Origin of the sequence: Rudaea sp., assembly GCF_047601565.1 — a bacterium.
In the GTDB taxonomy this organism is placed as follows: Bacteria; Pseudomonadota; Gammaproteobacteria; order Xanthomonadales; family Rhodanobacteraceae; genus Rudaea.
This window is the reverse complement of sequence record NZ_JASGIY010000002.1, coordinates 1-168,067: the sequence shown is the minus strand read 5'-3', so window position 1 is coordinate 168,067 and position 168,067 is coordinate 1. Positions and strand designations below refer to the sequence as shown.

Annotated in this window: 150 protein-coding genes, 2 tRNA genes, 6 pseudogenes and 2 other annotated features; of the genes and pseudogenes, 95 read left to right on the top strand and 63 right to left on the bottom strand. The window is 64.8% G+C overall.

Annotated features, from left to right (window positions below; translation table 11 throughout):
* Positions 1-2,549: protein kinase domain-containing protein (locus tag QM741_RS19015; protein ID WP_415209308.1), on the top strand; the 2,549-nt coding region annotated here is incomplete at its 5' end.
* Between the two features lie 20 nt (positions 2,550-2,569).
* On the opposite strand, the gene QM741_RS19010 is transcribed toward QM741_RS19015, so the two are convergent.
* The 3 genes from QM741_RS19010 to QM741_RS19000 all read right to left on the bottom strand — a co-directional run bounded on the left by QM741_RS19010 (position 2,570) and on the right by QM741_RS19000 (position 5,665).
* Entirely contained in the window at positions 2,570-2,950 is a 381-nt protein-coding gene (locus tag QM741_RS19010; protein WP_415209307.1) for a VOC family protein, read from the bottom strand.
* Positions 2,951-3,082: 132 nt separating this feature from the next.
* Positions 3,083-3,538, bottom strand: a complete 456-nt coding sequence (locus QM741_RS19005; RefSeq protein ID WP_415209306.1) for a cupin domain-containing protein — start codon at positions 3,536-3,538, stop codon at positions 3,083-3,085.
* Between the two features lie 162 nt (positions 3,539-3,700).
* A complete protein-coding gene (locus tag QM741_RS19000; protein WP_415209305.1) occupies positions 3,701-5,665 on the bottom strand; it encodes a M61 family metallopeptidase in 1,965 nt (654 codons plus the stop codon).
* A 23-nt stretch (positions 5,666-5,688) separates the two neighbouring features.
* Here QM741_RS19000 and QM741_RS18995 point away from each other — a divergent pair, with 23 nt between their 5' ends.
* Together QM741_RS18995 and QM741_RS18990 are read left to right on the top strand one after the other, a co-directional pair.
* Positions 5,689-5,997, top strand: a complete 309-nt coding sequence (locus QM741_RS18995) for a hypothetical protein (RefSeq protein ID WP_415209304.1) — start codon at positions 5,689-5,691, stop codon at positions 5,995-5,997.
* The gene (locus QM741_RS18990; RefSeq protein ID WP_415209303.1) at positions 5,949-6,740 is read left to right on the top strand and encodes an NRDE family protein; all 792 of its coding nucleotides are present in this window, start codon (positions 5,949-5,951) and stop codon (positions 6,738-6,740) included. The genes QM741_RS18995 and QM741_RS18990 overlap by 49 nt, the downstream gene beginning before the upstream one ends.
* Before the next feature lie 192 nt (positions 6,741-6,932).
* Here the strand turns inward: QM741_RS18990 and QM741_RS18985 are convergent.
* The 5 genes and pseudogenes from QM741_RS18985 to QM741_RS18965 form a co-directional block, all read right to left on the bottom strand.
* Positions 6,933-7,217, bottom strand: a pseudogene (locus QM741_RS18985) (type II toxin-antitoxin system YafQ family toxin); the annotation flags it as partial.
* A 34-nt stretch (positions 7,218-7,251) separates the two neighbouring features.
* Positions 7,252-7,428 (bottom strand): hypothetical protein, encoded by a 177-nt coding sequence (locus QM741_RS18980; protein ID WP_415209302.1) that lies wholly within the window; start codon positions 7,426-7,428, stop codon positions 7,252-7,254.
* A gap of 269 nt (positions 7,429-7,697) precedes the next feature.
* Positions 7,698-8,057 carry a helix-turn-helix domain-containing protein gene (locus QM741_RS18975; protein WP_415209301.1) on the bottom strand — a complete coding sequence of 120 codons (360 nt, stop codon included), beginning with the start codon at positions 8,055-8,057 and terminating at the stop codon, positions 7,698-7,700.
* Positions 8,054-8,356, bottom strand: a complete 303-nt coding sequence (locus QM741_RS18970) for a type II toxin-antitoxin system HigB family toxin (RefSeq protein ID WP_415209300.1) — start codon at positions 8,354-8,356, stop codon at positions 8,054-8,056. The genes QM741_RS18975 and QM741_RS18970 overlap by 4 nt, the downstream gene beginning before the upstream one ends.
* 74 nt (positions 8,357-8,430) lie before the next feature.
* The gene (locus tag QM741_RS18965) at positions 8,431-9,261 is read right to left on the bottom strand and encodes an outer membrane protein assembly factor BamD (RefSeq protein WP_415209299.1); all 831 of its coding nucleotides are present in this window, start codon (positions 9,259-9,261) and stop codon (positions 8,431-8,433) included.
* A 97-nt stretch (positions 9,262-9,358) separates the two neighbouring features.
* Here QM741_RS18965 and rluD point away from each other — a divergent pair, with 97 nt between their 5' ends.
* The 3 genes and pseudogenes from rluD to QM741_RS18950 all read left to right on the top strand — a co-directional run bounded on the left by rluD (position 9,359) and on the right by QM741_RS18950 (position 13,514).
* Positions 9,359-10,330 (top strand): 23S rRNA pseudouridine(1911/1915/1917) synthase RluD, encoded by a 972-nt coding sequence (rluD, locus tag QM741_RS18960; RefSeq protein WP_415209298.1) that lies wholly within the window; start codon positions 9,359-9,361, stop codon positions 10,328-10,330.
* Positions 10,327-11,092, top strand: a pseudogene (gene pgeF, locus QM741_RS18955) (peptidoglycan editing factor PgeF). The gene rluD and the pseudogene pgeF (QM741_RS18955) overlap by 4 nt, the downstream one beginning before the upstream one ends.
* Positions 11,093-11,135: 43 nt before the next feature.
* Positions 11,136-13,514, top strand: a complete 2,379-nt coding sequence (locus QM741_RS18950) for a two-component regulator propeller domain-containing protein (protein ID WP_415209297.1) — start codon at positions 11,136-11,138, stop codon at positions 13,512-13,514.
* Here the strand turns inward: QM741_RS18950 and QM741_RS18945 are convergent.
* Together QM741_RS18945 and QM741_RS18940 are read right to left on the bottom strand one after the other, a co-directional pair.
* The gene (locus QM741_RS18945; RefSeq protein WP_415209296.1) at positions 13,491-14,624 is read right to left on the bottom strand and encodes a sensor histidine kinase; all 1,134 of its coding nucleotides are present in this window, start codon (positions 14,622-14,624) and stop codon (positions 13,491-13,493) included. The two genes, QM741_RS18950 and QM741_RS18945, sit on opposite strands and share 24 nt — an antisense overlap.
* Before the next feature lie 29 nt (positions 14,625-14,653).
* On the bottom strand, positions 14,654-15,961 hold the full coding sequence (locus tag QM741_RS18940; protein ID WP_415209295.1) for a M20/M25/M40 family metallo-hydrolase: 1,308 nt from the start codon (positions 15,959-15,961) through the stop codon (positions 14,654-14,656).
* 125 nt (positions 15,962-16,086) lie between these two features.
* Here QM741_RS18940 and QM741_RS18935 point away from each other — a divergent pair, with 125 nt between their 5' ends.
* From QM741_RS18935 to pgaD, 5 genes are all read left to right on the top strand, one after another.
* Positions 16,087-16,353 carry an exodeoxyribonuclease VII small subunit gene (locus QM741_RS18935; protein WP_415209294.1) on the top strand — a complete coding sequence of 89 codons (267 nt, stop codon included), beginning with the start codon at positions 16,087-16,089 and terminating at the stop codon, positions 16,351-16,353.
* A gap of 10 nt (positions 16,354-16,363) precedes the next feature.
* The gene (gene ispA / locus QM741_RS18930) at positions 16,364-17,272 is read left to right on the top strand and encodes a (2E,6E)-farnesyl diphosphate synthase (RefSeq protein WP_415209293.1); all 909 of its coding nucleotides are present in this window, start codon (positions 16,364-16,366) and stop codon (positions 17,270-17,272) included.
* 421 nt (positions 17,273-17,693) lie between these two features.
* Positions 17,694-19,949 (top strand): poly-beta-1,6 N-acetyl-D-glucosamine export porin PgaA, encoded by a 2,256-nt coding sequence (gene pgaA / locus QM741_RS18925; RefSeq protein WP_415209292.1) that lies wholly within the window; start codon positions 17,694-17,696, stop codon positions 19,947-19,949.
* Positions 19,950-20,013: 64 nt separating this feature from the next.
* Entirely contained in the window at positions 20,014-21,264 is a 1,251-nt protein-coding gene (gene pgaC, locus QM741_RS18920; RefSeq protein ID WP_415209291.1) for a poly-beta-1,6-N-acetyl-D-glucosamine synthase, read from the top strand.
* Complete coding sequence (gene pgaD, locus QM741_RS18915) at positions 21,261-21,824, top strand: poly-beta-1,6-N-acetyl-D-glucosamine biosynthesis protein PgaD (RefSeq protein WP_415209290.1); 564 nt, start codon at positions 21,261-21,263, stop codon at positions 21,822-21,824. Before pgaC ends, pgaD begins: the two co-directional genes overlap by 4 nt.
* Positions 21,825-21,832: 8 nt before the next feature.
* On the opposite strand, the gene QM741_RS18910 is transcribed toward pgaD, so the two are convergent.
* Together QM741_RS18910 and pmbA are read right to left on the bottom strand one after the other, a co-directional pair.
* The gene (locus QM741_RS18910; protein WP_415209314.1) at positions 21,833-22,189 is read right to left on the bottom strand and encodes a DUF4870 domain-containing protein; all 357 of its coding nucleotides are present in this window, start codon (positions 22,187-22,189) and stop codon (positions 21,833-21,835) included.
* A 337-nt stretch (positions 22,190-22,526) separates the two neighbouring features.
* Complete coding sequence (gene pmbA / locus QM741_RS18905) at positions 22,527-23,885, bottom strand: metalloprotease PmbA (protein ID WP_415209313.1); 1,359 nt, start codon at positions 23,883-23,885, stop codon at positions 22,527-22,529.
* A gap of 26 nt (positions 23,886-23,911) precedes the next feature.
* Here pmbA and yjgA point away from each other — a divergent pair, with 26 nt between their 5' ends.
* On the top strand, positions 23,912-24,475 hold the full coding sequence (gene yjgA / locus QM741_RS18900) for a ribosome biogenesis factor YjgA (protein WP_415209289.1): 564 nt from the start codon (positions 23,912-23,914) through the stop codon (positions 24,473-24,475).
* Between the two features lie 18 nt (positions 24,476-24,493).
* Here the strand turns inward: yjgA and tilS are convergent, their stop codons facing one another.
* Complete coding sequence (tilS, locus tag QM741_RS18895; protein WP_415209288.1) at positions 24,494-25,786, bottom strand: tRNA lysidine(34) synthetase TilS; 1,293 nt, start codon at positions 25,784-25,786, stop codon at positions 24,494-24,496.
* Between the two features lie 75 nt (positions 25,787-25,861).
* Between tilS and folC the strand changes: the two genes are divergently transcribed.
* From folC to QM741_RS18860, 7 genes are all read left to right on the top strand, one after another.
* Positions 25,862-27,169, top strand: coding sequence for a bifunctional tetrahydrofolate synthase/dihydrofolate synthase (gene folC / locus QM741_RS18890; protein WP_415209287.1), 1,308 nt, complete (start codon positions 25,862-25,864; stop codon positions 27,167-27,169).
* A gap of 74 nt (positions 27,170-27,243) precedes the next feature.
* Complete coding sequence (locus QM741_RS18885; protein ID WP_415209286.1) at positions 27,244-28,227, top strand: SPOR domain-containing protein; 984 nt, start codon at positions 27,244-27,246, stop codon at positions 28,225-28,227.
* A 13-nt stretch (positions 28,228-28,240) separates the two neighbouring features.
* Positions 28,241-28,789 (top strand): CvpA family protein, encoded by a 549-nt coding sequence (locus tag QM741_RS18880; protein ID WP_415209285.1) that lies wholly within the window; start codon positions 28,241-28,243, stop codon positions 28,787-28,789.
* Between the two features lie 174 nt (positions 28,790-28,963).
* The gene (purF, locus tag QM741_RS18875) at positions 28,964-30,442 is read left to right on the top strand and encodes an amidophosphoribosyltransferase (RefSeq protein ID WP_415209284.1); all 1,479 of its coding nucleotides are present in this window, start codon (positions 28,964-28,966) and stop codon (positions 30,440-30,442) included.
* Positions 30,443-30,466: 24 nt separating this feature from the next.
* Entirely contained in the window at positions 30,467-31,270 is an 804-nt protein-coding gene (locus tag QM741_RS18870; protein WP_415209283.1) for a ferritin-like domain-containing protein, read from the top strand.
* Complete coding sequence (locus QM741_RS18865) at positions 31,267-32,454, top strand: hypothetical protein (RefSeq protein ID WP_415209282.1); 1,188 nt, start codon at positions 31,267-31,269, stop codon at positions 32,452-32,454. The genes QM741_RS18870 and QM741_RS18865 overlap by 4 nt, the downstream gene beginning before the upstream one ends.
* Positions 32,451-33,911: a hypothetical protein gene (locus QM741_RS18860; protein WP_415209281.1), complete on the top strand. Its 1,461-nt coding sequence runs from the start codon at positions 32,451-32,453 to the stop codon at positions 33,909-33,911. The genes QM741_RS18865 and QM741_RS18860 overlap by 4 nt, the downstream gene beginning before the upstream one ends.
* Here the strand turns inward: QM741_RS18860 and QM741_RS18855 are convergent.
* From QM741_RS18855 to miaB, 18 genes and pseudogenes are all read right to left on the bottom strand, one after another.
* Complete coding sequence (locus QM741_RS18855) at positions 33,817-35,004, bottom strand: glycosyltransferase (protein ID WP_415209280.1); 1,188 nt, start codon at positions 35,002-35,004, stop codon at positions 33,817-33,819. The two genes, QM741_RS18860 and QM741_RS18855, sit on opposite strands and share 95 nt — an antisense overlap.
* Positions 35,005-35,026: 22 nt before the next feature.
* A complete protein-coding gene (locus QM741_RS18850) occupies positions 35,027-35,464 on the bottom strand; it encodes a DUF2304 domain-containing protein (protein ID WP_415209279.1) in 438 nt (145 codons plus the stop codon).
* Positions 35,461-36,192: a glycosyltransferase family 2 protein gene (locus tag QM741_RS18845; RefSeq protein WP_415209278.1), complete on the bottom strand. Its 732-nt coding sequence runs from the start codon at positions 36,190-36,192 to the stop codon at positions 35,461-35,463. Before QM741_RS18845 ends, QM741_RS18850 begins: the two co-directional genes overlap by 4 nt.
* A 107-nt stretch (positions 36,193-36,299) precedes the next feature.
* On the bottom strand, positions 36,300-36,785 hold the full coding sequence (locus QM741_RS18840) for a cupin domain-containing protein (RefSeq protein ID WP_415209277.1): 486 nt from the start codon (positions 36,783-36,785) through the stop codon (positions 36,300-36,302).
* Positions 36,786-36,808: 23 nt separating this feature from the next.
* On the bottom strand, positions 36,809-37,411 hold the full coding sequence (locus QM741_RS18835; RefSeq protein WP_415209276.1) for a DsbA family protein: 603 nt from the start codon (positions 37,409-37,411) through the stop codon (positions 36,809-36,811).
* A gap of 19 nt (positions 37,412-37,430) precedes the next feature.
* Positions 37,431-38,330, bottom strand: a complete 900-nt coding sequence (lpxO, locus tag QM741_RS18830; protein WP_415209275.1) for a lipid A hydroxylase LpxO — start codon at positions 38,328-38,330, stop codon at positions 37,431-37,433.
* 80 nt (positions 38,331-38,410) lie between these two features.
* Entirely contained in the window at positions 38,411-38,608 is a 198-nt protein-coding gene (locus QM741_RS18825; protein ID WP_415209274.1) for a YbdD/YjiX family protein, read from the bottom strand.
* Positions 38,609-38,657: 49 nt separating this feature from the next.
* The gene (locus tag QM741_RS18820; RefSeq protein WP_415209273.1) at positions 38,658-40,721 is read right to left on the bottom strand and encodes a carbon starvation CstA family protein; all 2,064 of its coding nucleotides are present in this window, start codon (positions 40,719-40,721) and stop codon (positions 38,658-38,660) included.
* 72 nt (positions 40,722-40,793) lie between these two features.
* Positions 40,794-41,762 (bottom strand): magnesium/cobalt transporter CorA, encoded by a 969-nt coding sequence (corA, locus tag QM741_RS18815; RefSeq protein WP_415209312.1) that lies wholly within the window; start codon positions 41,760-41,762, stop codon positions 40,794-40,796.
* A 156-nt stretch (positions 41,763-41,918) separates the two neighbouring features.
* Positions 41,919-43,190, bottom strand: a complete 1,272-nt coding sequence (locus tag QM741_RS18810; protein ID WP_415209272.1) for a DUF4105 domain-containing protein — start codon at positions 43,188-43,190, stop codon at positions 41,919-41,921.
* Positions 43,183-44,031: an HlyC/CorC family transporter gene (locus QM741_RS18805; RefSeq protein WP_415209271.1), complete on the bottom strand. Its 849-nt coding sequence runs from the start codon at positions 44,029-44,031 to the stop codon at positions 43,183-43,185. Before QM741_RS18805 ends, QM741_RS18810 begins: the two co-directional genes overlap by 8 nt.
* 83 nt (positions 44,032-44,114) lie before the next feature.
* Positions 44,115-44,579 (bottom strand): rRNA maturation RNase YbeY, encoded by a 465-nt coding sequence (gene ybeY, locus QM741_RS18800; protein ID WP_415209270.1) that lies wholly within the window; start codon positions 44,577-44,579, stop codon positions 44,115-44,117.
* Positions 44,579-45,307, bottom strand: a complete 729-nt coding sequence (locus QM741_RS18795; RefSeq protein ID WP_415209311.1) for a PhoH family protein — start codon at positions 45,305-45,307, stop codon at positions 44,579-44,581. Before QM741_RS18795 ends, ybeY begins: the two co-directional genes overlap by 1 nt.
* 176 nt (positions 45,308-45,483) lie before the next feature.
* Positions 45,484-45,640, bottom strand: a pseudogene (locus QM741_RS18790) (phosphate starvation-inducible protein PhoH); the annotation flags it as partial.
* 22 nt (positions 45,641-45,662) lie between these two features.
* Positions 45,663-48,284, bottom strand: a complete 2,622-nt coding sequence (locus QM741_RS18785; RefSeq protein ID WP_415209269.1) for a DEAD/DEAH box helicase — start codon at positions 48,282-48,284, stop codon at positions 45,663-45,665.
* Positions 48,275-49,963, bottom strand: a complete 1,689-nt coding sequence (locus QM741_RS18780) for a site-specific DNA-methyltransferase (protein WP_415209268.1) — start codon at positions 49,961-49,963, stop codon at positions 48,275-48,277. Before QM741_RS18780 ends, QM741_RS18785 begins: the two co-directional genes overlap by 10 nt.
* The gene (locus QM741_RS18775) at positions 49,960-51,405 is read right to left on the bottom strand and encodes an ATP-binding protein (RefSeq protein WP_415209267.1); all 1,446 of its coding nucleotides are present in this window, start codon (positions 51,403-51,405) and stop codon (positions 49,960-49,962) included. The genes QM741_RS18780 and QM741_RS18775 overlap by 4 nt, the downstream gene beginning before the upstream one ends.
* A gap of 159 nt (positions 51,406-51,564) precedes the next feature.
* Complete coding sequence (miaB, locus tag QM741_RS18770; RefSeq protein WP_415209266.1) at positions 51,565-52,935, bottom strand: tRNA (N6-isopentenyl adenosine(37)-C2)-methylthiotransferase MiaB; 1,371 nt, start codon at positions 52,933-52,935, stop codon at positions 51,565-51,567.
* A 107-nt stretch (positions 52,936-53,042) separates the two neighbouring features.
* Between miaB and QM741_RS18765 the strand changes: the two genes are divergently transcribed.
* Positions 53,043-54,068 (top strand): lytic transglycosylase domain-containing protein, encoded by a 1,026-nt coding sequence (locus QM741_RS18765; protein ID WP_415209265.1) that lies wholly within the window; start codon positions 53,043-53,045, stop codon positions 54,066-54,068.
* 26 nt (positions 54,069-54,094) lie between these two features.
* On the opposite strand, the gene QM741_RS18760 is transcribed toward QM741_RS18765, so the two are convergent.
* Complete coding sequence (locus tag QM741_RS18760) at positions 54,095-55,393, bottom strand: S1C family serine protease (RefSeq protein ID WP_415209264.1); 1,299 nt, start codon at positions 55,391-55,393, stop codon at positions 54,095-54,097.
* Between the two features lie 141 nt (positions 55,394-55,534).
* Between QM741_RS18760 and petA the strand changes: the two genes are divergently transcribed.
* The 5 genes from petA to QM741_RS18735 all read left to right on the top strand — a co-directional run bounded on the left by petA (position 55,535) and on the right by QM741_RS18735 (position 59,532).
* On the top strand, positions 55,535-56,131 hold the full coding sequence (gene petA, locus QM741_RS18755) for a ubiquinol-cytochrome c reductase iron-sulfur subunit (protein WP_415209263.1): 597 nt from the start codon (positions 55,535-55,537) through the stop codon (positions 56,129-56,131).
* On the top strand, positions 56,131-57,432 hold the full coding sequence (locus QM741_RS18750) for a cytochrome b (RefSeq protein ID WP_415209262.1): 1,302 nt from the start codon (positions 56,131-56,133) through the stop codon (positions 57,430-57,432). The genes petA and QM741_RS18750 overlap by 1 nt, the downstream gene beginning before the upstream one ends.
* Before the next feature lie 64 nt (positions 57,433-57,496).
* The gene (locus QM741_RS18745) at positions 57,497-58,228 is read left to right on the top strand and encodes a cytochrome c1 (protein WP_415209261.1); all 732 of its coding nucleotides are present in this window, start codon (positions 57,497-57,499) and stop codon (positions 58,226-58,228) included.
* Between the two features lie 223 nt (positions 58,229-58,451).
* Entirely contained in the window at positions 58,452-59,075 is a 624-nt protein-coding gene (locus tag QM741_RS18740) for a glutathione S-transferase N-terminal domain-containing protein (protein WP_415209260.1), read from the top strand.
* Between the two features lie 19 nt (positions 59,076-59,094).
* Positions 59,095-59,532, top strand: coding sequence for a ClpXP protease specificity-enhancing factor (locus tag QM741_RS18735; protein WP_415209259.1), 438 nt, complete (start codon positions 59,095-59,097; stop codon positions 59,530-59,532).
* A 7-nt stretch (positions 59,533-59,539) separates the two neighbouring features.
* Here QM741_RS18735 and QM741_RS18730 read toward each other — a convergent pair whose 3' ends face one another.
* The gene (locus tag QM741_RS18730) at positions 59,540-59,977 is read right to left on the bottom strand and encodes a DUF3301 domain-containing protein (RefSeq protein ID WP_415209258.1); all 438 of its coding nucleotides are present in this window, start codon (positions 59,975-59,977) and stop codon (positions 59,540-59,542) included.
* A 50-nt stretch (positions 59,978-60,027) separates the two neighbouring features.
* Here QM741_RS18730 and QM741_RS18725 point away from each other — a divergent pair.
* From QM741_RS18725 to QM741_RS18655, 15 genes are all read left to right on the top strand, one after another.
* Positions 60,028-60,102 (top strand) — tRNA-Val (locus QM741_RS18725).
* A gap of 165 nt (positions 60,103-60,267) precedes the next feature.
* The gene (locus QM741_RS18720) at positions 60,268-60,708 is read left to right on the top strand and encodes an Arm DNA-binding domain-containing protein (RefSeq protein WP_415209257.1); all 441 of its coding nucleotides are present in this window, start codon (positions 60,268-60,270) and stop codon (positions 60,706-60,708) included.
* A gap of 12 nt (positions 60,709-60,720) precedes the next feature.
* Positions 60,721-61,953, top strand: coding sequence for a tyrosine-type recombinase/integrase (locus tag QM741_RS18715; RefSeq protein WP_415209256.1), 1,233 nt, complete (start codon positions 60,721-60,723; stop codon positions 61,951-61,953).
* Positions 61,954-62,092: 139 nt separating this feature from the next.
* A complete protein-coding gene (locus tag QM741_RS18710; protein ID WP_415209255.1) occupies positions 62,093-62,299 on the top strand; it encodes a helix-turn-helix transcriptional regulator in 207 nt (68 codons plus the stop codon).
* Positions 62,300-62,302: 3 nt separating this feature from the next.
* On the top strand, positions 62,303-62,908 hold the full coding sequence (locus tag QM741_RS18705; RefSeq protein WP_415209254.1) for a hypothetical protein: 606 nt from the start codon (positions 62,303-62,305) through the stop codon (positions 62,906-62,908).
* Entirely contained in the window at positions 62,905-63,099 is a 195-nt protein-coding gene (locus QM741_RS18700; RefSeq protein WP_415209253.1) for a hypothetical protein, read from the top strand. Before QM741_RS18705 ends, QM741_RS18700 begins: the two co-directional genes overlap by 4 nt.
* 242 nt (positions 63,100-63,341) lie before the next feature.
* Entirely contained in the window at positions 63,342-64,043 is a 702-nt protein-coding gene (locus QM741_RS18695) for a toprim domain-containing protein (protein WP_415209252.1), read from the top strand.
* Positions 64,027-65,253, top strand: coding sequence for an AAA family ATPase (locus tag QM741_RS18690; RefSeq protein ID WP_415209251.1), 1,227 nt, complete (start codon positions 64,027-64,029; stop codon positions 65,251-65,253). The genes QM741_RS18695 and QM741_RS18690 overlap by 17 nt, the downstream gene beginning before the upstream one ends.
* Entirely contained in the window at positions 65,250-66,131 is an 882-nt protein-coding gene (locus QM741_RS18685) for a hypothetical protein (RefSeq protein ID WP_415209250.1), read from the top strand. Before QM741_RS18690 ends, QM741_RS18685 begins: the two co-directional genes overlap by 4 nt.
* Positions 66,128-66,448: a hypothetical protein gene (locus QM741_RS18680; protein WP_415209249.1), complete on the top strand. Its 321-nt coding sequence runs from the start codon at positions 66,128-66,130 to the stop codon at positions 66,446-66,448. Before QM741_RS18685 ends, QM741_RS18680 begins: the two co-directional genes overlap by 4 nt.
* Positions 66,445-66,873: a hypothetical protein gene (locus tag QM741_RS18675; RefSeq protein ID WP_415209248.1), complete on the top strand. Its 429-nt coding sequence runs from the start codon at positions 66,445-66,447 to the stop codon at positions 66,871-66,873. The genes QM741_RS18680 and QM741_RS18675 overlap by 4 nt, the downstream gene beginning before the upstream one ends.
* Before the next feature lie 66 nt (positions 66,874-66,939).
* On the top strand, positions 66,940-67,893 hold the full coding sequence (locus tag QM741_RS18670) for a hypothetical protein (protein ID WP_415209247.1): 954 nt from the start codon (positions 66,940-66,942) through the stop codon (positions 67,891-67,893).
* 2 nt (positions 67,894-67,895) lie between these two features.
* Complete coding sequence (locus QM741_RS18665) at positions 67,896-69,050, top strand: HK97 family phage prohead protease (RefSeq protein ID WP_415209246.1); 1,155 nt, start codon at positions 67,896-67,898, stop codon at positions 69,048-69,050.
* A 4-nt stretch (positions 69,051-69,054) separates the two neighbouring features.
* The gene (locus QM741_RS18660; protein ID WP_415209245.1) at positions 69,055-69,363 is read left to right on the top strand and encodes a hypothetical protein; all 309 of its coding nucleotides are present in this window, start codon (positions 69,055-69,057) and stop codon (positions 69,361-69,363) included.
* Positions 69,364-69,456: 93 nt separating this feature from the next.
* The gene (locus QM741_RS18655; protein WP_415209244.1) at positions 69,457-69,876 is read left to right on the top strand and encodes a hypothetical protein; all 420 of its coding nucleotides are present in this window, start codon (positions 69,457-69,459) and stop codon (positions 69,874-69,876) included.
* Between the two features lie 799 nt (positions 69,877-70,675).
* Here QM741_RS18655 and QM741_RS18650 read toward each other — a convergent pair.
* The gene (locus QM741_RS18650) at positions 70,676-71,542 is read right to left on the bottom strand and encodes an energy transducer TonB (protein WP_415209243.1); all 867 of its coding nucleotides are present in this window, start codon (positions 71,540-71,542) and stop codon (positions 70,676-70,678) included.
* Positions 71,539-72,507: a glutathione synthase gene (gene gshB / locus QM741_RS18645; protein ID WP_415209242.1), complete on the bottom strand. Its 969-nt coding sequence runs from the start codon at positions 72,505-72,507 to the stop codon at positions 71,539-71,541. The genes QM741_RS18650 and gshB overlap by 4 nt, the downstream gene beginning before the upstream one ends.
* Before the next feature lie 394 nt (positions 72,508-72,901).
* Here gshB and pilG point away from each other — a divergent pair.
* The 9 genes and pseudogenes from pilG to clpB all read left to right on the top strand — a co-directional run bounded on the left by pilG (position 72,902) and on the right by clpB (position 86,446).
* A pseudogene (gene pilG / locus QM741_RS18640) lies at positions 72,902-73,259 on the top strand (twitching motility response regulator PilG).
* A 38-nt stretch (positions 73,260-73,297) separates the two neighbouring features.
* Complete coding sequence (locus QM741_RS18635; RefSeq protein ID WP_415209241.1) at positions 73,298-73,837, top strand: chemotaxis protein CheW; 540 nt, start codon at positions 73,298-73,300, stop codon at positions 73,835-73,837.
* Positions 73,838-73,897: 60 nt separating this feature from the next.
* A complete protein-coding gene (locus QM741_RS18630) occupies positions 73,898-75,931 on the top strand; it encodes a methyl-accepting chemotaxis protein (protein ID WP_415209240.1) in 2,034 nt (677 codons plus the stop codon).
* Positions 75,931-76,263: pseudogene (locus QM741_RS18625) on the top strand (Hpt domain-containing protein); the annotation flags it as partial. The gene QM741_RS18630 and the pseudogene QM741_RS18625, both read left to right, overlap by 1 nt.
* Before the next feature lie 337 nt (positions 76,264-76,600).
* A complete protein-coding gene (locus QM741_RS18620; RefSeq protein WP_415209239.1) occupies positions 76,601-81,535 on the top strand; it encodes an Hpt domain-containing protein in 4,935 nt (1,644 codons plus the stop codon).
* Between the two features lie 15 nt (positions 81,536-81,550).
* Positions 81,551-82,021, top strand: a complete 471-nt coding sequence (locus tag QM741_RS18615) for a chemotaxis protein CheW (protein ID WP_415209238.1) — start codon at positions 81,551-81,553, stop codon at positions 82,019-82,021.
* A gap of 148 nt (positions 82,022-82,169) precedes the next feature.
* The gene (locus tag QM741_RS18610; RefSeq protein WP_415209237.1) at positions 82,170-82,943 is read left to right on the top strand and encodes a class I SAM-dependent methyltransferase; all 774 of its coding nucleotides are present in this window, start codon (positions 82,170-82,172) and stop codon (positions 82,941-82,943) included.
* A 27-nt stretch (positions 82,944-82,970) separates the two neighbouring features.
* Entirely contained in the window at positions 82,971-83,735 is a 765-nt protein-coding gene (gene pgeF, locus QM741_RS18605; protein WP_415209236.1) for a peptidoglycan editing factor PgeF, read from the top strand.
* A gap of 128 nt (positions 83,736-83,863) precedes the next feature.
* A complete protein-coding gene (clpB, locus tag QM741_RS18600; protein ID WP_415209235.1) occupies positions 83,864-86,446 on the top strand; it encodes an ATP-dependent chaperone ClpB in 2,583 nt (860 codons plus the stop codon).
* A 36-nt stretch (positions 86,447-86,482) separates the two neighbouring features.
* Here clpB and QM741_RS18595 read toward each other — a convergent pair whose 3' ends face one another.
* The 8 genes and pseudogenes from QM741_RS18595 to QM741_RS18560 form a co-directional block, all read right to left on the bottom strand.
* Positions 86,483-86,893, bottom strand: a complete 411-nt coding sequence (locus QM741_RS18595; protein ID WP_415209234.1) for a c-type cytochrome — start codon at positions 86,891-86,893, stop codon at positions 86,483-86,485.
* A 41-nt stretch (positions 86,894-86,934) separates the two neighbouring features.
* Positions 86,935-88,536 carry a flavin monoamine oxidase family protein gene (locus tag QM741_RS18590; protein ID WP_415209233.1) on the bottom strand — a complete coding sequence of 534 codons (1,602 nt, stop codon included), beginning with the start codon at positions 88,534-88,536 and terminating at the stop codon, positions 86,935-86,937.
* 107 nt (positions 88,537-88,643) lie between these two features.
* Positions 88,644-91,280, bottom strand: coding sequence for a TonB-dependent receptor plug domain-containing protein (locus tag QM741_RS18585; protein ID WP_415209232.1), 2,637 nt, complete (start codon positions 91,278-91,280; stop codon positions 88,644-88,646).
* A 550-nt stretch (positions 91,281-91,830) separates the two neighbouring features.
* Complete coding sequence (locus QM741_RS18580) at positions 91,831-92,331, bottom strand: RidA family protein (protein ID WP_415209231.1); 501 nt, start codon at positions 92,329-92,331, stop codon at positions 91,831-91,833.
* A 31-nt stretch (positions 92,332-92,362) separates the two neighbouring features.
* On the bottom strand, positions 92,363-92,791 hold the full coding sequence (locus tag QM741_RS18575) for a c-type cytochrome (RefSeq protein WP_415209230.1): 429 nt from the start codon (positions 92,789-92,791) through the stop codon (positions 92,363-92,365).
* Positions 92,788-94,383: a flavin monoamine oxidase family protein gene (locus QM741_RS18570; RefSeq protein ID WP_415209229.1), complete on the bottom strand. Its 1,596-nt coding sequence runs from the start codon at positions 94,381-94,383 to the stop codon at positions 92,788-92,790. The genes QM741_RS18575 and QM741_RS18570 overlap by 4 nt, the downstream gene beginning before the upstream one ends.
* A 257-nt stretch (positions 94,384-94,640) precedes the next feature.
* The gene (locus tag QM741_RS18565; RefSeq protein ID WP_415209315.1) at positions 94,641-94,844 is read right to left on the bottom strand and encodes a hypothetical protein; all 204 of its coding nucleotides are present in this window, start codon (positions 94,842-94,844) and stop codon (positions 94,641-94,643) included.
* A gap of 259 nt (positions 94,845-95,103) precedes the next feature.
* Positions 95,104-95,472, bottom strand: a pseudogene (locus QM741_RS18560) (DUF4372 domain-containing protein); the annotation flags it as partial.
* Positions 95,473-95,820: 348 nt separating this feature from the next.
* On the opposite strand from QM741_RS18560, the gene QM741_RS18555 reads away from it, so the two are divergent.
* From QM741_RS18555 to QM741_RS18460, 20 genes are all read left to right on the top strand, one after another.
* Positions 95,821-96,174: an FmdB family zinc ribbon protein gene (locus QM741_RS18555; RefSeq protein ID WP_415209228.1), complete on the top strand. Its 354-nt coding sequence runs from the start codon at positions 95,821-95,823 to the stop codon at positions 96,172-96,174.
* A 108-nt stretch (positions 96,175-96,282) separates the two neighbouring features.
* Positions 96,283-96,813: a DUF3011 domain-containing protein gene (locus QM741_RS18550; protein ID WP_415209310.1), complete on the top strand. Its 531-nt coding sequence runs from the start codon at positions 96,283-96,285 to the stop codon at positions 96,811-96,813.
* A 241-nt stretch (positions 96,814-97,054) separates the two neighbouring features.
* Entirely contained in the window at positions 97,055-98,827 is a 1,773-nt protein-coding gene (aspS, locus tag QM741_RS18545; protein ID WP_415209227.1) for an aspartate--tRNA ligase, read from the top strand.
* 35 nt (positions 98,828-98,862) lie between these two features.
* Positions 98,863-99,510: an esterase/lipase family protein gene (locus QM741_RS18540; protein WP_415209226.1), complete on the top strand. Its 648-nt coding sequence runs from the start codon at positions 98,863-98,865 to the stop codon at positions 99,508-99,510.
* A gap of 10 nt (positions 99,511-99,520) precedes the next feature.
* Positions 99,521-100,087, top strand: coding sequence for a crossover junction endodeoxyribonuclease RuvC (gene ruvC / locus QM741_RS18535; RefSeq protein WP_415209225.1), 567 nt, complete (start codon positions 99,521-99,523; stop codon positions 100,085-100,087).
* Positions 100,084-100,674 carry a Holliday junction branch migration protein RuvA gene (gene ruvA / locus QM741_RS18530; RefSeq protein ID WP_415209224.1) on the top strand — a complete coding sequence of 197 codons (591 nt, stop codon included), beginning with the start codon at positions 100,084-100,086 and terminating at the stop codon, positions 100,672-100,674. The genes ruvC and ruvA overlap by 4 nt, the downstream gene beginning before the upstream one ends.
* A gap of 35 nt (positions 100,675-100,709) precedes the next feature.
* Positions 100,710-102,608: a potassium transporter Kup gene (locus QM741_RS18525; RefSeq protein ID WP_415209223.1), complete on the top strand. Its 1,899-nt coding sequence runs from the start codon at positions 100,710-100,712 to the stop codon at positions 102,606-102,608.
* A 43-nt stretch (positions 102,609-102,651) separates the two neighbouring features.
* Positions 102,652-103,707, top strand: a complete 1,056-nt coding sequence (gene ruvB / locus QM741_RS18520) for a Holliday junction branch migration DNA helicase RuvB (protein WP_415209222.1) — start codon at positions 102,652-102,654, stop codon at positions 103,705-103,707.
* Positions 103,704-104,129, top strand: coding sequence for a tol-pal system-associated acyl-CoA thioesterase (ybgC, locus tag QM741_RS18515; protein WP_415209221.1), 426 nt, complete (start codon positions 103,704-103,706; stop codon positions 104,127-104,129). Before ruvB ends, ybgC begins: the two co-directional genes overlap by 4 nt.
* Positions 104,130-104,136: 7 nt before the next feature.
* Complete coding sequence (gene tolQ, locus QM741_RS18510) at positions 104,137-104,826, top strand: protein TolQ (protein WP_415209220.1); 690 nt, start codon at positions 104,137-104,139, stop codon at positions 104,824-104,826.
* A gap of 33 nt (positions 104,827-104,859) precedes the next feature.
* On the top strand, positions 104,860-105,315 hold the full coding sequence (locus QM741_RS18505; protein ID WP_415209219.1) for an ExbD/TolR family protein: 456 nt from the start codon (positions 104,860-104,862) through the stop codon (positions 105,313-105,315).
* Positions 105,315-106,241 (top strand): cell envelope integrity protein TolA, encoded by a 927-nt coding sequence (locus tag QM741_RS18500; protein WP_415209218.1) that lies wholly within the window; start codon positions 105,315-105,317, stop codon positions 106,239-106,241. The genes QM741_RS18505 and QM741_RS18500 overlap by 1 nt, the downstream gene beginning before the upstream one ends.
* Positions 106,242-106,244: 3 nt before the next feature.
* Complete coding sequence (gene tolB / locus QM741_RS18495) at positions 106,245-107,555, top strand: Tol-Pal system beta propeller repeat protein TolB (protein WP_415209217.1); 1,311 nt, start codon at positions 106,245-106,247, stop codon at positions 107,553-107,555.
* A 64-nt stretch (positions 107,556-107,619) separates the two neighbouring features.
* A complete protein-coding gene (gene pal / locus QM741_RS18490) occupies positions 107,620-108,135 on the top strand; it encodes a peptidoglycan-associated lipoprotein Pal (protein WP_415209216.1) in 516 nt (171 codons plus the stop codon).
* A gap of 73 nt (positions 108,136-108,208) precedes the next feature.
* A complete protein-coding gene (gene ybgF / locus QM741_RS18485; RefSeq protein WP_415209215.1) occupies positions 108,209-109,042 on the top strand; it encodes a tol-pal system protein YbgF in 834 nt (277 codons plus the stop codon).
* 126 nt (positions 109,043-109,168) lie between these two features.
* Complete coding sequence (queE, locus tag QM741_RS18480) at positions 109,169-109,837, top strand: 7-carboxy-7-deazaguanine synthase QueE (RefSeq protein ID WP_415209214.1); 669 nt, start codon at positions 109,169-109,171, stop codon at positions 109,835-109,837.
* 96 nt (positions 109,838-109,933) lie between these two features.
* Positions 109,934-110,647, top strand: a complete 714-nt coding sequence (queC, locus tag QM741_RS18475; RefSeq protein WP_415209213.1) for a 7-cyano-7-deazaguanine synthase QueC — start codon at positions 109,934-109,936, stop codon at positions 110,645-110,647.
* A 171-nt stretch (positions 110,648-110,818) separates the two neighbouring features.
* Positions 110,819-110,894, top strand: a tRNA-Lys gene (locus QM741_RS18470).
* Positions 110,895-111,071: 177 nt separating this feature from the next.
* Positions 111,072-112,286, top strand: a complete 1,215-nt coding sequence (locus QM741_RS18465) for a tyrosine-type recombinase/integrase (protein ID WP_415209212.1) — start codon at positions 111,072-111,074, stop codon at positions 112,284-112,286.
* A 155-nt stretch (positions 112,287-112,441) separates the two neighbouring features.
* Entirely contained in the window at positions 112,442-113,050 is a 609-nt protein-coding gene (locus QM741_RS18460; RefSeq protein ID WP_415209211.1) for a hypothetical protein, read from the top strand.
* Here the strand turns inward: QM741_RS18460 and QM741_RS18455 are convergent.
* Positions 112,996-113,406 carry a hypothetical protein gene (locus tag QM741_RS18455; protein WP_415209210.1) on the bottom strand — a complete coding sequence of 137 codons (411 nt, stop codon included), beginning with the start codon at positions 113,404-113,406 and terminating at the stop codon, positions 112,996-112,998. The two genes, QM741_RS18460 and QM741_RS18455, sit on opposite strands and share 55 nt — an antisense overlap.
* Between QM741_RS18455 and QM741_RS18450 the strand changes: the two genes are divergently transcribed.
* From QM741_RS18450 to QM741_RS18440, 3 genes are read left to right on the top strand one after another with little or no spacing between them, the layout of a single operon-like run.
* Complete coding sequence (locus tag QM741_RS18450; protein WP_415209209.1) at positions 113,405-114,376, top strand: molybdopterin oxidoreductase family protein; 972 nt, start codon at positions 113,405-113,407, stop codon at positions 114,374-114,376. The two genes, QM741_RS18455 and QM741_RS18450, sit on opposite strands and share 2 nt — an antisense overlap.
* A gap of 49 nt (positions 114,377-114,425) precedes the next feature.
* Positions 114,426-115,295 carry a formate dehydrogenase accessory sulfurtransferase FdhD gene (gene fdhD, locus QM741_RS18445; RefSeq protein WP_415209208.1) on the top strand — a complete coding sequence of 290 codons (870 nt, stop codon included), beginning with the start codon at positions 114,426-114,428 and terminating at the stop codon, positions 115,293-115,295.
* Complete coding sequence (locus QM741_RS18440; RefSeq protein WP_415209207.1) at positions 115,292-115,528, top strand: formate dehydrogenase subunit delta; 237 nt, start codon at positions 115,292-115,294, stop codon at positions 115,526-115,528. The genes fdhD and QM741_RS18440 overlap by 4 nt, the downstream gene beginning before the upstream one ends.
* Before the next feature lie 10 nt (positions 115,529-115,538).
* On the opposite strand, the gene QM741_RS18435 is transcribed toward QM741_RS18440, so the two are convergent.
* A complete protein-coding gene (locus QM741_RS18435) occupies positions 115,539-115,847 on the bottom strand; it encodes an EthD family reductase (RefSeq protein WP_415209206.1) in 309 nt (102 codons plus the stop codon).
* An 80-nt stretch (positions 115,848-115,927) separates the two neighbouring features.
* Complete coding sequence (locus QM741_RS18430; protein ID WP_415209205.1) at positions 115,928-117,091, bottom strand: cation:proton antiporter; 1,164 nt, start codon at positions 117,089-117,091, stop codon at positions 115,928-115,930.
* 180 nt (positions 117,092-117,271) lie between these two features.
* On the opposite strand from QM741_RS18430, the gene QM741_RS18425 reads away from it, so the two are divergent.
* From QM741_RS18425 to QM741_RS18395, 7 genes are all read left to right on the top strand, one after another.
* Entirely contained in the window at positions 117,272-118,750 is a 1,479-nt protein-coding gene (locus tag QM741_RS18425; RefSeq protein WP_415209204.1) for a WS/DGAT/MGAT family O-acyltransferase, read from the top strand.
* A gap of 164 nt (positions 118,751-118,914) precedes the next feature.
* Entirely contained in the window at positions 118,915-119,178 is a 264-nt protein-coding gene (locus tag QM741_RS18420) for a DUF3297 family protein (RefSeq protein ID WP_415209203.1), read from the top strand.
* A 2-nt stretch (positions 119,179-119,180) separates the two neighbouring features.
* The gene (locus QM741_RS18415; protein WP_415209202.1) at positions 119,181-119,447 is read left to right on the top strand and encodes a DksA/TraR family C4-type zinc finger protein; all 267 of its coding nucleotides are present in this window, start codon (positions 119,181-119,183) and stop codon (positions 119,445-119,447) included.
* A gap of 211 nt (positions 119,448-119,658) precedes the next feature.
* A complete protein-coding gene (locus QM741_RS18410; protein WP_415209201.1) occupies positions 119,659-120,147 on the top strand; it encodes an RNA polymerase sigma factor in 489 nt (162 codons plus the stop codon).
* Positions 120,144-121,172, top strand: a complete 1,029-nt coding sequence (locus tag QM741_RS18405; protein ID WP_415209200.1) for a FecR family protein — start codon at positions 120,144-120,146, stop codon at positions 121,170-121,172. The genes QM741_RS18410 and QM741_RS18405 overlap by 4 nt, the downstream gene beginning before the upstream one ends.
* 234 nt (positions 121,173-121,406) lie before the next feature.
* Positions 121,407-122,954, top strand: a complete 1,548-nt coding sequence (locus tag QM741_RS18400) for a TonB-dependent receptor plug domain-containing protein (RefSeq protein WP_415209199.1) — start codon at positions 121,407-121,409, stop codon at positions 122,952-122,954.
* Entirely contained in the window at positions 122,915-124,165 is a 1,251-nt protein-coding gene (locus QM741_RS18395) for a TonB-dependent receptor domain-containing protein (protein WP_415209309.1), read from the top strand. The genes QM741_RS18400 and QM741_RS18395 overlap by 40 nt, the downstream gene beginning before the upstream one ends.
* Positions 124,166-124,501: 336 nt before the next feature.
* Here QM741_RS18395 and QM741_RS18390 read toward each other — a convergent pair.
* A protein-coding gene (locus QM741_RS18390; RefSeq protein WP_415209198.1) for an IS3 family transposase occupies positions 124,502-125,724 on the bottom strand; the annotation gives its coding sequence in 2 pieces (ribosomal slippage) (positions 124,502-125,442 and positions 125,442-125,724; 1,224 coding nt in all).
* Positions 125,333-125,449: a sequence feature (AL1L pseudoknot), on the bottom strand. (Overlaps the previous gene by 117 nt.)
* Before the next feature lie 202 nt (positions 125,725-125,926).
* Between QM741_RS18390 and QM741_RS18385 the strand changes: the two genes are divergently transcribed.
* Positions 125,927-127,837 (top strand): prolyl oligopeptidase family serine peptidase, encoded by a 1,911-nt coding sequence (locus QM741_RS18385; RefSeq protein WP_415209197.1) that lies wholly within the window; start codon positions 125,927-125,929, stop codon positions 127,835-127,837.
* A gap of 207 nt (positions 127,838-128,044) precedes the next feature.
* Here QM741_RS18385 and QM741_RS18380 read toward each other — a convergent pair whose 3' ends face one another.
* Positions 128,045-128,338 (bottom strand): hypothetical protein, encoded by a 294-nt coding sequence (locus QM741_RS18380; protein ID WP_415209196.1) that lies wholly within the window; start codon positions 128,336-128,338, stop codon positions 128,045-128,047.
* 264 nt (positions 128,339-128,602) lie between these two features.
* On the opposite strand from QM741_RS18380, the gene QM741_RS18375 reads away from it, so the two are divergent.
* Positions 128,603-130,699: a catalase gene (locus QM741_RS18375; RefSeq protein ID WP_415209195.1), complete on the top strand. Its 2,097-nt coding sequence runs from the start codon at positions 128,603-128,605 to the stop codon at positions 130,697-130,699.
* Positions 130,700-130,732: 33 nt separating this feature from the next.
* Complete coding sequence (locus QM741_RS18370) at positions 130,733-130,999, top strand: hypothetical protein (RefSeq protein WP_415209194.1); 267 nt, start codon at positions 130,733-130,735, stop codon at positions 130,997-130,999.
* 337 nt (positions 131,000-131,336) lie between these two features.
* Here the strand turns inward: QM741_RS18370 and QM741_RS18365 are convergent, their stop codons facing one another.
* Positions 131,337-132,761: an MFS transporter gene (locus QM741_RS18365; protein ID WP_415209193.1), complete on the bottom strand. Its 1,425-nt coding sequence runs from the start codon at positions 132,759-132,761 to the stop codon at positions 131,337-131,339.
* Positions 132,762-132,869: 108 nt separating this feature from the next.
* Here QM741_RS18365 and QM741_RS18360 point away from each other — a divergent pair, with 108 nt between their 5' ends.
* The 4 genes from QM741_RS18360 (at position 132,870) to QM741_RS18345 (ending at position 137,145) form a co-directional block, all read left to right on the top strand.
* Positions 132,870-133,529 carry a PadR family transcriptional regulator gene (locus QM741_RS18360; protein ID WP_415209192.1) on the top strand — a complete coding sequence of 220 codons (660 nt, stop codon included), beginning with the start codon at positions 132,870-132,872 and terminating at the stop codon, positions 133,527-133,529.
* A 167-nt stretch (positions 133,530-133,696) separates the two neighbouring features.
* Entirely contained in the window at positions 133,697-135,109 is a 1,413-nt protein-coding gene (locus tag QM741_RS18355; protein WP_415209191.1) for a circularly permuted type 2 ATP-grasp protein, read from the top strand.
* Positions 135,110-135,241: 132 nt separating this feature from the next.
* A complete protein-coding gene (locus QM741_RS18350) occupies positions 135,242-136,231 on the top strand; it encodes an alpha-E domain-containing protein (RefSeq protein WP_415209190.1) in 990 nt (329 codons plus the stop codon).
* Positions 136,232-136,401: 170 nt separating this feature from the next.
* Complete coding sequence (locus QM741_RS18345; protein ID WP_415209189.1) at positions 136,402-137,145, top strand: peptidase; 744 nt, start codon at positions 136,402-136,404, stop codon at positions 137,143-137,145.
* A gap of 15 nt (positions 137,146-137,160) precedes the next feature.
* Here the strand turns inward: QM741_RS18345 and bla are convergent, their stop codons facing one another.
* Entirely contained in the window at positions 137,161-138,090 is a 930-nt protein-coding gene (bla, locus tag QM741_RS18340; protein WP_415209188.1) for a subclass B3 metallo-beta-lactamase, read from the bottom strand.
* A 79-nt stretch (positions 138,091-138,169) separates the two neighbouring features.
* Here bla and QM741_RS18335 point away from each other — a divergent pair, with 79 nt between their 5' ends.
* Entirely contained in the window at positions 138,170-138,607 is a 438-nt protein-coding gene (locus QM741_RS18335; RefSeq protein ID WP_415209187.1) for an RNA-binding S4 domain-containing protein, read from the top strand.
* 173 nt (positions 138,608-138,780) lie between these two features.
* On the opposite strand, the gene QM741_RS18330 is transcribed toward QM741_RS18335, so the two are convergent.
* The 3 genes from QM741_RS18330 to QM741_RS18320 all read right to left on the bottom strand — a co-directional run bounded on the left by QM741_RS18330 (position 138,781) and on the right by QM741_RS18320 (position 142,185).
* Positions 138,781-140,100, bottom strand: coding sequence for a hypothetical protein (locus QM741_RS18330; protein WP_415209186.1), 1,320 nt, complete (start codon positions 140,098-140,100; stop codon positions 138,781-138,783).
* 115 nt (positions 140,101-140,215) lie between these two features.
* The gene (locus tag QM741_RS18325) at positions 140,216-140,809 is read right to left on the bottom strand and encodes a hypothetical protein (protein WP_415209185.1); all 594 of its coding nucleotides are present in this window, start codon (positions 140,807-140,809) and stop codon (positions 140,216-140,218) included.
* Positions 140,797-142,185: an RHS repeat domain-containing protein gene (locus QM741_RS18320; RefSeq protein WP_415209184.1), complete on the bottom strand. Its 1,389-nt coding sequence runs from the start codon at positions 142,183-142,185 to the stop codon at positions 140,797-140,799. Before QM741_RS18320 ends, QM741_RS18325 begins: the two co-directional genes overlap by 13 nt.
* A 75-nt stretch (positions 142,186-142,260) precedes the next feature.
* On the opposite strand from QM741_RS18320, the gene QM741_RS18315 reads away from it, so the two are divergent.
* Positions 142,261-143,483 (top strand): IS3 family transposase gene (locus QM741_RS18315; protein WP_415209183.1). Its coding sequence is split into 2 segments (ribosomal slippage): positions 142,261-142,543 and positions 142,543-143,483, totalling 1,224 coding nucleotides; the frame shifts between segments, so codons are not numbered across the junction.
* Positions 142,536-142,652, top strand: a sequence feature (AL1L pseudoknot). (Overlaps the previous gene by 117 nt.)
* On the opposite strand, the gene QM741_RS18310 is transcribed toward QM741_RS18315, so the two are convergent.
* The gene (locus QM741_RS18310; RefSeq protein ID WP_415209182.1) at positions 143,444-144,670 is read right to left on the bottom strand and encodes a hypothetical protein; all 1,227 of its coding nucleotides are present in this window, start codon (positions 144,668-144,670) and stop codon (positions 143,444-143,446) included. The two genes, QM741_RS18315 and QM741_RS18310, sit on opposite strands and share 40 nt — an antisense overlap.
* Before the next feature lie 76 nt (positions 144,671-144,746).
* Between QM741_RS18310 and QM741_RS18305 the strand changes: the two genes are divergently transcribed.
* Entirely contained in the window at positions 144,747-145,763 is a 1,017-nt protein-coding gene (locus QM741_RS18305) for an IS110 family transposase (RefSeq protein ID WP_415205730.1), read from the top strand.
* 944 nt (positions 145,764-146,707) lie between these two features.
* Here QM741_RS18305 and QM741_RS18300 read toward each other — a convergent pair.
* From QM741_RS18300 to QM741_RS18285, 4 genes are all read right to left on the bottom strand, one after another.
* A complete protein-coding gene (locus QM741_RS18300) occupies positions 146,708-147,949 on the bottom strand; it encodes an RHS repeat-associated core domain-containing protein (protein WP_415209181.1) in 1,242 nt (413 codons plus the stop codon).
* Between the two features lie 192 nt (positions 147,950-148,141).
* Positions 148,142-148,381 carry a hypothetical protein gene (locus QM741_RS18295; RefSeq protein ID WP_415209180.1) on the bottom strand — a complete coding sequence of 80 codons (240 nt, stop codon included), beginning with the start codon at positions 148,379-148,381 and terminating at the stop codon, positions 148,142-148,144.
* 783 nt (positions 148,382-149,164) lie between these two features.
* Positions 149,165-150,115, bottom strand: coding sequence for a site-specific tyrosine recombinase XerC (gene xerC / locus QM741_RS18290; RefSeq protein WP_415209179.1), 951 nt, complete (start codon positions 150,113-150,115; stop codon positions 149,165-149,167).
* Complete coding sequence (locus QM741_RS18285) at positions 150,112-153,210, bottom strand: CHC2 zinc finger domain-containing protein (RefSeq protein ID WP_415209178.1); 3,099 nt, start codon at positions 153,208-153,210, stop codon at positions 150,112-150,114. Before QM741_RS18285 ends, xerC begins: the two co-directional genes overlap by 4 nt.
* Positions 153,211-153,354: 144 nt before the next feature.
* Between QM741_RS18285 and QM741_RS18280 the strand changes: the two genes are divergently transcribed.
* The 3 genes from QM741_RS18280 to QM741_RS18270 are packed head-to-tail and all read left to right on the top strand — an operon-like array spanning position 153,355 to position 154,400.
* Entirely contained in the window at positions 153,355-153,708 is a 354-nt protein-coding gene (locus tag QM741_RS18280; protein WP_415209177.1) for a helix-turn-helix domain-containing protein, read from the top strand.
* A gap of 21 nt (positions 153,709-153,729) precedes the next feature.
* The gene (locus tag QM741_RS18275) at positions 153,730-153,969 is read left to right on the top strand and encodes a hypothetical protein (protein WP_415209176.1); all 240 of its coding nucleotides are present in this window, start codon (positions 153,730-153,732) and stop codon (positions 153,967-153,969) included.
* Positions 153,966-154,400, top strand: coding sequence for a putative toxin-antitoxin system toxin component, PIN family (locus QM741_RS18270; RefSeq protein WP_415209175.1), 435 nt, complete (start codon positions 153,966-153,968; stop codon positions 154,398-154,400). The genes QM741_RS18275 and QM741_RS18270 overlap by 4 nt, the downstream gene beginning before the upstream one ends.
* A 111-nt stretch (positions 154,401-154,511) precedes the next feature.
* Here the strand turns inward: QM741_RS18270 and QM741_RS18265 are convergent, their stop codons facing one another.
* Genes QM741_RS18265 through QM741_RS18255 form a run of 3 tightly spaced genes read right to left on the bottom strand, consistent with a single transcriptional unit; the run spans position 154,512 to position 157,768 of the window.
* Entirely contained in the window at positions 154,512-155,000 is a 489-nt protein-coding gene (locus QM741_RS18265) for a hypothetical protein (RefSeq protein WP_415209174.1), read from the bottom strand.
* Positions 154,997-157,546: an RHS repeat domain-containing protein gene (locus tag QM741_RS18260; protein WP_415209173.1), complete on the bottom strand. Its 2,550-nt coding sequence runs from the start codon at positions 157,544-157,546 to the stop codon at positions 154,997-154,999. The genes QM741_RS18265 and QM741_RS18260 overlap by 4 nt, the downstream gene beginning before the upstream one ends.
* A 54-nt stretch (positions 157,547-157,600) precedes the next feature.
* Positions 157,601-157,768, bottom strand: a complete 168-nt coding sequence (locus QM741_RS18255) for a CHC2 zinc finger domain-containing protein (RefSeq protein ID WP_415209172.1) — start codon at positions 157,766-157,768, stop codon at positions 157,601-157,603.
* A 109-nt stretch (positions 157,769-157,877) separates the two neighbouring features.
* Here QM741_RS18255 and QM741_RS18250 point away from each other — a divergent pair, with 109 nt between their 5' ends.
* The 3 genes from QM741_RS18250 to QM741_RS18240 are packed head-to-tail and all read left to right on the top strand — an operon-like array spanning position 157,878 to position 158,930.
* Positions 157,878-158,276 carry a helix-turn-helix domain-containing protein gene (locus tag QM741_RS18250; RefSeq protein ID WP_415209171.1) on the top strand — a complete coding sequence of 133 codons (399 nt, stop codon included), beginning with the start codon at positions 157,878-157,880 and terminating at the stop codon, positions 158,274-158,276.
* Positions 158,277-158,290: 14 nt separating this feature from the next.
* Positions 158,291-158,533, top strand: coding sequence for a hypothetical protein (locus QM741_RS18245; protein WP_415209170.1), 243 nt, complete (start codon positions 158,291-158,293; stop codon positions 158,531-158,533).
* Positions 158,517-158,930, top strand: a complete 414-nt coding sequence (locus tag QM741_RS18240) for a putative toxin-antitoxin system toxin component, PIN family (protein WP_415209169.1) — start codon at positions 158,517-158,519, stop codon at positions 158,928-158,930. The genes QM741_RS18245 and QM741_RS18240 overlap by 17 nt, the downstream gene beginning before the upstream one ends.
* Before the next feature lie 63 nt (positions 158,931-158,993).
* On the opposite strand, the gene QM741_RS18235 is transcribed toward QM741_RS18240, so the two are convergent.
* Entirely contained in the window at positions 158,994-159,830 is an 837-nt protein-coding gene (locus tag QM741_RS18235; RefSeq protein WP_415209168.1) for an ankyrin repeat domain-containing protein, read from the bottom strand.
* Positions 159,831-159,841: 11 nt separating this feature from the next.
* The gene (locus tag QM741_RS18230) at positions 159,842-167,980 is read right to left on the bottom strand and encodes an RHS repeat-associated core domain-containing protein (RefSeq protein WP_415209167.1); all 8,139 of its coding nucleotides are present in this window, start codon (positions 167,978-167,980) and stop codon (positions 159,842-159,844) included.
* Positions 167,981-168,067: the final 87 nt, after the last annotated feature.

The window sequence follows — 168,067 nt, the reverse complement described above, 5'->3', positions numbered from 1 at the left end:
TGCACGAGCAGCGGGATGAACCCTTGATCGAAATTCCCGGCTACCACATCCTGCGCCAGCTCGGCCGCGGCGGCATGGCGACGGTGTACCTGGCCACGCAGGAATCGGTGCAGCGCGAGGTGGCGCTCAAGGTCATGTCGCCGGCGCTGCTGGCCGATGCGGATTTCTCCGAGCGTTTCCTGCGCGAGGCGCGCATCGCGGCGAAGCTGCACCATCGCCACGTCGTCGGCATCCACGACGTGGCGCGCAGCGGCGACTACAACTACATCGCGATGGAATACCTGGGCGGCGGCCCGGTGCTGCCGCGCGACGGTTCGTCGCGGCCGCTCGCGTTCGCGCTGCGCGTCACCCGCGAGATCGCGCTCGCGCTCGACTACGCGCACGCGAAAGGCTTCGTCCATCGCGACGTCAAGCCCGACAACATCCTGCTGCGCGAGGACGGCTCCTCCGCGCTGACCGACTTCGGCATCGCGCGCGCCGCGAACTCGGCCACGCGCATGACCCGCACCGGCGCGGTGATCGGCACGCCGCACTACATGAGCCCCGAGCAGGCGCGCGGCAAGGCGGTCGACGGCCGCGCCGACCTCTACAGCCTCGGCGTCGTCCTGTATGAGATGCTGCTCGGCCGCGTGCCGTACCATGCCGAGGACTCGCTCGCGGTCGGCATCATGCACATCACCGAACCGGTGCCGGTGCTGCCCGAGCGCCTCGCCGTGCTGCAGCCCCTGCTCGCGCGCATGCTCGCCAAGCAGCCCGACGACCGCTACCAGAACGGCCGGCAGCTCGCCGACGCGATCGAGCGCATCGAGCGCGGGATCGCCGCGGGCGACTATCCGCAGCTCACGGACGCCGCCGATGCCGGCGAGTCGCGCGCCACCGAATTCCGCTCCGAGGCGCGCGGCGACGACGCAGCCGACCGCGCGCCGCTGCGCCCGACCACGCCCGTGGCCGCGCTGCATCACCGCGTCGATCCGGCGCTGGGCCGGCTCGACGATCTCGGTGAAACCGGCAGCTATCGCGTGGTCGGGCGCGCGCCACGCGGCGCGGCGAAGCGCGCGAAGCACAAGCGCGGCTGGCTCGCGCCGCTGGCCATCGCCTTGATGTTGGCCGCGCTCGGCGCGGCGGCATGGCATTGGCAGGACCGCCTGCGCGCGCTCGTTCCGAGTACCGCGAACAACGAGACGCTCGCACGCGCGCAGCAGGCGCTCGCCGACGGCCGCCTGCTCGGCGCGGGCGGCGCGCGCGAACTGTTCCAGACCGTGCGCGCGCAGGATCCCGACGACGATCGCGCGCGCCAGGGCCTCGACCAGGTCGGCCAGCGCCTGCTCGCCGATGCGCGCGCGGCACTGCAGAAGCGCGATTTCGCCGCGGCGCACGCGAACCTCGACGCCGCCAACGACGTGCTCGGTGGCGGCGCGCAAGTCGAGGAGCTGAAAACCGCCATCGACGCCGCGCAGGCGCGCGGCACGCAGGCCGAAGACCTGCTCGCGCGCGCTGACGCCGCGCTCGCCGCGCGGAAGTTGACCGGCGTGGACGGCGCGGCGGCGTTGTACCGGCAGATCCTCGATGCCGACCCGGGCGACGCGGCGGTCGCGCGCCACGGCCTCGACAAGGTGGCCGCGGCGCAGGCGCGGCTCGCGCGCGAGGCGCTGGCGCAGGGCGACGTCGACCTGGCCGGCCAGCGCATCGAACAGCTCGCCGAACTCGCGCCCGACCACGCGGCGATTCCCGAATTGCGCAGCCAACTCGCGCAACGGCGCGCCGCCGCCGCGCAAGCGCAGACGCAAACGCTCGATCGCGCCGAACGCGCGCTCGCCGAAGGCCGGCTCGCGGGCGCCGACGGCGCGCAGGCGCTGTTCGCCGCCGCGCTCAAGAACGATGCCGGCAGCGCGGCGGCGAAGGCGGGCTTGCGCAAGGTCGGCCTTGCCTGGGCCGCGCAGGCCGCCGCGCAGCTCGACGCGGACAAGCCCGACGCCGCCGAAGCCGCGCTGCGCCAGGCCGAAGCGCTGGCCGGCAACAGCGACGACGTGCGCCGCCTGCGCGCGCGCCTGCGCGACGCGCGCGAGAGCGAAGACATCGCGCAGCAGGCCAGGGAACCCAGCCTCGCCGAGCGCGCGCGCATCGAAGACATGCTCGCCGGCGCCGACCGCGCGCTTGCCTCCGGCAATCTGATGGACCCCGGCGGCGCCTACGACCAATACCGCGCCGTGCTCGGCATCGACGGCAACAATACGCGCGCGATGGAGGGATTGAAGCGCATCGCGCCGCGCGCCCGCGCGCTGTTCGACCAGTCGATCGATGCGGGCAAGCCGAACAGCGCGCGCGGCTATCTCGACGCGATCGCCGACACCGACCCCGGCAACCCGGCGCTGGTCGGGTTGCGCGCGCGGCTGGGCGAGGCCTATTTCGACCAGGCCGACCATTTCGTCGGCGAAGGCCGGCGCAACGACGCGCTGCGCGCGCTCAACGCCGCGCGCCAGTTGAGCCCGGCGAATCCGCGCAGCGCCGCGCTCGAAGCCAGGATCGAGAGCATGCCGGCGGGTGGATAGGCGCCGGATTGCGGCGCGGCTTACTGGCCTGCCGGCGGTTCCCAGAGCTCGATCTTGTTGCCGTCGGGATCGATCACCCAGGCGAACTTGCCGAATTCCGACGGGTCCGTGTTGTCGATGACGGTGCAGCCTTCGGTGCGCAATGCGGCGAGGAGCGCGTCCAGATCCGCGACGCGGAAGTTGACCATGAAGGAGGCGGAGCTCGGCTCCATCTTGGTCGTATCCTGGGCAAAGGGGCTCCAGATGGTCATTCCAGCCGGGCCATCGGGACCACCCCACTGGAATATCGCTCCACCCCAGTCGGCTACGTCCAGACCGAGGTGATCGCGATACCAGGCGCTCAAACGCTTTGGGTCCGGCGATTTGAAGAAGATGCCGCCGATGCCAGTCACGCGCTTCATCGTTCTACTCCAAGGATCGACAAGTGCTTATCCTGCGCTCTGCCAGCGTTCGAGCCAAGTGGTCGCTGCCGTCTTACTGTCTGCCAGGGTTACAAGGTTCGAATTGCAAGCTCGACTCGCGGACTCTTTGGCTTACGGATGAGAAGTGCCGTCTTTTCGCGTGAACCTGCCATCGGCATTGGAGCTCATCATGTCGACGTCCGAACATGTGGTGATGTCGTTCGGCATGCGCGAGCCCACTTCCAGATAGACGGCCGTGGTCGAAGACCGGTTCTTCAGATGGTGGCCATTGCCGGTATTCTTCGGAAAGGCGGCGCACTCTCCGGCGCGCAGCAAGGTTTCGCCCTCGTCCTCGACGAGGGTCAGTTCGCCCTCGAGCACATAGACGAACTCGTCCTCGTCGCTATGCCAGTGGCGTTGACTCGACCAGCCGCCGGGTGGCAAGGTCATCAGGTTGACGCCGAAGTCGCGAAGCCCGGCCGCATTGCCCAGACGGCGGCGAGTGCGGTCCGCGCAGGGCGAATCGAACGGCGCCGGATAGCCCGAACCCTTGCGAACGGGAACCGCGGCGAGGTCAATCTTGGGCATGCGCTGGTTCCTTGGTGGGGTCCGGGCAGAATGGCTTGATTGCAAATGGGCGCCATCGCGATGCGTAGCATGTTGGCGCAACCGCGAAAGGACAGGCGGGGCGGCCGGCGGTGGGCAAAACAGGGCCGGAAACGCAGCGCCTTTTCTTCCGTTCAGCGCGCCTCACTTGCGCGCCGCGATGATCTCGCCGAGGTAGTCCGGCGTGCCCTCGATGCGCACCAGATGCGGATACTGCAAGCCGTCGTGGTAATCCACCGGCACCGTGCGGTAGCCGCCCTGGTATTTCAGCAGCAGTTGGATGGGCGCCTTGCCGCCTTTGGCCGCCGCGATCGCGGCCTTGAGCGCCTCGTTCGTGCAAGCCTCGCCGTTCACGGCGATCAGGGTCGCGCCGGTGCTGATGCCGGCCTTGAAGGCCGGTCCGTTCCAGCGCACGTCGTTGACCTCGTTCTTGTCGTTCAAGGTCAGGCCGATCGACCACGCGAAGTTGTAGAGATGGCGGGCCGGTTCGTGCCGGCTGTCGTACTGTTTCTCGTAATCGCTCTGCTGATCGGTGTAGACCAGCTTCCAGCCGGTCGCGGCGAGGCCGTCCTGAAGCGGCGGATCGAGCGTGGCTACGCGCGCGCGCAGGAAACCCGCCCAATCGTAGGCGGCCACGCCGTTCAACGCCGCCGCCACGTCGTCGAAGGTGTAGGTCTTGGTCACGTAGCTGCCGTCGTCGACGCCGAAGAACGCGTGCGCGAAATCGTCGAGCGATTTCTTGTCGCGGGTCAGGGCGCGCAGCATGGCGTCCACGTCGAGCCACATCATCTGGCCGCCGCTGTAGTAATCCTCGCTCATCTGCCAACTGCGGTACGGCAGGCCCATGCGGTGCGCGGCGGTCGCGTCGTTGGTGGTGTCTTCCAGCGTGCGCCACTGGAAACCGGGGCGGTTGCGCTCGTAGTTGGCCGCCGTCATCGCCAGCGCGTCGCGGAACTGCTGCGGCGTCCACAGGCCGGCGCGCGCGGTCAGCACATAACCCCAGTACTGTGTCTGGCCCTCGTACACCCACAACAGCGAATCGCCCATCGGCACGTTGAAATTCGGCGTCCACAGATCGGCCGGGCGGCGGAACTTGCCGTTCCACGAATGCGTGTACTCGTGGGCGAGCAGGTCGCGGCCGGGCGCGTTGTCGCTCCATGCGGTGAAGTAGTCGGCGTCCAGGCCGTCTTCGCTGGACTGGTGGTGCTCGGTGCCGTTGCCGCCCAGCACGTCCGACAGCGAGAACAGAAAATCGTAGTGGTCGTAATGATGCGAGCCGAACAGCTTCACCGCCTGCGTCACCAGCGCGCGATGCGCGTTCAACTGCTCGGGCGTCATCTCCAGGTATTTCGGCGCATCGGCGACGATGTCCAGATGCACCGGCGTTGCGCCGCCCGGATTGAGATCGACGCGCTTGAAATATTGGCCCGCGTAGATCGGCGAGTCGACCAGATTGTTGAACGTCACCGGCTTGAAGGTGACGGTATCGCCCGATTGCGACGCCCGATCTCGATCGGCACGTTCCAGCGCCGTGCCGAATTGCCAGCCGTGCGCCAGCGTCACGCTCGGGGCGAAGGTGATGTCGCGCGAAAAATAGCCGGCCGGGTACAGCGCCATCGAGCTCCATGACATGTCCATCATGCGATCGGTGATCTCGAAGCCGTCGTCGCGGCTGGAGAGGTACTGGAAATCCGCGTCGATCGAAGACACGCCCGCGGGCACGTCGACATGGAATGCGTACACGTTGTACTTGTCGCGTTTCCACATCAGCGGCTTGCCGCCGGCGCCGAGCCGCAGGCCCGCGAGCATGGCGATCGGGCCGCTCGGCGAGTGAGCGCCGGGAATCCACTGCGGATACAGCAAGGTCAGCGGGCCGGCCGCGACCGGAATCGTCTCGTGTACGCGAAAGATTCCCTGTGCCGTGTCGCTGGCATCGACATGGATGGCGACGGTGCCGGGATACGGCGTGTCCTGCGGCGGTACCTGATCGCTGCGCGACTCCTGCGCACCCGCGGCAGCCGCTGCCAGCAGCGTCGATACGGCCACGACGAAACCCGCAACGGCACGGCGCGAACCCGCCGGCGCGCCGGCAAGAGAAATGAAAGGCATGAAGGACTCCGACGGTTGAAACGATGTTTCTCAAATCTAGCACCGAAAGCGGCGTGCAAGGCACGAAAACCGGAGTGCAGGCGGAAACCGGGGTGGCCCGGACCGGGGTGGCCCGGACCGGGGTGGCCCGGACCGGGGCGGACCGGCCGGGAAGCGGCGCATGGATTCAGGCCGGAAATCCCGCAGGGACCACGCCGATCGCGCTTGCAACATCGAGGCGCATCGGCTACGTTTCCGCCGTGCAGGCTCTTTGCCAACGAATCGATCGCGCTGCGATCGACATTTGCGCCATTCCGCCGTCGCTGCCGTGTGCCTGCTGCTGCTCGCGCTGAACGCCGTCCCCGGCCGGCCTTGGCTGCTGCTCGGCAACCGCGACGAATTCCACGCGCGTCCGACCGCGCCGGCGCAGCAGTGGAGCGATGCGCCCGGGGTGTTCGGCGGGCGCGACCTGGCGGCCGGCGGCTCGTGGCTTGCCGTGCATCGCAACGGCCGCTATGCCGCGGTCACCAACGTGCGTCGGCCCGAGGCGCCGACGGCGCCGCGTTCGCGCGGCGCGCTGGTGGGCGAGTTCGTCGCCGGGCGCGCGCCGGCGGTGGACTACGCCGCGGCCGTCGCGCGCGAACGCGCGGCGTACGCGCCGTTCAACCTCGTCGTCGGCGACGCGAGCGGCGCGCATTTCGTCAGCAGCATCGACGGCGCCGTGCGTCGGCTCGACGACGGCGTACACGCCTTCAGCAACGGCTCGCCCGGGGACGAGTGGCCAAAGATGCGGCGGCTGCATGAGCAATTCTCCCGTCTGTTGCGAAGTGGAAAAGTGGAGGATGGCGCATTCCTCGACCTGCTCCACGACGATGCGCGCCCGGACGACGCGGACCTGCCCGACACGGGCATCGGCCTCGACCTCGAACGGCGCCTCGCTTCGATCTTCGTCATGCCGACGAGCGTGCGCGGCGAAGCCTACGGCACGCGCGCGAGCACGCTCGCCTATGCGCGCGGCGGCGGCGGATTCGCGCTGCGCGAGCGCCGTTACGACGCGCATGCGCGCGCGCCGGCGGAATCGGCGATCGATTTCTGAGGCAAGGCAACCGTTCGTAGCGGATACGCAACCTGCGAAATAGGGGTAACTTCAGGCTTCCTCGCGCGTTTCGCATTGCGTGAGCGCTTCGGGGATATCCGGAAAGGACGCGAAAAACCATCGCCGTCGGGGACGATGACTGCGGGATACGTCAACATGGTCTGCCTCGCTTAGCGGGTGGGCCTCTCGCGGTCAGCGTTTTCGACGCCCGCGCTTTGTGAAGAGCTGCTTGTGTGTGCCCGCACGCAATAAAATCACTTCGCGCAGGCGCGGTTTCAGCAGATAAATCACCAGGTCGTCTCCTGCAAGATGGAACTCGGGGCGATGCGCCCAGTCGTCCACCAAAGCGTGGTCGCCGAATCCGGCGGGTGGCGGTAGGCCATCGGCCAGAAAGGTCGGTGCGTATTTCAGGACTTCCAGATCGAACGCTGTGCCTCGCAAGTCATGCAGCCGTTCGAGGTCGCGCTCGAAACGCTTGCGAAAGACGAGCTTTCAGCTCATGCGCCTTGGCTCATTTGCGCTTGAACTTGGCGTCCAGGTATCGGCCTGCGGTTACGGTGTTGGCAAACATCTTGTCGCCGTTGCCGCGCAAGACGTATTCGTGTTCGCGCGCAATTTCCACGATGGCGGCGCGCGCGGAGCGCTTGCCGGTAGCGGCTTTCAACTGCTCGACAACGCGCGCGGGCAATTCCACTGTCTGGTACTCATGGCCGGCTCTCCGCTGCGAGTCTGCCGCGATTGTAACGCAAGAACGGTTACCGCAAGAACCAAAACGGGGTCACCATTTAGCCGCCTATCGGTTCAGCGTTTTCGCCAAAAGAATCTGCGGAAATTCCCGGTGTTTCGCTGCACACGGTGCGCAGCCAGCTACGCGTGCTGCTCGCTAAAGACGGGCACTCGGCGGCAGGCCGAACTCGTGCCGGCATTGGACTTTGCCCTGCGGGCGAAATAGGCCGCTCACACACCGATGAGGCTTTCCGCAGGGATGCCGAGATTCCGGTGCAGGTTGCGGATCATTTCGATCGTGAGGTCGCGCTTGCGATTGAGTATCTCGTAAACACGGTTCGGCTGGCCGATGGATGGGACCAGATCCTTCACGGTCAATCCGCCTTGCTCCATGCGGAACTTGATCGCTTCGACTGGATCGGGCGCTTCGATGGGAAAAAGCTTAGCTTCGTAGGCTTCCACCAGAGTCAGCAGGATTTCGAAACGATCCCCTTCTGCTGTGCCTGGCGAGGGTTCGTCGTCGAAATAGGCGGACAATTCGCGCAAAGCGTGTTTGTAATCGGTCTTGTTGCGGATAGGATGAATGTTCATGCTGCCTCCACGGTCGCGGCATCGACTTTATCGTACTCGGCATGCGTGCCGATGAATTTGATGTAGACCGCTTCGTGCCGCCGGGCAACGGCGACGATCAGGCGGTAGTCGTTGCCCTTGATGTTGAACACCACGCGGTTTTTGCCGATAAGGCTCGCGCTTGCAAAGGCGTTCTTGACGTCCTGCGGCTTGCTCCAGCGAGCGGTTTTGGCTTCGTCATGCCAAGCTTTGAGGGGTTGTTCACTGTCTGGATGCTTGATCCAGAATTCCCTCAGCGTGCTGACGGCAATGACCTTCACGGCGGGCAGTGTAGTCCCATTTTGGGACTATGGCAAGTGCGCTCCTGCATCCCCATCCCGCGGGTGAGGCCGGCTCAGCCGTGGAACGGCACCAGCCGCATCCACCAGTGGCCGTAGTCGGGCCAATGGCCGGCGAAGTACGGGTGGTCGGGGTAGTTGAGCTTGAGCACGCGCTCGCTGTCGCTGGCCAGCTTGTCCTGGCCGAGAGCCTTGTAGGACAGCACCATGATCGCGAGCGCGTCGCCCGCGGCGGGGGTGCGGTCGAAGCGTTCGAGGATGTCGCGGCAACGGTTGATAGCGGCGACGTAGGCGGCGCGCTTGTAGTAGTACCGGGCGACGTCGACCTGGGCGCGCGAGAGATTGTCGCGCAGGTAGATCATGCGCTGGCGCGCGTCGGGCGTGTAGCGGCTGTCGGGGAACTTGGTGACCAGTTCGCCGAAGTCCTCGAACGATTGCAGCGTGCTCGCCATCTCGCGCTTGGTCGGATCCTGGTTGGCCCAGTTGGCGAGGAAGCCGCGGTCGCGGTCGAAGTTGACGATGCCGCGCAGATAGTAGGCGTAGGCGATGTTCTTCTGCGTCGGATAGGTCTTGATGAAGCGGTTGATCGTCGACAGCGCCTCGTCTTCCTTGCCGTCCTTGTACTGGGCGAAGGCGAGTTCGAGCTGCGCCTGTTCGGTGTACGCGCCGAACGGGAAACGCGCGATCAGGCGCTGGTAGTAGCGGATCGCCTTGCCCTCGTTGCCCTGCATCAGCGCTTCTTTCGCGGTCGAGTACATCTGATCGACCGGGAGTATCTCGGTTTCGTCTTGCTTTTTCTCGCGATGGCAGCCCACGGCGAAGACGGCGAGCAGCAGCAGGATCAGGATTTTGGCGGGCAGCGACAGGCGCATCGAGGAAATTCGCATGGGGGACGGAAGCCGCAAGTCGGCGAGAGCGGCGATAATAGCCCAAACCCCCTGCGCCCCGGAACTCGGGCGCGATTGCAGCCAGATTCGATTCAGCATGGAAAATTCCAGCGAAGTCCAGACCTTGCCGATTCCCGACAGCGCCGCGGGCCTGCGCCTCGACCAGGCCGTGGCGCGAATGTTCCCCGACTATTCGCGCTCGCGGCTGGCCGAATGGATCCGCGCGGGCGACTTGCTGCTCGACGGCGCGCGTGCGCTGCCGCGCCAGACCGTCGACGGCGGCGAGATCGTCTCGCTGCGCGCGCGGCAGGAGCAGGAAGTGCCGATGAAGCCCGAGGAAATCGCGCTCGACGTGCGCTACGAGGACGCCGACCTGCTCGTGATCAACAAGCCGGCCGGACTCGTCGTGCATCCGGGCGCGGGCCAGAGCGCCGGCACGCTGCAGAACGCGCTGCTGCATTTCGATGCGAGGCTGGCCGAAATCCCGCGCGCGGGCATCGTCCACCGGCTCGACAAGGACACCTCGGGCGTGATGGTGGTCGCGCGCTCGCTGCGCGCGCGCACGAAGTTGGTCGGAGCGCTGCAGGAGCGCGACGTGCATCGGCAATACGTCGCCGTCGTGCTCGGGCCGATGATCGCCGGCGGCAGCGTCGATGCGCCGATCGGCCGCCATCCGCGCGATCGTCTGAAGCAGGCCGTCGTCGACGAACCGGCGGGCAGGCCCGCGCTGACGCACTACCGCGTGCGCGAGCGTTTTCGCGCGCACACGCTGATCGAATGCCGGCTCGAAACCGGGCGCACGCACCAGATTCGCGTGCACATGGCGCACGCAAAGCATCCGCTCGTCGGCGACGCGCAGTATGGCGGCGGCCTGAAATTGCCCAAGGGCGCGACCGATGAGTTGATCGAAACGCTGCGCGGATTCAAACGTCAGGCGCTGCATGCGGAGAAGCTCGAATTCGCGCATCCGGTCAGCGGCGAACTCGTCAGCGTGAGCGTCGAGGCGCCGGAGGATTTCGCCGCGCTCGTGCGCGCGCTGCGCGACGATGCCGGATCGGCGGCGCGGTGAACGCGCGATCCGCCATTCTCGTCCGCGACTGGCCCGCGCCGGCGCGCGTGCGTGCGGCAACGACGACGCGGGAAATCGCCGGTGCGTCGCCGCCGTTCGAGGCGTTCAATCCCGGCGCGCGTTGCGGCGACGAGGCCGCGGCCGTCGCTTCGAACCGCGCGGCGTTACGTCTGCTCGATCTGCCCGGCGCGCCGCGCTGGCTGCGGCAGGTGCACGGCACGCGCGTCGTCGAATTCCATTCTGCTTCGTCGATGGAGGAAGCGAAAGCCGTCGAGGCCCATGCGTCGATCGCGCGCGAAGCCGGCGTCGTGCTCGCTGTGCTCACGGCCGATTGCCTGCCGCAGCTCGTCTGCGCGGACGACGGCGGCGAAATCGCCGCGATCCACGCCGGTTGGCGCGGGCGCGGGCTCGCCGCGGGCGTGATCGAGCGCTGCATCGAAACGCTGCGCACGCCGCGCGAACGCCTGCTCGTCTGGCCGGGGCCGGCGATCGGCGCGGCATCGTATGAAGTCGGCATCGAAGTGTGCGAGGCGTTTCTCGCCGTCGATGCGCGCGCTGCCGATGCGTTCGCGCCGACGTGGCCCGGCCATTGGCATTGCGACCTCTGCGCGCTCGCGCGCCGCCGGCTTGCTTGCCGCGCTCGGCGTGATGCGCGTTTACGGTGGCGGTTTCGACACGTTCGCCGATGCGCGTTTCTATTCGTATCGCCGCGCGTCGCGCACGGGGCGTTTCGCCAGTCTGGTCTGGATCGATCGGGAATGACGGCGCGATGAGCGGGGAAATTTCACGCGATCCGACGAGCGCCTTGCCTCGATTGTTCGCCTGCGTCGCGATGCTGTCGGGCCTGCTCGCCGCGGCCCCGGCGCCGGCGGCCGGGGCGCTGGAACTGCGCTCGCCCGCCGTGCTTCGCCATTACGACGACAAGGACGGTCTGCCCCAACTCAGCGTCAACACGATGCTGCGTACGCGCGACGGCTTTCTCTGGATCGGCACGTTCGGCGGGCTGGTGCGTTTCGACGGGCGGGAATTCCGCACGTTCCGCGCCACCGAGGCGGACGCCAGCGATGGCCCGATCAGCCGGCGCATCGTTTCGCTGTACGAGGACGATCGCGGCCGGCTGTGGATAGCGACCGAGGATGCGGGCGTCACCGTCTACGAGAACGGCCGCTTCCGTCACCTGTCGGTCTGCGGCGGCAATTGCCAGGCATTTCGAACGTTTTCCACGGACGGCCGGGACATGTGGCTGCTGGCGCAGGATGCGCTCTGTCGCATCGATCCGGAAACGCTGCAGGAGACGTACTGCGACAAGGAGTTCAGCAGCTTCGGCATCGAGGCCCACTACGCGGGGCGGGTGTTCATCGGCGGGCCCACGGGACTGGCGAGCGTTTCCGCCGCCGGTGCGCAGCGCGTGCGCCTGCCCGACGGCTACGACAGCTACCGGTACGAAAGCGTGCGCAACATCGGATCCGACGGCGCGGCGCTTTGGGTCATCGTCCGCGACGGCGGCCTGTACCGTTATGTCGCCGAGGGCGACCGCTGGACGTTCATCCGCGGCGGCTTGCCGCCGGAAGCGCACCTGATGTACGACGGCGCCGGCGGCATGTATCTGTCCGACTCCACCGCGGGCGTGCGCCGGCTGGCGTTCGACGGCCGCGAAAGCCCGATCGAAGGCATGGAGCGCCTCACCGCCGTCAGCGCGCTGGCCGACGGCGAGGGCGGGGTCTGGTTCGGTACCTCGAGCAAAGGGTTGTGGCGCCTGCGTCCATCGCGTGTGAGCCTGCTGCGTTCGACGACGGCGCCGGAATTGCCCGGGCGCGTGGTCGCGGCCGACGGCGAAGGCGGCGTCTGGCTGGTCATGGGCTGCATGGATCTGTGGCATCTGCGCGCCGACGGCAGCCAGACCGTCACGAGCACGGCGGCGGTGAGGGGAGGCTGCATCCACAGTCTGTTGCGCGACGATGCCGGCGTGCTCTGGATCGGCATCCAGGGCGGTACGCTGGCGCGTCTGGCGAACGATCGCCTCGAGCGGGTCGCCGCATGGCCGATCCAGACCTACGTCGGCATCTGGAAGGCGCAGGACGGCCGCCTGTGGCTGGCGAATTCGAGCTACGTCGGCCGCCTGCGCTTGACCGCCGACGGCCGCTTCGATGGCATCGAGAAAATTCCCGAACTCGCCGGCATGGACGTCAAGAGCATCGTCGATGCGCGCGCAGGCGGCGTGTGGGTGGTCGGCGATCGCGGCGCATTCCGCGTCGTCGGCGACGCCGTCGTCGAGCGCTGGACGCCCGCGCAGGGCATTCGCGGACGCTTCTTCCGCGCGTTGTACGAAGATGCCGACGGCACGATCTGGATCGGCACCTACGGCAACGGATTGGTCCGCATCGAACATGGCGCGGTCAGCCAGTACACCGAGGCGGACGGGCTGTTCGACGACACCGTCTCCTGCATCCTGCCGAATGCCGACGGCCGCCTCTGGCTGGCCGGCAATCGCGGCATCGGCCTGCTCGACCGGCGCATCGATGCCGGCGGCCCGGCAGTGCTCACGCTGACTTCGAGCGACGGACTCGAGCCGGCCGAGTTCAACGGCGGTGCGGCGCCGCCGTGCGCCGACGACGGCGCGGGGCATTTGTGGTTCTCGATGATGATCGGCTTCGCGCGCGTGGAGCCCGGCAAGCTGCAGAATTGGGCTGCGAACCATGTGCCCGTCGCCTATGTCGATCACGCGGCGGTGTCGCAGGGCCGGCTGGATTTGTTCCGGCCGGCGAGTCTCGGCGTCAACGCGTCGAATCTGGAAATCCGCTACGGCGCGATCGACCTGCTCAATCCCGACAAGGTGCGCTATCGCTACCGCATGACCGGCATCGAAGGCGGCGAGGCCGACTGGATCGACGCCGGCGGCAACCGCAGCCTGCTGTTGCCGGTCGTGCCGTGGGGATCGCTCACGTTCGAGCTGCAGGCGCGCGAACTCGGCGGCGCGTGGTCGCCGTCGGCGACGTTGCGGCTGGAGCGTCCGCGGCCCTGGTACAAGTACCAATGGATCGTACTCGCGGCGAGCCTGGCGAGCCTGCTCGCGCTCCTCTGGGCGACGCGCGAGCGGCGCGTAGCGCACGTCGACGACGCCTTGCTCGCGCGTCTGCGCCGGCCCGCGGCGAACGCGGATTCAGGCCGCGGAGGCGTTCGCTGAGCCGGCCGCGTAGGGCGGCGCAGCGTGCAACGGCAGCCGCAGGGTAAAACAGGTGCCTCGCCCCGGTGCGCTGTCCACCTCGATGCGGCCGTCCGATTCGACGATCGTGCGGTAGACGACGGCCAGGCCGATGCCCGTGCCCTGCGTCGGCGGCTTGGTCGTGAAGAACGGTTCGAAGACGCGCGCGGCGACTTCGGTGGTCATGCCGCAACCGTCGTCGACGAAGCGCAGGAGGACTTCGCCGTCGGCGATTGCGCTTTCGAGGCGGAACGTGCCGTCGCCCTTCATCGCATCGCCCGCGTTCTTGGCGAGATTGAGCACGACGGCCTCGAATTCGGCGTAGTCCATGCGGATCCATGCGGCGGATTCGCAGAACGCCGTCGCGACGCGGATGCGCTTGCCGAGCACCGATTCGATCATCGGCAACAAGTCGCCCAGTGCGCCGTTCGCGTCGAACGTCTCGCGCGAAGGCGGATCGACGCGGGCCAGCGTCAGCAGCTTGTCGGTCAGCTGTTTGCCGCGTTGCGTCGCGGCGACGATCTTGGTCATTCTCGCCTGCGCCGTTGCGGCGGCGCTGGGCGGATCGCGCTGCGACGCGTAGCCGAGGATCACGCTGAGCAGGTTGTTGAAATCGTGCGCGACGTTGCCGGCGAGCTTGCCGAGCGAGTCCATGCGCTGCGAGTGGATCAACTGCGCCTGCGAGCGCTCTTTCTCCTGCATCTCGAATTCGAGCTGGCGGCACAACAGCGCGAGATCGTGGCTGCGTCGCCGGCTGACGTCGGATTTGAGGATCAGCCGGTCGAGGATCAGCGCGACGATCGCGCAGCCCATGACCGGCTGCAGCAACTCGGACAAGGCATCGCCCAGCGTGGCCACGCCGGCGACGCCGTGGCGCAGGTCCGTCCAGCTGCCGATCGCGAGGATGGCGAGATACGCAGCGGTGGTCAGCCACAATCCGCCGCGGCCGAGCAGCAGTCCCGCGAACAACAGCGGCACGATGCCGAGCAACAGGCCCGATTGCGCCGCCAGTCCGTAGTGATAATGGCTGATCGTGAGCAGGGCCACCCCGAAGGCGATCAACGCGACGGCGATCCTGCGGGGCAGCGACATGACGTATCTCGATTCTCGCTCGCGCAGCGTCAGCGTGGAGTGAGCGCGAGCCGGCTCATCAGGATCGCGGCGCGCTTGGCCTGGCGCGGAATGGAGTCCAGGTCGGCGGATTCGCCCGGCGCGTGGCTGCCGGCGCCGGCCACGCCCATGCCGATCAGGCCGTCGACGTCGGCGGCGACGAAGGCGATGTCGCCCGCGCCGCGCTTGAGCGGATCGAGTTCGCCCATTTGCGCGAGGCCGAGGTCGCGGTTCACCGCGTTGAGCTGCGCCAGCAGCGCGCGGCTGCCGGCGGTCGGCGCCATCGGCGGGTAGTGTTCCTCGATTTCGAGCACGGCGCCGGTCTGCGCCAGGTGGCGCGCGACGATCGCCTGCATCTTCTCGCGCACGCGCCGCGTCTGTTCGGCGCCGAGCGTGCGGAAATCGCCGCGGGCGACCGCGACGGGCGGGACGATGTTGTCCTTGCCGTTGGCCGCGAGATGCGATTTGCCGGCGTCGAACGTCGCCTCCTGGCCGCCGCCGAGCAGGCCGACGTTGAAGGTGAGGTTCGCTTCCGGCAGCTCGGTGCGGAACGCATCGAGGATGCGCACGAGTTCGAAGACCGCGCCGTCGCCGACGGACGGCGAAAAGATCGTCGAACTGTGCGCGGACTTGCCGCGCGCGGTCAGCGTCCACGTGTTGGACGAACGGCGCGCGATCGAGCCCATGTCGCGGCCGTCCTCCTGTGCGAGGTTCTCGAAATCCAGCGCCACGTCGGCGCGCTTGCCGGCATTGATGAGGTCGGCGCGCGCGAGGTCGAGCGGGCTGCCGACATCTTCCTCGTCGCCGGTCAGCACCGCTTCGATGTCGGCGTCGCGCAGCGTGCCGGCGGCCTGCATCGCGCGCAGCGCGGCGAGCATCACCACGTCGCCGCCCTTGTCGTCGCCGACGCCGGGGCCGATCGCGCGCGCGCCCTCGCGGCGGAAGCCCTTGAACGGGCTGTCCGCCTCGAACACCGTGTCGAGATGGCCGATCAGCAGGACGCGCTTGCCCTTGCCGGAACCGGCGTGGGTGGCGATCAGGTGGCCGGCGCGCCCGGTCTGCGGCAACGGTTTCCACTGCGCGCGGAAGCCCAGCGCCTCGAATTCGGGCGTGAGCAGGCGCGCCACCGCTTCCACGCCTTGCGGGTTGTGGGTGCCGCTGTTCTGTTCGACCAGACGCTGGAGCAGGGCGATGGTACGGGCCTGCTCGGCGTCCACCGCGACGGCAATTTTTTGTTCCTGCGCGGACAGCGAGGCGGCCGGCGCCGCGGCGGCGAACGCGAAAAACGGAAGACAAGCGAGGATGCGGAAAGCGGACATTGTGGAGCGTGCGTTGCGGGCGAAGTGCGTACTCTAGCGCAGCGCGGCGATGAGCGAATGGCCAACGCGGACCGAATAGGTATCACGGCGTTGATTCCGCCGCGCGCATGCGCTAGCGTTGCGCCATGCCGCAGACCGCCGCCCGGGAAGACGAGAACGAGTCGAACAAGATCGCCGAGTTCGAGGCCTCGCTCGACGAACTCGAAAAACTCGTCGCGCGCATGGAAGGCGGGGAGATGAGTCTGGACGAATCGCTGCAGTCGTTCGAGCGCGGCATCGCGCTGTACCGCAGTTGCCAGAGCGCGCTCGACGAGGCGCAGCTGCGCGTCAGGCTGCTGCGCGACCCGGTCGCGGCGGACACTGCGGAAGACTTCGATCCGCAAACTCCCTGAGCCGCTTTCCTTGTCTGCCGATTCCGCCGGTGCCGCCGCCGTGGCGTTGAAGCGCTGGGGCGCGCGCGCCGACGAGGCGCTTGCGCGCGCGCTGCCGCGCGAAGAGCAACAGCCGCTCGAACTGCACCGCGCGATGCGCTACGCCGTGCTCGGCGGCGGCAAGCGCCTGCGCCCCGTGCTCGTCTACGCGACCGGCACGGCATTCGGCGCGTCGCCCGAAGCGCTCGATTCCCCGGCCTGCGCGGTCGAGATCATCCACGCCTATTCGCTGGTCCACGACGACCTGCCGGCGATGGACGACGACGACCTGCGCCGCGGCCGCCAGACCTGCCACGTCGTCTTCGGCGAGGCGATGGCGATCCTCGCCGGCGACGCGCTCCAGGCGCTCGCCTTCGAGGTGCTCGCCAACGATGCGCGATTGCAGGCGGATGCGTGCAACCAGGTTGAGATGCTGCGCACGCTCGCCGCGGCCTGCGGTGCGCACGGCATGGCCGGCGGCCAGGCGTTCGACCTCGCCGCGGTCGGCAAAACGCTGACGCCCGGCGAACTCGAACGCATGCACGTTTACAAGACCGGCGCGCTGATCCGCGCCTCGGTGCGCCTCGGCGCGCTCGCCGCCGGCTGCCGCGACGCGGCGACGTTGGCCGCGCTCGAACGCTACGGTCATGCGATCGGGCTCGCTTTCCAGATCCGCGACGACATCCTCGATGTCGAAGGCGACTCTGCGACGATCGGCAAGACCGCCGGCAAGGACGCGGCGAACGAGAAGCCGACCTACCCCGGCATCCTCGGCATGGACGCCGCACGTGCGCAGCTGTTGCAGCATACGCGAACGGCGATCGACGCTGTCGTGCCGCTCGGCGCTCGCTTTAACCCGCTCGCGGGACTCGCCCGGTTCGTAGCAGAACGCGGCTCCTGAACATGACGCGACGCAAAATTTCGCGTTCCTGAACAGCCTCGCGGGAACGGCCGCCACGCCGCGAATATGTGAAACATTCAAATTCTGGGCCGCATCACATCATAATTAATCCTGAGGTAAACCCCCGGATTTGCCGGGGGACTAGTCAAGGTTTGACCGTTCCCACGGTCGGCTTCACCCAATAGATGTCTTGAATGAGGCGAGAAGAAGTAAGAGGACGCAGGTTACGAGGCTTGTGATTTTCGATCGCGAAAAGGCCCCTTTGAGGGGCCAGCGATCGCTAAAGCCCCCGGCTTTGCCGGGGGATACTTACTGCCATCGGGTCGCATCGCGCGTTCGGCATGCGACGCGCTATGGGAACTCGATATTTTTGCTTGAGAAGTCGCGCCGCATTGCTGTTGCGCGACGCTTGGGTTCACACATGAATTCGACACGGGTCCATTTCGTCGCGCGGCTGGCCCGCTGCGCGTTGTTCATCATGGCTGCATCCGCATGCTCCGCGGCGGTCAACGCCGAGGTAGTCGCGGCTTCCGGCGCGTCACCGCGCGCGTCAGCGGAACCGGCGACCGAGAACGATGCCGTGGCGCTGGAAAAAGCCGCGCGCCAGGCTCGCGACACGAAGCGGTTCGCCGCCGCCGCAAAGCTGTTCGCCCAAGCATATGCGCTCGCGCCGTGTCACTGGCAGGCGCTCGCCGGCGCGGCGATGAGCCAGGCCGAAGCGGGCGATACGGCAGCCGCAAACCGCAGCGCAGACCAAGTGTTGGAGCAACATGGCAACGCAACCGACGCGTTGCTCGCCACGGCTTATGTGCGCCGGCTGTCGGGCAGGCATTTGTCCGCAGCCGCACTGTACGTGGCAGTCTTGGATGCCGATCCCGGCAATCGGGAAGCAAAGGAAGGTTTGAGCGTCGAACTCGAGGCGACGCGGGTGAATGGTCGCGCGGCATTGCTCGCGAGGCCTGCCGACGCCGATGCGCTTGCGCGCTTGCGCACCGACGCGGCCGCCGAATCGATACGCTGGGTCGATACGGTCGCAAACGACGAGGATCGCGCGGCTGCCGCACGCGCCACGCTGCGCGAGGTAGACGCCAATCTCGCTCGATTGCCGGCGACGAACACGGACCTGCGCCGGCGCGCGCGCATCGATCGCCTGCTCGCGCTGCGCGCGGCCGAGCGCACCAATGCGGTCCTGGCCGAAGCGCAAGCCTTGCATCGGGAAGGCGTCGACCTCCCCGACTACGTCAAAGCGGCACTCGCGGAGGCCTATCTGGCGCGGCATCAGCCGCGCGAGGCGATCGCGTTGTACCGCAACTTGCTCGAGCGCGAGCCCGACAGCCTCGGCCTCGGCATCGCTCTGATGTACGCATATCTGGACGCCGACGATTACGATCACGCGTCCGCGGCACTCGATGCCGCCACCGCCAGATTGCCGGCAGCCGGAGCCGCGCACGATCGCGGCCAACTCGCGCGCGTCATCTTGCTTGCGTTCGGCGATCAGCTCGCGCAAGCGCAAACGCTGCTCGAATCGCTCGTGGCGAATGCGCCGCAACGCGCCGATCTGCATCGCGAACTGGCCATGGTCTACATGCGCCGCGGCTGGCCGCAGCGCGCATTGGCCGAATACCGGCGCGCGCGCGAACTGGGCGACGCCACGCTGGCGACGCGGCTCGGCGAACTCGGCGCCCGGCGCAGTGTCCGGCGCTATGCCGCGATCGAAACGGAACTGCGCGCGCTCGAAAACAGTTTCCCCGACAGCGGCGCGGTCAAGCGCACGCGTGAAGAGTGGGACGGCGAGCGCGGTTGGCGATTCGACATCGAAGATCATGCCGGACGCGGCACCAGCGCCGTGTTCGGCAATCGCGACAATACCGCGACGGCGACGTTGGCCTCGCCCTTGATCGCGGATGCCTGGCGCGTTTTTGCGCAAACGAGCGCGGCGACGGCCCGGGTTCCCGAAGGCACTGTCGCCTACCGACGTGCCGGCCTCGGGTTGCGCTACACCCAGAATGCAATTGATGCCCGCATCGCGCTGCTGCCAAGCAGCGATAGCTACGCCAGTCGCTCGGCGATTGAAACGTCGTTGCGCTGGCAAATCGACGAGCGCTGGTGGGGGGCATTCGAATCGAGCACCGCCAGCCCGGACGTGCCCTTGCGCGCACGCTGGTACGGCATCACCGGCAGTGGGGTCGTTGCGGCCGCAGGCTGGCAGCGCGACGATGAATTCACGGCGAGCCTGCGCGCAGCACGCCTGCATTTCAGCGACGGCAACGACCGCAATAGCGTCGACTTTCAGCTCACCCAGCGGCTGTACACGCTGCCGGCCTTCCGCCTCGATGCGACGTTCGAACTTGCCGCCTCCCGAAACAGCCGGGAAAACGCGCCCTACTACAACCCCGGCCGCGACACGGCCGCGATCGGCGGGCTCAAGGCCGATTGGCTGACCTGGCGCAACGGGACACTGCGCCTGTGTCAACGTTTCGGCATCGATGTCGGCGGCTACCAGGAAGAGAGCTACGGCAGCAGCGCGCTGGCGCGTCTGTGGTATGAACACGATTGGACGCTGAGCCGTACCAGCAGTCTCGTCTACGGCCTGCGCTGGAATCGCCAGGCCTACGACGGGCGCCAGGAGTCACGCACCGAGTTCTACGCGGCGCTGCACTGGAGCGGCATCCCGTGACCATCAGGGCGACCGCGCTCTTTCCTCCCACCCAGTTTGCCGCATCGCGGTGATCGGAGGCACGATGCTGGGCGGCTGCGTCGAATTCCTGCTCGGTTTTGCCTTCTTCTATCCGTTGCTGATGTCGTACTTCTGGATGACTGGCGGCATGTATTACTACGCACGTTGGGAACGCACCGAACCGCGGCGCGACTCGCCACCGCCCTTGCCGGCGCATCCGCTCGTCACCCTCGTGGTTCCCTGCCACAACGAGGGCGAAAACGTCGCCGAGACGATCCGCTACCTCGCCGAGCAGGATTACCCGCGCTTTGAAATCGTGGCCGTCAACGACGGATCGACCGACGATACCGGTGCGCAACTCGATGCGCTGCTTCCCCTGTACAAAAACCTCCGCGTGATCCACTTCGCGCAAAATCAGGGCAAGTCGATGGGATTGCGCATGGCAGCGCTGGGTTCCAACGCGGAATATCTGATCTGCATCGACGGTGACGCACTGCTGGATCGCTACGCCACGCGCTGGATGATGCACCATCTGCTGGCGGAAGGCCGCGTCGGCGCAGTAACGGGCAACCCGCGCATCCGCAACCGTTCGACCCTGATCGGCAAGCTCCAGGTCGGTGAATTCTCTTCGATCATCGGTCTGATCAAGCGCGCGCAGCGCGTGTACGGCCGTGTGTTCTGCGTATCGGGCGTGATTGGCGGGTTTCGGCGCACGGCACTGCATCGCGCGGGCTACTGGGCCTGCGACATGATCACCGAGGACATCGATCTCACCTGGCGACTGCAGATGGATCACTGGGCCGTGCGCTACGAGCCGAATGCGATTTGCTGGATTCTCATGCCGGAGACGCTGAAGGGCCTGTGGAAGCAACGTCTGCGCTGGGCGCAAGGCGGGATAGAAGTGATTCTGCGTTACGGCAAAGCCATGCTGCGGTGGCGCATGCGACGCATGTTGCCGATCTACATCGAATACATGCTGAGTCTCGCCTGGGCGTACTCGATGCTCAGCGTGGTGTTGTTGTGGGCGCTCGGACGCATCTTCACGCTGCCGCGCGAACTGCAGCTGCCGAGCCTTCTGCCGCAGTGGCATGGCGTCGTCCTCGGTGCGACCTGTCTGGTCCAATTCATGATCAGCATGGCGATCGACCGACGTTGTGAAAACGGAGTCGGGCGCTACTACTACTGGATGATCTGGTACCCGTTGGCCTATTGGCTGCTGAGCATGCTCACGTCCGTGTACGCGTTCCCCAAGGCGCTGCTCAAGCGGCGCGGCACTCGCGCGGTGTGGACGAGCCCTGATCGAGGGGTCAAATGAATTCCGTTACCCCGATCATTTCTCGCCCCGAACGCCAGTCGCTTGCGCAGCGCTCGCTGTACTCGGCCCTCACCTTTGTCGCCTGGATAACGTGGTTGTATCTGTGGACGCCCATTCTCACGGCCTTCGCCTGGCTCCTCGGATTGATCCAGGCCTACGACCAGATCGCCTTGGGAGAATCCGGAAACCGCGCACACGATGTGTTCCTGCTCGGCAGTTCGGCCGCCGCGTGCGCGATCATCCTGCTCGCGTGGGCAAACTACAACCGCATCCGCTTCGCGGGGAAGGAGCGCCGACGCCACATCGTCGATGTCTCACCCGAGCGCATCGTCGATTTCTTTTCCTGCAATCCGGAAACCGCCCATGATTTGCGCAACGCGCGCCGCTCGGTTCTGCATCTGGATGAGCAGGGCATGCCGCTGTTTGCGCACACGACCGAACGCATCCATGCGGCAACTCCGCATATACCCGGCGACACCGAGCACGGCTACGATTTGCGTCCTTTCACCGCCCTGAATCCGGAAGAACTCCTGCCCAACGGCGACGTGTCGCCAGAATGACGCGGTGCTTACTTCACCAACCTCAGGGCGATGGGATAGCGGTAAGCCACACCTTCGTTCGCCTTGATCGCGGCGATGATCGTCAGCACGAGCCAGGCGATGCCGAGCAGGATTGCGAGCGGCACCGCGACGATCAGCCACAGTCCCAGCGTCACGATCGTCAGCGGCACGCTGAGCACGAGGAAGCCGATGCCGATGATCGCCGCGGTGATGTTGAAGTTCAGCGCTTCCTTGCCCTGATCGGCGACGAAAGGCAGCGTGTCCTTCTTCAGCAGCCAAATGACCAGCGGGCCGAGGAAACAACCCCAGCCGAACAGGTGTGAGGTGAGGATGCCGCCGAGCAGTGCGGACAGATGTGCGAACATCGCCCATTGCCGCTCTTCCGCGCTCGGCGTGCCGGAGGGGGCCGGCGGCGGCGTGACCACGTCGTTCGATGCGGGGCCGTTGCCCGATGGAACCTCGTTCGGCGGAACGCTCATGCGAATCTCCTGCGTGGTTGAGGGTGTAATCAGTTTCGTTCGAGTACTCGACGAGAGCAAGAGCCGAAGGTCATGCCGTGCATTCCTTCTCCCGCCAGGAGAAGCCGCGAAAGCCCAAGCGCCGGATGAGGGAAAGACCCCTCATTCCGAAACTCCGTTTCGAATTGCGACGATCTTCCCTCATCCCCCTGCGGGCACCTTCTCCCGATGGGAGAAGGGAAGATCAGGAGCCGGCGATCGTCATGCGCTCGAGCAAAATCGAGCCTGTCAGGATGTGCGAGCGCGGGTCGACGTCGGCGCCGATCGCGGCGATGCCGCGGAACATGTCGCGCAGGTTCGAGGCGATCGTCACGCCCTCGACCGGATACGCGATCGCGCCTTTCTCGACCCAGAAGCCCGAGGCGCCGCGCGAGTAGTCGCCGGTGACGATCGATACCCCTTGGCCCATCACTTCGGTGACGAGCAGGCCGGTGCCGAGCTTGCGCAGCATCGCGGCGAAATCGTCGTCGCCGGTCTTCACGATCAGGTTGTGGATGCCGCCCGCGTTGCCGGTCGATTCGAGGCCGAGCTTGCGCGCCGAATAGCTGCCGAGCACGTAGCGCTCGAGCACGCCGCCACGGACCAAGGCGCTTTCCGCCGTGGCCACACCTTCCGCATCGAAGTTGCCCGAGGCATGCGCGCGAGTCAGGCGCGGCTTCTCCACGATGTCCACGAAAGCGGGGAGTATACTTTTTCCGGCATGGTCGACGAGAAAGCTCGACTTGCGATAGAGCGCGCCGCCCGACACCGCCGAGACGAGATGCCCGACCAGCCCGCGCGCGACCTCGGGCGCGAACAGCACGGGCGACTCGCGCGTCGACAGCTCGCGCGCGCCAAGGCGCGCCAGCGTGCGCTCGGCGGCCTTGCGGCCGAGCGCGGCCGGATCGCCGAAATCCTGCGCGGCGCGCACCGATTCGTACCAGTAGTCGCGCTGCATGCCCGCCTCGTCGCCCGCGATCAGCGCGCACGACAGCATGTGCCGCGTGCCGCGCTCGCGGCCGACGAAGCCCGCCGACGTCGCCAGCACCGACAGCGACTCGCCGGCCTGCACCGAAGCGCCTTCGGAATTCGTGATGCCGGCGTAGGCGCGTCCGGCGCCCTCGATCGCGATGCCGAGACGGATCGCCTCCGCCGCGTCGACGCACCACGGATGCCAGAGGTCGAGATCGGGAAACTCGCTCGCCAGGCGCGCCGGATCGGCCAAACCCGTGTACGGATCCTCCTCGGTGTACTTCGCGATCGCGCAGGCCTGGGCTATCGTCTTCGCGATCGAATCGGACGCGAGGTCGGCCGTGCTCGCCGAGCCCTTGCGCTTGCCGAAGTACACGGTCACGCCGAAACCGCGGTCGCGCGAATGCTCGACGGTTTCGACCTCGCCGAGGCGCACGCCGACGTTGAGCCCCGAGTCGATGCTCGCGCCGACTTCGACCTCGCTCGCGCCGGCCGCGCGGCAGCGGCGGATCACATCCTCGGCCAATTCGGCGAGGCGGTCGAGCCGGGCAAGGCTGTCGTCCCCGGAAGCAGCGGCGGCGTTTTCGGCGATGGCGGTGTTCACTCGGCGGTCTCTCGATGCGATCGGCTATTATCGACGATATGCCGACTGGCGAACACGAACTCAATCCCGCGCCGCGCGAAGATGGCGGCGACGCGCCGAGCCGCAGCCAGCTGCGGCGCGAGGCGCTCGACGTGCTCAAGCTCGCGCAGGCGCTGGTCGAGCTGACCGACGTGCAGCTCGGACGCATTCCGCTCGAGGACGATCTGCGCGACGAAGTGCGCCGCGCGCGCGCGGTGACGCAGCAGATCGCGCGCAAGCGGCAGACCCAGTTCCTCGCCAAGCAGATGCGCAAGCTCGACGACGCCGGACTCGAACCGATCCGCGCCGCGCTCGAGCAGGACAAGGATGCCGCGCGCCGCGAAGCCGCCGCGCTGCACCGCACCGAGCAATGGCGCGAGCGTCTGGTCGACGGTGGCGACGAGGCGCTCAACGAATTCATCGGGCAACACGCCGGGGCCGACCGCCAGCGCCTGCGCACGCTTGCGCGCCAGGCGCGAGCCGAGCGCGAACGAGGCGGTCCGCCGCATGCGGGGCGCGAACTGTTTCGCGCGGTGCGCGAGTTGCTCGCCGGGAAGTGAGGCGCGGCGCGGTGGCGATCAGGCCGGGGCGCGGTTCCAGCGCAGGCCGAGCGCGGCGCCGTCGTCGCTGACGAACAGATCGCCGACGGCAAGCAGGGCGTCCTCGCGAAAGACCAGCGGGATGCGCTCGCGCCGCCACGGCGGCACGTCGGCCTCTTGCAGCAGCAGGCGCAGTTCGCGCGTGTGCGCCGCGCCCGCAGGCTTGATGCGTTCGCCGCCGCGGCGATGGCGCACGAGCAGCGGCGGATCGAGTCGGCGCGCGGGTTCGAGCGCCAACGTATCGCCGCCGGGCAACGCCAGCGCGGCAGCGCCGTCCCACTCGGCCTGCCAGTCGCGCGGCAGCGGCGGCAGCGGACGCAGCGCGTGCAGCAGGCCGCGATGGCGGCGCAGTTCGGTGTCGCCGAAGCGCACGCAGGGCAGGCGATCTTCGCTAGCGTCGCGCAACTGGCGTTCGAGTTCGGCGACGTGGAAATGCGCAGGCTCGTCGAGGCCCAGTTCGCGCAGCCAGCGGCGCAATACCAGATCGCGCAGCGCGTCGGGCAGGGCGAGCCAGTCGCGCCAGGCCAGCGTGTCCGGGGCGGCGCCGCGCACGCGCGCGAGCGCCTTGCGCGCTTCGGCGTCGATGAAGTCCGCCGCATGGCGCGCCCACGCGGCGCTGTGCGCGAGCGCGGCGTCCGCATCGGGCCAGCGCGCCGCGAGCCGCGGCAGGATCTCGGCGCGCAGGAAATTGCGCCGCAGCGTCGTGTCGGCGTTGCTCGGGTCGTCGAGCCATTGCAGGCCGTGGTCGCGCGCATGGTCGCGCAGCGCGGAGCGCGACAGTTCGAGCAGCGGCCGCCACAAATATCCCGCACCGAACGCGCGCAGGACCCGCATGCCGCCGAGGCCCTCCGGCCCGGCGCCGCGCAGCAGCTTGAGCAGCACGGTTTCGGCCTGGTCGTCGCGGTGATGGGCAAGGACCAGGATTTCGCCGGGACGCAGCGTGCGTTCGAACGCGGCCATGCGCGCGCGCCGCGCGGCGTCTTCGAGACCGCTGCCCCGGCCGCGCGCCACCTCGACGCGGATCACGTCGATCGGAACGCTAAGCCGCGCCGCCGTTTCGCGGCAATGTCCGGACCATGCCGCGCTGTCCGCATGCAGGCCGTGCTCGATGTGCACCGCGCGCAGCCCGCGCGCGCGCGCGTCGGGAACCTGCGCCAGCGCGTGCAGCAACACGCTAGAATCCGCCCCGCCGCTGCAGCCGACGACGAGCGCTCCGGGCGGCAGCGCGGCGAGGGCGCGGTCGAGGTGGGCGCGGATCGATGAGAGTGGCATGTCGCCATCACGCCAGAGACGATGCCAATTTGCAATGCGCGCCCGTCGCGCCACTTTCCGAGGATGCCGGCAGCGATGACGCAGCGAACCCTGGCCGAATGGCTCGATTACCAGTTGGGCGTGCACGCGCTCGGCGTGGATCTCGGCCTCGCGCGCGTGCGCGAGGTGTGGCGGCGCATGGGCGCGCCGTCCGTCGCGCCGGTCGTGATCACCGTCGGCGGCACCAACGGCAAGGGTTCCACCGTCGCGTTCCTCGAAGCGATGCTCGCGGCGGGCGGCAAGCGCGTCGGCTGCTACACCTCGCCGCACCTGCTGCGCTACAACGAGCGCGTGCGCGTCGCCGGCGCCGACGCGGACGATGCGGCGCTGACCGACGCATTCGAGCGCATCGAGGCGGCGCGCCTGTCGCTGCCGCAGCGGCCGATCACGCTGACCTACTTCGAGTTCGGCACGCTTGCCGCATTGTGGATTTTTTCGCAAAGTAGACTCGACGTCGCGGTGCTCGAGGTCGGCCTCGGCGGCAGGCTCGACGCGGTCAATATCGTCGATGCCGACGCGGCGGTGGTGACGACGATCGCGCTCGACCACGAGGACTGGCTCGGTCGCGACCGCGAGCAGATCGCGCGCGAGAAGGCCGGCATTTTCCGCCACGACCGCCCGGCGATCGTCGGCGACGCGGATGCGCCCGCGGCGTTGGCGCAGAGCGCGCGCTCGACCGGCGCGGCGCTTTTCCAGGCCGGGCGCGACTACGTTTTCGAGCCCGCCGCGCATGGCTGGCGCTGGCGCGCGCAAGCACGCGATATCGCGCTGTCCGATCCCGTGCTCGCCGCGCCGGTGCAGCGTGCGAATGCGGCGGCGGCGATCGCGGCGCTGCACGTGCTGCGCGATCGCATTGCCGTCGACGACGTGGCGATCGCGGCGGGCGTGCGCGGCGCACGCGTGGCCGCGCGCCTGCAGCGTTTCGCGAAGCCCGGCGCGGCCGAACTGGTGATCGACGTCGCGCACAATCCACAGGCGGCCGAGGTGCTCGCGCGCTGGCTCGCGCTGGCGCCGGCCGGCGGACGCACGCTGGCCGTGTTCGGTGCGCTCGGGGACAAGGACGTCGCCGGCATCGTCGCGCCACTCGCCGCGCGCATCGACGCCTGGTTTATCGCCGATCTCGCTGCGGACACGCCGCGCGGACTCGCCGCGCCGGATCTCGCCGCGCGCATGGATGCGGCCTTCGCGCTGCCGCGCGAGATGTTCGTCGACGTCGGGCGCGCGCTCGAGGCGGCGTTCGCGCCGGCGCGGCCGCAGGACCGGGTGCTCGCGTTCGGTTCGTTCCATGTCGCCGCGCCTGCGTTGGAATGGGCCGCGCGCCACGGCTTCGCCACCGCAACCTGAGGTGAACGGCGTGGCCGCGGCGGCGGGTTCGGTTCGGACGGCGGCTATAATCGCGGCAAGCGAAGGAGAACATCATGGAATCTGCCTTGAAACAACGCCTGCTCGGCGCGGCGGTATTGGTCGCGCTTGCGGTCATCTTCGTGCCGATGTTTTTTTCCGGTGCGCCGCAGAGGCAGGAGAGCGCGACGCAGAACTTGACCATCCCGCCGGCGCCGGAGCGCAGCTTCGAGACGCGCAATCTCAGCGTCGATGCGCCCGGGCCCGGCACCGCGCCGGCTCCGGCGTCGGTCGCGCCGCCGGCATCGACGGCACCGGCCGATGGCAAGGTTGCTACGGTCGACACCGGCGCGCCGGCGACCTTCGAGGCCCCCGACAACGTCACGCAGCCGGCGCCCGCGGCCAAGCCTGCACCCGCGAATCCCGTGCCGGCTCCGGCCCAGGCGCCCGTGCCGCCGCCCGCTCCGGCGGTGGCGGCGAATGGACGCTTTCTCGTCAATCTCGGCGTCTATGCCGATGCGGGCCACGCGAACGCGCTCGTCGACAAGGTGAAGAAGCTCGGCTATCCGGCGTTCGCCGAAGCCACCGAGTTCGACGGCAAGGCCGCGCAGCGCGTGCGCGTAGGCCCGTATGCCGACCGCGCCGCAGCGGAGGGCGTGCGCCTGAAGATCAAGCAGGCGGACGCGAAGCTGCCGGGCAACGTCGTGCAGGCGGCCGATCCGGACAAGCCGGCCGACAAGCCCGTGATCGTCGGCGCCGGGACCGCCGCGGGCGCCAAGTCGGCGGCGACGGCGGCACCCGCAGCGACACTGCCGACCAATCGCGCCGGCGCCTACGTGGTGCAGGCTGGCGCGTTCAAGTCCGAGGACGAGGCGAACAGGCTGCGCGATCGCCTGCGCGGCGGCGGCGTCGCCGCGTTCGTCGAAAAGTCGAACGACGGCGAGACGACCTTCTGGAAGGTCCGCGCCGGCCCGTATGCCGACCGCGGCGGCGCGGACGCGGCCGTGGCGACGCTCAAGCAGAAGTTCCAATTGGCGGCGATCGTCAAGACGCAGCCGTGAGGCCGGCTCCGACATGAACTGGGCCGACTACGCCATCCTCGCCGCGCTGGCGCTGTCGGTGCTGATGGGCCTGTGGCGCGGCTTCATCGGCGAGGTGCTGGCGCTGGCGGTTTGGGCCGTGGCGATCTGGATCGCATGGCGTTTCGGGCCGCAGGTGGCCGCGGCGTACACGGCGATCGATCTGCCGTCGGCGCGGATCGTTCTCGGCTACGCGACCTGCTTCGTCGCCGTGCTGATTGCCGGCGCGATCGTGGGTTTCCTGATGCGCAAGCTGGTCGCGGGCAGTGGCCTGGGGGGTACCGATCGCCTGCTCGGCGCGGTGTTCGGCCTCGCGCGCGGCATCGTACTGGTGACGCTGACCGTACTCCTGCTCGGCTTCACGCCGTTCCCGCGCGATCCGTGGTGGCACGGATCGCGCCTGCTGCCGAGCTTCCAGAACGCCGCGCAATGGGCCTCGCTGCACATGCCGCCCGAGGTGACGAAGTATCTCGACCTGCGCGGCTTGCTTTTGCCTCCGGCGCCGCCATCTTCGCCGCCAAGGAGCGAACCCAAACAAACGTGACGCGAACGAAGCGAAATTGACGAGGAAGACGAGTGGCGGAACGGGTAGAATCGCGACCCGACCGAATAAAGTCATCGGTATTTCCATTTTGGTCCGTTCTGGTCCGCTGCCATCCGCTTCGATCCGCGTTCAGCGCTTTCCTGCTTCCCCCAATCCCACGCGAAAACCAATAGCATGTGCGGAATCATCGGTATCGTCGGCAAATCCGAAATCGCCTCGGCGCTCTACGACGGCCTGACCGTCCTTCAGCATCGCGGCCAGGACGCGGCCGGCATCGCCACGGTCGAGAACGACAAGCTGCGCCTGCACAAGGGTGCGGGCCTGGTCAACGACGTGTTCGGGCGCGAGAGCCTGCTCAAGCTGCGCGGCCACATCGGCATCGGCCATTGCCGTTATCCGACCGCAGGTTCGGAAGCCGCCGCCGAGGCGCAGCCGTTCTACGTCAACTCGCCCTACGGCATCGCGCTCGGCCACAACGGCAACCTGATCAACACCGACGCGCTGCGCCGGCAGTTGTACGAAGAGGATCGCCGCCACATCAACACCGATTCCGATTCGGAAGTGCTGCTCAACATCTTCGCGCACGAGCTGCAGATCCAGGAGCGCCACGCGCTGACGCCGGACCATATCTTCAAGGCGGTCGCCGGCGTGCACGCGCGCGCGCGGGGCGGCTATGCGGTCGTCGCGCTCGTGCTCGGCTACGGCGTGGTCGCGTTCCGCGATCCGCACGGCATCCGCCCGCTCGTGCTCGGCGAGCGCGAGACGGCGGACGGGCGCGAGTACATGGTCGCGTCCGAATCGGTGGCGATGGACATCCTCGGTTTCCGCCTCGTGCGCGACGTCGCGCCGGGCGAGGCGGTGCTGTTGACCGCGGACGGCAGACTGTTCAGTCGCCAGTGTGCGGAAGGCGCGCTGCACGCGCCGTGCATCTTCGAGTACGTCTATCTCGCGCGGCCCGACTCGATGATGGAAGACGTGTCGGTCTACAAGGCGCGGCTGCGCATGGGCGAGCGCCTCGCCGAGAAGATCAAGCGCCTGCGTCCCGACCACCGCATCGATGCGGTGATCCCGATCCCCGACACCTCGCGCACGGCGGCCAGTTCGCTCGCGCAGGCGCTCGGCGTGCCGATGCGCGAGGGCTTCGTCAAGAACCGCTACATCGGCCGCACGTTCATCATGCCGGGGCAGAGCGAGCGCGTAAAATCGGTGCGCAGGAAGCTCAATCCCGTGCAGCTCGAGTTCCGCAAGAAGAACGTGCTGCTCGTCGACGACTCGATCGTGCGCGGCACGACCTCGAAGCAGATCGTGCAGATGGCGCGCGACGCGGGCGCACGCCAGGTGTACTTCGCCTCGGCCGCGCCACCGGTGCGCTTCGCCAACATCTACGGCATCGACATGCCGGCCGCGGCCGAACTCGTCGCGCACGGGCGCAGCGAGGAGGAAGTGCAGCAGTTCATCGGCGCCGACTGGCTCGTCTATCAGGATCTCGAAGACCTGATCGCCGCGGTCGCCGACGGCAACGAGGAACTGACGCATTTCGACACCTCGTGCTTCTCGGGCGAATACGTCACCGGCGTCGACAGCACTTACCTGCGCGAACTCGAATTCGCGCGCTCGGACGAAACCAAGGCGCAGCGACGTCACGTTTCATAGCGGCCGATTCGACATGGACCCGTCATGATCGACATCCACGTTCTCGCGAAACAGTGCCTTGCTGCAGCAAGCGTCGAGGAAAAGCTCGCGCGCAGCGCCGAGGCGGCCGCGTCGATCGCGGCGCGCGATTTCCGCATCGAGACGCGGGCCGAACCCGAACCGATCGACCAGCCGGGCCGGCCTTCGCGTCCGCGCCTGGTGCCTGCGCGCCAGCTCGCGCAGCGCGGGCTGGGCAGCGCGGAAGGCCGCGCCGCGCTCGTGCACGCGGTCGCGCACATCGAATTCAACGCGATCGACCTCGCCTGGGATGCGGTCTACCGCTTTCGCGGCATGCCGCGCGAGTACTACCGCGACTGGGCGCAGGTCGCCGCCGACGAGACGCGGCATTTCCGGATGCTGTCCGCAAGGCTGGCCGAGATGGATCATGCCTACGGCGACTTCGACGCGCACAACGGGCTGTGGGAAATGGCGGTAAAGACGTCCGCATCCTGCCTCGAACGCATGGCGCTGGTGCCGCGCGTGCTCGAGGCGCGCGGACTCGACGTGACGCCGGGCATGATCGCGCGCCTGCGCGCCGTCGGCGACGAGCGCACCGTCGGTATCCTCGAAATCATCCTGCGCGAGGAGGTGGCCCATGTCGCCGCCGGTTCGCGCTGGTTCGAATGGTGCTGCGCGCGCGCCGGCGTGGATGCGCAGGAGACGTTCGCGCGCCTGGTCGCCGAGCACGCGCGCGGCGTATTGAAGCCGCCGTTCAACACGGCCGCGCGCCGCGCGGCGGGATTCGGCGAACAGGAAATTAACCGTTTGATGCGACAATCCGCGGCATGATCCGGTGCGTGCTGTTCGCTCTCGTCGTCATCGTCGTCTGGCTGGCCGTACTCGCCTGGTCGGCCAACCTGCCGCTGGATTCCCCGCTCGTGCCAGCCCAGCGACTGTCCCTGCGCGGCGCGGGTTTCAACCCGCAATTCGGTCACGCCGAACGCGATGCGGACGACCTCGTCGTCGATGCGCTCGGGGCGGACGGCAACGGGTTGCAGACGATACAGGTGGGGCGCGCACGCGCCGACGAAACGCCGGTGCTGTGCTATCGCATGGCGGACTTTCCCGACACGCTCGAGCTTTCGCTGGTATTTCGCCGTATCGATGCCGACGCCGATGCCGATCTGGGCACGATTTCCATTCCCTCGCCTGGGCGCAGCCGCGCTTGCGTGAATCTCGCCACGCTGCCGGACTGGCAGGGCGAGATCAGGGAGATCGGTTTCGCCGAATACGCGACCGCACAACTCGTGCCGCGGAGCGCGGCGGCCTTCCGTCCATTCCGCATCGAAGCAGTCGAGTTGCAATCGGCTTCGTGGAGCGCGCTGCCCGCGCGCTTGCGAACCGACTGGTTTTCCTACCGTCCCTGGGCGCTGCTGTCGATCAGTGCGCTCGGACCGCAGATCGCCACGCTGCGGACTTCGTGGATGCAGTCCGCGTTGGCGCTGGGGATACTGCTTGCGCTCGCGGCGGCGTGGGCCATTCTGCGCTGGCCGCGGCGGCGCATCGCTGCGATCGCGTCGATCGTCGTCGCGACGGCGTGGATTCTGCTCGATCTGCGCTGGCTCGATGATTTCGCCGCCAAGCATCGTCTGACCGAGGAACTTTACGCGGGCAAGCCGTGGAGCCAGCGGCTGGCGCTGCAGCCGGACGAGGATACCTTCGCTGCTGCGCAGGAGGTGTCGCGCTTCGCCGCGACGCAGGGATGCAAGCGCGTGCTCGTGTTGTCCGATTCGAGCTTCACGTTGTTGCGGCTCGTCTACTTCCTGTTGCCGCTCAACGCCGCCCCATTGGTGGCAACGGACCCCGCCATGGCCGCGCTGCCGCGCGACACGCTGATCGTGGCGTTCGACAGCAAATGGAAATACGACGCGGATGCCGGCACGCTGGGCGATGGTCGAACCGCCATTCCGGCGAAGATGGCCTATGCGCACGGCGGCCTGCGCATGCTGTTGCCCGGCGGGACCGGACAATGAGCGCGACCTATGTGCTGGGGTGGTTGCTGCCGCTCATGGCCGGTATCGCGGTCTGTCTTGCGGCGAATCCGCAGCGCGTTCCCGGCTGGCGCGCGACCGCCGTCGGCTATGGCTTCTTTTTCGGCGTGCTGCTCGCCGCCCTCTTCACCGCGTTCGTGGCGCGCTTCGATATGGCGCAGGCGTTTCCGATCGCGGGCGGATGCCTGCTCGTTCTGTTCGCCGCTGCGGCGGCGGTCGCGTGGCGCAGGCGGAACCGCGAATTTCCGGCGGTTGCGGAAAGTTCCGTTGCGCTCTCGCGCTGGCAGTGGGCGGTGCTGTCCGCGCTGCTCCTGTCGCTGCCGTTGCGCGGCCTGATCGCGGCGCGCGAAATCTGGCTGCGGCCGCTCTATCCCTGGGACGCCTGGTCGGCGTGGGCGGTCAAGCCGAAGACCTGGTATTTGCTCGGCCACTACGTGCCGTTCGTATCGATGCACGATTGGCTGCGCTCGGCATCGGGCGAATGGCATACCGGCGTCGCCTGGCATTATCCGGTCGCACTGGGCTGGATCGAGGTCTGGTTTGCCAGTGCGGCCGACGGTTGGGTCGAACCCTTGATCAACCTGCCTTGGCTCGGCTTGTGGGCGGCGTTGCTGTTCGCGCACGGTGGGCAATGGCGCGCGCTCGGCATGAACCGGGTGCGGACGGCGTTGGCCGTCTACGCGCTCGGTTCGCTGCCATTGCCGACCGTGCATGCGGCACTGGCCGGTTATGCCGACCTCTGGGTCGCAACCGCGTTCGGCTGTGCCGTGCTGTCGTGGATGCGCTGGCTGCAAAGCGGCGAAAAAAGCCAGTTGGGGCTTGCGCTCGTCTGCGCGCTCGCGTTGCCGTGGCTGAAGCTGGAAGGGTGGGTGTGGATGGCGTGCCTGCTCGGCGCAATCGGCTACGGTGCGTTGCCGGTCCGCTGGCGTTGGCCGATCGTGTGCGGCGCTGGCGTGCTGTTCCTGTTGCTGTTTCCATTCGGCGGCCTGCGCTGGTTGTGCCTGCACGCAGGACTGGTGCAGGCGGACGGCAGCATCGCTACGCCGGCCGTCGGGCCGCTGGTCCTGCTGTTCGACCTGCATTGGCGGGACGGCGTTTTCACGCAAGCGATCGAGTCGTTGTTCGCGCAACCGAACTGGCATCTGCTCTGGTGGCTGACGCCGGTAGTGCTTGTCTGGCGCCGGCGCGCGCTGTTCGCACACGAATGGTTGCGTCTGCCGGCGGCACTGATCGCCGTTTGCGTCGCGCTGCTGTTGTTTCTGTTCCTGTTCACCGACGCGAGCCGCTGGGCGCAGAGCTTCACCGCGATCAACCGTCTTGTTCTGCAACTGACTCCGGCATGGGTCACGGTGCTCGCGCTGCTGCTGCGCGATGCGCATCTGCCGGGAGCAGCGCGCGATACAGTTCCAGCATCCGCTCCGCACAGCGATCCAGCGTGAATTCGGCCAGCCAGCGCGCCTGGCCGGCCGCGCCGTAGCGCTCGCGCAAGGCCGCATCGGCGGCGAAGCGGCGGATGGCCGCGGCCAGCGCCGCCGCGTCGCCGGGTGCGACCAGCGTGCCGTTGACGCCGTCGGCGACGACGTAGCCGACGCCCGAGCCGGCGATCGCCGTGGCGACCACGGGCAGGCGCGCGCGCATTGCCTCGATCAGGACGACGCCGAACGCCTCGGTGCGTTCGATCGACGGCAGACAGAAGAGCTGCGCCTGGGCATACGCCCGGGCGAGTTCCGCGTCGTCGACGTGGCCGGCGAAATGGACGCGATCCTCGATGCGCAGTTCGCGCGCCAGCGCGCGCAGACCGGCGTCGCATTCGCCGCTGCCGATCAGCAGCAGGCCGGCTTCGGGCGTCTGCGCGAGCGCGCGCAGCAGCACGTCGAAGCCTTTGTAGTAGCTCAGCCTGCCGACGGCGAGCAGACGCAGGCCCGTCCCCGGCCAGCGGATGTTGGCGGAAGTGGATTTTGTCGCATTTTCCATTTTTTCCGCAGGTCCCAGGCCAAGCGGAACGACCTGTGTCTTGTCGCGCCACGCGGCGAGTGCCGCGCTGCTGTCGCGATAGAGGGCCGATGCGGTGACGATCGTCGATGCGCGCCGCAGCAGCGCCTGTTCGAACGGGCGGTAGAGCGAATACGCCGCGCGTACGCCCGGGCGGCGGATGTCGAGCGGCACGTCGGCCTGCCATTGCACCAGCCAGGGCAGGCGCCGCGCGGCGGGCGAGAGCAGCGCCCAGAACGCCGAAGTGTTCGGCACGTGCAGGTGCAGCAGGTCGGGCCGGAACTCGCGGATCAGGCGCGCGAGCAGAAACGGGAACGAGGGACTGACGGGCGCGTACAGCCACTGTCGATGGCAGGCGGCGAGATGGACGTCGACGTCGTTCTCGCGGAAGTGCCGCGCTTTGCCGTCCGCCGGCGAGGCGTGCGCAAGCATGGCCACGCCGACGCCGCGCGCGGCCAGCGCGGCGCACAGGTCGGCGCTGAAGCGCTCGATGCCGCCGGCGTGCGGCGGAAAGAATTTGCCGACGTGGAGTACGCGCACGGGAACGCGGCGTGGCGCCGGCTCAGCCTTCGCCGCCGGACTTCGGCAGCGCGATGACCTGCGCGCTCTTGCGCGCCGGCGACACGGGTTCCCCGGCGTCGGCGTTCGCAGCGGCGAGCCTGGCGCGCGTGTCGCTCAATTCCTGGTCGAGGATCGCCAGGCGCTGGGTCAGCCGGCGCAGCGTGCGCTCCTGGCGGGAGCGGTCGACGTCCATGAGCAGCATGCGAATCAGGACCAGGCCCATGCCGAGAATGATCGCGAGGATCGGCGGGTAGGCGATGCCGATGGCCTCGCCGAGCCGGTCGACCAGGCTCGGAAACACGCCGATGAGAAGCGTGGCAGCGGCGACGATGAGCCACCACAGCGCGTAGCTGCCGTGCAGATGGTCGCGGCGCACGAGGTAGAGGATCGCGCCGGCCAGAGCGATGCCGAGCACGGCGGAGACGAACACGACGGTCACGCCGCGGCTCCCGCGCGCTCGGCGATGCGCTGGCGGATGCGTCCGCGCACGTCGAGCCGCGCGAAACACAGGATGGTGGTGTGCAGCATGTAGCGTGCGACGACGAACCACGAGGCGAATACGCGCGACATGCCGGACCTGCGCGGCGACATCGGCGTTTCCAGTTCGCACAGGCGGAATCCCTTCTGGTACAGCAACATCAATACTCCCATGTCCTGGTAATCGAGCAGGCTGGCCTCGCGCGAAGCGAGTGCGCGCGCCGCGCGGCGGCTGTAGGCGCGCAGGCCCGAAGTGAAGTCCTGCACCGGCAGGCCGGTCAGCATGCGGAAGTACCACCACGCAACGCGCTTGGCCACGGACAGGCGCTGCGCGTAGGTGCCGATGATGACGTCCGCATCGCCTTCGGCGAGCGCACCGAGCATCGACGGCAGCACTTCGGGGTGGTGCTGGCCGTCTGCGTCGAGCGTGACCACGGTGTTGTAGCGGTTGCGCTGCGCGTAGCGCATGCCCGTCTGCGTCGCACCCCAGGCGCCGAGGTTGAGCGGCAGGTCGATCACGGTTGCGCCCGCCGCGCGCGCTTGCGCGGCGGTGTCGTCGCCACTCGCATCGTTGACCACGAGCACGTCGCAGTTGGCATGTGCGATCACCCGGCGCACCACGTCCGCGACGGTCTCCGCCTCATCGTAGGCAGGAATCACCACAAGCACGGGCCGGCGGGGCTTGTTCAAGGCGGCAGGTCCTTACTGCTTGAAAATCAAGGCATTATCATTGCGCGCGACGCGGGCGTCAACAAAATGCGCGGACCGTCCGCAGGCGGCACCAGACATTTCGGCGATCAGCGATAGCGGAGCAAGTCGGGCGCCGCTTGCGCCAGCGCATGTGTGGCGGTGGCATCGGCATCGAGCAGGATGAATCCTGCGAAGTCGAAGCCTGGAGCGACACCGCAGCCGACCAGGGCATAGTCGCCGAGCGGGCGCGCGGCCTGCCAGACGCCGGCCGGCACGCCGATGAGCGGTTGCGAATTCGTCGCCGTGTCGCTACGGCCGAGACGATGGCGGTGCAGCTCTCCGCTGGTCGCGTCGAACAGCATCAGTTCGAGCGCGTCGCCCTCGTGATGCTGCCAGATCTCGTCGGCATCGATGCGATGCCAGCGGCTGATTTCGCCGGCGCAAAGCAGGTAATGGATCGCGGTCGCCACGGGGCGCAGCGTGCCGTTGTGTAAAAGTTGCGTAGTGGAAGTGTATACGCGACGGTAGCGGCCACCTTCGGGGTGCGGTTCCAGGCGCAGCGTCCCGATCAGTTCGGCTGCGCGCGGATGCATCGGCGTTGCGGGTCCCGTACGGTTCAGGCGGCGCTTTCCGCAGCGGCCTGTTGTGCTGCCTGCGCGAGTACGGCGAGCGGTTGCGCGCCGCTGACGTAGTACTTTTGCCCGAACACGATCGCCGGCACGCCCTGGAAGCCGTACTGCGCCGCCTGGGCGACATCGGCGGCGACGGATTCCTCGCTCGCGGCGTCGCGGCCGGAAATCGCGGCGCTGCCGTCGAAACCGTTCGCCGTCGCAATTGCGGCAAGCGTTTCCGGATCGGAAATGTCCTTGCCGTGCAGCCAGTACGCGCGGAACAGCGCATCGTGGGTCTCCGCGCCCTTGCCGGCGGCATGTGCCGCCGCGAACAGGCGATGCGCGGCGCGCGTATCGATGTCGAGCGGGCCGCGGTCGATGTCGAGGCCGAACTCCTCGCGCATTTGCGCGGAGAGCCGCGGAGTGTGTTCGGCGATCGTCTTGCGCTTGGCCGCATCCATCGGCGGCGCGCCGGCGGGACGCAACTGGAACGCGTGCCAGTGCAGGTCGAGCGGGCGCTGCGCGGCGAGCTGCCCGAGGCGCAGCGCGCCGATGTAGCAGAACGGGCAGACGAAGTCCGACCAGATGTCCACGCGCAGTGCCGTCATGTTCTCGTCTCCGCAGGATTCACAGCCAGATGATCAATGCGAGCACGGCGAGGCCGATCGACCATTTGATCGCGTAGTACAGGCGCTTGTTGCTTTCCTTGAGCGCCTTGCCCTTGAGGCGCACGGCGTAGAAATACTTGAACACGCGGTTGAGGCCGCCGGTGGCGTCGCCTTCTTCGTTCGGCGAACTCGCCGCGCGCACGAGATGGCGGCCGAACCAGTCATTGACCTTCTGCGTCCAGCCGTATTTCATCGGCCGCTCGACGTCGCAGAACAGGATGATGCGATCGGTCTGCGTCTCGTTCTTGGCGTGATGGATGTAGGTTTCGTCGAACACCACGTCCTCGCCGTCGCGCCAGCTGTAGCGCCGGCCGTCGACGTCGATCCAGCAGCCGTCGTCGTTGGGCGTGACCAGGCCCAGGTGGTAGCGCAGCGAACCGGCGTAGGGATCGCGATGCTTCATCAGGCGCGCGCCGGACGGCAGCTCGGCGAACATCGCGGCCTTCACCTGGGGGAGTTCCTTGAGCAATTGCGTGGTCAGCGGGCACAGCTTCACCGCGGAAGGATGCGCGTCGTCGTACCACTTGAGGTAGAACCGCTTCCAGCCGAAGCGGAAGAACGAGTTGAAGCCGACGTCGTTGTACTGGTTCGAGGCCTTGATCTCGTGCGCGGCGCGCAGGGCAAGGGCCTCGTCGCGGATTTCCTTCCAGTGCGCGCGCAGCTTGTCCATGCCGGCGAGCTCGGACGCGGGCAGGTACGGATTCGCGTGCACGCGCGAGAACGCGTACATGAACAGGTTCAGCGGCGCGAAGATCGTCGAATGGTCGCCGAGCTGGCGGAACGGGTTGTAGCGCACGCGGCCGCGGAAATGCACGTAGATCGCGGGCACGATGAACAGGGCGATCAGGAACCACTTCATGGACTAGACGGTGATCGATTCGAACTGGGGACAATGCGGCCTAAGTGGCCGAATTGCAATCTGCCGCCATCGAAGCCGCGCTAGCAGCACCCGCGCGTGCCGCCGTTGCGATAGCGCGCATCCTGGCGCTGGCGAAAGAATTCCTCGTAGCTCGGAACCGCGCGCTCGGGATGGAAACGGCGCAGGTGCAGCACGTAGGTGTCGTAGTCGGGCACGCCGATCGCGAGCCGCGCCGTTTGCACGGCGCGGCGCCAGAACTGTTGCAAAGACCGGTTCATGCCCATTCGGGAAGTGCGGCCATGGATGGCCGCTTTTTGGCCTTTATAGTCAGGATGAGCGCACCAATGAACTCAGGGCGACGTAGGGTTCCTCGTTCACCGTCGGTCGTGCCGACGCGTTCGCCTTGAGGATCGCGCGTACGCCGAAGGCGACGGTGGCGACGACGAGGGCCATGAACAGGCCGGTCAGGACCGCGTCGATCGTGTTATTGGTGGCTATGCGCTGCATTTCTTCCATCGTCTTCGCCGGCGCGATCAGCTTGCCCTGCGCGATACCGTCGGAATATTTGTTGGCGGCGGCGAGGAAGCTGATCTTCGGATCGAACAACTTCACCCAGCCCGCGCTCAGCGTGCAGATCACGAGCCACGCGGCCGGAATGCCCGGCACCCAGGCGTAGCGTGCGAGCTTCTTCTTGACGACGACGACGAGACACAAGGTCAGCGCGATCGCGGCGAGCATCTGGTTGGCGATGCCGAACAGCGGCCACAGCGTGTTGATGCCGCCGAGCGGATCGGTCGCGCCCGCGTAGAGGAAATAACCCCAGATCGCGACGCAGAAGATCGTGGTGACGATGTTCGCGCCCCACGACTCGGTTTTCTTCAGTGCGGGCACGGCAAGGCCGACGAGTTCCTGGATCATGAAGCGGCCGACGCGCGTGCCGGCATCGACCGTAGTCAGGATGAACAGCGCTTCGAACAGGATCGCGTAGTGGTACCAGAATGCCATCATGCCTTCGCTCGGCATGATCCCGTGCAGCAGTTGCGCCATGCCGACCGCGAGCGTCGGCGCGCCGCCGGCGCGCGAGAGGATCGTCGATTCGCCGATGTCCTTCGCGGTCTGGACAAGCTGGTCCGGGGTGACGACGAAGCCCATCTGGCTGATCGCCGCCGCCGCGCTCTGCACGTCGCCGCCGATCAGCGCCGACGGCGAGTTCATCGCGAAGTAGACGCCCGGATGCAGCGCGCTCGCGGCGATGATCGCCATGATCGCGACCGCCGCTTCGGTCAGCATGCCGCCGTAGCCGACCATGCGCGCTTCGGTCTCGTTCGACAGCAGCTTCGGCGTCGTACCCGAGGAGATGATCGAGTGCCAGCCCGAGACCGCGCCGCAGGCGATCGTGATGAACAGGAACGGGAACAGATTGCCCTGGAACACCGGGCCGGTACCGTCGATGAACTTGGTCACCGCCGGCATCTGGAGATAAGGCGCCGAGAAGAAGATCGCGATCGCCAGCAGCGCGATCGTGCCGATCTTGAGGAAGGTCGACAGATAATCGCGTGGGGCGAGCAGCAGCCATACCGGCAGCACCGAGGCGAAGAAGCCGTAGCCGATCACGAGCCAGGCCAACTGCGCGGCGCTGAAGGTGAAGTACTTCGCCCACGTCGGGTCGGCCGCGACCACGCCGCCGAGCCAGATCGACACGAGCAGCAGCACGAGGCCGATGATCGAAACTTCGAGTACGCGTCCCGGACGCAGGAAGCGCAGGTAGATGCCCATGAACAGCGCAATCGGAATCGTGCAGGCGACGGTGAACGTGCCCCACGGGCTGATCGCGAGCGCCTTCACGACGACGAGGGCGAGCACGGCGAGCACGATCATCATCAGCACGAGCACGCCGATCATGCAGGTCACGCCGGCGGCGTTGCCGAGCTCGGCGCGCAGCATGTGGCCGAGCGAGCGCGCGTCGCGGCGCACCGAGAGGCCGAGGATCATGAAGTCCTGCACCGCCCCGGCGAGGACGACGCCGGCGAGGATCCACAGCGTGCCGGGCAGGTAACCCATCTGCGCGGCGAGCACCGGGCCGACGAGCGGGCCGGCGCCGGCGATCGCGGCGAAGTGGTGGCCGTAAACGATCCACTTGTCGGTCGGCACGTAGTCGAGGCCGTCGTTGCGCAGTCGTGCGGGCGTGGCGCGCGTCGGGTCGAGGCCGAGCACCTTGTCGGCGATGAATTTCGAATAGAAGCGGTAGGCGATCGCGAACACCGCGAGCGATGCGGCGACCAGCCAGATCGCATTGACCGATTCGCCGCGGCTCAGCGCGACGACCCCCAGACATATCGCACCTGCAATCGCGATCGCCGCCCACACCAGTTTGCCCACGATGCCGTTCATCCCGCCCTCCCGAGGCCAAGGTTTTGTTATGCCGCCACTGTCCTGCAACGCCGCCGGCGCGTCAAGAAAAAACTACAGCCACTTCGCGCGCCTGAGGACGACGTAGAGGCCGACGCAGATCGCCGCCGTCGCGCCGATCAGGATGTAGTAGCCGTAGTCGGTGGAAAGTTCGGGCATGTTGTGGAAGTTCATGCCGTACCAGCTCGCGATCAGCGTCGGCGCGGCGAGCAGGCCGGCCCAGCCGGCGAGGCGCTTGACCACTTCGTTCTGGGCGACGCTGACCATCGCGAGGTTGACGTTCATCGCCGCGGTGAGCAGTTCGCCCATCGTGTTGGTCGCGTCGCTGATGCGCGTGGCGTGGTCGTACACGTCGCGCAGGTACGGACGCACCTCGTCGTCGATCTGGCGGCCGTGGAAGCGCGAGAGCTGGTTGAGGATGTCCTGCATCGGCGATACCGCCAGGCGCAGGGTGACGAGTTCGCGCTTGAGCAGGTAGAGGCGCTCGATCACCTCGCGCTTGAACGTGTCCTCGAAGATTTCCTTCTCGAGTTCGTGCAAATCTTCCTTGAACGTCGACACGATCGGCATGAAATTGTCGACGATGAAGTCGAGCACCGCGTACATCGCGTAGCTCGGCCCCAGCGCCATCAGTTCCGGCGTCTGCTCGCAGGCCTTGCGCGGCGCGGCGTACGACAGCGAGGCGCCATGGCGCACCGTGAGCAGGAAATTCTTGCCGAGGAAGATGTGCGTCTCGCCGAACTCGATCTTGCCGTTCACCACCTGGGCGGTGTGCAGCACGACGAACAGCACGTCGCCGTAGATTTCGATCTTGGGCCGCTGGTGCGCGCAGTGCGCGTCCTCGATGGCGAGGTCGTGCAGGCCGAACTCTTCCTGCAGCTTGCCGAGCAGCGCTTCGTCGGGCTCGTGCAGGCCGACCCAGATGAACTGGTCGGCGTATTGCAGCACGTCGCTGATGTCGTCGAGCGCGACGTCGCGCAGCTTGCGCCCGTCCTTGCCGTAGGCAATGCAATTGACCAGCATCGGCATCGCGGACGCGGCCGGCGAGGTGGCTGCGGGAGCATTGATTTGGGCGCTGGGTTGAACCGGCATGTCCATGATTCTATCGCCGTGGTCGTGAACCCGCGCATCATGCCGGAAGGACGACGACGGTCGCAATCGCGGCGGGTGGAGGTTTATCTACAATCGCTCGCGGGCCGAGGCGAACGTCGTGGCCAGCGCCGACCCGAAGTGCATCGGTAGCAGCAATGCGATCCAGAAATAATTGTCCTGCACGAAGCCCGGCAGGATTTTCACGAACCAGGCGAGGATGGCGCAGAACGCGACGGATGCGGCCATGCGCCGGGCGAAGCGCGAAGGTCGCCAGCGTCGGCGAAACGCGCCGAGCCATGCCGGCAGCAGCAGCAGGCACAGCGGGTTGAGCAGCAGGATGTTTTCGTTGCGCCAGGCGGAGACGTGCTCGGTGAACGCCCACAGACCGACGAGAACGAGGCCGCCGATGCCGCAGACGAGGGCGATCGCGCTCGCGCCCGTCGCAAACACGATGCGCGCCGCCGCGTTCGCGCGCGCGCGCGCCAGACCGGGCAAGATCAGCGCGGCGAGGATTCCCGATACGAGCGCGCCCCATGTCCAGCGCGGCGGAAATTCCTGCGGATCGGGCAGATGGCCCGTGTTTAGCAGCGTCTCGTTCGCGACCAGCGCAACCGTCCGGCCGTTGGCGTCGCGCACGCTGATTTCGCGCGCGTGACGCATGAGCTCCGTCGGCACGAAACTCTCGTCCCAGTACGACAGACGCTGGTCGGAATACGGGCCGAGCCCGGCATCGATGCCGAGCATCAGCGCCGTGACGGGGCGCATGAGCCGGACGGCGTCCATGCGGTAGGTGAAGCCGCGCGAGGGCGAAATGAGCTGGGCTTTGATCGCGCCGCCGAGCGCTTCGTCGAGCGCGTCGCGCACGCGCGTGGAGCAGTTGGCGCGGAAGTAGTCGTAGCGGTATTGCGCGTTTTCGGGACGCGCGTTCCATTCGAGGTACTCGGCGAGTTTTGCGCGTTGCGCGGGGACCAGGTTCAGTTCCTGGCGTACGATCCAGCGGCCTTCCTCGACGTAGACCGGGTATTCCTCGGCCGGGTCGCCGACCGCGATGCGATACATCATGCGGCCGCGCGCGAAGTCGAGGAAGAAATTCTTCTGCGCGAAGTCGAACATGCCGTAGTTGTACACGCGTGCCGCGCCGGTTGCGGCGTCGCGGATCTCGATCGCGTTGTGGCCGAAGCGTTCCCAGACTTCCTCGCCGGGGCCGAAGGTGATCAGCGCGACCGTGAGTTCGGAACCGCGTTCGGCGGAGTCGCCCGCGGCGGTTTGCGCGAAGGCCGGGCAGATCAGCAGGCAGCAGGACAGTGCGCCGATCGCGCGCTGCCATCCGCGGAACAGCGCAACGATGCGGTCAGGCATCGAGCGGCCGCACGGCGAACTGCAGCACGCGGCGGTCGTCGGCGCGGGTGACGTGGAAATGAAACCCGCCGAAGTCGACTTCCTCGCCCGTCTCGGGCAGGTGGCCGAACTCGCTCGTGACCATGCCGCCGATCGTGTCGAATTCGTCGTCGGAGAAATGGCTGCCGAGGCGCTCGTTGAAGTCGGCGATCGGAGTCAGCGCGTTGACGAGGAAACGGCCGTCGGGCTGCGCCTGGATCAGCTTGTTGCGCGCCGGGTCTTCCTCGTCGTGCTCGTCGTCGATCTCGCCGACGATTTCCTCGAGCACGTCCTCGATCGTGATCAGGCCGGCGACGCCGCCGTATTCGTCCATCACGATCGCCATGTGGTTGCGCGAAAGGCGGAATTCCTTGAGCAGGATGTCGAGCCGCTTTGATTCGGGAATCATCGCCACGGGGCGCAGCAGCGGGCGGATGTCGCGCGGCGCGGCGCCATTGGCGAAAATCCTGAGCAGGTCCTTGGCCAGCAGGATGCCGACGATCTCGTCGGCGTCCTCGCCGTGCACGGGGAAGCGCGAATGCCCCGACTCGATCACGCGGCGCAGGATTTCGTCGAACGGCGCCTCGACCGGCAGCACGACCATCTGCGCGCGCGGCACCATGACGTCGCCGACCTGCTGGTCGGCCACTTCGATGGCGCCTTCGACCATCGACAGGGTGTCGTTGGAAAGCAGGCCGTTCGCCTGCGCATGACGCAACTCCTCGAGCAATTCTTCGATGTTGCGCGGTTCGCCAGAGACCAACTGGCTGATCCGGTCCAGCCAGGATCGCGGCGGGACCGAATTCGGAGGATCGTCGTTCATTTCTCTGCGTGCAAAGCCCGTCACGGGCGGCTTTTCAGTATACCGGAAAGTCGACGCCGGGTTTATAAATCTTTTTGATTCAATCAGTTATACGGATCTTCGATGCCGAGTCCGGCAAGGATGCGCCGCTCCAACCCTTCCATTTTCCGCGCATCGGTCTCGTTCTCGTGATCGTGGCCGAGCAGGTGCAGGACGCCGTGAACGGTAAGGTGCGCGTAGTGATCGCGCGGTGCCTTGCCCTGTTCGGCTGCCTCGCGCCCGACCACTGCGGCGCAGATCACGAGGTCGCCGAGCAGCGGCAGCTTCACGCTGGCCGGCAACTCGGCCGGGAACGACAGCACGTTGGTGGCATAGTCGCGGCTGCGGTAGCGGTGGTTGAATTCGCGGCCCTCATCGGCATTGACGAGGCGGATCGACAGCTCGGCCGGCGTTCGCCGGCCTGCGCCGGTCAGCGCGGCGTCCACCCAGGATCGAAACGACGCGGGCGAGGGCAGGCCCCGGCGTGGCAAAGCATAGCTGACCGAAACCGAAGCGCGCACGGCGCCCATCACCCAACCGCTGCCTGCGGATGCTTTTTCCGCGTGTTGCGTTCGGCGTTGCGCGTCGCGGCAGCGGCAGCATCGCCGTTTTCCGATTCGTGACCGCCGATTCCCGATTCCCGGCTTTCGTACGCGCGCACGATGCGCTGCACGAGCGGATGGCGCACGACGTCCCTGGCCTCGAAGAAGGTCATGCTGATGCCCTCGACCTTGCCGAGCACCTCGACCGCGTCGCGCAGGCCGCTCTTTACTTGCTTGGGTAGGTCGACTTGGGTCAGGTCGCCGGTGACGACCGCGACCGAACCGAAGCCGATGCGCGTGAGGAACATCTTCATCTGCTCGACCGTCGTGTTCTGCGCTTCGTCGAGAATGACGAACGAATCGTTGAGCGTGCGCCCGCGCATGTACGCCAGCGGCGCGATCTCGATCACGTTGCGCTCGATCAGCTTGCCGACGCGGTCGACGCCGAGCATCTCGTAGAGCGCGTCGTACAACGGACGCAGGTAGGGATCGACCTTCTGGGTCAGGTCGCCCGGCAGGAAGCCGAGCTTCTCGCCGGCCTCGACCGCGGGGCGCACGAGCACGAGGCGCTGCACGCGCGAATCGTTGAGCGCATCGACCGCCATCGCCACGGCGAGCCAGGTCTTGCCGGTGCCGGCCGGGCCGACGCCGAAGTTGATGTCGTGGCGCGCGATCGCGTGCAGGTATTTCTGCTGGTTCGCGCCGCGTCCGCGCACGGTGCCGCGCTTGACCTTGATCGCGACTTCCTGCGCCTCGAAATCTTTGCCTTCGGAGGATTCCAGGCCCGACTCGGACAGGCGCAGCGCCACCTGCGCGCCGTCGAGCGCTTCGCCCGCGGTCGCCTCGAACAGGTCGCGCAGCACGCGCTCGGCGAGTTTCACCTTCGAGGCGGCGCCGCTGATGCGGAACACGTTGCCGCGGTTGGCGATCTCGACGCCGCAGCGCAACTCGATCTGGCGCAGATGCTGGTCGAACGGACCGGCGAGATTGGCCAGGCGTTCGCCGTCGTTCGGTTCGAGGGCAAGATTGTGATGGACGGGTGCGCTCATACGGTATCTGCGTACTAAAAAGTCATCGACTGCAGCGAGTAACCGCATCCCGGATCGCCGACCAATTTCGGTTTTCGACCCAAGCAAACGCACAATTTTTTCCGCGTCGCTCCCACAACCCGCCGAGTTGCTTCTTTTCGGTGCTGTCGCGACCGTCCGCGAGGTGACTGCCCTTGTATTCGGCCGCCACGATGCCGCCGTTTTCCAGGCCAATCAGAAAATCGGGATAGAAGCGGTCGGACGAAGTCTGCAGCGAAAACGAGCCGGGCTTTTTCTCCACGTTGCGCACCCACCAGGCCATTCCTTCGAGCGTGTTGGCGATGAACTCGGCGCACTCGAACTCCTCGCCCCTCGGCTTGAGATTGCCGATCACCGGGAAGAAATGCCGTTTCAGTGGAATCAAACCCGCATACGGCGTGTCGTAGGCGTACGCGCCCTGGCGCAACACGATAGCGTGCTCGTTGCGCGTCTCGAAACGCGATTCGTCGCGCAACAACTGATCGAACTCACGTTGCTTGGCTTCGCGCAATCCGGCGGCGAGCTTGCGTTCGACGGCCGCGCGCAGGCGGAACTTGCGGTAGGCCAGTTCCGCCACGTTGAACGGAGGCGTGCGCTCCGTCACGAGCCAGCTCACGACCGCGTTGATCCACGCGACTTTTTGATCGCGATCGGCATAGGGGAAAGCGACATTGCGGTCGAGCCAGCCGACCAGTTCCGCGCGATCCCATCCGTCCTCGATGCCGAACAAACTCAGTTGGCTGTCGAGCTTGTCGTAGACATCGCAGGTCACCGTCTCGAGTTGCGAGATGGAAAGCTGCGCGCGCCGCAGCGCTTCGAGATCGTGAGCGAATTCGCCCTCGGTCAGCGCCGGGTCGAACGAATCGATTTCCCAATCGGCGTCGAGCAAAGCCGCCTCGCGGAAAACCTCGAAGAAGCTGCCTTGCTTCAATTCGAGCTGTGGAATGCGCGCTTCGACTCCGCGCTCCGCCGGCGTCGGTGCGGGTCGGGCCGGTGCGATGCGTGCCGCAAGCGCGGTATCCAGTCCTTCTCGCATCGCCTGTGCTGCTTCGGGCTTGCGGAACATCGCGGCGACTTTCTGCACTTCCTGCGGGGTCACCACACCGCGAATCGTCAACGTGCCACTCTCCGGCGACACCTCGATGCGATTGCGCAATGCGGCGGGCAGCGCGGCGATCGCGTCGCGATCCGGTTCCAGCAATTTCTTGTCCACTTCGGGCAGGGGCACGGTGATGTCTTGCGTGAACAGGTTGCCGGCAACGACGGCGTCGCCCGGAATCCGGATCAATTCCTTCGTATCGAGCCGCTCGAAGCCGCTCTGCACGAGCCCGTCGCGCAGGCCTTGTACGGTCGCGGCAAGCTGGTCGGACACGACATAGGCGTAGCTGCGATTGAGCGTTTCGTGCTGCTTGCGCCGCACGTTCGGCATGCGCAGCACGCGCCCGAGCACCTGCTCCACCGCCGTGGCCGAGGTCGTGTTGCGGAACGTGAACAGCACGTAGGCGTTCGGGCAGTCCCATCCTTCGCGCAGCTTGTCGACGGTGATGATGAACTGTGGATAGTGCGCATCGCCGAGACGCTTGCCGCTCAGTTCGTCGAGTTCGCCCGTGGCGATCGCGATCGATTCCGCGGGAATCTGGAAATCCTCGATCAGATGTTTCTTTACCACGTCCGGCGTGAAGGTCTGCGCCGTCGCGCTGCGCCGCTCGGCCTGGATCAGCATCACGATCGGCGCGATGACTTCGCCCGTTGCCGCCGCTTCGGTTTGTGCGTCGCGCTCGAGCGCGCGCAGGCGCGAGATCGCTTCGGTCAGCGTCACCTTCCACTCGGCATGTGTGGCAAGTTCCAGCGGCAGCTTGAGCATATCCTCGGCCTGCAGCGTCGCGGCGGATACGCTGCGCAGCACATTGGACGGCGTGTTCACGCGATCCGGCGTCGCCGTCAGTTCGAGCACGCACGACGGCCCGAGCCGTACCAGCGTCTCCACCGCGAGCTGCGAACCCTGGTTGTGTGCCTCGTCCACGATCACGAACGGATGGCGCAGGCGGATCGCGTCGACCAATGAACCCTCGCCGCGCAATTCCACCGGGATGTCGGTGAAGTGCGCCATCAGCGCGCCGTTCTGCCGGTTCACGCGCAGGCCTTCGGCACCCTCGCGCTTGAACGACTGCATCGTCGCGACGAGGATCGTCGGCGCGGTGTCGAGCGTCGCCGGCTGCACCGCCAGCGCCTCGTCGATGCCGAGCACGTTCACCGGCCCGAACAGCACGCACAAGTCCTCGCGCAGCAGTTCGCCCGGCGTCTTCAACACGTGCAAGGTCTGCTCGCGGATCGGCTCCGACGGCACCAGCCACAGCACCAGTGGCGTGTCGCTCGCGAGAAACGCCTTGCGCACGCGCGCGATCGCCTGCGCGCCGAGGCGCGTCTTGCCGCCGCCGGTCGGCACGCGCAGGCACACATAAGGCACATCCGTCGCGCCGGGCAACGCGCGATAGGGCAGGGCATGCCCGTAACCTTCGAGGGTGCTATCGGCGAACGCGGGCGCGGGATCGCCCAGCTCGCGCGTGCGCGCGAGAAACGCCTCCAGCGCATCGAGCAATCGTTCCTGGTAATCCTTCAGGACCATGATTTCACCGCGAGTTCGTAGGGCAATTGCTTGAACGCGATGCCGAGCTGGTTGAGCCGCGTCTTGTCGAAGCGCGTGCGCGCGGCGTAGACCACCCACGGCCCGGCGAAGTCGCCGGCGATTTCGCGCAGCACGTCCAGCGTGCGGCCGTTGAGCACGTTGCCGCCCGCGTCGCTGCGGTCGGCGAGGATGCCGTTGTAGAGCAGGAACACCGCCGTGCCATTGACGACGCCGAGCAGCGGCGATTTGGCGGCACTGCGCTTGGGCGGCACGCGCCCCGCGCCGGTTTCGGCGAACCAGACGTATTCGGCCAATTCGACGAAGCGCACATCGGTGCGGATGCGGCCATCGGCGGTGAACAGCGGTTCGGCGGAAAGGCGGCAGAACTGGAAGCCGCTGCCGAGGCCCGCGACCTTCTCGCCCTTCGCATTGGTGTAGCCCTGGGCGACGCGGCGCACGCGCTCGGCAGTCACATTGCGCGCGATGCCTTCGTCCATTTCGACGAGGATAAAGGGGCGGTGGCCGCCGTCTTCGGCGTTCTGTTTCAGCACGGCGTGGGCGGTGCTGCCGGAGCCGGCGAAGCTGTCGAGGATCAGCGAGTCTTTGTCGGTCGCGATTTGCAGGATGCGTTGAAGCAAACGTGTCGGTTTGGGAGTATCGAATGCCGTCTGCGTGCCGAAAATATCCTGCACTTCCTTGCGTGACTCATCCGTGTGCCCGACTTCCTCATGGGGCCACCATGTCCAAGGCACGAAGCCTTCGACTTCAGATAAATAGCGAATGACATTTGGTTGCGCCGATCCATCTTTGCCGAAATAGATTCGGCCTGCCGCTTTCAGCTTCAAAAATTCGCTTTCGATAGTTGACCAACAGCGGCCTTCTGGAGGCTTTATCCGCTTGCCCGATGGGGTTTCGATTTCATACATCTGATTGGGCCGAAACCCTTGCGCTGTCATCGGAATGCCGCGCCATCGCCCTTTCGGATCGTTGTTCGGATTCTTGTAAACGGCTGCCTGCCTCTCGTCGATGGGAACCCGATTCCGCGTCTCCTGAAAAAGATCCTTGTTCATCGCGTACACGAGCACGTATTCGTGCACATCGCCGATCGCTCCGCGATTCTCGCGCGAATAGCGCTTCTGCCATGCATTGCATGCAACGAAACGGTGACGGCCAAATATTTCGTCCATGAGAATGCGAAGGTGCGCAATCTCGGACTCATCCATGGATATCCAGATAGAACCATCTTCACGCAAAAACTGCTTCAACAACACCAGCCGCGGATACATCATGCACAGCCAGCGGTCGTGGCGGTCGAGCGTCTCGCCTTCCTTGCCGACGACTTCGCCCAGCCACTTGCGGATTTCCGGGCTGTTGACGTTGTCGTTGTAGGCCCAGCCTTCGTTGCCGGTGTTGTAGGGCGGATCGATGTAGATGCACTTCACCTGCCCGGCATAGCGCGGCAGCAGCGCCTTCAGCGCCTGCAGATTGTCGCCCTGCACGATCAGGTTGCCGCTGTCCGTCGCGCCGCAGGACAGCTCGGCCACGGGTTCGAGCAATCGAGTGGGCACGTCCTTGTGGTGCTTGACCACGGCGGCTTTTCCGATCCAGTTCAATACCGGCATGGTATGGTTTTGTTTCCGAACGGTAAGGCTGTCAGGGTCTGGAGCGCGATCGATCAATGGCGCAGCAGATTGCGCGCGATGGTATAGCAATGCAGCGCCACCGGCATGAATTCGATGCGCTGGCCGGCGACATCGATGTGGCCCGAATGCGTGCGCGTGGTTACGAGAGGCGTGCGCGCCAGCTCGTGCCCGCGCGCCAGTTCGCACAGACCGCGCAGTTCGCCGGGCGTGTCCGCAGCACGATCGGACCATTTTATTTCGACGGCGAACCTGGGTTTTTGCGTGCGGCTGTCGAGCGAGACGATATCGACTTCCAGGTCCTGGCGGCCAGCCTTCCAGCGCGCGTAGTGCAGCGAGCGGCTGACGTCGGCGCTGTGCAGCCATTGCGCCCAGACGGCGGTTTCGGCGAGGCTGCCCATGGCCTCGTCGTCGGCTTGCGCCATGCCGAACAAGGCCGCACGGATCGAGGGATTGGTGAGATAGACCTTGAACGTGCGCGCACGCTGCATGCGTTGCGCGTTGTCGTCGATGCGGTGCACGCGGCGGATCAGGTAGGCCGCTTCGAGATATTCGAGATATTCGCCGAGGCGCGCTTTGGTGATGCCGGAGTGCTTGCTCAGTTTTTCGAGCCCCAGTTCGTTGCCGGTATTGAAGGCGAGGACGTTGAAAAAGCGGTTCAGCTCCTGGGTGTCGCCGATGCCGTAAAGGCTCGGCAAGTCTTTGAGCAATACTTTGTCGACCACGTCTTGTCGCAGAAAGCGGGCCGGATTGGCGCGCACGACCGGATTCATCACGGCTTCCGGGAAGCCGCCGTAGTTGAGGTAGTTGATGAACTCGACGTTCAGCGCATGGATGTCGGTGGCAAGATAGCTCGGTGCGTGGTCCGAGACGGAATCGGCGTTGCGTATCAGGTTGTCTTCCGCGCCGGCAAAGCGCAGGTATTCCGCGAACGTCAAGGGCGGCAGGATGAATTCGGTGAAACGGCCGGCGCCGGATTCGCGGCTCTTCATGCGCAGCGCGGCGGCCGCGGAACCGCTGGCGACAAAACGGATGTGCGGATAGGTATCGACGAGGGATTTGAGGTGAACTTCCCAGTCCTTGAAATACTGCACCTCGTCGAACAAAACCCACAACGGCGTATCCGTGCGATGGCGGTGCAGATCGGTGAACATTTGCACCATGCTTTCCAGGTTGCGGCCGGAGTAGATCGGCGCATCCAGAGGCAGGAACAGGATGCGCGTCCCGGCCACGCCATCATCGAGCAGTCGGGCGACAAGCTGCTTGAGCATTACCGTTTTGCCGACCCGGCGCGGGCCGATCAGCACGACTGCGCGGCGGACATCGACGCGGGTCGCGAGCTTGGCAAACTGCGCAAAATAGGCGCGATGCGGCCATGCAGCCTCTTCGGAATCGATGCCCACGCCCGCGCGCCACCATGGATTGTCGGTAGCAAGCCTGCGTTGGACTTCCTGGGTTGGAATCTGAAGATCGGTCGCCATAAGCACGTTACGGAAGTGCCAACTCGTCAAATTAAGTAGTTAAATTATACCTTAATTCGACAGCGAGCGATTTTCCTTTTTCCGGCAAACAGTTGGAGCGTTGCGTCGGACGATTTGCGATGGTGCATCAGAGCCTGCGGGCAGCGCTGGTATGGGGATTCAGGCTGCCACGCGTGCCGCTACGCGCCCGCGCAGCGAATTGCTCATCGCCTCGGTGATCTGCACATCGACGAACTGACCGACGAGGTTTGCCGTTGCCGGGAAGTTCACGTAGCGCATGTTCTCGGTGCGGCCGGTCATTTCCTTCGGGTTCTTTTTGCTCGGGCCTTCGACGAGCACGTTCTGCACCGTGCCGATCATCGCCTGCGAAATCGCCTTTGCATTGGCGTTGATCGTCGCCTGCAGGCGTTCGAGGCGTGCGTGTTTGACCGCATCGCTCGTGTCGTCGGGCAGGTTCGCGGCCGGCGTGCCGGGGCGTCTGGAGAAGATGAAGGAAAAACTTTGGTCGAAGCCGACGTCGCCGATCAGCTTCATCGTCTGCTCGAACTCCAGGTCGGTTTCGCCCGGAAAGCCGACGATGAAATCGCTCGACACGGAAATGTCCGGACGCACTTTGCGCAGCTTGCGGATTTTCTGCTTGAACTCGAGCGCCGTGTAGCCACGTTTCATCGCGCTCAGCACGCGATCGGAGCCGGACTGCACGGGCAGATGCAGGTAGTTGGCGAGCTTGGGCACGTTCGCGTAGGCCTCGATCAGCGAGTCGGAGAACTCGAGCGGATGCGAGGTGGTGAAGCGGATGCGGCCGATGCCGTCGAGTTCGGCGATCGCGTGGATCAGCAGCGCCAGATCGGCGACGTTCTCATCTCTGCTTGCGCCAAGGCGCTCGCACGCGCCGTCGTGCATCGCGCCGCGGTAGGCGTTGACGTTCTGGCCGAGCAGGTTGATCTCGCGCACGCCCTGATCGGCGAGCTGCGCGACTTCGGCGATCACGTCGTCGAACGGACGGCTGATTTCCTCGCCGCGCGTGTACGGCACGACGCAGTAGGAACAATACTTGGAGCAGCCTTCCATGATCGAGACGAATGCGGTCACGCCTTCCTTGCGCGGCGCGGGCAGGTGGTCGAACTTCTCGATCTCGGGGAACGAGATGTCGACCTGCGGTTTTTTGCTCTCGCGCCGCGCTTCGATGAGCTGCGGCAGGCGGTGCAGGGTCTGCGGGCCGAACACGAGATCGACGTAGGGCGCGCGCTTGACGATCGCCTCGCCCTCCTGGCTGGCGACGCAGCCGCCGACGCCAATGACGAGATTCGGATTGTTCGCCTTCAGTTCGCGCCAACGGCCGAGCTGCGAGAATACCTTCTCCTGCGCCTTCTGGCGGATCGAGCAGGTGTTGACGAGAATGACGTCGGCTTCGGCCTCGTTCTGGGTCAGTTCGAGCCCGTGCGAGGCGGCGAGCACGTCGACCATCTTGGCCGAGTCGTACTCGTTCATCTGGCAGCCGTGGGTCTTGATGAAAAGTTTGCCGGGCATGGTCGCGGAATGGGGAATTTTTCTTGAACCGCGTATTCTAAGGCCGGAATGGCGTCGCCGCATGTGCGGCGGCGCCCAAGTTCGTCCGGTGCGATCTCTCGGAGTCGATGAAACGATCCTTGCGCCAATGGGGCTGGTGGCTCTGCGTCGGCCTCGCCGCGGGCGGGTTGGCGCGCGAGGCGTTCGCCGGCGCGATGTATCGCTGTAACGGGTCGCACGGCGAAATCGCGATCACCAACAAGCCGGCGGGGTACACGGCTTGCACGAAATTGAGCGACTACGCCGAGCCGGAGGTCAAGGCGCGCAAGCCTGCGCTCAAGCCGGATGCGCCGAAGGCGGACTTCGCCGACGTGGTCAGCGGGGAAGCGCGCCAGAACGATGCGGCGAAGCCGGCGGTATCCTCAACGCAATCGCCGGCGGCCGCATCGAAAGCGCCCGCCGTCCGGCCGCGATACGAATACCGCTCGGCGCCGCCGACGCCGTTTTCCGACGTGGTCGGCGAAACGCGGCTCGACGGCGAAGCGCCGACCCGGACCATGGCGAACGCGACCGAGCGGCCGGACGCGGCGACGCAGGTGCGCCGCGGCGCGGTTTTCCGCGTCGCACGCGCCAACGGCATCGTCGAATACACCAACGTGCGCCCGAGCGGCGGTGCGTACACGACGCTGTTCACCTACATCGCCACCTGCTACGCCTGCGACGTGAAATCGGCGATCGACTTCGCCACTCTCGCGCTCAATCTCGATGCGTACAAGGACGAAGTCGCGGCGTCGGCGTCCGAGTTCGGCGTCGACCAGGCGCTGCTGCGCGCGGTGATCCATGCCGAATCCGCCTTCAATCCGAATGCGATTTCGGTCAAGGGCGCGGAGGGGTTGATGCAGCTGATGCCGACGACGGCGAACGACATGGGCGTGACCAGTCCGTTCGATCCGGCGCAGAACATCCGCGGCGGCGCACGTTATCTGGCCGGCCTGCTCAAGCTGTTCAACGGCGACGAGCGCCTGGCGACGGCGGCCTACAATTCGGGACCGCAGAACGTGCAGAAATACAGCGGGGTGCCGCCGTTCGACGAGACGCGCGTCTACGTCGATCGCGTGGCGACGCTGCGCAAGCGCTACGGCGAGGCGCGCTGACGGCGCCGCCTGTGCCGGCGCCTCAATCAGTCCGGCTGCGGCTGCCCTCCGGCTTGTGGCCGTGCGCCCGGCGTGGGGCGTTCGGCGAGTTCCAGATCGAGTTGCAGCGACTGGCCGTTGCGCTGGGCGGTCGCGGTGACCTTGGTGCCGGGCGCCAGATGCGCTTCGCGGTTGCGCAAGATGAGTGCGTTCGGCACCCATTTGCCGTCGATCCGCGTGATGATGTCGCCGGGCTTCAATCCGGCTTTCGCGGCGGGGCTTCCGGTCTCGACCGCGGTGACCAGCGCGCCGTTGGTGACGACCGGCATCGGATCGTTCGACGAAGGCGGTACGTCGCGATAGGACGCGCCCATCCATGCGCGGATCACGTGGCCGTAGCGGACGATCTGGTCGAGCACCTTCTTCGCCGTGGCGACCGGAATCGCGAAGCTGATGCCGTAGTTGCCGCTGTTCTCGGACGGTGAGAAGGTGTTCGAGTTGATGCCGACCAGTTCGCCGTAGGCATTGACGAGCGCGCCGCCGGAGTTGCCCGAGTTGATCGCCGCGTCGGTCTGGATGAGGTCCTCGCCGTTGGCGGGATTGATGCGGCCCACGGCGCTGACGATGCCCATCGTCACCGTGCGGTCGAAGCCGAACGGGTTGCCGAGCGCGAGCACCACGTCGCCGACCGCGGCGGGCTTCTCCGCGATCGGAACCGTGGCCTGGTTCCAGACGTCGATCTTGAGCACGGCCAGGTCGGTTTCCTCGTCGCTGCCGATGATCTTGGTCGGCAGGCTGCGGCCGTCGGGCATGCCGACGCTGATGTTGGTCGCGCTCTTGACCACGTGGTAGTTGGTGAGCACGTAGCCGTCGTCGCTGACGATGACGCCGGAGCCCAGGCTCTGCACCGGCACGTTGGTCACCACTTGCGCCAACACCACGGGTGGCAGGTTCGGATCGCCCGTCCGCAACAGCCTCGACTGTTTCTGCTGTTCGATCTTGTCGACGAAGATGCTGACGACCGCGGGCGCCGCCGCCTCGACGGCGGACGAATATGAGGTCGTGATCGAACCGGCTTCTTCGGTCGCAGCCGGGTTGCGCGCGCCGCCGCTGGGGCCGAACCCCATGCCGGACCCGGCGGGCCGTTTTGCGGGCTGGGCAATGTGCGGCTTTGTGGTTTGGGTCTCCGGCGCCGGAACGGCGGTGGGCGGTGAACTGTCGGAGGCAGTCTGGCCGCGCAGGCGCGCCGTCCACTGCGGTGCGACGAGCGTGGCGACGAAAGCGAGAGCCAGACCCAGGGTGACGAACTGTGCGACGAACTGGATCAGCCGGTAGAAATTCTTCATGGATATCGACGAACGGAGCAGACGGTTTGTTTTTCGTTGTCTGCGGCAGGGGGCTTTGGTTAAACTAACACGATTTTTGCGGAAGCCCGTGCGGGCCGCCCAGCGGATTTACAGCATGTACAGCAATTCTCGGAGTACCGGATGGCAAACGAGGGTGTGAATCAGGGACGCCGCAGGTTCCTTACCGGGACGACCGCGGTCGTCGGCGGGATCGGAGCCGTGTTCGCGGCGACTCCCTTCGTCAAATCGTGGGAACCGAGCGAGCGCGCGAAGAACGCGGGCGCGCCGGTTCTGGTGTCGATCGACAAGATCGAACCGGGCCAGAAGGTCTCCAAGCTCTGGCGCGGTTCGCCGGTGTGGATCATCAACCGCACCAAGGCGATGCTCGACACGCTGCCGGGGCTGAAGGATCGCCTGCGCGATCCCGATTCGCTCGCCAGCGACCAGCCGAAGTACGCGCAGAACATCGACCGCGCGATCAAGCCGGAATGGCTGGTCATGATCGGCATCTGCACGCACCTGGGTTGCTCGCCCGAGTTCATCCCCGACATCAAGCCGGAACCGTTCGATCCGGACTGGAAGGGCGGTTTCTTCTGCCCCTGCCACAAGTCGCGCTACGACATCTCCGGCCGCGTGTTCCAGGGCGTGCCCGCGCCGCTGAACATGGTCGTGCCGCCGTACAAGTTCGTCGACGACACCCACATCCTGATCGGCGTGAACCCGGAGGACAAAGCCTGATGGCCAGCAACGCACTCTCCAGGATCGGCACCAGCATCGGCAACTGGGTCAACGAGCGCGCGCCGGGCATGATGCCGGTGTACCGCAAGCACATGACCGAGTACTACGCGCCGAAGAACTTCAACTTCTGGTATTACTTCGGCGTGCTCGCCATCGTCGTGCTGGTCAACCAGATCCTCACCGGCATCTTCCTGACGATGTTCTACAAGCCGGGCGCGGCGACCGCGTTCGACTCGGTCGAATACATCATGCGCGACGTCGACTGGGGTTGGCTGATCCGCTACATGCACTCGACCGGCGCGTCGATGTTCTTCATCGTCGTCTACCTGCACATGTTCCGCGGCCTGATGTACGGCTCGTACAAGAAGCCGCGCGAACTGGTCTGGCTGCTCGGCATGTTCATCTTCCTCGCGCTGATGGCCGAGGCGTTCATGGGCTACGTGCTGCCGTGGGGCAACATGTCGTTCTGGGGCGCGAAGGTGATCATCTCGTTGTTCGGCGCGGTGCCGTTGATCGGCGACACGCTCGTGCAGTGGATCATGGGCGACTACAACCCGGCCGACGCGACGCTCAACCGCTTCTTCGCGCTGCACGTGATCGCGCTGCCGCTGGTGCTGCTGCTGCTCGTCGTGCTGCACATCTTCGCGCTGCACGAAGTCGGCTCGAACAACCCGGACGGCATCGAGATCAAGAAGAAGAAAGACCCGGCCACGGGCAAGCCGCTCGACGGCATCCCGTTCCATCCGTACTACACGGTGCACGACATCGTCGGCGTCGGTTTCTTCCTGACGATCTGCGCGTTCGTCATCTTCTACCAGCCGACCGTCGGCGGCTGGTTCCTCGAGAACGACAACTTCATCCCGGCCAATCCGCTGGTGACGCCGCCGGAGATCAAGCCGGTGTGGTACTTCACGCCGTTCTACGGAATCCTGCGCGTGATCCCGAGCAAGGGCCTGGGCATCTTCGCGATGTTCGCGTCCATCGTGCTGTTGTTCCTGCTGCCGTGGGTCGACCGCGGCGTGGTCAAGTCGATTCGTTATCGCGGGCTCGGCTACAAGGTCGCCCTGGGTCTGTTCGCATTGACCTTCCTGCTGCTCGGCTCGATCGGCGCGGGCGTCACCGGCGAAATGATTCCGAAACTGTTCGGCGCCAACGCCGACGTGACCAGCATAGAGATGCACTTCGGCTGGCTGCTCGTCCTGATGTATTTCGGCTACTTCATTTTCCTCTGGATCTATACGGCGTTCGGTTACGAGAAGACGAAACCCGTTCCTGATCGCGTGATTTTCGGGGGCCATTGACATGACGACGGGAATCAAAAAGCGGCCATCCCTGGCCGCATTTCTCAATGAAAATCTTCCGATCATGATGCGTAAAGCCGCATTTGTTCTTGCCTGCGCCGCATTCGCCGCGCCCGCGTTCGCCGAAGAAGACGGCGGCCTGCTTTCCGCCGGTACGAAGGTAGGCAACATCGCCTCGCTGCAGCGCGGCGCACGCCTATATTTCAACTATTGCTCGGGCTGCCACTCGATCAAGTACGAGAGCTATTCGCGTCTGGCGGAGGACCTGAAGCTTTCGCCCGAGGAGGTGCTGGACAGTTTCGCCTTCACCGGCGCGAAGATCGGCGACCAGATCGTTTCGAACATACCCGCCGACCATGCCGCGGAGTGGTTCGGCAAGGCGCCACCCGATCTTTCCCTCGAAGCGCGCGCGAAGGGGCCGGACTGGATCTATTCGTACCTGAAGTCCTTCTATCTCGATCCCTCGCGTCCGGTCGGCTGGAACAACACCGTGTTCCCGGGTGCTTCGATGCCGAACGTGCTGTGGGAGCTGCAGGGCGTGCAGGTCGCGCACTACGCGCCGGCGAAGCCGGGCGAGGAGCCGGCGGTCGAGAAGCTGGAACTCAAGGACAAGGGCCGCCTCTCGGGCGAGGAATTCGACGGCGCTGCGCGCGACATCACCGCGTTCCTGCAGTACGTCGGCGAACCGGCGGCGCTCAAGCGCGAAGCGGTGGGCGTGTGGGCGATCCTGTATCTCGCCTTCTTCACGTTCCTGGCCTGGCTGCTCAACAAGGAATACTGGCGCGACGTGCATTGATTTTTGCAATCGTCCTTGATTGCGAAAATCAAGAAGCCACCATCTTTGGCGGCACTTCTCAAGGAAATCTTCCGCCAAGGGAAGCTTTGGAAAACCGGTTTTCGCTTCGGCGGGCTAGGCGCAGCCTTCGCGCGGGTGTAAATTGTTTCAGGACATGGCGGTGAAACATTCATGACCGCCGCAATCGGCTCCGGGGGGCGCTGAACATGAAGGGAAATCACGCATGGTCCTGAATCCGCGGTCGCGTACCGTCCTGACTTTGTACTCCTCGCGCGATGACGTGCAATGTCATCGCGTCCGCCTCGTATTGGCGGCCAAGGGCGTGGTATACGATTTCGTCGGTGTCAATCCTGCCGCGCCGCCGGAGGACCTGGTCGATCTCAATCCGTACCACAGCGTGCCGACCCTGGTCGACCGCGATCTCGTGCTCTACGAAACCGGCGTCGTCTGCGAGTACCTCGACGAGCGCTATCCGCATCCGCCATTGATGCCGATCGACCCGCTGTCGCGCGCGCGCCTGCGCCTGGCGATGGTGCGCATGGAGCGCGACTGGTATCCGTTCGTCGAGCAGATCCAGGCCGGCGGCCGGCCGGGCGAGGCCGCACGCAAGCGCCTGCGCGAAACCCTGCTCGCGAGCCTGCCCCTGTTCAAGGCGGCGAAGTTCTTCCTCAATCCCGAGATGAGCCTTGCCGACTGCGCGCTCGCGCCGCTGATCTGGCGCCTGCCGGGCCTCGGCGTCGAACTGCCGCGCGAAGCGCGCGTGATCGACGAATACGGCGAGCGCATCTTCCGCAACCCGGGCTTCACGCGCAGCCTGACCGAAGAGGAAAAGGCGCTGCGCGCCTGAACGCAGCAGGACGAGCCACATGATTTCCGCCGTGATGACCTCCAACCGCCCGTATCTGCTGCGCGCCATGTACGAGTGGATCGCCGACAACGGCATGACGCCGTACATCCTCGTCGACGCCAACGCGCCCGGCGTCAAGGTGCCGAAAACCGCGATCAAGGACGGCCGCGTCGTGCTCAACGTCGCCGCACGCGCAGTCGCGCAGCTCGAACTCGGCGCCGACCGCGTGCGTTTCATGGCGCGCTTTTCCGGGGTGAGCCAGTCCGTCGAAGCGCCGATCGGCGCGGTGCTCGCGATCTACGCGCAGGAAAACGGCCAAGGCATGATGTTCCCCGCGGAAAACAGTTCGCCGACGACGATACCGCCTGCCGCAGCCGCCGACGCTGCGGCGAAGACGACTTCGGCGCCCACCGAACCCGCGCCCAAGAAAGGCCCGCACCTGCGCCTGGTGAAGTAGGCCGGAATCAGTTCGGCCGGCGCGGCAACTCGATGACGTTGGATGTTCGTATCGCCGGCCGGGTTTCGATGGTCGGCAGGCTCCATGCGAGCAGATGTCCGTCGAGCATCGTCAGGCTGCCGCGATGACGGTCGTGCCCGTCGAGGCTGACCTCGAAACGATAGTTGCGGCGCAGACGCAGACGGCCGCCGTCGTTGCGTGCGAAACCGACTCCGGCCAGGGACACGCTCTGATCGAGCAATTGCACTCCCGCCCTGGCGCACAGATCGTGACCGAGCGATCGGGCGAGATCGCGCGCCTTGAGCGCGTTCTGCCATAGCGCAAGGACGGCGAGCAGAAGGATTACCGAAAGCATGGGGCCGATCATCAGGCCAGTGTAGCCGACGATGAGGCGACATGTGTCGGCGATGCCGGTATGCCTTGCGCTGCGGTGGGCGCTGGGCAATAATGCGCGCCCCCGGCATCCTGCGGGACTCGCCGCAATGGCGCGACGACGGACGGTTAGCTCAGCGGTAGAGCATCGCCTTCACACGGCGGGGGTCGTAGGTTCGAACCCTACACCGTCCACCATTCCGATATCACGCAACGTCACGCAACACCCCTGAAACCGCGCTCTGACGCGGTTTTTTCATGTCCGCAGTTCATTGAACGTACCGGGATATCACTTGTAGTCACCCAAGTATGGTACTAACTTTGGCGGTAACTGCATTATTGTCGCGAATCGGGTTAGTACCCATGAAAAAGAAGACCGGCAACACCGTGGACGAGGCAGCAATCCACGCTGCGAAACCGCGAGCCAAGCCGTACAAGCTCTCTCCGGGCGCCGGAAATGGCGTCTATCTCTCCGTTATGCCGACCGGCTCGAAATGGTGGCGCTGCAATGTGCGCCGCAACGGCATCAACACCACGCTTTCCCTCGGCGCGTTCCCCAAGACTTCGCTTGCCGAGGCAATAGCCGAAGGTGACCGCATCCGAGCGCAAGCCAGAATGGGCATACATCCGGGCGCAGCACGTCGCGCTGCGCGCGAAGGCGCGATGCTTGGAAGCGCTGGTGTTGCGTTCTCGCTCGCACTCACCGCCGAGGGCGCATTGTCCGTCACCGTTGGCGAGCAGACGATGCACCTGACCAGATACCAGACCGACGCCGTACGCTCCGCGCTGCTCGCAACCCGCTGACAAGGGAACGCCATGCTGACACCTTCCGCCGTCCAGAATGCCAAGCCGCAGGCAAAGCCGTACAAGCTCACCGATGAGCGAGGCATGTTCATGCTGGTGCAACCATCCGGCGCGAAATGGTGGCGATTCACCTACCGCCGCCCCGGCACCGGCAAGCGCAACACGCTTTCGCTTGGTACCTTCCCCGACGTGAGCCTGAAGCGCGCCAGAGAGAAGCGCGACGAAGCTCGTGCCCTGCTCGCTGACGGCATCGACCCCGGCGAGAGGCGCAAGGCCGAGGCCGAGGCGGGCGAAGACACCTTCGAGGCCGTGGCCGAAGACTGGCTTGCGTTGAAGGCACGCGATTGGACGCAGAACAACTACGTCAAGGAACGCATCCGCCTGTTCAAGCACGCCGTGCCGTGGATAGGCCACATGCCGATCAAGGACATCGGCGTATCTCACGTCCGTTCGATTCTGGATCGCGTCATCAAGCACGGCAACATCGACACGGCTCGCCGAGTCCGGCAGACGATGAGCTGCGTATTCCGGTACGCCATCGCGCACGAGCGCGCAACGAACGATCCGGCGCATGCTCTGGTGGACTTCCTGCCGACGCACCGAAAACGCAACTTCGCGCATGTCACCGATCCGGCCAGGCTAGGGGAACTGCTGCGCGCGATCTACGGCTACAGCGGCGGCTACGTCGTCGGCGCAGCGCTGAAGCTCGCGCCGCTGCTGCTGCTGCGGCCCGGAGAACTGCGTCAAGGCGAATGGGTGGAAGTCGATCTTGACGGCGCGCTATGGGCGATCCCGGCGCGTCGAATGAAACTCAAGAAAGCGGTCAAACTCGACCCGACGACGCCGCCACACCTTGTTCCGCTGGCGTCGCAGGCCGTGGCGATCCTGCGCGAACTGCAACTGCTGACTGGCCAGAGCAAGTATTTGTTCCCCGGCGCGCGCAGCCGCAGCGTGCCCATGTCGAACGCGACGATGAACGCCGCACTGAAGCGGATGGGATTCGGCACCGACGTGATTCAGCCGCACGGATTCCGGCATTCCGGGTCCACCGCGTTGCACGAAATCGGATGGAGCAAGGACGCCATCGAGCGCCAGCTATCGCACAAGGAACGCGGCATCAGCGGCGTCTACAACAAGGCGCAATACATGGACGAACGCAAGAAGATGATGCAGGCGTGGGCCGACTATCTCGACGGTCTGCGCGCCGGCGCCGACGTGTTGCCGTTCAAGCGCAAGATGAGTTGAACGAACCGCACGTCGCCGCGCTTCACGCGACATAACTTGACAGACGTTAAAATAACCCGTTAGCTTATTCCTGCATCGTCGTGACGACGAGGCACATCGCAATACCGTGAGGTATCGCGCAACCGAGCTGGAATACAGCATGAAAAATCCCTCTGCTACACCGCTTAAACCCGGCGACTTGATCGACGCGCGCGAAGCTGCGTCTATCCTCGGCATCGATCCCCGCACACTCGCGAACTGGCGCTCACAGCGCAAAGGCCCCGCTGCACGGAAGATCGGCGCGCGCATGGTGCGATACCACCGCGACGATATCGCCGCGTTCGTCATCGGCTCAAAGGTGGCCTAGACCATGACCACCTTGACATCGAGCGCGCTCTGCGCGCATGCTGGTCCCGTCGCCACGCAATCGGCGACCGGGTGTCAGAACCCGAACTTCACAAAGGCGCACAAGCGCCCAACGGCGCTTTTTTCTTGCTCGCGGTTTATGGCGGGCGTGCGGGCACGCTTCGGCGTGGCCGGGTTCCTTTGTGACCGGTTTCTGACCCCGCACGTCCGCCGCCTTGCCGCGTCAGAAACGGCAGCGGCGGTTTCTCACCACAAAGGAAACCGCACCATGAAAACCACCACCACCGCCGCACCTGCGGCGAAGTCCGTCCGTTCCACCAACCCGCACTGCGAATTCCAGTTCCCGCACAACATGGGCTGGTCGCATTTTGTCGCCGGTCTGCGCGAAGCCATTAACGCGGCAAGCATCGTCGCCAATCTGTTGCAGGCGAACGACAGGATCATCACCGACATCGAGAACGACGACGAGCCGGACGAATTGCCGCGCCCGTATGAACCTGTCGTCACCGAAGGTTTGCGCTTCGCGCTGAACGTCTGCCACAACGAAATCAGTCGCATCGCCGACCGTCTGACCGAGTTCGACATCATCCACCGCGAGGTGACGCCATGAGCGCCCACAACATCCTCTGCACGGACAGCGGGTCGCGGTTCTACATCGACAGCGCCAGCGACGGCACGATCCTGCTGAGCATATCGACACCGGGTGCCGTTCGCGTCGTCTGGACGTTGCATCCCGAGGCCGCTGCGCAGGTCGGCGCGGCACTCGTCGCGCTGGCTGGCGAGCACGGGGGTGAGGGATGACATCCACATTTACACAATATCGCAATCTATACCGCGGCGCGCCGGATGTTCTCGGCGCGCTGGCGCGCGTAGGGCTTGCGCCGGTCGATGCGTCACGGATTCGCCTAGATGGTGTTCTCTGCCGCTACCGAGGCGAGGGCGACGGGCCGGGCAAGGCGAATTGCTGGCTGGTCGCGCACCTCGACGGCGTGCGTCCGCTCATCGTCGCCGGTTCGTGGCGAACGGGCGCACAGCACACGATCATGCTGGACAGCAAGCCCGTAGGCCATGCCGAGCGCGGGCGCATCCGGGCGATGCTCGATGCGGCCCGTGCCGAGCGCGATCGCGAGGTGCGTCTACGGCAGGCCGGAGCACGCAATCTGGCCGTGCGCTGGTGGGCCGAGTCGAAGCCTGCCGATCCGCAGCATCCGTACCTTCTACGCAAAGGCATTGGCGTCCACGGCGCACGCACCAGCGGGGGCAAGCTGCTGATCCCGATGCGCGACGAGGGCGGCGAGCTGTGGAACCTCCAGACGATCCGTTTCGATTCCGATAAGCGGTTTCTCGCCGGCGCCTGCATCCGTGGATTGGCCGCACGCATCGGCGAAGAGGGCGACCACGCGCGCATCCTGCTTTGCGAGGGGTGGGCAACCGGCGCGTCCCTGCATGAGGCAACCGGCCTGCCGACGTACTGCGCCATGACGGCGAACAACGTGGTCCGCGTCGCGCGATGGCTGCGGGCGAAACACCCCGCGTCGACGATCACGATCTGCGCCGACAACGACGCCGAGACCGCCAAAAAAACAGGCCGCAATACCGGCGTCGAGGCCGCGCGCGTGGCCGCGATGAGCATTGGTGGACGGCTCGCGATTCCGCCCGGCAACGGCGACTTCAACGACTACTCGACCCAACTGAACGGCGCGCTCGCGCCCACTGAGGATTATTTCCGTGACGACCGAAACTGATAATGGAAAACCCGGCATCGCCAAGTTGATTGCATCCGCGCCGAAGGTCACTGCGACGCTGGACCACGTCACCTTGATCGACGCATCGACCATTCGCCCCACCCCGATCCGCTGGCTATGGCCCGGCTGGCTCGCGCGCGGCAAACTCCATGTGCTCGCCGGCGCACCCGGCACGGGCAAGACGACCATCGCACTGCATATTGCCGCATGCGTGAGCGCCGGTACGCCGCTGCCGTCGGGCTGGCGGCCGGCGCGCGGTAACGTGCTGATCTGGTCAGGCGAGGATGATCCTGCCGATACGCTTGTTCCGCGCCTGATCGCGGCCGGCGCGGACCTGTCGCGTGTCCGCATCGTCGGCGAGGTCGTCGAGGGCGGCCAGCGGTACGCATTCGATCCCGCGCGCGACGTCGACAAGCTTGCGGCTGCCTCGGCGCTCGTCGGCAACGTGACGATGATCGTGGTCGACCCGCTGGTGAGTGCCGTGTCCGGAGATAGTCACAAAAACGCCGAGGTGCGCCGTGGTCTCCAGCCGCTGGTCGACCTGGCCGGTCGACTCGGCGCGGCGCTCGTAGGCATCACTCACTATTCCAAGGGTACTCAAGGCCGCGATCCACTGGAACGCGTGACCGGCAGTCTCGCGTTCGGTGCGCTGGCCCGCATCGTGTACGGCACCGTCCGCCAACAGGCCGAGGAGGGCGAGCCGGCGACGCTGACCTTTGCGCGGGCGAAATCGAACATCGGCCCGGACGGCGGCGGGTACGCCTACGGCATGGAGCAGGTCGAGATTGACGGCGGTATCCATACGTCAAGGGTTACATGGGGCGCTGCCGTCGAGGGCAGTGCGCGGGAACTGCTGGCCGAAGGCGAGCCGGAAAACGAAGCGGGTGCCGACGCAGCCAGTTTTCTGCGCGACCTACTCAAAAATGGTTCCGCGTCGACCAACGGTATTTTCGCCGACGCCAAGGGCGCCGGTTTCTCCGTCGACCAAATGAAGAGGGCAAAGCGGAAAATCGGGGCCGTCGCGTGGAAGGAAGGGATGAAAGGCGCGTGGCATTGGCGGCTGGCCAACGCCGAAGAGCGCGCCGAAGGGAGCGAAGGGAGCGAACAAAAAAGTCCGCACTCTTCGCTCCCTTCGGAGGGCGAATCGCACCCTTCGGGGGCCGGGGTCGCTGCCGGTACCAACGCCGAGATGGAGGTGTTCATCCTATGACCGCCCTCCCCAAAGCAGTTCACGGCAGGCCGCGAGGTTTCGCCGATTGGCGACCGCAGGCGTCGGCGCTGGAGCTCGTCGACCGCATCCAGCACGTACTCGACGAGTACCGGGATTATCTTCCGTTGACCGCCCGGCAGATTTTTTACCGGCTAGTCGGGAGTTTCGATTATGAGAAAACGGAGACGGCATACAACCGCCTGACCGAAACTCTGGTCCGGGCGAGGCGTGCCCGTTTGATCGATTTTGCATCGATCCGTGACGACGGCTTCACGGCCGACGACGACATCGGCTGGTCTGGTCTGGACGAGGTAAAGGACGCCATTGCGAACACGGTGAACGACTACCGCATCGATCGCCAGCGCGGGCAGCATCGCCGTATCGCCCTATGGTGTGAGGCGCAGGGCATGCTGCCCCAAATGAAGCGCGCGGGCGCGAGGTTTTCCGTTCCCGCGTATTCGAGCGGCGGCTTCGATTCCGTGACCTGCAAACACAACATGGCGAAGCGGTTTGCCGATCTTGGAAACGTGTTGGTGCTCCACGTCGGCGACCACGATCCAAGCGGTGTGCATGTGTTTGGTGCGCTGGACGAAGACGTAAACGCCTTCATCGTCGACATGGGCGGCAAGGTCGAATTCCGCCGCGTGGCCGTGCTGCCCGAGCATATCGAGAAGTACGGCCTGCTGACGGCGCCGCCGAAGGCAACGGACCGCCGCAACTTTCACGGCCAGACGGTGCAAGCCGAGGCGCTACCGCCCGACCGGCTGGCGGAACTGGTGCGCGAGGCCATCGAGAACAACCTTGATCGCGACGCCTTCGATATCGCGCTGAAGGAAGAGGTAGACGAACGCGAAACGCTGCGGGAGTGGATTGCATGACCGCAGCCCGGAAGCTCGTCGAGGAACTCGCCCTGCGCGGCGTCCGCGTGTCGACCGTCGACGGTCTGCGCCTGAACGTCGTCGCTGACGCCGGCGCCATGAACGACGGTCGGCGGCAATGGCTGATCGATCACAAGGCCGAGTTGCTCGCCGGTCTGGCCGAGGCGGCAAACGATGCCCATGTGCATCGTGCCGTGGTCCGGTATCGCCTGCCGGACGGCTCGGTCGGCGTCTGCCTTGGGCGTGAGGACGACTCGAAGGAAATCGTCGTTGCCGACCTGCGTGAGCGCTGGCCGGGCGCGGAGGTGCTGACATGACTGCCCTACCGCTACGCGCCGCCGCTGCCGCACTCGGCCTGCGGCATGGGACTCTGCGCAGGCATGTCCGCAACGGCTGCCCGACCGTGACGGCCGGGCATCGGGGCCGAGGGCATGCCTACCTGATCGATCCGGATGCCGTGCGGCAATGGCTCGGCGCAGACCTACGCGACAAGGCGCTGCATTCGCTCGCTGCGGCGCTCCCCCGTGTTCTAGCCGCCACCATAGCCGAATCGCACACGCGGGCCGCCGGTGTCGATAAAAGGGCGTTGGCGGGCATTCTGGTCGGCACGTGGTATTTGAGCGCCACGAGGCTGATCGACAACTTGCGCGAGCTATGTCCAGATATTCCGAAGCTTGAACCTGAAAATCTGCCGAAGGATATTGATCTCCTGCTGAAAATAGAAAAAAACGATCGATTTTAATGTGTTTTGAGATAATCGCACTCGACTCGCCGCGACGGCGATATTTCCGATAACGAGGATATTCAAATGTCTGACCTGCTCAATTCCGTCGCACTCGAACGTGCGCACGGCGCGATCAAAATCCTGAGAGCCGCGAACAGCGACAATAACGGCGCACGAACCTTCACCCGCGCACTAATCCTGCGCGCCCTGTCATTCTCGGGCCCCGACAAGCGGCCGCCCGAAATCATTGCCCGCGAGCGTTGGGGGCGTGACGGCGACGAGGTCGCGGACGAAATCAGAAAATCGACAACCGCCGCACTGACTGGCACGACGACTGCGGGCGCGCAGGCGTTTTTCGACGTTGCCGCGAACGCCAGCCTGATCGGGAAATTGCCGCTGCGCCGCTGGCCGTTCGACACGGCAACCTTGGCGAGCGCGTCCGCTATTGGTAACGAGGTGCCCGAAGGCTACGCAACACCGATTCGAGCGCCGTCGCTGGCGACGTTCAAGTTGACGCCGCGAAAATTCCAGAGCGCGACAGTATTAACGCGCGAATCCCTTTTGGCTTGCGATCCATCCGTCGAAAAAGGCATCGAGGGCGATCTTGTGCAGGCCGTCGCCGACGCAGTTGATGCCGCATTCGTCGCTGACATCACCGGCGCCGCAGGCACGTTCGGCGGCAATCGCCTGCACGCCGTCTACGTGCTGAATCCGAGCGACGCATCCGCGCGCGCGGACATACTGCTGAACGTCCAGGGCGGCACGCTGTACGGCTGCCCGGCGTACACGTCGAACGCTGTTCCAATCGGCAGTGCCTTGCTGTTTGATGCGTCGCAAGTAGCCACTAATTGGACGGCCGGCGCAGTCGATTATGCGGAGCACGCAGCCATCCAGCAAGACACCGCGCCCGCCAACCCGACGACGGCCGGCACGTCTTTGGTGAGCCTGTGGCAAAACAACTGCGTTGGCGTCCGCGCGACGATGTTCGCAGGCTGGCGCATTGGCGGCACTCCCGAAATCGTTTCTCTGGCGAGCTAGAAATGACTATCCAAAAAGACACCGCGCCAGCGCGGCACGAAACTTTTCTGCGCCTGAAGGCAATCGACACCGGCGACGGCGAGCGTTGGATTGAAGGTATTGCAACCACGGCACGGCAGGATCGCGTCGGCGATATCGTCGAGCCCACGGGCGCGAAGTTCACGCTGCCCCTGCCGCTGCTCGCGAACCACGATCACGGCGCGCCTATTGGTGTTGTGACCGAAGCGAAGGTAACGAGTGCCGGTATTCGCATCCGGGCGAAGCTTTCGCAGGGCGTCGCGCGAGCGAATGAAATCTGGCAGTTAATCAAAGACGGCGCAATGAGTCTGTCGATTGGATTCCAGTCGCTAAAATCCACGCCGCTGCCGAATGGCGGATTGCGGTTCGATTCGTGGTCGTGGCACGAATTGAGTTGCGTCGCAGTCCCTGCGAATCCCGATGCGCGCGTTGCCGTCGCAAAGTGCATCGCCTACCGCACGGCGTCGTCTACACCGGCGCCGGTCGTCGACCACGCTTGGATCAAGGCAACCGAACCGCAGCGCCAGTTCGAGACGGAGTTGCAGGCGCACTACCGCAAGTTCGACAGTGCCGTGGCATTACTGCCGCGAGAACTGCGCGAGCAATGCGACGTGCGCCGAGTGCAGACCACCAAGGGCGTGATGACGTTCACCAATGCGGACGGCGATGTAGTGGCAACGGTCGACATGAAGAACAAGCATGTCAGCCTTGGTAGCGAACTACCCGCCACGTCGAGCACGAAGCCGAAGGCCGCACCGCGCCAGACAGGCATCACGGAGGCCGCGCTTAAGGGCATCGTCACCGGCATTGCGCAGGCGCTTGCCGAGCAAATCAAGAAGCTGACCACGCGCCTCGATGCACTCGAAGCGGCGCACGGCAAAGGCTTGGGCGACGGCGCACTCGAACACCATGCACGGCTCGATGCTGTCGAGCGTCGACTCGCCGAAATCGAGCCGTTTCAAATGCGCTACAGGGGCATTTGGAGCGCCGCACACAACTACGCCAAGGGCGACATCGTCAGCTCGGAAATGAAGACCTTTTACGCCGTCGCGCCGTCCGAACCCGGCGACGAGAAGCCTTCACGGTCTAGCCGTTGGTCGATCATGTTTCACGCAAACACACTCACGAACCCGAGGTAACCCAATGTCCGATTGGAAACAAGTCCCGAACGAACTTGCCGAGCTTGCGAAGAACCCTCCCGCAGGATGCGTGCCGCTGCTGGTCGACGGCGAAGTGAAGATCATCGCGAAGACGCACCTGAATGCCGCGCTCGAACTCGCGTTCAAGGCAGCGATGCGTATAGCGATGGCCGAGCTTGGCATCGACGACTTCACGGACTTCGACGGCAACGTCAGCGAGGACATGCAGCGCTTCGCCGTCACGGTCCACGCGCGCGATGGACGCCAAGCAACCGCATCCGCGCCGATCCAGCTGGACGGCAAGCCGAACTAGGCCGGGGGGGCATCCACAAACTTTTCGACGATGCCCGCCGAAACCGCGCCCGGAGTGAAACTTTCACAGGCGCCCGCTTACCCGAGGACAACCATGAAGCGACACGCACCCGACACTGGCCGATTCCCGCCCGCACCTGCCGACCTTCCGCAACCGCAGCGCGAGCAATGGGACGAGACCGTCCGCGCTTTCGGTTCCTCGTGGTGGAAGCCGAGCGATTATCCCCTGCTGCATGAATATCTGCGTGCGCTGGCAATGGCCGACGGCATTGCGCCGCTGATTGCCGGCACTACCGATGCCGACGACTTGCGCAAGCTGTTGTCTGCGCGCGATCTTGAAGTGAAGCGCGCTTGCACGCTGGCGACAAAATTGCGGATTGCGCCGCAGTCCCGATCTGATCGCCACCTGGCCGGGCGCTTGGCGCGCGATGCTGGTCGCGGCGCTCCGAAGCCTTGGGAGTTTGGCGTCATCGATCCCGACGATCCCGGCGAGCGATTCTTTGCCGGACGATAGCAACAAGCCCGCCGAGCGCGGGCTTTTCGTTTCTTGCTCGACGTCGCGCACGCGCCCGCGAGGTGTGGAAAATTTTCCACAGGTTCAGTCTGGCGGCTCCACGTCGCGCACGCGCCCGCGAGGACGAGGCGGCGCCCAATAATGCGACACCGCCTTCGCTCCACGTCGCGCACGCGCGCAAACCCGCAAGGCGAACTGTCCCCGCTGGAAATCGGCCTGCACGCGCTGCACTGCGTCGGGCTGTCCGAAGGTGGCCGAGGGAAGAAGGGCGGGTTGAGCGAGTATGCGGAGCGGATTGGAAAGAGCCAAGATAGTGTTTCACTGTATAGGAAGGCAGCGAGCGTTGCGGAAAAGCTCCGAGATATTTCGGAGGTTTTGCACGACAAGGTGTTTCACCTCTCCGCAATCCACGGCCTGCCCGCAACGTGCCGAGCGCCGGGCAGGTGAGTTGTTGGCAGGGATGCCAAAAGCAAATGGCGTCCGCATGGCAGGCAAGGATGAAAATGGATCGGCCCTACTCGTAAGTGATGGCCGAAACGTTCAGACACTCGCCGAGCTTGGCATCACCCACAACCAATCCTCCCGCTGGCAGAAGCTGGCGGCCGTGCCCGAGTCCGAGTTCGAGCTGGCGGTAGGTTTGGCGGTATCCGCCGAATACGATCCGCGTGAAATGGCTTCACGTAGCCGTTTTCTGGCAATGGTTCGAACCCTACACCGCCACCGGTACACTTCGAACAACAAAGCCGGCGCATGCGCCGGCTTTGTTGTTCGGCGATTCATCTTTACGCTCTGTCTTCCGTCAACGCGTCTTCAGCACCCGCCCGGGCTGGAATTCCCAGGTGCGCGTAATATACAACTCGTCGTAGTCGATGTTGGCCGGCAGCGGAGGAAACGGCGCGGCGAGACGCACGATGCGGATGGCGGCCTCGTCGATCAGCTTGAATCCGCTCGACTGCACGATGTCGACGCTGGCGAGGCTGCCGTCGCGCTTGATGCCGGTGGTGAGCATGAGGGACAGCGTCTTGCCGTCCTGCAACTGCTGGCGGCGCGCCTCGTCGGGATAGTTGAGGTTGCCGATGCGTTCGATGCGTGCGACCCAGGCGGCCTGGTAGGCGGCGTCGGCAGCCTCCTTGGTGTTCGCCGAAATGTATTTCTTCTTCGGCCGCTTGGCGTAGAGCCGGGTGTCGTTGCTCAGCTCGTTGGCAAGGCGCGCCATTTCGAGGTTGCGCTCGGTCTGCGCATTCGGATTCGGATGGGCCGTGTCGGGTTGCTCGGTCGTCTGCGCTTGCGTATGCACGGCGAAGTCGGATTTCTTCTGCGTGAGCAGTTCGTGCTCGCGCGCCGGTTGCGGTTCGCGCGCGCCGGTTTCCAGCGTCGCCGGGGCCAGGCCCGGCGCGGGTTTGGGTATGGGTGCGGAGACCAGGTCGGTCGGGCGCACGGCCTTGTCGCTGGTGCCCCCGCCTTCGTTGTTGGCGTTGGCGAGGAAGTCCGCTTTCTCCGGCTCCACGCCGCTGGCCGACTGGACGAGGATGACGTCGATCTTGGGCAGGCGTGGCGTGGGCTTGGCGTATTCGAAGGTCAACCCGAGTACGACCATCGCATGCGCGATGACCGAGAACAGCATCGTGACGCTGAGGCGCTCGCCGGCTCCGGCGTTGCCGCTCACGTGCGCACCGCATCGCGCGGCGGCACGCCGCGTTTGATCGCGTCGAACAACTGTCCGGCGATATTGAGCCCGAATTGCGCGTCGAGTTCGCGGATGCAGGTGGGCGAGGTGACGTTGACCTCGGTGAGCCAGTCGCCGATCACGTCGAGGCCGACGAAACGCAGACCTCGCGCGACCAATTCGGGGCCAACCTGGCCGGCAATCCATTTATCGCGCTCGCTCAGCGGCACGCCGACGCCGCGGCCGCCGCGCGCAAGGTTGCCGCGGAACTCGTCGCCCTGCGGCATGCGCGCGAGCGCATACGGTACCGGCTCGCCATCGATCAGCAGGATGCGCTTGTCGCCGGCATCGATCTCGGAAATGAATTTCTGCGCCATCGCGAATTCGCGGCCCTCCAGCGTGAGCGTTTCGAGGATGACGTTGAGGTTCGCGTCGTCGCCGGAACTTAGGAAGATGCCGCGTCCGCCCATGCCGTCGAGTGGCTTGAGCACGATGCGGCCGTGCTTGCGCGCGAACGCCTTGAGCGCCGCTGCTTCGCGTGCGACCAGCGTCGGCGCGATGCACTGCGGGAAATGCAGCGCGAACAGCTTTTCATTGGCGTCGCGCAACGCGCGCGGATCGTTGATCACCTGCGCGCCGCCGGCTTGGGCGCGGTCGAGCACGAGCGTGTCGTAGAGGAATTGCGAGTCGAACGGGGGATCCTTGCGCGCGAGGATCACGCCGACCTTGCGCAAGTCGATCCATTCGCGCGCGCCGAGCGTGAACCAGTCGCGAGCGTCCTCGCGTACCTCGAGCGGCGCCGCGTTCGCCCACGGCTCGGCGCCGCGCAACGCGAGGCTGCCCTGAGTGAGATAGAGCAGGCGATAGCCGCGCCGCTGCGCTTCGAGCAGCATGGCGAAGGTGGAATCTTTCTTGATGTGGATGGCCTCGATCGGGTCCATCAGCACGGCCAGGGTCGAGGTCATCGGAAGCTACCGTCGGGTTGGGCTGTCGGCTGCCGCAACTCGCAGCCTGCCGCATCGAAACGTGATATACCGCACATGTGGGCGTGTTGCGGCCTGTCTATACTAACATCCGCGCAAAAAGGGGCTTGCGGACGATCCGGCACAGCGCGGTATCGAGCGTGCGGGATGGCGCGGTTGCGTGTTTGATCGTCCTCGGCGATATTCGCTTGACAGGGCCGCGAGCTTGAGATTAAACGACCACTCTGTACTGGCCGACGCCCGCAATGGCGTCGGCATGGCGGCGAACGGGGAATCTTGGCCGGCCGCGTGCGAGAATGGCGGCAGTTCGTGGCAGGTTGGGAGACATCGAGTGGACGAAGCAGTGAACGGGGCGGGACTGACGGGCTTGCGGGTGATGGTCATCGATGATTCGAAGACGATCCGCCGCACCGCGGAAATGCTGCTGAAGAAGGAAGGCTGCGAAGTCATCACCGCCGTCGACGGCTTCGAGGCGCTGGCGAAGATCGCGGACCATCGTCCGCAGATCATCTTTGTCGACATCATGATGCCGCGCCTCGACGGCTACCAGAACCTGCGCGCTGATCAAGAACAACGCGACCTACCGATCGACGCCGGTGATCATGCTCTCCTCGAAGGACGGCCTGTTCGACAAGGCGCGCGGCCGCGTCGTCGGTTCGGAAGAGTACCTGACCAAGCCGTTCACGCGGGAAGAACTGCTCGGCGCGATCCGCCGGCACGTCGTCTCGCGCTGAACCCCAGGGCCGGACGGAAAATATCGCAGGGCGCGGACATGAACGATTCGGTGAAATCCCCCTTCGAGATACTTGCCGGCTACGAACGGCTCAGCCTCGCCCACGCCGGCGCCGGAACGGCGGCCGGAGCGTCCGCGGACGACCTGTGGCGCGGCATCGGGTTCCGCGTCGGCGACCGCCATCTCGTCTCGAGTCTGACCGAGGTCAACGAAATCCTTGCCTTTCCCGAAGTCACGCGCGTGCCCGGCGCGCGCACGTGGCTGCTCGGTGTCGCCAGCGTGCGCGGCAATCTGCTGCCGCTGATCGATCTGAAGGATTTTCTTTCGGGCGAGGCGGCGAGCCTTTCGAATTCCAGTCGCGTCCTGCTCGTGCGCCAGAGCGGCGGCAGCGTCGGTCTGCTCGTCGACGAAGTCGTCGGCCAGCGCAGCTTCGGCAACGGGCAGCGCGTCTCGGCGCCGGCGGACGACGTGATCGGGCGCTACGTCGTCGGGCACTACGCGCTCGGCGATGTGCAATGGAGCCGTTTCAGCATTGCGGCGCTCGTGCGCGCGAACGAATTTTCGCAGGCGGCGGCATAGGTTTTCACGTGCGCGGCGTTGCGCTGCGCGGGTTTCGGGAATGTTGCGAGGTGGCGGTAGATGAGCACAGGGGCAGGTAGCGGCGGTGAGCGATCGGGCGGGATCAACGGCCTGCTCGTGGCCTTGCTCGTCGTCAGCATCATCGTGGCGGTGGTCGACTTCATCTGGCTGTCGATCAATGCGGGCCAGGATGCGCAGGCCGGCGCGCTGGTCACGCGCATCCAAGTGCTGTCGCAGCAATTGTCGCGCCAGAGCGCGGATGCGGCCGGCGGCAACCTCGATGCGTTCGCGAGCCTCAAGCACACGCGCGACACGATCGCCGACCTGGCCGCGCGCCTGAAGAACGGCGACGCGCGCACCGGCATGCGCGGTTATGCCGACATGCCGACGCTGAAAGCGGACTTCGCCGACCTGGACCAGACCTGGACCCAGCTTTCCGGCGACGCGGCCAAGGTGCTCGAAAACCAGGAACTGGTGCTCAGCACATCGGCGATCATGGACGACTTCAACCGCAAGACGGCGGTGCTCAATTCGCGCATGGAGGAAGTGGCAAAGATCCTCACCGATCGCGGCGCCGCGGCCAAGCAGGTGAAGACCGTCTCGGGCCAGATGCTCTACGCCGATCGCATGCAGCGCCGCGCCCAGGCGATCGTCGCCGCCGGCGAGGACTCGCCGGCCGCCGCCGCCGGCCTGCAGCGCGACTCGCAATTCTACGGCCTCGCGCTGACCGGACTGATCAACGGCAACGCCGATCTCGACATCCGTGCCGTCGACAACGCCAGTGCGCGCGAGATTCTCGAGGACGTCAACAAGCAATGGATAGCCCTGGCGCCGCAAGTGACGCGCCTGTTCGAGGCCGCGCCGACCCTGCAGTCGGTCAAGCAGGCGGCGGACAAGGCATCGATCGACAGCCAGACTTTGCTGTTCAAGGCCGATCCGCTGTCCGAGCACGTCGCCGGGCTCGGTTCGACGCGGCGGTTTCCGAATCTGTGGATCGGTCTCGGCGCCGCAGTACTCGCGATTTTCCTCGTCCTCTTCCTCGCGCTCAAGCTGTTCCGCGACCAGCGCAGGCGCCTGGCCTCGAGCGCCGAGCTCAACCAGCGCAACGAGGCGGCGATTCAGCGCCTGCTCGACGAAATGGGTTCGCTCGCCGACGGCGACCTGACCGTGAAGGCGACCGTGACCGAGGACTTCACCGGCACGATCGCCGACGCGGTCAACTACGCGATCGACGCGCTGCGTTCGCTCGTCACCACGATCAACGAGACCGCCGTGCAAGTCGCCGCCGCGGCGAACGAGACGCAGGCCACCGCACTGCATCTGGCCGATGCGGCCGAGCACCAGGCGCGCCAGATCAACAACGCTTCGAACACGATGAGCGAGATCGCCGCCTCGGCGCGCGACGTGTCGAAGAACTCCGCCGACAGCGCCGACGTGGCCCAGAACTCGGTGCGCATCGCGGGCAAGGGCGTCTCGATCGTGCGCCAGACGATCGCGGGCATGGACTCGATCCGCGAGCAGATTCAGGACACCTCGAAGCGCATCAAGCGTCTGGGCGAGTCCTCGCAGGAAATCGGCACGATCGTCGAGCTGATCGACGATCTTTCCGAGCAGACCAACATCCTCGCGCTCAACGCGGCGATCCAGGCCGCCTCGGCTGGCGAGGCCGGTCGCGGTTTCGCAGTCGTCGCCGACGAAGTGCAACGGCTCGCCGAACGCGCATCGGCGGCGACGCGGCGCATCGAAACGCTGGTCAGCGCGATCCAGGTCGACACCAACGAAGCGGTCGCGTCGATGGAACAGACCACGAGCGAGGTGGTCAGCGGCGCCAAGCTCGCCGAGCAGGCGGGCACGCAGCTCGGCGAAATCGAAACCGTGTCGGGCAACCTCGCCGCGCTGATCCAGAACATCGCGGTCACCGCGCAGCGCCAGTCGGCGGAAGTCGCCAGCGTGTCGTCGACGATGAACGTCATCTCCGACATCACGGCGCAGACCGCGTCCGGCGCGAGCCATACCGCCGAATCGATCGGCAACCTTGCCCAGCTCTCGTCCGACCTGCGCCGTTCGGTCGCCGACTTCAAGTTGCCGGATTGATGGCGGGTCAGTCGATGAATTTCTCCCATGAAGCCGATCTGACGACGCTGGGCTGGGTCAAGCCCGAACTCGACGCGACGCTGAAGCATGCGCGCCATGCGCTCGAACACTACGCTGCAACTCCCGCCGACGTGCAGGCGATACGCGATTGCGCCGCCGACCTGCACACCACGCACGGCACGCTGCACATGGTCGAGCTGTACGGTGCCGCACTCGTGGCCGAGGAAATGGAACGCGTCGTGCGCGGCATCGTCGACGGCAGCATCGCGCCGCGCGAGGACGTCTATTCCGTGCTGATGCGCGGCCTCCTGCAACTGCCCGACTACATCGAGCGGCTGCAGAGCGGGCACAAGGACATTCCCATCGTGCTGCTGCCGCTGCTCAACGATCTGCGTGCGGCGCGGGGCGACAAACTCCTGAGCGAAGCGGTGCTGTTCGCGCCGGACATCGACGCGAAGCTGCCCGCGCCGGCCGTGCAGCCGCTGCATCCGGCGATCCTGCGCACCACGGCGACGAGCCTGCGCAACGAATATCAGGCCATGCTGTTGCGCTGGATATCCGATCGCGGCACGACCACGCCGCTCGCGCGCATCGCGCAGAATCTTCGACACCCTGTATGCGGGCTGTGGCAACGACGTCGCGCGCCGGCTGTGGTGGATCGCCGGCGCCATGGTCGAAGGCGCGCAGAGCGGGGCGATCGAGGCCAGCGTGGCGATCAAGCTGCTGTTCGGCAAGCTCGATCGCGAGATGAGGCGCCTGATCGAAGAGGGCGAGGCGGCGCTCGACGCGACGTCGTCCAAGGAACTGGTCAAGAACCTGCTCTACTACCTCGCGCACGAGCCGGTGCAAGGGCCGCGCGCCGAGGCCGTAGTCAATTTCTACAACCTGGCGCATCTGCTGCCGACGCCGGAAGAGCTCGAACATGCGCACGGCTCGATCTCCGGCCACAACCGCGAGCTGCTCGACACGGTTGCCGGCGGCATTCGCGAGGATCTTCTGCGGATCAAGGATACGCTCAACGTCTATCTGCACTCGCCGCAGCGCAATGTCGCCGACCTGGCGATGCAGGCTGAAACGCTGGCCGGCCTGGCCGACACGTTCGGCATGCTCGGCATGGGCCAACCGCGCCAGCTCGTGCGCGATCAGCGCGATGCGATCAACCGCATCGTCAGGGGCGAAGTCGAGGCCGACGAGGACAGCCTGCTCGACATCGCCGGCGGCCTGCTCGTCGTCGAGGCCTCGCTCGATGCCCATATCGTGCGTCTGGGGGCGAGGCAAGAAACGACCGATGCAGGGTCCGGCAGCATCGTGCCGCGCGCCGAAATCGTGCGCCTGCTCTATGTACTGATGAAGGAAGCACTGGTCAACGTGACCAAGGTCAAGGAGGCGGTCGTCGCCTTCATCGAGGCGCCCTGGGACCATACTCGCCTCGAATCCGCCCCCGCCCTTCTCACCGAGGTTGCCGGCGCGCTCGACATGCTCGGGAAGCGCGACGCGGCCAAACCGGTCGACGCGATGGTGCGGTATATCCGCAACGAGTTGCTCGAGCAAAAACGCATTCCGGAACACGGCCAGATCGAAGCGTTCGCCGACACGGTCGCCTCGATCGAGTACTACATCGAGGCGATCCGCGAGCAGCGCGGCGACGGCGAGCGCGTGCTCGAGCTGATGCACGAACGCCTCGGCTCGCTCGGCTACTGGTCGGAGAGCCGCCCGGTGGGGGCGGTCGCCGCCGAACCGGCGCCCGCACCCGCGCCACGTCCGGTCGAGGCACCTCCGCCCGACGCGGCGCCGATCGTCGACGAGGAATTGCGCCAGGTTTTCCTCGACGAAATGGACGAGGAGATCGCGAATCTGCGCACGCATTTCCCGTTGTGGCGCGCGAATCCGGAAGAAATCGTCGATCTCAAGATCGTGCGTCGCTCGTTCCATACGCTCAAAGGTTCCGGTCGCCTCGTCGGCGCGCTCGCGCTCGGTGACTTCGCCTGGAAGATCGAGAACATGCTCAATCGTGTGCTCGACCGCAGCATCGGCGCGAGCCCGCCGTTGCTGCAGATCGTCGGCCAGGCGATCGACACGCTGCCCAATTTCCGCAACGAATTCGCCAGACACGAGCGTTCGAGTTTCGCAATGGAGGGCTTCGCAGCAGCCATCGACCGCCTCTGCGCGGGGGACGTTTCGCCGCCGGCTGTCGATCCCTTCGCCGAGTCCGCGACTGCGCCGCCCGCGATCGAAGCGCCTGCCGCCGATATCGCCGTGGTCGAGCCCGCGGCCGCGCCTGCGCAAACGGGGGGCGAACCGCCGGCGTTGGAGGTATTGCCGCCTGTCGAATCCGGCGCGGTCGCCGCGGCCGAATCCGCAGACGACCAGATCGCGCCTGTCGTCGAACACGCTGTCGACGTGGAAAGCCCGGTCGTGGAATCCGATGCCGAGGCGGCACCGGCCGTCGCTGCGGAAATCCCGCAGCCGGTCGAAGATGCGGCCGAAGTGGAGCCGGTGCCGGCTTTCGCATTCGAGGCCGCCGCCGGGCACGAGGCGCAGCCTGTGGAGATCGCGGCGGACGAGGTGGAAACCGCCGAAGCGCATGCGACCGCGTCCCTGGAGCCGCCGGTTGATCGTTTGCTGCTCGAAGTGCTGCGCAGCGAGGCCGAAACGCATCTCGGCGTGATCGAAGCCGCCACGCACGAGCACCAACCCCTCATCGTGCGCGAGGATCTCGTGCGCGCTGCGCATACGCTCAACGGCGCCTTTGCCATGATCGATGCCCCGCAGATGGCGCAGTTGCTCGCGCCATTCGAAGGCTGGCTTGCGCGCGCGCGCAATGCCGGTCATGCGCTCGACGCCAACGGGGTCGGCGTGCTCGACGACGTGGTCGCTGCGGTGAAGGCTGCGCTTGCCGCACTCGAGAATGGCACGGCGGCGCCCGAAACCGCGGGCCTCGCCGCCCGCCTCGCCGCGTTGCGCATGGAGGTCCCTGCAGGCGAGACGATCGCCCATGTCGAACCGGAGGTGGCAGCGGTCGCGCCGGAGCTCGACTCGTTGTCGCCGGGCGACGAGGAAAAGTCCGCGTCGATCGACGCCCCCGCCGAACAGTCGTCGCTCGCCGAACAGGCTACCGCAGTAGACGAAGTTGCCATGGCGCCGGCGGCGGAGCTTCCGCATGTCGCCCCCGCCGACCTGCCTGCGGCCGAATCCGCGTCGCCGCGCGCATCCGATGAGGCGGCCCCGGCTGGCCCGGCGCATCCGGCGCCCGACATCGACGAGGACCTGCTCGACGTCTTCCTGCTCGAGGCGCAGGAAATCCTCGATCGTTCCGATGCGCTCTTGCTGCGCCTGCATGCCGCACCGGGCGACACCGGGCTGCTCGACGCGCTGCGCCGCGACCTGCATACGATCAAGGGCGGCGCGAACATGTCGCAGCTCGCGCCGATCGGCGATCTCGGCCACGCGATGGAGTCGCTGCTCGAAGGTGCGGTCGAACACGGACGCACGCTCGACGGCGCGATGCTGCACGCGGTCGAACAGGGGTTCGACACGCTGCACACGCAGGTCCAGGCCGCGGCTGCGCGTCAGCCGACGACGATGCCCACGGTGCTGATCGCGCGCATCGAGGCGCTGTCGCGCGGTGAAACCGCCGCCGATGCGGAAGGTGCGCTCGTGGACACGACAACCTCCGTCGCGCCGGACCCTGATACGCGCGTACCGCCACAGCAGCCACAGGTCGAGGCGACGGAATTCATGTCGCTCGTGGATGTACCGCAACAGGACGTGGAACCCGCAATCTCCGGCGGCGAATACATCCGCGTGCGCGCCGCCCAGCTCGACACGATGGTCAATGGCGCCAGCGAGGTGGCGATCTACCGTTCGCGCCTCGAACAGCAGATCGCGAGCTACCGCGGCAACGTCGTCGAAATGGAAACCACCGTGTCGCGCCTGCGCGACCAGATGCGCCGCCTTGAGCTCGAGGCCGAGGCGCAGATGGCCTCGCGCTTCCAGCGCGAGGGTGATGCGTCGTCGTTCGATCCGCTCGAACTCGACCGCTTCAGCCAGTTGCAGCAGCTTTCGCGCAGCTTGGCAGAGTCGATGTCGGACCTGGTTTCGATCCAGGTCGGCTTCGATGCGCTCACGCGCCAGTCCGAGTCGTTGCTGACGCAGCAGTCGCGCGTCAGTGCCGACCTGCAGGAAAGCCTCATGCGCACGCGCATGGTGCCGTTCGACTCGATCGTGCCGGCGCTGCGGCGCACGCTGCGCCAGACCGCGGTCGCGCTCGGCAAGGAGGCGGTCCTGCACGTCGAGGGTGCGCAGGGCGAAATGGACCGCACCCTGCTCGAGCGCATGAAAGCGCCGCTCGAGCACATGCTGCGCAACGCGCTCACGCACGGCATCGAGAGCGTGCCCGAGCGCCTCGCCGGTGGCAAGCCGGTCGAGGGCAACGTGCGCATCGCGCTCGCGCGCGAGGCGACCGAGACCGTGCTGCGCATCAGCGACGACGGCCGCGGCCTCGACCGCGAGGCGATCCGCCGCCGCGCGATCGAACGCGGCCTGCTCGCCGCCGACGCGCGCGTGAGCGACCGCGAACTGGACGCCTTCATCCTGAGCAGCGGCTTCTCCACCGCCGAAAGCCTGACCCAGCTGGCCGGTCGCGGCGTCGGCATGGACGTGGTCTCCAACCAGATCAAGCAGCTCGGTGGTTCGCTCGTGATCGAATCCACTCCGGGCCGCGGCGCCGCGTTCACCGTGCGCCTGCCGTTCACGCTCGGCGTCACCCAGGCGATCATCGTGCGCATCGGCGAGGCCAATTACGCCATCCCGATGAATGCCGTGCAGGGTGCGGTGCACGTTCCGCGCGAGGAGATCGATGCGCGCTTGGCGAGCGAGGACCCCGAGTACCCCTACGCCGGCGAATCGTTCCCGATCATCGCGCTCGCGCCGCTGTTGCAGGAAACCTCGCCCGCCGTCGTCGGCGACACGCAGGCACCCCTGCTGATCGTGCGCAGCGGCGACCAGCGCGCTGCGGTGCGCGTCGATGCGGTGCACGGCTCGCGTGAAATCGTGGTCAAGTCGGTCGGCCCCCAGATCACCTCGGTGCCCGGCATCCTCGGCGCCACGATCATGGGCGACGGCTCGGTCATCATGATTCTTGACCTGGCGCCGCTGTTGCGCCGCGTGGCCGGATCGCACCCGAAGGATATCGCGGCGACCGCGCCCGCGGCGGCCGCGCCGGCGCCGCGCCGCGCCACGATCATGGTCGTCGACGACTCGATCACGATGCGCAAGGCGACTACGCGCGTACTCGAGCGCGAGAACATGGACGTGGTCACCGCGAAGGACGGCATCGACGCGATCGAGAAACTCGGCGAGCGCATCCCCGACCTCGTCGTGCTCGACATCGAGATGCCGCGCATGGACGGCTACCAGTTCGCCGAGTACGTGAAAGCCGATCCGCGCACGCTGCACGTGCCGATCATCATGGTCACCTCGCGCACCGGCGACAAGCACCGCCAGCGCGCGCACGAGATCGGCGTCGAAGGCTATCTCGGCAAGCCCTACCAGGAAGCCGAACTGGTCAACAACATCCGCGAATTGCTCGGCGCGGCGCGATAACGCGAAGGACAGGAGATGGGCGAGATTTTACCGCGCGAAATCCACGCCGTGCTGATCCCGGTGAGCGGCACCCGCCTGCTGCTGCCGAACGCCACGGTCGCGGAAATCGCGCAGCTCGCCGACGTCGAGAAGATCGACGGCGCGCCGTCGTGGCTGCTCGGGCGGCTGCCATGGCGCGAGCACATGATTCCGCTGGTCTCGTTCGCCAGGATGACCGGCGTGAACGCGCTGGACGAAACGCGCCAGGCGCGCGTGATCGTGCTCAAGACGCTGGACGACCGCGACGGCGTGATGACGCATATCGGCCTGCTCGCGCAGGGCCTGCCGCGCCTGACCACGATCACCTCCGACCTGCTCGTGCGTACCGACGACGGCAGCAGGCTTCTCCCCGGCACGACCGCGCATGTGCTCGTGCGCAGCGATCAGGCTATCATTCCCGACCTGCATTGGATCGAAGCGAAGGTGGCGCAGTCGTTGGCGGCCTGAGGGCGCGGTTGAAGAGGCCCGTTGCGCTCGTGTCTTGCTTTCCGCGATGCGCGGGACCCCGTCGCTCGCGGCCGGTTCGCAAGGGGTTTCGCGCCGGCGCGTGTGACGGCATCGGCCGGTGCAGCGTGCCATTTTCACAGGAGTTGCAATGTCTCTCGATGCGAGCGACCGCGCTGCGCTGTACGCGCGTGCGATGGAAAAACAATGGTTCTACCCGTTGACCCTGCCGGACGGACGGCAACTGGCCAGCACGCACGACGGCCGCGTCGATGCGATCCATCACACGCGCGCGCGCATGCTCGACGCGTTCCTCGCCGACCGGCTCGGCGGCGACCGCAGCGCGCTGAGCGCGATCGACCTGGCCTGCCACCAGGGCTGGTTCTCGCTGCAGCTCGCGCGCGCCGGCTTCGGCCGCGTCGAGGCGGTCGACGCGCGCGCCGAGCACGTCGAGGACGCCGCGCTGCTCGCGCGTATCTACGAATTGAATGTGATCCAGGCGCGGCAGAGCGACGTGTTCGCGTTGAAGCCGCAGGCCGACGGCACACACGATCTCGTGCTGATGTTCGGCCTGCTCTATCACCTCGAGAACCCGGTCGGCGCGCTGCGCGTCGCGCGTTCGCTCGCGCGCCGCGCCTGCGTGATCGAAACCCAGGTCGTGCCGCACATGGCGGGCATGGTCGACTGGGGTTCGTACGAATACGTGCGCCCGCTCAAGGGCTGCTTCGGCATCATCGACGAGGTGGACGAGACGCACGCGCCCGAGGCCAGCGTCACCGGCGTGTGCCTGGCGCCGAGCACCGAGGGCCTGATCTGGTTGCTGCGCGCGGTCGGCTTCCGGGAAGCCTGGGTGCTGCCCGTGCCGGCCGACGGCTACGAGCAGCTTCGACACGGCAAGCGCGTGATGGTGGCGGCGCTGGTCTGACCGGGGCCTCGCTGCAGCACGCATCCGATGCCCGTTTCTTCGACCGTCGCCGCGATTCTCGTGCCCCACTGGCCCGCGCCTGCGCGCGTCCGCGCGGCGGTGACGACGCGACGCATGCCCGGCACGTCGCAGGCGCCGTTCGATACATTCAATCTTGGCGCGCATTGCGGCGACGATCCGGTGGCGGTCGCCGCGAATCGCACGGCGCTGGTGGGGTTACTGAACCTGCCGCGCGAGCCGCGCTGGCTGCGCCAGGTGCACGGCACCGATGTGGTGTCGTTCGATGCCGCGGCCCCGGGCGGCGATACGCCGTGCGCCGACGCGTCGTTGACGCACGCGCCCGGCGTCGTGCTGGCGGTGCTCACCGCCGATTGCCTGCCGCTGCTCGTCTGCACCGACGACGGCAGCGGCGTCGCCGCGATCCATGCCGGCTGGCGCGGCCTTGCCGCGGGTGTGATCGAGCGCTGCATCGGGAAGTTGCACACGCCGCGCGAAAGGCTGATGGTCTGGCTCGGGCCGGCGATCGGCGCGCGTTCCTACGAAGTGGGTGACGAGGTGCGCGAGACTTTCCTCGCGCGGTCCGCGCACGACGCGCAGGCGTTCGCGCCGACGCGGCCAGGACACTGGCATTGCGATCTCTACGCGCTCGCACGCAATCGGCTGGCGGCGCTCGGCATCGACCGGGTGCATGGCGGCGGTTTCGACACCTGTGTCGATGCGCGTTTCTATTCCCATCGTCGCGACCGCATCGGCGGCCGCTTTGCCAGCCTGATCTGGCTTGCGGAAGGTTGACGATGGGGGCGGCCGCTGCGCCGCCGGTACCCGCGCCGTGGCACGATCGCGGTTGAAGCGGATGCCGTCGCACCCCATATCTTGCGCAGTGTGCGGCTGCGGCCCCTTTTCATTGTGTGGATTTCCCGATGCGAATGGACAAACTGACTTCGCGTTTCCAGCAGGCGCTCGCCGATGCGCAGAGCCTCGCCGTGGGACGCGACAACAACATGCTCGAACCCGCGCATGTGATGGCGGCCTTGCTCGACCAGCAGGGTGGCTCGACCGTGCCGTTGCTCGCGCAGGCCGGCGTCAACGTGCCCGTGCTGCGCCAGCGCGTGAACGAGGCGATCGAGCGCCTGCCGCAGGTGAAGGGGCAGGAAGGCAACATCAACGTCTCCAACGAGCTGTCGCGCCTGCTCAACCTGACCGACAAGCTTGCGCAGCAGCGCGGCGATGCGTTCATCGCGAGCGAGCTGTTCGTGCTCGCCGCGGTGGACGACAAGGGCGAGGTCGGCCAGGCGCTCAAGGCGGCCGGCGCGACGAAAGCGAAGCTCGAAGCGGCGATCGAGAAGATGCGCGGCGGCGAGAAGGTGGCCGACGAGAACGCCGAGGATCAGCGCCAGGCGCTGGAGAAATACACGATCGACCTGACCGCGCGTGCGGAGAAGTCCAAGCTTGATCCGGTGATCGGCCGCGACGAGGAAATCCGCCGCGTGATCCAGGTGCTGCAGCGGCGCACGAAGAACAACCCCGTGCTGATCGGCGAGCCCGGCGTCGGCAAGACCGCGATCGTCGAGGGCCTCGCCCAGCGCATCGTCAACGGGGAGGTGCCCGAAGGGCTGCGCGACAAGCGCGTGCTCTCGCTCGACATGGGCGCGCTGATCGCCGGCGCGAAATTCCGCGGCGAGTTCGAGGAGCGCCTCAAAGCCGTGCTGAAAGATCTGTCGAAGGAGGAGGGCAACATCATCCTCTTCATCGACGAACTGCACACGATGGTCGGTGCGGGCAAGGCCGACGGCGCGATGGACGCGGGCAACATGCTCAAGCCCGCGCTCGCGCGCGGCGAGCTGCACTGCATCGGCGCGACCACGCTCGACGAATACCGCAAGTACATCGAGAAGGACGCCGCGCTCGAGCGCCGCTTCCAGAAGGTGTTCGTCGGCGAGCCGAGCGTCGAGGACACGATCGCGATCCTGCGCGGCCTCAAGGAGAAGTACGCGCTGCACCACGGCGTCGAGATCACCGATCCCGCCATCGTGGCGGCGGCCACGCTTTCAAACAGATATATTCCCGACCGCCAGTTGCCCGACAAGGCCATCGACCTGATGGACGAGGCGGCTTCGCGCATCCGCATGGAGATCGATTCCAAGCCGGAGGAACTGGATCGGCTCGAGCGTCGCCTGATCCAGTTGAAAATCCAGCGCGAGGCGCTGAAGAAGGAGAGGGACAAGGAATCGCAGCAGCGTTTGGCCGATCTCGAAGCCGACATCGCCAAGCTCGAGCGCGAGTTCTCCGACTTGAACGAAGTGTGGAAGGCCGAGAAGGCCGCCGTGCAGGGCACGACCAAGATCAAGGAGGAGATCGAAAACGCGCGCGCCGAACTCGAGGCCGCGCAGCGCAAGCAGGACTTGGCGAAAGTCGCGGAAATCCAGTACGGAAAAATCCCGCAATTGGAAAAGCAGCTCGGCGCGGCGCAGGAGGCCGAGGCCAGCGGCTTCCGTCTGCTCCAGCAGAAAGTGACCGGCGAGGAGATCGCCGAGGTCGTCAGCCGCTGGACCGGCATCCCGGTGTCGAAGATGCTCGAAGGCGAGCGCGAAAAGCTGCTGCGCATGGAGGACGTGCTGCATCAGCGCGTCGTCGGGCAGGACGAGGCGGTGCATGCGGTCGCGGACGCGATCCGGCGCTCGCGCGCGGGCCTGTCCGATCCGAACCGGCCGAACGGCTCGTTCCTGTTTCTCGGCCCCACCGGCGTCGGCAAGACCGAGCTGTGCAAGGCGCTGGCCGAATTCCTGTTCGACTCGGGCGACGCGCTCGTGCGCATCGACATGAGCGAATTCATGGAGAAGCATTCGGTCGCGCGCCTGATCGGCGCGCCCCCTGGCTATGTCGGCTACGAGGAAGGCGGTTATCTCACCGAAGCGGTGCGCCGCCGTCCGTACAGCGTAATCCTGCTCGACGAGGTCGAAAAGGCGCATCACGACGTGTTCAACATCCTCTTGCAGGTGCTCGACGACGGCCGCCTGACCGACGGCCAGGGCCGCACGGTCGATTTCCGCAACACCGTGATCGTGATGACGAGCAATCTCGGCTCACAGCTGATCCAGGAGATGACCGGCGACACCGAGGAGGAATACACCAAGATGAAGGCGGCGGTGATGGGCGTCGTGCAGGCGCACTTCCGGCCCGAGTTCATCAACCGCCTCGACGAGATCGTCGTGTTCCGTCCGCTCGACAAGACGCAGATCCGGCAGATCGCGCGCATCCAGACGGCGTATCTCGGCAAGCGTCTGGCCGAGCGTCAGTTGAACATGACGATCAGCGACAAGGCGCTCGACCTGCTCGGCAACGTCGGCTTCGATCCGGTGTTCGGCGCGCGTCCGCTCAAGCGCGCGATCCAGCAGCAACTCGAGAATCCGCTGGCGAAGGAGATTCTCGAAGGCAGGTTCCAGCCGGGCGACACCGTCAAGGTCGATGCCGACCACGGTCGCCTTGGCTTTGCGAAAGCGTAAGCGCCGCCGCCCTGCGCGCGACGCTTGGGCGGCGACCTACTTTTTCTGTCTCAATGCGGCCACATCCGCGGCGGTCAACTTGTCGCTGTAGTGATTGCCGAAATGCGTGCGGATATAGTTGACGACGCCGGCGATCTGCTCGTCGCCGAGCGAAACGGCGCGCATGAACGGCAGCAGGTCGCCCGACCCTGATGGGCGCTCGATGAAGGACGGCATGTTGCGCCGGCCATACAATACGGTGGCGGTCACGTAGCGGGTCGAGGCCAGTGCGGGATCCCCGGCGAACGCCGGATAGCGACCTGCACCGACCGCGCCGCGGCCGTCGGGCATGTGGCAGCCCTGGCAGATGTGCTGGTAGACCTGCTCGCCGGTCGAGACCTTGAGTTCGGCGTTGCTGAAGGCGCCGTTGTCGTCGGCTCGGGCGTTGCCGGCGAGTAACGCCAGCATGGCGACCAAGCCGAGAACGCGAAGTGTCGATCGCATCCTGTTCATGCCTTGGCTCCGGCCGAAACGGCGCGTTGGTGCAGGCGGCCGATCGCGTCGAGCGCGGAGGTAACCGCGCCCTCCTGCCAGGCCGGAATGTACGAGGCGTGCTCGCCGGCCAACACGATGCGGCCATCGATCTGGCACAGGTTGTCGTAGTGCTTGTCGCGCAGTTCGTCGGTCCACGCGCCGGCGCAGCCCATCGTGAACGGCGAGCGGTGCCATGCCATCGCGACGCCGTTGTCGAATTCCCTGGCGTACTGCGGATGGATCCGAGTGCCCATTTCGACGCACTTCTGCACGCGCTGCTGCGGCGTCATCGCGGTGAAGTCCATCGCGGCCAGGCCCCACATGTAGGCGCCGAGCAGCACGCCCTTGCCTTTGCTGAAGTAGTCGCTGCTCGGATAGGCGATGTTGGAGATAGGCAGGTCCGTGTAGGTGATGCCGCCGTAGATGTTCTCGTCCTCCTCCCAGAAACGGCGCTTGAACTGCAGGCCGATCTTGATCGCTGCCGAATACGGCACAGCCGAGATCGCCTCGGCCATCGCCTGGCCGACGTTCATCGGTATCTGGCTGAGGATCGACAGGGGAATCGTGTTGACGCACCAGTCGGCGCGCGCGCTGAGCTTGCTGCCGGGCCGGGTCGTATCCTCGTAGGTCGCGGTCACGCCGGAGGCGTCCTGCTTGATCTCGATCACCTTGGCGTTGTAGCGGATGAGCGCGCCGAGTTCCTTGCCGAACGCCTCGCCGATCCTGCCCATGCCGCCGACCGGCTGGAACATGGTCGTCTGCATTTCGTAGAAGTCGCCGACGGCAAGCGCCATCCACAGGCCGGAGTCGAGCACGTCCTTCAGGCCCATGGGTTCGGACGGTATCGGCACGGCGGTCAGGCCGCCGCCCGGATCCTTCTCGAAGCCGCGGCGATTGCTGCTGCCGTTGTTCTTCGTGTAGGCGAAGTTCTGGTCGAGCGCGCCGATCGCGCGCAGCGAGAACAGCAGCTTCTCCTGGTCTTCCTTCGTCACCGCGTCTTCCAGTTTGCTCGTGCGCACGGCCTTGGCGAGCAGTTCGCAGACGTGGCCGTGGTAGTCGGCCTTGAGCGGGCGATAGCGCTGGGGCTTGCCGCCGAACGCTTTCGTGCTGTGCACGTAGGCGTTGTAGTTGACCTGGACGAAGGCTTCGAGCGGCACGCCGAGCCTCTTGCAGTAATGCAGGATGCCGTAGTGGTGGTAGGGCAGCCGCCATGGACCGGGGTTGACGTAGAGGCCTTCGTCGAACCTGCACTCCTGCTTGAAGCCGCCGAGTTCGGTGTACCTGTCGCCGCCGCGGATCGACCAGTTGCGGCCGCCAGCGCGATGGTTGTATTCGAGGATCTGCACCTTGTAGCCGGCTGCGCGCAACTCGTAGGCTGCGACCATGCCGGCGATGCCGGCGCCAAGCACAAGCACCGAAGCGCCCCGGGGGGCGCCTTGCAGCGAAACGGGCGCGAAGCTCGATTCGCCTGCGAAACCCAGGCTGTTCATCGCCTGGTACATCAGCGCGCCGCCTGCGGTCGCGCCGATCATGCGCAACAACTCGCGGCGCGTCAGCGTGGAATTTTCTGTGGTCATCGCTCGTCAGTCCGTTCGATGGAAAGACCGGCCGTGCACGAAAAAGCGCCAGCCGGGCATGCGCAAAGCGCCGTGATGTGCCCGTCACGCCGTTCCGGCATTGCCGTTCAGAACTTGAATGTCGCGTTGGCGAACCAGTAGGCGCCGAAGAGACCGACCGGGCTGCTGGTCTGGTACGGACCCAGCATGCCCCATTGGTTCTCGTAGTTCTGCACCTCGAACTGGTAAGCCGCCTTGGGCCATCCGGAGGGATACTTGTTGAAGATGTTGTTGCCGCCGGCGGTCAGGCTCCACATGTCGCTCGGTTTGAAGGTGACGCTGAGGTTGGTCAGCGCCATCACGGCGATGCGTTCCTTGAAGTAGGTGCCGCCGTCGAATGTGGCCGTCGTCAGCTGCGACAACACGCTGGCCGGGTAGGCAATGCCGAAGCCGTCGTTGTTGGTGTTGGCGGCGGCCCATTGGTACTGCGGACCGTAGACCTGCTCGGAAACGGTGAAGCTGAACTTGCCGACGTTGAAGGTCGGGCCGAAGTTTATGCGGTACTTCGGGTTGTTCTTCTCCAAATTGACGATGTCGACCTGGCTCAATACCGAACCGCCGCCCAGGCTGACCGGGGCCTGCGCCGCGCTGAGCACCGTCATCTTGTTGTAGTTGATCGCGAGCAGCCAGTCGATCGAGGCCCAATCGAAATCGGAGTGGTAATTCGTCACCCAGTCCAAGCCCTGCGTCCGGGTCTTGATCGCGTTGTAGAAGACGCTGACCGAGATGTTCTCGCGCGCCGTCGGGTCGAGCGAGCCGCCGGAGACATTCGGATCGATCGCGCCGAGATAGCCGCTGCTGACCAGTGCGTTGCCCAATGCCACGTTGTAACTGTCCGTGGCGACGCCTGTGGTCGGTACGCATGCCGTCGAGCCGGACGTGTAGCACAGGTTGAGGGGGACCACGCGGTTGGCGATCGTGATCCGATAGAAGTCCAGCGTGCTGTTCAGGTTTTCCAGCGGGCGAAACACGAAGCCCAAGCTGTAATTGGTCGAGGTCTCCGGCTTGAGGCCGCTGCTGCCGAGCAACGCTCCGACGGCAGGATTGTTGGGCTGCAGGATCGGGTTGGCGGAACTCGGACCCACCGCCACCTGGGTGTAGTACTCCTCGCCGAGGTTCGGTGCGCGGAAGCCGGTGCTGGCAGTGCCGCGGATCGCGAACGCTTCGCTGAAGTCGAAACGCGTGGTCAGCTTGCCGATCACCTTGCTGCCGAAGTCACTGTAGTTCTCGTACCGCGCGGCGATGTCGACCAGCCAGTGTTCGACCGGGTAGAAAACCGCATCGGCGAACACGGACTTGGCGTTGCGGTTGTATGAGCCCGCCACGCCGGGACCGTAGCCCGGAAAGGACGAAGCGCCGACCTTGTAGTACGAGGCCGGATCGCCGGGCGCGATGCCGTAGCTGTCCTTGCGGTATTCGAGACCGGCATTGAGGGTCAGCGGCGCCGACAGGCCAACCTGGAAATCGCGGGTCAGGTTGAAGTTGGTCGTCCACTGTCCGGCCTTGAACGCGCCGTCGTAGAAATTCGCCGGTGAATAGCCGAGTTCGCTGTACAGGCTCTGGTTTTCGGAGTTCAGGGTGTAGACGTTCATGCGGTTCTTGCCAAGCCCGCTCGACAAGTCCCAGGCCCAGCCGGCGATGTTGCCGTTGAGGCCGGCAGTCAGCTGGAAATCTTTCTCACGCGAGGCTTCCGACGGGTTGAAGCCGAGCAGATACATGTAGGACGTATTGCCCGTGACGGGATCGGTATAGCCGGGCAGCTGATCGGGTGCGCGATAGTTTTCTTCGGATTGCGCCCGTTTTTTGCCGAAGCCGCCGAAGGCGTAGAATGAAATGTCGTCGGTCAGCTGTGCGCCGGCGTTGAAGTACAGCGTCTCCCGATGCACCGCCGGTGGATTGAGCCAGTTGTTGAGGTACGGGAATTTCGGATTGAGCCTCGCGTTCTGCATCAGCGGATCGAGTGCCGCCCAACCCGCATAGGAATCGTCGTCGTACGCTGCCGCGACTTTCTGGCAGTCCGCCAGGTTCTGCAGGCAGTTGCCCAACGCCTGCGGGCCGAAGCGGTAGATGCTCTGGCGGTTTTCGGACTCGGCGCTGAGACTGAAGAAGTTCTTCTCGTCGCCGAACGCAATGTTTGCGCCGGCCTTCGGATCCTTGCCGCCGCCATCGCCGTACTTCGAATAGCCGACGCTGACTTCGCCGCCGGAGTGGTTCTTTTTCAGGATGATGTTGACGACGCCGGCAATCGCGTCGGAACCGTACAGCGCCGCGGCGCCGTCGGTCAGGACTTCGACATGGTCGATGGCTTCCTGCGGGATGAACGACAGGTCCGCGGCGTCGTCGCCGTTGCTCGTGTTGACGTTCGCGGTGATATGGATGCGCTTGCCGTTGACCAGGACCAGCGTGTGGTTCGCCGAGAGGAAACGGAGGGAAGCGGTCAGGGTCTGGCTGGCCATGTCGTTGCCGACCTGGTTGGAGTTGTACGACGGCACCACCATCGCGATGGCGTTCTGCAGGTCGGGTGCGTTGGTCGTCTTGAGGTTTTCCGCGCTGACCAATTGGATCGGCGCCGGGCTGTCCGTCACCGTCATGTCGGTCTTGCGCGTACCCGTCACGATCACGGTCGACATTTCCTTGACGGTCGGGTCTGAACTGGTGTCGCTTGGTTGCGCCAAAACGGTGTGCGCGGTCAGCAGGAGTGCCAATGCAACGGCGGTCGATAAGCAGGGAGACTTCATCCAACGATAACGTGCGGCCATGATCCACCTCGCTTTTTTTTGCATTTGCGGTTCGAATTGAACCGGAATGATCGGAGCGCCAGAGATATGTTGTGGAGCAATAAAAAGACGACGTCTGCGAGGCATACTTTTCTGCAGACACGCAGTCCGATGCAGGTCTAGCAAAGCCCATGCCGAATGTCATGAAAATGTAAAATCGTTCTACATCAAATAATTGCGATTGTATGGGTGCGTCAGTTCGATTCCGGTACGCCCAATAAACGGGCATGGTCACCGGAGTTGCACCAGATTCAAGCGTATTGTGCGCCGCAGCAATATGGCCGCGCCATTGGCACTAGGCTCGCTCCGCCGCGGACCGGAAGCACCAATGGCCGCGCACGCTGCTGCGCGCGCAATGGCGGAAACGACGAGTCTGTTTTCCGTTGCGGAAAGCGATGAGGGGCGGGGGAAGGAAACGCCTTTCCGGCCTTTCCTCACCCGGCGTTCCCGCCGCCGGGCGGCGGCGGGAGAAAAACGCTTACTTGCGCGCCGCGGTCACTTCGATTTCGACCAGCCAGCCGGGATTGGCTAGCGCAGCGACTTGCATGGCCGAGCGTGCGGGCACGTTGGGCTGCTCTGCAGTGCCGAAGAATTTCGTATAGCCCTTCATGAGCCCGGCGAAGTCCAGCTTGCCGCCCTTGCCCGGATCGCCGACGAGGAAGACCTGCATTTTTACGACGTCCTTCATCGACAAGCCCATTCCCTTCAGCGTGGCTTCGATCTTGGCGAGGGCGGAAACGGTTTGCACCTCGGTGTCGCCGTAGGCCTCCGTTGGCTTGTCCTTCGGCGCGTCCTTGTTGATCACGTCGCCGCCCATGCCGCTGACGAAGACGAGGCTCTGGCCTGCGGGCACGACCACTGCCGAGGCGATCGGAAAACTGCCGGCGCGGACGCGCTCGACGTCTTTCACGACCGCGGCCGGCGGGGCGCAGGCGCTCAGCATGGCGGCGGCGACGATGGCGAAAACGGGCTTTTTCATCTGCGACTCTCCGGTGGTTGCCTAATGAAGTTCAGCGCAATTTCTTCACGTCGTCCGCCGTCAGGGCGTCGCCGTAGTGATTGTCGAAGTGTGTGCGCACGTAGTTGACCACCGCCGCCACCTGCGCATCGCTCAGCATGGAGCCGAACGGCGGCATGCCGTGGCGCCCCTTGAGCACGGTAATGGCGGGGTAGGCGGCGCTGGCCAGCGGGGGATCGGCGGCAAGCGACGGATAGCGGCCCGCGCCTTCGGCGCCCTTCGCGTCGGGCATGTGGCAGCCTTGGCAGATCGCGCGGAACAGGGTCCCGCCGTCCGCATGACTGAAAGCGGAATCGGGATCAAACGGACTGCGATTCGTGGAGAACGGCGGCGGTTGCTCCTCGTCGGCAAGGGCGGGCGGTGCGAACGCGAGCCCGAGCAGGCTCGCGCCGATGCGACACGCAAACGGGCGCAGGTTCATGCCTTGCCTCCCGCCGTGGCGACCGCCTTCGCGTGCAGGCGCGAGATCGCGTCGAGCGAGGACAGCACCGCGCCTTCCTGCCACGCCGGCAGGAACGAGGCGTGCTCGCCTGCGAGTGCGATGCGGCCATCGATCCGGCACAGGTCGTCATAGTGTCTTGCGCGCGCCTCGTCCGACCATTCGCCGGCGCAGCCGAGCGTGAACGGGGAGCGGTGCCAGGCCACGGCGATGCCGTTCTCGAATTCGCTCATGTACTGCGGATGGATCCGCGCGCCCTGTTCCAGCGTTTTCTGCACGCGTTGCGCCGGCGTCATCGCGGTGAATTCGTAGGCGTTCGGGCCGCCCCATACGTAGGCGCCGAGCAGCACGCCCTTGCCGGCCGCGTGCATGCCGGCGATCGGATAGCCGATCTGCTGGATAGGCTGGTCGGTGTAGCTGATGCCGCCGTAGATGCGCTCGTCCTCTTCCCAGAAGCGGCGCTTGAACTGCAAACCGACCTTGACCGAAGCGCCGTAGGGCACGGCTCCGATCGCGGCCTGCATCGCCTCGCCGACCTGTACCGGCATCTGCGAGAGGATGGACAGCGGAATCGTGCACAGGCACCAGTCGGCCTTCTCGATGCGCGTCGTGCCGGGATGGGCCGGGTCGACATGGGAGACGGTCACGCCGCGCTCGTCCTGGTCGATGCGAGTCACCTTCGAGTCGAATTGCACGAGCGGCTTCACTTCACGGTACAGCGCCTGGGCGATCCGGTCCATGCCGCCGACCGGCTGGAAGATCGACTGGGCGACGTCGAAGCCTTCGGCGAAGGCCAGCATGGCCCAGCAGCCCGAACGCATCACGTCGTCGGGCGCGAGGGGCCTGGAGGGCACCGGGCGTGGCATCAGGCCGCCGCCGGGCTGTACTTCCCAGCCGCGCCATTCGCTGGCCTCGCGCGAGGCGACGTAGCGGTAATCCTTGTCGAGCGCGCCCCAGAAGCGCAGCGAGGCGAGCAGCAGTTCCCTATCTTCGCGGCTCAACGTATCGTCGAGCGCGCCTTTGTTGGCCGCCTTCCCGAGCAGTTCGGCGATATGGCCCTGGTAGTCGTGCTTGACGCGGGTGTAGCGCTGCGGCCTGCCGCCGAACCATTTCGTCGAGTGGAACCAGGCGTTGTTGTTGACCTGGATGAACGGTTCGAGCGGCACCTTGAGTTTTTTCGCGTAGTCGAGCATGCCGTAATGGTGGAACGGGATGCGCCACGGGCCCGGGTTGAGGTAGAGGTGCGGGTCGCGGTCGAACTCGCACTTCTGCCTGAAGCCGCCTAGCTCGGTGTATTCGTCGCCGCCGCGCAGCGTCCACGAGCGCCCGCCCGCGCGCCGGTTGTATTCGAGCACCTTGACCTTGTAGCCGGCGTGCGAGAGTTCGTAGGCCGCGACGAGCCCGGCCATGCCGGCGCCGAGGATCAGCACCGAGGCGCCGCGCGGAGCGCCCTCCAGTCTGACCGGACCCGTGTAGGTGGATTCCTCGGCATGGCCGAGCGCGGCCATCGCCTGGTACATGACCGCCGCGCCGGCGGTCCGTCCGATGCGCGCGAGCAGCGCGCGCCGGCTCATGGAGATATTCGATCCCCTACTTTGCATATGTTGCTCCGCACAAGAGCCGAGTATGCATGAATTCGCGGCCTGAAAGTACTATTTGTTGCGCCCCGATGCGGACGATGAGCAACGGCCGCGCCTCGTTCCGGTGGTGTGGTTCAAACGCCGTTGAAACCGCGCGGCGTCAAGCCGTCGCCCGATGATCGCGTTGGCATGAAAAAAGCCCGGCTTCGCGCCGGGCTGGATTCCCCTGGGGAGGAGGAGTGGGAGAAATGTCAGAATCTGAAATCGGCTTTGGCTTTGGCGTAGACGTAGCGTCCGCTGAAACCGAAGGGCGAGAGCGAGGAATACTGCAACCCGTCGCCGCGGTCTTCGTACGGAGCCAGAAGTGAGGTCTTGGCCGGGTAGACATTGGTCACGTTGCCCGATCGCGTCGCGCCTGCGTAGCTGTAGTCTTCGTAGCCTGCTGCGATGCCCATCGAGAGTTTCTCGGTCAGATTGGTTTCGAAGTCGACGTAGACGGCTTCGCTGTACTGGTCGAAACAACCTGCGTCCGCGGAAGCCAGACCCGGAAATACCTGCTAGCCTCCGGAGCGACCGCGTCCGACACCGGATCGATCGCGGCCGGGTTGAAATAGCACGAATAGGGCTCGCCGGAACGAATCTTGTACTGCTCGCGCCGATATTCGCCGCCGAAAGCGAAAGTGACCGGATTCGGCAGAAAGCCGACGTTGATACCGTGGCATCCAGATCGACCGCCATCGCGTCGTTGGCGTAGAGCGAACACGCCTGTCGAATCAGCACTTGGGCGAAGTCGGCATAGATGCGCCAGTCGCGGCCCTCGTTGGCGTCGGCAAGCGTCGAGCGTCTGACGGGCTCGCGCAGGCCCATGTGGTAGAGCTTGGACGACTGCGCCGCAAGGCACACCTCGATGTCGCGCAGACTCTCGCGGTAGGTGAGTTGGGCGAAGGCCATGACGCGGAACTGCTCGGCGCAGGACAACGTGCGGATGCGATGGTCGCCTTGGTAACGGGCGATGATGTGATGAAAGGTCTTCCACGGCAGGAAGTCCATGATCTGGGCGAACAGGGTTTTGCCGACGTACACGGCCATCTCCGGTTAGGAACGGGCCGCAAAGTTGGATCATTGACCAAACTCGATTCAAGTCGGGGACACCCGTGAAATGCTTTGGAACCCGCTTCAGGGCAGCGTTTTGGGCCTATGATGATGCTCGTTAACCGGACAGTTTAGTGAAATGAAATATTGATTCGCTCCATGAGGGGCGACGCATCGGCAGTTTCGTGCAGCGGGCGCCGCCGGCGATACAGTCGTCGACCATGCCGTGCTGCCGCAGGCGGGGGGCGCCGGTCTGCCGCGGCGCGGGCTTGAAATCGCCGGCGCAAGCCTTACCCTGCGATCCCCTGCCTTTGCAACGCCCTGTGCCGAGACTCGACGATGCCGATCTACGAATTCCAATGCGCCGCCTGCAGCAACCGTTTCGACCGCCTGCAGAAGCTCAGTGATCCCGATCCGACCGTATGTCCGAGTTGCGGCGCCGAGCGCATTTCGCGCCGGCTGACCGCGCCGGCGTTCCGTCTCAGCGGCAGCGGCTGGTATGAAACCGATTTCAAGAAGGACGGCGACAAGAAGCGCAATCTCGCCGGCAGGGACGAGGCATCGAAATCCGGGCCGGACGGGGCGAAGACCGATTCGGGTTCCAAACCGTCGCCAGCCCCTGCATCCGACGTCGCCAGGCCGGCCGCGGCGGCGAAGGCGAAAAGCGATTCCGCGCCGGCGAACAAAGACTGAGTCCAACTGTCGACTAAACGGATTCGTCCGGCTTGACTTTGCACACGGTTGTTCCGTGTGCCGAGTCCGCTACACTCCACTGGCTACAATCACTAAGGGAGTGTGAACATGTCTATTCGAATTTTCGTGGCGTTTCTGGTTTTGGCGGCCGGCATTTTGCCGAGCGCGGTGGTGCGTGCGCAGTATTACGGCGGAGGGCCCGGCGATATGGTCGATTGCCGCAGCAGCGGCTACAACTACCAGCGTTGCCCGGTGCCCTGGCGCGACGCGCGTCTGATGCGCAAGTTGTCCAGCGCGGAATGCGTGCGTGGACGCAGTTGGGGCTTCGACCGGCGCGGTTTCGTCTGGGTAGATCATGGTTGTGCGGGCCGCTTCGCCGACGTTGCGGGTCCGGGTCCTGGGCCGGCACCGTGGCAGCCTGGTCCGGATTGGAATCAGCGCTTCACGGTTCGTTGCGAGAGCAACGATGGGCAGAACCACTTCTGTCAAGTCGACGTCGGCGGGAACGGTCGCGTGTACCTGCAGCGTCAGGAATCGAGTTCGCCGTGCATCGAGGGCCGGACCTGGGGCTGGAACCGCGCCGGTGTATGGGTCGTGCAGGGTTGCCGCGGCACCTTCTCGATCGATCGCCGCTGGTAAGCGCAGCTTGCATTTGAAAGGCATGGCCAGGGACGGCCGCCATTCCTTATTCTGGTACGGGAATGATATCGGAGCAAACGAAAACGCCTGCCTCGAGCAGGCGTTTTCGTTTGCAGTGCAACAAAAACCCTCGTAGGATTCCGCACCCGTTCATACGGGCCTGTGGCGTGAGAGTCGATGACCGGCCATCCTAGTCGGGCTTTCAGTCGGGTTTGGGAATTCTGCGGAGTAGTTCTTGGGCATGCGCACGCATTACTGCGGTCTCGTCGACGAGACCCTTGTCGGTTCCGAAGTCACGCTTTGCGGCTGGGCGGATACGCGCCGCGATCACGGCGGAGTGATATTCGTGGATTTGCGCGATCACGAAGGCGTGGTCCAGGTCGTGGTCGAGCCCGAGAACGGCAACGCGTTCGCCGCGGCCGAGCACGTGCGCTATGAATTCTGCCTGCGCATCACCGGTCGCGTGCGTGCGCGTCCGGCAGCGCAGGTCAACGATCGCTTGAAAACGGGCAAGATCGAAGTCGTCGCCGACAAGGTCGAAGTGCTCAATGCGAGCGCGCCCTTGCCGTTCATGCTCGACGACACGCCGGGCGAGGACGCGCGCCTGCGCTACCGCTATCTCGACATCCGCCGCCCGGACATGCAGCGCAAGCTGCGCATGCGCACGCGCCTGGTCGCCGCGCTGCGCCGCTACCTCGATGAGCGCGGATTCCAGGACATCGAAACGCCGATCCTGACCAAGGCCACGCCCGAGGGCGCGCGCGACTACCTCGTGCCTTCGCGCGTGCATCCGACCGAGTTCTTCGCCCTGCCGCAGTCGCCGCAGCTGTTCAAGCAGCTGCTGATGATGGCCGGCATGGACCGCTACTACCAGATCGCGCGCTGCTTCCGCGACGAGGACCTGCGCGCCGACCGCCAGCCCGAATTCACCCAGCTCGACATGGAGTTCGCGTTCGTCGAAGAACCCGACGTGCAGGACACGGTCGAGGCGATGATCCGCGAGGTGTTCCGCGAAGTCGCCGGCGTGGAGTTGGCGAATCCGTTCCCGCGCATGACCTACGCCGAGGCGATGCGCCTGTACGGCTCCGACAAGCCCGACCTGCGCATCGCGTTGCAGCTCGTCGACATCGCCGGACACGTCAGGCATGTCGATTTCAAAGTGTTCTCGGGTCCCGCAAACGATGCCGGCGGTCGCGTCGTCGCGCTGCGCCTGCCGAACGGCGCGTCTCAGCCGCGCAAGTATCTCGACGATCTCGGCCAGTACGTCACGCGCTACGGTGCGAAGGGCTTAGCGTGGATCCGCGTCGACGACATCGCCAAGGGCCGCGACGGCCTGATTTCGCCGATCACCAAGTTCCTCGACGACAAGGCGCTCGACGGCATATTCCAGGCGGTCGGCGCGCAGAACGGCGACGTGATCTTCTTCGGCGCCGGCCCGTACAAGACGGTCAGCGACTACATGGGCGCCTTGCGCCTCAAGGTCGGCAAGGACAACGGTCTCGCCGAGAACGCGTGGAAGCCGCTCTGGGTCACCGACTTCCCGATGTTCGAATACGACGCCGAGGCCAAGCGCTACGTCGCCCTGCATCATCCGTTCACCGCGCCGAAAGTCGACGACGTCGCCGACCTCAAGGCGAACGCGGCGACGGCCGTGTCGCGCGGCTACGACATGGTGCTCAACGGCAACGAGATCGGCGGCGGCTCGATCCGCATCCACCGCCCGGAAATGCAGTCGACCGTGTTCGAGCTGCTCGGCATCGGCGCCGAGGAAGCGGAAGCGAAATTCGGCTTCCTGCTCGAAGCGCTCAAGTACGGCGCACCGCCGCACGGCGGCATTGCGTTCGGCATCGACCGCATCGCCGCGCTGATCGCCGGCACCGAATCGATCCGCGACGTCATCGCATTCCCGAAGACCGCGAGCGCGCAGGATCTGCTCACCGGCGCGCCCTCGAACGTCGCCGAGGCGCAGTTGCAGGAACTGCACGTACGCGTGGTGAAGCCGGCCAAGCCGTAGCCGCGGGAGCAGGGGACCGGAGCGAGCAGGGGCGCATGAGCGAACACGTCATCCTCGTGCACGGGCTGTGGATGCGCGCCTTCACGCTGGCGGCGCTGCACCGCCGTATCGAGCGTGAAGGCTACAAAGTACACTTTTTCGACTATGCGAGCGTGCTCAGCGAACACGACGCCAGCATCGACAAGCTGGTCGAATTCGTGCGCGCGATCGAAAGCTCGGAAGAACCGCCGCGCCGCATCCATTTCGTCTGCCACAGCCTGGGCGGCCTGATGACGCTGCGCGCGCTGCGCAAGCTGCCCGACCTCGTTGCCGGTAGCGTGGTCTGCCTCGGCTCGCCGTTGCGCGGCAGTGCGATCGCGCGCAGCATCGCGCAGCTGCCGGGCGGCTCGTTCTTCATCGGCAAGAATCTCGGCGTGTTGCTCGAGGGCCTCGATCGTTGGAACGGCAAGCGCCCGGTCGGCGCGATCGCGGGGCGCCTGCCGTTCGGCCTCGGCCTCGTCTTCGGCGCGTTGCCGATGCCGCACGACGGCACGGTCAGCGTCGAGGAAACGCAGTTGCCGGGTCTGGCCGATCACGTTGTCGTGCCGGCGACGCACACGGGCCTCCTGTTCTCCGACGAGGCCGCGGCGCAGACCATCGCGTTTTTGCGCCATAAACGGTTTCATCACGCAGCCGCGGCGTAAGATAGCGACCATGGGCGCGGGCTCGACAACTCGTATTCTCGGCATCGACCCAGGCTCGCAACGTACGGGCGTCGGCATCGTCGACGTCGACGCGGCAGGACGGACGACGCACGTATTCCATGCCGCGGTGAACCTGCTCGACAACGAGAATTTTTCGCAGCGCCTCAAGCAGCTTTTCGACGAGTTGCGCGACATCGTGCTCGCGCATCGGCCGCACGAGGTCGCGATCGAACGCGTGTTCATGGCCCGCAATGCCGATTCGGCGCTCAAGCTCGGCCAGGCGCGCGGCGCGGCGATCTGCGCCGTGGTCGCGCACGGCCTGTTCGTCGCCGAATATTCGGCCAAGGAAATCAAGCAGTCGGTCGTCGGCGGCGGCGGCGCGGAGAAACGCCAGGTGCAGCACATGGTCGGCATGCTTTTGAACATCGAACGCAAGCTGCAGGCCGATGCGGCCGATGCGCTCGCGGTCGCGCTGACCCACGCGCATGCGCGTGCGAGCGCGCAGCGACTGCGCGTGGTCGTGCCGCTCGCGGGCCGCGCGCGCGGCAGCGCATCTTCGTGGAGAAGTTTCCGATGATCGGCCGCTTGCGCGGAATCCTCGCTTCGAAGCAGCCGCCGTGGCTCGTGATCGACGTCGGCGGCGTCGGCTACGAGATCGAGGCGCCGATGTCGACCGTATTCGACCTGCCCGAGACCGGACGCGAAGTCGCGCTCTACGTGCACTACGCGGCGAAGGAGGACACGGTGTCGCTGTACGGTTTCCTGCGCGAAGCCGAACGCGTGCTGTTCCGCACGATCCAGAAAGTTTCGGGCATCGGCGCGAAGACCGCGCTCGCCGTGCTGTCGGGCGTGTCGACCGACGAGTTCGCGCGCCTCGTCCAGTCGGGCGACATCGCCGCGTTGACGCGCATACCGGGCATCGGCAAGAAGACCGCCGAGCGCATCGTCGTCGAACTGCGCGACCGCGTCGACGGCGTGGCACTGGCGTCGCCGGCCGGCGGCACGGGCGTCGCGCCGAAGGATCCGCAGGCCGAAGCGGCGAGCGCATTGCAGCAGCTCGGCTACAAGCCGGCCGAGGCCGCGCGCCTGGTCAAGGAATCGGCCGCGAGCGACGACGATGCCGAGGCGATCATCCGCAAGGCGCTCAAGGCGGCCCTGCGCTAGAGGCAATCGAACCGTTCCGTTTTTGGGGATTCCGCATGCAGGCCAACGGACAAACGCTCACCGGCGCCGCGCGCAAGAAAGCGCTCGCGGCGCTCGCCCTCGGTGCGCTCGGCGTCGTCTACGGCGACATCGGCACCTCGCCGCTGTACGCGGTGCAGGTCACGTTCGGCGAGCAGGGTATCCCGGTGAGTGCGGACAACGTGCTCGGCGTTCTTTCGCTGATCTTCTGGTCGCTCGTCCTCGTCGTTTCGCTCAAGTACGTGGTCTTCATCATGCGCGCGGACAACAAGGGCGAAGGCGGCATCATGGCGCTGATGGCGCTGGCCCAGCGCGGCACGCGCGACAACGTGCGCCTGCGCCGCGTGATCGTCGTGCTCGGCCTGTTCGGCGCGTCGCTGTTCTACGGCGACGGCGTGATCACGCCGGCGGTGTCGATCCTGTCCGCGGTCGAGGGCGTCAAGGTCGCCGCGCCCGCGCTTGGGCACTGGGTGGTGCCTATCACGCTCGTCATCGTCGTCGGCCTGTTCTCGGTGCAGAAGCGCGGCACGGCGACGATGGGCGCGATGTTCGGACCGATCATGCTGCTCTGGTTCGCCGCTCTCGCCGCGCTCGGCGTCTGGCAGGTGCTGCGGCAGCCGCAAGTGCTGTACGCGCTCAATCCCTGGCATGCGGTGGTGTTTTTCCGCGACAACGGCGCGCATGCGTTTCTCGCTCTCGGTGGCGTGGTGCTGTGCCTGACCGGCGCCGAGGCGCTCTACGCGGACATGGGGCATTTCGGCAAGGAGCCGATCCGCATGGCCTGGTTCGGCTACGTGTCGCCCGCCCTGGTGCTGAACTATTTCGGCCAGGGCGCGTTGCTTCTGCACGATCCGGGCGCGCTCTCGAATCCGTTCTACCTGATGACGCCGCAGGCGCTGCTGTATCCGCTGATCGCACTGGCGACGGTGGCGGCGATCATCGCCTCGCAGGCGGTCATCACCGGCGCGTTCTCGATGACGCGCGAGGCGATCCAGCTCGGTTTCGCCCCTCGCATGGCGATCAAGCACACCTCGAAGGAGACGCAGGGGCAGATTTTCCTGCCGTGGGTCAATGGCATCCTGATGACTCTCATTCTCGGCGCCGTGCTCGGCTTCCGCTCATCGGCCAATCTCGCCGCCGCCTATGGCATCGCGGTGACCGGCACGATGGCGGTGTCGACCTGCCTCGCCTGCGTCGTCGCGCGGCGCATCTGGGGCTGGAACCGCTATCTCGTGATCGTGCTCGGGCTGGCGTTCCTGACCGTGGACGTCTCCTACTTCAGCGCGAACGCGATCAAGATCGAGCACGGCGGCTGGTTTCCGCTCGTGCTGGGCCTCGGTTCGTTCCTGATCATGAGCACATGGCGCAAGGGGCGCGAACTCGTGTTGCGCGAGTTGAAGCAGGGCGGTCTCGCGCTGGAGCCGTTCATCGAAAGCGTCGTCGCGCATCCGCCGCTTCGCGTGCCCGGCACCGCAGTATTCCTGACCGCCAACATCAACGCCGTGCCGAACGCGATGTTGCACAATCTCAAGCACAACAAGGTGCTGCACGAGCGCAACATCCTGATGACGGTGGAGACGCTCGACACGCCCGTGGCCGAATACGGCGAGCGCACCGAGATCACCGCGCTCGGCCACGAGTTCTATCGCGTCGTGCTGCGTTACGGCTTCGCCGAGGACCCGAACATCCCGTATTCGCTGCAGAACTGCGAGGCCAAGGGCTTGGGCTTCGAGATGATGGACACGACGTTCTTCCTCAGCCGCGAGAATGTCGTCGCTTCCGCCGGTGCGCGAGGCATGCCGGCCTGGCGCGACAAGCTGTTCGCCTTCCTCACCCGCAACGCCAGCCCGGCGACGGCGTTTTTCCGCATTCCGGGAAACCGCATGATCGAGCTCGGTACGCAGGTGGAGATTTGATGCCGCGATCCTTTGGTGCGGGTGTTCCTGCCATAATCGCGGCATGAACGATTCACGCCTGATTTCATCGACGTCCACACGCGAGGACGAGCTGCTAGAAGCCTCGATCCGTCCGCAGAAACTGTCCGAATACCTCGGCCAGCAGGCGGTGCGCGAGCAACTCGGCATCTACATCGAGGCGGCCAAAAGGCGCGGGGAGGCGCTCGACCACGTGCTGATCTTCGGCCCGCCCGGCCTCGGCAAGACGACGCTGTCGCACGTGATTGCGAACGAGCTCGGCGTCAGCCTGCGCACGACCTCGGGGCCGGTGATCGAGCGCGCGGGCGATCTCGCCGCGCTGCTCACCAACCTGCAGCCGCGCGACGTGCTGTTCGTCGACGAGATCCATCGTTTGTCGCCTATCGTCGAGGAAATCCTCTATCCGGCGATGGAGGACAACCAGATCGACATCATGATCGGCGAAGGGCCGGCCGCGCGCTCGATCAAGCTCGACCTGCCCCCGTTCACGCTGATCGGCGCGACGACGCGCGCGGGCATGCTGACCAATCCGCTGCGCGACCGCTTCGGCATCGTGCAGCGGCTCGAGTTCTACACGCCCGACGAGCTCGCCGCGATCGTGCGGCGCTCGGCGAAGATTCTCGGCATCGCCTGCGCCGACGACGGCGCGGCGGAAATTGCCCATCGTTCGCGCGGAACGCCGCGCATCGCCAATCGCCTGCTGCGGCGCGTGCGCGATTATGCGGAAGTGAAGGCGGGCGGGCGCATCACGCGCGAAGTCGCGGTCGCGGCGATGGAGATGCTCAAGGTCGATGCGGCCGGTTTCGACGCGCTGGACCGGCGCCTGCTCGGCACGGTCATCGACCACTTCGACGGCGGCCCGGTCGGCGTCGAATCGCTCGCCGCGGCGCTCAGCGAGGAGCGCGGCACGATCGAGGACGTGCTCGAACCGTACCTGATCCAGCAGGGCTACCTGATGCGCACCGCGCGCGGGCGCATGGTCACGCGCAAGGCGTATCTGCATCTGGGATTGAAGGCGCCGAAGCGCTCGCCGCGGCCAGAAGACCTGTTCGACGGCGGCGAGGCGGAGTCCGGCGAATGAGCAGCGACGCAGCGACGGCGGCACCGGTCTTTTCCTGGCCCGTGCGCATCTACTGGGAAGACACCGACGCCGGCGGCATCGTCTACTACGCCAACTATCTGCGCTTCCTCGAACGCGCGCGCACCGAGTGGCTGCGCAGCCTCGGCATCGACCAGTCGCGCGTGCGCGACGAACTCGGCGTGGTCTTCGTCGTGCGCGACGTGGCGGTGGAATACCTGGCGCCGGCACGGCTCGACGACGAGATGGAATCCACGGTAGATACGGTCGAGCGTCGTTCAGCTTCGATGACTTTCGCGCAACGTATACTCCGGCGTGCCGACGGCGCCGTGCTCGTGACCGCGCGCGTGCGCGCGGCCTGCGTCGCGGCGGCCGATTTCAAACCGCAGCGCATCCCCGAATCCCTGGTTTTCCTCAAGCCATAACTACGATATGCCCACTACCGGCGGTCTGAACATCATCGACCTCGTGCTCAACGCGAGCATCTTCGTCAAGCTCGTCATGCTGCTGCTGCTGATCTTCTCGTTCATGTCCTGGGCGATCATCTTCCGCAAGCGCGCGATGCTCAACCGGACGATGGAAGGGGCGGACGAATTCGAGGAGCGCTTCTGGTCGGGCGCCGACCTCGCCGGGCTGTTCCGCGAAGTCACTTCGAGCGGCGCGACCACCGGCATCGAAAGCATCTTCGAAGCCGGCTTCCGCGAGTTTGCGCGCCTGCGCCAGCGCGGCCGCCTCGACGCGCGCACGATCCTTGAGGGTGCGCAACGCGGCATGCGCGTGGCCGAGTCGCGCGAGCTGGACCGGCTCGAACAGAACGTCGAATTCCTCGCCAACGTCGGTTCGATCAGCCCCTACGTCGGCCTGCTCGGTACCGTCGCCGGCATCATGATCGCCTTCGTCGGCCTGGCCAACCAGAAAGAGGCGACGATCGCCACCGTCGCGCCCGGCATCGCCGAGGCGCTGATCGCCACGGCGATGGGCCTGATCGCCGCGATCCCCGCGGTATGGGCATACAACCGCTTCCAGACCAAGATCGAGCGCCTGTCCACGCGCTTCGACACCTTCGTCGAGGAATTTTCCTCGATCCTGCAGCGCCAGGTGCACGCGGACGACGGCGCCTGACCCCGCGCCGCTCCGACTCACGTTGAAGCCATCATGCGCACGCGCAAGAAACGCAAGCTCAAGGCCGAGATCAACGTTGTTCCGTACATCGACGTGATGCTCGTGCTGCTGATCATCTTCATGGTGACGGCACCGTTGCTCAACCTCGGCGTCGACATCAAGTTGCCGCAGTCCACCGCGAAGGCCGTGTCCGTGCCGAAAGAGCCGGTTCTCATCGGCGTCGACAAGGACGGAAAGTTCTACCTCACCAAGAGCGGCGCACCGCGCGAGGAGATGTCTCCCGACGACATCGTCAAGCAGGTGGCCGCGATCGTGCGCCAGAACCCGGATGTCCCTGTGTTGTTCGGTGCGGATTCGCGCGTGCCGTATGGGCAGGCGTATCAGAATCTGGCCGGGCCTGCAGCAGGCAGGGGTGACGCATCTGCAATTGATGAGCCAGCCGTTGCAGGATTCCAACAAGTAGCGATAGTCCACATCGCGACCGAATGATGGAGACCACGAGCGACAAGGCCCGCGCCTACCTGTATGCACTGCTCGTGCATCTGGGCGTGTTCGCGTTGCTGTTTTTCGGTCTGTTCTGGGCGACGCCGCAGGCGATGCCGACGTTGCAGGGGCCGGTCATCGAAGCCGAACTGGTCGGCAAAGTCGGCGCGCCGAAGCTCGTGCCACCGAGCAAGACGCCGCCCGTGCCGCCGAAGCAGGAAGCCGCTCCGCCACCCGCGCCCAAACCCGCGCCGCCTCCGCCTCCGCAGCCGGAAAAGACGCCGCCGCCGACCGTGCAGAAGAACGACAACGTCGATCAGGAAAAGATCGCCGAGATGGCGATGCTCAAGGCCGAGCAGGCGAAGAAGGCGGAAGAGGAGAAGGTCAAGCAGAAACAGATCCTGCTGCAGGAAGAAAAGGAACGCAAGGAAGCCGAGCAGCGCGAGAAGCAGGAGCAGATCCAAAAGCAGCTCGAGGATATTCGCAAGGAACGCGCGGCGAACGAAAAGAAGCTGCGTCTTGCGAAGGAAAAATTGCAGCAGCTCGACGACCTGCAGGAGCAGCAATCGTCGGCCAAGCCGGTGAAAGCGCCGGCTGCCGACGTACCCGAGTCCGACGTGGCCAAAACCGGGATGAACGGCAGCGATTCGAGCCTGCTCGCCGAATACAGTTCAGCGATCATCAAGGTCGTGACTGATAATTGGAATCGCCCGGACACGACGCCGAACGGCGTGCGCTGCACGATCACGATCACGCAGATTCCCGGCGGCATGGTGATCAGTACTGCGATCGGGTCGCCGTGCAATGCCGACATGGTGACGCAGAACTCGATCAAGCAGGCCGTCACCAAGGCGCAGCCGCTGCCGTACAAGGGCTACGAAAGCGTTTTTCAGCGCAACATCACTTTCATCTTCAAATACGACGGTGGTTAGAACATGCAGCAACGACTCCTGAATTGGCTTGCCGTCCTCGCTTTTGCGGTCTGGGCGACGCCGCTGTTCGCGCAGGGCCTGACGCTCGAAATCGCCAATGGCAACGCTTCGGCGCTGCCGATCGCGGTCGTCCCGTTCCAGTGGCAGGGCAGCGGCGCGCCGCCGGAGACGAACGTCTCCGACATCGTCGCCAACGACCTCAACCGCTGCGGCCAGTTCCGCGCGCTGCCGAAGTCGGATGTTGTCGAAACTCCCGCGCGAGGTAGCGAGATCAAATTCCCGACCTGGCGCCTGCTCAAGCAGGACTACATCGTCGTCGGCCGCGTCATCGATCAGGGCGCGGGCGAGATCAAGGTCGAGTTCGAGCTGTACACCGTGGGCGACCAGAAGAACCTCGCCAGTCTCGCGATCAGCGGCCAGCGCAGCGACCTGCGCGGCATCGCCCACCGCGTCGCCGACACGGTCTACGAGAAGATCACCGGCGTGCGCGGCGCGTTCGACACGCGCATCGCCTACGTCACCGCGCGCGGCACCGGCAACAACGCGTCCTACGCATTGATGATCGCCGACTCCGACGGCTACGGCCCGCAGCAGGTGGTCACTTCGCGCCAGCCATTGCTGTCGCCGGCGTGGTCGCCGGACGGGCGCAAGCTTGCTTACGAATCGTTCGAGCGCGGCTCCTCGGCCATCTACATCCAGGACATCGCCACCGGCGCGCGCGAAGTGGTCTCCGCGCGCAAGGGCATCAACTCTTCGCCGGCGTTTTCGCCGGACGGCAGCAAGCTCGCGTTGAGCCTGTCGAACGGCGTCAACCCGGACATCTACGTGATGGACCTGGGCAGCCGCTCGCTGACCCAGCTCACGCGCAACTACGCGATCGACACCGAACCGGTATGGTCGTCCGACGGCGCGACGATCTATTTCACCTCCGACCGCGGCGGCAAGCCGCAGATCTACCAAGTATCGGTGGGCGGCGGCGAATCGCGCATAACCTTCGCCGGCGATCAGAACCTCAAGGCTTCGGTTAGCTACGACGGCAAGAAAATCGCCATGTCGCAGGGCAATAAAAACATGTATCATATCGCCGTTTTGGATCGCGCTTCGGGCAGCAACACGCCCATTTCGCCGGGGAATTTCGACGAATCGCCGAGTTTCGCGCCGAACGCGAGCATGCTTCTGTACGCCGCGACCGAGGGACCGCGCGACGTGCTCTACGCTGTATCGGCGGACGGTCGCGTTCGCCAGAGGCTGGTTCTGGCCGACGGGGATGTGCGCACGCCGGCGTGGGGACCTTACCGTCAGCGTGGACAATAAAAAACCTCGACCTGGACGTCGAGATACCGAACTACTCCCTAAGCCAACCATTGAGGCAATGACCATGAAAACCCCGTTCCGCGTTCTCCTGACCACCGTTGCTGCGACGGCTGCGCTCGCCGCGTGCTCGAGCAACAAGCCGAAGCCGCCTCCGCCGCCGGTCGACAACGGCCCGGTGGCCACCACGGCGCCGACCAGCAACGGCAGGTACACCGTCGACAGCCTCGACAAAGATCCGTGCCTGCGCCAGCGCGTCATCTACTTCGATCTGGACAAGACCGAAATCCACTCGGAATTCCAGGCCCAGATCGCCTGCCACGCCGAATACCTGCGCGAGTTCCCCGGCGCGAAGGTGACGCTGGAAGGCAACGCCGACGAGCGCGGCACGCGCGACTACAACCAGGGCCTCGGCGAGCGCCGCGGCAACGCCGTCTCCAGCGCGCTCTCCGCCGCCGGAGCTTCGGTCAGCCAGATCAACGTCGTCAGCTACGGCGAAGAGCGTCCGGTCTGCCGCGAGCACAACGAGGGCTGCTGGCAGAAGAACCGCCGCGTCGAGATCGTCTATACCTCGAAGCAGTAACGGCGGAACCAAGAGCGAGGCGCGCAGGTCGAAAGCACCGGCGCGCCTTTTCTTTTTTCGAACCCGAGAAACCATGTCCACGACCTCGACCCGTTTTCTCCGTGCGTCGGCCCTGCTCGCCGTCGCGGCGCTCGCGGCTCCCGCGCACGCGCAGCGCGAAAGTCTCGCAGAGCGCGTCGCCCGGCTCGAACAGCAGAGCGGCAGCCAGGGCGGCAGCGTCGAACTGGTCAACCAGATCAATGCGCTGCAGTCGCAGGTCCAGCAACTGCAGGGCCAGAACGAGGAACTCAAGCACCAGCTCGACCAGCTCAAGCAGCAGGTGCACGATCAGGCCATCGATGCCGATTCGCGTCTGAGCAAGCTCGAAGGCAAGCCGTCCGCTGCGACAGCGGCGAATGCGCCGGCGAACAACGGACAGATGCAGGACATCTCGCTCGGCGCAGGCGCGGCCGTGCCGCCGAATACCGCGCCGCCTGCAGTCGACTCCGCGCCGGCACCGCTACCGCCGCCCGCCAATCCGGCCGATGAGAAGGCTGCCTACGATGCGGCCTTCGCCACGCTCAAGGACGGCCGCTATGCCGAATCCGCGCGCGCGTTCCAGAGTTTCCTCGGCCAGTATCCGAACAGCGACCTGGCACCGAATGCGTACTACTGGCTCGGCGAATCGTACTACGTCACCCAGAACTATCCGGTTTCCCTCGACGCGTTCAACAAGCTGCTCGCGCAGTATCCGAACAGCCAGAAAGCCTCCGCCGCGCTGCTCAAGGTCGGCTATTGCCAGTACGAACTCAAGCAGTGGGATCAGGCCGAGGCGACGCTCAACCAGGTCGTCGCGAAGTATCCAGGCACGCAGGAAGCGAACCTTGCCCAGGGCCGCCTGCGCGCGCTCAAGATGGAACGCCGATAAGCTTTTTGCTCGTCATTCCCGCGAAGGCGGGAATCCAGTGACTTTTCATTTTCCGCCTCCCTGAACGGCAAAGGCGCTGGATTCCGGCTTTCGCCGGAATGACGGCCGGTTGGTCTACTTGCGATCATGTCGTCTGAAACTTCCACCGCCAGCGCCGGGCGCCTGCGCATCACCGAAATCTTCCACTCGCTGCAGGGTGAGTCGAGGACTGTCGGCTGGCCGACCGTATTCGTGCGCCTGACCGGCTGTCCGTTGCGCTGCGTCTGGTGCGATACCGAATACGCCTTCCACGGCGGCGAGTGGCGCGAGATAGGCGACATTGTAGAAGAAGTGAAAAAGTATAAAACGCGGCATGTCTGCGTCACCGGCGGCGAGCCGCTCGCGCAGAAGCGCTGCCTGGAGCTGCTGCGCAGGCTTTGCGACGAGGGTTTCGAGGTGTCGCTGGAAACCTCGGGCGCGCTCGACGTGGCGCAGGTCGATCCGCGCGTCAGCCGCGTCGTCGACGTGAAGGCGCCGGGCTCGGGCGAGTCCGCGCGCAACCTGCCGGGCAATCTCGACGTGCTCAACGCCCACGACCAGATCAAGTTCGTGCTCGCCGACCGCGCCGATTACGATTGGGCGCTGGCCATGCTCGACGAGCGTGACCTGGCCTCGCGCTGCGAAGTATTGTTTTCGCCTGTCGCCGGCAAACTCGCGCCGCGCGACCTCGCCGACTGGATTCTCTCCGACAGCCGCCAGGTGCGCATGCAGGTGCAATTGCACAAGCTGCTCTGGGGCAACGAGCCGGGGCGGTAGCCGTGATTCGCGATTTGGGATTGCGGACTCCGCAGTTTCGTGCGCTGCATTTGCGATAGCGCGTAAAGAGAGCGGGCACTTGAAGGCCAAGCAAATATGTCAACGAACATCACTCCAATCACGAATCACGAATCACGAATCACGTCTCCCCGGCGCGCCGTCGTCCTCGTCTCAGGCGGCATGGATTCCGCCGTCACGCTCGCCATCGCGCGCGCGAGGGGCTTCGCCTGCCACGCGCTCAGCGTCGAATACGGCCAGCGCCACGCCTCCGAACTCGCCGCCGCCCGGCGCGTCGCTGCGCGCTGCGCGGTCGCGCACAAGACCGTGCACGTGGACCTGCGCAGCATCGGTGGCTCGGCGCTGACCGACGACATCGCCGTACCCGAGCAAGGTGGCGACGGCATTCCGGTCACCTACGTGCCGGCACGCAACACGATCATGCTGTCGATCGCGCTCGGCTGGGCCGAAGTGCTCGGCGCGCAGGACATCTTCTGCGGCGTCAACGCGGTCGATTACTCCGGTTATCCCGATTGCCGGCCCGAATTCATCGCCGCGTTCGAACACCTCGCCAATCTCGCCACCAAGGTCGGTGTCGAGGCGAAGAAACTGACGGTGCACGCGCCGCTGATCCGCATGAGCAAGGCCGACATCGTCCGCCGCGGCAACGAACTCGGCGTCGATTTCGCCGAAACCGTGTCGTGTTACCAGGCCGACACGGATGGCCGCGCCTGCGGCCACTGCGACGCCTGCCGCCTGCGCGCGCTCGGCTTCGCCGATGCCGGCGTGGCCGATCCGACGCGCTATCGTTGATCGCGCCCGGCCAATGGGCGTAATGCTTTTCTTGCTGAAATCACCTGCGCCAACTAGAATTCGCGACCCGGCTGCCGCATTGCAGCCGTTTCGTGCCCGCACCGCACACTCCTCCGCAAGAGAAGGGGATTCGATAGCTGGCCGCGCGCGACATCGTCGACGGGATGAAACGGGCCGTTAGCTCAGTCGGTAGAGCAGCGGACTTTTAATCCGTTGGTCGCTGGTTCGAATCCAGCACGGCCCACCACTTCGTAATCCGCCGACGTCCGCCAAAGCTTGGAAGCATTGAAAAACCCGCACCACTGTGCGGGTTTCTTGTTTGTGGACGTTCGCCCGTGTCTGTAGACATCCAGCGAAGAAGTGAGTACCGTCGTGAGTAATTGCCGACTGGCTCCGGCCTATTACTCACTTGCGGAGTACTCACATGCTGACCGACACCAAGCTTCGTGCGCTCAAGCCGAAGGCGAAGCTTTACCGCGTTGCCGACTCGAACGGGTTGTGTATCGAGGTGCGTCCGACCGGTGCGCGCTTGTGGCGCTATCGCTACCGATTCAACGGCAACGCCAGCATGATCGGGTTGGGCGAATACCCGACGATGGGACTTGCGGACGCACGCGCGGAACGCGACAAGGCGCGCAAGCTGCTCAAGGGTGGCGGCAATCCGGCCGATGCCATGCGCGCCGCCAAGGCCGCGCAGTTGGAGCGCGCCGAAAACACCTTCGGTGCGATCGCGAAGGAATGGCTGGCGAAGCGTGGCAAGGAAGGGCTGTCCGTTGGCACCATCGCGCGCGAGCGCAGATTGATCGACAGCGACCTTGCTCCGTACATCGGACGCACGCCGATCGCCGAAGTGACTGCGCCTGCATTGCTCGCGGCCCTGCGCCGGGTCGAAGCGCGCGCCGTGGAAACCGCGCACCGCGCGCGAAGCCTTTGCGGCCAGGTGTTTCGCTATGCGATTGCAACCGGCCGTGCCGATCGCAACCCGGCGGCCGACCTCGCGGGTGCGCTCACGGCACCGCAGTCCAGGCACTTTGCAAGCATCACCGAGCCGATGCAGGTTGCGACGCTGCTGCGAGCCATGTGGAGCTATCAGGGCACGCCGGCCGTCATGGCGGCCCTCAAACTGGCGCCGCTGCTATTCGTGCGACCGGGCGAACTGCGCACCATGCGTTGGGCGGACGTGAGTCTTGATGCCGCCGAATGGCGCTACACCACCAGCAAGACCGGCACGGCACACATCGTCCCACTGGCCTCGCAATCCGTGGAAATCCTGCGCGAGCTGCATCCCATCACCCAGCGCAGCGAGTATGTTTTCCCGAGCGCCCGCGGCGCCGGCCGGCCAATGAGCGAGAACGCGATCAATATCGCGTTGCGCACGATGGGCTTTGACAGCGAGACGATGACCGGCCACGGCTTCCGCGCGATGGCGCGCACGATCCTCGACGAGGTGCTCGGCTTTCATCCCGACTACATCGAGCACCAGTTGGCGCACGCTGTCAAAGACCCGAACGGGCGCGCCTACAACCGCACGGCGCACCTGCCCGAGCGCAAGAAGATGATGCAGGCGTGGGCCACTTACCTGGACGCGCTGCGCACCAGCGCGAACGTCGTACCGCTCAAGCAGAAGGCGAGCCGGTGAACGAGCCGCCAACAGAATCCGGCATGTGCCGGTAAGCGGCCCGGCGGGGTGTTACGAGCACGCCGCCGGGCCTGACCACAACGAAGCATGGGAACCCAGTCATGGCTGCGAAAAGTGTATCAAACCCGCGGAAAGGCAACGCTCAATCGGCTCCGATGGTCGCGCGTGCCTCAACCGCGCAACAGAAAGCCCTCGCCATACCAGGCGCGAATGTCCCGCTTGCGCCGCTCCCCAACCACGAGCCGCAGGAATACCGCTGCTCGGCAATCGTGTACGTCCGGCAACACCAGGGAACCCTGGCCGCGCGCGTCGGGGAGTTGTGCGTCGGGACTTTCTCCGACGCGGACAAAGCGTGGGAAGAAGCACGCGCCCACTGCGACAGCCTCAACGGCATCGCCTATACCGTCAAAGTGCAGCAGCAGGGCGCGCCCGCAACCCAGGGCCAGACGCACCCGCATGCCCGCAGGTTGATCCAGGCGACCCAAGAATGGGCGCAGCAGAACTTGACCGCGGAACAGGCGAAGGTCGTCAAGGACGCGATGAAAGCTCTCGACGATACGCTGATGACCTGCTGGACAGAGGTGGACGAGGCGTTGTGCCGGCTCGCGCTGGCGACGCGAAACCTGCTTCGAGACGATGCCGCGTTGTCCGACGGCGATGATCATCTGCTGCTCGCACTCAATGGAGTGCGCGTGGCTTCCGGCTTCCTTCATCGCTGGCAGGGCCGCGGCGGCCGGATGGGGAACGTGGGAGGTGCGGCATGAGCGCCGTCACCCATCATCATCTGCAGGCAGCGGTCGATGCGGCCTATCCCGTCCGTGTGAATCTGCGTACCACGACCGGCGTCGAGTTTTCCGTGTCGCGCCTGCGGCTGCAGTCCATCATTTTGAACGCCGGCCCGCGCGAGTCCCGCATCGCACATGGTCGGGTCGGCAATCGTTGCGTCGCCGTAACCTTGTTTTTTGACCGCTTCGACGAAGCGTTTTTTCGTCGGGCCGTCCATGACCTTCAACGCGATGTCAATGAACTCGTCTGCTGCGGCAAGTTCTCCCCAGGCATTCTCGAAAATATCACTTTGGACGAGAACTCCGTGAAGGCCTACAAGCGCGTCGCCGAACATGTTCGAGGCCGCGCTCGACGACGAGTTCAAGGGGCTGTACATCGAGGGCGAAGACATCGCCCAGTCCGATCCGAACACGCAGCACGTGACCGCCGCGCTGACCGCGATGGAATGCGTGGTCGTGCAGGATCTGTTCCTCAACGAGACGGCCAAGTTCGCCCACGTGTTCCTGCCGGGCTCGACCTTCCTCGAGAAGGAAGGCACGTTCACCAATGCCGAACGCCGCATCTCGCGCGTGCGCCGGGTGATGCGGCCGAAGAGCGGCTATGCGGACTGGGAGATCACCCAGCTTCTGTCCAACGCGATGGGCTACCCGATGAACTACGCGCATCCGTCCGAGATCATGGACGAAATCGCGCGCATGACGCCGACCTTCCACGGCGTGAGTTTCGCCAAGATCGACGCACTCGGCAGCATCCAATGGCCGTGCGACGAGGCGGCGCCGCAAGGCACGCCGACCATGCACATCGGCGAATTCGTGCGCGGCAAGGGCCGTTTCATGCTGACCGAATACGTGCCGACGGCGGAAAAGGTCAACGCGAAGTATCCGTTGATCCTGACCACCGGCCGCATCCTGTCGCAGTACAACGTCGGCGCGCAGACGCGGCGCACGCCGAACAGCCTGTGGCACAGCGAGGACGTGCTCGAAATCCATCCGCAGGATGCCGAGGACCGCGGCATCGCGAACGGAGAATGGGTCGGCATCCAGAGCCGCGCGGGGCAGACCGTGCTGCGCACGCTGGTCAGCGACCGCATGCAGCCCGGCGTCGTTTACACGACGTTCCATTTTCCGTTCTCGGGCGCGAACGTGATCACGACCGACAACTCCGACTGGGCGACGAATTGCCCCGAATACAAGGTGACCGCAGTGCAGATCGCGCGCGTCAGCCAGCCTTCGGACTGGCAGCGGCGCTATCGCGCGTTCAGCGAGCAGCAACAGGAGCTGTTGCAAGAAGCGGCGACGAAGTAGCCATATTTCCCTTCTCCCGGCGGGAGAAGGGAAGCATGGGCCAAATTTTTTGAAAGGCGATTCCGAAAACCGATTTCCCGAAGGTGTCGCCCGGCGCGAAGTCGAACGCCGCCGCAACGGCGTTGCCGTGCGCCTGCGCGACGCGGTGGCCGAGGAGATTCCCATCGCCTTCGTCTACAACGATCGCCCGCACGCGGTCATGATGGCGACGCCGGCGGACCTCGAAGACTTCGCCCGCGGTTTCTCGCTGAGCGAAGGTATCGTCGACGACGTGTCGCAATGTGGAAAAGTGGAAATCGTCGAAGCGCTGGCCGGTATCGAGCTGCGCATCGACATTCCCGCCGCCAATGCCGCGCTGCTCGAGGATCGCGTGCGCGAGCTGACGGGCCGCACCGGCTGCGGCCTGTGCGGCGCGCAGACGCTCGACGCCGCCGTGCGCCATCCGCCGGCCGTAGCCGAAGCGCCCGACGTGGCAGAGGCCGCATTGCGTCGTGCGCTGTGCGAAATGCCGTCGTTGCAAGTCGTCAACGCCGCGACCGGCGCCGTGCACGCGGCCGCATGGGCGAACCTCGATGGCCACATCGCGCTGCTGCGCGAGGACGTCGGCCGTCACAATGCGCTCGACAAGCTGATCGGCGCGATGCAGCGCGCCGGCACCGATCCATGCACGGGTTTCCTCGTCGTCACCAGCCGCGCCAGCTACGAGATGGTGATGAAGGCGGCGACGGTCGGCATCGGTTTCCTTGCCGCGGTTTCCGCGCCGACCGCGCTTGCGATCGCGTTGGCGCGCGAGGCGAATCTCACCCTCGTCGGCTTCGCGCGCGCCGATGGCTACGGCGTCTACGCGCACGGGCGCAGGCTGCTTGCGCGCAGCGCGGCGCAACCGGCGCACGAGGTTTTCGGACAACGGACGGCATGATCATGCAAAACCACGACGGCGCGGCCGCCCTCGTCAAGATGGCGAACGACATCGCCGATTATTTTCATTCCGAAAAGGACCGCACGCTCGCGGTCGACGGCATCTTCAACCACATCGTGCGCTTCTGGGAGCCGCGCATGCGGCGCAGGATCGTCGCGCACTTCGTCGCGAACGGCGGCGAGGATCTCAACGAACTCGCGCGCGCGGCGATCGCCAGGCTAGCGGCGACCTGAACCGCCGGGATCAGACGCCCTTCGAATCGAAGATCAGCAGATCGACGCCGGCCTGAGCAAAATTGGCGAGGTCGCCCGCCGTGGCCTTGCCCTCGGGCGAGGCGAGCCCGTCGAGAACCGCCTGCTTCGAGTCGAAGTCGAGGATGGCGACGAGATGATACGCCGCCGCGCCGGCCGGCGTGTCGATCGCGCCCGTGCTGATCTGGCAGCGGCGCAGGCCGGGAATCTTCTTCGCGAGCGGGATATGCGTGCCCGCGTAATGCGCGTCGAATGCGGCAACATCGGTCGGCTTGTTGTACAACGCGATCAATTGGGCCACGGTGTTTTCCTCCTCCTGCTGATGCTGCGTATCTTACTCGCGCACGCACGCCGGGCAAGTGCGGTGGCGGCTGCCCGCATTCAGCGCGCCGTCGCGTCGTTGCGCCGGCGCAGCAGTAGCGCGAGCAGCGGCGGCGTGACGATCGAGGTGAGCAGCGACATCGCCACGATCAACGCATAGGTGCGCGCCGGGAACACGCCGCCGGCGAGGCCGAGGCTGGCAATCACGACGCCGACTTCGCCGCGCGGCATCATGCCGACTCCGACGATCAGCGCGCCGCGCCTGCCGAGCGCGAGCGCGCCGAGGCCGCCGCCGATCAGTTTCGAGACCAGTGCGATCGCCGTGATCAGCGCGAGCGTCAGCAGCGCGTCGGGCGAAGCGAGTTCGCCCAGTTCGATCTTCGCGCCGGTCAGCACGAAGAAGAACGGCGTCATCAGCGCGAGCAGCGGCCGCGTGTCGTGTTCGAGTTTTTCGCGCTGCGGCGTTTCCGAGGCGATCATGCCGGCGAGGAATGCGCCGATGATCGCGGCGAGGCCGAATTGCGTCGAGAGGAATGCGAGGCCGAGGCAGAGCGTAAGTGCGTAGGGCAGGAGGTCGATTTTGCGCGCCTTGAGCTTCGCGCCCGTGCGCCGCGCGAGATGCGTGCCGAACAGGCCGATGACGACGACGAAGCCGACCGCTTCGGCCAGGACCACGGCAAGCTTGCCGATCTGCACGTTCTCTCCGGACTGCAGCGCGGTGACGATGCCGAGCAGCAGCATCGCGAGGATGTCGTCGATCACCGCGGCGCCGAGGATGACGCGCGACTCCTCGCGCTGGAGCACGCCGAGTTCCTGCAACACGCGCGCGGTGATGCCGGCTGACGTCGCGACGAACGCGGCGGCGACGAACAGCGATTTCGCCCAGTCGTAGCCGGAACCGTGCGCCCACAGCGAGCCGAGCAGGAACGGCACGATCACGCCGAGCAGGCCGACGAGAAACGCGCTGCGGCCGACGCGCCTCATCTCGTCGATGCGCGTCTCCAGGCCGACCGCGAACAGCAGTAGGACGACGCCGATCTCGGACAACATCTCGAGCGGTTCGGACGGCGCGACCCAGCCGAGCAGTGACGGGCCGACGACGCAGCCCGCGACGATCTCGCCGATCACGCCGGGAAGTTTGACCGCGCGCGCCAGCCGGCCGCCGATTTGCGCGGCGGCGAAGACGACGAACAGGCTGAGCAGGATGTCGTGGCCGTGCTGCATTGCGTTTGCCTTTTCCCAGGCGACACCGGATGCTACAAGGAAAACGTCATCCCGGCAGGGACTGCCGGGATCCAGTCACAGGGATGTGAAGGCATCGGCAAATCCGAACGTGCCGTCCTTGGCGCAGGATTCCGGCAGTCCCTGCCGGAATGACATACAAAAACCATCGCGAGGGAATCCATGTCCGGCCGATTGAGTAGAGCGCGCGAAGCCATGTCGAAGGTCGATACGGCGTGGCTGCGCATGGAAAGCCCGACCAACTTGATGATGATCACCGGCGTGCTGATCTTCAGGGGTCGGCTCGATCCCGGGCGCTTGAAACGTCTGCTCGAAGACCGCTTCCTCGCCTACCGACGCTTTCGCCATAAGGCAGTCGAGGCGGTCGGCTCCGCGTACTGGGAAACCGACGCCGGCTTCGACCTGGACTGGCACGCGCGCATGGCCGCGCTGCCCGGCAAGGCCGACAAATCCGAACTCGAGAAATTCGTCGGCGAACTCGCCTCGACGCCGCTCGATCACGCCAAGCCGCTGTGGCAGTTCCATCTCGTCGAGAACTACGCGGCGGACGGCAAGCCCGGCGGCAGCGTGCTGATCGCGCGCATCCATCACTGTTATGCCGACGGCATGGCGCTCGTGCAGGTGCTGCTGTCGCTGACCGACGCGAGCCCGAAGCCTGCGCAGCACAAGGAACTGGCCAAGGTCTGGCTGAAGAAGGACCAGGGCAGCGTGCTGCGGCGCCTGCTCGCGCCGGCCGGGGCCGGCCTGTCGCAGGCGCTCGCGCTCGGCGAGAAGGCGCTGGAGAAGGGCGGCGAGTTGCTGGCCAACCCCGAGGTTGTCGCACTCGTCGCGAAGGACTGCGGCGAGATCGCGCGCGAACTCGCGGTCGCGCTGACCCTGGCCGACGATCCGCCGACCGCGTTCAAAGGCCCGCTCGGCCAGGCCAAGCGCGTCGCCTGGGCCGAGCCGATGCCGCTCGAGGAAGTGAAGATCGTCGGCAAGGCGCTCGGCTGCACGGTCAACGACGTGCTGCTCGCCTGCGCCGCGGGCGCGTTGCGCGCGCACCTGCGCGACGTCGGCGAGGAGGTCGATGGCCTGACGATCCGCGCGACCGTGCCGGTCAACCTGCGTCCGCTCGAACACGCGAAGAAGCTGGGCAACCATTTCGGCCTGGTGTTTCTCGACTTGCCGATCGGCGAGGCGAATCCGCTGCGCCGCCTCGAACGCGTCGCCGCGAACATGCGCGAGCTGAAGAAGTCGAAGCAGGCGGCATTGACCCTCGGCCTGCTTTCCGTGGTCGGCATGGCGCCCGCGGCCATCCAGCGCGTCGCGCTCGAACTGTTCTCGCGCAAGGCGAGCACGGTCGCGACCAACGTGCCCGGTCCGCAGATGCCGCTCTATCTCGCCGGCTGCGAAGTCGAAGAACTCATGTTCTGGGTGCCGCAGTCGGGCTCGATCGGCATGGGCTTGTCGATCCTTTCGTACAACGGCCGCGTGCATTTCGGCCTGATCGCCGACGGCAAACGCGTGCGCGATCCGGATGCCATCGCGCGGCGCTTCGCGCCCGAGTTCGAGAAGTTGGTGCTGATCGCGCTGATGGAGGACTGGGAACGGGACATCGCTGCGGACGATGCGCAGGCGACGCTGGCGCACTTCTCTTGACGGCCGTTTCCGCGCGGGAAAATCTTTTTGCTGGTCATTCCGGCGAAAGCCGGAATCCAGTGTCTTTCGCTTTTGCGAAGGGCGAACAGGAAAGTCGCTGGATTCCGGCTTTCGCCGGAATGACGGTATGACTATCATGTGACTCCAGCCGAGAATCCATTGCCATGTCCGACACGCCTCCCGACCATCTTTCCAACGACCCGCGCAGCAAGTTCTTCGACGAAGCCGTGCTCGCGCGAGGTATCGGCATCCGCTTCAACGGCGAGGAAAAGACCACGGTCGAGGAATACTGCGTCAGCGAGGGCTGGGTGCGCATGGCTGTGCCGCGCGCGCTCGATCGCCGCGGGCGGCCGATGACGCTGAAGTTCAGCGGCAAGGTCGAGGCGTATTTCCTCGACGCCGCGCAAGCGCAGCCGCAGGAGTCGTAGCGATGGCTACGGGCTGGACCGGCGACGGCGCCGTACAGGATCAGATCGACGCGACGGTCGCGGACGCGATCAAGCGCGCCCGCAGCGCCGCGTCGCGCGGCCCGAGCTTGAAACGCTGCGAGGAGTGCGACGCGCCGATTCCCGAGGCGCGGCGCAAGGCCGTGCCCGGCGTGCGCCTGTGCGTTGCGTGCCAGTCGGAACACGACAAGGCCGATGCCGCGTTCAGCGGCTACAACCGGCGCGGCAGCAAGGACAGCCAGTTGCGCTGAAGTCGAAGTAGGTCGGTGCGGCATTCCGGTTCCGCGGCTTTGCGTCTGCGTCCGGCGCGGACGGGAAAACTTCGAGCGGCCGCTCATTGAGGGGTCGGCCCTCTCGATTGTCTATATAGAAGTACACCTGCGTTCGGCGCCGGTGTATCGTGCGGCGCGAGGGTGCAGCCCGCGCCGCCCGCGCGCAGAAGACGGCTGAAGAAGGATTGCGATGGATGCCTTGTACCGCAAGTACAGCGAGGCGCTGCGCCGGTTTCTCGTGCGCCGCCGCGTCGAGCGCGACGAGGTGGCGGACATCGTGCAGGAAACCTATTGCCGCGTCCTCACCTCGGGCGAGGCGGAGGCAATCCGCCATCCGCGGGCCTATCTGTTCCGCGTGGCCAACAACGTCGCGCTCAACGCGGCCAAGCGCCGCCGCACCGTCGGCGAGGACCAGAATGTCGATATCGACGACGTCGAGATCGCCGACGAACAGCCGAGCGCCTACCGCCGGCTCAAGTCCGAACAGGAGCTGGCGATCGTGCGCGGCGCGCTCACGCAACTGGCGCCCAAGTGCCGCGAGGTGTTCGTGCTCAACCGCTTCCAGCAGCGCAGCTATGCCGAGATCGCCCGCGAACTCGGCTTGTCCGTATCGATGGTCGAGAAATACGTGAGCCAGGCGCTCGCGCATTTGCGCAAGGCAGTGGCGGAATCCCGATGAGCGACAGCCGAGACAACAAGTCCACCGCGCGCGAGTCCGTTGCCGCCGAGGCCGCGGACTGGTACGCCCGCCTGCGCGCGGAAAACGTGTCCGAACTCGACGCCGTGCGCTTCCGCGCATGGATCGCCGGCGACCCGGCGCGCCGCCGCGAGTTCGAGGCCATCGACGAATTCTGGGACGACCTGAAGGCGATCGAGCGTTCTCCGGAAGTATTGCGCGAGCACCGGGCCATCGCCCGCCGCCGCGCGCAGCAGGCCGGCGCCGCGAGCGCGCGCACGCGCAACAGAAAACGTCTTTGGGCCGCTGCCGCCGCCGTGCTGCTCGCCGTCGGCGCCGCGTTCTGGATGCAGCATCGCGCGGCCGGCGTCTACGCCACCGGCATCGGCGAACAGCTTACGGTGCCGCTGGCGGACGGATCGGTCGTCACCTTGAACACCTCCACGCAGATACGCGTGGATTTCACCGCGGAGCGCCGCGGCGTGGAACTCGTCTCCGGCCAGGCGAACTTCGAGGTCGCGAAAGATCCCGCCCGCCCGTTCGTCGTCACGGCCGGAGATCGCGCCGTGCGCGCCATCGGCACGCAGTTCGACGTATACAAGACCGCCGAGAAAGTGACGGTGACGCTGATCGAAGGCAAGGTCGCCGTCATGCCCGCCGACTCCGCGCCGCCGCCCGGCGCCGCGACGGCGAAGCCCGACGAAATCGCGCTCGCCGCCGGCGAGCAGTTGTCCTACGGTACAAAGGCTCCGCCCGAACGCCGGACGGCGGACATCCCGCGCGTGGAAGCGTGGCGCGCGCGCAAGCTCGATTTCAACGACACCCCGCTCGCGGAGGCCATTGCGGAAGCGAACCGCTATTCGGCCACCCAGATCGTGCTCGACGCGCCGGAACTGAAGGACGCGCGGATCAGCGGCCGCTTCGAGGCCGGCCGCAACGAACTCTTCGTCGAAGGCCTGCAAAACTATTTTCATCTGCGTGCCGACCGCATGGCCAACCGCCGCATCGTGCTGACGCGCGCCCAATAACCGGCCCGGTGCCGCGCGCCGGCAACGGCATCTACATTCCCCTCTCCCCCGTCGCGCTCGACGAGGGAGAGGGCAGGGCGAGGAGCGGTTTTGATCTAGCTTGCATCACGAAGAATTCTTGCTCTCAGTTTTTTTTGCAAAAAACGATTGAGGGGTTGGTCGCTTCGGTTGTCCCTATATTTCAAGGACAACCAATTTCGCTGCGGGAGGCAGATCAATCAATGGGGAAAATCAATGCAGCAACGAGTCCGGACGTCAGCCATTCACAAGAGCGCGAACCGGGTAAGGGCGCTTCTGGCCACGGTTGCGATATGCATCGCTGCGAGCGCCGCACATGCCGCCGATCCTGCACCGAAAACATATGAGATTGCCGCGCAGCCGGTATCGAAGGCGCTGAAAGCCTTCGCCGCGCAGTCGGACATGCAATTGATTTTCACCGAAGCGGACGTGGCCGGAGCCAAGTCGGGCGGAGTGATCGGAACCAAATCGGCTCGCGAGGCGCTGACGGAAATTTTGAAAGGGACTGGACTCGAATTCGAGTTCACCGCGAACAATGTGATTGTGGTGAAGAAGGCCCCCGCGGCGGGGCCGGTAGCTGGCGTGAAGGGGGATCCTCTTTCTTCGGGAAGTGGTCAGGATTCTGCCAGCAAAAAAAGCGAGAAGAAGTCTTCACAGGACTCGCACCCGGTTCAAGAAAGTCAAGAGAGTCCCGCTGCGAATGCTTCAGTATCAGTTTCACAGGCAAAGCCAGTTCAGTTCGAAGAGGTCGTTGTTACAGGGACAAATATACGCGGTGTTAATAGCACGGCGGCTCCAATGCAGGTCTTTACTCGTGATGACATCGATAGAACTGGTCTAGGCACCTTGCAGGATTTTATTGAGCGATTGCCACAAAATTTTTCGGGAACTTCTGAAAATACTATTGGAGCTGTCGCAGGATTGGGCGCAAACATCACCAGCGCGGCTGCTCCCAATTTTCGAGGGCTAGGTAGCGATGCAACCCTTGTTCTGATCAATGGGAGACGACTTGCTCCCGGTGGGATAAACGGCGAATTAACAGATATTTCAATCATTCCGTTAGGGGCAGTCGAAAGAATTGAAATTGTGACAGATGGTGCCTCATCTATCTACGGATCAGATGCAGTAGGTGGGGTCATAAATTTCATTCTGAAGTCAAATTACGACGGCGCAGAAACTCGTGCGCGGTACGGCGCAGTGTCCGACGAAGGAAGCCGAGAAACACAGATATCACAGACCGTTGGTAGAACATGGGGGGGCGGGTCCGCTTTGATAAATTACGAATATTATAACCGTACGCCTTTGAGTGCCCTCGATAGAAGTTATTCTAAGGATGCAGTTCAGCCTTTCTCATTGCTTCCAGAACAAGTGCGGCAATCAGTTTTTGCGCATGCGCAGCAGGGGGTTGGTGATAACGTAGAGCTATTCGCCGAAGGGATCTTCGGACATAGGACGACCTACGTCGATTCAGCCGTCTCAGGTCAAGTCCAGCGATATCCGTCTGACATACATAATTACCTGGGCACATTCGGCGCCACGATTCAGGTGTTTGAGGGGTCGGCAATTGATGTCTCGAGTTCTTATGCAAAATCACAGACTCTCCAGCAATCAATAACTAACAGCGTCGTAAATTTGGGACGCGACATCGATTCTAACGTGTTTTCCGCAGATGCTAAGCTGAGCGGCTTACTGGCTCCACTTATGCTGGGCCAGTTGCTTATGCCATCGGAGCGCAATTTCGGCACGAGGCATATTCTTACCTAGAATCGGACTTCGGCACTTCCAGCATAACGAAGTCAAGTTTTGAGCCTGCTCGAAAAGTCTACGCAGGATTCGTTGAACTTAGGCTTCCGCTCATCGGAGAACAGAAGGATACGAATGGTTCTGCCATATTAGAAGCGAGCCTTACAGACAGATATGAGCATTACAGTGATTTTGGTGACACTAACAATCCACAATTTGGGCTGATCTATCAACCACTACCAACGCTAAAATTTCGCGGAACAGCGGGCACATCGTTCAGGGCGCCGTTGCTTAGCGATTTGAATCCGATCCCATCGCAAGCGGTTGTCCTTCCACTAAATGATCCCGCTTCGGGAAGCTATTCTTGCTTTCCGTTCTCAAATACATCCACATGTACAAATACTGTCTCTGTATTTGGAGGTAATCCTAATCTGGGGCCGGAGAAAGCGCGTTCCTGGACCGTAGGATTCGACTGGGCGCCAGAAGGCTCGACAGGATTTCGTGCTGGTGGCACTTATTACAACATAACATTTCGTGATCGTATTGCTAATCCGTCCGGATTAATAACTTATTTGTACGCGCTAGAAAATGAAACAATTCTCGGGCCTAAGATAGTACAGAGAAATCCAGCTATCGGAATTATCCAGCAGATTTCGCAAACTCCGGGGTTTATTAATCCGTTCGGGATTAATCTGGCAACAATAGATGCGCTCGTTGATTACAGGGAAAATAATCTATCTGTAGTCAAAACCAGCGGTATAGATCTAGATCTATCATGGAGATTCTCGACATTTGGTGGTGACGTGGAAGCTGGGGGGACGACAACAAAAATAATCAAATTTGAAAATCGGTTTTCCTCTCTAACTCCGTTGACTAGCCTGCTGAATACTCCATTTAACCCGATTGATCTAAAAATTAGATCGAGGCTTATATATTCTCGTGGACAAATATCAATTGGATTGTACGGTAATTACGTGGACTCGTATTCTGATAATAGATCAGGATTGAATATCCCTGTCGCATCTTGGGCGACATTTGACGCTAATGCCAGATATAAATGGGAAGGAGTATTCGGTGGGCAAGGTAGTGCTACTTTAATGGCGGGGATTAATAATTTTACAAATCGCAATCCACCATTCCTATATAATCCAATATTTAATGTCAACTTTGACGGAGCTAATGCAAATGCATTGGGGAGAATGATCTATATGCAATGCTCGATTTCTTGGTAAGTAAATAATTATGCTGAAATTATCCGTTGCGCGTTTTTATTTTCTAAAAATATCAATTCTTGCATTTTCATATACTCTATTTTTCTCAGTTGAGTGTTATGGGTTAGAAGTCGATTCAAGGACTGTCAGACCGGTGACTTGGTCTGCTCTTCAGCATTTTGAAACTATTGCATCTTATGCGTTGTCGCCACTTGGTGACCGTGTTGCGTTACTGACAAATCTTCCCAAAGAAGGGTACCTACCTGAAGGCGACGATTCTCGATTCAGGTTTCTCAAAAATAAATTACGTGTAATTGATGAACCGCCCCGGGAACGTCGGAGGCTGGTTGGTGTGAGTCAAGCCGCCATCGGCATCTCACGGTGTTGCTGTTGCTGATGATATATCGCTTCGGCTTCCGCCGGCGGTCGGTGTCCGATCGAGGAGAGTAGGCGGTGGTGGTTGAACCAGTTCACCCACGCCAGCGTCGCCATTTCCACGGCTTCCAGGTTCGGCCAGGATCGGCGGTGGATGACCTCGGCCTTGTACAGCCCGTTGATCGTCTCGGCCAGCGCGTTGTCGTAGGAGTCGCCCACGCGGCCGACCGACGGTTCGATGCCGGCCAGCGCCAGCCGCTCGGTGTAGCGGATCGACACGTACTGCACGCCGCGGTCGGAGTGGTGGATCAGGGCTTGCTGCACCGGTCGTCGATCGTGCAGCGCCTGCTCCAGCGCGTCGAGCACGAAGTCCGTGCGCGCCGATCGCGACACCTTCCAGCCGACGATGCGGCGCGCGAACACGTCGATCACGAAGGCCACGTAGACGAAGCCCGCCCACGTCGACACGTAGGTGAAGTCGCTGACCCACAGCGCGTTCGGACGGTCGGCGTGGAACTGCCGGTTGACGCGATCCAGCGGGCACGGCGTGGCCTTGTCGCTGACTGTGGTCTTTACCGGCTTGCCGCGGATCACGCCTTGCAGGCCCAGCCTGCGCATCAGCCGCTCGACCGTGCAGCGCGCCACGCGCACGCCCTCACGCAGTAATTGCCGCCATACCTTGCGCGCGCCGTACACCTGCAGGTTCTCGGCGTAGACGCGCCGGATCGCCTGACACAGGTCGTCGTCACGACGCGCCCGCGCCGAACGTCGATCCGGATGGCGACGTTCCCGCGCGTGGCGGCGGTACGTCGACGGAGCGATCGGCAGCACGCGGCAGATCGGCTCGACTCCATGGATGGCTCGGTGATCGTCGATGAACGCGATCATGGCTTGAATCGGCGGTCGAGCTCCGCCTGGGCAAAATACGCCGACGCCTTGCGCAAGATCTCGTTCGCTTGGCGCAGTTCGCGAATCTCTCGCTCCTGCGCCTTGAGCCGATCACGCTCGGACGTACTCAACCCCTCGCGCCGGCCTTCATCGACCTGCGCCTGCCGCACCCAGCGCCGCAACGTCTCCGACGTGCAGCCCAGCTTGCCGGCCACCGAGGCGATCGTCGCCCATTCCGAGCCGTATTCGGCTTGGTGCTCGCGCACCATCCGCACCGCTCGCTCTCTCACTTCCGCAGAATACTTCGTGTTTGTCATTGCTCCATCCTCTCAAGAGTGGGAGCCTCCGACAAACCCGGGGCGGTTCATTGACATCAGAGATGGTAATGAGACGATTATCGATTCGTCGGAATCTAGCATCTCGAATCCAATTTGGTCTCCGGACGGTCGAAAGCTAACTTATGTTGTCGGGTCTGGGGACGATGCTCGTTTGTGAGTATGGGATGCCACAAATGGTGATTTGGTCACCATTCCTGATGTAATTCCAAGAACCACTCCATTATCTCTTGTTGATTATTTTCGCCCTCAGTGGCTCTTGAATGGGAAGACCATAATTGTTCCGGCCTTGTCGTCCGGCGTATCAATCTCGCCTTCTATAGAGAAACTTGCAGGCAAAGCACGCAATAATGAATCGAGTGTAAGTGTTTATAGCACGGATGACACAAAGCAGGAATCAAGCGTTCTTGATTTATATGAGGGCGACCTAGTTGCGGTGGATACAAATACGCGGAATTATGTTCGAGTTTCGACAAATACCCATCTAATGAGTTTCAAGGTCTCTCCAGATGGCCAGAACGTCGCTTATACGGACTTACTTCCATTAAGTGCATCTAGTGCACCTCGGATTTTTGTTGCACTTAAGACGGTGAATTTGACTACACACCTCGTGCAAGTACTGAATCCAAAACTCGTGCAGTGGGCCTCTCCATTGCGTTTCAGCTGGTCGCCGGATTCAAATAAAATTGCAATATTTGACTCTGGAATGGACACGCTCCACGAGTGTTTTGTTATTGATGTCAGAAATGGCTTCACAAAGCATATTGGCGGTGATTTGCATTCCGCACTATTGGAAGCTGATGTTCCAAGTAACGTTCTTGATGCTCCAGTATGGCGATCTTCAACGGAGATATTAGCGCTTATTGGGGGTACGAAAAAGACACTATGGAGGATAGACATACGAGGTGCTGCAACTGCGTCCATCGTTAGTTCTACTCATGCCACGATTTCCGCTCTCTTGGCTACTAATGATGCGGCTAGATCAGATAGGAGTGCCAAAAATATAGTTGTTCAAACCTATAATAGCCTCACAGATAAGGCGGGGTTTGGACTATTCGATAAGAGTAATGATCGTTTGGAAATAGTGTATGAAGACCGTGTTGCGCTCGATGGGCTCGGACAGTTGAGTAATAATGGAAGAGTGTTTGTATTCGCGCAGGAAGCCTCAGATTATGGCCCCCAACTTTGGGTAAGCAATTCCAAATTGCAGCATAGGCGGCAATTGACGTCGTTAAATAAAGAATTGAACCATTATGATTTTGGATCAAGTCAACATATAAGATGGACCGCACCCAGTGGCGGGATAATGGATGGCGCATTGCTGTTACCTCCAGGTTATGTTGCAGGTAAGCCATATCCTCTAATTGTAAAGATATACGGCGGTTCACATGATAGTCCCGGTTGGACAAGTGTAAACACGCTAAACACGTTTGGATTGCGTGGTATTAATTCTCTAACGCTGCCATACGAAAATTTGCACATGTTCGCGACTCGCGGTTATGCGGTTCTCTATGCTGATACGGAAGCGCGAGTTGGAACTCCAATGAGTGACATAGCGGCTAGCTTGCTCCCTGGCGTTGATAAGCTCATTTCGGAGAAAGTTGCAGATCCGGAACGACTCGGAATCATGGGGCATAGCTATGGCGGATATGGTGTTCTTTCGGTATTGGTGCAAAGCGGTCGATTTCGGGCTGCCGTAGTTTCGGCAGGCATAGGAAATTTGATTGAAAGCTACGGTGGCATGTCGCCGGCGGGCGTCGGATGGCGGATTGGATGGGTCGAAGGCGCGCAGGGGCGTATGGGGGGAAGCCTTTGGAGTGTTCGAGATAGGTATATTGCCAACTCTCCTCTTTTTTTCTTGGACCGTGTTACCACGCCAGTTCTTCTTATCCAAGGTACCGCGGATACCGCAGTTGCGGCTCATGAGTCTGACGAGGTGTACTTGTCTTTGCGCCGGCTAGGAAAGGAAGCAACTTATATTAAATACTCCGGCGAAGGGCACAGCATCTCGGGCACTGAGGACATGCGTGATATGATTGACAGAATGACCGAATGGTTCGATAGGTATCTCAGAGAAAAGAGCAGCGTTAATTAAATATATCTATGAGAGCTTCGGGATTGAGCTTTCATTTTCAGAAGGAATATCGGTTGGCTCCACTTCCGGCAGAAACGCTACGAGTACCTCGATCTTTAAGCGTGAACAGTACATGTGCTGGCGCAAGATAGAGGTGCAGCTTGATATTCCGAGGGAGGCCAGTACCGCTTGTAACGGCGACTAGATCTGTAGTCGAGATCTATCGACTTATGCCGAGAGCAAGCGGCGATGCACCCGCATCAGTCCCGGCTCTTCCGCAGCAACGAGGCGCCATGTGCGCGCCGCGACGTCGGTGCGCCGCTGGGTGCGATAGGTCGGCATCTGCAACACGACCGCGTCGTTATCGGCCTCGAGCACTTGCCCGGATGCGAGTACGCCTTCGCTAAACTCCACCAGCACTTCGTCGCCCGGTGAGAGGCGTGATTCGTCCGTATCGTCCAGGCGGCGCAGGATCGCTCCCGGATACAAGTGCGTGTGATTGGCGGAGAAACGGACGAGCATGAGGCATCGCGAGGCAGGAGCCGGATCGCTCCCGGCGTGGTGAGCGGGAGCATCGTATCAAACCCTGTCGCACCCTGAAGTACGGCTGGCCGCTTCGCCTGCGATGCATCGTTCATGCCCGTGCGCCATGGTGCGGCCGCACATGGCCGCGCCGTAACAAGAAATACACGCCAAACCATCGATTTTTTAATAAAGCGCGGCGTACATTCGATCAACCTACGGAACACCCCGCTTTATTGCCAGGCAAGATCAACGGAGGCGATCATGGCGAAGTCCATTTCTGCGCGCAGTCCAAAACGGAACGGCGCGGGCAAGATGGAATATCGCGGCGAAGGCGACGAGCTGCATCAGTCCGCCGCCGCCAAGCATCCCGCTCTGACCACGAATCAGGGCATTCCCGTATCCGACAACCAGAACTCGCTGCGCCCGACGCCGCGCGGGCCGACGCTGCTCGAAGATTTCGTGCTGCGCGAGAAGATCACACATTTCGATCACGAGCGCATTCCGGAGCGCATCGTGCACGCGCGCGGTTCGGCCGCGCACGGGTATTTCGAGCTGACGCGTTCGCTCGGCAAATACACCACCGCGAAGATCCTCACCGAGACGGGCAGGAAGACGCCGGTGTTCGTGCGCTTCTCCACCGTCGCGGGCGGCGCCGGTTCGGTGGACACGCCGCGCGACGTGCGCGGCTTCGCGGTGAAGTTCTACACCCAGGAGGGCAACTGGGATCTGGTCGGCAACAACATCCCGGTGTTCTTCATCCAGGACGCGATCAAGTTCCCCGACCTCGTGCATTCGGTGAAGATGGAGCCCGACCGCGGCTTCCCGCAGGCGGCCAGCGCGCACGACACGTTCTGGGATTTCATCTCGCTTACGCCCGAATCGATGCATATGATCATGTGGGCGATGAGCGACCGCGCGATTCCGCGCTCGCTGCGCATGGTGGAAGGTTTCGGCATCCACAGCTTCCGGCTCATCGACGCCAAGGGCGAGTCCACCTTCGTCAAGTTCCACTGGCGGCCCAAGCTCGGCCTGCAATCGACCGTGTGGGACGAGGCGGTGAAGATTGCCGGCGCCGATCCGGACTTCCACCGCCGCGACCTGTTCGAGGCGATCCAGGGCGGCGACTATCCGGAATGGGAATTCGGCGTGCAGTTGTTCACCGAGAAGGACGCCGAGAAATTTCCGTTCGACCATCTCGATCCGACCAAGCTGATTCCGGAAGAGCTGGTTCCGCTGCAGATCGTCGGCCGCATGGTGCTCGACCGCTGGCCGGACAACTTCTTCGCCGAGACCGAGCAGGTGGCGTTCTGCCCGGCCAACATCGTGCCGGGCATCGACTTCAGCAACGATCCGCTGTTGCAGGGGCGCTTGTTCTCCTATCTCGACACGCAGCTCTCGCGGCTCGGCTCGCCGAACTTCCATCAGATTCCGATCAACGCGCCGAAGTGTCCGTTCGCCAACCTGCAGCGCGACGGCCACATGCAGGTGCACGTACCCAAGGGCCGCGTCAACTACGAACCGAGTTCGCTGCAGGCGGACAGCCCGCGCGAAACGCCCGACGGTTTCCGCAGCTATGCGCAGCGCGCCGACGACGGCGCCAAGGGCCGCGTGCGCGCGGAGAGCTTCGCCGACCACTACAGCCAGGCGCGGCTGTTCTACCGCAGCCAGACCGCGCCGGAGCAGGCGCACATCGCCTCGGCGCTGGTGTTCGAGTTGTCGAAGGTGGAGACGCCGCATGTGCGCGAGGCGGTGGTCGGCCATCTGCGCCACGTCGACGGCGACCTCGCCAAGCGCGTCGCCGCGGGCCTCGGCATGGCCGCGCTGCCGCCGGCGCCGCCGGCCGCGGTCAAGCCGATCGACATGCCGCCATCGCCCGCGCTGCAGATCATCGGCAAGGCCAAGCGCACGCTGCAAGGCCGCTGCGTCGGCATCCTCGTCGACGACGGCAGCGAAGGCGGCGCGGTGGCGGCGCTGCGCAAGGCGATCGAAGGCGACGGCGGCAAGGTCAAGATCGTGGCGCCGAAGATCGGCGGCGCCAAGCTCGCCAACGGGCGCGTTCTCGCCGCGGACGGGCAACTCGCCGGCACGCCGTCGGTGGTGTTCGACGCGGTCGCGCTCGTGCTTTCTTCCGCTGCGGGCAAGCGCCTGGCCAAGGAAGCTTGCGCGGTGGACTGGGTGCGCGACGCGTTCGGCCATCTCAAGGCGATCGCGCACGATGGCGGCGCCGGCCCCGTGCTCGACGCCGCCGCGGTGAAGGCGGACGCCGGCGTGGTCGACGCGGCGCAGCCCGCCGCCTTCGTCAAGGCCGCGCGCACGCGCCAGTGGCCGCGCGAACCGGGCCTGCGCACGCTGCCTTGAGGTTTCAATGACGACGACACGGAGGGCACAGGCATGTGCGGTCTGCTGCAACTGAATCCGCCGATCCCGCTGCTGACGCCGAAAGGCGAGGGATTGGCGCACGTGCTCATCGACTACGGCCCGGAAAGCGATCTCCACTGGACCGTGTTCATCACCGCCACGGGCGAGATCTGGACCTATTCCAACCGCGAAGTGCGCGCGGCGAAGAACATCACGCTCGGCCGCACCCGCGTCGAGCCGCCCGCCGCGGGCGAAGCGCCGATGCCGCGCGAGCCGTTCGCCATGGCCAAGCGCGTTTGACGCCCACGGCTGGGCGCCGGAATCTTCTCGCCTGAGGCGATGAGGGCGTACAACGCCTCATCCAGGCAATCCGCGGCTTCGCTGCGGGCATCTTCAATCGACTCGCCCTGCGTGATCGCCTCCGGCAGGTCGCGGCACGTCACCACGAAGCCGCCATCGTCCATGTCGGCCTCGAAGCGGAATGGATAGGTAAAGGATTGCATTGCGCTTTCTCCTACAGTTCGTTCTTCGCGATGCCAAGTTGGGCCAGCGTCGCATGTAGTGTTCCCGTTTTCAGTTCGTCTTTCGGGTTTCACTTCTTTCGCGCAAAGGTGCGCGAAAGTCGCGCCGCTACGCCCTATGCCGCCGCCGACCGCGGCACGCGGTAGAAGACGGCGGACGATAGGATCGTGACGAGGCCGAGGATGATCACGGTGGCGTGGAACGCGCCGACGTAGGCGTCACCGCCGCTCGCGGGCAGAAAGCAGGCCATCAGCAGCGAGCCGAAGGCGACGCCGAAGCTGATCGACAGGTTCTGCGCGGTGCTCGACATCGACGAGCCCATGCTCGCCTGCGCGGTCGTGAGGTCGACGAAGCCGAGCGTGTTCACCGCGGTGTACTGGATCGACATCACCGCGCCGAATACGAACACCTGTGTGCACAGGCGCCAGACCGGCGTGGTCGCGTCGAACGCCGCGAACGAAAGGATCATCAGGCCGGCGAGCACGGTGTTGACGATCAGCACGCGGCGATAGCCGAAGTGGCGGATGATCGAGGCGACGAAGAAACGCGTCGACAGCATCGCGACCGCCTGCGGCGTCTGCAGCAGACCCGCCACGACCGGCGAATGGCCGAAGCCGATCTGGAACAGCAGCGTCAGCAGGAAATAGACGCCGCCGACGCCGAGGCGCGTGGTGAAGCTGCCATTGATGCCGATGCGGAAGCTCGGGACGCGCAGCAGGCGCAGATCGACGATGGGATGGGCGAGGCGCAGGCTGCGACGGGCGTAGAGCACGAGCAACGCGATCGCGGGCAGCCCGATCGACAAAGTCTGCACATAGCGCGCCTCGATCACCTGTTCCAGCGCCCACGACAGGCCGCCGACACCGAGGCCGAACAGCAGGAAACCGGCAAGGTCGAGCGGCGTGTGTTCCACGGCGCGGTAGTCCGGCATGTGCCGCCGCGTCATCCACAGCCCGGCGAGGCCGAACGGCAGGTTGACGAAGAAGATCATGCGCCAGGACAGGAAGGTCGAGAACAGGCCGCCGAGGAACGGGCCGATCGCGGGACCGATCAGGCCGGGAATCGTCGCGAACGCCATCGCGCCGACGAATTCCGCCTTCGAAAAGCTGCGCAGGATCGCCAGCCGCCCGACCGGCATCATCATCGCCCCGCCGAAACCCTGCACGACGCGCGAGGCGACGAGCATCGGCAGGTTGGTGGCGAGTCCGCAGGCGAGCGAGCCCGCGGTGAAGATCGCGATGGCCGCCCAGAAGATATTGCGCGTGCCGAAACGATCGGCCAGCCACGAACTGAGCGGGATGAAAACGGCGAGGCTCAGCGTATAGCTGATCAGCGCGGTCTTGATCGACAGCGGCATCACGCCGAGCGCGGCGGCGATGCTCGGGGCCGCCGTGTTGACGATCGTCGAGTCCAGCATCTGCATGAAGAACGAGAATGCGATCAGCCAGAGCAGGCTGCGCTTGGCGCGGGCGTCGAGGATGGGGGCGGAGTAGGGTTCGCCGCGGACGGGCTCGACGGCGGACGGATGGGGGGAATCCATAGTGCCGCATTGTCGCACGACATGGCGTCCGGATGGGTTCGCACACGACGTATTGACATCGCTTAAATATATCGTAAGATATAGCTGACGATAATCAGGAGAACTTCCATGCATACGTATTTCCACCCCGGTTTTCACAATCGGTTGCGTCGCTTCGCGGACGAGATCGGCGAGTCTGTCTGCATCGGCCGCGAGCGCGGCCGGCACGGCTTCGACCATTTCGGCGGCGGCTTCTTCGGTGGCCGCGGCCTCGGCGGCGGCGGCTTCCGCACCGGGCGCAAGCTCGCCTCGGGCGAACTGCAGCTCGTCCTGCTGGCGCTGCTCGCCGAGCAACCCAGCCATGGCTATGAGCTGATCAAGGCGCTCGAAGAGCGCTCCGGCGGCTTCTACACGCCCAGCCCCGGCATGGTCTATCCCGCGCTGACTTGGCTCGAAGAAGTCGGCTATGCCAACGTCGCCGCGGAAGGGGCGAAGAAGCTGTATTCGATCACCGACCCGGGGCGCCAGTATCTGGACGACAACCGCGAGAGCGCCGACGCAATGCTCGACCAGCTCGCGCGCATCGGCGCCAAGATGGGGCGCGTGCGCGAGATTTTCTCCGCGCACGACGACGAGGACCCGCGCGGCGGCATCTGGCGCGACGCGTGGCTTGCGCGGCGCGAGCTAAAAGCCGCGCTGCGCGACAAGCGCCACGCCGGGGCGAAGGAAGCCAGGCGCATCGCCGAAATCCTCAAGCGCGCGGCGGCCGAGGTTCGCGGCGACGACTGAGTCGTATCGCGTCCGCCTTGCGCGTCATGTGCAACGCGGGCGCTGCGCGGATTTTTTTGTGGTTTGCCGCTTGACGAACGGCGGATAGTTTGTTGCAGTGCGATAACCGACGTGTCCCCGCGCAACGAAGGGGGACGCGGCGTTCCTGTGCAACACTGAGGAATCGCATGCCGGTCAGCTACGACGAGATGCTCGATACGGGAGGCGCGGCGCGGCCGCACTACGGCGCCTTCGACCGCTGGCTTCGCGCCACGTTGCCGGAGCGGCTCGAGCAGAAACGCCGCGAAGCCGAGGTGCTGTTCCACCGCGTCGGCATCACGTTCGCCGTGTACGGCGAGAAGGAAGGCGCCGAACGCCTGATCCCGTTCGACATCGTGCCGCGCATCATCCCGCGCGAGGAATGGCGCATGCTCGATGCCGGCCTGCGCCAGCGCGTCAAGGCGCTGAACCTGTTCCTCAACGACGTCTACCACGGCCAGGAAATCCTTGCCGCGGGCAAGGTGCCGAGCGACCTGATCCTCAACAACGCCGAGTACAAGCCGGTGATGCGCGGCATGGACGTGCCCGGCGGCATCTACTCGCACATCTCCGGCGTCGACATCGTGCGCGCCGGCGCCGGCGAGTACTACGTGCTCGAGGACAACCTGCGCGTCCCTTCTGGCGTGTCGTACATGATCGAGAACCGGCGCATGATGATGCGCCTGTTCCCCGAACTGTTCGCGATGCACGCCGTCGCGCCCGTCGAGCACTATCCCGACCGCCTGCACGACGTGCTGCGCTCGGTCGCGCCCGAAGGCGTGGACGAGCCGGCCGTGGCCGTGCTCACCCCGGGCTTCCACAACTCGGCGTATTTCGAGCACGCCTTCCTCGCCCAGCAGATGGGCGTCGAGCTCGTCGAGGGCCAGGATCTGTTCGTGCGCGACGACACCGTCTACATGCGCACCACGCAGGGCCCGCAGCGCGTGCACGTGATCTACCGGCGCATCAACGACGACTTCCTCGATCCGACCGTATTCAACCCCGACTCGATGCTCGGCGTGCCGGGCATCTTCGCGGCCTACAAGGCCGGGCGGGTGACGCTCGCGAACGCGATCGGCGCGGGCATCGCCGACGACAAGTCGGTCTATCCCTACGTGCCCGAGATGATCCGCTTCTATCTCGGCGAAGAGCCCATTTTATACAATGTCCAAACGTATAAATTGCGCGATGCCGACGACCTCGCCTACGCGCTCGACCATCTGCCCGAACTCGTCGTCAAGGAAGTCCACGGCGCGGGCGGCTACGGCATGCTCGTCGGGCCGGCGTCGACGAAGGCGCAGATCGCCGAATTCCGCGAGCGCATCCTCGCCGAGCCGTCGAAGTACATTGCCCAGCCGACGCTGGCGCTGTCCTCGTGCCCGACCTACGTGGCCAGCGGGCTTGCGCCGCGGCATGTGGATTTCCGGCCCTACGTGCTCAGCGGCAAGGAGATTCACATCGTTCCCGGCGGCCTGACGCGCGTGGCGCTAGCCGAGGGTTCGCTCGTGGTCAATTCCTCGCAGGGCGGCGGGACGAAGGACACGTGGGTGCTGGAAGGTTGATTGATTTTTCGTCGTCATTCCCGCGAAAGCGGGAATCCAGTTTCTTCTTTTAATGCTTTTCGCAACAAGAGAAAGATCAAAATGGATTCCCGCTTTTGCGGGAATGACGGCAAAGAAGAGGTAGCGAACCAAATGCTTTGTCGTACCGCCAACGACCTGTACTGGACCTCGCGCCATATCGAGCGCGCCGAGAACACCGCGCGCCTGATCGACGTGACCCACCGCATCGCGCTGCTGCCCGAACGGCTCGATCCGTGGCGCCACGATGCCGGCACCTGGCGCCGCGCGCTCGACGCGCTCGGCCTCGTGCAGGAGTACTCGCACCTCAACGGCCCGATCGTCGCGCAGAAGGTGCTGCGCTACCTCTGCCTCGATGCGACCAATCCGTCGTCGATCTACTCGTGCATCCGCGCCGCGCGCGAGTCGGCGCGCGCGCAGCGCGGCGCGATCACGCTGGAGATGTACGAGGACCTCAACACCTCGTGGCTGGAGATGCGCAAGCTCAGCGCCGAGCGTTTCGAGGACGAAGGCGTGCCGCGTTTCGTCGAATGGGTGAAGACGCGCTCGGCCTCGTTCCGCGGCATGACCGTCGGTACGATGGGGCGCGACGCGGCCTACCACTACCTGCAGCTCGGCACGTTCCTCGAGCGCGCCGACTGGGGCGTGCGCCTGATGGACGTGAAGTACTCGGGACCGTCGACCGCCGAGGCGGGCGACGCGCGCTCCGCGGTCGGCTACTACCAGTGGAGCGCGCTGCTGCACGCGCTGTCGGCGATGGAAACCTATCGCCGCCACTATCGCGAGACGATCGCGCCCGAGCGCGTGGCGGAACTGATGATCCTCAACCACGATTCCCCGCGCTCGCTCGCCACCTGCACCGAGGTCGTGCACAAGACCCTGATCGCGCTCGCAGGTCCGGGCAACCACGAGGTCGTGCGCCAGGCCGGCGCGCTGATGGCCGAAACGCGCTACGGCTGCATCGACGACGTGCTCGCGCAGGGCATGGAAGTCTGGCTGCAGCGCGTGATGACGCGCCTGTTCGCATTGGCGCAGCAGATCAACCGGCATTTTCTGCTGACGCCGGAAATCGTCGGGCAGGTGCAGGTGCAGAGCCAAGGTTGAATCGAACGCGCCGTTGTTTTCCTTCCCCACTGGGGGAAGGTGGCGCGACAGCGCCGGATTAGGAAAAGCCTTGCACGGATGTACGCCACATCGAAATTGCGATGCCTCTCCCTCATCCGCCCTGCGGGCACCTTCTCCCGGCGGGAGAAGGGAAGATAGAATGCACCCCTATGACCTATTGCGTTGCCATGAAGCTCGATGCGGGCCTGGTGTTCGCGTCCGACACGCGCACCAACGCCGGCGTCGACAACATTTCCCGCGTCGACAAGATGCACGTGTTCGCGAAGAAGGGCGAGCGCGTCATCGTCGCGCTGTCGGCCGGCAACCTGTCGATCACGCAGAACGCGATCAACCAGATCGAGCGCGCCGCGAAGGAAAACCCGGACGCTCCGAACATTTTCTCGGTGACGTCGCTGCACGCCGCCGCCGAACTGATCGGCAACACGCTGCGCGAGGTGCGCCAGCGCGACGGCGAATACCTGCGTGCGCAGAACGTCGATTCCGCGGCGAGCTTCATCGTAGGCGGCCAGATCGCGGGCGAGGCGCCGCGCCTGTTCCTGGTCTACGCCGAGGGCAACTTCATCGAATCCTCGAGCGAGGCGCCCTTCTTCCAGAACGGCGAGATCAAGTACGGCAAACCGGTGATCGATCGCGTGATCTCGCCCGCGCTGCCGCTTGCCGACGCGATCAAGCTGACCCTGGTCTCGTTCGACTCGACGATGCGTTCGAACATCTCGGTCGGCCTGCCGATCGACCTGCTCGTCTATCCGGCCGACAGCCTCGATGCGCGCGATCAGCACCGCATCGAGGACACCGATCCGTATTTCCGCGAACTTGGGGCGCTGTGGAACGAAGGCCTCAAGCGCGCGTTTGCGAGCATTCCGGTGCCGGACGGATTCGTGCCGAAGCCCTGAGCGGGTCGCGCACGATCAGTGCGCTTGCGCTGCTTTGTTTTCGTCGGCGATGCGCTCGTCGAGCATCTTCTCGAACTTCGCGGCGAAGCGGCGGCAGGCTTGCGCATCGATCATCGGATTCGGTTCGCGCCGCACGGCAAGTTTCGCCAGCCGCTCGTCGGCACCCGAGGCGTCGGGATGCGTGGAGACGAGGATGTCGCAGGGAAGGCTGGCGACCGTGCGGATGCTCTTGCGGAACGATGCGGTGAGATCGCCGTGCGTCGCGTCGGCGAGGAAATGGAATCCGTCGGAAGCGAAGGCCGAGAGGCTGTCGGAATAGACCACGTCGAGGCACTTGCCGTTTTCGCAGGATTTCCACGTCCAGGTCGTGCTGCCCGGCGTGTGCCCAGGCGTGAAATGCGCGGTGATCGCCGTGTCGCCGAGGCGCACGGCTTCGCCGTCGGCGATCTCGCGCACGCGTGCGGCGGCGGGGAAGGCGGCGTTCGCCACGTCCGACGCCTGCGGGTCGTCGGCGACGACATGGCCCGCGCGCAGCGCCGTTGCGCCCGACGGGCTGGCGATCGCCGTCGCGCCGCTGTCGCGCACGAGCGCGGCGATGCCGCCGGCATGATCGAAGTGCGCGTGCGAGTTGAGCACGTACTTGACGTCGGCGAGCTTGAATCCGAGCTTGGCGATGTTGGCCTCGACCTGCGGCGCCGATTGCGGCAGGCCGACGTCGAGCAGGATCAGACCCGCCCCTGTGTCCACGAGCACGGCGCTGATGCCGTAGCTGCCGACGTAGTAGGTGTTGCCGTAGATGCGGATCGGCACATGCGCGCGGGTCCACTCCGGCTTGCCGGGCATCGGCCGGGTCAAGAGGGCCTGCGGATCGGTCGCGTGGACGAGCGTGCCGGCCACAAGGGCCGCTGCGGCGGACGTACGATGCAAAAAGGGAAGGCAGGACATGTCGCAATGGGCTGAGTGGTGAAGTGCGCGATTCTCGCTCGCTTCGATAGAATGTGCATTGGCTCGGCATGGCGAAAGCATGGCAAATTCGGGAACGAAGTCTCGGGACGTCGGAATTGCGTCAGCAGCGTCGGAATCGGCGCGGCTCGACCTGTGGCTCTGGGCCGCGCGCTTCTTCAAGACGCGTGCGCTGGCGAAGAAGGCGATCGAAGGCGGCAAGGTGGAAGTGAACCAGGTCGCGGGCAAACCATCGAAGCCGGTGCATGTCGGCGATCGCCTGGCCATCGCGCGCGGCGAAGAACGTTTCGAGGTGGATGTCGCCGCGCTCGGCGACCAGCGCGGTTCCGCCGCACAGGTGCAGTCGCTCTATCGCGAAACCGAAGCCAGCCGCAACGCGCGTGCCGAAGCGGCGGAGCGTCGCCGGCTTGAACGTCACGGTTACGCCAAGCCGCCGACCAAGCCGGACAAGCGCGCGCGCCGGCTCATCATTGCGCTGGGGGACATCGATGCGATGTGACTTTGTGAAGCTGTCCCTGTAGCGGCTTTCTAGCGCTTGAATACAAGTGCGTCACTTGGCCGACTGCTGCGCGGATGAAGGCTGGCGCGTCGTCCCGCGCATGGAAGCAGCAACTACGTTGTCCCTTGACGAAGGAAATCGAACGCCAGCCAGCCAAGGCGACGGACGAGACGTCAGGGTACGGCTGTTGCGAAGAGCGCGTGCCCGTCAACGTATGATCCATAACCGCAGTTACACAGTTGGATTGACAGACCCAATGACTGCGGCAAAACCGGGATTATACAATGTCGCAAATAAGTCTTGCTGACCGCGCCGTTCCGCAGACGCCGATTCGCCGCAATCGACCAGCCACCTGCATCCGGCGGGTGCTGACACGCTCGCACCCCTGCCGCAGACGCACAACGGACAGAGGTCACGACGCATTTCACTTCCTCGACCCGCCGATCGCGACGCTCAAGGAGGTCCACGGCGGCACCGCCGTCACGCGCGGCAGCGCCCTGATGGACGCTTGCGCCGCCAACCCGGAAACCCTCGCCGTTGACCGTGCCCGGATCGAGCGTCTGCACCGCCTCGCCCATCGGGTTGACGATCGTCTCCCCGCTGTAGCCGCGGGCGTTGGTGACGAACGTGCTCAGGCCGACATACTGGTTCGTCGTGGTGCCGTCCGGCGTCGTCACGGTGAGCGCGCGGCCGAGCACGTCGTAGGCCGTGGTCGTCGCGTAGCTCGCGCCGCCGCAGGCCGCGCCGCTGATCGTGGGGCTGCCGTCGCCCGATACGGTGGCGTTGAGGAAGAACGGCTCGGACTGGTACGTCGGCCGGTTGTGCGCGTCGGTGAACGCGCACGTGGCCGTGAACTGCTGGGTGGTCGGATTGCTGTCGAACGCCTGCGCGACGGTCATCACCGGGCGGCCGAGCACGTCGAAGTACGTCCAGCTGCTCGCACTGCCCGCAGTGATCGTCTGCGCGCGGAATTTGAAGCGGGGGTCGGTGCCGCAATTGGCGCCGCTGCCGCACAGGCGGAACGTCGTCGTGCTCGCGTGGCCGAGGTTGTCCTTGGTGAAGTACGGCCGGCCCAGCACACCGAACCGCGCCGCCTGGGTGGTGCCGTTGATCGCACTCTGGCCGGTGGCGTTGCCGAACTCGTCGCGCGCCGTGACCTGCGTGGCCTGCTGCTCGTTCCAGCCGCCTGCCGTCGTGGCGAAGGGCAGGCGGCTGGCGGTGACGTAGCGGCCGAGGCTGTCGTAGCTCGTGCGGGCGTAGCGCAGCACGGTGGTGCCGCTTTGCCGTTGTGCGACGCTGCCGTTCGTCGCGCCGGCGCGGCATTGCGTGTCGGTCACGTTGCTGCTGCATTGGTACGCCGCCGTGCGGTTGCCGTAGGCATCCCGATCGTAGAGCGTGCGCAGGTCCTGGTTGACGCTCGCGCCGGACTGGATGCGCTCGGAGACGAGCAGGCCCGAGGCCGCCTCGTAGGCAACAGAAAGTGCCTCTGACACCGTTTTCCTTCGCTCACGCGCAACGCCTTGTGCGGTGCGGCTTCCAGCGGTGCCGATACCAACCCTTTTATCTTGTTGGCTGGCCCAGCAAGTCAAGCTGGAACCATTTTCCGGGTTAAGGACAACGCTCGCTTCTTTCCAACACACAAATCGATTTTTTGCTGTAGTAGTAGTCTCGCCGGTCGAGCCACTCCATGCCAGCGATGTAGATTGGGTCCCTTGTGAACGTCCCGCCTGACAACGAGGTGTACGGAATCTTCGCCGTGGTGTTGTTGTAGTTCTCAACAAATTGATTAATTTCAGAAACGTCCCTCTTGCCGTCTAGCGTCGATATCTCTCTAAACTCACCTTTGCCTAGTCTGAAGTAGATAGGACCCTCGCTCTGAATGCGCAACGGGTATGTTCGGTCAAAGTCCTTGATGATCGGACCGTTCAGACGACTCCTTTGCAAAATTGTTCTGAACTTCAGTTCAACGCGTTCTCCACACGCACGAAAGCCGCCCCAATCGATCACCCCTAGTTTCCCTTGGACGTGAAAAGGAGACCCGTTCTCAGAAACGGACACCTCAAACACCGGCGGCGAGTCTGCTGAACCCCATACCTTTGGTACCGTCAAATAAATATCCGCGCAAAGGTCTGTACTCTGGGTTGCTGCCGCCCCGGATGTAGCCATCAACCATAGAAGCAGATTGAGTACTAACGTGCGCATATCGCCTCACTCTGCCCGAGAGACGCAAGCTGGCCATAGCAACTATGTGCGTGATCAAAGAAGCCACGATTTTCCATCGTCGCGCCTGGGCTGGTAAGAAGGCCAAATATGCCTCCGTTAACGGGGTCTCTCATGCCAAGAGTTATGCTATTCATCGGAGCACCAACTTGTCCAACCGGAAGTGCAACAGAATAGTTCGCAACGTGTGAACCAAGCCCATAAGCGGCAAGTACATTCACATCACTCGCCCCCAAACTGTACCCTGCGAGCGGAAGATTCTTGTCGCCACTGAATACATACTCCCATCCCGACGCAGACGGCAATCCACGCTCCGTAAGCAGGACGTCAAAAGCATTTGCGATGTGCCCCCACAGATTGCTGTTCGACGCGGGGTCATATCCAAGCCCATATCGAGTTCCTATCCCCCCGATAAACTCCGTCGCGTTACCGTCTCCCGCTGTGTCCACCTGCCCCACGTACCGCGACCCAAACACCGCGTTCCCTGCAAACGAGGCACCGGTCAGCAACAGATCGAGCTTCAATCCTTTGATCCCAAACTCACTCGCAAAGAACCGATCAATCTGATCACGCTCCCAGTTCGTGACCAGCTGTCTACCCACTGCCTTCGCTGCACCGCTGAACGAAAAGTCATACTGCCTCGGCGTGTTCGCGTTGATTCCCCCAAGCCCGCCAAGCACGCCTCCCCAAAGTGCACCCTGCAACGCCGCTTCCATGTTTCCACCGCTTTGAATCGCCCCACCAACGAATCCGCCAGCAGCGCCTCCGGCAATGCCTGCCGCAACGGTTCCGTACCCTGCATCGATAAAGGCCCCGTATGCCGCGCCGCCCGTGAAGTACGCCGCAACAATCGCGCCGACCATGCGCACATACGGGTTATTGACGAAGCTGTTCCAATCGCTGTGATAAGAGTCGTATAGCGGTCCGAGCACCAATCGACCCACTATGTTGTTGTCGAAGTGAAGCAGCTTGCTCAGCCACGAGTACCCCGTCGGATCGGTTAGCGTGAGCGGATTGTTCGCGACGTAGGCGTAGCGGTTGAGCCCCTGACTTCCGGGATTTTGCACCGGGTCGGCCTGCAACATCCTTCCGAGTTGCGGATCGTAGATTCTTCCGCCGAAGTGGACGATCCCCATCGCCTCCACGCCTTCCTGCCCGGTGAACCCGTGCGTCGTCGTGGTGATCGGCCAGTCGATGCCCGTCTGCGTCCACGTGTCCGGGCTTCGCCGGTTGCCCCACGCATCGAACGCTTGCTGTTCGACCTTCGTGCCGTCGGCGTGCGCGATCACGTTCGTGCTGCCCAGGTGGTCGGTCAGCACGTAGCGCGTGTCGTTCGCCATCACCAGGTCGATCGCCACGCCCAGATACCGCTTCTGTTCGCTCTGAACCGCCCCGGGTATGTCGGAGGCTCCCACTCTTGAGAGGATGGAGCAATGACAAACACGAAGTATTCTGCGGAAGTGAGAGAGCGAGCGGTGCGGATGGTGCGCGAGCACCAAGCCGAATACGGCTCGGAATGGGCGACGATCGCCTCGGTGGCCGGCAAGCTGGGCTGCACGTCGGAGACGTTGCGGCGCTGGGTGCGGCAGGCGCAGGTCGATGAAGGCCGGCGCGAGGGGTTGAGTACGTCCGAGCGTGATCGGCTCAAGGCGCAGGAGCGAGAGATTCGCGAACTGCGCCAAGCGAACGAGATCTTGCGCAAGGCGTCGGCGTATTTTGCACAGGCGGAGCTCGACCGCCGGTTCAAGCCATGATCGCGTTCATCGACGATCACCGAGCCATCCATGGAGTCGAGCCGATCTGCCGCGTGCTGCCGATCGCTCCGTCGACGTATCGCCGCCATACGCGGGAACGTCGCCATCCGGATCGACGTTCGGCGCGGGCGCGTCGTGACGACGACCTGTGTCAGGCGATCCGGCGCGTCTACGCCGAGAACCTGCAGGTGTACGGCGCGCGCAAGGTATGGCGGCAATTACTGCGTGAGGGCGTGCGCGTGGCGCGCTGCACGGTCGAGCGGCTGATGCGCAGGCTGGGCCTGCAAGGCGTGATCCGCGGCAAGCCGGTGAAGACCACAGTCAGCGACAAGGCCACGCCGTGCCCGCTGGATCGCGTCAACCGGCAGTTCCACGCCGACCGTCCGAACGCGCTGTGGGTCAGCGACTTCACCTACGTGTCGACGTGGGCGGGCTTCGTCTACGTGGCCTTCGTGATCGACGTGTTCGCGCGCCGCATCGTCGGCTGGAAGGTGTCGCGATCGGCGCGCACGGACTTCGTGCTCGACGCGCTGGAGCAGGCGCTGCACGACCGCCGGCCGGTGCAGCAAGCCCTGATCCACCACTCCGACCGCGGCGTGCAGTACGTGTCGATCCGCTACACCGAGCGGCTGGCGCTGGCCGGCATCGAACCGTCGGTCGGCCGCGTGGGCGACTCCTACGACAACGCGCTGGCCGAGACGATCAACGGGCTGTACAAGGCCGAGGTCATCCACCGCCGATCCTGGCCGAACCTGGAAGCCGTGGAAATGGCGACGCTGGCGTGGGTGAACTGGTTCAACCACCACCGCCTACTCTCCTCGATCGGACACCGACCGCCGGCGGAAGCCGAAGCGATATATCATCAGCAACAGCAACACCGTGAGATGCCGATGGCGGCTTGACTCACACCAACCAGCCTCCGACGTTCCCGGGGCGGTTCACTCGTCGTGCCCCCGCTGATCGTGATCTCGACCTTGCCGATGTACAGCGTCAGGATGCCGTTGTCGCTGCGCAGATACCGATCGCCCTCCGGGCCGTACTGGAACGTCGTCGTGTCCCCGCCCAACTGGGCCTTCACCGCCTGGTTCAGCGCGTTGTACGTCAGCGTGCGGCCGTCGCTTCGCGTGGTCTGGTTGCCGTTGCTGTCGTACTGGTAGGTCTGGTTGACGGTGCCCGTGATCTGGGTGACCCGGGCGGCGCTGCCGCTGCTGCCGTGGTTGGCGCAGCCCGCGGGGCCCGGATAGGTGTAGGTCTGCGTGGTGTTGTCCATCCCCGTGCCGGTCATGACCTGCGTGCACAGGTTGCCCAGGGCGTCGTAGGTCATCGCCTGGGTGCCGATCACGTTGATGATGTTGCCGCTGTCGATCGCGCCGCTCCAGGCGCCCAGTTGCGCTTGTTTGAGGCGATTGAGGCCGTCGTAGGTGAGCTGTTCCACCGGGCTCTTGCCGGAACTGGCGTTCTTCAACCGCGCGGTGACGTTGCCCACCGCATCGTAGGCGTACTGGTCGTCCTGCAGGGCACAGGTGCCCGTGCCGTTCGTGCACACGGATTTCAGGCGGCCGTCCTTGGCGTAATAGCCCAGGCTCGTTTGCAGGTGGGTGCTGCCGCCGCGCTTTTCGCTGACGGGCTGGCCGCGTTCGTTGGTCTGCAGGAGCTCGTACAGCCGCCCGCCCAAGCCCGCATCGATCGTCTGGCTTTGCGCGGCCGTCGTCAGGCGCGTGTCGTTCTGCCGGTCGGCGAAGCCTTTCGTCGTGTAGTGCGTGGTCGTGATCTGGCCCGTCGCGTCCTGCTGCTGCTTCGGCCGGCCGTAGCCGTCGAGGGCGGTGGTTTCGGTATAGGTGCCCGAGCCGGACAAGACGTGCTGGCGTTGGTACAGGCGGCCGTAGCCGTCGTAGGTGAACGTGCGGGTGAGGTTCTGGTCGCCCGTGCCGACGTGGGTTTCGCTCGCCAGCTGGCCATAGCCGTGGCTCTGGGTGTCGTAGCTCCAGGTGTCGGTGATCGTGCCGCTCCAGTCGGTCCCCGTGCCGGTCGCCACGCGCTGCCACTTCCTTCCCAGCGCGTCGGACAGAAAGTGCCTCTGAAGACTCATGTCGCCGCCGCCTGCGCGTGGCGGTATGTTCGGACTTGCGAAGTTCTGAACATCCCCCCCGCGACAGGAGGCAGCCATGTCACTTTACGCAGCCATCGATCTGCATTCCAGCAATAGCGTGCTGGCCGTGATCGACGAAACCGATCGGCCCTTGCGGCAATGCCGCTTACCCAATGAATTGCCGGCAATCCTCAAAACGCTGGAGCCTTTTCGAGAGGAGATTGCCGGTCTGGTTGTCGAATCGACCTACAACTGGTATTGGCTCGTCGATGGCCTGAAGGATCATGGCTATCGTGTGCACTTGGCCAACACCGCGGCCGTGCCGCAGTACGACGGACTCAAGTACAGCGGTGACGAATCCGATGCCCGGCACTTGGCGCATCTGTTGCGTCTGGGGATTCTGCCCGAAGGGTATATCTACCCGCGCGATCAGCGTGCGATTCGCGACCTGCTGCGTCGCCGCTTCCAGTTGGTGCGCATGGCCGTCGGTCTGATGTTGTCGGTGCAATCGAGCTGGGCCAGACATACCGGACAGCGCATCTCGGCCAATGCGGTGCGCCAGCTCTCGGGCGAAGTCATCGAGCGGGCCTTGCCCGATCCGTCGGTGCGCTATGGCGTGCTGGCTCAGTTGCAGGTCTGGTTGCACGTGGAAGAGCAGATTCGGCAGGTGGAAAAGTGGGTCCTCGCCTCGCCCGTCCGCCATAGCGAACAGCGCGTATTGCGTTCGATACCGGGCGTCGGTTCGATTCTGTCCATGACGATCGCGCTGGAAACCGGAGACGTCGCGCGCTTCGCCGAGGTGGGCGACTATGCTTCGTATTGCCGCATGGTCAAGAGTGAGCGCATTTCCAACGGCAAGAAGAAAGGCCACGGCAACCGCAAGTGCGGCAATCGCTACCTGGCTTGGGCATGGATCGAAGCGGCGAACTTTGCCACGCGATTCAGCCCGCCCATCCAGCGCTGGTTCGATCGCAAGGCCAGTCGATGCCATAAGGTCGTCGCCCGCAAGGCCGTAGCGCACAAGCTCGCACGAGCCGGCTACTTCCTGATGCGCGACGGCGGCCGCTTCGACGTGCAGCGCGCGTTCGGATGATCCGATCATGCCGGCGGCGATCCGCTCGCAACGGGGTTGGCGTCCAGCCCGGACTCTGAATAGCGATCCTCGCCGGCGCCCGTGTTGGAGGAAACCGCCCATCGTCCGAGCCCTCTTGGGTTGATCCCCTTCGGGTGAGATCAGGCATCTGTGCGCCGCATCGCGGGCACCTGGACGGCACGATGGCAACCGACGAGTGTTTGGGAGCGCAGCTCAGGGGCGAGAAGCCTTGATCCAGAACGGTGACTGGGCGGAATCCTTCCGCATCCACCCGACAACACCAGGCAGCGGTTCATTCACGACACGGCATTACCGTTCCTCTTCCGCTCTTCCGAGCGGAGTGGATATCTTGTTGCCTATTGACGGAGGCGGCGAAATGGTGACTCCGTTTTCGCGGCTTGTTGAGGGGGAGGGCTTAACTTGCGAGCATTGCGTGCCCTATGGGTGCTTAGGGAACTCAGCTACTACTTCAGTCTTACCATTCTCACCAAGGACAGATGTTTGAACAACCAGACTTTCATTGACGTTTGCACTAAATATGCTCTCGAAGCGAGAGGAAACCGTACTCCCGTCTAAGTATCTCTTTGAAATCCGCGTTGCTTGCCAACCTGACGACGTGCAGACCGTGTTGAAGGAAAACTCGTAAACTATTTTTTGATTGTCATAGAGCTTAAAGAAGAAGACGTTGTCTCGCGCGTCTAGGTTGAACCATTCGTACTGCATTCGGAGCAACGCTTCATACTTTTTCGGATCGCCGACATTCTCAGGTAGGGAATACTTAAAAGCTTCCCGCAGAATGTTTGTCTCGTTACTTCTACTTCCGACCCAATTTGCCTTTCCCGCCGAGAAATAATTTCCGGAAAGATTCCGGCACGGAGCTTGCCTAATAGGCTCCACACACCCAATAACATTGGGAAGAAACGCGACGACGAACATTAGCTTCATCATTTACATTCCCCTACTACTTTGCACTGCAAGGGCAAATACACGCCCGGAGTCTCGTGTACCAAGCCTGCAGCAGCGAAGGGCGCGGCTATCGGAATCTCTGCATAGTTTCGGATCTGATCCAAGGTCGCTGAGAAACCTTCAAAGTGATTGGAGTTCCCCCACTGATCGTACGATCCAGTCATATCTCGTAACCAGTCATGTGGGCCCGCGAATGATTCCGCAATCTGATTCAACGCAGAGTCTGATTGATATCTAATTGGGCCAAGGCGTGCGCTCACGTCGCCAGGATTGACTGGCGCTCCTTGACACCCACCAGCTGTTGCATCGCATTTCAATCCTAAGAGGTATTCAATATCTGGATCAGATTCGCGCCTAGAACCAGCGAGTTTGCCGCCAATGCCATACATGCCTTCACCCTCTCCATCTACATTGTAGTAACGCTGCGAGGCTCGCTCCCACTCCAACTTGCGCATCCTATAGTTCGCGTAGTTCAACGTCGAAATAAAGAACGCGAACTTTACGCCATCAATGAAGTCGCCACCCTGAATCTTCGACTCCACTCCACCAGCAATAGTCTCAACGCCAACGCGCTGTAGTGACTGCGCCTTCCCGAAGTACCCAACTATTCCGCCTGCGATCGCTCCAGCAGCCGCGCCCTGCCACGCCATCTGAAACGATCGCGTCTGAATCGCCGCCGCAACGAATCCAGAAGCTGCGCCTGCCGTCACACCCGCGGTAATTGCGCCACCCGTACCTGCGACAAATTCAGCGGAAAACGCGCCGTACACCGCACCGAAGGTGAAGTAGCTGGCGACAATCGCCCCGACCATACGAACGTAGGGGTTGCTGACAAAGCTGTTCCACTGGCTGTGAAAGGCGTCGTACAACGAGCCCAGAACCAGCCTGCCCGTGATGTTGTCTATCGCATGCAGGAGGCTGCTGAACCACGAGTACCCACTTGGATCAGTGAGGCTGAGCGGATTGTTGGCAACGTAGCTGTATCGGTTCAGCCCTTGGCTTCCGGGATTCTGTACCGGATCGGCTTGGAGCATGCGCCCGAGTTGTGGATCGTAGATTCTTCCATTGAAGTGGACGGGAAGGCTATACGACTCGTTCGCGGCCAGAGGACGTTTTTTCCTGACGCGACGCGGACTTGCGTGCTCGCAACGCCCGACGCGCCGATGCCCGTGCGGCAAAATTTTCCTAGACGCGGTTTTTGGCCTGAGTACGGCGCACATGGCCGTCGAGCTTACCGGAACTTCGGCCGTCGCCGGCGAGATTTTTCCTTAGCCGCTCGCTCTCGCGCCTGCGCGTGATGCGCACGCGCGGGTGCGCGCGTCAGCGCGCCCATGCGCGAGGGAAGCGAGCGGCTAAGGGAAGAACGCGGTGGCCCTGCGCAGCGGCGCGAGCCGCTGCGTGGGCCGTGTGCATCAGTCTTGCCGATGCCAGTACGGATAACCGACCCGCTCGTAATACTCATTCGCGAGGCGCCGTTCGTCGCTGCCGTTGCTGCTGTAGCCGTCACTGCGCGGTGCATTGCACCAGTTCATGATTTCACACAGGTCGGCGATGAAGCCACGCAGGACGAAGTCGGGCTGCACCTGGTCGCGGGCGCACAGTTCGACGAACTCGGCCGGCAGATGGAGCGTGATGCGATTCTTGCGCTTCATGGGATTGTCTCCGTCAGGCCCGCGACCCGGCATGGATCGCTGTTGGCGGATATCCCTCAGCGCCGCGCGCAGGCGCGTCAAGGACGGCGCAGCCGTTCATCTCGATCCTTGACGCGCCGAGCACGGCGCTACACTGCGACGACAACAGCGAGCCAATTGGAACGACCTCCCACGCACGAGCGCGCGCACGGATGCGCGCGTGGACACCCGCACGACGCGGCCTTCGAGCAAGCCAGGGACGGCGCGCAGGCGAAGCGCAGGGATAGCTGGCAACGGCCGCGCCGGGAGCGCGGCACTTTGACAAGGCACACGGACGTTGCCTGCGGCCATTTTGCATAACGTCGTGTTCACGGGCGCGAAGCGCGAACTGCTTGGCTTGCGCGCCCGTAGACAACGCGCTTTCGACAACAACAGCGGGCGCGCAAGACAAGCAGCCGTGAACGTCGCGTTATGTAACATGGCCGCCAGTGAAGGCGCACGCGCGCAGCGAAGCGGAGCGGGTGCGCCTGAACTTCCAGTCCAATACGGCATGGGCGGCAGCCGATGCCGACCGTCGCGAGGCAGGAGCCGAGCGGGCTGGGAAGAACAGCGGCCTTCAACGAAGGCGGGCACGGACGCCCAGAGGCAGCCGGCGCGGCGCTTGCCGCGACGGAGCGCGAAGCGGCCACAGCCGCGCAGCGCGCAGGCGCATGCAGGCGTCCGTGACGGCGGTGGGAGCACGACACGCTCCGCGTGCGCGTCCGGCTGCAGCGACCTCGCCGCGGTCGGCTTGAACGCGCAGCGTCAAGCCGCCGCATCGCCGGTGCTCGTGCGCACCATCTTCGCCGGATGCGTGCGCTCGTACACTTCGCGCAGTTTCGCCAAGGCGACGTGCGTGTAGATCGTCGTCGTCTCGATGCTCGCGTGGCCGAGCATCGCCTGGATGTAGCGCAGGTCCGCGCCGTTCTCCAGCATCAGCGTCGCCATCGTGTGCCGGAACAGGTGACACGCGCCGGGTTTTTCGATACCGACCGCATCGAAGTAGTGGCGCACGCGATCGGTCAACCAACCGGTGCGTAACTTCTGACCGTCGTCGCTCAGGAACAACGTGCGCTCGTCCATGCGCGTGACGAGACCCGGCCGCACGTCCTGCACGTAGCGCCCGATCCAGCGACAGGCGCGCTCACCGATCGGCAGCAAGCGATCCTTCTTGCCTTTGCCTTCGCGCACCATCAGCGTGCCGTGCTGCGTGTCCACGTCGTAAACGGTCAAGCCGATCAACTCCAGGCGCCGGATGCCGGTCGCGTACAAGGTTTCCAGTACCGCGCGATCGCGCAGGCCCGCCTCCCCATGCACCTGCGTCTGCGCCAGCACGCGCTCGACTTCCTCTCGCGTCAGGATCGCTTTCGGCAGGCGCCGGTGCGTGCGCGGCAATTCCAGCTCACTGGCCGGATTCGCCGCGATCCAGTTCTCTCGTACCAGCCAGCGGAAGAACAACTTCACCTGGCTGAGCCGATTGCGCTGCGCCTCCAGACCCAACGGCCGGCCGTCCTCGCGTTGCCAATAGTACAAGTGTCGCCGATACCGCTCGATCGCCTCGCGGCCGACTTGGTTGGGCGCCTCGATGCCACGCTCCGCGCACCACACCAGGAACAAGCGCAACAAGGATTCCCGGCCCGTCGCCGTGCGCTCCGTGTCGCCGCGCAGGCGACACGCCTCGACGTAACGCGTAAGCGCCAGCTCGTTCGGTGTCATGGCGAACTCTCCGCCGCCACGGCGCTGCCGTTACGGTACGACCGCTTTGCGCGGCGCGGTTCCAGAAGTGGCGTTTCCAGATCAAGAGCAGCAACTAAGGAAGAAGCCGCGTCCGTGCTCGAGATAGGGGGGATTTTGTCGCCCTGCGAGGCCCCTGCGAGCAGGGTACGAGCGGCCTGCGAGCGCCGTGCGAGGTCGGCCATTTCGCCCTGCGAGGTCGAGGCCGAACCCTGCGAGGTCGGCGTCGTACTGCCTGTTTCAACCGGCTCGGCACGAACGGTGCCGAGCGCCGTCACGTCGAACAAGCCCATCACTTGCGGCGCATCCGCACCGGCATCGCCGTCGAACAGCAGCTCGTAGCAGAACCGCTGCCCGTTGCGGCCGGCGTGCGGCAACAGATAGTCCAGCGCCACCAGGCGATCGACGTGCGCGCGCACGCCGGCTTCGCTCAGACCGCAGCATTCGCGCACCTCACGCCGCGTGATGCGCACGTCCGCACGCGCGAGCGCGTGATCACGCATGCGCTCGCGCACGAGGCCGTCGAGCATGCCAAGCACTCTGCGGGTCTGCGGCGGCAGTTCATCGAGCGAACGCCCGAGCACTTCATGTGCCAGACGATTCGCCAACGCGATGTCCGCCGGCGTCACCTCGACGTACTCGACCGTCTTGCCGCCGTGCTCGACGCGCCGCACCTCGCGTTGATGCTGGTGCAGCAGCGCAATGCTGTCGATCAGGGCCAGGTATTTCGCATGATCGCGCCGCAGGCGCACGCGATCGTGCGCGAACGTCAGTTGCTCGGCACAGGGATTGACCACGTGCAGCGGGCGAAGCAGGCTTTGTGCCGCGCGATGCGCGGCCACGACGTGATCGCTGCGGACTTTCGACAACAGGCCGTCCAGCGTGCGCGCCTGCCGCTGCCGCGACTGGATCGCTGCCGTCTGCTCGCGACTCTCGTTGATCGTCAGCACGAGACAGCGATTCAAGAGTTCTTCGTCGATGTCGATGGCCGTCGTCGTCAGGAACAGCATCACCGGCCCCTCGACGCGGTATTCCTGCGTCACCAGTTGCCCCGTCGTCGGGTCTTTGCCGGTACTGGCGATCGTCAGTTCGCCTTGCGACTGCAACAGCTTCAACGCATACGCCGCCTGGCGCACGCCTTCTTCCTCGGCAATGGCGAGGATCTTGTGCTTCATCGCCTGCTCGCCAAGGTAGAACAACGATTGTCCGGTCATCGCCGAGTAGTGCACGCGCTCCGATTCCGGCATCAGCGACAACAACGCATCCATCAACGTCGATTTGCCGGCCGCACTCGTGGACTGGATCAGGATCGCCAGCGGCTTTTCGAGCTTGCGCGACACGCACGCCAGATACCCGACCAGCGCATTGCTGTCCTCGCCAACCACGCCAATCGCCGCCACGTCCGCCACGATGCGCTTGACCAGGTTCGGATCGCGCAGCAAGTCCAGTGCGGCGGCGTGGTCGATGTCCGACAAGGCTGGCGCAGTGTCGGCCTTCGGTGCCGTCGCCTTTTTTATCGCTTCGTCCTGCAACGTCTCCAACTTGAGCAAGACTTGTCCAAGATCGCGCTGGATCACCGATTCTTCGACGCCCAGTTCGACACTCGCTTGCTTGACGAACACCGCGCGGGCTTTCGCCTGATACAAGTCGAACGTGTCCACGTGCATGCCGTGTTCACTCGATGCCAGCACGTTCACGCGCAGCACGTCGAAGGCGAGATTCTTCTGCAACCCGCGTACGCGGTAGTGCCGCTCGCCGAACGGGAACACCACGTCGTGCTCGCGCACCTCCGCCGCGATCGGCAGTGCCGGTGCCGGCTGCGGCGAGCACGGTTCCGGCGGCGGCAACGTCTCGGACTCGGGCAACGGAGCAAGCGCAGCGACTAAGGGAAGAACGTCGACCGCAGGCATCAATGACGATACCGCTTCGCTGGGTTCTATTCCTCCTGCTGACGCTTCTGGCCTCGTCGCCGGCACGACGCCGTGGCCGATAAACTCGGCCTGGCGCAAGACGAGCCCGAGCGAACGCGCTGCCGGCGTCACCTTCAACGCGTATTCGTTCGCATCTATCCCCTTCGGGAACAACACGCGATATGGCGTGATGCCATGCTGTTCCAACATCGGCGCCAGCTTCGCCGCCGCCGCATCGCCCGCCGCGTCACGGTCGTAGGCGATCAACACGCGCTCCACGCCCTGCGCCACGAACGCGGACAACATTTCCTCGGTGAACCCGCCCACGCCGAAGGCCGCAGTCACGTGCCGATACCCCGCACACCAGAACGTCAGCGCGTCGATCAGCGCCTCGCACAAGATCACTTCCTTCGATCCATGCCAGCCGGCCAGGTTGAACACCCCGCGATGCGGCCCCGGCAGATACAAGTGCAACGCCGTGCCCGCACGCAGCCGATCGCCCACCTTGCGCCCGTACACTTCCGCCACCGCGCCGGCGGCATCGAACACCGGGATCACCAAGGAACCCGCGAAGTGCTCGTGTCCCGACGCCCGCAACAGGCCCAACCGCTGCAACGCCCCACGCATCGCCGCACCTTGAACCCGATTTTTCTCCGGCATCTGATAGCCGAGCGTGCGATTGCCGTAGCCCAGGCGGAAGTGATCGACCAGCTCGGGGTGTATCAACCCACGCGAGGCCAGATAGTCTTGCGCCTCGGCCGAACCCTTCAACGTCGCGTGGTAGTAATCGATCACCTGGCCGAGCAACGCCGCATCGTCCGCGCTCGGCACGAACGTCGCCGTCACCGTGCGCACGGCCTGCGTCACCGGCGCCGACAGCGCCGAACTCTCGCCGCGCAACAACTCCACCGCATGTCGGAACGACACCTTGCGCGTCGCCATCACCCAGTCGATCACCGTTCCGCCACGCTGGCACCCGAAGCAGTGCCACACGTTCTTTGCCGGCGTCACGATCAGCGATGGCGTGTCGTCGGCCTCGTGCAGCGGACAGCGCGTCGCCAGGTCTTTGCCTTGCTTCGCCAGCACGTACCCGGCCGACTCGATCAGCCGCACCAGCGACACCTCGGCCTTGATGCGCTCGACGTCTTGCTCGGGAATGCGCGCCATCGGGATTGCTCCGAAAATCTGTCAAGGGGGCCAAGAACACAACAACCTCAATGGCAGTTTACGCCATATTGGCGTACAGTCAACGCCACTCCGCAAAACGAGGACTATCGTATGGGCACATTCCGGTTGCTCCCCATCGAACCCATGACGCACGACGAGACGCTTTTCTTCCGGCAACTCGGCAGCCGTATCGCCCAAGCGCGTAAAGCGCAAAACCTGACGCAGCAGCAGTTGGCCGATTTGCTTGATCTGACTCAGCAGATGGTCGCATCCTACGAAGTCGGACGTCGCCGCGTGCCCGTATCTCTGTTGCCGCTGATCGCACGGGCACTGGCGATTTCGGTTGAAGAACTGATCGGCGAAGAAGCCAAGCCCGCCAAACGCGGGCCGGCGCCTAAACTGCAACAGCAACTCGAACGCATCACGCGCCTGCCGAAGGCGCAGCAGCGTTTCGTCATGCAAATGATCGATACCGTGCTCGCGCAATCCGCTGCCTGAACCGCCTGACAAGGAATACCGATGACTTTGTTGCAAGTCCAATTGCCCGACCGCCTCGCCCGCGAAGCGCAGGCCGCCGGATTGTTGACGTCACGGGCGCTGCGCTCGCTGCTCAAGGACGCCATGCAGCGCCAGGCCGCGCAGATCTTGCTCGCCGGCGCCGCACGCGCCACGCAAGCCGGCAGCCGGCCGATGTCGGCCAAACAGATTCAGAAGGAAGTCGACGCCGTGCGCCGCACCCGCAACGGCCGCACCGCGTGACGCGGCGACCGCGCTGGGTCGTCGATACCAATACGCTCGTCTCCGCGTTTCTTTGGCAAGGCTTGCCCGGCAACGTCATCGCGCTCGCCGGCGAGAAGATCGTTCGACTCGTCACCAGTCGCATCCTGCTCGACGAACTCGAGCAGGTGCTCCACCGCGCCAAGTTCGCCAAGTCCATCGCCAAGACCGGCCTCTCCGCCGAGGAGCTGATGGCCAGCTACAAGCAACTTGTCACCATCGTCGCCGCGCCGCCGCTCACGCGGCCGGTCTCGCGCGATCCCAAGGACGATGCCGTGCTCGCCACCGCGCTCGCCGGCAGAGTCGATGCGATCATCTCCGGCGACAAGGACTTGCTCGTCCTCGAACGCTTCCAGACGATCTCCATCCTCACCGTCCGCGACGCCCTGGCCAAGCTCGGTACGATCGCCTGACCGGCGCAATGGATGCCGCAATTCATACAATGCGGCATTCGGCCATGCTGCCATACAAGGCCAGACCACAGGCTCTCTTTCGCCCGGATTAGTGACCTCGTTCCGGACCGACTATGGATAGCCCACCAGTTCCGGCAAGCCCGCCTTGCGCCGCTGCTCGATGATGTAGTCGATGTATTTTTGCGGGTGCTCATGGCTGTAACCGTCTCCCGGACTTCGTACCGCCCGGACTCTACTGAGCCAATACTGATCCCACGTGCCGCCACCGTTGGGCTTGCCGAGAAGAACATCGTTCTGAGCCGATCCATTTCGATAACTGACCTCTCGAAGAACCTCTTTGTCGACAGATCGTCTCCACTCTTCCCACATCCGAGGCGTATCTTGCAGCACTCGAGTCCCGTCTTTGCGTTGCTGAACATCAATATCGGATTTGTAAAAATTCGGATTAGCAAACTCGCAGCCCGCCAGCACCACGGCGAACACCACGCCCGCCCAGATCACCTTAGTCATAAGCTCGCCCTTTACCAGTAGTGCGACCAAGATGGCGAGCGCCGCGGCGAGAAAGTATTTCGTCATCGGCGCGCCATCACCCGCGCTCAATGCGCGCCGTTGAAATTGCTGTTGGCCTTGTGTACACAAGCGCCACAGAAGAGATCGCCGAAGCCCGAAGCCCACTTGAGAGGATTCCCGCTCGGCGAGTAAATGTTCGCTATGTCGAACCAAGGCGTGTTGAACCCCGCACCTGGGATTACGCTTTCGACGGTGTAGTAGCTGTACGCCGAACTCCGCAAATCAAAGGTGTTACCGGCAGCAGAGACGCCGTAATACTCCACCGCGTTGACCGCCGTCAGCACGCCTTGACTGTGTGCGATGATGTTGAGCGGATGGCCTGCGCTGTTCACGCCTTCGGCAAACCCTTGGGCAAGTGGATCGCCAGCCCAGCCGAAGAACTTCTGAGCGAACGATTCCAGCAAATCGCCGACGATCCCGTGTGAGGGGTTGTAATAGAACGGATCGCCCGAGAGATCAGCAATCTTCTGATAGTCGCTCTCTGGGCCGGCCATAATCCCGTTTGTCTGCACCTCCGAATAGTCCGCCATGTTTGTGGACTTTCCGGTGGGATACAACCACTTTCCTTTTTCTCCCTGTGCTGCATCGGCAAACATCTGCGCGAACGCCGATGTGATCGCCGCATTACTGAACTTGCCACCCGAAAGTTCCGACGCCGTGCCGCCGATGATTGCCGCGATAACCGCCCGACCCACGCCATTGCCGGCGTTGTTGATCAGCGGCCCCGCTGCTGCGGTTACACCTGCGCTGACAAATCCATTGCCGAACTTGCCGCCCTCCAAGCTCGACACCACGCCGCCCGTCATTGCCCTTGCTCCGACCGCTTCGCCCCATGCAAGAGAACCGGTTTGCGCGTTCGCCAATCCTGCGGCTCTTATCCATGTTCCTACTCCATAGAACGCGGCGGCCGAAAATGCTCCGTACAACCCGCCTTGCAGCGTTCCAGTAGCAACCACCCCGGCCGCAAATCCTCCCGCGGCTGCGATTGCCATTCCACTCCAAAAACTGGTCGCAGCTAAGGCAAGTCCGCCCGTCCAGACAGTGATCGCAACTGCCGCAATCGTGCGGACCCAACTCCAGAACGAGTACCCCGTTGGATCAGTGAGGCTGAGCGGATTGTTGGCAACGTAGCTGTATCGGTTCAGCCCTTGGCTTCCGGGATTCTGTACCGGATCGGCTTGGAGCATGCGCCCGAGTTGTGGATCGTAGATTCTTCCATTGAAGTGGACGATCCCCATCGCCTCCACGCCTTCCTGCCCGGTGAACCCGTGCGTCGTCGTGGTGATCGGCCAGTCGATGCCCGTCTGCGTCCACGTGTCCGGGCTTCGCCGGTTGCCCCACGCATCGAACGCTTGCTGTTCGACCTTCGTGCCGTCCGCGTGCGCGATCACGTTCGTGCTGCCCAGGTGATCGGTCAGCACGTAGCGCGTGTCGTTCGCCATCACCAGGTCGATCGCCACGCCCAGATAGCGTTTCTGTTCGCTCGTCGTGCCGTTGGCGATGGTGATTTCGACCTTGCCGATGTACAGCGTCAGGATGCCGTTGTCGCTGCGCAGATACCGATCGCCCTCCGGGCCGTACTGGAACGTCGTCGTGTCCCCGCCCAGCACGGCCTTCACCGCCTGGTTCAGCGCGTTGTACGTCAGCGTTCTTCCGTCGCTTCGCGTGGTCTGGTTGCCGTCGGTGTCGTACTGGTAGGTCTGGTTGACGGTGCCCGTGATCTGGGTGACCCGGGCGGCGCTGCCGCTGCTGCCGTGGTTGGCGCAGCCCGCGGGGCCCGGATAGGTGTAGGTCTGCGTGGTGTTGTCCACCCCCGTGCCGGTCATGACCTGCGTGCACAGGTTGCCCAGGGCGTCGTAGGTCATCGCCTGGGTGCCGATCACGTTGATGATGTTGCCGCTGTCGATCGCGCCGCTCCAGGCGCCCAGTTGCGCTTGTTTGAGGCGATTGAGGCCGTCGTAGGTGAGCTGTTCCACCGGGCTCTTGCCGGAACTGGCGTTCTTCAACCGCGCGGTGACGTTGCCCACCGCATCGTAGGCGTACTGGTCGTCCTGCAGGGCACAGGTGCCCGTGCCGTTCGTGCACACGGATTTCAGGCGGCCGTCCTTGGCGTAATAGCCCAGGCTCGTTTGCAGGTGGGTGCTGCCGCCGCGCTTTTCGCTGACGGGCTGGCCGCGTTCGTTGGTCTGCAGGAGTTCGTACAGCCGTCCGCCGATTCCCGCATCGATCGTCTGGCTTTGCGCGGCCGTGGTCAGACGCGTGTCGTTCTGCCGGTCGGCAAAGCCTTTCGTGGTGTAGTGCGTGGTCGTGATCTGGCCGGTCGCGTCCTGCTGCTGCTTCGGCCGGCCGTAGCCGTCCAGCGCCGTCGTCTCCGTGTACGTGCCCGAACCCGACAGCACGTGCTGGCGCTGGTACAGGCGGCCGTAGCCGTCGTAGGTGAACGTGCGGGTGAGGTTCTGGTCGCCCGTGCCGACGTGGGTTTCCGTGGCGAGCTGGCCGTAGCCGTGGCTTTGGGTGTCGTAGCTCCAGGAATCGGTGATCGTGCCGCTCCAATCGGCCCCCGTGCCGGTCGCCACGCGCTGCCACTTCCTTCCCAGCGCGTCGGACAGAAAGTGCCTCTGACACCGTTTTCAAGGCGTCACGATCAGGCTCGGCGTATCGTCGCCTTCGTGCAGCGGGCAGCGTGTCGCCAAGTCCTTGCCTTGCTTCGAGAGAACGTACCCTGCGCCTTCGATCAGCCGCACCAGCGACACCTCGGCCTTGATGCGCTCGACGTCTTGCTCGGGGATGCGGGCCATGCGCGTGCTCCTGGGTAAAACCTGTCAAGAGGGATGGAGTAGATTTAACTCCGTCATGGATTAATCTATCATGGAGTTAACCGAACTGCACACCCCGCGGAGACCCCCTATGCTGAACGCCTCTTTCGATACCCCGGATGGCATCGTGGTCATCACCGACAAGAAGTTCTACGCCGCCCTCGGCCAGCGCATCGCCGAACGCCGCAAGAGCCTCGGCTTGACGCAGCAGCAACTCGCGGACGAACTCGGCATCGCGCAGCAGACCCTCGCGCATTACGAGGTCGGCCGGCTGCGCGTCGCCGCCGCGTTGCTGCCGGCGTTCTCCAAGGCGCTCGGGTTGTCGCTCGACGAACTGTTCGGCGAGGCGGCCAAGGCCGGGAAGCGCGGCCCGGCGCCCAAGTTGCAAGCGCAGATCGAGCGCATCGGCGGGCTGCCGCGCTCCAAGCAACGCATGCTGCTCGACATGCTCGACGCCGCCATCAACAGCGCCAACGCGCAGGCCGCGTAGGGAGGATTTCGACCATGACCACCGTGCAGATCACCTTGCCCGACGCGCTCGCCCGGGAAGCCGCGCAAGCCGGCTTGCTCGCGCCCGACAAGATCGAGGCGCTGCTGCGCCAGCGCCTGCGCGCCGAGCGCATCGAGCGCATGCAGGCGGTGCGTGCCAAGCTCGCCGCCGATCCGCTGCCGCCGATGACGCCCGAGGAGATTCAAGCCGAGATCGCCGCGTACCGCGCCGAGCAGCGCCGTGCGCCTGGTTCTTGATACCAACACCGCGCTGTCCGCGCTGCTCTGGGGCGGAACGCCTGGCAAGTTGATCGACGCCGCCGAGCAGGATCGCGTCGAACTGGCGAGCAGCACGGCGTTGCTCGCCGAGTTGCAAGGCGTGCTCACGCGGTCGAAGTTCGCCCGTCAGTTCGCCCGGCGCGGGCTCTCCGCCGCCGAGGTGTTCGACGGCTACGCCGCCCTCGTCGTCAATGTCTCGCCGCTCACCGTGCCGCGCGTCGTCGAACGCGATCCGGACGATGATCACGTCATCGCCTGCGCCGTCGCCGCTCGCGCCGATGCCATCGTCTCCGGCGACCGCCATCTGCTCGACCTCGGCGAGCATCAAGGCATTGCCATCCTCTCCGCTGCCGACGCGCTCACGCGCATCGCCTAGCCGGACGAAGACGGCAGGATGTATCCCGTCCTACGCGGGCTGTTGCCGACCATGGTCGGCTGACTAATTACAAGTATACTTTTTCAGATACTCGACGATCTGCGGGAACGCTTCACGATCCTTCTGCGTCGTGCCAGAGTTCGCGCGACCAACCATGCCACTCATTGCGGTATGGCCCGAACGATCTTTCACGCATGGGTTTGCGCCAGCGCGAAGAAGTGCTAGCGCGACTTCGAACTGGGAAGAGTCAAGAGCATGCTGAAGCGGCGTATGGCCGAAGGCCATGACTGTAATGTCGTCTAGTTCTACCTGGTTCAGGTTGGCATGGTGCTGCGCCAACAGTTCAATGTTATTTATTCGCCTGAAGCTAACGGCCGAGAAGATTGGCGTTCTCTCAACGTCATCCGTAACCAAATTTGCATCCCCGCCATGGTCGAGTAATGCCTGCAAGTATTGCGAATCTTCGATGGCTGCCGCCAAATTCATCGGACTCAATTTTGAATTCCTGATATCGCAGCACGTCACTAGATTGGGATCGGCCCCGTGGTCGAGCAACCAGCGAAAGCCCGCCATATTTCGTTGACCAAGTGCCCACAGCAACGGCGTCATGGCACGTTGGCCGACACCATTGACTGGCACACCTTGCGCGACGAGTCGCTGCATTTGCTTCGTGTCGCCGTGCCCCGCTGCGTCAGCAAGCTTACCGATCTCAATGGCTCCAAGATAAAACACATCCTCGACTTTGACCGTGACTGCCGCGCGGATGATTTGCGCGGCCATGAAGTCGTATCCACTGGAAGATTCGTTGCGCACGTCGTTCGGTACACTGCAAGCAGATTGGGTCATCACGAGCGTTGAGGCCACGAATATCGCCCGCAGATAGTGAAGAGCTGTATACATGGCATTGCTCCTCAGTACCAAAAATTCTTGATCGAATGCCGTTCAAGCTGCTGAGGCGGCATAGCAATCTGCGTACCAACCGCGCCAGGCACCGGAAAGAAGTGCTGAAAGGTACTCAGCGGATCACCGTTGATATGGAAGTTCGTGACCGCGCCGGGCCCGTTCTCTGGGCCGAGCCACATTGACGCTTGATATCGGGTGCTCAGTCCCGCCGCATTGAAGGTCACCGCAGCACCGCCGGTGTAATACGCCGCCGCCGCGGCCTCGCCACCCCCCAAAGAGTGACCAGTGAAAAGTACATTTCCGCCCTGCTGGCTATAAATATTCTTTGCCAAATCTAGGGCGTGATCGTACTGCGCTGAATCGAGCCCCATGGATTGCTGCGCATCGTTCTCCCAATCCTTGAGAACCATCGGCCGGGTTCCACGGAATGCGACTACTGTTGCTTCATCACCATAACCGGGAAAAACAGTAGCTCCAAACCCGCTGTTCGCGTCATAGATGTCATACGACAACAACCCAGCCAACTGCCAAGGTCGATCGCCGTACGCTGCTGTCGACATATACGCCAGCTTCTGCTGCTGCGCGTTCATGTGGCCATAGCCCTGCATCGCGGCATCCAATCCATCGGAAACCGCCTTCTGGAACACGGCGCTCTCGGCACCGTTTGCGAACTTCCCACCGGAAACGACCGATGCTGTCCCTCCGACGAGCGCGGTAGCGAGATACTGTGTTCCGCTGTTATGAAGTTGACTGATACTTGGCGCGAATGCTGCGGATACTCCCGCGCTGAAGAATCCGTTGCCGAATTTTCCACCTTCGAGACTCGACACAACGCCGCCTTCTGTTGATCGCGCGAGTACTCCTTGCCACGATAATCCAGTGCCGAATTTTTGAACTATTCCGTATCCCACTGCCGCACTAAATGCGCCGATCAATCCTCCCTGTAGTGTTCCGGTTTGAACAACTCCCGCCGCGAACCCTGCGATGGCATAGGCGGCATATCCGGCATAGGCACCGAACGCAGACAAGTACGGTGCCAGATAGGGAGCGAAGTAAATGATCGCTGCGCTGACGACGGTTTTCAGGATATCGCTGAACCACGAGTAGCCACTTGGGTCAGTGAGGCTCAGTGGATTGTTGGCAACATAGGCATACCGGTTGAGTCCCTGGCTTCCTGGGTTCTGCACCGGATCGGCCTGCAACATCTTGCCGAGTTGCGGATCGTAGATGCGCCCGTTGAAGTGGACGATCCCCATCGCCTCCACGCCTTCCTGCCCGGTGAACCCGTGCGTCGTCGTGGTGATCGGCCAGTCGATGCCCGTCTGCGTCCACGTGTCCGGGCTTCGCCGGTTGCCCCACGCATCGAACGCTTGCTGTTCGACCTTCGTGCCGTCCGCGTGCGCGATCACGTTCGTGCTGCCCAGGTGGTCGGTCAGCACGTAGCGCGTGTCGTTCGCCATCACCAGGTCGATCGCCACGCCCAGATACCGCTTCTGTTCGCTCGTCGTGCCGTTGGCGATCGTGATCTCGACCTTGCCGATGTACAGCGTCAGGATGCCGTTGTCGCTGCGCAGATACCGCTCGCCCTCCGGGCCGTACTGGAACGTCGTCGTGTCCCCGCCCAACTGGGCCTTCACCGCCTGGTTCAGCGCGTTGTACGTCAGCGTGCGGCCGTCGCTTCGCGTGGTCTGGTTGCCGTTGCTGTCGTACTGGTAGGTCTGGTTGACGGTGCCCGTGATCTGGGTGACCCGGGCGGCGCTGCCGCTTGTGCCGTGGTTGGCGCACCCCGCCGGGCCCGGATAGGTGTAGGTCTGCGTGGTGTTGTCCACCCCCGTGCCGGTCATGACCTGCGTGCACAGGTTGCCCAGGGCGTCGTAGGTCATCGCCTGCGTGCCGATCACGTTGATCACGCTGCCGCTGTCGATCGCGCCGCTCCACGCGCCGAGTTGCGCTTGTTTGAGGCGATTGAGGCCGTCGTAGGTGAGTTGTTCCACCGGGCTCTTGCCGGAACTGGCGTTCTTCAACCGCGCGGTGACGTTGCCCACCGCATCGTAGGCGTACTGGTCGTCCTGCAGGGCGGTCGTGCCGCTGCCGTTGGTGTAGACGCCCTTGAGCCTTCCGTCCTTGGCGTAGTAGCTCAGGCTCGTTTGCAGGTGGGTGCTGCCGCCGCGCTTTTCGCTGACGGGCTGGCCGCGTTCGTTGGTCTGCAGGAGCTCGTACAGCCGCCCGCCGAGTCCCGCATCGATCGTCTGGCTTTGCGCGGCCGTCGTCAGGCGCGTGTCGTTCTGCCGGTCGGCGAAGCCTTTCGTCGTGTAGTGCGTGGTCGTGATCTGGCCCGTCGCGTCCTGCTGCTGCTTCGGCCGGCCGTAGCCGTCCAGCGCCGTCGTCTCCGTGTACGTGCCCGAACCCGACAGCACGTGCTGGCGTTGGTACAGGCGGCCGTAGCCGTCGTAGGTGAACGTGCGGGTCAGGTTCTGGTCGCCCGTGCCGACGTGGGTTTCCGTGGCGAGCTGACCGTAGCCGTGGCTTTGGGTGTCGTAGCTCCAGGCGTCGGTGATCGTGCCGCTCCAATCGGCCCCCGTGCCGGTCGCCACGCGCTGCCACTTCCTTCCCAGCGCGTCGTAGCTCCGCGCGATCGTCTGGCCCTTCGCGTCGGTTTGGGTGAGCACGTCGCCCGCCGCGTTGTAGGTGAACGTCGTCGTGCCGCTGTCCGCATCCGTCTGGGTCAGCTTGCGGCCCAGGTCGTCCCAGGTGAAGCTGCTCGTGACGGTGCCGTTGCCCGCGTTGCGCGTGATCGCGAGCACGTCGCCCATCGCATCGTAGCTCTGCGTCACCGTCAGGTTGGTGGCCGTATCGCCGTTGACCGTGCCCGGATCGAGCGTCTGCACCGCCTCGCCCATCGGGTTGACGATCGTCTCCCAGCTGTAGCCCCGGGCGTTGGTGACGAACGTGCTCAGGCCGACGTAGTGGTTCGTCGTGGTGCCGTCCGGCGTCGTCACGGTGAGCGCGCGGCCGAGCACGTCGTAGGCCGTGGTCGTCGCGTAGCTCGCGCCGCCGCAGGCCGCGCCGCTGATCGTGGGGCTGCCGTCGCCCGATACGGTGGCGTTGAGGAAGAACGGCTCGGACTGGTACGTCGGCCGGTTGTGCGCGTCGGTGAACGCGCACGTGGCCGTGAACTGCTGGGTGGTCGGATTGCTGTCGAACGCCTGCGCGACGGTCATCACCGGGCGGCCGAGCACGTCGAAGTACGTCCAGCTGCTCGCACTGCCCGCAGTGATCGTCTGCGCGCGGAATTTGAAGCGGGGGTCGGTGCCGCAATTGGCGCCGCTGCCGCACAGGCGGAACGTCGTCGTGCTCGCGTGGCCGATATTGTCCTTGCTGAAGTACGGCCGGCCCAGCACCCCGAACCGTGCCGTCTGGGTGGTGCCGTTGATCGCACTCTGACCGGTGGCGTTGCCGAACTCGTCGCGCGCCGTGACCTGCGTGGCCTGCTGCTCGTTCCAGCCGCCGGCCGCCGTGGCGAAGGGCAGGCGGCTGGCGGTGACGTAGCGGCCGAGGCTGTCGTAGCTCGTGCGGGCGTAGCGCAGCACGGTGGTGCCGCTTTGCCGTTGTGCGACGCTGCCGTTCGTCGCGCCGGCGCGGCATTGCGTGTCGGTCACGTTGCTGCTGCATTGGTACGCCGCCGTGCGGTTGCCGTAGGCATCCCGATCGTAGAGCGTGCGCAGGTCCTGGTTGACGCTCGCGCCGGACTGGATGCGCTCGGAGACGAGCAGGCCCGAGGCCGCCTCGTAGGCGAAGTTCGTCGTGCGCGTGCGCGTGGTCTGGCCAGGCCGGGCGAACTGCACCTGGCTGCTGGCGAGGCGGCCCAGATACCAGGAACTGACGTTGTCGGCGTAGGTGTTGGTGGTGACTTTTTCGGCGACGGTCGTGCCGCTGCTGTCGCTGTTGACCGTGCGGCTGGCCTGCAGGTTGCCTCGACTCGGCGCCGCGTAGGTGCCGGTGTCGTAGCAGAAATAATTGTCGGTCGTGGCCACCTGCACCGGACTCGACCGCGTGCCGCTGCCCAGGTCGTATTGCGTGTCGGTGGTGTGGTACGCCAAAACGAACAATGGCCCGGCATTGGCCGGCGGCGTAAACAGATTCGAATCCAGACCGCTGGTTCGCGCCTGCGCGCCTCCGCCCAGCGTGCACTGGTCGGCACCGTAGGCGGCGCATCCCGCGCCCGCGCACGCCGGCTGCTGGCCGCTGAAGCCGATCTGGATGCCGGCGAGGGACGACGTCGTCGAGACGATGTCCGGCCACGGCGTCTGGAACGTCGGCGCGGCGCTGCTGCCGACGATGCCGGAGAAACAGTTGTAGCCGGAGGCTTCCGGGTTGGCGGCGCAGGCGTCCATCAGGGCGCTGCCGCGCGTGATCGCCGTGCCGCCGTGGACTTCCTTGAGCGTCGCGATCGGCATGCCGATGAACGGGTAGTGCTGCGCGTAGCGGTTCAGCGTGACGACGTACTGGTTGCCCGTGGCGGCGAGGTCGTTGCCGTCGAAGGCCCAGGTTTCGTAGAAGCCGAGGAAGCCGCGGCCCCCGGCCTGCATCATGGCGCCGGAATAGCGGTAATACACCGTGCTCTGCGCGGCCGCGTTGGCCTGGGTCGGCGCACTGCTCGAGGCCTGGCTGACCACGTACATCGGCGCGAGCACGTCGAACACGGGCGAAAGCCAGCCGAAGTCCGTGCCGGTGCGCAGGATCGGATACGTGTCCGGGCGGCGCTGGTAGACGCCGATGTTCGTCAGCGGCTGATAGGCCACCTGGGTGGCGGCGCCGAGACCGTTGGTGAACCCGGTAATCACATCGCGCGCCTGGTAGCGCGTATTCGTTCGGGAAGCGTAGAGACGATTGCCGGAGGTGGCGTTCGCATCCATCGCCACCAGGTCCGGTATGCCGTCGCCGTCCATATCTCCCACCAAGGGCTGGTAGGTGGTGCCATTCAACGTACTGAAACCGGAGGCAGTCCAGGATGCCGGAGTGGAGAATCCCCACGTTCCATCGCTGTTGGGCACCAGTTCGACGTACTTGAAGCCGGTAAAACTGGTCGATGAGGAAGTCGCCGAGCCGACGGGATAAACGATCGCGTTCTTGCCGTCGTTGTTCACGTCGGCAAACTGCACCAGCGTTTGAGTCAGCGCCGGTATCGTCACCGAGTTGGCCAAGGTGACGGATACCGCGGCCTGATAGGCGGTTGCCGGCGTGCCGGTACCTTTGTTGATCAGGACATAGAACGAGGTCGGGGCGGTCGAACTCTGATACATGATGTCCGCCAATCCGTCGCCATTGAGGTCGACCAGATAGACGTTCTGCGTCAGGATCGGCAACGTACCGCCGACATTGGTACTCGCCCCGTTCCAGTACTCGGTGAACGCGAGGGTTCCCCCGTTGGCCGTCACCCCGGACGTCGGAGTCAGCTGCGACATCGTGAGCTGATACCAATAGGTCTTGCGCGTCGTTCCCGCGGCAGCCAAATCCGCAGAGAGATTGCCCTTGTACAGGCCGCTGTCGTAGTGGAGCTGTCGCTTGCCCGTAGGCTCCACGGGAGCAACCAGGGAGTTTCGGTACACGCCGGTGACGACGACGGTGAGGTCCGCGCGGCCGTCCCCGTTCAGATCGGTGGTCAGGGCCGCCTTTGAGTTCGCGCCGGTATTGGTGAAAAGTGCATAGCGACAATCGTCGGACCCATAGCAAGCCGAATCGAACGAGCTGCCCAGATTCACCGTGTAAGGAGCCGAGAATACCAGCGTGCCATTGCTCTGCCGGACAAGGATGCGCGCCAGGGCATCGACACTGCCGGTGGGATCCGGATAGATAAAATCGGGCAGACCATCGCCATTCAAATCGGCCAAAACGCCCGCTGCGGGGTTGCAAACGTCCAGGTAACAGTTGGGGCCGGTAATCGGCGTCGCCAAACCCGCCAGCAAGTTATTGGCATTGTCAAAGACCTTGCCTCCTGCCGCGGGTCTACCCAAACTGGGGTAGATGCTCCAGGGATTGCCGTTGCCTGAGGTGGGTGTCGCCCCACCCACCATCAAATCCGCACGACCATCGCCGTTGTAGTCGATCAGGTTCCAGGATTCACCGTTGTCCTGCAGATTGAGCGGAGCGCACAACGGTTGCTGGTTGTACGTGACAAAAGTCAGTTGAGTGCCGCTCACATCCGCAAAGCCAACATACAGGCTGCTGCCCGAGCTGCAGGCACTGCTATTGACTGCCCAGACGATATCCTGCCGGCCATCGCCATCCACATCGGCGATCTTGAAGCCCACGATGGGACTGGATCCGAACGGTCCGCTCTGCGCGGTGTTATTGCCCAGCGTACTCGTCGTTTGCGACCAGGTGAACGTCGTCGCAGGGAAACATACGGTCTGGCTGCTGTTCCGGCACTCCTGCACTTTTTGCAGCGACCGGAACGGTGAGCCGGAGGGTGAATTCGCCGTGCTGTAGGTCAGGCCGTAATAGCGCAACGTGCCATTCGCGCTGTCGCTCACGGTGACGCTCGTCAATTGCTGGGTTTGCGCGAACACCACGGCCGACTGATACCCCAAACGCAATTGAGCCTGCGGCAAGGTGGTATAGGCGAACGAAATGCTGGCATACGGCGTCGAAACGGGGCTGGTCGCGTGACCGGTGTAGTTCACCTGCGCCAATGTCGTTTCCACCGCGGTCGATGCAAAGGTGTACGACGGTGTTCCGGTGCTCGCAGGGCGGGTGTTGTAGAGGTAGTCGATGTAGTTGCCTTTGGAATCCTGGACGCGCGCCAGATTCCAGTTGACCGCCACGGTCTGGCTGTTCAGCGAGGCGGTGGCCAGCGCGTTGGGCGAGGAAGCCAGATAGCCGTACGTGCTGGTCGTGCCGTCCTTGCGCTGCACGGTGAACGAGTTCGGTCCCACGTAGCTCGCGGACACGTGCGCGGTCACTTGGGTGGTGGGATCGGTTTCCGGCGAATAGGTCGTGCCGTCCGCGCCGTAGGCACCGGAATTTCCCGAGAGCAGCAACAAGCGCACACCGTCCAGACAGAAGCGATCGGTCGTCGTGAAATTGACCGGCGGCGGGTTGCCGTCAGGCGTCGAAGTCGCGGCAAAATCGCCGCTCTCGCGCGTCTGCCGGCAGCGCGAAATCTGCGAAGAGCCTTCGATCGTCCAGCCCGGCCCCATCACGCCGTCGGGCAGGCGGCTGTTGTAGCTCAGCGCCAGCTTGGGCACGACGCCGGCGGTGCCGGGCGGCACCTGGATCGGAATCGAATAGGTGGCGTTGCCGCCCTCGTCCACGCGGAACTGGGCGGCGGTCGCGCCGACAGCGTCGGAGACAGCATCGGTCGCCGGCGTCGCGGCGACCACGGGCGTGTCGGAGGTCGGCGTTCCGGGAATCGCCGAAACCGCCGCACCCGTGGTGCTGACTTTGTAGGCACTGCATCCGGCCGCATTGCACGCGGCCACTTCGTAGTAGTAAGTGCCGGCGGCGTATACCAGTTCGGACGCTTGTCCCGAGGTGGCCGGCGTGTAGTTGCCGTTGACCAGGGTCCACGGACCGGACGAGCTGGTCGCCCGCTGGATTTTCAGGTAGGTCGCCGGCGGTCCGCCGGTATTCAGCGTCCAACTGGCGATCAGGGTGTTGCCGCTGGCCGCCACCGTGACGCTGGTCGGCGGGGAGGGCGGCCCATAGTCCGCTCCGGGAAACCACCCCGCCACATCGGCGATCACATCGGTGTTGCCGACGCTGCCGTTGCGGATCGATACCTGCCCGTTCGTGCCGACTTGAGCGATGACGAGAACGGAAAGAACGCTCCCCGCCGGGAAATTGAGGTTCGACGCGCCGGGCGGCGCGTTTCCGGAGGTCGTGCCCGTACCCCAGGCAGTGAGATAACCCGCCGCCGACGGCGTGACCACGGTGAGGTTCAGCGCGACGGCACCCACGCCGCTGGCCGGCACACCGCCGCGACCCCATACGGTGAGGTTGCGGGTGACGCCGGTGCCGAACGCGCCCTGGCCCGCGAACTGGCCGTCGATGGTGCTGTGGCCCGACCGCGTATCCATCAGGCGTGCCGGAACCAGCGGCGCGAGCGTGACCGTCGAGGTGAAGTACCCGACGACGTCCGCGATCACGTCGTGGACCCCGGCCCATTGAACAGGGAGACTTTGCCGTCCGGTCCCGGAGCGACAATCACCAGGTTGGCCAGCGTCTGGCCCGCA

Excerpts from the sequence above, each read along its gene's own strand:
- QM741_RS19010 (WP_415209307.1), bottom strand. The coding sequence starts at position 2,950 with ATGAAGCGCGTGACTGGCATCGGCGGCATCTTCTTCAAATCGCCGGAC.
- QM741_RS19005 (WP_415209306.1), bottom strand. The coding sequence starts at position 3,538 with ATGCCCAAGATTGACCTCGCCGCGGTTCCCGTTCGCAAGGGTTCGGGC.
- QM741_RS19000 (WP_415209305.1), bottom strand. The coding sequence starts at position 5,665 with ATGCCTTTCATTTCTCTTGCCGGCGCGCCGGCGGGTTCGCGCCGTGCC.
- QM741_RS18995 (WP_415209304.1), top strand. The coding sequence starts at position 5,689 with ATGTTTCTCAAATCTAGCACCGAAAGCGGCGTGCAAGGCACGAAAACC.
- QM741_RS18975 (WP_415209301.1), bottom strand. The coding sequence starts at position 8,057 with ATGAACATTCATCCTATCCGCAACAAGACCGATTACAAACACGCTTTG.
- QM741_RS18965 (WP_415209299.1), bottom strand. The coding sequence starts at position 9,261 with ATGCGAATTTCCTCGATGCGCCTGTCGCTGCCCGCCAAAATCCTGATC.
- rluD (WP_415209298.1), top strand. The coding sequence starts at position 9,359 with ATGGAAAATTCCAGCGAAGTCCAGACCTTGCCGATTCCCGACAGCGCC.
- QM741_RS18945 (WP_415209296.1), bottom strand. The coding sequence starts at position 14,624 with ATGTCGCTGCCCCGCAGGATCGCCGTCGCGTTGATCGCCTTCGGGGTG.
- QM741_RS18940 (WP_415209295.1), bottom strand. The coding sequence starts at position 15,961 with ATGTCCGCTTTCCGCATCCTCGCTTGTCTTCCGTTTTTCGCGTTCGCC.
- QM741_RS18935 (WP_415209294.1), top strand. The coding sequence starts at position 16,087 with ATGCCGCAGACCGCCGCCCGGGAAGACGAGAACGAGTCGAACAAGATC.
- pgaA (WP_415209292.1), top strand. The coding sequence starts at position 17,694 with ATGAATTCGACACGGGTCCATTTCGTCGCGCGGCTGGCCCGCTGCGCG.
- pgaC (WP_415209291.1), top strand. The coding sequence starts at position 20,014 with ATGCTGGGCGGCTGCGTCGAATTCCTGCTCGGTTTTGCCTTCTTCTAT.
- pgaD (WP_415209290.1), top strand. The coding sequence starts at position 21,261 with ATGAATTCCGTTACCCCGATCATTTCTCGCCCCGAACGCCAGTCGCTT.
- QM741_RS18910 (WP_415209314.1), bottom strand. The coding sequence starts at position 22,189 with ATGTTCGCACATCTGTCCGCACTGCTCGGCGGCATCCTCACCTCACAC.
- yjgA (WP_415209289.1), top strand. The coding sequence starts at position 23,912 with ATGCGATCGGCTATTATCGACGATATGCCGACTGGCGAACACGAACTC.
- tilS (WP_415209288.1), bottom strand. The coding sequence starts at position 25,786 with ATGCCACTCTCATCGATCCGCGCCCACCTCGACCGCGCCCTCGCCGCG.
- folC (WP_415209287.1), top strand. The coding sequence starts at position 25,862 with ATGACGCAGCGAACCCTGGCCGAATGGCTCGATTACCAGTTGGGCGTG.
- QM741_RS18885 (WP_415209286.1), top strand. The coding sequence starts at position 27,244 with ATGGAATCTGCCTTGAAACAACGCCTGCTCGGCGCGGCGGTATTGGTC.
- QM741_RS18880 (WP_415209285.1), top strand. The coding sequence starts at position 28,241 with ATGAACTGGGCCGACTACGCCATCCTCGCCGCGCTGGCGCTGTCGGTG.
- purF (WP_415209284.1), top strand. The coding sequence starts at position 28,964 with ATGTGCGGAATCATCGGTATCGTCGGCAAATCCGAAATCGCCTCGGCG.
- QM741_RS18870 (WP_415209283.1), top strand. The coding sequence starts at position 30,467 with ATGATCGACATCCACGTTCTCGCGAAACAGTGCCTTGCTGCAGCAAGC.
- QM741_RS18865 (WP_415209282.1), top strand. The coding sequence starts at position 31,267 with ATGATCCGGTGCGTGCTGTTCGCTCTCGTCGTCATCGTCGTCTGGCTG.
- QM741_RS18860 (WP_415209281.1), top strand. The coding sequence starts at position 32,451 with ATGAGCGCGACCTATGTGCTGGGGTGGTTGCTGCCGCTCATGGCCGGT.
- QM741_RS18840 (WP_415209277.1), bottom strand. The coding sequence starts at position 36,785 with ATGCATCCGCGCGCAGCCGAACTGATCGGGACGCTGCGCCTGGAACCG.
- QM741_RS18835 (WP_415209276.1), bottom strand. The coding sequence starts at position 37,411 with ATGACGGCACTGCGCGTGGACATCTGGTCGGACTTCGTCTGCCCGTTC.
- lpxO (WP_415209275.1), bottom strand. The coding sequence starts at position 38,330 with ATGAAGTGGTTCCTGATCGCCCTGTTCATCGTGCCCGCGATCTACGTG.
- QM741_RS18825 (WP_415209274.1), bottom strand. The coding sequence starts at position 38,608 with ATGAACCGGTCTTTGCAACAGTTCTGGCGCCGCGCCGTGCAAACGGCG.
- QM741_RS18820 (WP_415209273.1), bottom strand. The coding sequence starts at position 40,721 with ATGAACGGCATCGTGGGCAAACTGGTGTGGGCGGCGATCGCGATTGCA.
- corA (WP_415209312.1), bottom strand. The coding sequence starts at position 41,762 with ATGCTGGTCAATTGCATTGCCTACGGCAAGGACGGGCGCAAGCTGCGC.
- QM741_RS18810 (WP_415209272.1), bottom strand. The coding sequence starts at position 43,190 with ATGCCTGACCGCATCGTTGCGCTGTTCCGCGGATGGCAGCGCGCGATC.
- QM741_RS18805 (WP_415209271.1), bottom strand. The coding sequence starts at position 44,031 with ATGAACGACGATCCTCCGAATTCGGTCCCGCCGCGATCCTGGCTGGAC.
- ybeY (WP_415209270.1), bottom strand. The coding sequence starts at position 44,579 with ATGGGCGCCGTGCGCGCTTCGGTTTCGGTCAGCTATGCTTTGCCACGC.
- QM741_RS18785 (WP_415209269.1), bottom strand. The coding sequence starts at position 48,284 with ATGGTCCTGAAGGATTACCAGGAACGATTGCTCGATGCGCTGGAGGCG.
- QM741_RS18775 (WP_415209267.1), bottom strand. The coding sequence starts at position 51,405 with ATGGCGACCGATCTTCAGATTCCAACCCAGGAAGTCCAACGCAGGCTT.
- miaB (WP_415209266.1), bottom strand. The coding sequence starts at position 52,935 with ATGCCCGGCAAACTTTTCATCAAGACCCACGGCTGCCAGATGAACGAG.
- QM741_RS18765 (WP_415209265.1), top strand. The coding sequence starts at position 53,043 with ATGAAACGATCCTTGCGCCAATGGGGCTGGTGGCTCTGCGTCGGCCTC.
- QM741_RS18760 (WP_415209264.1), bottom strand. The coding sequence starts at position 55,393 with ATGAAGAATTTCTACCGGCTGATCCAGTTCGTCGCACAGTTCGTCACC.
- petA (WP_415209263.1), top strand. The coding sequence starts at position 55,535 with ATGGCAAACGAGGGTGTGAATCAGGGACGCCGCAGGTTCCTTACCGGG.
- QM741_RS18750 (WP_415209262.1), top strand. The coding sequence starts at position 56,131 with ATGGCCAGCAACGCACTCTCCAGGATCGGCACCAGCATCGGCAACTGG.
- QM741_RS18745 (WP_415209261.1), top strand. The coding sequence starts at position 57,497 with ATGATGCGTAAAGCCGCATTTGTTCTTGCCTGCGCCGCATTCGCCGCG.
- QM741_RS18740 (WP_415209260.1), top strand. The coding sequence starts at position 58,452 with ATGGTCCTGAATCCGCGGTCGCGTACCGTCCTGACTTTGTACTCCTCG.
- QM741_RS18735 (WP_415209259.1), top strand. The coding sequence starts at position 59,095 with ATGATTTCCGCCGTGATGACCTCCAACCGCCCGTATCTGCTGCGCGCC.
- QM741_RS18720 (WP_415209257.1), top strand. The coding sequence starts at position 60,268 with ATGAAAAAGAAGACCGGCAACACCGTGGACGAGGCAGCAATCCACGCT.
- QM741_RS18715 (WP_415209256.1), top strand. The coding sequence starts at position 60,721 with ATGCTGACACCTTCCGCCGTCCAGAATGCCAAGCCGCAGGCAAAGCCG.
- QM741_RS18710 (WP_415209255.1), top strand. The coding sequence starts at position 62,093 with ATGAAAAATCCCTCTGCTACACCGCTTAAACCCGGCGACTTGATCGAC.
- QM741_RS18705 (WP_415209254.1), top strand. The coding sequence starts at position 62,303 with ATGACCACCTTGACATCGAGCGCGCTCTGCGCGCATGCTGGTCCCGTC.
- QM741_RS18700 (WP_415209253.1), top strand. The coding sequence starts at position 62,905 with ATGAGCGCCCACAACATCCTCTGCACGGACAGCGGGTCGCGGTTCTAC.
- QM741_RS18695 (WP_415209252.1), top strand. The coding sequence starts at position 63,342 with ATGCTGGACAGCAAGCCCGTAGGCCATGCCGAGCGCGGGCGCATCCGG.
- QM741_RS18685 (WP_415209250.1), top strand. The coding sequence starts at position 65,250 with ATGACCGCCCTCCCCAAAGCAGTTCACGGCAGGCCGCGAGGTTTCGCC.
- QM741_RS18680 (WP_415209249.1), top strand. The coding sequence starts at position 66,128 with ATGACCGCAGCCCGGAAGCTCGTCGAGGAACTCGCCCTGCGCGGCGTC.
- QM741_RS18675 (WP_415209248.1), top strand. The coding sequence starts at position 66,445 with ATGACTGCCCTACCGCTACGCGCCGCCGCTGCCGCACTCGGCCTGCGG.
- QM741_RS18670 (WP_415209247.1), top strand. The coding sequence starts at position 66,940 with ATGTCTGACCTGCTCAATTCCGTCGCACTCGAACGTGCGCACGGCGCG.
- QM741_RS18665 (WP_415209246.1), top strand. The coding sequence starts at position 67,896 with ATGACTATCCAAAAAGACACCGCGCCAGCGCGGCACGAAACTTTTCTG.
- QM741_RS18660 (WP_415209245.1), top strand. The coding sequence starts at position 69,055 with ATGTCCGATTGGAAACAAGTCCCGAACGAACTTGCCGAGCTTGCGAAG.
- QM741_RS18655 (WP_415209244.1), top strand. The coding sequence starts at position 69,457 with ATGAAGCGACACGCACCCGACACTGGCCGATTCCCGCCCGCACCTGCC.
- gshB (WP_415209242.1), bottom strand. The coding sequence starts at position 72,507 with ATGACCTCGACCCTGGCCGTGCTGATGGACCCGATCGAGGCCATCCAC.
- QM741_RS18635 (WP_415209241.1), top strand. The coding sequence starts at position 73,298 with ATGAACGATTCGGTGAAATCCCCCTTCGAGATACTTGCCGGCTACGAA.
- QM741_RS18630 (WP_415209240.1), top strand. The coding sequence starts at position 73,898 with ATGAGCACAGGGGCAGGTAGCGGCGGTGAGCGATCGGGCGGGATCAAC.
- QM741_RS18620 (WP_415209239.1), top strand. The coding sequence starts at position 76,601 with ATGGTCGAAGGCGCGCAGAGCGGGGCGATCGAGGCCAGCGTGGCGATC.
- QM741_RS18615 (WP_415209238.1), top strand. The coding sequence starts at position 81,551 with ATGGGCGAGATTTTACCGCGCGAAATCCACGCCGTGCTGATCCCGGTG.
- QM741_RS18610 (WP_415209237.1), top strand. The coding sequence starts at position 82,170 with ATGTCTCTCGATGCGAGCGACCGCGCTGCGCTGTACGCGCGTGCGATG.
- pgeF (WP_415209236.1), top strand. The coding sequence starts at position 82,971 with ATGCCCGTTTCTTCGACCGTCGCCGCGATTCTCGTGCCCCACTGGCCC.
- clpB (WP_415209235.1), top strand. The coding sequence starts at position 83,864 with ATGCGAATGGACAAACTGACTTCGCGTTTCCAGCAGGCGCTCGCCGAT.
- QM741_RS18595 (WP_415209234.1), bottom strand. The coding sequence starts at position 86,893 with ATGCTGGCGTTACTCGCCGGCAACGCCCGAGCCGACGACAACGGCGCC.
- QM741_RS18590 (WP_415209233.1), bottom strand. The coding sequence starts at position 88,536 with ATGACCACAGAAAATTCCACGCTGACGCGCCGCGAGTTGTTGCGCATG.
- QM741_RS18580 (WP_415209231.1), bottom strand. The coding sequence starts at position 92,331 with ATGAAAAAGCCCGTTTTCGCCATCGTCGCCGCCGCCATGCTGAGCGCC.
- QM741_RS18575 (WP_415209230.1), bottom strand. The coding sequence starts at position 92,791 with ATGAACCTGCGCCCGTTTGCGTGTCGCATCGGCGCGAGCCTGCTCGGG.
- QM741_RS18570 (WP_415209229.1), bottom strand. The coding sequence starts at position 94,383 with ATGAGCCGGCGCGCGCTGCTCGCGCGCATCGGACGGACCGCCGGCGCG.
- QM741_RS18565 (WP_415209315.1), bottom strand. The coding sequence starts at position 94,844 with ATGGGCATCGCAGCAGGCTACGAAGACTACAGCTACGCAGGCGCGACG.
- QM741_RS18555 (WP_415209228.1), top strand. The coding sequence starts at position 95,821 with ATGCCGATCTACGAATTCCAATGCGCCGCCTGCAGCAACCGTTTCGAC.
- QM741_RS18550 (WP_415209310.1), top strand. The coding sequence starts at position 96,283 with ATGTCTATTCGAATTTTCGTGGCGTTTCTGGTTTTGGCGGCCGGCATT.
- aspS (WP_415209227.1), top strand. The coding sequence starts at position 97,055 with ATGCGCACGCATTACTGCGGTCTCGTCGACGAGACCCTTGTCGGTTCC.
- QM741_RS18540 (WP_415209226.1), top strand. The coding sequence starts at position 98,863 with ATGAGCGAACACGTCATCCTCGTGCACGGGCTGTGGATGCGCGCCTTC.
- ruvC (WP_415209225.1), top strand. The coding sequence starts at position 99,521 with ATGGGCGCGGGCTCGACAACTCGTATTCTCGGCATCGACCCAGGCTCG.
- ruvA (WP_415209224.1), top strand. The coding sequence starts at position 100,084 with ATGATCGGCCGCTTGCGCGGAATCCTCGCTTCGAAGCAGCCGCCGTGG.
- QM741_RS18525 (WP_415209223.1), top strand. The coding sequence starts at position 100,710 with ATGCAGGCCAACGGACAAACGCTCACCGGCGCCGCGCGCAAGAAAGCG.
- ruvB (WP_415209222.1), top strand. The coding sequence starts at position 102,652 with ATGAACGATTCACGCCTGATTTCATCGACGTCCACACGCGAGGACGAG.
- ybgC (WP_415209221.1), top strand. The coding sequence starts at position 103,704 with ATGAGCAGCGACGCAGCGACGGCGGCACCGGTCTTTTCCTGGCCCGTG.
- tolQ (WP_415209220.1), top strand. The coding sequence starts at position 104,137 with ATGCCCACTACCGGCGGTCTGAACATCATCGACCTCGTGCTCAACGCG.
- QM741_RS18505 (WP_415209219.1), top strand. The coding sequence starts at position 104,860 with ATGCGCACGCGCAAGAAACGCAAGCTCAAGGCCGAGATCAACGTTGTT.
- QM741_RS18500 (WP_415209218.1), top strand. The coding sequence starts at position 105,315 with ATGGAGACCACGAGCGACAAGGCCCGCGCCTACCTGTATGCACTGCTC.
- tolB (WP_415209217.1), top strand. The coding sequence starts at position 106,245 with ATGCAGCAACGACTCCTGAATTGGCTTGCCGTCCTCGCTTTTGCGGTC.
- pal (WP_415209216.1), top strand. The coding sequence starts at position 107,620 with ATGAAAACCCCGTTCCGCGTTCTCCTGACCACCGTTGCTGCGACGGCT.
- ybgF (WP_415209215.1), top strand. The coding sequence starts at position 108,209 with ATGTCCACGACCTCGACCCGTTTTCTCCGTGCGTCGGCCCTGCTCGCC.
- queE (WP_415209214.1), top strand. The coding sequence starts at position 109,169 with ATGTCGTCTGAAACTTCCACCGCCAGCGCCGGGCGCCTGCGCATCACC.
- queC (WP_415209213.1), top strand. The coding sequence starts at position 109,934 with ATGTCAACGAACATCACTCCAATCACGAATCACGAATCACGAATCACG.
- QM741_RS18465 (WP_415209212.1), top strand. The coding sequence starts at position 111,072 with ATGCTGACCGACACCAAGCTTCGTGCGCTCAAGCCGAAGGCGAAGCTT.
- QM741_RS18460 (WP_415209211.1), top strand. The coding sequence starts at position 112,442 with ATGGTCGCGCGTGCCTCAACCGCGCAACAGAAAGCCCTCGCCATACCA.
- QM741_RS18450 (WP_415209209.1), top strand. The coding sequence starts at position 113,405 with ATGTTCGAGGCCGCGCTCGACGACGAGTTCAAGGGGCTGTACATCGAG.
- QM741_RS18455 (WP_415209210.1), bottom strand. The coding sequence starts at position 113,406 with ATGTTCGGCGACGCGCTTGTAGGCCTTCACGGAGTTCTCGTCCAAAGT.
- QM741_RS18440 (WP_415209207.1), top strand. The coding sequence starts at position 115,292 with ATGATCATGCAAAACCACGACGGCGCGGCCGCCCTCGTCAAGATGGCG.
- QM741_RS18430 (WP_415209205.1), bottom strand. The coding sequence starts at position 117,091 with ATGCAGCACGGCCACGACATCCTGCTCAGCCTGTTCGTCGTCTTCGCC.
- QM741_RS18425 (WP_415209204.1), top strand. The coding sequence starts at position 117,272 with ATGTCCGGCCGATTGAGTAGAGCGCGCGAAGCCATGTCGAAGGTCGAT.
- QM741_RS18420 (WP_415209203.1), top strand. The coding sequence starts at position 118,915 with ATGTCCGACACGCCTCCCGACCATCTTTCCAACGACCCGCGCAGCAAG.
- QM741_RS18415 (WP_415209202.1), top strand. The coding sequence starts at position 119,181 with ATGGCTACGGGCTGGACCGGCGACGGCGCCGTACAGGATCAGATCGAC.
- QM741_RS18410 (WP_415209201.1), top strand. The coding sequence starts at position 119,659 with ATGGATGCCTTGTACCGCAAGTACAGCGAGGCGCTGCGCCGGTTTCTC.
- QM741_RS18405 (WP_415209200.1), top strand. The coding sequence starts at position 120,144 with ATGAGCGACAGCCGAGACAACAAGTCCACCGCGCGCGAGTCCGTTGCC.
- QM741_RS18400 (WP_415209199.1), top strand. The coding sequence starts at position 121,407 with ATGCAGCAACGAGTCCGGACGTCAGCCATTCACAAGAGCGCGAACCGG.
- QM741_RS18380 (WP_415209196.1), bottom strand. The coding sequence starts at position 128,338 with ATGCTCGTCCGTTTCTCCGCCAATCACACGCACTTGTATCCGGGAGCG.
- QM741_RS18375 (WP_415209195.1), top strand. The coding sequence starts at position 128,603 with ATGGCGAAGTCCATTTCTGCGCGCAGTCCAAAACGGAACGGCGCGGGC.
- QM741_RS18370 (WP_415209194.1), top strand. The coding sequence starts at position 130,733 with ATGTGCGGTCTGCTGCAACTGAATCCGCCGATCCCGCTGCTGACGCCG.
- QM741_RS18365 (WP_415209193.1), bottom strand. The coding sequence starts at position 132,761 with ATGGATTCCCCCCATCCGTCCGCCGTCGAGCCCGTCCGCGGCGAACCC.
- QM741_RS18360 (WP_415209192.1), top strand. The coding sequence starts at position 132,870 with ATGCATACGTATTTCCACCCCGGTTTTCACAATCGGTTGCGTCGCTTC.
- QM741_RS18355 (WP_415209191.1), top strand. The coding sequence starts at position 133,697 with ATGCCGGTCAGCTACGACGAGATGCTCGATACGGGAGGCGCGGCGCGG.
- QM741_RS18350 (WP_415209190.1), top strand. The coding sequence starts at position 135,242 with ATGCTTTGTCGTACCGCCAACGACCTGTACTGGACCTCGCGCCATATC.
- QM741_RS18345 (WP_415209189.1), top strand. The coding sequence starts at position 136,402 with ATGACCTATTGCGTTGCCATGAAGCTCGATGCGGGCCTGGTGTTCGCG.
- bla (WP_415209188.1), bottom strand. The coding sequence starts at position 138,090 with ATGTCCTGCCTTCCCTTTTTGCATCGTACGTCCGCCGCAGCGGCCCTT.
- QM741_RS18335 (WP_415209187.1), top strand. The coding sequence starts at position 138,170 with ATGGCAAATTCGGGAACGAAGTCTCGGGACGTCGGAATTGCGTCAGCA.
- QM741_RS18325 (WP_415209185.1), bottom strand. The coding sequence starts at position 140,809 with ATGCGCACGTTAGTACTCAATCTGCTTCTATGGTTGATGGCTACATCC.
- QM741_RS18310 (WP_415209182.1), bottom strand. The coding sequence starts at position 144,670 with ATGAGTCTTCAGAGGCACTTTCTGTCCGACGCGCTGGGAAGGAAGTGG.
- QM741_RS18305 (WP_415205730.1), top strand. The coding sequence starts at position 144,747 with ATGTCACTTTACGCAGCCATCGATCTGCATTCCAGCAATAGCGTGCTG.
- QM741_RS18300 (WP_415209181.1), bottom strand. The coding sequence starts at position 147,949 with ATGTGCGCCGTACTCAGGCCAAAAACCGCGTCTAGGAAAATTTTGCCG.
- QM741_RS18295 (WP_415209180.1), bottom strand. The coding sequence starts at position 148,381 with ATGAAGCGCAAGAATCGCATCACGCTCCATCTGCCGGCCGAGTTCGTC.
- xerC (WP_415209179.1), bottom strand. The coding sequence starts at position 150,115 with ATGACACCGAACGAGCTGGCGCTTACGCGTTACGTCGAGGCGTGTCGC.
- QM741_RS18285 (WP_415209178.1), bottom strand. The coding sequence starts at position 153,210 with ATGGCGCGCATTCCCGAGCAAGACGTCGAGCGCATCAAGGCCGAGGTG.
- QM741_RS18280 (WP_415209177.1), top strand. The coding sequence starts at position 153,355 with ATGACGCACGACGAGACGCTTTTCTTCCGGCAACTCGGCAGCCGTATC.
- QM741_RS18275 (WP_415209176.1), top strand. The coding sequence starts at position 153,730 with ATGACTTTGTTGCAAGTCCAATTGCCCGACCGCCTCGCCCGCGAAGCG.
- QM741_RS18255 (WP_415209172.1), bottom strand. The coding sequence starts at position 157,768 with ATGGCCCGCATCCCCGAGCAAGACGTCGAGCGCATCAAGGCCGAGGTG.
- QM741_RS18250 (WP_415209171.1), top strand. The coding sequence starts at position 157,878 with ATGCTGAACGCCTCTTTCGATACCCCGGATGGCATCGTGGTCATCACC.
- QM741_RS18245 (WP_415209170.1), top strand. The coding sequence starts at position 158,291 with ATGACCACCGTGCAGATCACCTTGCCCGACGCGCTCGCCCGGGAAGCC.
- QM741_RS18235 (WP_415209168.1), bottom strand. The coding sequence starts at position 159,830 with ATGTATACAGCTCTTCACTATCTGCGGGCGATATTCGTGGCCTCAACG.